The sequence below is a fragment of the Plantactinospora sp. DSM 117369 genome (assembly GCF_053764795.1).
Genome location: NZ_CM132446.1, coordinates 3,426,020 through 3,656,705 on the forward strand (window position 1 = coordinate 3,426,020; position 230,686 = coordinate 3,656,705).

Here is a 230,686-nt window from a genome sequence, read left to right on the forward strand (position 1 = left end):
CGTGCCCGATGTGCGTGGCGTTGTTCTGCGCCGCGGTCGACGTCTGTCGGCTCGCCTCGATCAGCCGGTCCAGCTCGACCATGTACGCCGCCGAGGCCGCGTTCTGCTCCGGCGGCCACAGAGCGGCGAGCTGGTTGCGGCAGTTCTGCAATCTGGCGGCGTGCCCGCTCAGCATGCTGGACGCCCGCTCCCAGGCCGCCACCTGGTCCCGGCTCGGCTGTAGCTTCTGCTGCGCCGCCTCGACCAGCCGCCACAGGTGCGGGATGTACTCCTCAGCCATTGCCGTCGCCTCCGGTCCCGGTGGCCGGTGCGGCCGGGTTCGCGCTGGAAGCCGGCCTGGTCTGTTCGGTCGGTGGCAGGACCTGGTGCACGTCGCTGACGGTAGCGTGCGCGAACGCGTCGGAGCCCCGGTAGTTGGCCGCGATCTGCTCGGCCGCCTGTGCCACCGCCTGAGTCCCCTTGTCCAGGTTGACCAGTGCCTCCAGGCTCTTGTGGATGCACTCGTCGTAGCGCTCCTGGAGGTGCAGCCAGTCGTCGCCCTCGAGCCGGTCGCCGATCGTCGCGCCCTGCTGCATGGCGTCGTGCACCGGGGGCACCTGGGTGCGGTAGCCCTCCTTGAGTTCCTCGCGCATCGCCGCCGCCGCGCTCGCCAGACCGTCGATCTCGACATTGATCTGGCCGATGACCGCGGCGGCTGCCGCGCCGATCGCGCCGGCTGCCGCGCCCACCGATGGACCAACCGGGCTCATCGCAACCCCTCCCCGTGGATGGTTGGGTGACGTGGTCGCGGCTCATTGTAGCCGAAGCACAACCGACTGTTGTTGTCAAATCGGACGCCCTCGATCGCGCAATGGACAGTGCGCTCCGGTGTGCGCTGCCCGACCGGTCGGACATCCCCACCGGTTCGTCCGATCCGCCGTCGGGCCGTCGACCCCGGTTCACGCCGATGTCGCCCACTGCACGCCTCTCGGCCGCCGACTGTCGTGATGCTGTGCCCCGATCACCGGGTCAGACCCGGCTCGACCCTCGACAGCGCACCGGAGGCCCGGTCGACCCGGGCTCCGACGCACCACATTGGAATAGGTGATACCGATGTCCCGACGGCGCCAACTGATCGGCGCGCTGCTGGTGACGGCGGCCGTACTGGCCGGGACGCCCACCGGCGTCCAGGCGGGCGAGCGCCACCGGCCGGAGTCCCGGCGGAGTTTCGACCTACAGGCTCACCGGGGCGGGCTCGGCCTGCGGGTGGAGAACACCCTCGCCTCGTTCGGCAACGCGCTCCAGCTCGGGGTCCGCACCCTCGAACTGGACGTGCAGGTGACCGAGGACCGTCAGGTGGTGGTCACCCACGACCGCCGGGTCAGCGGTACGAAGTGCGTCGACACCGCCCCGGCCACCCCGGGCGACCCCGAGTTCCCGTACGTCGGGAAGTACGTCAACACGCTGACCCTGGCCCAGGTGCGTACCCTCGACTGCGGCACCAGGACGCTGGCCGACAAGCCGGGGCAGCTCGCCGTACCCGGGGCCCGGATGCCGTTGCTGCGCGAGGTCTTCGCGCTGGTGAAGCGCTACCGGGCGGACGACGTCACGCTCAACGTGGAAACCAAGGTGGAGGCCGGCGCGCCGACCGAGACCGCGCCCCGTGAGCAGTTCGTGCAGCTCACCGTGGCCGAGATCCGGGCCGCCGGGCTGGTACAGCAGGTGACCATCCAGAGCTTCGACTGGGGTGCGCTGATGCGGGTGCGTCAGGTCGAGCCCCGGCTGCCGTTGGTCGCGCTGACCAACTACGACTTCCTGCAGACCGGGCAGCCGGGTGCCTCGCCCTGGCTCGGCGGCCTCGACATCGACGACTTCGGCGGCGACCCGATCACGGCGATCAGGACCTTCGGCGCCACCGCGTTCTCCCCGGTGCACGGCTTCCCGCAGAACGGCACGGTCACCGACCCGGGCTACCGGCCGTACGTGACCAAGGAGATGGTCGCGCACGCGCACCGTCACGGCATCAAGGTGGTGCCGTGGACGATCGACGACGTGCCGACGATGGCGAAGCTGCTCGACGACGGGGTGGACGGCATCATCACCGACTACCCGGACCGGCTGCGTACCCTGCTGGCGCAGCGCCGGATCCCGCTGCCGAAGGGGTACGCCGCGCCGTTCGACATCCAGGCGCACCGGGGCGGCCGGGCGACGCGGCCGGAGAACACCCTGCCGGCCTTCGCCAAAGCGCTCGGCAATCCGGCGATCTCCACGCTGGAGCTGGACACCGGCGTGACCCGGGACGGTCACCTGGTGGTGCTGCACGACCGGACCGTCAACGGCAGCCACTGCGAGGACACCGCCCCGGCCTGGCCGGGTGACCGCGCGTTCCCGTACGTCGGCAAGCGGGTGCACGACCTGACGCTGAAGCAGATCCGGGCCCTCGACTGCGGCACGAAGACGCTGCCGGAGCTGCCGGAGCAGGTCGCCGCGCCGGGTGCCCGGATCCCCACCCTGGACGAGGTCTTCGACCTGGTGCGGCGCAGCGGTCGCCGGGATGTACGGCTGAACATCGAGACCAAGCTCAGCCCGCTGGTGGACGACACCGAGCCGTACCGCAGCTTCACCGCGAAGCTGGTCCGGGCGGTCGAGCGGGCCGGTTTCACCGACCGGGTGACGATCCAGTCGTTCGACTGGCGGACCATCACCCACGCCCGGAAGCTGAACCGGCGGATCGAGACCGTCGCGCTGGTCTGGCAGTACGGCCCGGCCGAGTGCGCCAGCCTCGCCGACGAGTGCTCGCTGCGGGCGGTCTACGGCGACCCGTCGGTACGCAGCCCGTGGACGGCCGGGCTGGACTGGTGGCGGTACCGGGACCTCGGCAAGCTGGTCCGGGCCTCCGGCGCCGGCACCGTCTCGGCGAACTGGCAGGTGCACGACCCGGCCCAGGGCACCGTGCCGTCGGCCGACTGGTACCTGCGGCAGGATCCGGCGTACTTCCACGGCCCGACGGTCGCCGACCTGCAACGCCGGTACGGGCTGAAGGTCGTGCCGTACACGGTGGACGATCCGGCGGTGATGCAGCGGGTGATCGACCTCGGGGTGGACGGCATCATCACCGACTACCCCGAGCGGCTGGTGACGGTGGCGATCCGCAACGGCCTGCGTTGAGCCCGTCCGGAAGCTGAGCCCGCCGGGAAGCTGAGCGGACGACGGGGCGGGCCCTCCGGACGACGGAGGGCCCGCCCCTCACACCCGCTCGAAGTAGCCACGCACCTCGGCGACGACCGTCTCCAGTTGCTCCTCGGTGAGCTCCGGATAGATCGGCAGGGAGAGGCACTCCCGGGCCCACGCCTCGGTGACCGGCAGGTCGCCGGGCTTGTGCCCGAGCGAGGCGTACGCCGGTTGCAGGTGCAGCGGGATCGGATAGTGCACCCCGGCGCCGATGCCGGCGTCGCGCAGGTGGGCCAGCAACCCGTCCCGGTGCCGGGTCCGGAGCACGAAGAGGTGGTAGACGCCCCGCCGGTTCGGCGGCTCGGCCGGCAGCACCAGGTCGCCGACCCCGTCCAGCCGGGACCGGTACGCCGCCGCCAGGTCCCGCCGCCGCTGGTTGCCCTGGGCCAGCGTGCCCAGCTTGACCGAGAGTACGGCCGCCTGCACGGTGTCCAGCCGGGCCGCGTAGCCGACGGTGAGGTGCTCGTACTTGCTGGTGCGGCCGTGGTCGGAGAGCCTCCGGACGCGCTCGGCGAGGGCCGGGTCGGAGGTGGTGACCGCGCCCGCGTCGCCGAACGCGCCGAGGTTCTTGCCGGGATAGAACGAGAAGCAGCCGATCCGGCCGTACGCCCCGGCCCGGACCACCGATCCGTCGTCCCGGACGTACTCGGCGCCGTGCGCCTGGGCGGCGTCCTCGATCAGCGGCACCCCGGCGGCCGAGGCGAGCGCGCCGATCGCGGTCAGGTCGACCGGCAGGCCGTAGAGGTGCACCGGGAGCACCGCCCGGACCCGGTCGACGACCGACTTCAGCGCGTCCGGGTCCATCCCGCCGGTCTCGGTGTCCACCTCGACGAAGCGCGGCCGGGCACCCAGCCAGCTCACCGGTTCGGCGGTGGCGACGAAGGTGTGCGCCGGCACCGCCACCTCGTCGCCGGGCCCGATGCCGAGCGCGGCCAGGCTCAGGTGGATCGCGGCGGTGCCGGAGGCGACCCCGACCGCATGCGTGGTGCCGCAGAAGGCGGCGAACTCCGACTCGAACTCGCCGACCTCCCGGCCGAGGATGAACCGGGTGTCCTCGACGACCGCGCGGATCGCCGCGTCGATCGCGTCCCGCTGCCGGTGGTAGGCGGCGGCGAGGTCGACCAGGGGAATTCGGGGCATCTCAGGCTCCTGTTGCTCGGTGAACCCCCTGCGGCCCGCCGTGGCCGCCGGTCGGGCCGGGGCGCTGGCGGCGCCGGGCGATTCAGGGTGCAGAGGTGGTCAGTGCGCGGCGGTGGTCAGGTCGGGGTGCGGGCCGTCGGGGTGTGGACGCCGGCGGTACGTCCCGGCGGCGTCCATCGGGCCGGCGACGGGCGGCACCGGCACCGTCGCGCCGCCGGCCCGCAGCGAGGCGTCGGCGGCCTCCAGCACCGCCACCACCCGGGCGCCGTTCCAGCCGTCCGTCCGGGGGCGTGCCCCGGTGCGGACGCAGTCGAGGAAGTGCCGCAACTCCAGGCTGAGCGGTTCCGCCGGGGAGAGCACGGGTACGTGCACCGCGTCGTCGCGCAGCCGGTAGCGCCGCACGCCGTCCCCGTCCGGCTCCAGCGGGTCCGCCCCCTTGTCGTGCACGGTGAGCCGGGCGTCGGTGTTCAGGTCGTCGTAGACCAGCATCCGCCGGGTACCGACCACGGTGGTACGCCGGGTCTTCGCCGGGTCCAGCCAGCTCACGTGCATGTGCGCCACCACGTCTCCCGGATAGCCGACGGTGACGAAAGTGACGTCCTCGACGCCGTCGTGCAGGTAGCGACCGCCCTGGGCGGCGACCCAGCGCGGCTCGGCGTCGAGCAGGTAGTTGGCGATCGAGACGTCGTGCGGCCCGATCGACCAGAAGGTGTGCAGGTCGTTCTGGATCCGGCCCAGGTTGAGCCGCTGGGAGTGCAGGTAGAGGACGTCGCCGATCTCGCCGGACCGGATGTAGTCGCGCATCCGCTCGACCGCCGGGACGTACTCGAAGGTGTGCCCGACCATCAGCACCAGGCCGTACCGGTCGGCCGTCTCGGCCAGCGCGACCGCGTCGGCGACCGACATCGCCAGCGGCTTCTCGACGAAGACGTGCTTGCCGGCCGCCAGCGCCCGGCGGGCCAGCGGCGCGTGGCTCGGCGCGGGAGTGGCGATCAGGACCGCCCGGACCTCGTCGTCGCCGAGCACCGCGTCCAGGTCGCCGGTGGCCCGCACCCGCGGGTAGCGCTCGGTGGCCGCCTGCCGCCGTTCGGGGCTGGCGTCCACCAGGTAGCGCCACCGGTCTCCGGCCAGCTTGTCGAGGTTCCGGGCGAGATTGGTGCCCCAGTAGCCGAAGCCGATCAGGCCGAACTTCTCGGTCACGGTGGTGTCTCCAGGAGATCGGTGACTGTGGAAATCGTCGCCGAACATCGCGCGGACATTTCTGCGACGCGAATTCCGTTCGGCGACGATCACTCGCTGTCGGTGGTGTGGAAAAGTGTCGACAGGCGGGTGAAGGTGGCCGCCGGAAGCCCGGCGGCAATTCCCCGAAATCCTGCTACGGCCCGGCGGCGACCCGCCAGCGGCGTGTCCAATTCCCGACCGGTGTCACGTCGACCGGGACGAGGAGGGGCGAGCGTTTCGGGTATTCGGCACCAGCGCCAGGGGCGGGGTGGGCTGGTCCGGCTGGCCGCAGAGCCAGGCAAGGCGTTCGATCACCTTCTCCGGTTCGTCGAACGGGTCCAGCCCGGTCACCTCGGTCGGGTTCATCGGCGGAACCGACACGTGCGAGACCAGCGGGTGCAGCGGCCGTACGTCGAGTTCGCCGTCACCGAGCAGTTCCTCGTGCAGCTTCTCGCCGGGCCGCAGACCGGTGTAGACGATCCGCGGCGGGCCAGGTACCTGCGCGGCGAGTTGTCTGGCCAGGTCATCGATGCGTACCGGGGCGCCCATGTCGAGCACCAGCGCCTCGCCGTCCCGCCCGATCGCCGCCGCCTGCAGGACCAGTTGCACGGCCTCGTGCACGCTCATCAGGTAGCGGGTGACGTCGGGGTGCGTGACGGTGATCGGCAGTCCGGCGTCGATCTGTGCCCGGAACGCGGTCACCACGGATCCCCGGCTGCTCAACACATTGCCGAACCGTACGCTGAGGAATGTGCCCGGGCTGTTCGCGGCGGCGTACGCGGTCAGCCGTTCGGTGATCCGCTTGGAATAGCCGAGTACGCTGATCGGGTTCGCCGCCTTGTCGGTCGAAATGTTCACGAACCTGGCCACGTCCCGAGCGGCATTCAGGACCGACAGCGTACCCCAGATATTCGTCTTGATCGCCTCGCCGGGGTGCCGCTGCAACAGCGTGAGGTGTTTGAGCGCGGCGGCGTGGAAAATGATGTCCGGACGCCGCTCGCGAATAATCCGCGAGATTCCCTCGCTGTCCCGCAGATCGGCCAGGATCAGCTCCGGCCCGTCCAGCAGCGCCCGGCCGGTGACGGAGAGTTGCAGGCTGTGCAGCGCCGACTCGTCCCGGTCGAGCATCATCAGCTCGGCCGGGTCGGCCCGGAGGATCTGCCGGCACAGTTCGGCACCGATCGAGCCGCCGGCGCCGGTGACCAGTACCCGTTGCCCGGTCAGTGCCGAGTCGGCGGTGACCAGGGCGGCGGCCACCTGGCGACGCCCGAGCAGGTCGTCGATCTCCACGTCACGTACGTCGGCGACGCTGATCCGGTGGTCGACCAGTTCGGAGACCGGCGGCAGCACCTTGAAGTCGGCGCCGGCCTGTAGGGTCGCGGCGCGGACCTCGCGGATCAGCTCGGCGTCCGCGTTCGCCACCGAGAAGATCACCGTGGTGGCACCGGTCTGCGCGACCGCCTCCCGGATCTCCCGGCGGCCGCCCAGCATCCGGACGCCGTCGATCCGCAGGTTCCGCTTGTCGAGGTCGTCGTCGAGCAGTCCGACCGGCAGATATCTGCCCTGTGGGTCGGTGACCAGGGCGTGCAGCAGGCCCTGACCGGCCGAGCCGAGGCCGAACAGCAGCACCGGGGTCGCCGACCGGGTGTCCGGGCGCAGCCAGCGGTCCCGGCGGTGCCGGTACGCGGCCCGGGCGCAGACCATCAGCAGCAGGGCCACCGCCGAGCCGACCAGCGGGGTACTCGCCGGGACCGGCCGGTCCGGCTGCGCGATGTCGGCCAGGAACACCAGGATCGCGGTGCAGGCCACCGTGACCGAGAGGGCGCGCAGGTCCGGCAGGCTGCCCAGCGGATGCCGGCCCAGATAGCGGCGGCCGACGGAAGCGATGGTGGCGTGCAACGCGGCGGCGAGCATGCCGACGGCGAGCGCCCGGACGAACTGACTCGTGGTCAGGGCGAACTCGTATCTGGTCCAGGCGCCCGAGCCGAAGCCGATCGTCCAAGCCGCGGTGTCGGTGACCAGGAGTGCGGCCCTGCCCAGAGCGGGCTGCCTGCGGCGGAGGGTCGGCGGGCTCTCGGTCGTGGCGGCGGCGCTGGGCGGCATGGAGTCTCCTGGTGTCCTGATGCGAGCGGTATTCGGGCAGCTCAGCGGGGGAATTCCCGGCGGGTAAACCACACTTAGCCCCTTGCTGGGGCCTTAGGGGCCACTTTCACGTTTTTCGTGCCTTCGACGGCTTCTGCCGTGCCGCCCCGGCCAGGTCGAGCGCCGAGCCCGCCGGCACCGAGTCCGCACCAGGGCGACGAGCCGGGTACCGCGGCGGAGACGTACTGGAGGCGCGAGCGCGCGTGACGGTTGTGCGACGGCCTCGTTGACCCTGGTGGCCACCGGGGCGTCGACCCCAGTGGCCATGCCGGGACCGGGAGGGGATCGATGGAGCTCGTCACCTCTCCGCGCAGGGGCGACCGGTACGCCCCGCTGCGCCGGCCCGGCCGGCAGCGCCGATCCGAGTCCTCGGCACCCGCGCGGTCCGAGGGGGTCCGTACCGGGTCGCCCCGGCTGCCGCAGGCCCGTACCCCGCTGGTCCGGCTGCTCCAGCGCTATCCGGTCAGCACGCTGCTGCTGGTGCCGTACCTGGTCCTGGTCCTGCCGATGGCCATCCTGCACCGCAACCCGGACCTCGGGTTCGTGCTCCGGCTGCTGGCCCTGGCCCTGGCCGCCTCGCTGCTGGTCGAGACGGTGCTGCTGCCGCTGGGCAGGCCGGGGCGAGGTCGGACCGCCGACATCCCGGCCCGGCAGACCTTCGCCGAGGCCAACTCCGGATACCCGAACCTCTTCCTCGTCGCCCGCGCGGTGGCCGTGGTGAGCATCGCCGCGGAGCTCCTCGGCGGATACGCCGGCCGGGGAAGCATCTTCACCCAGGTCGCCGGGGCCCAGGTGGCGTCGCCGCTGGTGAACGTGGTGGCCCTGGTCTCCGGCTGGAAGTACCTCGCCTTCGCGCTCCTGATCGCGAGCTTCCACGGTGGCCACGCCCGGCTGGGCAGCCTCTACCGGTGGACCGGCGCGCTGGTGGGCGTGCAGGTCGCGCTCGTGTTCCTGACCGCCATCGCCGCCTCGCTCGTCGGCTACCTCACCTTCGTAGCGGCGGCCGGCGCGATCTGCGGGGTGATCCGGGCCCGGTACGTGCTGGTGGTCGCCGTGCTGCTCTTCCTGGCCTGGCCGACGGTGTTCGCGCTACGCAACGCGATCCGGCAGGAGAACGGCGTCAAGGTCGCCAGCGACGTGAGCGCCGCGGACCGGCTCCGGTTCGACCAGCAGATCGGCCGGGCCAGCGGGTACGACGTACCGGTGGACGTCGGGCAACCCGGCCCTACCGCCTATCTCCGGTACGGCTTCGTGCCCCGGATCCTCGACCCGGGCCGGGCACCGCTGGCCACCGGGTCGGCGATCAACCGGTTCCTCGGCGGTAGTGACAGGTCCTCGTTCAACTTCCTCACCCTGGGGACCGTCTACTTCGTCGACGGCCGGGCCGGAGTGGTCGTCTTCTACGGCGGCTGGGCGCTGGTCGCCGGGTTGCTGCTCCGAGTGCGCGGGGCGCCCGGACCGCTGCGGTTGAGCCTGTTCTGTTTCGTGGTGGCCGGACCGCTGGTCTGGTTGAACGGCCACCCGGAGTCGACGATCGCGGCGACCCAGAACACCATGGCGGCCGCGCCGGTCTTGCTGGTGCTGCTGCTGACCCGGCGTAGCCCACCGGGTCGACTGGTGCCGTCAGGTCCGGCCGGCCGGCTGCCGGTGCCCCGGGCCGGTCGAGCGCACAGGTGAGCGTCCGACCCGGCTGGCGGGCGACGCTGCGGGTGTCGGGCCGCCGGATCCTCTCCGGTGGGCGTGCCCCGACCGCCGTGGTCGTCACCGCCACGTCCAGCTTCGGCAACCTGCTGCTCTCCGTCACCGTGGCCCGTGGCGGATCCCTCAGCGAACTGGGTCGGTACTCGTTGGCGTTCTCGCTGTACGTCCTGGTCTCCGGCCTGGCCCGGGCGATGGTCACCGAGTCGGTGCTGGCCGAGCCGGACCGGCGCGACCCGGAGCCGTTCCGCCGGTCCACCCGGCGGATCTGCCTGCTCGGCGGCGCGGCCGGGGTGCTGGCCGGTACAGCCGGAGTACTGGCCGGGAACCGCTACCTGGTCGTCGTCGGCCTGGCGCTGCCCGGCCTGGTGCTCTACGACTACGTCAAGGCGTACGGCCTCGGCGTGGCCGACCCCCGCCGGATCCTCCGCTACGAACTGCTCTGGACGTTGGCCAGCGGGGCCGGCGCCGGGCTGGCCCTGACCGGCCGGATCAGCGCCTCGACCGCCTTCGTGGTGTGGGCCGGCTCGGGGGCGTCGGTCGGCTACCTCGGAGCGGTCCGGCGGCGCTGCGCGCTGCTGCCCGGCTGGCCGGTCGGGCGCGCCGAGACCCGGAACGCGTTCGCGTTCGGCCTGCACTTCCTGGTCGGCTCGGGGACCGCGCAACTCGCCACCGCCACCCTGGCCGCGGTGGCCGGAACGGCCGTGGTCGGCGCGATCGGCGGGGCGAAGACCGCGCTCGGACCGGTCACCCTGCTGATCGGCGCCAGCTCCGCGCTGCTGATTCCGTACCTCGCCCGGACCAGGGAGGCCGGGCCACGCATCCGGCTCCGCTCGGCGGCCCGGGTCACCGCCGGCATCGTCGTGCTGGTCGGGCCGCTCGCGCTGGCCCTACCCGCCCTACCTGATCTCGTCGGCCGGGCGCTGCTCGGTGCGAACTGGGAGTTCGCCCGTCCGTTGCTGCCCGCGCTCGCCGTCGAGAGCGTCTTCATGGTGGCCGCCATGGTCGCCTCCGCCGGACACCGGATCGAGCGGGCCGGCGGCCGGACCCTGGTCCTCGGGGCGGCCCTCGCCCCGATCCGGGTCGGCGCGATCGTCGGGGCCGGGCACCTGTTCGGCGCGGCCGGCGCGGCCTGGGCGATGGCCGGGATGGCCTGTTGCGCCGCCGTCGGCTGGTGGTGGAGCTACCGGTCGTTGCTGCTGGTCCGGCACCGGGCGGAACCCGTACTGGAGCCGGTCTGATCCGCGACCGGCGGTGGTCAGGCCGGTCCGGCGGTCGACAGCCGGGCCAGCGCGGTACGCACCCGGTCGGCGATGTCCAGCACCTCCGGGTCGGTGAGGTCGGCATAGGTCGGCAGGTTGATGCCCCGCCGGCTCAGGTCGGCGGTGACCGGGAAACCGCCGTCCCGGTCCGACCGGTACGGCGGCAGGTCCGGGATCGGCACGAAGAACGGTCGGGTCTCGACACCGAGCCGGTCCAGTTCCGCCGCCAGCCGGTCCCGGAGTTGACCGTCGCCGGCCGGGCCGACCAGGAAGGACGCCATCCACGGGGCACGCTCGACACCGACCGCCACCGGCTGCGGCGTCAGCGCGTCGAGATCCGCGAACGCCTTCTCGTACGTCGCCACGATCTGCTGCCGGCGCTGCACCATCGCCGTACCGCGCTCCAGTTGGGCACAGAGCAGGGCGGCGGCCAGGTTGGTGAGCCGGTAGTTGAAGCCGACCATCGGGAAGTAGTAGCGCCGTTGCGGATCCATCCCCTGGTTGCGCAGCAGTCGCATCCGCTCGGCCAGTGCCGGGTCGAAGGTGGTGACGCAGCCGCCCTCGCCACTGGTCAGGATCTTGTTGCCGAAGAACGAGAAGGTGGTGACGTCGGCCAGCGCACCGGCGCCGGTACCGCTGAGCCGGGCGCCGAAGGACTCGGCGGCGTCGCCGACCAGCAGGATGCCGTGCGCGGCGCAGACCTCCCGGAGCCGGGGGTAGTCGGCCGGATGCCCGTACAGGTCGACCGCGAGCACCGCCTTGGTCCGTGCGGTGATCGCGGCGTCGACCCGGTCGACGTCGAGGCACCAGGTCGCCGGGTCGACGTCCACGAAGACCGGCCGGGCGCCGCAGTAGGTGACCGCGTTGGCGGTGGCCACGTAGGTCAGGGCCGGAACGATCACCTCATCGCCCGGGCCGATCCCGGCGGCGGCGAGCACCAGGTGCAGGGCGACCGTGCCGTTGCCGGTCGCCACCGCCGTCGGGGTGCCGCAGCGGGCCGCGAACTCCGCCTCGAAGCGGCGCAGGTACGGCCCCTGCGAGGAGACCCAACCGCTGCGCAGGGCGTCCAGCACGTACGCCTCCTCCAGTTCGGTCAGGGACGGCCGGGCGACCGGATAGCGCAGTGCGGGGTTCATGACGGGCTGCCTCCAACGGCGTCTGGGTTCAGGAACGACGACTGGGGGACCGGACCGGAGCGGCCGCCGGCCACCCAGTCGAGTACCGCGGCGTAGTCCCGGGCGGTCTCGGTCCAGGTACGCGTCGCCAGCCGGTCGGCCGCGCGCCGCGAGGCCGCCGCGTACCGGGCGCGGTCGGCGAGCAGCCGGCGGACGGCCGCGGCGATGGAGTCCGGGTCGTGCGGATCGAAGTAGCACACCTCGGCACCGGCGAACTCGACCTGGGCACGCAGCGGCTCCACGTCGGCACAGGCCACCGGCAGGCCCCAACTGAACGCCTCGAAGATGGCGCCGCTGGCCGCCTCCCACAGCGACGGTACGACCACGGCGGTGGCCCGGGCGTAGAGCCGCTCCAGCGCCCGCACCGGCACGAAGCCGGGGAAGACGACCCGGGTACGCAACTCGGCCGCCGACGCGCGGGCGGTGAGCTGCCCGGCCTGCGGCTCCACCAGCGGCCCGGGGCAGACGAGCCGAAGTTCCGGCAGCCGGGTGAGCGCCTCCAGCAGGTTGAGGTGGTTCTTGTGCGGCGCGGTCGAGGAGGGATAGAGCAGCAGACCGGGATCGGGTTCCGAGGCCGCCCCGGCCGGGCGGGCGTGGAAGACCGGCAGCGGGATCAGCGCCGTCTTCGCCGCGACCTCCGGAAAGGTGCGCAGGAGCTGCTGGTACGGGTGTGGCCAGGAGGCGACCAGGGCGTCCGCCTCGGCGATGTTCCGGGCGAAGATGTCGGTGATCGGCGCGGAGTCGTAGCGCAGGTGGAACCGGCGCATGTCGTGCACCACCACCACCGAGCGGCGGGCCCGGGCCGGCACGCCACCGAACGGATAGAGGGTGACCCGGTCGTCGTCGGCGGCCACCGGGTTGGCCCGGTTGCGCAGCCGGGTGACCAGCCGGTGCGCCAGCGGTGCGGACCGGAGTTGCCGGGGCAGCATCCGGCGCAGCCCCCCGCCGAGCGGGGCGTCGGGCCGGAGCGGCTGCCGGACCTCGGTCCAGCGCACCCGCGCGTCGTCGGGCACCTCGCGTCGCCAGCTCTGCCGGGTACCCCGGACGATGGTCACCTCGATCCGGTGCGCCTCGTCGGCGGCGAGTCCACGGAGCAGGCCGTAGGTGAAGGCCTCCACTCCGGCCGAGTGTCCGGGCAGGATCGCACTGCCGTCGATCTTGATGTCCACCTGGTCGTCCCTTCCGGCGGGCCCGGTTACCGGTCCACTCGGACCAGCCGGCCCGTGCGCTCGTCCGCCAGCAGTTGCCGGTCGGCGTCGACCATGATCCGGACCAGGTCGGCGAAGAGTGTCTTCGGCGCCCAGCCGAGCTTCCGGCGGGCCTTCGTGGCATCACCGATCAGCGCGTCCACCTCGGACGGCCGGTAGTACGCCGGGTCGATCGCCACGTACTTCTCCCAGTCGAGGCCGGCGTAGCAGAAGGCGGCGGTGAGGAACTCCCGTACGGTGTGTCCGGTGCCGGTGGCCACCACGTAGTCGTCGGGTTGGTCCTGCTGGAGCGCGAGCCACATCGCCTCGACGTACTCGGGGGCGTATCCCCAGTCCCGTACCGCGTCGAGGTTGCCGAGGTAGAGCTTGTCCTGCATGCCCGCCTCGATCCGGGCGATCGCCCGAGTGATCTTGCGGGTCACGAAGTTCTCGCCGCGCCGGGGACTCTCGTGGTTGAACAGGATGCCGTTGGCGGCGTACATGCCCCAGGCCTCCCGGTAGTTCACCGCCGCCCAGTAGCCGAAGACCTTGGCGCAGGCGTACGGGCTGCGCGGGTGGAACGGGGTGGTCTCCCGCTGCGGCGGCGGGGTGGCACCGAACATCTCCGACGAGGACGCCTGGTAGTACCGGCAGTCCAGCTTGGCGGTCCGGATCGCGTCCAGCATCCGGATCGCGCCCAGCCCGGTGATGTCGGCGGTGTAGTTGGGGATCTCGAAGGAGACCCGGACGTGGCTCTGCGCACCGAGGTTGTAGACCTCGTCCGGCCGGATGTCCCGAAGCAGCCCGGTCAGCGCCGCCGCGTCGGAGAGGTCGCCGTAGTGCAGGAACAGGTGCGCGTCCGGATCCCGGGGGTGCAGGTCGATCCGTTCGATCCGCTCGGTGTTGAAGCTCGACGACCGGCGTTTCAGCCCGTGTACGACATAGCCCTTGCCGAGCAGGAGTTCGGCGAGATAGCTCCCGTCCTGACCGGTGATCCCGGTGATCAGCGCGACTTTCGGCATCGTCTGCCCTCTCGGAGTTGCGGTCCGCGACCGGGCCGGAGCGCGACCGGCCTGCGGATCCCTCGGTGGTCTGTCGAAACTCAGTGGTCTCGCCGCTCGATCGGCCGGGCCGGCACCCCGACCACCACGGCGCCGGCCGGCACGTCCCGGACCACCGCCGCACCGGCGCCGACCATCGCCCCGGCGCCCACCGAGATCCCGTCGATCACCGTCGCGCCGGCGCCGACCGTCGCGCCCGGCCCGATCCGGGTGGAGCCGGCGACGGTGCAGCCCGGCAGCAGCGTGGCGAAGTCGTCGAGGACGGCGTCGTGCCCGACGCTGACGTTCGTGCCCACGTGCACGTGCCGGCCGGTCACGACGTCGGCGGTGAGCACGGCCCCGGGCCAGAGCACGGTGCCCGGGCCGAGTCCCACGGCCGGGCCGACCACCGCCGCCGGGTGCACCAGCCGGGCCGGGGTCGGCCGGTACGGGCCGAGTTGCCCGTCGAGCCGGGTCCGCACGGCGCCCGAGCCGACGCCGAGCACGTACCGGACGGTGTCGTCGGCGTCCCGCAGCCAGTCGTCCGGGCCGAGCCAGTCGACCGGCAGCCGGGCCAGCTCCGCCGCGCGGCGCGGGCCGAGACAGCCGAGCAGCTCGTAGCCGCCGGCCGCCTCGGCGATGGCGAGTATCTCGCGGGCATGTCCGGAGGTGCCCAGCACGACCAGCGCACCCTTGCCGACCTCCCTTCGCGGTCCGTCGTGGCCGCGGGCGGAAGCCGGGGTGGACGCGCGGCGCTGTCCGGGGTGCGAGAGGTCCAGTCCGGCGCCGTCCCTCATCGGCCGCTCCCGGCGCAGACGTCGGAACCGAGCAGCCAGCCGAAGTAGTCGGCCCGGTCGAACGGAGCGGGGTCGGCGGACACCGGCTCCCGGATCCGGCTCAGCGCCGCCGCCAAGCTCTCCGGATCGTCCGGCTGGTACGACAGCAGTGCCCGGCCGGCGACCTCCCGGGCCTGCGCGGTGTCCGGCGCGATGATCGGGATTCCGCTGGCCCGGGCCTCGGCCAGGGGATAGCCGAACGACTCCAGCGAGGACGGATAGAAGATGGCGGTGGCCCGACGCCAGTACTCGAGGAGCCGGTCGTGCGGGACCACGCCGATCGCCCGGAGCGCCGGATGGGCCGTCACGTCCGGCGGCAGGTCACCGGGGCGGGCGGTGACCAGGACCTCGATGCCGCCGGCCTCCGGACCGCCGCCCCGCCCGGCCGGCCCGAGCCCGTCGCGACCCAACGTGTCGAGCAGCATCCGCAGTTGCGGGACCAGGTTCTTGTAGCCGGCGGCGACCACCGGGACGAGCAGGAAGGTCCGGTCGTCCGGGGCCCACCCGTCGACCGGGGTCACCGGATGCGGTCGCACCACGATCCGGTCGCGTACCGCCCGGACGTGCCGGACGACCCGTTCGGCCATCGCGCCGCACGGTACGACGACGAGGTCGGCCCGGTGCAGCAGGAGGCGGATGACCGGGATCTGGGCCCGGAAGGAGCGGGGCAGCCGGCCGAGTAGGTGCTCCTCGTCGGGGTAGAGGAAGTGCAGGGCGTTGCGCAGCAGCACCCGGCGCTCGTCGCCGGCGTAGCCGAACGAGACGTTGTTCGGCGCGACCACCAGCCGGGCACGGCGGACCAGCCGCTCCCGGCTCAGCAGCCAGCCGGGGCTGAGCTGCTGACCCCGGCCGATCACCCGGGGCCGCCCCGGCACCCCGGACAGGTACGCGTCCAGTTCGCCCCGCCACCGGGCGGCGCCGCCCCGGTCCCCGCCGGCCGCGTCCAGCACGACGTCGCCGGGGTCGACCGGTGGAACCGGGCCGTCGGCACTGACCCGCGGGTGCGGGATACCGCTGCCCTTCGTCGCGGTCACCGCGCCGGCACCCCCTTGACCACCGTGCCGGCCGGCACGTCCCGGACCACGCAGGCGCCCGCGCCCACGGTGGCGTCCCGGCCCACCCGCAACCCCTGGAGTACGGCCGCGGTCGTCCCGACCAGCACCCCGGCCTCGAGTACGCAGTTGCCGGAGATCGCGGCCAGCGGGTTCACCGACACGTGGTCGGCCAGCACGCTGTCGTGGCCGACGGTGCAGTTCTGGTTGAGGTGCACGTGCCGGCCCAGCCGTACGTTGGTGGTGACCCGGGCTCCGGCGAAGACCACCAGCCCGTCCCCGGCCACGGTGTCCGGGCCGACGGTCGCGTCCGGGTGCACCAGTGCGGGGGCCGGCAGGCCGTACCCGTCGATCCGGTCCGCGACGGTGCGCCGGATCCGGGGATCGCCGATGCCGAGCACCACGGCGGTGCCCGGTGACGCCTGCCGCAGCTCCTCGACCGGGCCGAGGTACGGCACGTCGAGCCGGTGGACCAGCTTGAGGCTCGGCTCGGCGGGGTGGTCGTCCACGAAGCCGATCACCCGCCAACCGGGGGCCCGGCCGGTGGCGATGATCGCCCGGACGATGCCGAGCACCTCCCGGCCGTGCCCGCCGAGGCCGACGACTACCAGATCGGTGGTCACGAGTCCGCGCCCCGGCCCGGCCCCGGCTCGGCACCGACGGGTCGGCTGCCGGTGAACTCCGGCATGGTCGGGCTGCCCGGCGCGCTGATCCCCTGCCGGCGCAGCACCTGGAGCACGGTCTCCAGCAGGATCCGCAGGTCGAGCGCGAGGCACCGGCCGTCGACGTACTCGACGTCGTAGCGGAACTTCTCCTCCCAGCTCAGCGCGTTGCGGCCGCGTACCTGGGCCAGGCCGGTGATGCCGGGCCGCACCTCGTGCCGGCGGGCCTGTTCCGGGGTGTACAGGTCGAGGTAGCCCACCAGCAGCGGGCGCGGCCCGACCAGGCTCATGTCGCCGCGCAGCACGTTCCACAGCGTCGGCAGCTCGTCCAGGCTGGTCGCCCGCAGCCAGCGGCCGAGCCGGGTCAGCCGGTCCGCGTCGCTGGTCCGGCCGGGGGAGACCGGTCGCATGGTGCGGAACTTGCGCAGCTCGAAGAGCCGGCCGTCCCGGCCGGGCCGGTTCTGCCGGAACAGCACCGGGCGGCCCAGTGCCAGCGCCACCGCGGCGGCGCAGCCGAGCAGGACGGGGGAGAGCAACACGAGCAGCACGGCCGCGACCAGCATGTCGAGGACGCGCTTGCGTCGGTCGTACCGCCGGTGGCGGGTAGTCACGCTCGGGCCTCCAGGAAGCTCGCGATGGCGTCCAGCACCCGGTTGACCTGCGCTTCGGTCAGGCCGGAGCCGCTGGGCAGGGTCAGGCCGTCGGTGAAGAGCCGCTCCGCGGCGCCGGTGATCGCCCCCGCCGTCCCGGCGAACGCCGGTTGCAGGTGCATCGGCTTCCACACCGGACGGGTCTCGATCCGCGCCGCGTGCAGGTGTGCGGCCAGTTCGCCGGCCCGCCAGCCGGCCGTGGCCGGGTCGACGACGACGATGGTCAGCCAGCAGTTGGCGCCGGTGTCGCCCTCGGCGAGCAGCCGTACCCCGGGCGCGGTCGCGAAGAGTTTGGCGTAGCGTTCCCGCAGCTCGCGGCGGCGAGCCAGCATCCGGTCCAGCCTGCGTAGCTGGGCTCGGCCGACGGCGGCCAGCAGGTTGCTGAGCCGGTAGTTGTAGCCGATCTCGGTGTGCTCGTAGTGCGGCACCGGTTGCCGGGCCTGGGTGGCCAGGTAGCGGCACCGGTCGGCGAGGGCGCCGTCGTCGGTGACCAGCATGCCGCCGCCGGAGGTGGTAATGATCTTGTTGCCGTTGAACGAGAAGACGCCAGCCCGGCCGAAGGCACCGGCCGGCCGTCCGGCGTGGCTGGCGCCGAGCGCCTCGGCCGCGTCCTCCAGCACCGGCACCCCGGCGGCCGCGCAGACCGGGGTCAGCCGGGTGTAGTCGACGCAGGCGCCGAACATGTCGACCGGGATCACCGCCGCGACGTCGCGCCCGGCGGCGCGCAGCTCGTCGAGGAGCGCTGCCAGCAGCGGCACGTCGACGTTCCCGGTCGCCGGGTCGCAGTCGACGAAGACCGGCTCCGCGCCGGTGTAGACGACCGCGTTCGTCGTGGCCACGAAGGTCAGGGTGGGCACCACCACCGTCCGGCCGGGTCCGGCACCCAGGCCGAGCAGGCCGAGGTGCAGTGCGGCCGTACCCGAACTCAACGCCACCGCGTGCGCGGTGCCGGCCCGGTCGGCGACCTCGCGCTCGAAGGCGTCGACCTCGGGCCCGAGCGGCGCGACCCAGCCGGACCGGAGCGCCCGGATCAGGTACGACTCCTCCAGTGGCCCGACGTCCGGCGGGGAGAGCAGCACGGGGTCGGGTGAGCGGGACGTGTCCGGCGGGCTGCCCGGCTCCGGCGACGGCGGGCGTTCAGAAAGATCCACAGGTGGGGGCCTCCAGAGCCGGAACAGCAAGCTGACCGCAAGTGTTCTATCAGACTGATAGGACAGAAGTAAGTATCAAGCCATATATGAATAAAAATTCAATAATAACTGCACCAGATAACTATTGTCCGGTACGCGTGACTTGTCGCCACTCCCGTCGTTGACGGAGGTGGCACACCAGACACCAACGGTCCGGACCGGGGGAAGGGCACGGTCGAGCCGCAGACCTCGACGAGACGCCGGACCGGCCGACCCGCATGCGCGAACGGAGCACCAGTGACATCTCTGCCTGCTGGCCGCCGGGTCCTGATCACCGGCGGCACCGGTTCCTTCGGCCAGACGATGGTGCGCCGGCTGCTCGACCAGGACGTCGGTGAGGTACGGGTACTCAGCCGGGACGAGGCCAAACAGGACCTGATGCGGCACCGGCTCGGCGACGACCGGGTCCGCTACCACGTCGGGGACGTCCGGGACTACGACAGCATGCTGCGGGCGAGCCGGGGCGTCGACTTCGTCTTCCACGCCGCCGCCCTCAAACAGGTGCCGTCCTGCGAGTTCTTCCCACTGGAGGCGGTCCGCACCAACGTGCTGGGCAGCGCCAACGTCGTCGAGGCGGCCGAGCGTAACGGCGTGTCCTCGGTGGTGGTGCTCAGCACCGACAAGGCGGTCTATCCGGTCAACGCGATGGGGATGAGCAAGGCCCTGATGGAGAAGGTCGTCCAGTCGCACGCCCGGCACCACCCGGGCAGCCGGACCACGGTCTCCTGCGTGCGCTACGGCAACGTGATGTACTCCCGCGGCTCGGTCATCCCGCTCTTCGTCGAGCAGATCAAGGCCGGCCGGGCGCCGACGGTGACCAACCCGGCGATGACCCGGTTCCTGATGTCGCTGGCCGAGTCGGTGCAGCTTGTCGAGCACGCCTTCATGCACGCCCGGACCGGGGACATCTTCGTCCGCAGGGCCAGTGCCTGCACCATCGGCGACCTGGCCACCGCGCTCTGCCAGCTCTTCGACGTACCGGCCAAACTCGACCTGATCGGGGTCCGGCACGGCGAGAAGCTGCACGAGACGCTGGCCAGCGGGGAGGAGATCGCCCAGGCCGAGGACTTCGGCGAGTTCTTCCGGGTACCACTCGACGCCCGCGACCTCAACTACGCGCTCTACGTCTCCGAGGGCGACCCGACCTGCCCCGGCGGCGAGGACTTCAACTCGGCCAACGCGCCCCGGCTCGGCGTACCCGAGATCGTGGAACTGCTGCGGAGCCTGCCGGAGATCCGGGCCGAGCTGGCCGCCCGAGACCTGGCGATGGCGCCGTGAGGCTGGTACTGACCGGTGCCGGCGGATTCCTCGGCTGGCACGTACGGGTGCTGGTCCGCGCCCTCGGCTGGCCCGACCCGGTCGTGCTGACCCGGGTCGACCTGGCCGATCCGGTCAGCGTCGCGGCCGCGGTCGGCGGGGCCGACCGGGTGCTGCACCTGGCCGGCGTCAACCGCGGTGACCCGGCCGACGTGGCGGCTGGCAACGTCGAACTCGCCGCCGCGCTGGCCCGGGGACTCCGGCAGTGCCCGATCCCGCCGGAGACGGTGGTCTTCGCCAACTCCGTGCAGGCCGGCAACGGCACCCCGTACGGTGACTCCAAGCGGGCCGCCGCCGCCACCCTGGCCGGCGCGGTGCACGGCCGGTGTGCCTTCGACGACGTCCCGCTGCCGAACCTGTACGGCGAACACGGCCGTCCGCACTACAACTCGGTGGTCGCCACCTTCTGCCGCCAGTTGGCCGACGGCGACCCGCCCCAGGTGCGCGACGACCGCGAACTGACCCTGGTGCACGCGCTGGACGCCGCCGCCCGGTTGCTCGGCCTGCCGCCCACCGACCCCGCCGCGCAGCCGGCCGGGACCGCCGCCCCGACCGTGCCCTGGGACGCGGGCATGCCGGCGTTGCGGATCGGGGTGCGTGCCCTGGCCGACCGGCTGGCCGGGCTCGCCCGGACCTACCGCACCGGGGAGATACCGCCACTGGCCGACCGGCACGACGTACGCCTGTTCAACACCTACCGGTCGCACCGCTTCCCGGCCGACCATCCCCGGCCGCTGGTCCGGCACGCCGACCGGCGCGGCGCGCTGGTCGAGGTGGTCAAGGCGCACGGCGGGGCCGGGCAGACGTTCGCCTCGACCAGCGGGCCGGGGGTCACCCGGGGCGAACACTTCCACCTGGCCAAGGTGGAGCGGTTCGCGGTGCTGCGCGGCACCGCCGAGATCGCGCTGCGCCGGGTCGGGTACCGCGAGGTGCTGCGGTTCCGGGTCGGCGGTGACGAGCCGGTGGTGGTCGACATGCCGACGATGTGGGCGCACAACATCACCAACACCGGCGACGGCGAGCTGCTCACCCTCTTCTGGGCGAACGAACTCTTCGACCCCGCGCGGCCCGACACCTATCCGGAGCCGGTGGCGGAACCTGCCGTGACGGCGCCGGTGGTGGTCGGGTGAGGATCGGCTTCGTCACCCAGTGGTATCCGCCCGAGCCGGTCTTCGTCCCCGGCGAACTCGCCCGGGAACTCGGCGCCCGTGGGCACCGGGTGCGGGTGCTCACCGGCTATCCGAACTATCCGGAGGGGCGGATCTATCCCGGCTACCGGCAGCGGTGGCCCGGGCCGGGCGGCGGCACCGACGAAGGCAGCGACGCCGTCACCGTACGCCGGGTGCCGGTCTATCCGAGCCATGACTCGTCCACGCTCGGCCGGACCGCCAACTTCGTCAGCTTCGCCACGACCAGCGCGCTGGCCGCCCCGGGCTATCTGACCGGCGCCGACGCGCTGTACGTCTACCATCCGCCCGCGACCGCGTTCACCGCGGCGGCGCTGGTCCGGCTGGTCCGGCGGATCCCGATCGTGCTGCACGTCCAGGACATGTGGCCGGAGTCGGTCACCGCGTCCGCGATGGGTCCCGGTGGCGGCGCCGGCCGGATGATCGAGGGCCTCCTGTCGGCGACGATGCGCCGGCTCTACCGGTCCGCCACCGCGATCGCGGTCATCTCGCCGTCCATGGCCGAGCTGGTGGTGGCGCGGGGCGCCGACCCGGGCAAGGTCCGGGTGGTGCTGAACTGGACCGACGAGCGGCTGTTCCGCCCGGTGCCGGCGACCGCGTCGGCGCGGGCCGCGCTCGGCCACCGGGGCCGCTGCACCGTCATGTTCGCCGGCAACATGGGGCCGTTCCAGCGGGTCGAGACCGCGATCCGGGCGGCGTACGCGGCCCGGGACCGGGTCGACCTGGTCCTGGTCGGCTCGGGTACGGAGGAGGAGCGCGCCCGCCGGCTCGCCACCGAGCTGGGCGCCGACAACGTACGCTTCCTCGGCCGGCGCCGGCCGGCGGAGATGGCCGACCTCTACGCGGCGGCCGACTACCAGCTCGTCTGCCTGCGGGACCTGCCCGGGCTGCGCGGCACCGTGCCCTCCAAACTCCAGGCGGCACTCGCCTGCGGCGCCCCGGTGGTCGTCTCGGCGGCCGGTGACGCGGCCCGGCTGGTGGAGTCGACCGGGGTGGGCCTGGTCTGCCGGCCCGAGGACCCGACCGCGCTGGCCGTCCGGTTCGCCGAGGCGGCGGCGCTGCCGGCGGCGGTCCGGACCGCGCTCGGCCGGCGGGCCCGCGAGGTCTACCGGGAGCGGATGTCGTTGAGGGTCGGCGCCGACCAGGTGGAGGACCTGCTGACCAAGAGCGCCGTACCGCCGGCGGGCGGCCTCGGGCGGGCGACCACCCGCCGGTTCCTCCGGCGGTGGCGGCCCGATCGAGAGACAGGGGTGACGCCGCGATGACCCGGGTGATGACGGTGGTGGGGACCCGACCGGAGATCATCCGGCTCTCCCGGGTGCTGGACCGGCTGGACCGTACGGTCGAGCACCTGCTGGTGCACACCGGGCAGAACTGGGACCGGAACCTCTCCGAGGTCTTCTTCACCGAGCTGCGGCTGCGCGAGCCGGACCGGTTCCTCCGGGTCGACACCACCTCGCTGGGCCGGGTGCTCGGCGGGGTGCTGACCGGCATCGAGCAGGCCATCACCGAGCTGCGCCCGGACGCGCTGCTGGTGCTCGGCGACACCAACAGCTGCATCGCCGCGCTGATGGCCCGGCGGATGCGGGTGCCGGTCTACCACATGGAGGCCGGCAACCGGTGCTTCGACCTGAACGTGCCGGAGGAGACCAACCGGCGGCTGGTCGACCACGTCGCCGACTTCAACCTGGTCTACACCGAACACGCCCGGCGCAACCTGCTGGCCGAGGGGCTGCACCCGCGCCGCATCCTGCACACCGGCTCGCCGATGCGCGAGGTGCTGGAACACTACCGGCCGGACGTGGCCGCCTCGACGATCCTGCGCCAGCTCGAACTGGAGCCGGGCGGCTATTTCGTGGTCAGCGCGCACCGCGAGGAGAACGTCGACGACCCGGCGCGGCTGGGCCGGCTGCTCGACTGCCTGCGGGCCGTCCGGGACACCTGGCGGCTGCCGGTGCTGGTCTCCACGCACCCGCGTACCCGCAAACGGCTGGAGGCACTGGCCGCCGACGCGTCCACACTGGACGGTATCGCGTTCCACGAGCCGTTCGGGCTCTTCGACTACGTACGCCTCCAGTCGCAGGCCCGCTGCACGCTGTCGGACAGCGGGACGATCAGCGAGGAGGCGGCGATCCTCGGCTTCCCGGCGGTGACCCTGCGGGAGTCGATCGAACGGCCGGAGGCGCTGGACGCGGGCGGCATCGTGATGACCGGTCTGGACCCGGCCGGCGTGCTGGAGGCGGTCGAGGTCACCGTCGACCAGGTCGCGGCGGCCGGGGTGCCCTGCCCGGCGGACTACCAGGTCACCGACACCTCGCGCCGGGTCGTCGACTTCATCCTCTCCACCGTCCGCCGGCACCACGACTGGGCCGGCATCCGCCGGTAGCGGCGGCTGCCCGTCGCCCGGGCCGAGAGGTGCGCCGTCAGGCCGGCCGGACCGGCAGGGTGATGGTGAACGTGGTGCCGACCTGCGGTTGGCTGGCGACCCGGATGACGCCGCCGTGGTCGGTGACGATCTGCCGGACGATGGAGAGGCCCAGCCCGCTGCCCCCGGTCTGCCGGCCGCGCGCCGAGTCGGCCCGCCAGAACCGGTCGAAGACGTACGGCAGCGCCTCGGGGGCGATCCCCGAACCGGTGTCGGCGACCTGGACCACCGCGGAGTCGCCCTCCCGGCGGAGCGTGAGCGTCACCCGACCGCCCTGGGCGGTGGCCCGCAGCGCGTTGGTGATCAGGTTGCCGACCACCTGGCGCAGCCGGTCCGGGTCGGCGTGCACGGCGACCGGTTCGGCGCCGACCTCCAGGGTCACCCCGGCCGCGTCGGCACCGGCCCGGTGGGCGGTACGACACGTCTCCAGCAGCTCGGCCAGGTCGACCGTTGTCCGGTGGTACGCCAGGCTGCCCGCCTCGGCCAGGGCGAGATCCTGGAGGTCGTCGACGATCCGCTGCTGTAGCACCGCCTCCTCGTGCAGCGAGGCGAACAACTCCGGATCGGGGTCGATCACCCCGTCGGAGAGCGCCTCCAGATAGCCGCGCAGGTTGGCCAGCGGGGTACGCAACTCGTGCGCCACGTCGGCGACCAGCCGGCGCTGGCGTTCCTCGCCGCGTTGCAACGAGTCCGCCATCCGGTTGAACGACCGGGCCAGTACGGCGATCTCGTCGTTCCCCTGCACCGGCACCCGGCTGGCCAGGTCGCCCCGGCCGAGTCGCTGGGAGGCCGCGGTCAGGATCGCGATCGGGCGCAGCACCCGGTGGCTGAGCAGGGCGGTCGCGATGATCGCCACCGCGGCCACCCCGGCCGCGGCGGCCAGCAGTGGGCCGACCACCAGGGCACGGTTGCCCTCGTCGCCGACGCCGAGGATGACCCGGGCCGGCTCGGGCGCCACCTCCGCGATCCGGTCGTTGAACGCCTCGGCCAGGCAGTAGTCCGTCGGCTCGCTCGGGTCGTCGACGGCGCACGCGGCCGACAGGTCCCCCATGGCGGCCGTGCTCGCCTGCTCGGACTGGGTCGCCTGGTCGAGGCAGCTCCGATTCAGCCTCGGGTTGGTCGATAGGACCGAGTTCAGGTCGTATTCGGGCACCCCGAACCGGCCCGGCGTCTGGGTCGGTTCGACGCCGTTGCGGGTCAGGCAGGCGGCGAACCGGACACCGGTGCGGTACCGGTACAGCTCCTTGGCGGCGACCGCCGCCGGATCGGCGATCGCCCCGGAGAGGTTGAGCGTGGGGCGGGGATTGACGTATCCGACCACGGTGCCGAGTGGGCGTACCGCCCGGTCCGGATCGTTCTCGCGGTCGGTGTCCACGAGTACCCAGCCGGACTCGGCGACCAGGTGGATGCGCTGCCCGGTCTGCACGCCAAGGCGTACGACCAGATCCCGGACGCCCTCCCAGGTGCCGTGCCGGCGGCCGTAGTCGGTGAGCGCGGTGGTGACCTGGTCCACCGAGGCGGCGGCGGCGCCGGACTCGTCGATCTGCCGGGACGCCTGCCGGAGTACCAGCCAGAGGGTCGCGGCGGTCGCGCTGACCGCGACGAGCATCACCAGACCGAGTACCCGCAATCGGAAGCTCACGCCGACGGGTCCGCCCCGGCGGCGGCGTCCTCCGGGCTCCGCTCCCCGCCGGGCTGCTCCGCCAGCCGGTAGCCCCGGCCGAAGACGGTCTGCACGTAGCGCGGCTCGGCCGGGTCGACCTCGATCTTGCGGCGCAGGTTCATCACGTGCGCGTCGACGGTCCGTTCCAGCACGTAGTGGTCGAACCCGAAGGCCCGGTCGATGATCTGAGCCCGGGTGAACGCCCGGCCCGGCTCGCCGGCCAGCACCTCGAGGATGCCGAACTCCTTGGCGGTGAGCGTGACCAGCCGCCCGCCGATCCGCACCTCGAACCGGCCGGGGTCGACCTCCAGGTCACCGACCCGGAGCACCGCCTGGTTGCCCGCGCTGAGCACCCCGGAGCGGCGCAGCAGGGCGCGGACCCGGGCGGCCAGCTCCCGTGGGCTGTACGGCTTGGTCAGGTAGTCGTCGGCGCCGATGTCCAGCCCGAGCAGTACGTCGTCCTCGGTGGTCCGGGCGGTCAGCAGCAGGATCGGCAGGTTGGACTCGGCCCGCAGGATCCGGCACACGTCGAGCCCGTCCACCACCGGCATCATCACGTCCAGCACCACGAGGTCGGGGCGGCGGGACCGGACCTGCTCCAGGGCGGCCCGGCCGTCGCCGACGACCAGCACGCTGTGGCCCTCCCGTTCGAGGTAGACCCGGACCAGGTTGGCCTGCTTCGGGTCGTCCTCGGCGACCAGTATCCTCGCGCTCATCGCTCCCCATTCTGCCTGCTCCTGGGCGGCATCGATTAGAGCGCCGCAGCGGTGAAGATGTGATGAAGTCGCGATCCGGAAACGGTCAGACGGCGGCCCGCACCCGGTGCGCACACGTTCTTGACAGCTTCCGCATATCTGGGCTCCTACCGTGCCGGCATGTCGAAAGAGAGCTCAGTCGTACCCGGCGCGGCCGGCCGGTCCGGGACGGCTGACCAGGCCCGGCGGTCGGCCGTCCGGCGCCGGATCCGGGAGACCCTGGCCCTGCGTCGGGCCGATGCGGCGGCCGGGCTGCGCGCTGGTCCCGGCGAGGCGCACCTCGGGCCGGCCGGCGGTGCCGGATAGAGCCGGCCCTTCCGCGCTTCCCGACCTGGCCCTGCCGGGCTTCCCGACCGGCACTGTCAATTTCGTCGTGATACCACCGGGGCATCATGATGACTCTGTGGCATCACGGCCGCCGGGTATATGCCGTCGAGCGTCCGGATCGACCGGCACGGCGCACTAGAGTCGTCGCCGACCGGCCCACGAGGGGCCCGTGGCCGGAGTGGGGAGGGTGACTGGCGTGCTGCACCTGAGGATCATCGTGCCGACCGACCGGTCCGCGGCCGTGCAGGAGATGCTCTCCGCCGACCCCGCCGTGGCGCACCTCATCGTGCTGCCCGGCGCCGCCCGCACCCCGCCCGGGGACGTGGTGCTCTGCGACGTCGTCCGGGAGGGTGCCGACGAGGTACTGGAGGCGTTGCGGACCCTCGGCGTGGACCGGGCCGGCGGGGTGGTCGGCGACGGGGTGGACGTCACCCTCTCGGCCGCCGCCGACCGGGCCGCCCGGGCGGCACCGGGACTGGGTACCGACGCGGTGGTCTGGGACGAGATCGCCCAGAAGACCGGCGAGGAGACCCGGCTCTCGGTGACGTACCTGCTGCTGATCACCCTGGCCACGATCATCGCCGGCATCGGGGTGCTGCTCGACCAGCCGATCCTGATCGTCGGCGCGATGGTGGTCGGCCCGGAGTTCGGGCCGCTCGCGGCGCTCTGCGTGGCGCTGTTGCGCTGGCGCGGGTCGGTCATCCGGCGCTCGCTGCTGGCGCTCGGCGTCGGCTTCCTCACCGCGATGGCGGTGACCGTGCTCAGCACCTGGACGCTGACCGCCGCCGGCCTGATCGACCGGTCGATGCTGCTCGCCGACCGACCCATGACCGACTTCATCTGGCGGCCCGACGCGCTCTCCTGGGTGGTCGGCTTCCTGGCCGGGGTGGCCGGGATGCTCTCGGTCACCTCGAACCGGTCCGGCTCGCTGGTCGGAGTGCTGATCTCGGTCACCACGGTCCCGGCCGCGGCGAACGTCGCGGTCGCGCTCGGCTACGGCGTCTTCGACGAGGCGCTCGGATCGCTCGTCCAGTTGCTGATCAACCTCTGCGCGATTGTCGTGGCCGGCGTGCTGACCCTGCTGGTGCAGCGGCTGTGGTGGGAACGGGTCGCCGCCGCCCGGCCGGCCTGGCTCCGCTGGGCCCGTTCCGCGCCGGCTCCCCGGGGCGAACCCGACCCGACCAGCCCACCCCGTTCCGTCCCGGACCGTACCGGCGGTGGCTGACCACCGGCCCGTCCGCCACGAGGCTGACCGGCCCCGCCCGCCACGAGGCTGACCGGGCGCGCCGCGACCGGCCGGCGGCCGGTCGCGGCGTCCGTCGCGGAACTACCGCCCGGGGCGGTTGCCGTCCAGCCCCTTGTCCAGCCCGGCCCGGCGCAGCGCGTCGGCCAGCGCGCCGCCGCCGAACCCGCCGCCCTGGCCGCCGCCGGACCGGTTCCCGCCGCCGGACCGCCCGCCGCCGCCACCACCGCGCCCCTGGCGCGGCTGGCCGGTGCGGTCGCCACCCCGGTCCCGCGCGGGGCGGGGCTCGGCCTCGTCCTCCAGCCGCAGGGTGAGCGAGATCCGCTTCCGGGGTACGTCCACGTCCAGCACCTTCACCCGGACCACGTCACCGGACTTGACCACGTCCCGCGGGTCCTTGACGAAGGTCCGGGACATCGCCGAGACGTGTACCAGGCCGTCCTGGTGCACCCCGACGTCCACGAACGCGCCGAACGCGGCCACGTTGGTGACCACGCCCTCCAGCAGCATCCCTGGCAACAGGTCGCCGATCTTCTCCACCCCGTCGGCGAAGGTCGCGGTCCGGAACGCCGGTCGGGGGTCCCGGCCCGGCTTCTCCAACTCCTTCAGGATGTCGGTCACGGTCGGCAGCCCGAAGGTGTCGTCCACGTACTCGGCGGGCCTGAGCTTGTGCAGCACGGCGGTCTTGCCGATCAGCGCGGAGAGGTCGCCGCCGGTGCTGGCCAGGATCCGCCGGACCACCGGGTACGCCTCGGGGTGCACGCTGGAGGCGTCCAGCGGGTCGTCCCCGCCGGGGATGCGCAGGAAGCCGGCACACTGCTCGAACGCCTTCGGGCCGAGCCGGGGCACCTGCTTGAGCGCCTGCCGGGTCCGGAACGGGCCGTTGGCGTCCCGGTGCAGCACGATGTTCTCGGCCAGCCCGGCGCCGATCCCGGAGACCCGGGTCAGCAGCGGTGCGGAGGCGGTGTTGACGTCGACCCCGACGCCGTTCACGCAGTCCTCCACCACCGCGTCCAGCGAGCGGGAGAGCTTCACCTCGGAGAGGTCGTGCTGGTACTGCCCGACGCCGATCGAGCGTGGGTCGATCTTGACCAGCTCGGCCAGCGGGTCCTGGAGGCGGCGGGCGATCGAGACCGCGCCGCGCAGCGAGACGTCGAGGCCGGGCAGCTCCTGGGAGGCGTACTCGGAGGCGGAGTAGACCGAGGCGCCGGCCTCGGAGACCACCACCTTGGTCAGGTTCAGGTCGGCGTACCGCTTGATCAGGTCGCCGGCCAGCTTGTCGGTCTCCCGGGAGGCGGTGCCGTTGCCGATCGCGACCAGCTCGACCTTGTGCGCCCGGGCCAGCTTGGCCAGCGTCTCGATCGAGGCGTCCCACTGCCGGCGCGGCTCGTGCGGATAGATCGTGTCGGTCGCCACCACCTTGCCGGTCGCGTCGACCACCGCCACCTTCACCCCGGTACGCAGCCCCGGGTCCAGCCCCATCGTCGGGCGGGTACCGGCCGGCGCGGCGAGCAGCAGGTCGCGCAGGTTGGTGGCGAAGACCCGGACCGCCTCGTCCTCGGCCGCCTGCCAGAGCCGCATCCGCAGGTCGGCGCCGAGGTGGATGAGGATCCGGGTACGCCACGCCCAGCGCACCGTGTCGACCAGCCAGCGGTCCGCCGGCCGTCCCCGGTCCGCGACGCCGAACCGGGCGGCGATCTCCTGTTCGTAGCGGGTCGGCCCGACCGGGGCGTCGTCCGGCGCGGGCGCCTCCTCCGGGTCCATGGTCAGGTCGAGCATGCCCTCCTTCTCGCCCCGGAACATCGCCAGGATCCGGTGCGAGGGCAGCTTGGTGTACGGCTCGGCGAAGTCGAAGTAGTCGGCGAACTTGGCGCCGGCCTCCTGCTGGCCGTCGCGTACCCGGGAGACCAGCCGGCCCCGCGACCACATCTTCTCGCGCAGCGAGCCGATCAGGTCGGCGTCCTCGGCGAACCGCTCCACCAGGATGGCCCGGGCACCGTCCAGCGCGCCGGTCGGGTCGGCCACCCCGGCGTCCGGGTTGACGAAGCCGGTCGCCACCGTGCGCGGGTCCTGCGACGGATCGGCCAGCAGCGTGTCGGCCAGCGGCTCCAGCCCGGCCTCCCGGGCGATCTGCGCCTTCGTCCGCCGCTTCGGCTTGTAGGGCAGGTAGATGTCCTCCAGCCGGGCCTTCGAGTCGGCCGCCATGATCTGCGCTTCCAGCGCCTCGTCCAGCTTGCCCTGGCCACGGATCGACTCCAGCACCGCCGCCCGGCGCTCCTCCAGCTCCCGCAGGTAGCGCAGCCGCTCCTCCAGGGTGCGCAACTGGGTGTCGTCGAGCGACTCGGTGGCCTCCTTGCGGTAACGGGCGATGAACGGCACGGTCGACCCGCCGTCGAGCAGGTCCACCGCGGCCCGTACCTGCCGCTCGTGTACGCCGAGCTCCTCGGCGATCCGCTGGTGCACAGAGCGCGGCTGCGCAGAGGTTGTCACGTCCTGTTCCGCCTTCTCCACTCGGTTCCGCCCTCACCCGTCGCCGGGACCGGCGTAGGGTAACTGGGTGCCGGGAAGCATTGTGCCCCACCCGGCGGCGGTCGCCCTTGCAGGCGGCGGCGATGCGCGGGCGCCGCAACTTCACGCGCCGTCGGCTATGGACAACCGAGAGTGATTCGGGTTAGGTCGGCTCGGAATGGTCCGCGAATCGACGAGGGACGTTATGACTCTTCTGAGCGACGACCGGCCCGCCGGCTCCGGGGCGGGCGTCACCGACGGACATCCACTGGCCCGGCTCACCGCCGACGAGATCCGGGCCACCCGGGCCCTGCTGGACCGGCACGGGCTGCTCGGCCCGACCACCCGGTTCGCCCTGCTGGCCCTGGAGGAGCCGGCCAAGGACGTGGTGCTGGCGTACCGGCCGGGTGATCCGGTGGACCGCCGGGTCCGGGCGGTACTCCTCGACGTCGCCACCGGCGTCGCCCGGACCGTGCTGGCCTCGGTGACCAGCGGCACCGTCGATTCGGTACGCGAGCACGACGCGGCCCGGGACGGACAGCCGCCGATCATGCTGGAGGAGTTCGTCGCGGTCGACGAGATCGTCAAGGCCGACCCGGGCTGGCGGGCGGCGATGGAACGCCGGGGCATCACCGAACTCGACCTGGTCCGGCCCTGCCCGCTCTCGGCCGGCGACTTCGACCTGCCGGGCGAGCGGGGCCGGCGGCTGCTGCGGGTGCTCTCCTTCCTGGCCCACCGGCCCGAGGACCACTGCTGGGCGCACCCGATCGACGGCGTGGTGGCGTACGTCGACCTGATCGAGCGCCGGGTCGTCGAGCTGATCGACCACGAACTGCTGCCGGTACCGGCCGAGGAGGGCAACTTCGACGACACCGCCTATACCGGCCCGGCCCGGACCAGCCTGAAGCCGATCGAGATCACCCAGCCGGAGGGGCCCAGCTTCTCGGTCGACGGTGACGTGGTGCGCTGGGAGAACTGGAGTTTCCGGGTCGGCTTCGACCCCCGGGAGGGTCTGGTGCTGCACCAGCTCGGCATCACCGACGGCGGCCGGGAGCGCCCGGTGCTCTACCGCGCCTCGGTCGCCGAGATGGTCGTCCCGTACGCCGACCCGAGCCCGGTGCGGTTCTGGCAGAACTACTTCGACGCCGGGGAATACCTCCTCGGCCAGCAGGCGAACTCGCTGGTGCTGGGCTGCGACTGCCTCGGCGAGATCTACTACTTCGACGCGATCCTCGCCGACGGGGCCGGCGAGCCGCGCGAGGTGCGCAACGCGATCTGCCTGCACGAGGAGGACCACGGGGTGCTGTGGAAGCACACCGACCTGTTCACGGAGTCGGCGGAGACCCGCCGGCAGCGCCGCCTCGTCATCTCCTACTTCGCCACCGTCGGCAACTACGACTACGGCTTCTACTGGTACCTCTACCTCGACGGCACCATCCAACTGGAGGTGAAGGCCACCGGGGTGCTCTTCACCTCGGCGTACCGGCAGGGCAGCGGGTACGCGACCGAGGTGGCGCCGGGGCTCGGTGCGCCGTACCACCAGCACCTGTTCAGCGCCCGGCTCGATGTCACGGTCGACGGGACCCGCAACGCCGTCGACGAGGTGGACGTCCGAGCCCTGCCGGTCGGCCCGGAGAACCCGTACGGCAACGCCTTCACCCGGGTGGCGACCCGGCTGTCGTCGGAGTCGGACGGCGCCCGGGACGCCGACGCCTCGGTCGGCCGGACCTGGCGGATCTCCAACCCGGAGCGGCTGGGCCGGCTCGGCCGGCCGGTCGGCTACCAACTCCGCCCCGAGGGCCAGACGGTGCTGCTGGCCGCCCCCGACTCCTCGGTGGCTCGCCGGGCCGCCTTCGCCACCCGCTCGCTCTGGGTCACCCGGTACGACCCGGCGCAGCGCTACCCAGCCGGTGACCTGGTCAACCAGCACCCGGGCCACGCCGGGCTGCCGGAGTACGTCGCGGCCGACCGGCCGATCGACGGCGAGGACATCGTGCTGTGGCACACCTTCGGCACCACCCACTTCCCCCGCCCGGAGGAGTGGCCGGTGATGCCGGTGGACCGGTGCGGCTTCACGCTGCGGCCGGACGGTTTCTTCGACCGCAACCCCACCCTGGACGTGCCGGCGAGCACGGCGACACACTGCGGCACACCCGGCGACGGCGGACCCGCCACCTGCCACGGCGGCTGAGATCGGGGCGGTTCAGCGGCGTACGGTGAGTGCCGTGGCGGCGACGGCCGCGTCGACCGCGTTGAGCAGGTCGCCCAGTTCCGTCGGGAGCAGTCGTCGCGCGGCGGCGATCCGCTCGGTCACCATCGACCGGTTGGCCGGGATCAGCGCCCGGACCAGCCCGCTGGCCCGGACCAGTCCGGCCAGCGTCGCGGTGCGGGGGTCCAGCGGCTGGTCGGAGCGCTCCAGGACGGCGTTGAGCCGGACTCGGGGCCGGGCGACCCGGTTCGGGTCGAGCCCGGGAAACCGGACCGTCGTGCGGAGGTTCAGCCCGCGGGCGGTCATCCGGCGGACCGCGCCCGCGCTGACCAGGCGGTCGCCGACGTGGTCCCGGACCCGGGGGGCGAGGAACTCCAGCCAGGAGCGCGCGGGATGGCCGTCGCCCCGACGTACGATCTCGGCCAGCACCCGGTCGGTCACCGGCTCCTGCCAGCCCCGGTCGTCAGCGACGTAGACGGCGGACCGGACCAGGGTGATCCGCCCGTCGAAGAGCAGTTCGGCGAGGAGCGCGCCGGCGAGGGCGGCATCGACCAGGATCGCCGCGGCGAGGGGCTTGCCGGTGTAGTCGTCGTGTGCGATGAGGAACAGTTCGTCGGCCAGCCGCTCGGTGGGTGGGCCAGGGTAATTCGTCATCCGTCATCCTTGGCCGGCCGGCCGACATGCCGGATCGGTCACTCCTCAATGTCGATGCAGGACGGTACGGCATGGGCACTGTCCGTTCAACCCGCCCTGGCCCTGCGTGTCCGAACACTGTGGTCCATCAATCTCTTGTCGCGGGGCGTGATCGCCCATACCCTCTCCGATGTCGTTCGAGAGTCCCTTTCTCCTCACCCCCACACCGAGAGAGACCCACATATGTCATCCAGCCCCGCCCTGGAGACCGGCCTGCGCCGGGGACGCCTGGGCACCGTGCACCTCGTCTTCTTCACCGTCGCGGCGTCGGCACCGCTGACCGTGCTCGGCGGTGGCATCACCACGATGTACGCCGTCAGCGGCAACGTCGGCGCGGCACTGTCCTATGTGCTGCTCGCCGCCATCCTGGGCGTGTTCGCGGTCGGCTACGCCGCGATGAGCCGATTCGTCAGCAACGCCGGTGCCTTCTACTCGTACATCGCGAACGGGCTGGGCCGGGCGGGCGGCGTTTCCGGCTCGTTCGTCGCCCTGGCCTCCTACAACGCCATCCAGATCGGACTGTACGGGCTCTTCGGCGCCATCCTCGGTGACTTCATGGCGACGAAGTTCGGCGTCGAGCAGCAGTGGTGGGTCTGGGCACTGGTCGGGCTGGCGCTGGTCGGGGTGCTCGGGGTACTCCAGGTCGACCTGAACGCGACGGTCCTCGCGGTGCTGCTCCTGCTCGAATGCCTCGCGGTCGGCGTCTTCGACGTGGTCTCGTTCGGCAACCCGGCCGGCGGCAGCATCAGCCTGGCCGGGCTGGATCCCGGCAACCTCTTCGCGGCGGGGCTCGGTGCGGTGCTGGCGCTGGGGATCGCCAGCTTCACCGGGTTCGAGTCCGGGGCGATCTACAGCGAGGAGGTCCGGGATCCGCGCCGTACGGTGGCCCGGGCCACCTACGTCGCGGTGGCCTTCACCGGTGCCTTCTACGCACTCTCCGCCTGGGCGCTGACCGTGGTCACCGGCCCGGAGAACGCGCAGGCCGCCTCGGTCGAAGCCGGCCCGGGAGTGGTCTTCGGCACCCTGGCCGACCATGCCGGCAGCACGGTGGCGGACGTGGCGAACCTGCTCTTCATCACCTCGGTGCTGGCCGCCCTGCTCTCGTTCCACAACGGAGTCGCCCGTTACCTCTTCGCGCTGGGCCGGGAGCGGGTCCTCCCGGCCTTCCTCAGTCAGACCGGGGTCCGCACCGGGGCGCCGGTGGCCGGCTCGCTGGCCCAGACCGTACTGGCCCTCGGCGTGGTGCTGGCCTTCGTGCTGGCCGACCGGGATCCGGTGGTCGACCTCTTCACCTGGCTCAGCGGTGTCTCGGCGGTCGGGGTGGTGCTGCTGATGACCCTCACCTCCGCCTCGGTGGTGGGCTTCTTCCGCCGCCGCCCGGAGGTCGGGGTGAGCGCCTGGCAGCGGGTGGTCGCCCCGGCGTCGGCCACCGTGCTGCTCTCCGCCGTCCTGCTGGTGCTGCTGGTGAACTTCGACGCGTTGCTCGCCCCGGGCAACCCGAGCTACCTGGCCCGGCTGCTGCCCGGGGTCACCCTGGTCGCCGCGCTGGTCGGGCTCGGCTGGGGGCTCCTGCTCCGGGCCAGGCGGCCGGCCGTGTACGAGGCCGTCGGCCGGGGCGTGGCCGATCCGCCGCCGGCCGAGGACCCGGAGCTCACCCTGAGCCGCTGACCGCCGCCTCCACCGGCGGCGCCCGGGATCCGTGGACGGATCAGCCGAGCGACTGCCACCAACCGTCCACCGGGGGCGGGTGGTCGACGACCACCCGCTCACCGGGGCGCGGCACCGCCAGGCGTACGCCCCGGGCCTCGGCCTCGCGCCACAGCCGGTCCACCGGCTCGGTCCAGCCGTGCGGGGCGAGGTTGAAGGTGCCCCAGTGCACCGGCACGAAGAGCCCGCCGCGCAGGTCCAGGTGGGCGGTGACCGCCTCCTCCGGAAACATGTGGATGTTCGGCCAGGCGGTGGCGTACGCGCCGATCTGGATGAGCGTGACGTCGAACGGACCGTACTCGGCGCCGATCTCGGCGTAGCCGTCGAAGTAGCCGGAGTCGCCGGAGCAGAAGACCCGGCGGGTCGGGCCGGCGACCACCCAGGAGCCCCAGAGGGTACGGTCCCGGGCGAGCCCGCGCCCGGAGAAGTGCCGGGCCGGGGTGGCGGTCACGTCGAGCCCGGCGACCGAGGCGTGCTCGCCCCAGTCCAGCTCCACGATCCGCTCCGGCGGTACGCCCCAGCGTTCCAGATGGGCGCCGACCCCGAGCGGCACCAGGAACGGTGCGGACTGGGCGTCGCGCAGGGCGCGTACGGTCGGCATGTCCAGGTGGTCGTAGTGGTCGTGCGAGATGAGCACGGCGTCCAGCCGGGGGAGCCGGTCCAGCGGCACCGGCACCGGGTGCAGCCGGCGCGGGCCGATCCGGGCCGACGGCGAACAGCGGTCGCTCCAGACCGGATCGAGCAGTATCCGCCGTCCCTCGATCTCGATCAGCGCCGACGCGTGGCCGTACCACAGCACGCTGAGCTCACCGGGCGGGGCGGCGGCCGGCTCGACGGTCTCCGGCAGCAGCACCGGCACGCTGCCGGACGGGCGCCGGGGCTGGTTGCCGAAGAGCAACTCCCGGAGGATGCCCTTGCCGGTGCCGGGCAGCGCGATCCGGGTAGTGACCGGGTTGCGGAACGCGCCGCCCCGGAACTGCGGGGAGCGGCGTACCCGGTCGGCCCGGGCGCCGTCCGGGAGCCGGCCGAGCGCGGCCGGCACGTCCCGGACCGCCCAGCCGGCCGCGCCGAGCGCGGCCACCGCGAGCGACCACCGGAGGCGCCGGCGGCGCCGGGCCGCGACGTCGCCTCGTCCTGCTCTTCCCCGCATGTGCCGACGCCCCCTCGTCCTCACGAGCGAGGGTACGCCGGCCGGCACCGCTGCGGACGGCAGCGCGGCGCCGGCCGGCGGGCGGGGGAGGTCAGCCGCCGTTGGCCGGCTGGTACATCCTCGGCCGGCGGGCCGGCACGGACAGGTTCCGCAGACCGTCGACCGCGGCGAGGAATGCCGGTCCCATCGCCGCCCGGGCCTGCACCGCCGGGTGGGTCGAGCCGAAGTTGTCCGGGTCGGCCTGGCCGTCGGCGAAGAGCACGTACGTCAGTACCGGCGTGCCGGCCGGGTCGAAGATCAGCCCGGCCTCGTGCCGGGCGTTGCCGAACCAGCCCGCCTTGGTGGCGATCCGGGCCCGGTCGGCCGACGACATGTTCCGGCGGATGCCGTCGGTGAACGCGATCGGCGCGCGGAGCTGGTTGAGCAGGAAGGTGGTCGACGTGGCCGAGAGCAGCGTGCCCCGGACCAGCGCCTGGAGCAGGTCGTGGGTCTCCCGGGCGGTGCTGGTGCCGAGGAAGAACCGGTTCGGGTTGGCGACCGGTTCGACCTGGGTCTTCGGGAAGCCCTTGGCGACCAGGATCTGGTTGAGTTCGGCGGCCGGGCAGACCAGGCCGCAGAGCCGGACGGCGGTGTCGTCCGAGACGGTCAGCAGTGCGGCGAGCACGTGCCCCAGGGTCACCGAGCTGGGGTAGGCGCCGTCCAGGCTGAATATGCCGTCGCCGCCGGGCACCACGATCGACGAGGTGACGTCGACCCGCTGGTCCAGGGCGAGCAGCCCCCGGTCGACCTTGTCCAGCACCGCCGTGGCCACCGCGATCTTGTTGACGCTGTACGCCTCCACGACCGTGTCCGGGTTCTCCCGTACCGCCGGCAGCGGCGCCGGCCCGGTCCCGCTGGCCACGCTCAGGTACGCGTACCAGTTGCCGCCGGCCTTGGTCTTCTCCCGTCGGTAGACCGCGGCGACCTGGGCGGCCCGGGCCTGGCCGGGGCTCTCGAGTCCCTGTCCGCTGTTCGGAGCGGCCATCGCCGGAGTCGCCGTGCCGAGCACGACGCCGGCGGTGGCGGCGGTGCCGATGCCCAGTGCGGTCCTGCGATTCACCCTGCTCACCACGTGGTCTCCCATCGGAGGGTCGTTGTCGCCGACCGGCGGCTGCCCGGTGCGGACGGGGCCGCGAGAGCGGCTGCCGGATTTGCGGCTTGCCGACCGGTAACAATAGGCGACCGAGGCCCATACCGCTGTGCCCTACTGATCCCGTACGACGCGATGTATCGGCGGTGTAGGTGGGAGTGCCGGCCAGGGGTGCCGGCGGGTCAGGTGCCGGGTGCGCCGTCCCGCTCCCGGGTCGCCTTCAGGTAGTCCCGGTTGAGCCGGCCGATGCTGGTCAGCGGAATCCCCTTCGGACAGACGGCCGTGCACTCGCCGATGTTGGTGCAGCCGCCGAAGCCGGCCTCGTCGTGCGCGTCCACCATCCCGACGACCCGGGTGGTGCGCTCCGGCTGGCCCTGCGGCAGCAGGCTCAGGTGGCTCACCTTGGCGGCGGTGAAGAGCATCGCCGAGCCGTTCGGGCAGGCCGCGACGCAGGCGCCACAGCCGATGCAGGCGGCCGACTCGAAAGCGGCGTCCGCGTCGGACTTGCGGACCAGTTGGGCGTGCGCCTCCGGGGCGGCGCCGGTCGGCGCGGTGATGTATCCGCCGGCCGCGATGATCCGGTCGAACGCGCTCCGGTCCACCACCAGGTCCTTGATCACCGGGAACGCCTTGGCCCGCCACGGCTCGATGTCGATGGTCTGGCCGTCGGTGAAGTGTCGCATGTGGAGCTGGCAGGCGGTGGTGGCCCGCTCCGGGCCGTGCGCCACGCCGTTGATCACCATGCCACAGGCGCCGCAGATGCCTTCCCGGCAGTCGTGGTCGAAGGCGACCGGTTCCTCGCCGTCGAGGGTCAGCCGTTCGTTGAGTACGTCCAGCATCTCCAGGAACGACATGTCGGGGGAGACGTCCGGGACCTGGTAGCTCACCATCCGGCCGGGATCGTCCGGTCCGCTCTGGCGCCAGATCCGCAGGGTCAGGTTCACTTGTAACTCCGCTGGGTGGGGTGGACGTACTCGAAGTGCAGGTCTTCCTTGTGCAGCACCGGCGGGTGGTCGGCCCCGGTGAACTCCCAGGCCGCCACGTAGCTGAAGTGCTCGTCGTCGCGCTGCGCCTCGCCCTCCGGGGTCTGGCTCTCGGCCCGGAAGTGACCGCCGGCCGACTCGGTGCGGTGCAGCGCGTCGATGCACATCAGCTCGGCCAGCTCGAAGAAGTCGGCGACCCGGCCGGCCTTCTCCAGCGCCTGGTTGAGCCCCTCGCCGTCGCCGGGCACCTTCACCCGCTGCCAGAACTGCTCCCGCAGGCTGCGGATCTCGGCGAGTGCCTTGCGCAGCCCGGCGTCGGTCCGTTCCATTCCACAGTGGTCCCACATGATCTGGCCCAGTTCGCGGTGGAACGAGTCGACGGTGCGGTCGCCCTGGCAGGCGAGCAGCCGGGACAGCCGGTCGGTGACGTCGTCCCGGGCCGACACCACCTCGGGGTGCTCGTCGGTCAGCGGCTCGAAGGGTCCGGCCGCCAGGTAGTCGGCGATGGTGCTGGGCAGCACGAAATAGCCGTCGGCCAGGCCCTGCATCAGCGCCGAGGCGCCGAGCCGGTTGGCGCCGTGGTCGGAGAAGTTCGCCTCGCCGATCACGAACAGGCCGGGGATGGTCGCCTGGAGGTCGTAGTCGACCCAGAGCCCGCCCATCGTGTAGTGCACCGCCGGATAGATCCGCATCGGCACCTCGTACGGATCCTCGCCGGTGATCCGCTGGTACATCTCGAAGAGGTTGCCGTACCGGTCGGCGATGGTGGACCGGCCGAGTCGGTCGATCGCGTCGGCGAAGTCGAGATAGACGCCGAGCCCGGTCTGCCCGACGCCCCGACCGGAGTCGCAGACGTTCTTGGCCGCCCGGGACGCGATGTCCCGGGGGACCAGGTTGCCGAAGGACGGATACATCCGCTCCAGGAAGTAGTCCCGCTCCTCCTCCGGGATCTGCCGGGGCGGACGGTCGTCGCCGGCCGCCTTCGGCACCCAGACCCGGCCGTCGTTGCGCAGCGACTCGCTCATCAGGGTCAGCTTCGACTGGTGGTCGCCGGAGACCGGGATGCAGGTCGGATGGATCTGCGTGTAGCAGGGGTTGGCGAAGAGCGCGCCCTTGCGGTGCGCCCGCCAGGTGGCGGTGACGTTGCAGCCCTTGGCGTTGGTGGAGAGGTAGAAGACGTTGCCGTAGCCGCCGGAGGCGAGCACCACGGCGTCGGCGAAGTCGCACGTTATCTCGCCGGTGACCAGGTCCCGGGCCACGATGCCCCGGGCCCGGCCGTCGACGACGATCAGTTCCAGCATCTCGTGCCGGCTGTGCATCTCGACCCGGCCCTGCCCGATCTGCCGCTCCAGCGCCTGGTACGCCCCGAGCAGCAACTGCTGGCCCGTCTGGCCCCGGGCATAGAAGGTGCGCTGCACCTGGGCGCCGCCGAACGAGCGGGTGTCGAGCAGGCCGCCGTACTCCCGGGCGAACGGTACGCCCTGGGCCACCGCCTGGTCGATGATCTCCACCGAGACCTCGGCGAGCCGGCGTACGTTCGACTCGCGGGAGCGGAAGTCGCCGCCCTTGACGGTGTCGTAGAAGAGGCGCTGGATCGAGTCGCCGTCGTTGCGGTAGTTCTTGGCGGCGTTGATGCCGCCCTGGGCGGCGATCGAGTGCGCCCGGCGCGGGCTGTCCTGGTAGCAGTATGACTTGACCCGGTAGCCCTGCTCGCCCAGCGTCGCCGCGGCCGACCCGCCGGCCAGCCCGGTGCCGACCACGATCACCGTGAGCTTGCGCCGGTTGGCCGGGTTGACCAGCTTGGCGGCGAACCGGCGGCGCTGCCAGCGGGTCTCGATCGGCCCGTCCGGTGCCTTGGTGTCGGCGATCGGCTCGCCGATGGTGAAGAGGTCCAGCCCGTTAGTGGGGTTCATCGTCAACGCACCAATCCCGCGATCACCGCGAAGGGGACGACCAGGTATCCGGCGCAGAGCGCGACGGCGAAGCCGAGCGAGATCGCCCGGGCCCGGGCCTCGCCCCGGGGAGTCTGCTGACCGAGGCTGCGGAACGCGCTGAACATCCCGTGCCGCAGGTGGAAGCCGAGCGTCACGATCGCGACGGTGTAGAGCAGGGTGACGTACCAGCGTTCCGGGGCGAAGTCGGCGGCCACGTTCGCGTACGGCCGGCGCGGGTCGCCGACCGGGTTCAGGTCGCCGGTGGTCAGGTCGAGCAGGTGGTAGACGACGAAGAGCGCGATGATCACCCCGCCCCAGCGCATGGTCCGGGCCGCGTAGCTGCCCTGCACCTTGGGGCGGTGCGCGTACCGGACGGGTCGGGCCGCCCGGGCCCGCCGGGCCAGCACGGTCGCCGACCAGATGTGCGCGACCAGGGCGATGCCGAGCACCGCGCGTTGGATCCACAGGTACCAGGTGTCCGGCAGCACGGGGGCGCCGATGGTACGCAGCCAGTGCGCGTAGTGGTCGAACGACTCGGGACCGAAGAAGATCTTCAGGTTGCCGAGCATGTGCGCGATCAGGAAGAGCACCAGCAGGATGCCCGTCACCGCCATCACGGCCTTGAGGCCGATGCTGGACCGGATCGGCGACCGCGTCGAGGTAGCTGTCACCTCACAAACGCTAGGAGACCTCCGATTAGTCGTCCAATGCATCGAAGCCTCAGAGACGATAGCTGTAGGCTATGCATGTGCAGCTCCACCAGTTGAGATACTTCGTGGCGGTGGCAGAAACCCGGCATTTCACTCATGCCGCCGACAATGTCGGGATCACCCAGCCGTCGTTGAGTAAGCAGATTCACGCCCTGGAGACCGATCTCGGCGCCCCGCTCTTCGAACGGGTACGCGGCAACATCGGGCTGACGGCCGCTGGCGAGGTGCTGCTGCCGCTCGCCGAGCGCATCCTCGCCGACGTCGACACCGCCCGCCGCGAGGTACAGGAACTCGTCGGGGTCCGGCGCGGCCGGGTGCGCCTCGGCGCCACCCCCAGCCTGGCCACCTCGCTCGCCCCGGCGGTGCTGCGCCGGTTCCGGGACGCCCACCCCGGCGTCGACCTGCGGGTGGAGGAGAGCGGTTCGCAGGACCTCGTCCGCGACCTGCTCCGGGGCGAGCTGGACCTGGCGCTGATCATCCTCCCCGCGACCGGTGCCGACCCGGCGCTGATCGCCGAGCCGATCCTCCGGGACAACCTGGTGGTCGCCTCGCTCAACCCGCTGCCGATGACCGACTCGGCCGGCACCATGCACCTCACCGACCTGCGCCACCAGCCGCTGGTGATGTTCCGGCAGGGCTACGACCTGCGGGACGTCACCCTGCGGGCCTGCCGGGAGGCGGGCTTCGAGCCGTCGCTCGCGGTGGACGGCGGCGAGATGGACGCGGTGCTCAGCTTCGTGGAGGCGGGACTCGGCGTAGCCCTGGTGCCGGGCATCGTGGTGGCGCGGCGGCCGAGGCTCTGGGTCACCCCGCTGGCCCCGCCGGGGGTGCACCGGACCATCGCGCTGGCCCGACGCCGGGAGCCGGAACCCACGCACGCGGCCCGGGCGTTCCGGCGGATCCTGCTGGAATCCATCGGTACGGCCGCCGCGAACTCGACGCTGCCGGCGGGCGTCACGCCGTACTGACGCCGGCTATTCCGGCTTGGCCTCGGGGCTGATCAACAGCCGCGCGTAGTTCGCCATCGAGCGCTGGTAGCGAGGCAGGTGCGGGGCGAGCGCGCCGACGGCGACCGACACCGCCTCGCGCTCGCGACCGGTGTCGGCCAGGCAGAGCGCCAGCACCGCGCTGATCGCGTCGCCGAGACCCCGGGTCGGCTCGTCCAGCGTCGCCGGGTCGATGTCGCGCTCGGCCTTCAGCAACGTGACCGCGAGCTCAGCCTGCCCGATGTTCCGCAGCGAGCTGGACATCTGGATCACGGCCCGGCGCCGCCGGTAACCGGAGAGCCCGTGGTCGAGCGCCCACCGGTAGAGCGGTACGGCCCGGTCGGAGTGCCCGGTCGAATCCCACGCGCAGGCCCGCTCGAACGCGCCGACCGGGTCGTCGTCGGGCAGTTCCGTCGCCAGACTGTCGATCAGAGCACGGAAGTCGCCCTCGCGGTCCTCGTAGTCGTCGATCGACGCCCACGCCTCGGCGACCCGCCGCTCCCAGTCCTGCATCGACGCAGACTCGCAGAGCCGCCCGGTTGAGCCGCCGTCGACTCCGTCTCTGTGTTACCTGAGCCACATCTGCCGGGTTGCCTGTCGCGGACGCGTCGAGGGCCGTCGTCGACCGCGCTACCAGCGCCAGCGCCAGAAGCGGCGCTCGTAGCGGACCACCAGCGTGCCGGCGGCGGTGCTGCCAGTGACGACGATGTGCGGGGCGGTCGAGCCCGGTTCGGGCGTGGACGGCACCTTGGCCGTCGCCGTGCCGGCGCTCGTGTTGACCCCGTCGATGTTGGCGGTCGCGCCGGCTGGCAGCACGATGGTCGTCGAGCCGGCCTGGGTGGCGAGGTTGATGTCGACCACCCGGTGACTGATCACGGCGTGCCGCAGGTCGAGCTTCACGCTGCCGGCCTTGCTGCGCACCACCAACCGCCGGGGTACGGCCCACCGGCCAGAGCGCTTGATCTCCCCGGCGAAGCTGGTCAGCTCGACGACCTCGTCGGGTGCGACGGCCGGGGCGGTGGCCGGCAGGTCGGCGACGAAGGGCTCCACGTCGCCGTCGGTCCGGGCCCGCAGCACCCCGTCGACGCGTTCCTCGAACTCGGGCAGGGTCAGCCGGCCCTCCGCGACCGCCGCGCTCAGCCGGGCAATCACGGCCTCCCGCTCGGCGTCGGATATGCGTACCGCCCGTTTCGACGGGACCACGTCGCCACTCACCTGACCAACACTACGGTTCGGTCGACAGGTATAGAAGCCCGGCGGTTCAGTCCGGCGTATCTGGTGCTCCGCGCGTTCCCCGCGTCCGCGTCTCGGGGATCGGTTGCGCGGCCTTCGCGTCGTCGATCGGGTCGAGTAGTTCGGTCAGGGCCAACAGGGCCTCGACCGTCATGTTCCGCCGCCACGCCGTCTCGGTCATCATCCGCATAGCCGCGTAGAAGGGTTCCTGGTGGGTCAGTTCCTCCAGGCTCATGAGCGACTCCTTCCTGCCGATCCGGTCACCAAGATCAGGGCCGGGCGCGATGCTGACCGGCCAGTTCGGACGTGGTCGTACCGCAGCGTGGACACCAGCGGGACTTGACCTTGAAGGCGAAGAGCCCGGCACTGAAGCCGAGCAGTGTGCAGCCGACGACCGTGCAGAACAGGCGCAGCAGCATGGCGGCCTCCTGGATGGAGGGATGCCAGGCGGCTAGTGGCCGCCCGAAGGTCTGTCCGGCATCCCGGGAGCGGGACATCCGCCCGAGGGGCGGAGCGGCCACGGCGCGCCCCAGCGGGGGAAGGTGCGCGGCGCGCCGTGGCCGGTACGGGCCAGTCGATGCGTGACCAACGCCGTACCGTGGGTCATGTTGCTGGAGCGTCATGCACGAACGCAAGGCTTGCGAAGCCTCCGCACTGTTCACATCGCGCGGCTTTTCCATTGCCTTGCAAACGCAAGCCACATGAGACTGGAGAGGAGCGAAGGAGCATGAACGTGGCGGCACGAAAGCAACCGCCGACCGTCAGACTGCGCCGACTGGCGGCGGAAATCCGCGCACTGCGACACGGCGCCGGGCTCACCCGTGAGGATGTCGCCGAGCGGACCCACATGAACCCGGCCACCCTCTGGCGCCTCGAAACCGCGCGGGCCCGTCCCCAGCGCCGAACCTTGCTCGGGTTGCTCGACCTTTACGGCGTCACCGATCCAGAGCGCCGGGCCGAGCTGGTCGATCTTGCCAAGGACGCCGGACAGTTGGGCTGGTTGCAGGCGTACGAGGACCAGTTGCCCGACGAATACAGCACCTACATCTCGTTCGAGTCCGAGGCCCAGTCGGTCCGCAACTACGAGTCGCTGTTCGTCCCCGGCCTGCTCCAGACCGAGGCGTACGCCCGAGCCGTCACTGCCGGACTGTTGCCGGGCGGCACGGAGGCGGAGGTTGAACGGCGAGTCGAGGCGCGGCTCAGGCGCCAGGAGTCGATCAGCAAGGCCGAACCGCTCAAGGTGTGGGCGATTCTCGATGAGAGCGTGTTGCACCGCAAGGTCGGCGGGGCGGCAGTGATGCACGACCAGTTGCAGCACCTTGCCAAGCTCACCAAGCTGCCCAACATCACCGTTCAGGTACTGCCCTACGAGGTCGGCGCGCACCCGGGCATGTATGGCGCATTTGCCGTCATGAGTTTTCCTGATCCGGCCGATTCCGACCTGGTCTACATCGAGAACCGGGTCAACGCACTGTTCCTCGAACGCGACACCGACATTGCCAGTTACACCGATCTCTTCGAGCACCTACGGGCGGCAGCGCTCAATCCGGCGGCCTCGGTCCGCTTGATCACCCGTGCCGCCGAGCAGGATTGACGGGAAGGAGGTGAGGAAGATGTACGACTTCGATCTGACCGATGCCAGGTGGCGTACGAGCAGCCGCTCGGGAGCCAACGGCAACTGCGTCGAGGTTGCCGACAACCTCGGGGCTGTTGTCGCGGTACGGGACAGCAAGGACCGGTCCGGTCCGGTGCTGACGTTCCGCCCGGCTGCCTGGACGGCCTTCACGGCGTCACTGAGGAACGGGGCGTCTTCCGTCTGACCGTCCGGAACGCGGGGTCGGCGGCTCCTCCGAAATCGCGGGAGGGGCCGCCGCCCGCGCCACCGCGAGTAGCCACTTTTTTGTGCGTACTTGTCGGTCCGGGCACGCTGGACGAGTCTGGTCGTGGGCGGTCGGACGGCCGCCCGGTCCGGATCGACGGGAGGTCGGCGGTGTATCAGGACGCCGACGACTGGGCGGCGTGCAGCCTGTCCAGGCGGCGGTGCCCCCAGTCGGAGAGCGGCGCCAACGCCTCGGCGAGGTCGCGGCCGAACGGGGTCAGCGAATAGACAGTCTTCAGCGGCAGCACATCGTGCACCTCCCGGTGCACCAGCCCGTCGCTCTCCATCTCGCGTAGCGCCTGGGTCAGCACCTTCTCGGTGAGGCCCGGCAGCCGCCGGCGCAGTTCGGCGGGGCGGTGCGGGCCGGATTCGAGCAGCCAGAGCAGCGAAGTCTTCCACTTGCCGTCGATCACGACGATCGCGGCGGTCACCCCGCAGACGTTCAGATCCCGGGCACGGCTGCGCGTCATCTACGTCCTCTTTACCCCAGTTCGCACTAACTCAGGAGTACAAGCATGTCCTCGCACCCCGAACAGCCCGCTGTCACGGTACTCGGTCTCGGACCGATGGGCCGGGCCCTGGCCGGCGCGTTCCTTGCCGCCGGTCTGCCGACCACGGTCTGGAACCGGACTCCCGGCCGGGAAACCGCCCTGGTCGAGCGGGGCGCGATCGGCGCCGGCTCGGCGGCGGAAGCGGTCGCCGCGAGCGATCTGACCGTGGTCTGCGTGGTGAACAACGACGCGGTGGACGCCATCCTCCGGACCGACGCCGTCGCCGACACGCTCAAGGGTCGCACGGTGGCGAACCTCAGCGCGGACACTCCGGACCGGGCCCGGGACGTCGCGGCCTGGGCAGCCGAGCACGGCATCGGCTACCTGGACGGTGCGATCATGACGCCGACCACCACCATCGGCACTCCGCACGGGGTTTTCATCCACAGTGGTCCGAGCGATCTCTACCAGCGGCACCGGCCGGCACTGGAGCGGCTGGGCGGCACCCACACCCACGTCGGCGAGGAGATCGGCCGGGCGGCGGCGTACGACATCGCCCTGCTGGACATCTTCTGGACCTCGATGGCGGGCTGGGCCCACGCGGTGGCGGTGGCCCGGGCGGAGGGGATCAACGCCCGGGATCTGGCGCCCTTCGCCATGGGCATCGGCGCGATCCTGCCGCCGATCTTCGAGGGTACGGCGGCGCAGGTGGCGGACGGCAGCTACTCCGGCGAGGACAACCCGATCACGTCGGCGGCCTCGACCATGGCGCACATCGTGCACACCTCGGAGGCGCACGGGATCGACGCCAGCGTGATGCGGGCGGTCGAGGGCCTGACCCGCCGGGTGATCGGGCTGGGCCACGGCACGGACGGCTTTCTCCGGGTCGCCGAACTCCTCGGTCGCCGCTGAGGCGTGTGCCGAAGTCGGCGCCGGGGCCGTTCGACCTGGCGGACCAGCTTCGATTCAAGGCACACCCTTACTCGCCGGCCTGGACGCGGGTGTTCTGGAAGGCCGCGATCAGCCAGCCGTCGGGGCCGTTGGTGGCCACGAAGGTCTGGATGGAATCCTCGCCCATCGGAGCGATCTTGCCCCTGGTGTGGAAGATCGCGACATCGGCGGAGAGGAAGCGCAGGTCGACGATCCGCGCTTCGACCTTGCTGTTCTTCAACACACCGTCGAACGCGGGCTGAAGCAGGTCGACGATCGCCTGCCGGCCGGCAGCATGGGTGCCGCGAAAGTCGATCAGATCGGCGTCGGCGGTGTGGTACGAGGCGTACGCTGCGGCGTCACCCCGCGCCCACGCCTCGTTGATCTTGTCGAGCAATCCCCGAACCTCGGTCTCGTCGGCTCCGGACGCCGCTCCCGCGCCGACACTCGCAGACGGTGGCACCGACCTGTTCCGCTCTCCACCGTTGTCCGAGCCACAGGCGGCCAACGCGGCCACGGCGATGACCGATGCGACGACGAACTGACCGAACCGGAAGCGTCGTACGTGCATGACTGTCCACCTCCATTGACAAGTAGCGACGGCTTCTGCCGTCTGCCGCTCAGTCAAGCGATTCGCTGCTGCAAGCAGCAAGTTCTTGCAGCAGCTATCCGGGGTAGATCAGGGTGCTCCCCTAGCGCCCTCCGGGAGACTCGTCAGCGGGCGGTCGCCGGGCCCGGCGCCCCCGGGTGGCGTGCTGCCGGCCCCCGGTACGCAGGTTGACAGTCTCGGCACCGGCATCCCGGCGGCCCTGCCGCAGGAACTCGAGCAGGAACCGCAACTCGGCGTCGGAGTACTGGCTGATCTGCCGCTGCCAGCGAACGTTCAGCCGCTCGTAGTACCCGGCGACCCGCGCGACCTGCTCCGGGACCACATGGATCACGACCCGCCGACGGTCCGCCGGATCCGGCTCCCGCCGCACGTATCCGGCACGTTCGAGCCGGTCCACGAGGCGGGTCACCGCACTCGTGGTCATTCCCATCAGATCGGCCAGCCGCCTGACCCCGGCCGGTCCGGTCTCCAGCAGTGCGGCCAGCCCGTGCACATCGGAAACCGACAGGTCGAGCTGATGAGCGACCGCAACCTGAAATCGCACCGCGGCGGAGATGTAGCGCGGCATCTCCTCCACCAACCCACCGATCAGCTCATCCCGGCCCTCCACCGTCCACCCCTTCCGACTCCGGCCGCATGGCCATCGCCTCGACCGTAACGATCAAACGACAACCAGCGCAGTCCGGCGTACCAGCGGAAGTGTCGCGCACGCCGGTGACACGACGTAGCCGACAGCCGACCGCGCTGATCGCGGAGAGGACGTCTCGCCGAGGATGTTTCCGGCGATCTTGGTGTAAGAGCACTGAAAGGTCGGCGAAAGGCAGGGATGCGTATAAATAGCTGGGCAGTTGGGCCGCTTGACGTCGAGCGGTCCGCACAGCCCACTCTCCTCCTGGCGGGGCGGTGCGGGGAGATGGTCGTGGGCGCCCGGGCCGGACGACGGTCGGTAGGCTGGGGAGAGTGACCCTCACCCACCGGGAACTCTTCGAACGGTACGTCTACGCCGGTGCGATCAGCCGGGACCCCGAGGCGACCGCCGCCCTCTTCACCGACGACGGTGAATACGAGGCACCGCTGGTGCCGGAGGGTCATCCGCTGCCGCGCCGGCTGGCCGGCCGGGAGGCGATCCGGGCCGGCATGGGCGCGTACCACCGGGAGCCGGCCTACCAGGGTACGGTCGACATGGCGGAGTCCGGGTACGTACTGCACGACACCGCCGATCCCGACGTCTTCGTCGTCGAGATCGACACCGCCCTCGTCGGGCCGACCGGGCAGCGGACGACCATGTCCCTGGTGCAGATCTTCCGGATCCGCGACGGCCGGATCGCGAAGCTCCGCGACTACTTCCCGCTCCCACCACAGTGAACCTTTTTCAACCTGAACCGCGGGGCGCTCGCGCCCCGCGTTCGACCTCGCGGTCCACCGGACCGCAAGGGGAGGTTGAAAAAGGTTCAGCCGTCCGGGGGCGCGTGGCGACGCTCGGCCCGCAGCCGAACGGTCGACGTCGGCGCTCGGCTTCGCCGCCCGTGCAGAGTTGCACAGCCCGGAGGGCAGGGCCGGACTGGGGCCACCGAAGGTCCCGCCACGACCGGCTCGGCGGCCCGGGCTCAGCGCGGGACGGCGTAGGCCAGCGGCAGTGGGGTCGGCTGGCCGGGCCAGGTGGCGGTCAGTGTGGCGCCGATCGGCGTGACGCCGGTCAGCACGTCATCCCCGGCTCCGGGGCGGCGGGCGACGGCGAGTTCCACGGCGTCCGTGACGATGGTCGTGTGCCCGTCGTCCTCGACCACCCGACGGATGACGTGCACCGACGGCACGGTGCTGCCAGGGGTGCCGCTGCCGGTCACGGTCATGCTCGGCTCGCGGCCCTCGCGTACCCCGTCGACCTCGAAGAACTCCTCCGCCTGACCGCCGCCGGTGACGATCGCGCCGGCCAGTGCGCTGGCATAGACCGGGTCGCCGCAGGCGTCGTACACCCAGCGGCGGCCGAGCACCGAGTGCTCGGCGGTGCCGATCAGCCAGTCGTCGCCGCCGGGCAGGGGTCCGGCGCGGTAGCTGAGCGGAACCTGGTGCACCGGCCCGTCACCGGACCTGACGAGCATGGTCTCGATCCCGACCGCTCCGTCCGGGTCGTCGAACCGGAAGCTCGCGACGCGGACGACGTGGGCGGGGGCAGACCCCTGGTACCAGCGCCGGCCGGGCAGCCAGTCCGCCAGGAGTTCGAGTTTGCCGGGATGTAGTTGGGCCCGGTGCAGCAGCGCCATGCACAAGATCGTAGCCCGCTCGGGCCGGAGATTGGCCGGCGGCGGGGCCCTGTGCACGGCGCCGACGGTGGCAGCATAGGAGGTAGCCCGGATCCGCTCCGGCTGCCGGGCGTCCACTCGTCGGATGGGGGAGACGATGTCGACCGCCGTTGCCAATCCGTTCGGATCCACCGCCGATCTGCACCGGGTGCTCGCCGAACTCCGCCGGGACAGCCCCGTCGTGGAGGTCGAACTGCCGACTGGCGCCACCGCCTGGGTCGTCACCCGCTACGAGGACGCCCAGCGGGCGCTGAGCGACCCCCGGCTGGCCAAGACCACCTCGGCCGGCGGGTTCAGCTATCGGGGCATGCTCCCGGACGACGTGGCCCGGGCGGTGGGCCGGCACATGCTGGCGCAGAACCCGCCCGACCACACCCGGCTGCGTCGGCTGGTCTCCGGGGCGTTCACCGCACGTCGGGTGGCCGCGCTGCGCCCCCGGATCGAGGAGCTGGCCGAGCAGTTGCTGGACGGCATCGCCGACGCCGAGCAGGTGGACCTGATCGATCGCTTCGCCTTCCCGCTGCCGATCCAGGTGATCTGCGAACTGCTCGGGGTACCGGCCGAGGACCAGGCCGACTTCCGGAGCTGGACGGACGCGATCGTCACCGGCCCGATGAACCCGGCCGGGCTGCCACCCGCGCTGACCGCGATCGTCGGTTACATCCGTACGCTGCTGGCGGCCAAGCGCGAGTGCCCGGCCGACGACCTGCTCTCCGCGCTGATCGCCGTGCACGAGCAGGGCGACCGGCTCACCGACGACGAACTCGTCTCGATGGTCTACCTGTTCCTGATCGCCGGGCACGAGACCACGGTCAACCTGATCGGCAACGGCATGCTGTTGCTGTTGGCCGAGCCGGAGCGGTGGGCCCGGGTGGTGGCCGAGCCGGAGCTGCTGCCCGGGACGATCGAGGAGGTGTTGCGCTACGAGGGCCCGGTGCAGAACGCTTCGTTCCGGACCGCGATCGAGCCGGTCGAGCTGGGCGGCCGGACCATCCCCGAGGGCGCGTCGGTGCTGGTGGCCCTGCTGTCCGCGAACCGGGACCCGGACCGGTTCCCCGAGCCGGACCGGCTGGACCTCGACCGGCCACCCATCCCCAACCTCGCCTTCGGGCACGGCATCCACTACTGCCTCGGTGCACCGCTGGCCCGGCTGGAGGGGCAGATCGCCTTCGGCGCCCTGGCCCGCCGGTTTCCCGACATGCGCCTCGCGGCGCTGCCGGAGGAGATCGGCTGGCGGTCCAGCCTGCTGCTCCGTGGCCTGTCGGCACTGCCGGTCAGGCCGCGCGGCTGACCGGGGCCGTTCGGGCGGCTGACCGGGTCACAGCACCTGGGAGAGGAACTGCCCGAGCCGAGCGCTCCGCGGATCCTCGAAGAGCTGCGCAGGCGGGCCCGCCTCGACCACCCGGCCCCGGTCGAGGAAGACGACCTGGTCGGCGACCTGCCGGGCGAAGCCCATCTCGTGGGTGACGACCAGCATCGTCATGCCCTGGCCGGCCAGCTCCGCCATCAGCGAGAGCACGCCCTTGACGAGTTCGGGGTCGAGCGCCGAGGTCGCCTCGTCGAAGAGCATCACCCGGGGCGACATCGCCAGTGCCCGGGCGATGGCCACCCGCTGCTGCTGGCCGCCGGAGAGCCGGCCGGGTCGGACGTCGGCCTTGTGCCGCAGTCCGACCAGGTCGAGCTGGCGCAGCGCCAGCTCGGTGGCCTCGTCCCGGGAGAGCTTCTTGAGCTGCCGGAGTGCGAGCGTGACGTTGCGCAGCACCGTCATGTGCGGGAAGAGGTTGAACTGCTGGAAGACCATGCCGATCCGCTGGCGCAGCGCGTCCGGGTCCTGGTCGAGCACGCTCACGCCGTCCAGCAGTACGTCGCCCCGGTCCGGCTCCAGCAGCCGGTTGACGACCCGCAGCAGGGTGGACTTCCCGGACCCGGACGGGCCGATGACGCAGGCGGTCTCGCCCCGGCCGATCTCCAGGTCGATGCCGCGCAGCACCTGGTGCCGGCCGAACGAGAGGTGTACGTCCCGGGTCGCGACGCTCACCGACTCGTACCCGGGACCGGTCCCGTCCCCGGTCGAGCCGGCCGGAGTCGGCGAACCGACGGGCGGTGTGGCCCCGACGGCCGACGCCGACCGGATGGATGCGGTCGGACGGAGAGACTCAGGCATGCCGGGTTTCCCTTCCACCGGTTGGTAGCGCGGTCTCGCCGGCCAGCGCCACCGGATCGTCGGAGTCGGATTCCGGGCCACCGGCCCGGCCCTCGCGCAGCCGCCGGTCGACCCAGTTCACCAGGTGGGTCAGCGGCACGGTGATGACCAGGTAGAACAGCCCGGCGAGCAGCAACGCGGACTCGTTGCCGGTGTTCGCCGCGTAGTCCTGGCCGATCCGGAACAGTTCCCGCTGGCTGGCCACCAGGCCGAGGAAGTAGACCAGGCTGGAGTCCTTGATCAGTGCGATGAGCTGGTTGACCCAGGCCGGCAGGACCCGGCGTACGCCCTGCGGGATGATCACCAGGCGCATGGCGGCGCCGTGCGACAGGCCCAGGGCCCGGGTCGCCTCCAGTTGGCTGGCCTCCACGCTCTGGATGCCGGACCGGAAGATCTCCCCGATGTACGCCGCCGCGATCAGCGACAGCGCCAGGATGCCCAGCGGATACGGGTTGGGACCCCACCAGGCGAGCCCGAGGGGCGCCAGCCCGACCCCGATCAGCAGGATGGTGACGGCGGCCGGCAGCCCCCGGAACACGTCGGTGTAGATCCGGGCCGGCCAGCGCAGCCAGCGGGTCCGGGCCAGCCCGGCCATCGCCAGCAGCATGCCGAGCAGCGTCCCCAGGATGGCCGAGAGCAGCGCCAGCAGCAGCGTGTTGGGCAGCCCGACCGTGAGCATCTCGGGCAGTGCCTCGCGCATCGACTCCAGGTCGAAGAAGGTCTCCCACAATGTCGCCAGGGTCTCCATGGCCTCACCTGTCTCGGGGTCCGGAGCCGTCGGCCGACCACGCGGTGCGACCGGCCGACGGCTGTCTGCGGTGCTGGCCGGGTCAGCTCGCCGGGGTGGCGGCCGGGCTCGTCGGCCCGGCCTTGACCGGCGGGTACGTCACCGTGCCGCTGCCCGGCTTGAAGCTGGCCGGCACCGGCCGCCCCGGGTAGTACCGCTCCTGGAGGCGGGTCCAGGTGCCGTCCTCGATCACCTGGTCGAGGGCTTTGTCCAGCGCCTCGCGCAGCGGGTCGGCGCCCTTGGCCACCGCGAACGCGGTCGGCGCCGAGCTGAGCTGCTTCTCGGCCAGTACGATCTTGCCGCCACTCTCCTGTGCGGACTTCTCGCCGATCTCGGCGGGCGCGATCCAGGCGTCGGCGGTCTTCGCCTTGAGCTGGTTGATCGCGCCGTTGTAATCGGGTACCCGGACCGGGTCCAGGCCCTCCTTGGTGGCGTAGTCGTCCTGTACGGTGCCCTGCACCACGACCACCCGCTTGCCCTTCAGCTCGCCGAAGCTCCTGATCGGCGAGCCGGCCGGTACGTCGAGTCCGAAGTAGCCGAAGTCGTACCCGTTGGTGAAGTCGACTGTCTTCTTCCGCGCCTCGGTGATGGTGATCGACGACGAGCCGGCGTCGAACTTGTGGTTGTTGACCTGGGCGAGCAGCGCGGAGAACTCGGTGCCGACGAACTCCACCTTGAGGCCCAGCCTGCCGGCGACGGCGGTCATCAGGTCGTTGTCGAAGCCGGTGAACTTCCCGTCCTTCAGGTAGACGTTCGGCGGGGCGTCGGTGAGCGTGCCGACCCGCAGGGTGCCGGGTTGCAGCAGGTCGTACGGGTTGTCGGCGGCGTCGCCGGAGGAGGAGCCGCCGCACGCGGCGACCGCGCCGAACAGCGCGACGGCGGCGACTCCGGAGAGGAGACGGGTGGCGAGAGTATTGATCCGCATTGTACTGAAACTCCAGGAAATATCCGGCGACGATGGGCCGACAACTGCCCCGACCGGTCAGGTCACGAGCAGTGCAGGACGACGTCGCTCAGGGGGTGCTGACGAGATGGTCGGATGCCGCCGACCGGCGGTCGCGGTCAGGCTGAGGCCCGACGGGTCGGGCTGAGGCCCGACGGGTCAGGCTGAGGCCCGACAGGTCAGGCTGAGGCCCGACAGAGCGCCGAGGCCCGACAGAGCATGGTGCTGGTCCGGCAGAGGTCGACGTGTCGACGCCACCGGTGCCAGGTGACATGCAGCCGGCTCGCCCGCCCGGCTTGGATGCTGCGCACTGCGAAACCTCCATCGGTCCTGGCGGTAGCACCCGCACCCACGTGGGGGGTTGCTGCGACGTCGACGAGCCAGGTCTCTCGGTCGCTCTGGATGGCCGGTGATCAGCCTACTCAACCGGGGCCCCGACGTTCCAACTGGTCAGGGCCGGGATGGCTGTGGTGCTCGCCACCTGTTAGTGCCGAGGGAGGACATCCGGGTCCGGGTGGGCCGCCACCGCACGGCCCACCCGGTGATCCGTCAACTGACCGTAATCGTAAGGTGACTCGACATGGTCGCCCCGGCGCTGTCGGTGACGGTCAGCCGGGCGGTGTAGGTGCCCGGCCGGGCGTACGCGTGGGTCGCCGACGCGCCGTGCACGACCGGAGTGTTGTCGCCGAAGTCCCAGGCGCGGTCGGTGATCGTCCGCCCGGCCGCCGCGGTGGCCGTACCGGTGAGCGCCACCGACAGCGGCGCGGTCCCGGTCCGTGGGGTGGCGGTGACCGAGACGCTGCCGCCGGTCTCCCGCTTCACACCCGCCCCGTTGAACCGCAACCAGTCCAGCGAGAGCAGGTCGGGGGTGCCACCGGTCTGCGCCGGGTTGGTGAAGACCAGATAGAGGGTGAAGGTCCCGCCCGGGTTGGCCAGGTTGACCGTCGGGGAGACCACGTTGTCCCAGCCGCCGGTGCTGCCGACCGGCATCGTGCCGAGCAGTTGCCCGGTCGGCGAGCCGGCCCGGAACTCGATGCTGCCGCCGCCGCTGCCCGAGCTGACCCCGGCGGTGACCGAGCCGATCCCGGTCAGGTTCACCGGGCCGAAGCTGATCCACTCGCCGTGGTCGACGTCGCCGACCCGCCGCCCGGCCCGGGCGGTCGCCCGGTCCAGCACCTGGATCCCGTTCGAGGCGTCGAAGTGCTCCGCCTCCTTGCTCTTGGTCTGCAATTCGTGCCGGACCGAGCCGACCAGCGCCGGCACCCCGCCGGGGCCGCCGCCGTCGGTGTACTGGGCGGTCAGCACCGTGTAGAGGTTCTGGCCCGGGCCGTGCCCGTCGCCGCCGGCCGGCTCGGTGCCGAGCGAGCCGGAGCAGCCGAGGTAGTTGTCCATCGGGTGGCTGTGGCTGTCGTGCCCGAGTTGGGTCTGGGTGACCACCCGGGCGCAGTCGACGGTGCTCTCCTCCGGGTCGGTGACGGTGACCGCGTACGGGATCTGGTCGCCGAAGTCGAAGAAGCCGCCGTTCGGCACGTTCAGTGCGACCGTCGGCCGGGTGTTGCCGACCGTGATCTGCACGGTCGCCACCGAACTGTGCCCACCCGCGCTGCTCACCGTCAGTCGGGCGGTGAACCGGCCCCGGTCGGCGTACGTGTGCGTCGGGTTCGCCGCCGTCGAGTCGGTGTCACCGTCGCCGTCGAGATCCCAGGCGTACGTGATCGGCGAGCCGTCACCGGAGGCCGAGCCGGCGCTGGAGAACCGGACCGTCAGCGGCCCCGGGCCGTTGTCCCGGTCCACGGTCAGCTTCGCCACCGGCGGGCGGCCGTTCGCCACGTAGTCGATCCGGTAGATCCCGGCCCCCTCGTTGCTGCCGCCCCGGCCGCTGCCGCTGCCGACACCGAAGTCGATCACGTAGAGCGAGCCGTCCGGGCCGAACTCCGCCTCGAAGGGCTGGATCCAGCTCATGTCCGCGAAGATCCCGTTGATCGACTGGAGGTCGCCGACCCGGGTCGGCCCGAACCTCGGGTCGGTGAAGGTCTGCGCGGTGTCGTGCGTCGACAGGGTCTTCCACCACTGCCGGGTCAGCTCGTAGACGATCCACTTGCCCTCGTAGTACTCCGGGAACTTCGTCGGCCTCGGGTTGGCCGGGTCGAAGTCGTAGACCGGGCCGCTCATCGGGCCGCCACCGCCGGTACCCAGCTCGGGGAAGCGGGCCGAGGCGGAGTAGGCGTACCAGACCAGGGCCGAGCGGGCCGCCGGCAGGTTGGTCAGCCCGGTGTTGTTGGGGGAGTTGTTGACCAGCGCACCGCAGTCGAACTTGGGCCCCGGGGTCGAGGTCGCGAAGTTGTAGTCGTTGAACGGCACGTTGTCACCGGTGCAGTACGGCCAGCCGTAGTTGCCGGCGCTGGTGATCCGGTTGAACTCGACCGTTCCCTCCGGACCCCGGTTCGGGTCGGCGGCCCGGGCGTCCGGCCCGTAGTCGGCGACCAGCAGCGCGTCGGTCAGCGGGTCGACGGTGATCCGGAACGGGTTGCGCATCCCCATGGCGAAGATCTCCGGCCGCGTCCGGGCGGTACCCGGGGCGAAGAGGTTGCCGGCCGGCACCGCGTACGTGCCGTCGGGGCGGGGGGTGATGCGCAGGATCTTGCCCCGCAGGTCGTTGGTGTTCCCGGCGGTCGCCTGCGCGTCCCAGGCCCGCCGGCCGGCCCGCTCGTCGATCGGGGTGTAGCCGCTGGACTCGAAGGGGTCGGTGTTGTCGCCGATCCCGGCGTAGAGGTTGCCGTGCCGGTCCATGGTCAGCGACCCGCCCATGTGCGAGTTGGCCCGCCCCTCGCCCCGGTAGGTGGGGATGGTCAGCAGCCGCTTCTCGCTGCTCATCGCGATCGCGTCGTCCGCGACCGTGAACCGGGACAGGTTGAGCTGGTTGGCGGTCTTGTCCGACCAGAGCAGATAGATCCAGTTGTTGGTGCCGAAGTCGTTGTCCAGGGTCATCCCGAGCAGCCCGTCGGACTGGCTGGTCTGGGTCGGGGTGTAGGCGAAGTCGATAAGCGTGCGGACGGCCAGGGTCTCCTGGTCGATCACCTTCACCGCGCCGGTCCGCTGGATGTAGAAGACCCGCCGGTCCGGCGCCACGGCCAGCTCGAACGGGTCGGCCAGGTCCGCGCTGACCAGCGGTACCCGCTGGAAGTTGCCGGTCCGGGTGGCCCCGCAGTCGCCGGGCACCGCCCCGGCCGCCCACTCGATGCCGCCGCGCAGGTGGGCCAGGAAGGCCGGTTCGGCAAAGGCGGAGCTGGCGTGCCCGCCAGCGGTGAACCAGGACCGGCCGCCGTCGTAGTGCTGGCACCACGAGTACGCGTGGTCGTGCCCCTCGTCCAGCCCGGGGATGCCGTCCCGGACCTTGATCTGGGCGAGCGTGTGCACCCGGCCGGTCGGGTTGGTGCGCCAGTTGTACCACTCCTCGCCGCGCTCCCACAGCTCCGGCAGGTCCTTCGTGGACGGATGCGCCCCGTCCAGCACCTTGACCCGGCCCGGGTACGTGCCGCCGGTCGAGGAGAAGTCGGGATGGAAGTCGAAGATCGTGCCGACCAGACCCTCGTACCAGGCCCAGTCGCGTTCACTGGCCGAGGCGGCGTGCAGGCCGACCCAGCCACCGCCGGCCCGGACGAAGTTCTGCAACGCGCTCCGCTGCGCGGCGTCGAGCAGGTCGCCGGACTCCGGGGTGGAGTTGGTGTTGTTGAAGACGAGTACGTCGAACCGGCCGAGGTTGGCGTCGGTGAACGCCCCGGCGTCGGTGGTCGCCTCGACCTCGAAGTCGTGCTCGGCGCCGAGCCGCTCGATCGCGGCGATGCCGGCCGGGATCGAGTCGTGGTAGTAGTTCGTGGTCTTGGAGAAGACCAGGACCCGGAACCGGGCCGCTGCCGAGGCGGGGACGGGTGCCATGCCCAGCAGCAGGGTCACGATCGCGAGCAGGGCGAGGACGGTCGTGCGGTGGCGTCTCATACGGGCGCTCCCGGACTTGAGTAAACGGGAAAACTGCCGCCGCCGACCTGGTCAGCCTACGTGGACCGATTCGGGCCCGTCAATCTTGACATGTTCCTTACCGTTCCCGGCTCAGCCCGCCTCGGCCACGTCCATCGCCCGGTAGATCCGCTGTTCCGAGATCGGGTACGGCGTACCGAGCGCCTGGGCGAAGACGTTCACCCGGAGTTCCTCGATCATCCAGCGGATCTGCCGTACCGCGTCGTCGCCCCGGCGGGCCGGTGGCAACGCGTCGAGCATCTCCTGGTATTCCTGCTGCACCTGGGCGATCCGGGCCTGCTGGTCGCGGTCCCGCTGCGGGTTCTGCGGCAGCCGGTCAAGGCGTCGCTCGATCGCGGTCAGATAGCGCGGCAGGTCGGCCAGCCGGGCGTAGCCGGTCTCGGTGACGAAGCCCCGGTGCACCAGCCCGGAGAGCTGGGCGCGGATGTCGGCCAGCGCCGCCACCATGGTCAGGTTGTTGGTCCGGGCCAGCCGCTGTTCCACGGCGTAGGCGGTGGCCAGCACCCGGCGTACCCGGTCGACGACCTCGAACGTGGTGTCGACCAGCTCCGAGCGGACCCGGTCGCGTAGCGCGGCGAAACCCTCGGCGTCCCAGGCCGGCCCGCCGGCATCGGCGATCAGCTTGTCCACCGCCGCGTCGGCGGCGTCGTCGAGCAGGTCCTGCACGTTGCGGTGCGGGTTGCGGCTCAGGGCCAGCTTCGCCTCGTTGGAGAGCCGTCCGGAGACGAACTTCTGCGGCGAGCCGAGGGTCAGCCGGAGCAGCCGTCGGGTGCCGGCCCACATCTGCCGGCGCTGCTCGGCCTCGGTCTCGAAGACCCGTACGCCGACGCTGTCGCCCTCGTCGGTCAGCGCCGGATAGGCGGTGACCAGGTAGCCGGCCCGGTCCTGCTCGATCGAGCGCGGCAGCGTGCCGATGCTCCACTCCCGCAGGCCGGAGCGTTCGACGTCCGGCGCGGCGGCGGCCACCATCCGGCGTACCTGGGTGGTGAGCTGCCGTTGCAGCGCCGGCAGGTCCTTGCCCTCGGCGACGGTCTGCCGCTCCTCGCCGACCACCCGGAAGGTGGGGCGCAGGTGTGCCGGCAGCCGCTCGGTGTCCCAGGCGTCGCGCGGCACGGTCACCCCGGTCATCCGGCGCAGCTCCCGGGTCAGCGCGTCGAGCAGCGGCTCCCGGCCGGGTGTGATCGAGGCCAGCACCGCCCGGGCGTAGTCCGGCACCGGGACGAAGTTGCGGCGTACGGCCTTCGGTAGCGACCGGATCAGCGCCACCACCAGCTCCTCGCGGAGTCCCGGCACCTGCCAGTCGAAGCTCTCCGCGTCGACCTGGTTGAGCATCGGCAGCGGGATGTCCACCGTCACCCCGTCGGTCGCCGTCCCCGGCTCGAACCGGTACGTCAACGGCAGCGCCACCCCGTCCGAGTGCCACTCGTCCGGGTAGTCCGCCGCGTCCACCCCGCCCCGACCCTCGTTGACCAGCATCTGCCGGTCGAAGGTGAGCAGGTCGGGCCGGTCCCGGCGGGTCTTCTTCCACCAGGCGTCGAAGTGCCGGCCGGAGACCACCTCGGCGGGGATCCGCTGGTCGTAGAAGGCGTACAGGGTCTCGTCGTCGACCAGGATGTCCCGGCGCCGGGCCCGGTGCTCCAGCTCCTCGACCTCGTCGAGCAGGGCCCGGTTGTCGTGGAAGAACTTGTGGTGGGTCTGCCAGTCGCCCTCGACCAGCGCGTGCCGGATGAACAGTTCCCGGCTCAGCGCCGGGTCGATCCGGCCGAAGTTGACCTTCCGGCCGCTGACCAGCGGGATGCCGTAGAGGGTGACCTTCTCGAAGGCCATCACCGCGGCCTGCTTCTTCTCCCAGTGCGGCTCGCTGTAGCTGCGCTTCACCAGGTGCTGGGCGAGCGCCTCGACCCACTCCGGCTCGATCCGGGCGGCGACCCGGCCCCAGAGCCGGGACGTCTCGACCAGCTCGGCGGCCATCACCCAGCGCGGCGGCTTGCGGAACAGCGCCGAGCCGGGGAAGAGGGCGAACTTGGCCCCCCGGGCACCCAGGTACTCGTTCTTCTGCGCCTCCTTCAGCCCGACGTGCGAGAGCAGCCCGGCGAGCAGCGACTGGTGGATCCGGTCGCTGTCGAACCCGTCCGGCGCGGTGTCACCGGCCCCGCCGGTCGCGGTCGGCGTACCCGGTCCGGTCGTGGCCCGGTCGGTGCCGGCGCGACCGCCGGTTGCGGCCCCGTCGGTGGTCGGGCCCGCGCCGCGCCCGCCCCGCCCCGGGCGGCCGTCGGGCGGCCCGCCGCCGGTGGTCCGCAACACCTGGCGGAGTTGGGAGTGGATGTCCTGCCACTCCCGGACCCGCAGGTAGTTGAGGTATTCGGCCTTGCACATCCGGCGGAACCCGCTGGACGACAGCTCGCGCTGCCGCTCCTGGAGATATCGCCAGAGGTTGAGCAGGGCGGCGAAGTCCGACTCCTTGTCGGTGAACCGGGCGTGCGCCTGGTCGGCCTGGGCCTGCTTGTCGGCGGGCCGCTCCCGGGGATCCTGGATGGAGAGCGCGGCCGCGATCACCGACACCTCGGTGGCGCAGCCGTTGCGCTCGCCCTCCAGCACCATCCGGGCCAGCCGGGGGTCGACCGGGAGCTGTGCCAGCCGCCGGCCCAGCGGGGTGAGCCGGTGCCCGGTCTCCTCGCCGGTCTCCTCCAGCGCGCCCAGCTCGCGCAGCAGGTTGACCCCGTCGGCGATGTTGCGCTTGTCCGGCGGGTCGATGAACGGGAACGCGGCGATGTCGCCCAGCCCGATCGCGGTCATCTGGAGGATGACCGAGGCGAGATTGGTACGCAGGATCTCCGGGTCGGTGAACTCGGGCCGGGACAGGAAGTCCGGCTCGTCGTAGAGCCGGATGCAGATCCCGTCCGAGGTACGCCCGCAGCGCCCCTTGCGCTGGTTGGCCGACGCCTGGGAGACCGGCTCGATCGGCAACCGCTGCACCTTGAGCCGGTGGCTGTACCGGGAGATCCGGGCGGTGCCGGGATCCACCACGTACTTGATGCCGGGGACCGTGAGTGAGGTCTCGGCGACGTTGGTGGCCAGTACGACCCGGCGGCCCCGGTGCGGCTGGAAGACCCGGTGCTGCTCGGCGGTGGAGAGCCGGGCGAAGAGCGGCAGGATCTCGGTGTCCCGCAGGGCGGGGCGATTCTGCACGAGTTTGCCCAGCGCGTCGGCGGTGTCCCGGATCTCCCGTTCGCCGCTGAGGAAGACCAGGACGTCCCCGGGACCCTCGGCGGCCAACTCCTGCACCGCGTCGCCGATCGCCTGGATCTGGTCCCGTACGGTGTCCCCGTCGTCGTCCGGGTCCTCGCTGTCGCCCAGCTCGACCAGCGGCCGGTAGCGGGTCTCGACCGGATAGGTCCGGCCGGAGACCTCCAGTACCGGCGCCGGCTCGCCGCCTGCGGCGAAGTGCCGGGCGAACCGCTCCGGGTCGATGGTCGCCGAGGTGATGATCACCTTCAGGTCGGGCCGACACGGCAGTAGTTGCCGAAGGTAGCCGAGGATGAAGTCGATGTTGAGGCTGCGCTCGTGCGCCTCGTCGATGATCAGCGTGTCGTACTGCCGGAGCATCCGGTCCTGCTGGAGCTCGGCGAGCAGGATGCCGTCGGTCATCAGCTTGACCAGGGTGCCGTCGCCGACCTGGTCGGTGAAGCGGACCTTGTAGCCGACCACCCCGCCCAGTTCGGTGCCGAGCTCGTCGGCGATCCGGTCCGCCACGGTACGCGCGGCCAGCCGGCGCGGCTGGGTGTGCCCGATCAGCCCCCGGATGCCCCGACCCAGTTCCAGGCAGATCTTGGGTAGCTGGGTGGTCTTGCCGGAGCCGGTCTCGCCGGCCACGATCACCACCTGGTGGTCCCGGATCGCGGCGAGCAGGTCGTCCTTGCGGTCGCTGACCGGCAGTCCGGCGGGATAGGTGATCACCGGTACGGCGGCCCGGCGGCGGGCGAGCCGCTGCTCCGCGGTACCGATCTCGGCGGCGATCTCGGCGGTGGCCGCCTGCCGCCGCCCGAGATCACGGATCTTGGCCAGCCCTTCCATCCGGCGCTGGATCCGGCGCTGGTCGCGGAACATCAACTCCGGCAGCCGGGCCCGGAGCGCGGGAAGGTCGGCGGCGGGTACGGCAGGGGCGGGCGGTGGCGTCTGCATGTCGTCGCCAAGAATAGGCAGGCCCGGGCGGCGACCGCCCGCGAGTTACCGATGCTCCGGTCCGGGGGCCCGACCAGCCGGGCGAGGCGGGACGGCGACGACACCGTCCCTCCCGGCACCGGCTACCGGTGGACCTTTCTCAACCTCCCCTTGCGGTCCGGCGGACCCAAGGTCGGACGCGGTGCGTGAGTGCCGCGCGGTCCAGGTGGAAAAGGTTCAGTGTTCCGGGGTGGGCTGCCCGGGTTGCGACCGGGCCGGCGGGCGGCGGTCGGCGCCCCAGCGCGACGGCAGCCGGTACGTCCAGCCCGGGCGCCACTCGAACGGCGCGGCGACCAGGTCGGCGAGCGGGGCCCCGTGCAGCAGGTGGTCGAGGGCCCACCGGTTCGCCGAGTGCGCCACGATCAACACCCGGGACCCGTCCCAGGCGGCGGCCAGGTCCCGGAGGAAGTTCCGGGTCTGCTCCACCACCTGCCGGTAGCTCTGCCCGCCCGGAAAGGGCTCGTCCAGGTGCCGGAGGCGCAGCGGGGCAAGCTCGGCCACCGGGCGGCCGGTCAGCTCGCCGTAGTCGCACTCGCGGAGCCGGGAGTCCTGGTGCACCGGCAGCTTCCGCAACGGAAACGCGATCTCCACGGTCTCCACCGCGCGGGCCAGGTCGGAGCAGAAGACGACGCGCAGCCCGTCGTCGCGGCGCCGCTCACCCAACTCGTGGGCCTCTTGCCGGCCGTACTCGGAGAGCTGGCCGGGCTGCCAGCCGGTGGCCAGCCCGGCCTCGTTGTCGGTGGTCATCGCGTGCGTCTCGTAGACGATGTCGACCGCCATGCCCCCACCCTGCCATCCGGGTGGGCCGGCGACCGCGCTAGTCGGAAATCCGGCGGTCGGACCGGATATGGCGGACCGCCCGTCGCCATATAGGAGAAATATAGTCGCGGCTCACAGACTCGGGACAGTACCGCGATCCGATGGTGCCGCCAGACGGCGGAGGCGGCAAACGGTATCGGGCTAAGAGGCGCACGGCGCCGCCGGCCAGAGGTAGCCATCGAGATATTCACTCAACCGATCCGTTTCTGGAGGCGACATGACCAGCACGACCCCGACCACCAGCACCGACATCGACCGCGAGCAGGTCAAGGAGATCGTCTGCGAGATTCTGGAAATCGACGCCGACGAGGTCACCGAGACCAGTCTCTTCAAAGAGGACCACGGTGCGGACTCGCTGCTGGCGATCGAAATTCTCGCGGCGCTGGAGCGGAATCTGCACGTCACCATCGACCAGGCGGAACTGAGTCGAATGGTGAATCTCCAGGGCGTTTACGCCGTCGTCGGCGAGGCGTCGAACGCCTGAGCGCGTCGCGCGGACGGCGGAGTCGGGTCGGAAGACTACAGGTGAGTGAGGCGCGATGATGAGCGTTCTGCCAGGCGATGCTCGATCGCCCCGCCGGGTGGTCGTCACCGGGCTCGGCGTGGTGACCAGCATCGGGATCGGGGTCGAGGAGTTTCTTGCCGGGCTGCGGGCCGGTCGGAGCGGCGTCAAGCCGATCACCGCGTTCGACACGACCGGGTTCGCACACGCCAACGGGTGCGAGATCACCGACTTCGACCCGGCCCGCTGGCTGCACCACGTCGACCCGGCGCAGCTCGGCCGGGCGAGCCAGCTCTCGGCCGCCGCCGCCGGCATGGCGGTCGCGGACGCGGGCATGTCCGTCGAGGCGCTGCGGTCCCGCCGCGCGCTGGTGTCGGTGGGGACCACGGACGGTGAATCCCACGACCTTGACCAACTGGTCGGGGTGCAGGTCGACCGGGGTGCCGAGCACTTCGACCCGGTCGTGGCGCGTCGGGTCCCCGCCGGCCGCCTCTCGTCGAGCATCGTCGCCGAGCTCGGGCTGACCGACGTCGAGGCGGTGACGATCCCGACCGCCTGCGCGGCCGGCAACTACGCGGTCGGGTACGGCTTCGACGCGATCCGCAGCGGCGACGTGGAGGTGGCCCTCTGCGGCGGCGCCGACGCGCTGTGCCGGAAGACGTTCACCGGCTTCTACCGGCTCGGCACCATCGCCCCGGAGGCATGCCAGCCGTTCGACCGCAACCGCAAGGGCATCCTCACCGGTGAGGGCGCCGGCATCCTGCTGATGGAGAGCCTCGACTCGGCGCGGGCCCGGGGCGCCCGGATCTACGCGGAGGTGCTCGGCTACGGGCTCAACTGCGACGCGTACCACCCGGTCGCGCCGGACCGGAACAGCATCGCCCGCTGCATCGAGTTGGCCCACCGCAACGCCGGGGTGAAGCCGGGCGACATCGACTTCATCTCCGCGCACGGCACCGGGACCAAGGCGAACGACGTGACCGAGGCCGGCGCCATCCGGCAGGTCTTCGGGCAGCGCCCGCCGCGTACGGTCTCGATCAAGGGGATGATCGGGCACACCATGGGGGCGGCGAGCGCCCTCGCCTCGGCGGCCTGCGCCCTGGCCATCACCCACAAATTCATCCCGCCGACCATCAACCACGTCGAGACCGACCCCGAGTGCGGGCTCGACTGTGTACCGAACGTGGCCCAGGACGCCGACCTGCGGGTGGTGCAGAACAACGCGCTCGCCTTCGGCGGCAACAACGCGGTGCTGATCCTCGGCAGGTACGACGAGGTGACGCCATGACCGCGCTGGTGGTGGGGATGGGTGCGGTGGCCAGCATCGGCGGCAACACCGTCGAGTTCTTCGACTCGCTCTGCGCCGGCTACAGCGGGCTGGCCGAACTGCGCGGCTTCGACCGCAGCCGGTACCGGGCACAGCACGCGTACGAGATCGACGACCGGCCGGGGCCGGGCTGCGACGAGACCCTGCGGGCCAGCCGGTGGCTGGAGCAGGCGGTCGCCGCCGCGCTGGCCGACGCCGGCCTCGACGACGACCTCGGCGACACGCCGGTGCTGATCGGCACCACGCTGCGCGAACTGCGGTCGGTCGAGCTGAGCTGGCGGGACGGCGTCCCGTTCGACGTGCGCGACCTGCACTTCGGCAGCGCGCTGCGGAAGCGCTTCGGCGCCACCAACACGCACACGGTGGCGAACGCCTGCTCGGCCTCGCTCTACGCCCTCGGGCTCGGCATGGACCTGCTGGCGATCGGCGCCGCCGACACCGTGGTGGTGGCCGGGGTCGACACCATCACCGAGAGCACCTACGGGCTGCTGGACCGCTGTTACCCGGAGGCGCCCGCACAGGTGCGGCCGTTCGACCGGGACCGCCGGGGCATGCTCCAGGGCGAGGGTGCGGTGGCTGTGGTGCTGCGCCGGGAGGCGGACGGCCCCGGCGCCGGGCACCGGCACGCGCGGGTCCGGGGCGTGGCGATGAACTGCGACGCCTACCACCCGTCGGCGCCGGACGCCAAGAACATCGCGCTGGTCACCCGGGAGGCGCACCGCCGGGCCGGGGTGGAACCGGCCGAGGTCGACCTGCTGATGCTGCACGGCACCGGGACGGCGCTGAACGACGAGGCCGAGGCGCAGGCCGTCCGGGAGGTCTTCTCCGGGGTGGCGCCCTCGCCGTACATGACCGCGATCAAGTCGATGACCGGGCACACCGCCGGCGCCTCCGGGCTGCACAGCCTGGTGGTGGCGGTCGAGGCGCTGCGCTCCGGGGTGGTGCCGCCGATCCTCGGCCTGGACAACCCGATCGACGAGGTCGACGGCTTCCGACTGGTACGCGAGCACGCCGAGCTGGCCACCCTGCGGGTCGCCCAGGTGGACTCGTTCGGCTTCGGCGGGCTGAACGCCGTCGCGATCGTGGAGAAGGTGTCCTGATGGCTCCGGTCGACGTGGTGGTCAGCGGGGTGGGCGTGGCGGTCTCCGGGATCGCCGGCCCCGACGACCTGCTCCGGCGTACCCCGGCCGGTGCCGACGGGGACGACCCGACCCGCCGCCTGGTCGGCAAGGGGCTGCGCTACAAGGACCGGGCCACCCGGCTCGCGCTCTGCGCCGGCCGGGACGCGCTGGCCGACGCCGGGCTGCTCGGCGACCCGGGCCTGACCGTCCCCGGCGAGACCGTCGGCGTGGTGGTCAGCTCCAACTACGGCAACGTCGACACGGTCTGCGACACGGTGTCGACCATCGCCGCGGAGACCTACGTCGGGCTGAGCCCGATGGCCCTGCCAGCCACCGCCAGCAACGTGATCGCGTCCTGGCTGGCGATCTGGTTCCGGCTGCGCGGCGCCAACCTGACCATGTGCAACGGCCCGACCTCCGGGCTGGACGCGGTCAACTGGGGCCGGCTGCTGGTGCTGGCCGGCCGGGTGGACCGGGTGCTGGTGGTCGGGGTCGAGCCGGCGAACGCGCCGGTGCGGCACCTGGTCAGTGGTGGTCGCAGCAACGGCGAGGACGACCTGCGGCTCTTCGACGGTGCCGCCGCGCTGGTGCTGGAGTCGGCGGAGTCGGTGCGTGACCGGGGCGTCGAGGCGCTCGCCGAACTCGGCCCGTACGCCCGCAAGGCGGACCAGCCGGCGGCGGTGGCGGCGATCCGGCGTACCGACCCGCGACCGGTGGACATGTGGTTCGGCGCCGGGGCGGGTGGACCGGCCGGGGTGACCGAGCGGACCAGCCACGACCTGACCGCGTACCACGGGCACTGCTCCGGGGCGCTCGGCGTGCTCCAGTGCGTCGCCGGCACCGCGTGGCTGAACGGGCACGACCGGGGTGCCGTACTGGCCACCGCCGACGGCGAGGGCTCGGATGCGGCGGCGGCGCTGCTGCTGACCGCCGGTGGAGGCCGGTGATGAGCATCTCCGCGCCGCCGAGGATGGACCGTGCCGGGTCGCCCGGGACGGGCGTGCCGGTCCGGTGCCGCCGGCCCGGTGCCGGTGTGCGGCCGGTACGCACCCTGCTGCTGCATGGCCTGGGCAGCAGCCGGGGCGTCTGGGACCGCTTCGAGTCGCGGGCGCCGGAGTGGCTGGAGCTGTGGGACGCCGAGCTGCCCTGGGCGAGCGTCGGCGACACCGGCTGGAGCCATCGGGCTGACGCCACCGGCTGGGCGGCACGGGCGCTGGCCGGGGTCCCCGGCGGCGCCGACCTGGTGGTCGCGCACTCGTTCGCCGCGAACACCCTGCTGGAACTGCTCGGCCGGGTCGGCGCGGCGACGGAGCCGGAGAGCGTCCGGCCGGCGATGGCGATGGCTCCGGCGGCCACGGCCGCGGTGCCGCTGCCCCGGGCGGTGGTGCTGGTCTCGCCGTTCTACCGGCCGGCCGCCGACGACTTCGACTGGGCGGCGATCGACTTCTATCTCAACCACTTCCACCGGATTCTGGAAGAGGGGATCCGGGTCAGTGCCCCGGCCGGGCTGCCCGCCGAGGTACGTGCCGCGATGGGCGAGCGGGTCCGGGAGCGGATCGGCCCGTACGGCTGGATGCGCTTCTTCGACGCGTACCTGCGTACCCCCTTCCTGCCCGTCGCCGACCTGGCGCTGCCGCTGCTGGTGATCGCCGGCGACGGCGACTTCGCCGCCCGGCCCGGTGACGGGCGGGCGCTGGCCGACGCCGCACCCGCCGGCCGGTACGCGCTGCTCACCGGCTGCGGCCACTTCGCGATGGCCGAGCACCCCGACCGGTTCGCCGCCCTGGTGGCGGACTTCGCCCACCCGCTGTCGGCCCCGACGCAATCTGCGGAACCGATCCTCGACACACATCTGGAGCGCACGTGAACTCGACGACCCTGGCACCCCGCCCCGTCTCCGAACCAGCCGCGGACGGCGTGACCCGTGTGGAGCTGCGGCCCCGGTACGAGGGGTCCAACATCTGCACCTGGATCGGCTTCAAGCACGTCAACTACCTGGTGGAGGAGGCCGTCCTCGACCACCTGCGGCAGCGCGGCTTCGCCCCCGGCGGGCTCTACGAGCGGCACGGCCTCTGCGTCGACGTCGTCGACATCGACAGCCGGATCACCCACGCCTTCCACATCGACGACGTGGCGACGGCCGAGGTCCGGCCGCTGCCCGGGGAGGCGCTCGCCTTCGCGGTGGAGATCTCGGTCAACGGCACCCCGCCGATCAAGGCGGTCAGCGCCAAGGTCCGGGTGGAGTTGCGGCTCGACCCGCACGGGCACCCGGCGGAGCCGGCGCCGGCCGAGCTGGCCCCGTACACGGTGGCGCGGCTGGGGCAGGCGCCGGTCAAGGTGAGCCAGCCGGCCGCCGCCGGTCCGGCGCCCGAGGGCGACCTGCTGGCCGCGCTCACCGCCGGCCGCAACGCGTACGCCTGGAAGTGGCGGATCCCGTACTTCTACTGCCACTTCACCGAGCGGATGCAGATGTCCGGCTACCTGCGGCAGATGGAGGAGGTCGTCGACCTCTTCCTGGCCGACCGGAACGTCTCGATCAAGCGGCTGCTGGACGAGCAGGACTGGATCCCGGTGGTGCCGCACTCCCGGATCACGCTGCTGGACGAGGCGCGGATGGAGGAGGACCTCTACACCGTCTTCACCGTCGAGAACGTCTTCAAGCGGCTCACCTACACCTCGCGGATGGACTGCTACGTGCTCCGCGACGGCATCCTGGTGCCGACCGCGACCGGCAAGATCACCCACGGGTACGCGGTGATCGAGAACCGCCGCGACTGGAGCCTGGTGGACTTCGACGACCGTCTCGCCAGCGCGCTGGAAGGCACGCCGGCTGCTCCGAGTACGCGTCGATGACCGGCGTCGCCATCACCGGCCTCGGTGTCGTCACGTGCCACGGCAGTGGTACGCGCGCCCTCTGGGACGCGATGATGGCGGCACCGGTTACCGACCCGGGTCCCGTGCCGGACCCGTACGCGAACATGGACGTGCCGGTGGTGCAGGGCGTCCCCGACGCCGACCTCCCGGCGCAGTCGGAGGCGCTCGCCCGGACCTCCCGGCTGGCGCTCCGCGCGGTCGACGAGGCCATCGCCGACGCCGGCCTGCCGCTGGGCGGACCGGCGACGGCGGGGCCCCGGATCGGGCTGGCCCTGGGCACCTGCATGGGTGACGCGAGCCTGCACGAGCAGTGGCGGGCGGACGGCGGCAAGCCGGCCGCCCGGTTCACCACGGCGCTCGGCGTCGCCTCGGAGGTCGCCGACCGGCTCGGGCCGCTGAGCGTCGCCACCACGATCAGCAACGCCTGCGCGGCCGGCGGCTTCGCCCTCGGTGCCGCGGCCGACCTGGTCCGCTCCGGCGAGGCGGACGTGGTGCTGGCGGTCGGTGCGGACGCGTACAGCCGGGTGATGCTGGCCTGCTTCAACCGGATGGGCGCGGTGGACCCGGTCCGGTGCCGCCCGTTCGACCTGCACCGCGGGGGTACGTCGTTCGGCGAGGCCGCCGGCGCCCTGGTGGTCGAGTCGGAGGAGCACGCCCGGGCCCGGGGCGCGACCGTGCACGCCGTGGTGGAGGGCTCCGGCTGGACCTGCGACGCCTACCACCTGACCGCGCCGGAGCCGGAGGGCACCCAGATCATCCGGGCGATGCGGGCCGCGCTGGCGGAGACCGGTGCCGACTGGGACCGGATCGGCTGCGTCCTGCCGCACGGCACCGGCACCCAGCTCAACGACGTGGTGGAGAGCCGGGCGCTCAACGAGGTGCTCGGCGCCGATGTGCCGCTCTACAGCCTCAAGGCGCTGATCGGGCACACCGGCGGGGCGGCGGCCGCGGTCGCCGCGGTGGCGGCGGCGCTGATCCTGCGGCACCGGACCGTGCCGCCGAACGTGCCGATCGCCGAGCAGGACCCGGAGTGCCGGGTCTGGCTGCCGCAGGGCATGGTCACCCCGCTCGGATCCGACCGGATCATGGTCAACGGGTACGCCTTCGGCGGCAACAACGTGTCGCTGGTGCTCGCGGGGGCCGGCGGATGAGCCGGGACGGGATCGGGGTCGTCGGCCGGCCACCCGGGACGGGCGCACCGCCGGGGCAGCTCGACAGCGCGCCGGGCGGGACTCCGCCGGCCGGCGCCGGGCCGGGCCGGAGCGCCGCGCTCGACCGTGCGCCGGGTCCGGTGCCGTCGGTCGGGCGGGTGGCGGGCCGGATGCCGCCCGCCGGTCAGGTCGTGGTCACCGGGATCGGCGTCTGCGCGCCGCCGGTGGAGCGGCCGGCGGCCGACGGGGCCTGGTTCGACGTCCGCACCCAGCTCGGCCGGCGCGGTTACAAGTACCTGCCGGCGGCCTGCCAGTACCTGCTGGTGGCCGGGCGGCACGCCCTCGACGACGCCGGCGACTGCCTCGACGGTGCCGCCGAGCAGGACCGGGGCGTGGTGGTCGGCACCAACAACGGGGTGGCGGCGTTGCACGACGAGCAGGACCGCACCGTGATCGCCGAGCACGCCAGCGAGCTGAGCCCGGTCACCGCGCCGTACGGCGCGGTCAACGTGCTGACCAGCCGGCTGTCGATGGAGCACGGGTTCACGGGGATCAGCCTGACGCTGATCTCGCCGCTGGTCGCCGGCCTGGAGTCGGTGCAGGTCGGGGCGCGGGCCTTCGCGGCCGGCCGCGCCACCCTGCTGCTCGCCGGCGCGATGGAGCAGGTGGTGCCGGCGCCCGAGGCGGCGGCACCGGAGGAGGGCGCGGTGGTGCTGGTGCTGGAGCCGCCGGAGCAGGCGGAGGCGCGCGGCGCCACCGGCTACGGCCGGTGCGCGGTCCGCACCCTGCTGCTGCCGCCGCACGGGCTCGGCGCCGGGGCGGCCCGGGAGCGGGCCGTGGCCGTGGTCCGGGAGGCGGCGCTGAGCCTCGGTGCCGACCAGGTACCGGTCTACGCGCTGCTGGACGACTCGGCGGTCAGCGAGCTGGTGGCCGGGGCGGTGCCGGCCGCCGTCGGCCCGGTGCGGGACACCGGCCCGCCCACTGCGGGCAGCCTCACCCCGATGCTCCGGCTGGCCGACCGGCTGCGTGCCGCCGACGGGGACAGCCTGCTGGTCACGGCGGCCGGCACCGGGAACGTGGCGATGGTCCGGATCTGGCGGACGGCTGGATCGACGAGAAGGAGCGCGGGATGCTGATTCCCCTGGAAGGCACGTGGAGTCTGCTGCTGGGCGCGTCCAGCGGCATGGGGCGGGCGACCGCGCTGGCACTGGCCCGGGAGGGCGGCAACGTCATCGGGGTGCACCTGGACATGGGCGACCGGGCCCAGGCGGCCAAGGCGCTCGAAGCGGAGCTGCGCGGGTACGGCGTACAGGCGCACTTCTTCAACGTCAACGCGTCCAGCCGGTCCGCCCGGGCGCAACTCCTGCCCACCATCGCCGAGCTGACCGGCCCGCGCGGGCTGCACGTCGTACTGCACTCGCTGGCGTTCGGCTCGCTGCTGCCGTACCTGCCGCGCGCCGGCTGGGACAAGACGCTGGGCCAGCGGCAGCTGGAGATGACCGTCGACGTGATGGCGCACAGCCTCGTCTACTGGGTGCAGGAGCTGATGGCGGCGAAACTGCTGCACCGGGGGGCCAAGGTGTACGCGATGACCAGTTCCGGCGCCACCTCGGTGATGCCGAGCTACGGGGCGGTGTCGGCCGCCAAGTGCGCGCTGGAGTCGCACGTCCGGCAGCTCGCCTGCGAACTCGCCCGGTACGGCGTCGCCGTGAACGCGCTCTGCGCCGGAGTCACCGTCACCCCGGCGCTGGAGCGGATCCCGGAGCACACCCAGTTCGTCGCCCAGGCCGCCGCCACCAACCCGCACGGCCGGCTCACCCGGCCGGAGGACGTGGCCGAGGCGATCCTGCTGCTGTCCCGCACCGACTCGTCCTGGATCACCGGCAACACGATCGGGGTCGACGGGGCCGAGAACATCGCCGGGATTCCGGCCTGGAGTCCCCGGCACGCCGAGGCGGTCGAGCCGAACGGAACGGCCGAGCCGAACGGGACGCCGGTCGCGGCGCCGGCCGCGGTCTGAGGGGAGAAGGACAGATGACCGTCACCACCATCGCCGCGGACGAGCTGGTGCTCTCCGGCTGGTCGGCCGCGTCGGCGTTCGGGCTCGGTGCCGACCGGTTCACCGCCGGCCTGCGGGCCGGGACCGGTGCGGTGACCGCGCTGGACCGGGACGTCTGGCCCGGACCGTACGACCGGGCCGGGCTGATCCCCGGCTTTGACGTCGCCGAGGTGCTCGGCAAGAAGGGCACCCGGTCGATGGACCGGGCCACCGGGATCGCCGTGGCCACCGTCGGGATGCTGCTCGACCGGTACGGCCGGGAGCGGCTCGGCGAGCCCGAGCGGCTCGGCCTGGTGCTGGGTACCAACTCCGGCAGCGTGCAGAGCATCATGGACTTCACCCGGGAATCGCTGACCGGGGCGAAGCCGTTCCACGTCGACCCGGCGCGCTTCCCGAACACGGTGATGAACCGCGCCGCCGGGCAGAGCGCGATCTGGTACGGGCTGAAGGGCCCGAACACCACCATCGCGGGCGGCTCGCTGACCGGCCTGCTGGCGCTGAACTACGCCGTACGGCTGCACCGGTGTGGGCACAGCGAGCCGGTGCTGTGCGGCGCGGTCGAGGAGTACTCGGTGCAGCGCGGCTGGCTGGAGTGGCACGCCCGGTCCCGGGACGGCGCCGCCCCGGCCGACGGCGCGACGCCGCTCGGCGAGGGGTGCGCGATCTTCCTGCTCGAGTCGTACTCCAGTGCGGTCCGGCAGCAGCGCCAGCCACTGGCGGCGGTCCGGGGCTCCCGGTTCCTCGCCTTCGCCGACCCGTCGGCGGTCCGCACGGTGCTGGCCCGTGCGGTCGCGGAGGCGCTCGCCGGAGCCGGCCTGAGCCCCGCCGACGTGACCGTGCTGGCGGCCTCGGACAGCGGCGACGAGTTCGGCGTGCAGGAGGAGGCCGCCCTGGCCGACGTGCTGGGTGCGACCCGGCCGACCCGGGTGCACTGCCGGGCCCTGCTCGGCGACACCTCGGCGGCGTCGTCGGCGTTCCAGCTCGCCGGTGCGCTCGCCGAGCTTTCCGACCGCCCCGACGGCATCGCGCTGGTGACCGGGGTGGACCGGGACGGCCAGGTCGGCGCCACCCTGCTCGGCGCGGTGGGCTGAGCCGTGGGTGCCTCCACACTGGACCTGATCAACGGGCTGCCGGACGGCGTGTGGCGGCCGTGCCCGCGCTGCGCGGCGCTGCTGCACCGGGACCGGCTGGCCCGGGCAATGCACACCTGCCCGGAGTGCGGCCACCACCTGCCGCTGCGCGCCGAGGACCGGATCGCGCTGCTGGTCGACCCGGACAGCTTCGTGGAGCACGACGCCGACCTCGCCGCCGCCGACCCGCTGGAGTTCACCGACCGGATGCCGTACCCGCAGCGGCTGGCCCGGGCCCGGGCCAGGACCGGCCGGGCCGACGGCGCGGTACTCGGCCTGGCGACCATCGGCGGCCACCGGGTCGCGCTGGTCGTGCTCGACTTCGCCTTTCTCGGCGGCAGCATGGGCTCGGTGGTCGGCGAGAAGGTCGCCCGGGCCGCCGAGACCGCGCTGGACCACGGGGTGCCGCTGGTCGCGGTGAGCGCCTCCGGGGGCGCCCGGATGCAGGAGGGCGTCCTCTCCCTGTTGCAGATGGCCAAGACCGCCGCCGCGATCCGGCTGCTCCGGGACGCCGGGGTGCCGTACGTCAGCGTGCTCACCGACCCGGTGTACGGCGGGGTGGCCGCCTCCTTCGCCAGCCTCGGTGACGTGATCATCGCCGAGGAGGGGACCCGGGCCGGTTTCGCCGGGCCCCGGGTGATCGAGCAGACGATCCGGCAGCCGCTGCCGGCGGGCTTCCAGACCGCCCGCTTCCTACACGAGCACGGCCACGTCGACCTGGTGGTACGCCGTCAGGAGCTGCGCGGCGTGCTGGCCCGGCTGGTCGGCTTCGGCGCGGCGGCCGGCAGCTCCGCCGGGAGCCCGGTCGCGGTCGCCGGACGCCGGCCGTCCCGTGCCCCCGGGCACGACGACCGGCCCGAGCGGTCGGTGGACGCCTGGACGGCGGTGGGCCGGGCCCGGGCCGCCGACCGGCCGACGGTGCGGCAGCACATCGACCGGATCTTCGGCGACTTCGTCGAGCTGCACGGCGACCGCTGGGAACGGGACGACTCGGCGATCGTCGGCGGGCTGGCCCGGCTGGGCGGTACCCCGGTGGTGGTGGTCGGGCACGCCAAGGGCCGGGACACCAAGGAGAACGTGGCGAACAACTTCGGCATGCCACACCCGGCGGGCTACCGCAAGGTGATGCGGCTGTTCGAGCTGGCGCAGCGCTGGGGCGTACCGGTGGTGACCCTGGTGGACACCCCGGGGGCGTACCCGGGACTGGCGGCCGAGGAGGGCAACCAGAGCGGCGCGATCGCCGAGACCCTGGCCCTGGCGGCCGGACTGCGTACCCCGGTGGTCGCGGTGATCACCGGCGAGGGCGGCAGCGGCGGCGCGCTGGCGCTGGCGGTCGCGGACCGGCTGCTGATCCAGGAGAACGGCGTCTTCTCGGTGATCAGCCCGGAGGGCTGCGCCGCGATCCTGTTCGGCGACGCCGGGCAGGCCCCGGTGGCCGCCCGCGCGCTGCGGCTGCGCGCCGAGGACCTCGGCCGGCTCGGTGTGGTCGACGAGATCCTGCCGGAGCCGCCCGGTGACCCGGAACGGGCCGCCGGACTCGTCGCCGAGGCGGTGGGCCGGCTGCTGCGCCAGCTCGCCGGGGTCCCGGTCGAGGAACTGCTGGCCGCCCGCTACCGCCGGCTGCGCGGATACGGCGTGCTGGCCCCGGTCGGCGCCGCCACCGGCAGTCCGGTGACGGAAACCTGGAAGGAAGGCGCGCATGTCTGAGCAGGTCCGCGAACCGGCCGCCGTCCGGGCCGCGAACGGCACCGGGCCGGCGACCGCGAACGGCACCGGGCCGGCGACCGCGAACGGCAGCGGAGTGCCCTCCGCCGAACCGGCGCTGCCGGCCGATGCCGCGATGGCCGATGCCGCGCTGGCCGACACTGCGCTGGCCGACACCGCGCCGGCCGATGCCGCGCTGGCCGACACCGCGCTGCGCAGCGCGGTACGGGCCGCCGCCGAGGTGGCGGAGCTGGTCCGCGACCCGGCGATCCGGCGGGTCCGGGTGACCGTGGCCGACGTCCGGATCGAGGTCGAGGGGGCCGAGGGAGGCCGGGAGGCGGTCGTCACCGCCACCGGCGAGGCGGCGTCGGCGCCCGGTGCGGCGCTGACCGGCGTGCCCGGCCCGGCCGTGGCGACGGTACCGGGTGCGGCCGCGACCGCCGTCGACGCGGCGGTCGCCCCGCCGGCCGGCACCGTGCCGGTGACCGCGCCGCTGATGGGGGTCTTCTACCGCCGCCCCGGCCCGGACCAGCCGCCCTTTGCCGAGGTCGGCCAGCGGGTCGAGGCCGGCGACCAGGTCGCGATCGTGGAGGCGATGAAGATGATGAACCCGGTCCTCACCGACCGGGGCGGGATCGTCCGGGCCGTGCACGTCACCGACGGCGAGGTCGTCGAGTACGAGCAGCCGCTGCTCAGCATCGAGCCGGGCTGAGGCGGGCGGACATGGTCAACCGGGTACTCATCTGCAACCGGGGCGAGATCGCCGTCCGGATCATCCGCGCCTGCCGCGATCTCGGACTGGAAAGCGTGCAGGTCTATTCCTCCGCCGACCGGGACAGCCTGGCGGTGCAGCTCGCTGACCAGGCCGTACACATCGGACCGGGCCCGGTCGCCCGCAGCTACACCAACATCCCGGCCATCCTCTACGCCGCCGCCAAGTCCGGCGCCGACGCGGTGCATCCGGGCTGCGGCTTCGTCTCCGAGGACCCGGTCTTCGCCGCCTCCTGTCGGGGAGTCGGGCTCACCTTCGTCGGCCCGGCCGCCGAGCACATCGCGTTGATGGGCGACAAGGTGGCGGCCCGGGCGGCGATGCGGGCCGCCGGAGTACCGGTACTGCCGGGCTCGGACGGCACCGTCGACTCCCTCGGCGACGCGGTGACGGTGGCCGGCGAGATCGGCTTCCCACTGATCATCAAGGCGGTGGCCGGTGGCGGTGGCCGGGGCATCGCGGTGGTGCACCAGGCCGAGGACCTGCCGCTGGCGTACGAGACGACCCGGGCGGCCGCGCGGAGCCTCTTCGCCGACGACCGGGTCTACCTGGAGCGCTACCTGCCGGCTGCCCGGCACATCGAGGTGCAGGTGCTGGCCGACGGGTACGGCACCGTGCTGCACCTGGGCGAGCGGGACTGCTCGGTCCAGCGCCGGCACCAGAAGCTGGTCGAGGAGTCCCCGTCTCCGGCGCTCGACCCGCGGCTGCGCGAGCGGCTCTGCGCGGCGGCGGTGGCCGGCGCCCGGGACATCGGCTACGTCAGCGCCGGCACCTTCGAGTTCCTGGTCGCGCCGGACGGTGCGGCGTACTTCATGGAGATGAACACCCGGCTCCAGGTCGAGCACCCGATCACCGAGGTACGTACCGGGATCGACATCGTCGGCTGGATGATCCGGATCGCCGCCGGGGAGAAGCTGGACCTGACCCAGTCGGACGTCCGGTTCGAGGGGCACTCGATCGAGGCGCGGATCAACGCCGAGGACGTCGATCGGGACTGGGCCGGTTCGACCGGCCGGCTGCACGGGCTGCGGATGCCGGCCGGGCCCGGCGTACGGGTGGACAGCCACCTCTACGACGGCTACGTCGTACCACCGTTCTACGACTCGCTGCTGGCCAAGGTCGTCACGCACGGCGCCACCCGGGAGGAGGCGCTGCGCCGGCTGGACCGGGCGCTGGCCGAGTACCGGTCGGCGGGGGTGACCACCAACGTCGACTTCCACCGCCGGCTGCTGCGCCATCCCGGCTTCCGCTCCGGCGACTACCAGCTCGGCGTCGTCGAGTCCGTGCTCGCCGAGCCAACCCCGGGCGACGACGCCCGCGGGGAGGACCACGAGATCCACACCGAAAGGACGGAAAGTCATGTCTGACCAGCTCACCACGGGGCTCGACAAGGAAGACCTCCGGCAGCTCATCGCCGACACCATCGACGTCGACCTCTCCGACGTCACCGACGACGCGCACTTCGTCAACGACCTGGAGGTGGACTCCCTGATGGCCCTGGAGATCACCGTCCGGCTGGAGAAGCGGTACGGCATCAAGATGGAGGAGAGCGAGCTGATCGCGGTCAGCACGCTGGACAGCACCTACCAGCTCCTCGACACCAAGCTGCGGGGCGGGTCGTGACGCCGCGCTGCGCACCCCTGGCCGACCAGGTCGAGCTGGTCGAGGCCGACGAGACCTCGGCGGTGGCGACCGCGAAGGTGGATCCCGGTGACCCGGTCTTCGCCGGGCACTTCCCGGGCTTTCCGGTGCTGCCCGGCGTGTACCTGGTCGAACTGGTCGGCCAGACCGTCCGGGCGGCGCTGGGCGAGCGTTACCGCCCCGAACTTGCCGCGATGGACCGGTGCCGCTTCCTCAGCCCGGTCGCCCCGGGCGACGAACTGCGGATCGAGGCGGCGCTGTCCTGGTCCGGGCCGGAACTGCGCTGCACAGCCAAGATCAATACAGGTCGCGGTCCGGCCGCCGAACTGCGCCTGCGCTACCGACCGGAGGAGATCCGATGATCGGGGTTGCCGGGATCAGGAAAGTGATACCCCAGCGGTATCCGATCCTGCTGCTCGACCGGGTGGTCGAGCTGGTGCCGGGTGAGCGGCTCGCCGCGCTCAAGGCGGTGAGCTGTAGCGAGGCCTGCTACGAACGGCTCGACGAGACGTCCGCGGACCGCGACTACGCGTACCCGGCGACGCTGATCGTCGAGTCGTGGGCCCAGGCGGCGGTGCTGCTGGCGAGCTGGGATACCCCCAACCCGGACGTGCTGGCCGGGATGGTGGTGCTGGCCGGGTCGATCAGCAACGTCACCTTCGGCAACCCGGTCTACCCCGGTGACGTCCTCGAACACCGGGTCCGGCTGGTCAAGGTCGTCGGCGAGACGAGGATCCTCGAGGGCGAGACCGTGGTCGGCGGCGAGACGGTGATGCGGCTCGGCCAGTTCGTCCAGACCCTGCGCCCGCTGGACGCGTTGCGCCCGGCGAGCCCGACCCCGGTCACGGTGTGAGGAGTGACATGACCGAGAAGGAGCGACGGGTCGCGCTGGTCAGCGGCGGATCCAGGGGCATCGGCCGGGCGGTGGTGAGCCGGCTGGCCGCCGACGGCTTCGACGTGGCCTTCTGCTTCCAGTCCAACGCGGAGGCGGCGGAACTGGCGGCCAAGGCCGCCCGCGAGGCGGGGGCCCGGGTGCTGGCCCGGCAGGTCGACGTGGTGGACCTGGCGCAGGTACGCGACTTCGTCACCGCCACCGAGGACGAGCTGGGCCCGATCGACGCGGTGGTGACCGTCGCCGGGGTGACCCGGGACCGGCCGCTGGTGCTGATGGGCGACGACGAGTGGCACAGCGTGCTGCGGACCAACCTGGACGGCACCTACACGGTGTGCCGGTCCGCGGTCTTCGCGATGATGAAGCGGCGGCGCGGCTCGGTGGTGACGCTCTCCTCGGTGGCCGGGGTGGCCGGCAACGCCGGGCAGACCAACTACTCGGCGTCCAAGGCCGGGATCATCGGCTTCACCAAGGCGCTGGCCAAGGAGATGGGCCGGTACGGCATCCGGGCCAACGTCGTCGCCCCCGGCTTCATCGAGACCGACATGACCGCAGGGCTCTCCCCGGCGGTCACCAAGGAGATGCTGGGCCGGATCCCGCTGGGCCGGTTCGGCCGGGCGGAGGAGACCGCCGACCTGGTCGGCTTCCTCGTCTCGGACCGGGCCTCCTACGTCACCGGCCAGGTCTTCCAAGTCGACGGCGGCATCGCGCTGTAGCGCGCCGCCCCGAAGCACCCGAGGAGTTTCCCATGGCGGTGCGCCGCACCCCACGGTTCTACTTCAGCCTGCGCAGCCCGTACTCCTGGCTCGCCTACCGGGACCTGCACCAGCGGTATCCGGAGCTGGTGCCCGAGCTGGACTGGGTACCGTTCTGGGAGCCGGACGAGCGCAGTTCGCGGCTGCTGGCCGAGGCCGGCGGCGAGTTCGTCTACACCGCGATGTCCCGGGCCAAGCACCTCTACGTGCTCGCCGACGTCCGGCGGCTCACCGCCGAGCGCGGGCTGACGTTGCGCTGGCCGGTCGACCGGGAGCCGGTCTGGGAGATCCCGCACCTGGGCTACCTGGTGGCGGCGCGGCATGGCGCCGGGCCGGCGTACCTGGAGCGGGCGTACCGGGCCAGGTGGGTCCAGGGGCGGGACATCTGCGACCGGTCCACGGTCGCCGAGATCGCCGCCGACCTCGGGCTCGACCCGGCCGAGGTCTCCGGGGCGGCGGACGATCCCGAGGTACGCCAGCAGGGCGTCGGGGCGCTGCTCGACATCTACCGCGACGGCGTCTTCGGGGTGCCGTTCTTCGTGCACGGCCTCGACCGGTTCTGGGGGGTGGACCGGCTGGCCGCGTTCGCCGCCTCGGTGGCCGCGAAGCGCCGTCCCGCCGAGCCGACGCAGGTGCCGGGAGACGGGTCGGCACCGGAGCCGGCGCTGGTGGGTGCGCCGGGCCGGACCGACGAGGGGCATGCCGGCGGCTGCGGCTGAGCCCGCCGATATAGCCCGAATATGGACGTCGATCGTACGGTCTGCCACGGAAACGCCGATGGCGCGGTGGATGCCGTACCGGAGAAGCCGGGGAAGCAAACGTGTCCGAGTGGGGAAGCATCGTCGAGGCGGTCCGGCACAACGTGGCCGGATCGCCGGAACGGCAGGCGGTGGTGTTCTGCCGTGGTGCGGGGGAGCGGTTCGTCGAGTCGTCCCTGACGTACGCCGAACTCGACCGGGTGGCCCGGTCGACGGCGGCCTGGCTGGGCCGGCGCTGCCGGCCGGGTGACCGGGCGCTGCTGCTCTATCCGACCGGGTTGGAGTTCGTGGCTGGCTTCCTGGGCTGCCTGTACGCGGGCGTGATCCCGGTGCCGGTGCCGCTGCCGGCGAACTACCGGCACCACGCCGACCGGACCAGCGCGATCGCCCGGAACGCGGACGTGGCGGTGGTGCTGACCGATCCGGGTAACCTGCGGGCGGTCGACGACTGGATGCTCCAGGAGGGACTGGACCACCTGGCCTTCGCGGCGACCGACCTGGACGCCCCGGGCGTGCTCACCGGCGCGGCCGACTCGGCCGGGGCGGAGCCGACCGCCGGTGCCGGGCCGGTGGCGGACGGGTGGCTGCCGTATCCGGCCCGCCCGGACGACATCGCGTTCCTCCAGTACACCTCGGGGTCGACCAGCGACCCGAAGGGCGTGATGGTCACCCACGGCAACGTGCTGCACAACATCGGCTCGGTGCACCGCACCCTCGGCTGGACCGACCAGACCCGGTTCTGTAGCTGGCTGCCGCTCTATCACGACATGGGCCTGATCGCGATGCTGATCGCGCCGCTGCTGCTCGGCAGCACCGCCGTGCTGATCCGGCCCAACGACTTCCTCAAGCGGCCGCACCTGTGGCTGGAGGCGATCGACCGGTACGGCGCCGAGGTGGCCTGCGCGCCGAACTTCGCGTACGACCTCTGCGCCCGGCTGCTCACCGATGAGCAGATCGCCGGGCTGGACCTGTCCCGCTGGCGGTACGCCTGCAACGGCGCCGAGCCGATCGACCCGGCCACCCTGGAGCGGTTCGCCGCCCGGTTCGCCCCGGCCGGGTTCCGCTACGAGTCGTTCCTGCCGACGTACGGGCTGGCCGAGGCGACGCTCTGCGTCACCGGGGCCCGCCCGGCCGGCGCCCCGGTCACCGCGTACGTCGACCCTGCCGAGCTGGCCCGGGACGTCTTCGCCCCGCTGCCCGCCGGTACGCCGGCCGGGCTGGCCCTGGTCGGCAGCGGCCGGGTCAACGCGCTGGACGTACGGATCATCGACCCGACCACCTCCACGGTGCTGCCGGACGGCCGGGTCGGCGAGGTGTGGATCCGGGGCGGCAGCGTGACCCGGGGCTACTGGGCGGACCCGGAGGCGACCCGGCGGGCCTTCGGCGCGGTGACCGCGGACGGCGACGGCGGCTTCCTGCGTACCGGTGACCTCGGCACCCTCGACGACGGCGAGCTGTACGTCACCGGCCGGATCAAGGAAATGATGATCGTGCACGGCCGCAACCTCTACCCGCACGACGTGGAGCGCGAGGTCCGGGAGGTGGCCGAGGCGTTCGCCGGGCTGCCCTGCGCCGTCTTCTCGGTGCCGGCGCCCCGGGAGGAGATCGTGGTGGTCCAGGAGCTGCGCACCCGGAGCCGGGACGCCGCCGAGATCGCCGGGCTGGCCGGTGCGGTCAAGTCGACGCTGAGCCGGATCCTCGGCCTCCGGGTGGCGAACGTCGTCTTCGTCCGGGTCGGCCAGGTCCGGCGTACCACCAGCGGAAAGATCCAGCGCACCATGATGCGGGAACTCTTCGTCTCCGGCGTGCTGGACACCACGTACGAGGATCTCGATCCGGAGATCCGGGACCGCTACCGGGCGGCGCGCACCGCGCTGCCGGTGCCGGCCGGGCGGGGGTGACCGGGATGCGCTATCCCGCCTTCGCCCTCGCCGAACACCTCGACCACGGCCTCGGCGACCCGCACGACCCGGCCCGGGTGGCCTCGTTCGCCCGCTGCGTCGCGCTGGACGCCGGGGAGGAGTTCCCGGCGGAGATCTGCGCCGAGCTGGACCGGCTCGGGCTGCCCCGCTGGTACGTGCCGGCCGAGTTCGGCGGCGAGCTGCGCAGCTACGAGGAGCTGCTGCACGCGGTACGCATCCTGGCCCGCCGGGACCTGACCGTCGCGATCGGACACGGCAAGACCTACCTCGGCGCGGTCTCCGCCTGGGTGGGCGCCACCCCGGAACAGGCCCGCCGGGTCGGTGCCGAGGTGCTCGCCGGCAGCGTCATCTCGCTGGCGCTGACCGAGCGGGAGCACGGCAGCGACCTGCTCGCCGGTGAGGTCTCGGCGGTGCCGACCGGCGCCGGCTACCGGGTCGACGGCGAGAAGTGGCTGATCAACAACGCCAGCCGGGCGGACCTGGTCTGCGTACTGGCCCGGACCGAGCCGGCCGGCGGCACCCGGGGGTTCAGCCTGTTGCTGGTCGACAAGCGGCGGCTCGCCCCCGGTACGTTCCGCTGCCTGCCCAAGGAGCGCACCCACGGGGTACGCGGCGCGGACATCAGCGGGATCGCCTTCGCCGGCGCCGAGGTGCCGGCCGAGGCGCTGGTCGGTGCGGCCGGCGCCGGCCCGGAGATCGTGCTGAAGAGTGTCCAGCTCACCCGCACCATGTGCGCGGCGATGTCGCTCGGCCTGGCCGACCAGGCGCTGCGGCTGGTCCTCGACTTCGCCACCGGGCACCGGCTCTACGACCGGCCGCTGGTCGACCTGCCGCACGCGAACCGTACCCTCACCGAGGCGTACGTCGACCTGCTGATCGGCGAGGCCACCAGCGTGCTGACCGCGCGCGGCATCCACGCCACCCCCGGCGAGCTGAGCGTCACCTCGGCGGTCGCCAAATACCTGGTGCCGACGATGATGGACCGGACCATCCCGCGACTCGGCCAGGTGCTCGGGGCCCGTGCCCTGCTCACCTCCGACCACGCCGACGGGCTGTTCCAGAAGATCGAACGCGACCACCGGATCGTCGGCATCTTCGACGGCAACACCCTGGTCAACCTGAACACCCTGGTGAACCAGTTCCCCGGCCTGGTCCGGGGCTACCGGCGCGGCGTGGTCGACCCGGGGCTGGCCGACACGGTCGAGCTGATCCGCCCGCTGCCCGACTTCGACCGGAGCCGGCTCGCGCTGCTGTCCCGGACCGGGTGCAGCGTGGTGCAGCAGCTACCGGCCGCCGTCGCCGAGGTGCTGGAGCTGGTCGACGCCGGCATCGCCCCGCCGGCCCTGGCCGCCCAGGCCGAGACGCTGGCCGGGCTGGTCGACGGGCTGCACGAGCGGATGGCCGCGTACCGGCCGCAACCCCGGCAGGTGCCGGCCGAGGCGTTCACCATGGCCGGCGAGTACGCGCTCGCCTTCGCCGCCGCCGCCTGCCTGCACCTGTGGCTGCGCAACCGGCACTGGCTGGTCGACGGCCCGACCGCCCCGCTCTGGGCGGACGCCCGCTGGCTGCGCGCCTGCCTGCACCGGCTGATCGGGCAGCTCCGCCCGGCCACCGCGACCGGACCCGAACCCGACGACGGCGAGGACTACGACCGGCTGCTGCCGGACCTGCGCGCCCAGCACCACGAGGGCCGGCTCTTCTCCCTGCTCCCGGCCCGGCTCGCCGAGGCGGGCCCGCAGACGCCCGAGGCGCCGCCCCGGCTCGCCGAGGCGGCCGGGCCGCCGTCCGAGTCTCCGGCGCGTCCCGCCGGGGCGGCCGCACAGCTTTCCGAGGTGGCCCGATGACCGTCGACACCGCCGCCGTGCCCGGCACGGCCCCGGCCCCCGCCGCCGAGCCGGACCTGGAGACGTACCTCGGAAACCCGCACGACCCGGCGAACCCGGTCGGCTATCCGGCGCTGCTCGCCGCCGACGAGCGCGGCGAACTGCTCGCCGACGGCGAGCGGGCGCTCGACGGGTACGGGCTGAACGCCGAGTTCGTGCCCCGGGCCCTGGGCGGCCGGTTCGACCGGGCCGACCGGCTGGCCCAGGTGCTGCGCGCGGTGTTCCGCCGGGACACCACCCTCGGCGTCGGCTACGGGGTCACCACCTTCATCGCCGCCACCCCGGTCTGGACCAGCGGCACCGCCGAGCAGCGGCGCTGGATGGCCGACCTGCTGCTGCGGCACGGCAAGGCGTCGGCCGGCTACAACGAGCTGGCGCACGGCACCGACTTCGGCCGGGCCGAGCTGCGGGCAGACCGCGCTGGCGACCACTTCGTGGTGACCGGTCGCAAGGAGATGGTCGGCAACCTGAGCCGGGCGGACGCGGTGACGCTCTTCGCCCGCACCGACGACCGGCCGGGCAGTCGCAGCCACTCGCACCTGCTGCTGGACATGGCCGCGCTGCCGGCGGCGCACCGCCGGCACCTGCGCCGCTACCGCACCGCCGGTGTCCGCGGAGTGCTGCTCGGCGGGCTGGAGTTCCTCGACTGCCCGGTACCGGCCGACGCGGTCGTCGGGGAGCTCGGCGGCGCGATGGAGACGGTGCTGCGGGCGTTCCAGGTGACCCGGGGCGTGCTGCCCGGGATGGCCGTCGGGATCGTCGACACCCAACTGCGTACGGTGCTGCGGTTCGCCCTCGACCGCCGGCTGTACGGGCTGCCGGTGGCCGAGCTGCCGCACGCCCGGACCACCCTGGTCGACGGCTTCCTGGACCTGCTGATCAGCGACTGCCTGGCCACCGTGGTCGCCCGGGCCCTGCACGTGCTGCCGGACCAGACCAGTGTGTACAGCGCCGCCGTGAAATACCTGGTGCCGAAGATGTTGCAGGATGCGGCGCACCGGCTCTCGGTGGTGCTGGGCGCCCGGTCGTACTTGCGGGACGGCCCGTACGGGATCTTCCAGAAGAACCTGCGGGACCTGCTCGCCGCGACGCTCACCCACGCCAGCGCGGCGGTCTGCCAGGCGACGATCATCCCGCAGCTACCCCGGCTGGCCCAGCAGGGCTGGCGCTCGTCGCCGGCTGCGCCACCGGCACTGTTCCGGCTCGCCGACCCGCTGCCCCCGCTGGACTTCGCCGGTATCGGGCTCTCCGCCCGGGGCGTGGACAGCCTGACCGCCACGCTGCGGGAGTACGGCGCCGGACCGGGTGCCGAGCCGGCGGTCGCCCGGCTCTGCGGGGTCTTCACCGCCGAACTCGACCGGCTCGCCGAGGTCTGCGCCGACCTGCCGCCCCGGGACCGTACGGTGATCGCCGGCCGGCGCAGCTTCGACCTGACCGACCGGTACGCCACCGTGCTGGCCGCCGCCGCCTGCCTCGGGGTGTGGCGGCACCACCAGGACGCCCCGTTCCTGCGGGACACCCCGTGGCTGCTCGCCGCGCTGTCCCGGCTGGCCGGACGGCTGGGCATCGACCCGGGCGCGGCACCGGACGGGCTGGAGCGACACCTCTTCATCGAGCTGCTGGAGCGTCACCAGGACAACCGCAGCTTCGATCTCGTCAACCGGCGTCTGGCCGGCTGACCATCTCCGTCCGTACGCCTAAGGAGTGCACCATGTCCGGAACCATCCAAGACACGTCCGTCGAGGCCATCCGCACCTGGCTGGTCGGCCGGATCGCCTTCTACCTGCAACGGCCGGCCGAGGAGATCGACGCCGACGCGCCGCTGGTCGAGATCGGCCTCGACTCGGTGTACGCGATGACCCTGAGCGGGGACGTGGAGGAGCGGTTCGACCTCGAGGTGGAGCCCACGATGGCCTGGGACCACCCGAGCGTGAACGCCCTCGCCAACCACCTGCACGGCCTGCTGGGCACGCGGGGATGACCGTGCAGGGCATCCGCCCGGGCGGGTCGCCGGCCGGGTCGGGCCAGCCGCCGGCCGGGCCGGACGGAACGCTGTCCGGCCCCGGCCATCCACTCTCGGTCGGGCAGGAGGCGCTCTGGTTCCTCTACCAGCTCGCGCCGGAGAGCCCGGCGTACAACATCACGCTCGCCGTCCGGGTCCGGACCGCGCTGGACGTCGCGGCGCTGGGCCGGGCGGTCCACGCGCTGGTGGCCCGGCATCCCATGCTCGGCGCGGCCTTCGCCGAGGTCGACGGGGTACCCCGGCAGTTCGTCCCGCCGCCCGGTGCCGCGGCGGCGGGCGGCTCCCGGTGGCTGGAGATCCGGGACGTTCCCGGCCGCACCGACGAGGCGCTGCTGGGGCTGGCCCGGTCGGTCGGCGAGGTGCCGTTCCGGCTCGGCGCCGGAGACGTCTTCCGGGTGGTGCTGCTGCGCCGCGCGCCCGACGACGCCGCCCTGGTGCTGGTCACCCACCACATCATCAGCGACGCCACCTCGCAGTGGCTGCTGCTGCGCGACCTGCTGGCCGGCTACCGGGGGATCGCGGCCGGCGGCGCCCCGGACTGGGCGCCGTTGACCGCCAGCTTCCTGGACTACGTCGAGGCGGAGCGGGTATTACTCGACTCGCCCCGGCGGGACCGGCTGGAACGGTACTGGCGGAACCGCTGCACCGGGGTGTCGGCCGGGGCGATCCCGGTCGACCGGCCCCGGCCGGAGCGGCAGACCTTCGACGGGGCGACCCACCACCTGAGGCTCCCCGACGAACTGGCGGCCCGGGTCCGGGCGGCGGCCTCGGCGGCCGGGGTGACCCCGTTCGCGTTCCTGCTCGGGGTCTTCCAGGCCACCCTGTTCCGGTACGGCGGCCAGGACGACTTCGCGGTCGGCTGCCCGGTGGCGACCCGGCACGGCCGGGGGCTGCGGGACGTGGTCGGCTATCTGGTCAACACCCTGGTGTTGCGTTCGTCGTTCGCCTCCGGGGCCACCTTCGCCGATGCGGTGGCGGCGGCACACCGGGAACTCCTCTCCGGGCTGGGCCACGTCGGGTACCCGTTCCCGCTGCTGGACCGGATGCTCGGTGGGGCCCGGGGCACCAGCCGGTCGCCGCTGTTCCGGATCGCCTTCACGATGGTGGCGGCGGACCGGCTCGACCCCCCGCTGCCGCTGGTGCCGGAGGGCGCCGTGGTGGGCCCGGAGATCTCCTACGCCGGGCTGCGGTTGGCCGCGTTCGACGTACCGCAGCTTGAGGGGCAGTTCGACCTCAACGTGGAGCTGCGCCAGGCGGAGGATTCATTCACCGGTGCCTTCCGGTACAACACGGATTTGTTCGACGGTGCGACCATAGAGCGGCTTACCGGGCACTACCGCCGGCTGCTGGAGGCGGCCACCGCCGACCCGACGCGCCGGATCGACCGGGTCTCCCTTGTCGACAGCGCACAACTGGAACAACTGCTCGCGTTGGGTACCGGCGGAGTCTCGCCCGGGCGGTAACCGAGTGAACCGCCCGAAACCCGGGACACCTCAGGGTCGCCGGTCCGGGGGTTCTCAGGGTGGTATCTCATGTGTCGATCTAACGATCAGTGATTGGATGCTCGCTATGGAGCAGGCTGTGCGGCTGGAGTCGCTGAGCAAGACGTACGGTTCGGGTCAGAACGCGGTGGCCGCCCTGAGAGACGTGTCGCTCGATCTCCGGGCCGGAAGCTTCACCGCGATCATGGGGCCGTCCGGCTCGGGCAAGTCGACCCTGTTGCAGTGCGCGGCGGGGCTGGACCGGCCGACCGGCGGCCGGGTGGTGATCGGCGGCACCGACCTGACCGGGCTGAGCGAGACCGCGCTGACCCTGCTCCGGCGCGACAAGATCGGTTTCGTCTTCCAGGCATTCAACCTGCTGCCGTCGCTGACCGCCGAGCAGAACGTGGCGCTGCCGCTGCGGCTGGCCGGCCGCAAGCCGAGCCGGTCCGAGGTGGCGGAGGTACTCGCCGAGGTGGGGCTCGGCAACCGGGGCGGGCACCGGCCGGCGCAGCTCTCCGGCGGCCAGCAGCAGCGGGTCGCGATCGCCCGTGCCCTGGTGACGAAGCCGGCGGTGCTCTTCGCGGACGAGCCGACCGGTGCGCTGGACACCAGCACCAGCCGGGAGGTGCTGGCGCTGCTGCGCGGCCTGGTCGACCGGCACGGGCAGACCATCGTGATGGTGACGCACGACCCGGTGACCGCCGCCAACGCGGACCGGGTGGTCTTCCTCGCCGACGGTGCGCTCGCCGGTGAGCTGGTCAATCCGACGGCGGAGGCGATCGCCGCCCGGATGACGCGCATGGAGGTCGGCGCGTGCTGAGCATCGCGTTGCAGACGCTGCGGGTGCGCTGGGCCGCCTTCGTCGGTACGTTCGTCGCGCTGACCCTGGGCGCCGGCATGATCGCCGCGATGGGGCTGGAGATCGGCGCCACCCTGGGGCTGCCCGAGCGGGCGCCGCAGCGGTTCGCCGCCGCCCCGGTGGTGGTCGCCGCGCTCGACCCGGAGTGGGATCCGGCTCGGCACGACCCGGGCAGCCGATCGCTGATCCAGGCCCGGGGCATCTCCGACGCGCTGGCCGCCGAGGTCGGGGCGCTGGGGCGCACCGTCCCGGTGCGCAGCTTCTACGCCCAGCTCTCCGGCGGCCCCGACGACCAGGTCGGGCACGGCTGGTCCAGCGCCGAGTTCGCCCCGTACGCGCTGGCCGCCGGCCGGCCGCCGCAGGCCGACAACGAGGTCGTGGTGCCGAGCGGCGGTGCCGGACCGGGCGAGCGGGTCACCGTCTTCAGCACCGGCGGGCCGCGCGACTACACGGTCGCCGGGGTGACGGCGCCGGCCGACTTCGAGTCCGCGGTCTTCTTCACCGAGGCCGAGGCGGCCCGGCTCTCGCCCCGGGTCGAGGCGCTGGTCTCCTACGGGGCACCGGAGGCGGTGCGGCAGGCCGTCGGCGGGGACGCCGAGGTGCTCACCGGAGACCGGCGCAACGTGCTGGACCCGAGCTACAACGCCGACCGGGAGGCGATCGACAACACCCAGACGCTGTTGCCGATCACCGCCGTGGTGGCCGGCTTCGTCTCGATCTTCCTGGTCGCCTCGACCTTCGCCTTCGCGGTCGCCCAGCGGCGCCGGGAGATCGCCCTGCTCCGCACGGTCGGTGCCACGCCCCGGCAGGTACGCCGGATGGTGCTGGCCGAGGCGTTCGTGGTCGGGCTCACCTCGGCGGTCGCCGGCTGCGCGCTCGGGCTGGGCGCCGCACCGTTGCTGGCCGACGGCATGGTCGACCTGGGACTCGCCCCGCCGTGGTTCACCGTCGAGTTCTCCGCCGGGCCGGCGGTCTGGGTACCGCTGCTGATCGCCTTCTGTGTGGGGCTGGGGGTGGCGCTGGCCGGGGTCTGGGCGGCGTCCCGCCGGGCCGGCGACGTACGCCCGATCGAGGCGCTCCGGGACGCCGCCGTGGACTCCCGCACCATGACCTCCGGCCGGTGGCTCTACGGGCTGATGGCGCTGGCCTTCGGTCTGGTCACCATCGGCTGGGTGGCGGTGGTGAACCCGGGCATGGTGATGGTGCCGACCCGGTACATCGGGGTGCTGATGTTGCCGATCCTCGCCTTCGCGCTGCTCGCCCCGGTGGTGGTCAAGCCGATCGCCCGGTTGATCACCTGGCCGCTCGGCCGGCTCGGCGGCGCCGCCGGGATGCTGGTCCGGGAGAGCGCGCTGACCGCGGTCCGGCGTACCGCGGCCACCGCCGCGCCGGTGCTGCTCACCGTCGGGCTCTCCATCTCGCTGCTCGGCGCGGCCGCCACCATCGACCGGGCCAAGGACAGCGGCCGGCGCAACCAGGTGACCGCCGACTTCGTGGTCACCCCGGACGGCACCCCCGGGGTCAACGAGGCGGTCACCGAGCGGGTCCGGGCGATCCCCGGGATCGACGTGGTCGCCGCGCTGCCGACCATGGTGTACACCCGGGACGACGCCCGGCTGGCCGACTACGAGGCGCTGGCCGTCGACCCGGCGGCGCTGTCGGGCACCCTGACCCTGCCGGTCGACGAGGGCAACCCGGCCGACCTACGCGACGACACCATCATCGTCAACGACGACTGGGGGGTCGGGGTCGGCGAGACCGTCGAGGTCTTCATGGCCGACGGCAGCACGGTGCCGCTGCGCGTGGTGGCGGTGCTCAACACCACCTCGGGCAGCAACGACGTCGCCTACCTGAGCACGAAGTACGCCGGCACCGCCAAGTACGCGTTCACCGGCCTGGCCCGCCGGATCTACGTCTCGCTGCGCGAGGGGACCGACCCGGCGACCGTCCAGGCCGCCCTGGGCAGCGCCACGGCCGGGCTGGGTGCCCGGGCGATCCCGGCCGAGGACTGGCTCGGCGAGGAGAGCAGCGAGAACAGCCAGGCAAGCACGCTGGGTATGGTGCTGGTACTCGGCATCGCGATCGTCTTCTGCTTCATCGCCATCGTCAACACGCTGGTGATGGCGACCTCGGACCGGCTCCGGGACCTGGCGATCCTGCGGCTGGCCGGGGCCACCCCACCACAGGTGCTCCGGGTCTTCGCCGCCGAGTCGCTGCTGGTGGCCGGGGTCGGCGTACTGCTCGCGGTGGGGGCGTCGGCGGTGAACCTGGCCGGGCTGCGGCTCGCCCTGGGGCAGCTCGTCGGGGCCACCCCGGTCAGCGTGCCGTGGGGCACGGTCGCCTTGATCACGGTGATCAGCGCCGGACTGGCCGTACTCGGTGCCGTGGTGCCGGTCCGCCTCGCGTTCCGGTCCGGCGCGGTGGAGCTGGCCGGCGTACGCGAATAACCGCCCACATCGGACCCACCGGGCTCCGCCGTCCCCGACTTTCGGGGCGGCGGAGCCCGGCTCGTTTTCGAAGATAGTTTCGATATGGGGCTGGTATAGCCGCAGGTCGCAGGATGACAAGGAGCCGAGAAAGCAGGCCGGCGCCAACCGTGGGAACGGCACCTGGCGGTGACGTTTCCCGGGAACGTAACTGACCCGCGAAGGGAAAGCCGTGCCAATGGACCTTTTACGACCTGGAGAGCACGGCGCCTGCACGCCGGCCTTCACCGGCGGCCACGACCAACCTCAAGGGGAGGTTGAAAAAGGTTCACCGCATGCGCTCAAGGGCATCCTCGCGGCCGTCGGGAACACGCCTCTGGTGGAACTCGAACGCCTGATACCCGATTCACGAATTAAGGTGTTCGCGAAGCTGGAGCGGTTCAATCCCGGCGGCAGCGTCAAGGATCGGACCGCGCTGAGCATGCTGCTGGAGAAAATCCGCAGCGGCGAGCTCCAGCCGGGCCGGTCGGTGGTGGTCGAGTCCAGCTCGGGAAATCTCGCGGTCGGGCTCGCCCAGATCTGCCGGTATTTCGGGCTCCGGTTCGTCTGCGTGGTGGACGCCAAGACGACCGAACAGAACATCGCGATACTGCGGGCGTACCAGGCGTCGGTCGAGGTGGTGAACCGGCCCGACCCGGACAGCGGCGAGTACCTGCCGGTGCGGGTACGCCGGGTCCGCGAACTGGTCTCGAACACCCCGCACGCGTTCTGGCCCAACCAGTACGCGAACCCGCTCAACCCGATCGCGCACCGGCAGACCATGGGCGAGATCGTCGAGGCGCTCGACGGTTCCGTCGACTACCTGTTCTGCGCGGTCAGTTCCTGCGGCACCCTGCGCGGCTGTGCGGACTACGTCCGCGAGCACGGGTTGAACACGAAGATCGTCGCGGTCGACGCGGTCGGCAGCATGATCTTCGACGGGCAGCAGCCGATCGAGCGGCTGCTTCCCGGGCACGGCGCGTCGCTGCGGCCGGGACTCTTCGACCCGGACGCCGCCGACGAGGTCATCCACGTGACCGACCTCGAGTGCGTCGCCGCCTGCCGCCGGCTCACCGCTCGGGAGGCGATCCTGGCCGGCGGATCCTCCGGGGCCACCGTCGCGGCCCTGGAGCGGCGCAGCCGGGGCATTCCTGAGGACGCGAAATGCGTGCTCATCTTCCCCGACGGTGGCGACCGCTACCTCGACACGATCTATTCCGATGACTGGGTACGGAGCCGCTTCGGTGAGGTTTCGCACCTCTGGAAGGAAGCTGCCGGTGGTGATCAGGCCTGATGCTGATCCTTCGACATGACGACGTGCAACAGGTCCTGGCCGAGCGCGAACTCGCGTTGATCGAGCTGGTCGGCGAGGCGTACAAGTTGCACGACGAGGGCGCCACCGCGGTGCCGCACTCGATCTTCCTCCGCTTTCCCGACCAGCCCCGCAACCGGATCATCGGGCTGCCCGCGTACGTCGGCGGGAACTCGCCGGCCGCCGGGATGAAGTGGATCGCCTCCTGGCCGGGGAACATCACCACCGGGCTGGCCCGGGCCAGCGCCAGCATCGTGATCAACGACCTGGAGACCGGGCAGCCGACGGCGCTGCTCGAAGGCTCGGTGATCTCGGCCAAGCGGACCGCGGCCAGTGCCGCGCTCGCCGCCCGGCTGCTGGTCCGCGAGCCGGGTCCGAGCGGGGTGGCCCTGATCGGCTGCGGCGTGATCAACCTGGAGGTACTGCGCTTCCTGCTCGCCGCGCTGCCGACGCTGACCGAGGTGACCCTCTTCGACAACGACTGCACCCGGGCGGCCGCGTTCGCCCGCAACTGCGCCGACCTCTCGCCGACCCTGCACGTCACGCTGGCCGCCGACGCCGGCCGGGCCCTCGCGGCGCACGACCTGGTCTCGATCGCCACCACGGCGCCCGAGCCGCACCTCGACCTCGGCCCGGCCCGGCCCGGCACCCTCGTGCTGCACGTCTCGCTGCGCGACCTGACCCCGGAGACGATCCTGGCCAGCCAGAATGTGGTCGACGACCCCGACCACGTGTGCCGGGAGCGGACCTCGCTGCATCTCACCGAGCAGCAGGTGGGGCACCGGGACTTCATCGACGCGCCGATCGGCCAGATCCTGCGCGGCACCGGCGGCTTCCGCCGCGATCCCGACCGGACGGTGGTCTTCTCGCCGTTCGGCCTCGGCGCCCTGGACATCGCCCTCGCGGAGTTCGTCCGGGCCGCCGCCGTCGAGCGGGGCCTCGGCATCCGCGTCGACGACTTCCTGCCCGCCACGGGTGGCACCGCGTGGCACCGCGAATCCCAGGTGATCCCGCCCGTCCCGAGCGGCACCGCGAATCCCAGGTGATCCGGCCCCGGCCGGAGCCTCGACCAACCACAAGGAGTTCCGATGGCTGACGAGCAGACCGACGACCGGGTGTACCGGGTGGTCCGCAACGACGAGGAGCAGTACTCCATCTGGCCCGCCGACCGGGATCTGCCGGCGGGCTGGCACGCCGAGGGCACCGAGGGCCCGCGTGCCGACTGCCTCGCCCGGATCGGCGAGGTCTGGACCGACATGCGCCCGCTGAGCCTGCGCCAGCGGATGGCGGCGGCGCAGAGCTGACCGCCCCCGCAACGAGGTGAGGAGAGCCACCCATGAACCCCGATCGAAGCCGGACTGACCTGGTCGGCGACTCCCGCGGGCCGGCGACCGTCGCCGGGTCCGCCAACATCCTGCCGGCGCTGGTCGCCCGCCAGGTGGCGGCCACGCCCGACGCGGTCGCCGTGCTGGCCGGCGACGTCGAGGTGACGTACGCCGAACTGGACCGCCGGGCCAACCGGCTGGCCCGGTACCTGCGCGGTCTCGGTGCCGGGCCCGACACGCTGGTCGGGGTCTGCCTGCCCCGCGACGTGGACCTGGTCGTCGCGCTGCTCGGCGTCTGGAAGGCGGGTGCCGGCTACGTACCGCTGACTCCGGACCACCCGCGGGACTGGGCGACCTGGGTGCTGACCGACACCGGCGCCGGGATCGTGCTGACCGGCTCGGCCCACGCCGAGCTGGTGGCCGGCACCGGCGCCCGGGTGGTCCGCCTCGACGACATCTCGGCCGAGCTGGCCGGGCTGCCCGACGAGGCGCCGGTCAACCCGGCGACCGGGGACGACCTCGCCTACGCGATCTACACCTCGGGTTCCACCGGCCGGCCCAAGGGCGTGATGATCAGCCAGGCGGCGATCGCCAACCGGGTCGACTGGGCGGTGCGGCAGCACGGCCTCGGCCCGGCCGACCGGGTGTTGCAGAAGACCGCGCTCACCTTCGACGCGGCCTGCTGGGAGTTCTTCGCCCCGCTGGTCAGCGGCGGCACCGTGGCGCTCGCCCCGGTCGGCGCCGAGCGCGACCCGGCGGCGCTGGTCCGGGCGATCAGCCGGTACGGCGTCACCGTCTTCCAGGGCGTGCCGTCGGTGCTCCGGCTGGTCGCCGACGATCCGGGCTGGCGGGACTGCACCTCGCTGCGGCTGCTCTTCTCGGCCGGCGAGCCGCTGCACGCCGAGCTGTGCCGGCGGCTCACCGACGGGCTCAAGGTCACCCTCTGGAACACGTACGGGCCGACGGAGTGCGCCATCGACGTGACGGCGCACCCGTACGACCCGGCGCTGCCGACCGGCCCGGTGCCGATCGGCCGGCCGCTGGCCAACCTGCGGGTGCTGGTGCTGGACCCGAACGGTGACCCGGTGCCGGTCGGGGTCGCCGGTGAACTGCACGCCGGCGGGGTCGGGGTGGCCCGGGGCTACCTCGGCCGGCCGGACCTGACCGCCGACAAGTTCGTCCCCGACCCGTACGGGCCGCCCGGGTCCCGGCTCTACCGCACCGGTGACCTGGTGCGGTGGCGGGCCGACGCCACCCTGGAGTACATCGGGCGGCTCGACCACCAGGTCAAGGTGAACGGGGTCCGGATCGAGCCCGGCGAGGTGGAGTCGGCGCTGGTCGCCCACCCGGACGTCAGCGCCGCCGTGGTGCTGGCGGTGGAGACCGCCGAGGGCGGCAAGCGGCTCGTCGGGTACGTCACCGGGGAGCGGGTGCCGGCCGCCGACCGGCTGCGTACCTTCCTGCGGGACCGGCTGCCCGACCCGATGATCCCGGCCGCCTTCGTGGCCCTGCCGGAGTTCCCGCTGAACAGCAGCGGCAAGGTGGACCGGGCCGCGCTGCCGGCGCCGGACGCCGCCGCCGAGGACGGCCGCCCGCCGTACGTGGCGCCGCGTACCGCCGCCGAGCGGCTGGTCGCCCGCTCCTGGGCGGAACTGCTCAAGGTGGACCGGGTCGGCGTGCACGACGACTTCTTCTCGCTCGGCGGCTCGTCCCTGCTGCTCACCCGGCTCGCCAACCAGCTCCGGGCGGCCTCCGGCAGCAAGGTCGCGCTGCGCGGCCTCTTCGCCGCGCCCACCGTGGAGCAGCAGGCGAAGCTGATCGCGGTGCCGTCCGACGACGGACCGCCGATGGTCCCGGTGTCCCGGACCGGGCCGCTGCCGCTCTCCTTCGGGCAGCGCCGGCTCTGGTTCCTGGACCGGCTGGAGCCGGGCAACACCGAGTGGGTCGCCCCGCTCTTCGTCCGGCTCGGCCCCGAGGTCGAGCAGAGCACCGTCCGGCGGGCGTTGGACGCGCTGGCCGGGCGGCACGAGATCCTCCGTACCCGCTACGTCGAGGACGACGGCGAGCCGCGCCAGGTGATCGACGCACCGGGGCCGGTCGAGCTGCGGGTGGTCGAGGCCGACTCCGCCGACCTGGAGACGGTGTTCCGGGGCGAGTTCGAGCGCGGCTTCAACCTGGCCACCGGCCCGGTCTGGCGGGCCCTGCTGGTCCGCTTCCCGGGCACGCCGACGCCCACCCCGCCGACCTCGGTGCGGATTCCGGCCACCGCCGGCCGTGCCCCGGCGGGCGAGTCGGTGCTGCTGCTCACCCTGCACCACATCGCCTGCGACGGCTGGTCGTCGGTGGTGCTGGAGCGGGAGCTGCGGGAACTCTGCGCGGCGACGGCTGCCGGACGTGCCCCGGAACTGCCGGAGCAGCCGGTCCAGTACCCGGACTTCGCGAGCTGGCAGCAGGGCTGGCTGACCGAGGAGGTGCTGGCGGCCGAGCTGGCGTACTGGCGGAAGACCCTCGACGGGCTCGGGCCGCTGGACCTGCCGACCGACCGGCCCCGCCCGGCCCGCCGCGACCCCAGGGGCGCGCTCGCCCCGTTCACCATCCCGACCGAGCTGGCCGCCGCCATCCGCGACCTGGGCCGGCGGTACGGCGCCTCCCCGTACATGACGATGCTGACCGCGTTCAGCACGCTGCTCGCCCGGTACGCCGGCCGCTGGGACGTCGCCGTCGGCACCCCGGTGGCCGGCCGCAACCGGCCCGAGCTGGAGGACATGGTCGGGTTCTTCCTCAACTCGCTGGTGCTGCGGCCGAACCTGACCGCGGGAATGCGGTTCGGCGAGGCGCTGGAGGCGACCCGGGAGGTCTGCCGGGCCGCGTTCGCGCACCAGACGCTGCCGTTCGAGCAGCTCGTCGACGACCTCCAGCCGGACCGGGACATGTCCCGTACCCCGCTGTTCCAGGTCGCGTTCGACCTGCACGACGAGGGGCTGACCGGCGGGGCGGTGCGGGCCGACGACCTGGCCGCGTTCACCGAGGCGTGGCAGATCGCCAAGACCGACCTGACGCTCTTCGTCCGGGTACAGGAGGACGGCACGATGCTCGGCGCCCTGGAGTACGCGACCGCGCTCTTCGACCGCTCCACCGTGGACCGGATGGGCGGGCACCTGGTCCGGCTGCTCCAGGCGGTCACCGCCGATCCGGAGCTGCGGCTCGGCGCGGTGGACTTCCTCGACCCGGTCGACGAGCTGATCGGCACCGGCCGGAGCGACCCGTTCCGTACCGGTACCCCGGACCGCTGCCTGCACCAGGTCTTCGAGGAGCGGGTGCTGCTCGCCCCGGACGCGGTGGCGGTGACCTTCCAGGACGTCTCGTTGACGTACGCCGAGGTGAACGCCCGGGCGAACCGGCTGGCGCACCGGCTACGCGCCTCCGGGATCGGGTCCGGCTCGCTGGTCGGGGTCTGCCTGGAGCGGGGGATCGACCTGGTGCCGACCCTGATCGGGGTGCTGAAGTCCGGTGCGGCGTACCTGCCGTTGGATCCGGCGCAGCCGGTGGACCGGCTCGGCTTCATGGTCGGTGACGCGGGCGCCCCGGTGGTCGTGACGCAGGCGTCGCTGGTGGAGACGGTCTCCGGGTTCTTCGACGGCGACCTGCTGGTGCTCGACCAGGAGGACCTGTCGGGGCAGCCGGTGGAGAACCCGGCGCCGGTCTCCCGCCCCGACGACCTGATCTACGTGATCTACACCTCGGGGTCGACGGGCCGGCCGAAGGGGGTCTGCCTGACCCACGCCAACGTGCTCCGGCTGTTCAGCACCACCCATCCGCGGTTCGGCTTCTCCGCCGACGACGTGTGGACGCTGTTCCACTCGTACGCCTTCGACGTCTCCGTCTGGGAACTCTGGGGCGCACTGGGCTACGGCGGCCGGCTGGTGGTGGTGCCGCGCGAGGTGACCCGGCTGCCGGACGAGTTCCTGGAGCTGCTGGTCGCCGAGCGGGTGACGGTGCTCAGCCAGACCCCGTCGGCGTTCCGCGCCATGGTCGGATTCGCCCGGGACGGCAACCCCTGGCTGGACCGGCTGTCGCTGCGCACGGTGGTCTTCGCCGGCGAGAAGCTGGAGATGGCCGAGCTGGCGCCCTGGGTGGCCCGGTTCGGTGACCGGACGGCGCTGGTCAACATGTACGGCATCACCGAGACGACGGTGCACTCCACCTATCACCTGGTGCGCCCGCAGGACATCACCGGATCCGGCAACCCGATCGGCTATCCGCTGAGCGACTCCCGGATCTACCTGCTGGACGGCTACGGCAACCTGGTCCCGGTCGGGGTGCCCGGCGAGATCCACGTCGGCGGCCCATCGGTGGCCCGGGGCTACCTGAACCGGCCGGAGCTGACCGCGCAGCGGTTCGTGCCGGACCCGTTCGCGGCCGAGCCGGGGGCCAGGATGTACCGCAGCGGTGACCTGGCGAGGCGCCGGCCCGACGGTGGGCTGGACTTCCTGGGCCGGATCGACGACCAGGTGCAGATCCGGGGCTACCGGGTCGAGCTGGGCGAGATCAAGACTGTGCTCGCCGCGAGCCCGGGCGTCCGGGACGCGGTGGTGCTGACCGACGAGCCGGAGCCGGGCCAGCCCCGGATCGTCGCCTACTACGTACCCGATGCCGACAACCCGCCGGTCGTCCCCGAGCTGGCCGGCCACTGCGGCAGCCGGCTGCCCGACTACATGGTGCCGGGCGTGTTCGTGCCGCTGGCGAAGATTCCGCTCACCGCCAACGGCAAGCTCGACCGCCGCGCGCTGCCGACCCCGGCCCGGACCGTCGCCGAGCTGGACGCGGCGGGCCACGTCGCGCCGCAGGGCCCGGTCGAGGAGCGGATCGCCGAGATCTGGGCCGAGCTGCTCGACGTCGACGCCGGTACCCAGACGAACTTCTTCACCGTCGGCGGCCACTCGATCCTCGCGGTCCGGCTGGCCTCCCGGATCCAGGAGGAGTTCGAGATCGACCTTCCGGTGCGGACCGTCTTCGAGCGGCCCACGATCGCGCGGATCGCCGAGGCGGTCGAGGAGCGGATCCGCGCCGAGATCGACGAGCTTTCCGAATCCGACCTGCTGGCCGGCCTGGCGTTGCTGAAGGAGCAAAAGGGATGAGCACGGGCGAAGGCACGATCGAGCGCAGTGTCGAGACGGCCCGGGAGGAACTGCTGCGGGCCCGGCTCGCCGGGCGGCTGCGCGGCGCGCGGCGCGCGGCGCTGACCCGGGTGGACCGGAACGGCCCGCTGCCGCTCTCCTTCGGGCAGCAGCAGATGTGGTTCCTGAGCCGGCTGGACCCGGGTAGCTGGGAGTACCTGGTGCCGCTCGCGCTGCGGCTGCGCGGCCCGCTGGACTCCGCCGCGCTGCGCCGGGCGCTGACCGAGCTGGTCGGCCGGCACGAGATCCTGCGTACCCGGTACGCGCTGGTCGCGGGCGAGCCGATCCAGGTGATCGACCCGGCCGGTCCGGTGCGGCTGGCGGTGTCGGACCTGACCGACCTGCCCGAGGCGGAGCGGGAGCGCCGGGGCTTCGAGCGGGCCGCCGAGGAGCCGTCGATCCCGTTCGACCTGGCCACCCAGTGGCCGGTACGGGCCCGGCTGGTCCGGCTGGCCGACGACGACCACCTGCTGGTCGTGGTCTTCCACCACATCGCCTGCGACGCCTGGTCGGTCGGGGTCTTCGCCGAGGAACTCAGCGAGCTGTACGCGGCCGCACTCGCCGGCCGCCCCAGCACCCTCGCCCCGCTGCCGGTGCAGTACGCCGACTACGCCGCCTGGGAGCGGAACCGCTCGCAGGCGGAGCACCAGCGGCACCTGGACTACTGGCGGCGGCAGCTTGCCGGGGTGCCGCCGCTGGACCTGCCGGCGGACCGGCCCCGCCCGGCGACCCGGGACTGGGCCGGTGCGGTGGTCGAGGTGGAGCTGCCGGCCGGGCTCGGCGGCCAGCTCCGCGACCTCGCCCAGCGGCACGACGCGACCCTGTTCATGGTGCTGCTCACCGGCTACCAGGCGCTGCTGTCCCGGTACACCGGCGGCACCGACATCCCGGTCGGCACGGTGGTGTCCGGGCGCAACCGGCCCGAGCTGTCCCGGCTGATCGGCTACGGCATCAACAGCCTGGTGATGCGGGCCCGGTGGGACTCCGACATCACCTTCGGCGAGCTGCTGGCCGCCAACCGGCAGACCGTGCTGGCCGCCTTCGACCACCAGGAGGTGCCGTTCGGGCAGCTCGTCGACGAGCTCCAGCCGGAGCGGGACATGTCCCGTACCCCGCTGTTCCAGGTCGCCTTCACCATGCACGAGGCGGGCGCCGGCGGGTACGCGATGCCGGGGCTGGCGGTCTCCCCGCTGGACGCGCTCTCCCAGGTCTCCCGATTCGACGTGACGCTCCAGATCCAGGAGGGCGCCGACGGCGGGCTGCGGGCCCACCTGGAGTACGCGACCGCGCTCTTCGACGGGTCCACCATGCGGCGGATGGGTGGGCACCTGGTCCGGCTGCTGCAGGCCGCCGTCGCCGATCCGGGTCGGGCGCTTTCCGCGGTCGACCTGCTGGACGACGCCGAGCGGGCCGAGGTCACCGGGGTCGCCGACCCGTTCCGGATCGACGCGGTGCCGCCGACCCGGACCGTGCACCAGGTCTTCGAGGAGCGGGTGGCGGCCGCCCCGGAGGCCGTGGCGGTGACCTTCGAGGGTGTCTCGTTGACGTACGCCGAGGTGAACGCCCGGGCGAACCGGCTGGCGCACCGGCTCCGCGCGCTCGGCGCCGGGCCCGAGTCCCTGGTCGGGGTCTGCCTGGAGCGGGGCATCGACCTGGTCCCGACCCTGCTCGGGGTGCTGAAGTCCGGTGCGGCGTACCTGCCGCTGGACCCGGCGCAGCCGGTGGACCGGCTCGGCTTCATGGTCGGTGACGCGGGCGCGTCGGTGATCGTGACGCAGTCGTCGCTGGCCGGGACGGTCGCCGGCTTCTCCGCCGGTGCCGTGGTCAACCTGGACGAGGAGGACCTGTCGGGGCTGCCGGCCGAGAACCCGGTTTCGCGCTCCGGCCCGGAGAACCTGATCTACGTGATCTACACGTCGGGGTCGACGGGGCGGCCCAAGGGCGTCTGCCTGACCCACGCCAACGTGCTCCGGCTGCTGACCGTCGGCGAGACCCACTACCGGTTCTCCGCCGACGACGTCTGGCCGCTGTTCCACTCGTACGCCTTCGACGTCTCCGTCTGGGAACTCTGGGGCGCGCTGCTCTACGGCGGTCGCCTGGTGGTGGTGCCGCGCGAGGTGACCCGGCTGCCGGACGAGTTCCTGGAGCTGCTGGTCGCCGAGCGGGTCACGGTGCTCAACCAGACCCCGTCGGCGTTCCGCAGCCTGGTCGGGTTCGCCCGGGACGACGATCCCCGGCTCGCCGCCCTGGAGCTGCGGGCCGTGGTCTTCGCCGGCGAGAAGCTGGAGATGGCCGAGCTGGCGCCCTGGACCGACCGGTTCGGCCTGGACCGCCCGGCCCTGCTCAACATGTACGGGATCACCGAGACGACGGTGCACTCCACCTTCCACCAGGTACGACCGCAGGACATCACCGACCCCGGCAACCCGGTCGGGTACCCCCTCGGCGACCTGCGGATCTACCTCCTCGACCAGTACGGCAACCTGGTCCCGGTCGGGGTGCCCGGCGAGATCCACGTCGGTGGTCCCGGCGTGGCGCGGGGCTACCTCAAGCGGCCGGAGCTGACCGCGCAGCGGTTCGTGCCGGACCCGTTCGCGGCCGAGCCGGGGGCCAGGATGTACCGCAGCGGTGACCTGGCGAGGCGCCGGCCCGACGGTGGGCTGGACTTCCTGGGCCGGATCGACGACCAGGTGCAGATCCGGGGCTACCGGGTCGAGCTGGGCGAGATCGAGACCGTGCTCGCCGCGCACCCCGGCGTCCGGGACGCGGTGGTGGTGGTCCGGGAGGACATCCCCGGCGACAAGCGGCTGGTCGGCTACCTGGTGCCCGAGGGCGACCAGGTGCCGAGCCCGGCCGAGCTGCGCGAGTTCCTCGCCCGGGGCCTGCCGGAATACATGGTGCCGGCCGCGTTCGTGCCGCTGGACCGGATTCCGCTGACCGCCAACGGCAAGCTCGACCGCCGCGCACTGCCCGCACCGGACCGCGCCGCACTCTCCGGGGAGCAGGTCTACGTGGCCCCGCGTACCCCGGTGGAGGAGCGGGTCGCGGCGATCTGGCGGGACGTGCTCGGGGTCGAGCGGGTCGGGGTGCACGACAGCTTCTTCGACCTCGGCGGGCACTCGATCCGGGCGGTCGCCCTGGTCGGCGAGCTGCGGGCGATCGGGCTGGACGTCTCCGTCCGGGACGTCTTCGCGCACCGTACCGTCGCCGAGCTGTGCGGGATCCTCGACGGCCGGTCGGCGCCGGCCGCTACCGAGCGCCCGGTGGCGCCGTTCGAGCTGCTCTCCGCCGAGGACCGGGCGAAGGTGCCGGCCGGCGCGGTCGATGCGTACCCGCTGTCCCGGGTGCAGGCCGGCATGGTGGTGGAGATGCTCTCCGACGGGGAGCTGCACGCGTACCACAACGTCACCTCGTTCCGGATCCGCGACGAGCGGCCGTTCGCGCTGCACGCGCTCCGCGAGGCGGCCCGGATCGTGGTCGAGCGGCACGAGGTGCTGCGTACCGCGATCGACCTGACCACGTACTCGGTGCCGATGCAGGTGGTGTACCCGACCGCCGAGATGCCGGTCGGGGAGCGGGACCTGCGGCACCTGGACGCCGCCGAGCTGGACCGGTCGCTGCGGGAGTTCACCGCGGTGGAGCGGGCCGACGTCTTCGACCTGGCCCAGCCGACCCTGATGCGGCTCTACGCGCACGTCTGCGACGACAAGACCTGGTGGCTGTCGGTCACCGAGTGCCACGCGATCATCGAGGGCTGGAGCCACCACTCGCTGCTGATGGAGGTGCTGGACCTCTACCGGGAGATCCGGGACGGCGGCACCCCGGCCCCGGTCGAGGCACCGCCGGTGCGGTTCGCCGACTTCATCGGCGCCGAACTGCGCTCGCTGGCCTCGGCGGACGACCGGGACTACTGGCGGGACATCGTCGGCCGGTACGCCCGGTTCGCCCTGCCGACCGGCTGGGGCGACGAGGACGCGCCGCGCGAGTCGCTGATGCTCGGGGTGCCGTTCCACGACCTGGAGTCCGACCTGCGTAAGTTGGCCAGCCGGGCGAAGGCGTCGCTGAAGACGGTGCTGCTCGCCGCGCACCTGAAGGTGATGAGCCAGCTCACCGCCGAGGAGTCGTTCCTGACCGGCCTGGTGCTGCACGGCCGGCCCGAGGAGGTCGGCGCCGACCGGGTCTACGGGATGTACCTGAACAGCCTGCCGTTCGGCTACGACCGGGGAGCCCGGACCTGGCTGGAGCTGGTACAGCGGACGTACGCCCGGGAGATGGAGATCTGGCCGCGCCGCCGGTTCCCGATGCCGGAGATCCAGCGCGAGTTCGGCGACGGCCAGCGGCTGATGGACGTCCGGTTCAGCTACCACGACTTCGACCAGGTCGACCGGGATCTGGTCGACTACATGGCCAGCATCGACGACAGCCCGACCGAGTTCCCGCTCGCCGTGGCGGTCCGGCTCGGCTACGTGACGATGGCGGTCAACCCCCGGGTGCTGAGTCGGGCCAACGGCGACCGGATGGGCGCCATGTACCGGGCCGTGCTGGAGGCGATGGCGGCGGACCCGAACGGCGACGCCCGGGGCACCTTCCTCGCCGACGAGGAGCGGCAGCGGCTGGTGGTCGAGTGGAACCGCACCACCGCCGAGCCGGCCGGACCGGCCGTGCCGGAGCGGTTCGTCGCGCAGATGTCGGCCACCCCGCACGCGGTGGCGGTCGAGTGCGCCGGCCAGCAGCTCAGCTACGCCGAACTGGACGCCCGGGCGAACCGGCTCTCCCGGCACCTGCGCGCCTGCGGCGTGGTGCCGGAGTCGGTCGTCGGGGTGCTGCTGGACCGGGGCCCGGAGCTGCTCGTGGCGATGCTGGCGGTCTGGAAGGCCGGCGGCGCGTACGTGCCGCTCGACCCGGCCCACCCGGCCGACCGGCTCGCCGACATGCTGGCCGACGCCGGTGCCCGGGTGGTGGTGACCGGCTCCGGCTACGCCGACCGGTTCCCGGACGTCCCGGTGCGGGTCCTGGTCGACCGGGACGCGCCGACCATCGCGGACCAGCCCGCGACGCCGCTGACGGTCCCGACCGATCTCGATCGGCTGGCGTACGTGATTTTCACGTCGGGGTCGACGGGTCGGCCCAAGGGTGTGGCGGTGTCGCATCGTGGGTTGGTCAACCATGTGTCCTGGGCGGCGCGGGAGTTGGCTGGTCGTGGTGCGGGTGGGTCGGCGTTGTTCTCGTCGGTGGCGTTCGATCTGGTGGTGCCGAACCTGTGGGCGCCGTTGGTGTCGGGTCAGCGGGTGTGGTTGGCGGCTCCGGATCTGGACATGGCGGATCTCGGCCCCGAACTGCTGGCGGCGGGCCCGTTCAGCTTCCTGAAGCTGACCCCGGGCCACCTGGAGGTGCTGGCGCACCAGCTCGCCCCGGGCGAGGCCAGCGGGCTCGCCGGGATCACGGTGGTGGCCGGCGAGGCGTTCAGCCGGCACACCCTGGAGCGCTGGCGCGAGTGCGCCCCCGATGCGGAACTGGTCAACGAGTACGGGCCGACCGAAGCCTCCGTCGGCACCTGCATCTACCCGGTGCAGGGCCGGCAGACCGCCGACGTACTGCCGATCGGCCGTCCGCTGCCGGGAATGGCGATGTACGTGCTGGACGTGGATCTGTCGCCGGTTCCGGTGGGTGTGTTGGGTGAGTTGTATGTCGGTGGTGTGGGGGTGGCTCGGGGTTATGTGAATCGGCCAGAGTTGACGGCGGAGCGGTTCGTGCCGGATCCGTTCGGTGCTGTTCCGGGTGCCCGGCTCTACCGTACGGGCGACCTGGTGCGGGTGTTGCCGACTGGTGATGTGGAGTTTGTCGGTCGGGTTGATGACCAGGTGAAGGTGCATGGTTATCGGATCGAGTTGGGTGAGATCCGGTCGGTGTTGTTGGAGCATGAGGCGGTTCGCGACGCGGTGGTGGTCGCGGTGGGTGCGGCGTCGGACAGGCGGCTGGTGGCGTACTGCGTGCCGGTTTCGGGTGAGTTGGACGTGGCGGCGTTGACCGCGCATGTCTCGACCCGGTTGCCGGAGTACATGGTGCCGGCGGTGTTCGTTGCGCTGGATGCTCTGCCGTTGAACGCGAACGGGAAGGTGGATCGGCGGGCGCTTCCCGACCCGGACACTGCTGCGGTGGATGCGGGTCCGGTGTTTGTGGGGCCGCGTACCGGGGTGGAGGAGCGGATTGCTGGGGTGTGGCGGGAGGTGCTGGGCCTGGATCGGGTTGGGGTGACGGAGAGTTTCTTCGATCTGGGTGGGCATTCGATTCGGGCGGTGGCGTTGGTCGGGAAGTTGCGGGCGGCCGGGTTCGAGGTGGCGGTCCGGGACGTGTTCCAGTACCGCACCGTCGCCGAACTCGCCGAGAAGCTGGCCGGCCCGGTGCCGGAGGCGACCGGTACGACCGTCGACGGGCCGACCGTGGCGCCGTTCGCGCTGATCTCCGACGAGGACCGGGCCAAGGTCCCGGCCGGGGTGGTCGACGCGTACCCGCTGTCGCAGGTGCAGCTCGGCATGGTCGTCGAGATGCTGGCCGACAGCGACCTGCACGCGTACCACAACGTCACCTCGTTCCGGCTGCGCACCGAGCAGCCGTTCGGGCTGGAGGCGCTGCGCGAGGCGGCCCGGATCGTGGTGCAGCGGCACGAGCTGCTGCGGACCTCGTTCGACCTGACCACGTACGCGGTGCCGATGCAGCTCGTGCACGGCAGCGCCGAGATCCCGATCGCGGTACGCGACATCCGGCAGCTCGACGCCGCCGGGCGGAAGCAGGCGATCCGGGAGTTCACCGCGGCGGAACGGGCCGAGCTCTTCGACCTCGGGGTGGCCCCGCTGTTGCGGTTCGCCGTGCACGAGGAGAGCGACGAGGCGTGGTGGATGTCCGTCACGGTCTCGCACCCGATCACCGAGGGGTGGAGCCACCGGGCGATGCTGACCGAGCTGCTGGAGCTGTACCAGCAGCTCCGGGCCGGCCGTACACCGGCGCCGGCGACCCGCCCGGCGGTCCGGTACGCGGACTTCATCGCCGCCGAACTCGACTCGCTGTCCTCGACGGAGGACCGCGACTACTGGCGCGGCATCGTCGACGGGTACACCCGGCTGTCGCTGCCGACCGGCTGGGCCGCCGACCCGGCGACGCCCCGGGAGCCGTACTCGGTCACCGTGCCGGTACGCGACCTGGAGCCGGAGCTGCGGGCGCTGGCCACGGCGACCCGTACGTCGTTGAAGGCGGTGCTGCACGCGGCGCACCTGAAGGTGATGAGCCAGCTCACCGACGAGCCGGTCTTCTTCACCGGGCTGGTGTGCAGCGCCCGGCCCGAGGTCGACGGCGCCGACCGGGTGTACGGGATGTACCTCAACACGCTGCCCTTCGCTCACCGGCGAGGAGCGGCGACCTGGGGTGAGCTGGTCCGGCAGGTCTTCGACCGCGAGGTCGAACTCTGGCCGCACCGGCGCTACCCGATGCCGGCGATCCAGCGTGAGCTGGCCGACGGCCAGCGCCTGCTCGACGTGCGGTTCAGCTACCAGGACTTCGACGCGGTCGACACCGAACTGGTCGACGTGGAGTCCGGCCTCGGCGAGGGGGCCACCGAGTTCGGCCTGGCCGTCGCCGCGATGACCGGCAGCCTGGTGCTGACCGCCGACACCCACATGCTGAGCCGGCCGGACGCGACCCGACTGGGCGCGATGTACCGGGCGGTGCTGGCGGCGATGGCGGCGACCGGTGTCGACGGCGACGCCCGGGGCAACCACCTGCCGGCGGACGAGCGGGAGCGGCTGCTCGGCGAGTACGCCGTCAACCCCAGCACGGCGCCGACCCGTACCGTGCCGGAGCTGGTCGCCGACGTGGCCGCCGCGCACCCGGACCGGATCGCGGTGGCACTCGGCGAGCTGGAACTCGACTACGCGGAGCTGGACGCCCGGGCGAACCGGCTGGCCCGGCACCTGCGGTCCCGGGGCGTGGGGCCGGAGTCCCTCGTCGGGGTGCTGCTGGACCGGGGTCCGGACCTGATCGCCACCTTCCTGGCGGTCTGGAAGACCGGTGGCGCGTACGTGCCGCTGGACCCGTCGTTCCCGGCCGACCGGGTGAACACGATGCTCGCCGACGCCGGTGCCCGGGTGGTGGTCACCCGGTCCCGGCACGCGGACCGGTTCGACCCGGCACTGGACTGCGTCCTCGTCGACACCGAACGCCTGGAGATCGGCAACCGTCCGGCGACCCCGATCGCCGAACCCGCCGACCTCGACCGGCTGGCGTACGTGATTTTCACGTCGGGGTCGACGGGTCGGCCCAAGGGTGTGGCGGTGTCGCATCGTGGGTTGGTCAACCATGTGTCCTGGGCGGCGCGGGAGTTGGCTGGTCGTGGTGCGGGTGGGTCGGCGTTGTTCTCGTCGGTGGCGTTCGATCTGGTGGTGCCGAATGTGTGGGCGCCGTTGGTGTCGGGTCAGCGGGTGTGGTTGGCGGCTCCGGATCTGGACATGGCCGATCTGGGTCGGGAGTTGGTGGCCGCCGGGCCGTTCAGCTTCCTGAAGTTGACCCCCGGCCACCTGGAGATCATCGGCCAGCAGGCCGAGGACACCCAGCTCGCCGCGCTGGCCGAGGTCGTGGTGGTGGCCGGCGAGGCCCTGCCCGGCCCGGTCGCCGAGAACTGGCGCCGGATCCTCGGCGACGGCCGCCTGGTCAACGAGTACGGCCCGACCGAAGCCTCCGTCGGCACCTGCGTCTACCCCGTCACCCACACGCCCGACTCCGAGGTCGTGCCGATCGGCCGTCCGCTGCCGGGGATGGCGATGTATGTGCTGGATGTGGATCTGTCGCCGGTTCCGGTGGGTGTGTTGGGTGAGTTGTATGTCGGTGGTGTGGGGGTGGCTCGGGGTTATGTGAATCGGCCGGAGTTGACGGCGGAGCGGTTCGTGCCGGATCCGTTCGGTGCTGTTCCGGGTGCCCGGCTCTACCGTACGGGCGACCTGGTGCGGGTGTTGCCGACTGGTGATGTGGAGTTTGTCGGTCGGGTTGATGACCAGGTGAAGGTGCATGGTTATCGGATCGAGTTGGGTGAGATCCGGTCGGTGTTGTTGGAGCATGAGGCGGTTCGCGACGCGGTGGTGGTCGCGGTGGGTGCGGCGTCGGACAGGCGGCTGGTGGCGTACTGCGTGCCGGTTTCGGGTGAGTTGGACGTGGCGGCGTTGACCGCGCATGTCTCGACCCGGTTGCCGGAGTACATGGTGCCGGCGGTGTTCGTTGCGCTGGATGCTCTGCCGTTGAACGCGAACGGGAAGGTGGATCGGCGGGCGCTTCCCGACCCGGACACTGCTGCGGTGGATGCGGGTCCGGTGTTTGTGGGGCCGCGTACCGGGGTGGAGGAGCGGATTGCTGGGGTGTGGCGGGAGGTGCTGGGCCTGGATCGGGTTGGGGTGACGGAGAGTTTCTTCGATCTGGGTGGGCATTCGATTCGGGCGGTGGCGTTGGTCGGGAAGTTGCGGGCGGCCGGGTTCGAGGTGGCGGTCCGGGACGTGTTCCAGTACCGCACCGTCGCCGAACTCGCCGAGAAGCTGGCCGGCCAGTCGGTCGAGGACCAGCCGGCCGAGGCCGGTCCGGTGGCGCCGTTCGCCCTGGTCTCCGAGCAGGACCGGGCCGAGCTGCCGGCCGGGGTGGTCGACGCGTACCCGCTGTCGCAGGTGCAGCTCGGCATGGTGGTGGAGATGCTCGGCGGGGTGGGTGGCAACCGCTACCACAACACCAGCTTCTTCCGGATCCGTGACGAGCAGCCCTTCCAGCCAGAGGCGCTGCGCGAGGCAGCCCGGATCGTGGTGCAGCGGCACGAACTGCTGCGGACCTCGTTCGACCTGACCACGTACTCGGTACCGATGCAGCTCGTGCACGGCACCGCCGAGATGCCGGTCGAGGTGTGCGACGTTCGGCACCTGGACGACCGGGGCCGGGAGCAGGCCCTGCACGGCCTGATCGCCCGGGAGCGGGCGAGCCTGTTCGACCTGGCCAGCCCGCCGCTGCTCCGGATGGCCGGCTTCGTGGAGGGCGACGACGCCTGGCGGCTCGGCTTCACCCAGTGCCACGCGATCACCGAGGGCTGGAGCCAGCAGTCGCTGCTGATGGAGGTGCTCGACCTCTACCGGCAGCTTGCCGCCGGCAAGACCCCCGAGCCGGTCACCGCGCCCGAGGTCCGGTACGCGGACTTCATCGCCGCCGAACTCGACTCGCTCGGGTCGGCCGTGGACCGCGACTACTGGCAGGGGATCGTCACCCGGCACGCCCGGTTCACCATGCCGGCCGGTTGGGGCAGCGCCGCCGACGACGCCGGCAGCTTCCGGATCCCGGTCGGGTTCCCGGACCTGGAGCCGGGCCTGCGGGCGCTGGCGACGGCGACCCGTACGTCGTTGAAGGCGGTGCTGCACGCGGCGCACCTGAAGGTGATGAGCCAGCTCACCGACGAGCCGGCGTTCTTCACCGGGCTGGTGTGCAGCGCTCGGCCCGAGGTCGACGGCGCCGACAAGGTGTACGGGATGTACCTCAACACGCTGCCGTTCGCACACGACCGGACGGCCGGCTCCTGGGGCGACCTGGTCCGGCAGGTCTTCGACCGCGAGGTCGAACTCTGGCCGCACCGGCGCTACCCGATGCCGGCGATCCAGCGCCAGGTCGGCGGCCGGCAGCTCATCGAGGTGATGTTCAGCTATCAGGACTTCCACCAGGTCGACACGGATCGCGTCGACGTGCGGGCCGGTGCGGGCGACGCCGCCAACGAGTTCGCGCTCGCGGTGTCGACCGGCCCCGGGCACCTGATGCTGCGGGTCCGGCGCTCCGCGCTGACCCCGGAGAACGCCGAGCGGGTGGTGGCGATGTACCGGGCGGTGCTGGAGTCGATGGCCGCCGGTGCCGACGGCGACGCCCGGGCGACCTACGTGCCGGCGACGGAGCTGGACACGGTGTTGACCGACTGGAACGACACGGCCGTGGAGTGGTGAGCAGATGAGTCGATCGGTGCACCAGGTATTCGAGGCACAGGCCGCGGCCACCCCGAAGTCGGTGGCGGTGGTCCAGGGAGGCGAGCGGGTCCGGTACGCCGAACTCGACGCGGTGGCGAACCGGTACGCCCAGCATCTGCGGGCGGCCGGAGTCGGGCCGGAGTCGGTGGTCGGGGTGCTGCTGTCCCGGGAGCCGTCGCTGGTGGCCTGGCTGCTGGCGGTCTGGAAGGCCGGCGCGGCCTACGTGCCGCTGGACCCGGAACTGCCGGCGGAACGGCTCGGCTACATGCTGGAAACCGCCGGGGCGGAGCTGGTGGTGAGCGAGTCGAAGCTGGTCGGCCGGCTGGACGGGGTCTACTCCGGCCGGCATGTCCTCGCCGACCGGGAGGAAGACGTGATCGAGTCCCGGTCGCCGGAGCCGGTGCCCGGCCGCGACGACCAGCACCAACTGGCGTACATCATCTTCACCTCCGGTTCGACGGGCCGGCCGAAGGGCGTGCAGATCTCGCACCGGGCGCTGCTGAACCTGCTCTTCTCGATGCGGCGGCTGCTGGACGCCGGGACCGACGACGTCTGGCTCGCCGCGACCTCGCTCTCCTTCGACATCTCCGGGCTGGAGCTGTATCTCCCGCTGGTCACCGGCGGCCGGGTGGTGCTGGCCGACGACGACGAGGTGGGGGACAGTACCGAACTGCTCAGCCTGCTCGACCGCTTCCCGGTCACGCACGTCCAGGCGACGCCGTCGGGCTGGAAGCTGCTGCTGGACGCGGGCTTCGCGGACCGGCCGGTGGTCGCGCTGGTCGGCGGCGAGGCGCTGCCGCCGGCGCTCGCCGGTGACCTGCGCGCCCGGGTGAAGCGACTGGTCAACGTGTACGGGCCGACCGAGACCGCCATCTGGTCGACCAGCTGGGACGTGCCCGGAGACGTCGAGGTGGTGCCGATCGGCCGGCCGATCGCGAACACCCGGACCTATGTGCTGGACCGAGATTTCCAGCCGGTCGCGCTCGGCGTCGTCGGCGAGCTGTACATCGCCGGTGACGGCGTCGCCCGGGGGTACGTCAACCGCCCGGAGCTGACCGCCGAGAAGTTCCTGCCGGAGCCGTTCGGCAAGACCGTCGGGACCAGGATGTACCGCACCGGTGACCTGGTCCGGTACGGGCCGGACGGCAACCTGGAGTTCCTGGGCCGGGCGGACCACCAGGTGAAGATCCGGGGGCACCGGATCGAGCTGCCCGAGATCGAGGAGCGGCTGCTCGCCCATCCGAACGTCCGCAACGGTGTGGTGGTGGCCCGGGAGGACCCGGGCGGCGAGAAGTGGCTCGCCGGCTACGTCGTACCGGCGGACGGCCGGCCGATCGATCCGGCCGAGCTGCGCGACTTCCTGGCCGCGGCGCTGCCCGGCTACATGGTGCCGGCCGCGTTCGTCACCCTGGACGCGCTGCCGCTGAACTCGGCCGGCAAGGTGGACCGGCGGGCGCTGCCGGCGCCGGAGCGGACCTCGTTCGGCGGCGAACGCGAGTTCGTGGCGCCGCGCACCGAGACCGAGCGGCGGATCGCCAGGGTCTGCGTGGAGGTGCTCGGCATCGACCGGGTGGGCGTGCACGACAAGTTCTTCGACCTGGGCGCCGACTCGATGCGGATCGTCCAGCTCGTCACCGCCGCCCGCAAGGCCGGGCTGGAGGTGTCGTTGCGGATGCTCTACCAGCACGGCACAGTCGCCGAACTGGCCGTGGCCCTCGGCGCACCGCCCCCGGCGAGTGTCCTCGTCGAACCGACCCAGCTCCTTCCCGTCATCGGACCGGTCAAGGACAGCGCCGCGACCCCGGCCCCCGAACCGATCGTCGCCGTCGCGGAACCCGAGTCCGCCGGCGTCGCCGTCGCGGAACCGGTGCCCGCCGCCGTCGCGGGACTGGAGTCGGTCGCCGTTCCCGGATCCGCCGTGCCAGCCCCGGTCACCGTGCCAGTCCCGGTCACCATCGCCTCGGCGGAGGCGGAGGCGGAGGCGGAGGCGGTGACCGGCCCACCGGTGCTGGCCACCCGGGCCGAGGCGGCTCCGGCCGGTCGGCTCGCCGCCGGGCCGTCGCCGCTGTCCACCATGGCCGAGCACCACGTGCCCGGCGCCGCCATCGCGCTGGTCCGGGCCGGCCAGGTCGCCGAGGTACGCGGCTACGGCGTACTGGTCGCCGGCGGATCCGAGCCGGTCACCCCGGAGACCCCGTTCCAGGTCGCCTCGATCAGCAAGCACGTCACCGCGCTCGGCGTACTCCGGCTGGTCGGCCAGGGGCGGCTGGAGCTGGACGCCGACGTGAACCGGTACCTGACCTCGTGGCGGGTGCCGGACGGGCCCGGGCCGGTGACCGTACGGCACCTGCTGGCCAACCTCTCCGGCCTCTCCACCAGCCCGAACACCGGGTACGCCCCGACCGAGCCGGCACCGGACCTGCTCGACGTGCTGTACGGCCGCCCGCCCGCGACCTCGGAGCCGATCCGGCCCGAGCTGACGCCGGGGGAGTCGTTCCGGAAGACCAACAGCCACTACGCGGTACTGCAACAGGTGCTGGTCGACCTGACCGGGGAGCCGTTCCCGGAGCTGATCCGCCGGCTCGTCTTCGCACCGCTGGGCATGACCGACAGCAGCTTCGATCCGGCGTTCCCGGCCGACCCGGCCCGACGGGTCGCGCTCGGTCACGACGAGCACGGAGTACCCGTACCCGGTGGCTGGCGCAACCGCCCGGCGCTGGCCGCCGGGGGGCTCTGGACGACCGCCGCGGACCTGGCCCGGGTGCTGGTCGAAATCCACCGCGCGCACCTGGGCGGCGGTGAACTGCTCACCCCGGCGCTCGCCGCCGAACTGGTGGCGGTCGCCTCGCCGGGCAGCTTCTACGGTCTCGGCACGGTCGTCGACGACACCGGGCCGGACCTGGAGTTCGGGCATCCGGGCGAGACGGTCGGCTACCGGGCGATGACCCTGGGCCGGCTCCGGGCCGGTGACGGCTTCGTGGTGCTGACCAACTCCGAGTCCGGCAAGGTGGTGCAGTCGTTCGTCGCCACCGAGCTGGCCGGCTGGGCCGAGCGGCTCGGCGGCGGCGCGGAGCCGGCGGGTTACGTCGCCGCCGCAGACGGCGAGACCAAACGGATCGGGGAGCCGGCCGCCAGCACCGGGTTCGCGGCCAACGAGGCCCGGGACGCGTCGCAGGCCGCCGGCACGGCGGAGGAGGAGGCCCGGGCGGTGCGGCACCTGATCTCGATCAACGACCTGACCGACGAGGACCTGCGGTCCATCGTCGCCCGGGGGGTACGGTTCCGGTCCGGGCAGGCCCGGCGGGAGCGGCCGCTCGACGGCGACGTGGTCGGCGTCTACTTCAAGCGGACCTCGACCCGGACCCGGACCGCGTTCTCCAGCGGCGCGCTGCGGCTCGGCGCGCAGATCATCGCGTACGGGCCGGACGACCTCCAGCTCAACACCGGCGAGACGCACGCCGACACCGGCCAGGTGATGTCCCGGATGCTCGACGTGCTGGTGGCCCGGACCTCGGGCGACCCGGCGGAGCTGCGCCAGATGGCCGGGCAGGACCGGATGTCGGTGATCAACGCGATGACCGCCGACGAGCACCCGACCCAGGCGCTGACCGACCTGACCACCATGCTGGACCACTTCGGCCGGATCGACGGGCTGCGCGTGCTCTACGTCGGCGAGGGCAACAACAGCGCCGCCGCGCTCGCCCTGGCCCTGACCCGGTACGCCGGCACCCACCTGGAGCTGCGCACGCCACCCGGGTACGGGCTGACCGAGGAGATCAGGGCGACCGCCACCGCGCAGGCGGCCCGGGGTACCGCGACGATCTGTGAACGGCACGATATGGCCGAGCTGCCCGGCGGCTTCGACGTCATCTACACCACCCGGTGGCAGACGACCGGCACCAGCAAGCCCGACCCGAACTGGCGGGAGATCTTCGCACCGTTCCAGGTCGGCGCCGGGTTGTGGGTCGGGAGTCCGGACGCGGTCTTCATGCACGACCTGCCGGCGCACCGGGGCGAGGAGGTCACCGCCGAGGTGCTGGACGGACCGGCGAGCATCGCCTTCGAGCAGGCGGAGAACAAGCTGCACAGCGCGATGGCGGTACTGGAGTGGTGCCGTCGCGGCCCGCTCGGCGGGCCGCCGGGGACCCGCTCGTGAGCATCGTGGAGGAGGAGCCCGCCCCGCCATCCGGCGGGGCGGTGCCGCGTGGTGCGCCTTCGGCGCCGTCCGGTGCGGCGGTGCCGGCCGACCCGTCCGACCCGGGCGGGCCGCCCTCGCCGAGTGTTCCGCTGCGCCGCAATCGGGACTTCCTGCTGCTCTGGGTCGGGGCGGCCGGCACTCTGATCGGGGCCCGGATCACCTCGATCGCGTACCCGATGCTGGTGCTCTGGTACACCGGCTCGGCCGGCGACGCGGGCCTGGTCGGTGCCGCCGCGCTGCTGCCGCACCTGCTCGTCCAGTTGCCGGCGGGCGCGTTCGTCGACCGCTGGGACCGGCGTCGGATGATGATCCTCTGCGACCTGGGCTGTCTCGTCGCCACCGGCAGCGTGGCGGTGGCGGTGCTGCTCGGCCACGTCTGGGTGCCGCAGCTCATGGTCGTGGCGTTCGTGCAGACCAGCCTGAGCGTCTTCTACCAGCTCGGGGAGCGGGCCGCCGTCCGGCACCTGGTCCCGGCCGAGCAGTTGCCGACCGCGCTGACCCAGAACGAGACCCGTGGCCGGGCCGCGGTGCTGATCGGCCAGCCGGTGGGCGGCGTGCTCTTCACCCTGGCCAGGTGGGCGCCGTTCCTGTTCACCACGGTCGCCCACCTCGGCTCGCTGCTCGCGCTGCTGCTGATCCGTCGACCGTTCCAGCAACCCCGACCGGCCCGCCACAGCACGCTGCGTGCCGACATCGCCGAGGGGGTGGCCTGGCTGTGGCAGCAGCGGTTCCTGCGTACGGTGCTGAGCTATGTCGCGATCAGCAACGCCGTCTTCCAGGCGCTCACCCTGACCCTGATGGTCGTCATCCGCAATGGCGGCGGTTCGGCCGCGCTGGTCGGTGCGGTGATCGGGGCCAGCGGGGTGGGCGGGATGCTCGGCGCGCTGAGCGGCATGTGGTGGATGCGCCGGGCCACCCTGCGGACCCTGGTGGTCGGCGGGCTGGCGGCCTGGGCGCTGACGGTGCCCCTGATGGCCTTCACCACCGATCCGGTCAACCTGGCGGTGATCTTCGCCGTCAACAGCTACGTCGGCGGACTGTTCAACGTGGTCGGCGGGGTCTACATGGTACGGATCACGCCAGACCCGATGATGGGCCGGATCGGTGCCGTCGCCACGCTGCTCGCCTCGGGGTCGAACTTCCTCGGCGCGCTGGCCGGTGGGGTGCTGCTGGGCGGTGCCGGGGTCCGACCAACCGTGCTGGGCCTCAGCGCGGTAATGGCCTCACTGGTGCTGTTCGCCCTGCTCAGTCCGGCGGTGCGCGGCATCGCCAAGACGCCGGACAACGCCCGGCTCGTCCGCCGGCTCGGCCGGCACGCCGCTCCTGGCCGTAACGACATCACCCGGATGGCTGGCGGCCGGGCCGGGAACGGCGCTGCCGGCGGTGCCGGGGCCGGGGCCGGGGTTGAGCGGCCCGATGGCCGCAGTATCGAGAAAGTATAGATCTTGCCTTCATCCTTGGACTGGATGACGGCTGTGTCACCGACGCATTACCTTCCGATTCCCGCTACCGGTCTCCACCTTCGCGGGAGTCCCCTCGAAGGGAGAGTCCGATGGAAGGTCACCAGACCTGGAGACCGATGGAGATCGACCCGGCGGCTGCCGGGGCCGAGGCGAGCCCGCAGGGGCTGGTCGACTACCTCTCGACCACTCCGGACCTGGAGAAGCTGCTGACCGCGGAGAAGGCGCTGGTCTTCCGCGGCTTCCAGGTGACGGAGGAGACGCTCGACCCGGTCATGGACCGGCTGCTGCCCAACCGGCTGGCGTACGTGCACGGCAACTCGCCGCGTACCAAGGTGGGGAAGAACGTCTACACCTCCACCGAGTACCCGCCCGAGTTCACCATCTCGATGCACAACGAGCTGTCGTACGCCCACCAGTGGCCGTCCCGGCTGATGTTCTTCTGCCACACGGCGGCGGAGACCGGTGGCGCCACTCCGGTGGTCGACGGCGTCCGGTGGCTGGAGGCTCTCGACCCGGAGGTGCGCGCCGCGTACGCCGGCGGGGTGCGCTACACCCAGAACCTGCATGACGGCTTCGGCCTCGGCAAGAGCTGGCAGGACACCTTCGAGACCTCCGACCGGGACGAGGTCGAGGCGTTCCTCAGCAGCACCGAGGCGAGCTGGGAGTGGATGCCCGACGGTGGGCTGCGGGTGATCCAGGACCGTCCGTCCACCACCCGGCACCCGGTCACCGGGGTCGAGGTGTGGTTCAACCAGTCCGACCAGTGGCACCCGGCGGCGCTCGGTGACGAGACCGCGAAGTCGCTGGCCGAGGTGCTGCCGCCGGACGAGCTGCCGCAGTCGGTGACCTTCGCCGACGGCACCCCGATCCCGGACGAGTACGTCATCCAGGTCCGCGACCGTGGTCTGGAGAGCGCTGTCGACGTCGACTGGCGGCAGGGCGACGTGCTGCTGATCGACAACGTACTGGTCGGCCACGGCCGGCGCCCGTTCACCGGACGGCGCCGGGTCCTGGTGGCCATGTCCGACTGAACCTCTTTCCGCCTCTCCCTGCGGTGTGGCCGCAGTTGAGGCGCCGAGCGCGATCGCCGCGCGGTTCGGGCGGAAAGGTTCACCGAACCGCCGGGTCGTCGCGCCGAGTTGTCCAGACCGAAGGGCCGGACCATGACTGTCTCCACTACTGACATCGGAACAATGCCGCACCTGGTCACCCGCGAGTCGGCCGGCGCCGAGATCGGGGAGCTGATCCGGGCCGAGCGCGCCGGCCTGCGGAAGATCCTCAACGAGCGGGGCGCGCTGCTGCTGCGCGGCTTCTCCGTCGGCGGCGTCGACGGCTTCGACGCGGTGGTCCGCGCGCTCTCCGGCCCGCCGCTGACCTACTCGGAGCGCTCCTCGCCGCGGAGCACGATCAAGGGCCAGGTCTACACCTCGACCGACTACCCGCCGGAAGAGGAGATCTTCCTGCACAACGAGAACTCCTACCAGGCGGTGTGGCCGCTCACCCTCTACTTCTACTGCCGGCAGGCGCCGGCCACCCGGGGCGCCACCCCGCTGGCCGACATCCGCAAGGTGTACCGGGCGATCGACCCGACCATCCGCGAGGAGTTCGTCCAGCGGGGCTGGATGGTGGTGCGCAACTTCCACGGCTCGTTCGGCACCTCCTGGCAGCAGATCTTCAACACCGACGACCGGGCGGCCGTCACCGAGTACTGCGCCGCCAACGGGATCGAGACCGAGTGGCGGGACGGCGGCGGGCTGCGGACCCGGGCGATCCGCAAGCCGGTGCACACCCACCCGGTCAGCGGCGAGACGGTGTGGTTCAACCACGCGACGTTCTTCCACGTGACGACGCTGCCGAAGGACGTCCGGGAAGGGGTCCTGGAGATCTTCGACGAGGAGGACCTGCCGACGAACACCTACTACGGCGACGGGGCCCGGATCCCGGACGACGTCATCGCCCACCTCCGCGACTGCTACCGGGCCGCGACCGTACGGTTCGACTGGCAGTACGACGACGTGCTGGTGGTCGACAACATGCTCGCGGCGCACGGTCGCGAGCCGTTCACCGGCCCTCGGCAGATCGCGGTGGCGATGGCGGAGCCCTCGAACGCCTGACCCCGCGAGCGGACGCCCGCCCTGGCAGCCCCACGGCCGCCCGGGCGGGCTTCTCGCGTGTCGTCTCCTATTTCCGACTCTGCCCCGGCCTGTTCCGACTGCGGATCGCCCGGTTACGGGCGAGTATGTGAAACTGTCTTGTCTTCTGGATACGCGGCCGTATCCAGAAGACGCCCGACTATGTTGTTTGCGTCGGCAAAGAAACGGGAAGTGTCCCGGCAGGCCGGGCCGATTGCCCTGGTGGGCGGGACATTGCGGCAATGCAGACGAGGTTACTTTTCGGTAGTGAAGGCCCGGTCCCGATAAGCGACGGACGTTTTGCAGATGTTTCGCTCGAAGTTCTTATCGCTGTCTCCAACCTGACTTGATTGAATATCGGTGCACCGATATTGTAGGCGGAACCGTCCGTGAGCGTTTGGGGAGATCTGGCGTCCGCGGTCGTGGCCGCTGGGAGCTGTCGCTCATTCGGTGGCCCGCCGTGGTTGGCCACGCTTCCCGTAGCCAACATTTTGGGGGGAAATGCGGGTGGGAATCGTGGGTTTGGTGGAGCGGGTCGCCCGACACGCTGACCAGGAACCGGACCGGGAGGCCGTTGTCCTCCTTCGCTGGGATGAACGTGAAGAACGTTCGGAATGCTTGCGCTACGGCGAGCTGGACCGGGCCGCCCGGGAGCTGGCCGGTCGACTGCGGGACCGCTGTCGTCCCGGTGATCGGGCGCTACTGCTCTATCCGACCGGCCTCGAGTTCGTCAAAAGCATCCTGGGCTGCATGTATGCCGGTGTCGTCCCGGTGCCGGCGCCGCTGCCGGATGGGGACAAGCACCACCTCATGCGGGCCACCGGGATCGCGCTGGACTCCGATCCGCGCATCGTGCTGACTGACAGCGCGAGCCTGGTCACGGTCTCCGACTGGATGAGCCAGGACGGGCTGGACCGGTTGTTGTGCACCGCCACCGATCTTGCCGGGCCGGCGGCACCGGGCGCGTGGGACGGTCCGACGCACATCAGTCCGAGTGCGCTCGCGCTGCTGCGCTATACCACGGGATCGACGAGCGACCCGAAAGGTGTAATGATCAGCCATGAGAACCTTGCGCACAACTTCGAGATATTTCGGGACGCTTTCTCGCTGACGTCGCGGGACCGTTCCCTCGGCTGGCTGCCATTGCACGACGGCGCCGGTCTGATCGAGATGCTGCTTGAGCCGCTCTATCGCGGCGCCACCACCGTACTCATGGCGGCCGATGATTTTTTTACAGATCCGGCCCGGTGGTTGAAAGCTATTGACAAATACGATGTGCAACTCAGCTCCGCGCCCGGTTTCGCGTACCGGCTGTGCGCGCGGGAGGTGACCGACGAGCAGGTCAGGGGCCTGGACCTGGCCCGGTGGGAGCATGCCTGCGTGGGCGGCGCCGACCCGATCGAGCCCGAGCCGCTGATCGAATTCGTCGACCGATTCACCCCGGCCGGCTTCCGGCGCGAGGCGGTGCGGGTCGGATATCACAGCACCGAGTCGACATTGTTCGTCTCCGGCACTCGGCCTGGTCAGCCGCTCGCGGTGGAACGGTTCGATCCGAGCCGGTTGGAACAGAACATCCTGCTGCCGGCGGCGGCCGACGCGGCCGCGGCGAGATCACTTGTCAGCAGCGGCACGGTAAATGGCCTTGACGTCAGGATTGTCGACCCGGACACCACCGCCGTGTTGCCGGACGGGCGGCTCGGCGAGATCTGGATCCGGGGCCGGAGCGTGGCCCGCGGCTACTGGCGGCGCGAGTTGGAGAGCGACCGGGTCTTCGAGGCGACCACCGCGGACGGCGAGGGCGGCTATCTGCGTACCGGCGATCTCGGCGTCTGGTCCGACGCCGAGCTGTACGTGCTGGGCCGGATGCGGGAGATGCTGGTCATCGGCGGGCGGAGCCTCTATCCGCACGACATGGAGAAGGCGGTACGCACCTCCGACACCCGCTTCGCCGACCTGACCGGCACGGTCTTCGCGGTGCCGTCGCCCCGGCAGGAGATCGTCGTCCTGCACGAGGTCCAGGCGGAGCCGGCCGACCCGGCCACGCTGTCGTCGCTGGCCCGCAGCGTCAAGGACTGGCTCAGCCGGTGCTTCGGGGTACGGGTGGCCAACGTCGCCTTCCTGCGTCCCGGCAAGGTGCGCAAGTCGCCCGGCGGCAAGGTGGAGCGGGCGCTGATGCGGGAGCTGTTCATGGCCGACGCGCTCGACCCGGTCTACGAGGACCTGGACATCGAGACGCGGCGCCGCTACCGCGCCGTCGGACCGCCGCTCGCGGTGAGCCACGGCAAGGACTTCCGATGACGCGCGGCGGGAGGTCCTGATGTTCGGAACCCCGCCGACTCCGGCGCCGGTCGACGCCACCGAGCCGGGCACGGCCGGCCACCCCCGGTGGAGAGAGATGGAATTTCGGATCCTCGGCTCGGTCGAGGTGGTCGACTCGACCGGTGTGGTCGAGCTCAGCGCGTCCAAGGTACGCACCGTGCTCGCCGCACTCCTGCTCGCCCGAGGGCGGGTGGTCTCCGACTCGCGACTCGCCGTCGTGCTCTGGGGCGACGACCCGCCGGTCACCGCCGCCGCGCAGATCCAGACGTACGTCTCCCGGCTGCGCGCCAAGCTCGCCCCGGACGCCGAGATCGTCCGGCAGCGCCCCGGATACGTACTGCGGGTCGCGCCCGACCGGTTCGACCTGGTGCGCTTCGAGCAGCTCGCGGCGCGCGGCCGGGACGCCCTCGCGGAGGGCCGACCGGCCGACGCCGCCGAGGCGCTGCGGGGCGCGCTCGCGCTGTGGCGCGGTCCGGCCCTCGCCGGGGTGACCGAATACCTGAGCGACGCGGAGCGGCCCCGCCTGGAGGAGGCGCGGCTGGCCGCACTCGGCGACCGGATCGACGCCGAACTGGCGCTCGGCCAGCACGGCCGGCTGGTCGTCGAGCTGACCGGGCTGGTCGCCGCGGACCCGCTGCGTGAGCAGTTGCGCGGCCAGCTGATGCTGACGCTCTACCGCTGCGGCCGGCAGGCGGACGCGCTGGCCAGCTACCAGGACTACCGGCACCTGCTCGCCGAGGAACTCGGCATCGACCCGGGGCGCGAGCTACAGGACCTGCACAAGTCGATCCTGGCCGCCGAGGCATCGCTCAGCCTGCCGGCGCCGGAGGCCCGGGTGACCGTCCGGCGTACCCCGGCCGAGCCGCTGCCGGCCCGGCTCCCCCCGGACGTGGCGGACTTCACCGGCCGGGACCGGGAGGCCGCCCAGGTGGTCGCGCTGCTGCGTACCCGGCCGGACAACGGTGGGCGGCGGCTCGCCTGCGTGATCGGCGGGATGGCCGGGCTGGGCAAGACCGCCCTGGCGATCCACGTCGGCCACCTGCTGCGGTCGTCGTACCCGGACGGGCAGATCTACCTCGACCTGCGCGGTGCCGGGCCGCAGCCGGCGGATCCTGTCGACCTGCTCGGCACCATCCTGCGGGCGCTCGGGACGGAGGCGTCGGAGATCCCGCCGTCGATGGCCGACCGGGCGCAGCTCTACCAGAGCCGACTGGCCGGGCGCCGGGTGCTGGTACTGCTCGACAACGCCGCCAGCGAGCAGCAGGTACGCCCGCTGCTGCCGGAGAGTCCGACCTGCGCCGCGATGGTGACCAGCCGGGCCCGGCTGGCGGCGCTGGAGGGCGTACCCCTGATCGACCTGGACGTCCTCGAACACCAGCAGGCGCTGGAGCTGCTCTCCAAGATCGTTGGTGCCGCCCGGGTGACCGCCGAGCCGGAGTCGGCGGTACGCATCGTCGAGCTCTGTGGCCACCTGCCGCTCGGCGTGCGCATCGCCGGTGCCCGGCTCACCGCGAAGCCGCACTGGCGGCTGGCCCGGCTCGCCGACCGGCTCTCCAGCCAGCGGCGCCGGCTGGACGAACTCAGGATCGGCGACCTGGAGGTCCGGGCCAGCGTGGCGTTGAGCCTGCAGGGCCTGGGCGAGCCCGCCCGGCGCGCCTTCCGGCTGCTGGCCCTGCTGGACGCGCCCCGGTTCGCCATCTGGACCGCCGCGGTGCTGCTCGACGTCACCCTCGCCACCGCGCGGGAGTTGCTGGAGCAACTGGTCGACGCCCGGCTCCTGGACGTCGTCCAGGTCGACGGTTCGAGTCAGGCCCGCTACTTCTTCCACGACCTGGTCCGGGCGCTCGCCCTGGAACAGGCCGCCGACGAGGAGACGGCCGACGAGCGGTACGCGGCGCTGGACCGGACGTTCGGCAGCCGTTCGGACCCGGGTGCCAAGGAGAACGGGTGACCACCCGGCTCCCGACCGGGGACACTTCACCGAGGGAAAGGGCTGCACCGGTGAGCACGTACGGCAGGGTCACGAACGACTGGTTCCTCCGCTTCGGAGCCGCGCCCCGGGCCACGGTCCGGCTGGTCTGCTTCCCGCACGCGGGCGGCGGGGCGGCCGGGTACCGGCGCTGGGCGGATCTCGTCCCGGAATCGATCGAGGTGGTCGCGGTCCAGTACCCCGGCCGGCAGAACCGGTACGGCGAGCCGATCATCGACGACATGACCGTACTGGCGGACGAGATCGTCGCGGCGGTCGCGCGTGAACTGGCCGGGCCGGTGGTGTTCTTCGGGCACAGCATGGGTGCCGTGGTCGCCTTCGAGGTGGCCCGCCGGTTGCGCGGCAGCGACTCGCTGACGGTACGCCGGCTCTTCGTGTCGGCCGGTCCGGCGCCGTCGGCCCGACGCTCGCTCGGAGTGCACCTGCGCGACGACGACGGGGTGGTCGCGTACCTCCGGGAACTCGGCGGCGGCGGCGCGGAGTTGCTGGAACTCGACGAGATCCGGCAGTTGACGCTGCCGATGGTCCGGGCCGACCTGCGGCTGATCGAGACCTACCGGTACGCGGCCGGCGAGCCGCTGAACTGCCCGGTCACCGCGATCGTCGGCGACCGGGACCACACCTTCACCACCGCCGACGCGCGTCGCTGGGTGGTGCACACCAATGCCGGGCTCGACGTGCACTCGCTGCCCGGTGGTCACTTCTATCTCGACGACCAGGCGGACCGGCTGGTGCCGCTGCTGGTCGAGCGGATCCTGCCCCGGTAGCGCGGCCGGGCCGGTGCCCGGGCGACCCGGTCCGGCCCGGTGCGCCGGGGCGGACCGGTCGGGGAAACGCTCACCGCTCCTGGACGCCGTCGCCGTCGTCGCGGGGGAGATATCGGCGTACCCGGATGCCGTGGCCGTGTGCGCGGATGCCGTCCGCGGCGGCGATGGCCGCGACGGGATCGGTGAGGAAGTCGAGCGCGACCGCGGTGTCACCCTCGATGCGGCTGCGCATCCGCTCCAGCCCTTCGGGGGTGCTCGACGCCACGGCGTCCAGTTTGGCCAGTGCCGCCGCTCGGAGTCGGTAGTCGTTCTCCACCTCGACGACGACCTCGGACACCACCACGTAGCGCTGGGTCCGGGTGGAAGCGCTGAGCTCGCGGTCCATCTCTTCCTTCACGGTCCTGAGCATAGTCGTACCTTTCATGCGCAGAAACCCCTATTGATCCCCCGTCAAGCAAGTTTAATTACTTACGGGGTTCCAGCGCAGTTTAGGGGTCTTCCTGTATGGACCTGGAGTGAGAATGCGACTACCCTGCGGGAGGTATGCCGGGTCCGGGCCCGAAGGAATTTCCCGGGCCGGAGCCGGAGCTGAGCCCGACCGACGGCGGCTACCCGCTCGCGGTGGACATACCGGGATGCCGACCGGCAGGCTCAGGTGATGCCGAACGTCGTGGTGCTGGGCGCGGGGGTGGTCGGGCTGACCACCGCGGTACGACTGGCCGAGGCCGGTGCCCGGGTGGCGGTGCTGACCGCCGACGAGCCGGCCGACACGGTCTCCCGGGTCGCCGCCGCGGTCTGGTACCCGACCCGGACCAGTGCCGACCCCCGGGTGCTGGGCTGGGCCCGGCGCACCTTCGAGGTGCTCGCCGGGCACGCCCGGCAGGAGGTGCCGGGCGTGGTGATGCGGCCGACCCGGATGCTGCTGCGCGAGGCGGTGACCGGGGACCCGTGGTGGGCCCCGGCGGTGCCCGACTTCCGGGCCGTCGCACCCCCGGAGGGGTACGCCGGACAGTGGCGGTTCACCGTGCCGACCGTCGAGATGGGCCCGTACCTGGCCTGGCTGGTCGACCGGCTCGCCCGGCTGGAGGTGCCGGTGCGCCGGCACCGGGTGGACCGGCTCGCCGACGTGCCCGCGATCGCGGCCGAGGTGTGGCCGTCGGCGCGGCGGCCGCCGCTGGTGGTCAACGCGACCGGGCTGGCCGCCGGCAAGCTCGCCGACGACCCGGCCGTGCACCCGATCCGGGGCCGGATCGTCTTGGTCGGCAACCCCGGCCTGACCACCTCGGTACGCGACGAGGGGAACCCGGCCGGCATCACCTACGTACACCCGCGCAGCCGGGACGTGGTGCTGGGCGGCACCTTCGAGCCGTACCGGACGGAGACCGGGCCGGACGAGGAGGCCGGTGCGGCGATCCTGGCCCGGTGCGTCGCGCTGGTCCCGGAACTGGCCGGAGCGCCGGTGCTCGGGCAGCTCGCCGGGCTGCGTCCCGGCCGGCTCGGCGGGGCCCGGCTGGCCGAGGACGTGTCCGGGCTGGCCGGATCGGCCCGGCTGATCCACAACTACGGGCACGGCGGTGCCGGGGTCACCCTGGGCTGGGGCTGCGCCGACGAGGTGGCGGCGCTGGTCCTCGACCAGACGCCATGATCATCGAACCTTTCCACTTCCCCTTACGTCGCGGTGGACCGCGGGTTGGCTCCGGGTCCCAGCATTCCGTGACCGTGGGGTTCAGCGGAGGGTCGCGGAGACCCCGCCCCGGGCGATGGTCCGGGCCATCAGTTCGTGCAGCGGCTCGGGGCGGCCCAGGTGGTATCCCTGACCCCGGTCGACGCCGAGTTCGCGCAGCACCGGCACCAGCTCGGGCCGGTCGATGTGCTCGGCGACCGTGCGCATCCCGAGCCCGTGCGCGGCCCGCACCACCGCGTCGATCAGGATCGGGTCGGAGCCGCCGTGGTCGGCCTGCCGGACGAACTCACCCGCGATCTTGACCGCGGTGAACGGCAGGTGCTTGAGGTAGACGAAGGAGCCGTATCCGGCGCCGAAGTCGTCCAGGCTGAACCGGCAGCCGGCCGAGGTGAGCGTGGAGGCCAGTCGGCGGGCGGCGGCCAGGTTGGCGATGGCGGTGGTTTCGGTGATCTCCAGGCCGAGCTGGGTCGCCGGTACGCCCGCGGCGGCCAGCGTGCCGACCACCCAGTCACCGAAGCTCGGATCCTCCAGCGAGCGGCTGGAGATGTTGACGTCCAGCCGCAGTTCCACCCCGGCCGCCCGGGCCGCGGCGAGTGCTCCGGTGGCGGTCTCCACCACCCAGCGGTCCAGCTCGTAGATCATGTCGCCGCGCTCCAGCGCCGGCAGGAAGTCGCCGGGGCCGATCTGCCGGCGATGGTTGTCGCGTACCCGCATCAGCAGCTCGTAGCTGCGTACCTGGTCGTCGCCGAGGTCGATGATCGGCTGGGCGTCGAGCTGCAACTGGCCGGTGTCCAGCGCCCGGCGTACCCGGGAGACCAGGTCGACCCGCTGGGCGGCCAGCCGTTGCTGCTCCGGCGCGAAGAGCCGGGCCCGGTTGCGGCCCTCGCCCTTGGCCTGGTAGAGCGCCAGGTCGGCGTGGGCGAGCAGCAGGGTGTCGTCGTCGGCGGTGTCCAGCGGGGCGGCGCCGATGCTCAGCGTCACCCGCAGCGGCTCGCCGCGCACCGCGAGCGGGGTGCGGGCGACCAGGTCGCAGAGCCCGGCCCCGATCGCGAGTGCCCGGTCGGCGTCGCAGTCCGGCAGCAGGACGGCGAACTCGTCCCCGCCCAGCCGGCCGAGCACCGCCTCGGCGGGCAGGTGGTTGGGGAGCAGCCGGGCCAGCAGCCGGAGCACCTCGTCGCCGATGGCGTGCCCGCGCAGGTCGTTGATGTCCTTGAAGTTGTCGATGTCGATCAGGAGCAGTGCGGCCGCCGCCGGGCCGCCGGTAGCGGTCAGCTCGCTCATCCGGGCGGTCAGGGCCCGCCGGTTCGGCAGCCCGGTCAGCGGATCGTGCTCGGCCAGGTATGCCAGCTCGTCCTGGACCTGCCGGATCTCGGTGATGTCGTGTGCGGTGCCGAGCATCCGCAACGGCCGGCCGGACTCGTCGGTGAAGACTTCGCCGTAGCACTCCAGGACGCGCATCTGCCGGCTGTTCGCCAGGTACATCCGGTGGGTGTAGGTGAACGAGTTGGCCTCCCGGATCGCCCGGTGCAGAGTTGCCTCGATCATTTCGAGGTCGTCCGGGTGGATCATCTTCCGGTAGGTCGGGTAGTCGAGCGCGGTCTCCGGGGCCAGCCCGATCATCGCCTTCAGAGTGGGTGACCACACCACCTGGTCGGTGGGGAGGTGCCACTCCCAGGTGCCGACCCGGGCCAACTGCTCGATGTGGGCCAGCCGCCAGGCGTAGTCGTCGGCGCGGCGCCGGTCGGCGCGCTGCTCGGTGACGTCGGCCAGTTCGTACACCAACTGGCCGTCCGGCTCCGGTTCGGCGCGCGGCAGCGGCGGCAGCCGCCGACACGTCACCCGCAGGTGCCGGACCGCGCCGTCGACCGTCGGGCAGCGCAGCTCGACCGGCGGTCCGTCCGGGGTCGCGGCGCCGAACGGCAGCGAGCCGATGTCCGCGCCGATGAGCTGGCCGAGTCGCTGGGCCGCCCGGTTGTACCAGGTCACCTCGCCGTTCTCGGCGGTGGTCAGCAGGGCGGCGGAGGTGGTGTCGAGCACCGCGGCGGGCACACTGGACGGCAGTGCGGGCACTGGGCCTCCCGTAGAGATCGACCGGATCCGGTGCAGGGGACGCGGGACGGGCACGGTCGGCCGTGACGGCGCACTGAGTGTACGGAGGCGGGAGCCCCACGGCCAACGCCCCTACGCCGACAGCCGTCGATCTTGACCAGGTCGGGGCGGGGGGTCAGGGTGATCCGGAGGCGTCCCGCCGGACGATCGCCACGGCCACCCGGCAGAACTCGTCCATGTCCGGGGTGAACCCGTCGGCGAGGTCCGGATGCAGTCCCGCCCGGGTCTCGTCGAGCAGCCGACGGCAGACCTCCTCGACCGGTTCACCGGCATAGTCGGCCCGGACCCGGTCGATTGCCGCGCGCAGCGCGGAGTTGAGCTGCTCCTCCAGCGGTCCGCGCAGGTGCCGCCGCGCCGGGTCGAGCCCGGTGGGGTCGAGCGTGACGTGTGGCTCCGACATCACCGCTCCCTTCGTCGCCGGTGCCGTTGCCCGCCGGTCCCCGTCACCTGCCGGTGGCCGACGGCGTACCCAGCCGGGGGTGGCGGTCAAACCGGTCCGGGTACCGCTTCCGGCGTCCTGCCCGCTGCCGGTGGCGCCCGGCGACCGGCTCACACCACGGGCGGCAGGCTGCTCACCCGGACCAGGTACGACATCTCCTCGGCCGGCTCCTCCCGGTACGAGACCCGCTGGATCTGCCGGTCGTCCACGTACAGCGCGACATCGGCGAGCACGCCGAGGTGGGCGAGGCCGATGTCGGCGGCCCGCTTCTTGTCCTGGAGCACGGCGCCGATCCCGCCGATCAGGGTCGCCGCGTCGGAGGTGCGTCGACCCGGGGGGCAGCGCAGCACGATCTCCAGGGCGACCGGCTCGGTCAACGCGGTCCAGCCACTGCGCTGCGCCGCGGCGCAGGCGGCCTGGAGCAGCGTACGGACCCGGGCGGCCTGCCGGTGCCCGGCCGCGAAGATCGACAGCGCCTCGGTCTTGACCGGCGGCGGCCCGCTGACCTCGAAGGACAGGGTGAGCGCCCGGGTGTTCTGCACGGCGGCACCTCCTCTTGCAGACGATCCTGCCCAAGGATCGCGGGGACGGGGCGCGTTTCGCCTATCGGAACTGCCGCTCCGGACGGCCCGGCCCGGCCGCCGCTCGGGCGACGAGGCCGGTCCACCGGGCCTGTCGGCATCGACGGCGACCTGCTGGCGCCGGAGGTAGCACCCACGGTAGCCGAGGCGCCGGCCGCCGGGAATATCACAGTGGACCCGGGATCGGTCGCTCGGGTGACGGTCGGCGCGCTGCGGCGCTGAGGCTTGTCGATGTTTCGGTCGCTGGGCGGCGGGGCAGTGGGGGTATTCGACACCTACGCCCGGTCCGGCGGTTCGCCTGCGGCCGGAGGCGGGGTGCTTTCGCCGTGTGCCGGGACGGTTCCCGCCCCGGCCGTCATAAGGGAGGACGGCGTGATGAGCGGTCACCAGGCGCGCGACAGGCGGCCGGCGGGCTGCCACCGGCGGCCACGATCGGCGGAGGCCGACGTCGGCACAACGGCCGGGAGGACAGCGGGGTGCCGAGATGACTGAGCCCGAGCGGGGCGGCCGGATCCGGCGGCGCCGGTTCCGGCTGGCGGCGGCGCTGACGGGGCTGACGCTGCTGGTGCCGCTCGCTGCCTGCGGCTCCGGGGAGGACGGCGGCATTCCGACGATCAACCTCTACTACACCACCGAGCAGAACATCCAGAAGGTGGTCGACGACTGCAACGCGAAGGCGGGCGGGCGGTACCGGATCGCGTACCGGGTGCTGCCCCGGGCCGCCGACGACCAGCGGGTGCAGTTGGTCCGCCGGCTGGCCGCCGAGGACTCGGGCATGGACATCCTGGGCCTGGACGTCACCTGGACCCAGGAGTTCGCCAGCGCGGGCTGGCTGCTGGAGTGGACCGGCGAGCACCGGGCCGAGGCCGAGCGCGGCACCCTGGCCGGCCCGCTGGAGACGGCCCGGTACGAGGGCAAGCTCTACGCCGCGCCGAAGAACACCAACGTGCAACTGCTCTGGTACCGCTCCGACCTGGTGCCGCAGCCGCCGCGTACCTGGGACGAGATGATCCGGGCGGCCCAGGATCTGCGGGGGCGGGGCCAGCCGTACCGGGTGATCACCATGGGCGCCCAGTACGAGGGACTCGTCGTCCTCTACAACACGCTGGTGGCCAGCGCTGGCGGCCAGATCATCAACGACGACGGCAGCAAGGCGGTCTTCGACGACGGCGCCGTCCGGGCGCTGGAGGTGCTGCGCAACTTCGCCACCGCCGGGATCACCACCTCCTCCTTCTCGAACACCATCGAGGACCAGGCGCGGCTCGACTTCCAGTCCGGGGCGGGCGCCTTCCAGCTCAACTGGCCCTTCGTCTATCCGGCGATGCAGGAGGCGGACCCGGAACTGGCGAAGAAGGTGAAGTGGGCCCGCTACCCGGGAGTGGACCCGGGCACACCGAGCAAGGTGACGATCGGCGGGTTCAACCTGGGGGTCAGCCGGTACTCCCGGCATCCCGACGAGTCCTTCGACGCCGCGTCCTGCCTGCGCGACGCCGAGCACCAGAAGTTCTCCGCGATCAACGACGGGGTACCGCCGACCATCGAGAGCGTCTACGCCGAGCCGGAGATGGCCGAGGCGTACCCGATGCGGGACACCATTCTCGAGGAGCTGAAGGACCCGGCGACCCGGCCGCGCAGTCCGGCGTACCAGAACATTTCGACCGTACTGTCGGCGACGCTCTCCCCGCCGTCGTCGATCGACCCGGAGCGGACCGCGGACCGGATGCGGGAGGCGACGCAGGACGCGCTCGACTCGAAGGGGGTGCTGCCGTGAGTACGGAAATCGAGACCGCGACCGCCGTGGAGCGGGCCGGTACGACCCCGGCGGTCCCGGCGCCCCGGCGCGGCCGGGGTGGTCGGGCGGTGCTGAGCGAGGGGAAGCGGGCCGAGCGCCGGTTGGGCTGGCTGCTCTGCGCCCCGGCCGCGTTGGTGATGCTGGCGGTGACCGCCTATCCGATCCTCTACTCCGTCTGGCTGTCGTTGCAGCGCTTCGACCTCAAGTTCCCGGACGAGCGGGAGTTCGTCGGGCTGGCCAACTACGTCACGGTGCTGACCAACGACTACTGGTGGACCGCGTTCGGGGTGACCATGCTGATCACCGTCGTGACGGTCGCCGTCGAGCTGGTGCTGGGCATGGGACTGGCCATCGTGATGCACCGGACCATCGTCGGGCGCGGCCTGGTCCGCACGTCGGCGCTGATCCCGTACGGCATCGTCACGGTGGTGGCGGCCTTCTCCTGGCGGTACGCCTGGACGCCCGGCACCGGTTATCTGGCCACGCTCTTCGGTGAGGGGGCGCCGCTGACCGAACGGGCCAGCGCGCTGGCGATCATCATGCTGGCGGAGATCTGGAAGACCACCCCGTTCATGGCGCTGCTGCTGATGGCGGGCCTGGCGCTGGTGCCGGAGGACCTGCTCAAGGCCGCTTCGATGGACGGCGCCACCGCCTGGCAGCGGTTCACCAAGGTCATGTTGCCGGTGATGAAGCCGGCGATCCTGGTGGCGCTGCTGTTCCGCACCCTGGACGCGTTCCGGGTCTTCGACAACATCTTCGTGCTGACGGCCGGGTCGAACGAGACCTCGTCGGTGTCGATGCTCGCCTACAACAACCTGATGCGCGGGCTCAACCTCGGGATCGGGTCGACCATGTCGGTGCTGATCTTCCTCGCCGTGGCGATCATCGCGTTCGTCTTCGTGAAGCTGTTCGGCACCGCTGCCCCGGGCAGCACGGACGAGGGGAGACGCTAATGGCCGCCACCGACACCACGGCCACGGCGAAGTGGCGGTGGGGACTGCTGGACCTCGTGGTGGTGGTCTTCGCGCTGGTCCCGGTGCTGTGGATCGCGTCGCTGTCGTTCAAGACCACCGGCACGCTCACCGACGGGAACTTCATCCCTCGGGAGTGGACCCTGGACAACTACCGCACGATCTTCTCCACCAACCAGTTCGTCCGGGCTCTGGGCAACTCGATCGGGATCGCCCTGATCGCCACCACCATCGCGGTGGTGCTCGGCACCATGGCCGCGTACGCGGTGGCCCGGCTGGACTTTCCGGGCAAGAAGGCGCTGGTCGGGGTCTCCCTGCTGATCGCGATGTTCCCGCAGGTCTCGCTCGTCTCGCCGCTGTTCGAGATCGAGCGGTCCCTCGGGCTCTTCGACACCTGGCCGGGGTTGATCCTGCCGTACATCACCTTCTCCCTGCCGCTGGCCATCTACACGCTGTCGGCGTTCTTCAAGCAGATCCCGTGGGACCTGGAGAAGGCCGCCAAGATGGACGGCGCCACCTCCGGGCAGGCGTTCCGCCGGGTGATCGCGCCGCTGGCCGCGCCCGGGGTCTTCACCACCGCGATCCTGGTCTTCATCTTCTGCTGGAACGACTTCCTCTTCGCGATCTCGCTGACCTCGACCGAGCGGTCCCGCACGGTGCCGGTGGCGCTGTCGTTCTTCACCGGGGAGTCGCAGTTCGAGGACCCGACCGGGGCGATCTGCGCCGCCGCCGTGGTGATCACGATTCCGATCATTCTGTTCGTGCTGTTCTTCCAGCGTCGCATCGTGTCGGGCCTGACGTCCGGCGCCGTGAAGGGGTGAGGTCGCAGTGGCTGACATCGTGCTGGACAAGGTGAGCAAGAGCTTCCCGGACGGGACGGTCGCGGTCCGGGACGTCGACCTGGAGATCGCCGACGGCGAGTTCGTCATCCTGGTCGGCCCGTCGGGCTGCGGGAAGTCGACCACCCTCAACATGATCGCCGGACTGGAGGACATCAGCTCGGGCGAACTGCGCATCGACGGGCAGCGGGTCAACGACAAGGCACCCCGGGACCGGGACATCGCGATGGTCTTCCAGTCGTACGCCCTCTATCCGAACATGACCGTCCGGGAGAACATGGCGTTCCCGCTCCGGCTCGCCAAGCTGGACAGGGCGACCATCGAGCAGAAGGTGGCCGAGGCGGCCAAGGTGCTGGAGCTGACCCCGCTGCTGGACCGCAAGCCGGCGAACCTCTCCGGTGGGCAGCGCCAGCGGGTGGCGATGGGGCGGGCGATCGTCCGCAGCCCGAAGGCGTTCCTGATGGACGAGCCGCTCTCCAACCTCGACGCCAAGTTGCGGGTGCAGATGCGTACCGTGGTGTCCCGGTTGCAGAAGCAGCTCGGCACCACGACGGTGTACGTGACGCACGACCAGACCGAGGCGATGACCCTCGGCGACCGGGTGGTGATCATGCGGGGCGGTGCGGTGCAGCAGGTCGGCCCGCCCCAGGAGTTGTACGACCACCCGGCGAACCTCTTCGTCGCCGGGTTCATCGGCTCGCCGGCGATGAACTTCCTGCACGCCGCGGTCGAGGACGACAGGCTGCGGACGGCGGTCGGCGACGTACCCCTCGGCGACCGGCTCCGGCGCGAGCTGGCGGCCGAGGACGCCCCCCGGGAGCTGATCCTCGGCATCCGTCCGGAGCATTTCGAGGACGCCGGGCTGGTCGACGAGCAGACCCGGGAGCGGGGGATGGAGTTCGAGGCGCCGGTCGAGATCGTCGAGTCGATGGGCTCGGACAAGTACGTCTATCTCACCGTCTCCGGTGAGCGGGCCAGCGCGGCGGAGCTGGAGGAACTCGCCGCGGACGTGGGCGCGGACGGGTTCAGCGGCGGCGGGGCGAACCTGGTGACCCGGCTGTCGGCGGAGTCCCCGGTCACCGAGGGGCAGGACCACCGGCTCTGGTTCAACCTGGAGAAGATCCACCTGTTCGACCCGTCGAACGGACGCAACCTCACCCTGCACGAGGGCCGGGCCGCCGGAGCGCTCGCCTCCTGATCCTGCGGGAGCGTGGCGATCGGGCCGCGCCTGGTCGCCCGGCGCCGACGGTGTCCTGGCGGCCGGGCTGGTCGCTCGCGCTGACGGTGCCCGGACCGGACGGGACGCCTCCCGGCCGGTCCGGGCACCATGTTGTCGACCCGGACCGTGCGGCTGAGCGGGTGGGACGGCCGGCGCCCGGAACCGTCCGTGAGCGGTGATTTCAACACGTAGCGTAGTTGTGTGGGTACGGAGCACGAGCCGCCCTGCGGGGCCGGGACCGCCGCGTGATCGCGGCGGTCGCGCTGGCGCTCAGCTCCGCCGTCTGCTTCGCCTTCGGGGCCGCCCTGCAACAGCGTGCCGCGCGCCGGGAACCGCAGCACGGGACAGCCGACCCGCGGTTGCTCATCCGGCTGCTGCGCCGGAAGAGCTGGCTGCTGGCAAAGGTCCCCGACCTGGCCGGTACGGTGCTGCAGGCGATCGCCCTGCGGTTCGGGCCGCTGACCCTGATCCAGCCGCTGCTGATCAGCGGGATGTTCCTGGCGATCCCGCTGGAGGCGGCCCTCGACCACCGCCGGCCGCATCCCCGCGACGTCACCGCGGTCGCCGCCTGTGTCTTCGGGCTCGCCGCCTTCCTCGGCGCCGCCCGGCCCCGGGCGGGGGTGTCCCAGCCGTCCCTGATGGGCTGGCTCGGAGTCGCGCTGATCGGCGGCGCCCTGGTCGGGATCTGCCTGCTTCTCGCCCACCGGGCCACCGGCGCCGCCCGGGGAACGCTGCTCGGGATCGCCAGCGGGCTGCTCTACGCCGGCACCGCGTCGCTGCTGAAGTCCGTCGCCGACCGGGTCACCGACGACCCGCTCTCGACGCTGACCGACTGGCACCTGTACGCGCTGGCCGTGGTCGGGTTCGCCTCGGTGGCGCTGAACCAGAACGCCTTCCAGAACGGTCCCTTGGCCGCGCCACTCACTTCGATCACCCTGGTGGACCCGGTGGCCAGCGTCGTCATCGGGGTGACGGCGTTCCACGAGACGCTGTCGTTCGGTGGACTCCGGCTCCTGGTCGAGGTGCCCGCGGTGCTGGCGATGGGCTTCGGGATCTGGCTGGCCAGCACCCGGTCCACCGGCCGGGAAGGCTACGAGGGCGGCTGAGCGGCCCCCGGCGTTCACTTCCCGGCCGTGGTCGGGACGGGGCTCAGTTCCCGGCCGCGGTGGGGGCGGGCCGGGGATCCCGCCACATCGGCTGGAGCGTCGGGCCGCCGTCCGGCAACTGGATCGGTTCGCCCTGGGCCCGGAAGCCGTACCGCTCGTAGAGTGCGCGGTTGCGCGGTGAACTCGCCTCCAGATAGCAGCCGATCCCGTCCGCGTCGGCCCGGGCGAGTTGGTGCCGGAGCATGGCGCCGCCGAGCCCCCGGCCGCGCAGCTCGGGCAGCACCACCATCTGCTGGAGATACCAGTGTGGTTCCCGATCGGGGTGGCGGGCGGCGATCAGTTCGCCGACCAGGGCCATCCGGGGCGCGTACCGGCCGTAGGCCCGGGCGAGGAAGGCGGCCTGCCGCTCGTCCCGGGCCGGGTCCGCGGCGGCCGCTGATCCGGTTCGGTCGCCGGCCCGGAACTCCCACACCGACAGGCCACCGATCCCGGTCGGCTCGCCGTCCGCCAACAGGATCTCGCCGGCCTCCAGCGCCCCGCCGACCCAGTCGGAGGCGAACTCGACCCATGCCTGTGCACACGCCTGGCGGGCGCTCTCCTCCGGCACCACCCAGCTCAACACCGCCTCGTCCTGGCCGGCCCGGCCCACCGTGGCGGCGATCGCCCGGGCATCGGCCGGCTCGGCCGGGCGTACCGTCATCGTCTCGGTCATCGTCACCTCGTTACGCTCGCAGGGTACGGTGGGTACAGTGTACGCGAGCGTGCGTACTGTGTAGCGACGGGGTCGGGGAGTGGATGGAAGGCGACGGTGACGACGCCGGGACCGGCGCGGGGCTGAACCTGGACCGCATCGTACGGGTGGCGGTCGGGCTCGCCGACGCGTACGGCCTGGCCACCCTCTCGATGCGGCGGGTCGCCGCCGCCCTGGACGCCGGGGTGATGTCGCTCTACCGGTACGTGCCGGGCAAGGCCGAGCTGGTCGACCTGATGGTGGAGGACGTCTTCGGCGAGATCGACTATCCGGAGCCGGGCCCGGCCGGCTGGCGGGCCAGGATCGAGCTCTCCGCCCGCCGGGAGTGGGCGATGTACCAGCGGCATCCGTGGGTACTGCCGATCGTCGCGGGCACCGGGCGACCGCCGCTCGGGCCGAACGTGCTGGCCAGCGTGGAATGGGTGCTGGCCGCCGTGGACGGCTTCGGGCTCGACCCGGCGACGATGGTCCAGGTCTACCTCACGGTCAGTGACTACGTGCAGGGTGCGGCCCGGTACGTCCAGACCGAGGCCGAGGACGAGCGGCGGACCGGGGTGAGCATCGAGCAGTGGTGGGCGGCCGAGATGGCCACCCTGACCCGGCTGCTCGACACCGGGCGGTTTCCGCTGCTGTCCCGGCTGACCAGGCAGGTCGGCGCCGCTCCGGCGTCCGTACGGCAGGACTTCGAGTTCGGCCTGGGTCGGGTGCTCGACGGCATCGCCGTCTTCTTGGCAGACGAGCCCGCTCCGGCCGGCCGGCCCGAGCAGGTGACGGCCAACGAGGAAACCAGGTTTGAAAAAGTAACCACTACTCCGGACCGACGGCTTCCCGCAGCCACCTCGGCGGCACTGGAACTGCTCGGCCGGCGCTGGGTCCTCGACCTGCTGCACGTGCTCGGCCACGGCGAGGCACGGTTCCGCGATCTCGTCGAGGCCCTGCCCGGCGTCTCCCGGCGGGTGCTCACCGAACGGCTGCGCGAACTCGCCGACGAGGGACTGCTGCGCCGCCAGGTGGACTCCGGCCCGCCCACCCGGATCAGCTACGCCCTCACCGAGCGCGGTGCCGGGCTTCGCAGCGTGCTGACCGGCCTCGACACCTGGGCCGGGCAGCACGACCGGACCGGTGCTCGCCGATCCCGGCCGGTCCCCGGCGCCGGCCGGTCCGCTCGCCGCGAAGGTCGACCCGGGCGCCGTCCGGGACCTGACTCGGCGGCGGTGTGACCCCCGGCGGGCCCGGTCGCGGCCCGGTCCGGCTGGCTCCCGGCGACCCGGTGATCGGGATCAAGTGGACCGGCGGCCCGGGCGAGGGCTCTCAACCCGCCCGGACCACCGGCTTGGCAATGCCTACCCGGGATACCGGGATGTATGCGCCCCGCTCTCGCCCCGCCCCGCTCCCGGCGGCATCGCCGCCCCCGGCGCCGGTGCCCGGGAAGCCCCGGAGGCCGGGGCCGACCCGGCCGGGGTCGGGAGCAACCGGCCCACCACCTCGGTCAGCACTGCCATCCCGTCCCGGCTCAGCACCGACTCGGGATGGAACTGCACCCCGGCGTACGTCGGCCCGCGCAGCGCGTGCACCGCACCGTCGACCGGGTCCCGGGCCAACCGCACCGGCCCGTACGCCGTGTCCAGCCCGTCGGTGTCGGCCAGCGCGGTGTAGCTGGAGTAGAAGCCGACCCGCGCGACGGTGTCGAAGAGCGTGACGTCCCGGCACAGCCCCTGGTAGGGCGCGGTGCGCCGGTGCAGGGTCAGGCCGAGTCGGGCGGCCAGCATCTGGTGGCCGAGGCAGACGCCGAGGGTCGGTGACCCGCTGTCGAGCAGCCGGCCGACCAGGCGGCGCAGGGCGACCATCTTCGGGTCGGTCGGGTGCCCCGGGTCGCCCGGTCCGGGGCCCAGCACCGTCAGGTCGGCGCTGGCCGGATCGAATCCGCCCGGCTCGGCGACCCCGGCCCAGGGGCGTACCGCCACGGTCAGGCCGAGCGCCCGCAGTTGGTGCGCGAGCATGCCGGTGAAGGTGTCCTCCCCGTCGACCACCACCACCCGCCGGCCGTCGAACTCCGGTCGTACCGTGGCGCCCGGCGTCCGCTGCTCCAGCCAGAACGGGGCGAGCCCGGTGTTGCGGGCGGCCAGCGCGGCCCGTACCGCCGGGTCGTCGGCGAGCCGGACCTCCGCGGCCGGGGCCGGTTCGGCGGCCGGCGCGGACGCGACACCGACCACGCCGGTGCCGGTGCCGGTGGCGTCGCCGGCCCGGTCGCCGGACGCGGCGGGGTCGCTGGCCCGGTCGCCGGGGGCCGCCGGCTCCGGCCGCAACCCCAGCGCGGTCAGCACCCCGGCCGCCTTGGCGTGCGTCTCGGCCACCTCGGCGGCGGCGGTGGAGTGCCGCACCAGGGTCGCGCCGACCGGCACCCGCAGCTCGCCGGCCGGCGAGATCTCGGCGGTACGGATCAGGATCGGCGCGTCCAGGGTCTGCCGCCCGGCCTCGTCGAAGCCGAGCAGCGCCAGTACGCCCGCATAGTAGCCGCGGCCGCGCCGCTCGTGCCGGGCGATCACCCGGCAGGCGTTCTCCATCGGACTGCCGGTGACGGTCGGCGCGAACATCGTCTCCCGGAGCACCTCCCGGACGTCGCGCGAGCCGCGCCCGGCCAGCAGGTACTCGGTGTGCGTCAGGTGCGCCATCTCCTTGAGGTACGGCCCGATCACCTGGCCACCCTGCTCGGCCACGGTCGCCATCATCTTCAGTTCCTCGTCGAGCACCATGTACAGCTCGTCGATCTCCTTGGGGTCGGCGAGGAACCGCAGCAGCTCCTCCCGGTCCGCCGGCCGGCCCGGGTGGCGCAGCGTGCCGCTGATCGGGTTCATCATGACCAGGCCGTCCTCGACGCTGACGTGCCGTTCCGGCGAGGCGCCGACCAGGATCCGGCCGCCGGTGTGCACCAGGAACGTCCAGTACGCGCCCCGCTCCCCGGTGAGCAGCCGGCGCAGCGCGGCCAGCGCCGCCGGCAGCGGGGGACCGGCCAGGGTGCCGAGGTAGGAGCGGTGGATCACGAAGTTCGCCCCCTCGCCCCGGCCGATCTCGTCGCGCAGCACCCGAGCGACGATCTCCGCGTACTCCGGGTCGGCGATGTCGAAGCCGGCGTCGCGGACCGGTACCGGTACCTCGGGCAGGGCCGCCAGCGCGTCGGCCAGCGGGACCCGCTCGGGCTCGTCGAGCACCAGGCACTCCAGCGGGGCGCCGTCGTCGACACAGGCGAAGCCGCGCTCGGCGACCTGCCGGTACGGCACCACGGCGAGGGTGCGCGGGCCGGCCGGCCCGGCCGGCAGGGGGATGTCGGCGAGCGTGGCGACGGTGTGCGGCACACCGGTGAAGACCTCGAGGCCGGTGGCGCCGTCCCGGCGCAGCAGGGCGAACGGGCCGGGGTCGGCGCCGCTCGCGATGGTGCGGAGCAGGTGGTTGAGCAGGGTCATCGGTCGTCCCTCACAGCCGGGGGCCGTCCCGAGCGGTGGCCGGAGAGGCGTGGGGGAACCCTGGCGGCCGCCGCGTGGGGCGGCCGCGTGGAAGATTGCTACGCGCGGAGGTCGGCCGCCGGGATGGCGGGCCACCAGGAGTTGAGTCGCGCGAGCACGGCCCGAGTCTAGGGCAGCGCCGGCCGGGCCGGCACCCCCTTCGGCACACCTGTCCACCAGGTGGGCGACCCGGGCCGGCACGGGGCCCGTCCGGCCGGTACCGCGCGACCTTGCCCTGGTCGGCAGCGACGAACGGGTACGGTTTTCGTCGATGAGGATTCTCGCTCTCGACCTGGGTACGTCGTCGGTGCGCGGCCTGGTGCTGGACGCGGCCGCCCGGCCGCTGCCCGGTGCGCTGGCCCGGCGACCGGCCGAGGTCACGATCGGGGACGACGGTCGGGCCACCCTGGACGGGCCGGCCTACCTCGCCGCCCTGGTCGAGTGCCTCGACGAGCTGGCCGGGGCGGACCACCTCGACGGAGTGGAACTGGTCGTCGCCTCGGCGCAGTGGCACTCGGTGGTGCCGCTGAACGCCGCCGGCGATCCACTCGGCCCGGTGCTGACCTGGTTGGACACCCGCCCCACCCCACCGGCCGGGGCGGCCGGGCCGGTGGATCCGGACGACTACCACCGACGTACCGGCACCTGGTGGCACCGGTTCTACTGGTCGGTCCGGCTGCCCTGGCTGCGGGAGCGGTGCGGCGACGACAAGATCCGCTTTGTCGGCCTGATCGAGTACGTCTTCGGCACGCTGCTGGACGAGGCGGTCATGTCGGTCTCCCAGGCCTCCGGCACCGGCCTGCTCGACCTGCGCACCCTGGACTGGGACACCGAGGCGTGCGAGCTGGCCCGGGTACGCCCGGGAGAGCTGCCGACGCTGGCTCCGCTGGCCTGGCACGGCCGGCTCCGGCCCGGGTACGCCCGGCGCTGGCCGGCGCTCCGGGCCGCCCGCTGGGCCCCGCCGAGCGGCGACGGTGCCGCCTCCAACGTGGGCTCCGGCTGCTACGACAGCCGGCGCGCGGCGGTCACCGTCGGCACCTCGGCGGCGGTCCGGCTGGTCCAGCCCGCCCCGGCGGGTGGCGAGCTGCCGCCGTTGCCCGAGGAGCTGTGGCGCTACCGGGTGGACCACGAGCACGTGGTGACCGGTACCGCCTTCTCCGGCGGCGGCAACCTCTACGCCTGGGTCCGGCGGGAGATGAAGCTGCCGGAGGGGGCGGACCTCGACAGGGCCCTGGCCCGGGTGCCGCCCGGCGACGGCGTACCGGCCGATCCCCAGCTGGGCGGCGACCGTCCACCCGGGCTCGCCCCGGCCGGCTCCGGCGCGCTGTCCGGGCTCGGCTTCAACACCACCGCGGTGGACATCCTGGCCGGACTGATGGACGCACTCTGTCGCCAGGTGGCGGTAGGGGTCACGGCGATCGAGTCCACCCTGGATAACTCGGTCCAGGTCGTCCTCGGTGGCGGGGCCGTCGCCGCGTCCGGGTGGTGGCGGCGTTCCTTCTCGGTCGCGCTGGCCCCCCGGGAGGTACACCACGTCCGGAATCCGGAGATCGGTGCGGTCGGCGCCGCTCTGGTGGCGATCGGTCGGCTCGACGGCGCGTCCGGCCTTGAGCGCATCGTCCGGACGGATGAGCACGAGTCGGCGACAGCGACAAGATCTGATCACCCGCAGTATCCTTCGTGAGCTGTACCGCCCCCCTGATCATTGACAGCAGGTCCGGGCCTGAATTGAAATAGCTCCGCTCCTTGGCGCGCCCCGCATCGAGGACGGTAGGAGGCATGGTGGCTGTTGCCCCGGACCCGTCACACGGCGCCGTCTCGCGTCACCGCCGGCGCCGTCTCGACGTCCGGGTGGTGCCACATCGCCGCAGGTCCCCCTTTCGGTTGCGGGACTGGCGGATGCGTACCAAGCTGGGCGCCGTCCTCGTGGTCCCGTCGGTCGCGTTCCTGGTGCTCGCCGGAGCGCAGACCAGCGCGTTGGTGAGCCAGGCGGAGCTGCTCGACGAGTTCGCCGACCAGGTGGCGGTCGGCCGCGAGATCACGACGCTGGTGCACGAGTTGCAGCGCGAGCGGGACCAGACCGCCGGCGAGCTGGCCGCGCTGAACACCGGCTCGGCGCCGCCGGTCGAGCCCGGCCGCCCGCTGCCGGCGCTGGAGTCGGTCTACCCGGTCGCCGACCGCGCGCTCGACCGGTTCCGAGCGGCGGCGTCGCCGCTGGCCCGGGGTGAGGCGTCCTGGCGGATCTCCTTCGACCGGGTCGACGACGCACTCGACCGGCTGCCGGAGGTGCGGGCCTCGGTGCCGGCGGCCGGCTCCAACCCCGACCCGGTGCTGGCCGAGTACGACCGGACCATCGAGGTGCTGCTGGTGCTGCTGGCCGAGCCCTCGCCCGGCGCGGACCGTGCCGACCTGACCGACGCGGTGCTGCGGTACGTCGAGTTCGCCCAGGTCAAGGAGATCAACTCGCGGATCCGCGGGCAGCTCTACGCCGCCGCCCGGGCCGGCCGGTACGACCAGACCGACCTGGTCACGCTGACCGACCTGCGGGCACAGCAGCTCACCGGCCTCGCCGGCTTCCGGCTCTCGGCCACCGACCGGCAGATCGAGCGGTACGACCAGGTCTCGACCGATCCGAACTTCGTGGCCGCGGTCCGGATGGAGGAGACCACCTTCTCCGCCGGTGGGCGCACCGCCGCGGTGCTCGAACCGGGCCGCTGGTGGACGATCAGCCAGCAGCGCCAGGAGCTGCTCCGGCAGGTCGAGGCGGGTGCGGTCGACGACGCGGTGGCGCTGGCGGACTCCCGCAGCGCCGAGCAGTTGCGCCGGACGCTGCTCACCGCGGTCGGCGTGCTGGGTGTACTGCTGGCCGCCCTGTTCACCTCGATCGCGATCGGCCGCTCCGTTGCCCGGTCGCTGCGGATGCTGCGCGGCCAGGCGTTGCGGGTCGCCCAGGTCGAGCTGCCGGAGACCCTGGAACGGCTGCGTACGGTCGATCCGGTCGCCGCCGAGTTCGAGGTGCCGCCGGCCGACGTCCGGTCGATGGACGAGATCGGCGAGGTGGCCGAGGCCTTCGTGGCGGTGCACCGCAGCGCGGTGACGGTGGCGCTGGAGCAGGCGGTGATGCGCCGACACGTCAACGCCATGTTCGTCAACCTGGCCCGACGCAGCCAGGTGCTGGTCGAGCGGCAGTTGGAGCTGCTGGACGAGCTGGAGCAGGACGAGAGCGACCCGGACCAGCTCGACAACCTGTTCAAGCTGGACCATCTCGCCGCCCGCATGCGCCGTAACGACGACAGCCTGCTGGTGCTGGCCGGCACCGAGGCGACCCGGCGGTGGAACCGTCCGGTACTGCTCGGCACGGTGATGCTGGCCGCGGTCGCCGAGATCGAGCAGTACCAGCGGATCCGGCACGACGTCGCCGACGAGCTGTACGTCGTCGGGCACGCCGTCGCCGACCTGGTGCACCTGCTCGCCGAGCTGCTGGAGAACGCCTCGTCGTTCTCCCGCCCGGACACCGTCGTGCAGGTCGACGCCGCCGGGCAACCGGACGGCAGCGTCCGGGTGGAGATCGTCGACCAGGGTCTCGGCATGAGCCCGACCGCGCTGGAGCGGGCCAACCAGGTGCTCGCGGTACCGCCGGCCGCGGACGTCGCGGCATCGGAGCGGATGGGTCTGTTCGTGGTCAGCCACCTGGCCGCCCGGCAGGGCGTCCGGGTCTGGTTGCGGACCACCGGCCAGGGCGGCCTGGTGGCGGCGGTCGTGCTGCCGGCCAGCCTGCTCGCCCCGGCTCCGCCGGCGGATCCGGCCGGCGGCCCGGGACGGCGGATGCTCGAACTCGTCGCGGGTGCGGCGGCCGGCTCGAACGGCACGCGTCCGCCGGCCACGGGCGAGGGCGGCGCCGACGGCGGCCAGCTCCGCCGGACGGGCCGCCGGGAGACACCGACCCGGGCCGAGGACGTGCTCGGGATGGCCGCCGGTGCCGGTTCCGCGCCGTCCAGCACCTGGTGGTCCCGGCAGGGCAGGGGGAGCACGCCGCCGCCGACCAACGCCGCCGGCGCGGCGCCGACCGGAGCGCTGGCCACCGGGAACGCCCCGCCGGCGGTACCGGTGACCGGCGGGACCAACGCCAACGGGCTGCCGATCCGGGTGCCGATGGCCCAACTGCGGGCGAAGAACGAGCCGGCCCGATCCAGGCCGCCGGTCCAGCGCGAGGCGCCGGATCCGGAGCAGGTGGGCGGCATGTTGTCCCGGTACTACGGTGGTCTCCGGCGGGCCGAGGCGGAGGACACGATGGTGATACCCATGGCGCCGGCCGGCGCGCGCACCGAAGAGGAGAAGTATTGAGCACGCTCAGTCAAGAGGCACGGGATCTGAACTGGCTGGTGAGCGGGTTCACGGAACGGGTACCCGGGGTGGCGCACGCCATCGTGGTCTCCGCCGACGGACTGCTGGTGGCGGTCTCCGAGCACCTGCCCCGGGACCACGCCGACAAGCTCGCCGCGGTCACCTCCGGGTTGTCCAGCATCACCACCGGGGCCGCGGAGATGTTCGACGGCGACATCGTCAAGCAGACGGTGGTCGAGATGGGTCGGGGCTACTTCCTGGTCATGCAGATCCGGGACGGTTCGATCCTGGCCACCCTCGCCGCCAACGACGCCGATATCGGCGTGGTGGGGTACGAGATGGCGAAGCTGGCCAAGGCGGCCGGTGAGATGCTGACACCGGCGCTGCGGGCCGAACTCCAGCAGGCGCTGCCCCGCTGACCGGCCGCGTCCGGTCGCCGGGGCGACGGTGTGGTGTCGTCTCAGGCCCGCCGGACCTGGCCCAGCCGGCCGAGCTGCGCGTCGAGCTGCCCGGCGAGCCATCGTTCGTACTCGGCGCGTTCCGGGCCGTCCCAGCCCCGGGTGGCGCCTTCGATGCACATGATGAGATAGAGATAGATCGTGTAGAGGGTGAGCCGGCGGCGGGACGTCGTGGTCAGTTCGAGCCGACCGTGTCCGGCGGAGGCGTAGCCGGCGAGGATCTCCGGTTCGTCGTCCAGTTCGCGGAAGAGCGTCATCGAGACCAGTTCGGCCAGCGGGTCGCCGAAGAAGGCCCGTTCGCCGTCGATCAGGCCGGTCACCCGGACGGTGCCGGCAGGATCGGCGGCGACGAAGACGTTGCCGTCCCAGAGGTCGAAGTGCACCAGGGCGGGGCGGCGTACCTCGTCGAGGACGTCGGCGTGCCGGCGCAGCAGGTCGCCGATCCGGTCCGGCGGGGCGGGTAGCGTGCTGCCCAGCCGGAGGGCGTCGGCGAGGATGTCGTCGACCATCGCGCCGAAGGCGGCCCGCCAGGACGGCTGCCAGCTACGGCTGCCGCGGAGCGGATAGCCGTACGCCGGACCGGTGACGGTGTGCAGCCGGGCCGCGTGCGCGGCGATCTCACCGCGTACGGTGGCGAGCTGCGCCGGGGTCAGGTCGTCCCGGCTGCGGTGCAGGTCCGTTCCGGCCACCCGGCTGAGGAAGACGAAGTCGGTGCCGATCAGGTCCCGGTTGAAGTCGGCGTAGACGACCTCGGGTACGGCGGTCACCACCCGGGCGGCCCGGCGGTAGAAGTCGACCTCGGTGCGCATCAGGTCGACCTCGTGGCTGAGCAGCTTCAGCTCGGGTGGCGGGGCGACCTTGAGTACCAGTTCGGTGGTCTCGCCGAGGGTGACGGCGTAGGCCGCGTTGTAGGTGCCGCCGGTCAGTTCCCGCCAGTCGGTGATCCCGGTCCGGTCGCCGAAGCCGCGCCGGACCAGCGACCGGAGTTCGGCCTCGGTGACGTGCCTCCTGGTCGAGCTCTCGTTCTCCATGCGACCCCCTCGGCGGTACGGTCGGGCGGCGGTGCTCACCCGGGTGAACCTCGTCGACCTGGACCGCGCCGCGTCCCGCACCCGCGGCGCCGCCGGACCGCGAGGGGTTGACGAGAGTCCGGTGCTGGCCGGTCGGCCGGCTCGGGGGTCACACGGTGTTGTCGGCGATCACCCGCCGGTACCAGTGCGCGCTGCGCTTGGGGATCCGGCGTTGGGTGGGGAAGTCAATATAGATCAATCCCCATCGCTGTTCATAGCCCTCGTTCCACTCGAAGTTGTCCATCAGCGACCAGACGTGGTAGCTCTCCAGCGGCACGCCGTCGGCGATGGCCCGGTGCGCGGCCGCCAGGTGGTCGCGGAGGAAGGCGATCCGGCCGATGTCGTCCACCGTGCCGTCCCCGGCGAGCAGATCCGGGGTGGGCAGCCCGTTCTCGGTGACGGTGAGCGGCACGTCGCCGTAGTCCCGGGTCACCCGGGTCAGGATGTCGTACATCCCGTCGGGGAAGATCTGCTGCCAGCTCGCCTCCGAGGTCGACCACTTGCGGACCATGCCGCCGTCAGCGGTGACGTAGATCGGCGTGTAGTACTGCACGGCGAGCAGGTCCACCGGAGACGAGATGATCGCCAGGTCGCCGTCCCGGATTCCCCGGACCATCCGGCTGGCCGGGCCCAGGTCGGCCAGCACGTCGGCCGGATAGGCGCCCTTGAAGATGGAGTCCAGGTAGAGCCGGTTCTCGTAACCGTCGTAGAGCCGGGTCGCCTCGGCGACCCCGGGGGCGTCGTCGGCCGGGTAGCAGGGGTGCAGGTTCAGCGCGGGGCCGATCCGGCTGTCGCTGCCGGTGGCGCGCAGCGCGCGTACCGCTAGGCCGTGCGCGAGTTGCAGGTGGTGCGCGACCAGGTAGGCCGCGTCCGGCTCGCGCAGCCCGGGGGCGTGGTGACCCTGGAGGTAGCCGTTCTGCACCACCGTCTTGGGCTCGTTGATGGTCAGCCAGACCGGCACGCTGGGGCCGAGCGCCTCGAAGATCGCCTCGGCGTAGTCGGCGAAGCGGTACGCGACGTCCCGGGACTCCCAGCCGCCGATGTCCTGCAGCGACTGCGGCAGGTCCCAGTGGAAGAGCGTGGCCATCGGGGCGATGCCCCGGTCGTGCAGGCCGTCGACCAGCCGCCGGTAGAAGTCGAGGCCGCGCTGGTTGGGGGCGCCGGTGCCGTCGGCCTGGATGCGTGGCCAGGAGATGGAGAACCGGTACGTCCGCAGCCCGAGTTCCTTCATCAGGTCCAGGTCCTCGACGTACCGGTGGTAGTGGTCGGCGGCGACGTCGCCGGTGTCCCCACCCCGGACCCGTCCCGGGGTGTGGCTGAAGGTGTCCCAGACGGACTCGCCCCGCCCGTCGTCCTTGGCCGCCCCCTCGATCTGGTACGCCGAGGTGGCCGCGCCCCACCCGAAGCCGTCCGGAAAGCGGAGTCCGAGCTGCGCGTCCGGCGCCGTACGTCGCTCGTCGTCGGCCTCGGGGTCGGCGTCGCAACCGGCCAGCGTCGCGCCGGCGGCGGCTGCCGCCGCGGTGCTGGTCGACAGGCGGCCGGCCGGCACGGCACTGGCGGACAACGCGGCGCGGCGCAGCAGATGCCGCCGAGTCAGTACGGACATGCTGTCTCCTCGTGAGTGGGGCCCTCCGCACCACGCCCGGGAGCGCTCCCATACAAGAGCGTAGCGATCTACCGGGCGATTGCGTATGGGATGTTCGGATGGCAATGGCGGGTCTGGGCCTCGTCCATTGCCCGTCCCCACGTGCACCATGACCACGGCGACCGTTCGTCGCGTCGCGACGAGGCCGGTCGCCGTTCGAGGTGCCGATGACGCAGCCGATCGACCGGTTCGGCGTCGAGACGCTGTACCGATGACCGATTTTCCCGTCGTTGGCGGGGGGTTAGTGTGGGGACGGGGAGGGCAACCCCCGTCCCCAGCGTGAGTTACAAACACGCACGAACGGAATTGGCGTCCAGGTCGTGCGTGCCGCGCGGGAGCCGGGCCACGCGAGTGGCTCTGGTTCCACCTCCTTCCGACGGTGGTGAGCTGGCTGACGGCGGAGTCCGGGCTGGCCCGCCCTCAGCCCTGTGGCTGAGCGGTCGGCGGCTACGTACCATTGCCGTAGCTCGCCCAACGGGGAGCGATCGATCCGGGGACCGGGTCCTCGCAGCCTCCGTGGTGGTGCGATCCAAGCTACTTACATCTTCATCAATGGAAGCGCTCCCATCGACGTTGGTTGGACTGTAGCCCGCGTCACGGGTTTGTGAAAGACCCAAAATAAGATCGAAACATCAGGCCAACGTCGACGAAACTCCGTTGTGCTGCCTCGATCGACTCTATGCCCAGGTCAGCGGGCTTATCCGAGCGTCTGTAGTGGAGTCGCGCCGGACTCCACTTGCTGCGGGAGCGCTCCCATGCCACACTGTCGAACTATCGCGGCAGGGAGCCACAAGCCGACGCGATCATGGGCCGCCAGGGCATCCGAGTCTCTCGGTAACGGCGCCCCCGCACAGCTCGGAGCCGCCACGTCCGGCGTCTCCTCCGGCGTCCGCCGACCCCGGTCCGGGACGGGTTGCCCACCACCATTCCGGCGCCTACCCACCCACGCGCATCGCCCCCGCACCACGCGCAGGAGGCGCCCCAGCCGCGGCAGCACCGCGGCCCGGTCCGCGAGGAGAAGTCACGACATGAAGTTGAGGTTAGGAAGACGCCGACTGGCGATGGCCGCCGCCGGCATATTGGTGGTCGGAGGTGTTGCCGTCGTCCCCGGCACCGCCTACGCGGCCCCCGGCTGCGACGTCACCTACACCGCCAACAGCTGGGGCTCCGGATTCAGCGCGTCCGTCACCATCCGGAACGTCGGCGATCCGATGACCAGCTGGAGCCTCGGGTTCACCTTCCCGGGCAACCAGCGGATCACCCAGGGCTGGTCGGCGAACTGGACCCAGTCCGGCGCCAACGTGACCGCGACGAACGTGGCCTGGAACGGCAACCTGGGCACCGGCGCCTCGACCAGCATCGGGTTCAACGGCTCCTACTCGGGGACCAACGCCAACCCGACCGCGTTCACCATCAACGGCAACCCGTGCAACGGCGCCCAGAACACCGCGCCGACCGTTGACATCACCAGCCCGGCCAACGGCGCGACCTTCACCGCACCGGCCGACGTCACCGTCTCGGCCAGCGCGAGCGACGCCGAGGGGCCGGTCGAGCGGGTCGAGTTCTACCGCAACGGCCTGCTGGTCGGCACCGACACCAGCGCGCCGTACAGCTACACCAACAGCGCGCTGCCGGCCGGGTCGTACACCGCACAGGCCAGGGCGTACGACAGCGCCGGGCTGAGCGGCATCGACGAGGTGGCCTTCACCGTCGGCGGCACGACCCAGCCGAGCGTGGTGGTCCCGGCGACGCTCTCGGTGCCCGAGGGCGGCAACGCCGCGCTGAACGTCAAGCTCAGCGCCGCGCCGACCAGCAACGTCACCGTCAACCTGGCCAAGACCGGCGACGCGGACGTTACGCTCGGCGCCAGCACCGCGACGATCACCCCGCAGAACTGGAACACCGGCGTCAACGTCCCGGTCAACGCCGCGCAGGACGCCGACGACACCAACGACACGGCGACCGTCACCGCCAGCGCCAGCGGGCGTACCCCCGGCACCACCCAGGTGACCGTCACCGACGACGAGGGCGGCGGACCGGCCGGCGAGTACGGCGAGGAGTTCCTGGAGCTCTACAACAAGATCAAGGCGCCGGCGAGCGGCTACTTCAGTCCCGAGGGCGTGCCGTACCACTCCGTGGAGACGCTGCTGGTCGAGGCCCCGGACCACGGTCACGAGACCACCTCCGAGGCGTTCAGCTACTGGCTCTTCCTGGAGGCCATGTACGGCCGGACCACCGGTGAGTGGGGACCGTTCAACGAGGCCTGGGAGGTCATGGACCGGTACATCATCCCGTCCGAGACCCAGTCGAACTACAACGCCAGCGACCCGGCGGACTACGCCCCGGAGGCGAACCGGCCGGACCTCTACCCGCAGCAGGGCGGCAAGCTCGACTCCAGCGTCCGGGTGGGTCAGGACCCGCTCGCCGCCGAGCTCCAGTCCACCTACAACAGCGGCCGGGTGTACGGCATGCACTGGCTGCTCGACGTGGACAACGTCTACGGCTACGGCAAGTGCGGCGACGGCACCACCAAGCCGGCGTACATCAACACCTACCAGCGCGGCCCGCAGGAGTCGGTCTTCGAGACCGTTCCGCACCCCTCCTGCGAGACGTTCCGGCACGGCGGCCCGAACGGCTACCTGCCGATCTTCATCGGTGACTCGTCCTACGCCCAGCAGTGGCGCTACACCAACGCTCCCGACGCCGACGCCCGCGCCGTCCAGGCCGCGTACTGGGCGCTGAAGTGGGCCAAGGAGCAGGGTGCCGAGGGTCAGATCTCGGCCACCATCGCCAACGCCGCCAAGATGGGTGACTACCTGCGCTACGCGATGTACGACAAGTACTTCAAGCAGCCCGGGTGCGCCTCGCCGTCCTGCGCGGCCGGCACCGGCAAGAACAGCTCCGCATACCTGCTCTCCTGGTACTACGCCTGGGGCGGCTCGCAGGGTGGCAGCAGCAGTTGGTCGTGGCGGATCGGCTCCAGCCACAACCACGGCGGCTACCAGAACCCGTTCGCCGCGTACGCCCTCTCCACGGTGTCCGAGCTGACCCCGCGGTCGCCGACCGCGCGGACCGACTGGGCCACCAGCCTCACCCGGCAGATCGACTTCTACACCTGGCTCCAGTCGGCCGACGGCGCGATCGCCGGTGGCGCGACCAACAGCTGGAACGGCGACTACAGCGCCCGCCCGGCCGGCGTGCCGACCTTCTACGGCATGGTGTACGACGTCAAGCCGGTCTACCACGACCCGCCGTCGAACCAGTGGTTCGGCTTCCAGGCGTGGAGCATGGAGCGGGTCGCGGAGTACTACCACGAGAGTGGTGACGCCCGGGCCAAGGCGCTGCTCGACAAGTGGGTCAACTGGGCGCTGGACAACACCACGGTGAACGGTGCGGACTACCAGATCCCGTCGACGCTGAGCTGGAGCGGCCAGCCGGGTGGCAACTGGACCGCCGGCACCACCTCGGTGAACAACAGCAACCTGCGGGTCTCGGTGGTCGACCACACCCAGGACGTCGGCGTCGCGGGTGCCTACGCACGTACGCTGATCTACTACGGTGCGAAGGCCAACCACACCGAGGCCAAGGAGACCGCGAAGGCCCTGCTCGACGCCGTCCTGCAGCACAAGGACGACAAGGGCGTCGCGGTGCCGGAGACGAAGGCGGACTACAACCGCTTCGACGACACCTACAACTCCAGTACCGGCCAGGGTCTCTACATCCCGTCCGGCTTCACCGGCACCATGCCGAACGGTGACCCGATCAACTCCAACTCCACGTTCCTGAGCATCCGCTCGTTCCTCGAGGACGACCCGGACTGGGACAAGGTGGAGTCGTACCTGAACGGCGGCCCGGTGCCGACCTTCACGTACCACCGCTTCTGGGCGCAGATCGACGTGGCGATGGCGCTGCACGACTACGACCGGCTGATCGGCTGATCCCGGTCACCAGACGGGCCTGATTCCCACGGTCAGGCCAACCGTGGCGGGCCCGGCCGGATTGGCCAACGCAGCGATCCGGCCGGCCCGCCACTCCCGTTCCACTCCGGACAGCACGGGGCGACCACCACCGCCCGCCGGGCGGGCGGCACCAACCGGTGCCGCCCGCCCGGCCTCGTTCTCCGGGGCCGGGACCACTTCCTCCGGCCGTTGCCATGGCGAAGAGTTTCGTGCCGGGACGTGACTAAGACACTGAGTTTCCAGTCAGTCCGGGGTGCCCCTTACGGCAAGACGGAGTATCCTGACCTGAGTGGGAGGGGCCGCTTCCCCCGTGGCGGCCCCTCCCGCTTCTTGCTGTCCGCCCCCTTCCACCCCCTTGCGCCACTCGCGGATCGAGTGCGGTGTCGGCTATGCCGGGAGCGTCCGATACGGTGTCCGGCGTGCGTGGCCGAAGCGGCATCCTGACAGCCTCCTGGCTGGTCCTGTTGACCGCACTCCAGATCCTCGCGTTCGTCGTGGTCTGGCGGTTCGCCGTCGGCACCGAACAGGGCCAGGTGCTGGACACGATCGCACTGACCGGCAACTCGATCGGGCAACACCGGATCGAGGGCATCGTCGGCGGCGTACTGAACGCGGTCTCCCTGCTGTCGCTGCTGGCCGCCACCGCGGTCATCGGCTTCATCGCGCTGATCCGGGTCCGGATCACGCTGGCGGTGGTGACCGTGCTGCTGATCGTGGGCGCCAACCTCACCACCCAGGCGCTGAAGTCCTTCATCGAGCGACCCGACTTCGATGTTGACGAGGCCCGCGAGGCGGCCGGCAACAGCCTGCCCAGTGGACACACCGCGGTCGCCGCCTCGGTGGCGATCGCCCTGGTCATGGTGCTGCCGCCCCGGGTCAGGGGCTGGGGTGCGCTGGTCGGCGCCGGGTATGCCGCCGCGGCCGGTGTCGCCACCCTGTCGGCCGGCTGGCACCGGCCCAGCGACGCCGTGGCGGCGCTGCTGGTGGTCGGCGCCTGGGCGTCGGCGGCCAGCCTGGTGCTGCTGCTGACCCAACGCGAGACCGCGCAGGTCGCCGCCGCGGACGGCAACCGGCGGGCCGCCGCCGTGTTGGGCGTGGTCGGCCTGGCCCTGCTGCTGGTCGCCGCGGTCGCCCTCGGCTGGACCGACGGCATGCGGTCGACGCCGATCTCCGAGTTCGGCCGACGCCAGCTCCTGATCGCGTACGGCGGCAGCGCGGCGGGGATCGCCGGCACCGCCGCCCTGGTGACAGCCCTGGTACTGGTCACCCTGCACCGGGTGGTGCCCCGATATACCGGCCGAGGCGTCACCGGTCCGGCCGGCTAAGAGCTCCTGCCAGAGGTGGCCAGACTACGGGCGGCCGCTGGCGCCGATTCCCACACTCAACAGAGGTAGGAGTTCTCCTCAAACTCCCTGAGCCGGAACCTCGACACCGAGGGTGGCGAGCTCCCGCCGGCCTTCGGCGGCACGGTCCGGCAACAGCAGGAGCGTGGATGCGCGTTCGAACCGGGCGCCGATCCGTTCCCACCCCGCCACGGCGGCGGTGAGGGCGGCGCTGTCGCCGTAATGGCGGCCTCGGGCGCGGGCGGTGCAGGCGGCGGCCCACGCGCTTTCGTGCCGCTCGGCGGCCGATAGCAGGTCCGGCGCGTCGGGAAGCCCGGCGACGACCGCCAGCTCGGCACCCACCGCCCGGGAGTAGGGCGGAGACCAGCTTCGGATGCCGTTGAAGGCCAACCGGACGAGCGCGGCGGCGTCCTCGACCCGCCCGGCGTGTACGGCGAGCCGCGCGTCGACCATCGTCACGAACGTGGAGTGCGCGGGTAGCTCCCCGATGACCTCGATCGCGCGGGAACGCCACAGTGCGTACCCCTCGTCGTCGCCGCGCAGCCCGTGGACGAGGGCGACGGCGGCCATCGGCGGCGACATCGTGCCGGTGCGCGGACGGCCGGCCCGCTGCCAACCGTCCCACGCGGTGCCCGCCATTCGCAGCGCCTCGTCGAAGCGCCCGCTGAGCACCAGCGGGGTGATCAGGAGGGCGGCCGAGTAGTACGAGCTGCCGGCGAGGTCGTCGTCCATGGTCCGCTGCCCGATCGACAGGGCGGCCGGTAGGTCACCGACGCCGAGGGCGGCCAGGTGGGCCATGCGGTACGTGTCGACGATCTCCGGGGCGGCGTTCGGGTCGTGCCGGGGCATCGCGGGCAGCAGGGCCAACCGTTCGTCCATCACCCGGCGCACATCCGCGCCGCGCCCCGCCACGATGCCGGCAGTGGCCACCGCGTCCAGAGCCGCGCTGGTCAGCACCGGATCGCCGGTGGCTCGGGCGGCTGCCGCAGCGGCCTCGGCGAGTGCCGGGTCCGCCTCGTACCTGTCGGAGGTCGCGGCCCACGCCGCCGCCTCGGCGAGCCGGGCCGCCACCACGGCGTCGCTCGACCCGTCAGCCGCGGACGCGGCCTCGTCGAGGAGGTCACGCAGGCGCTCGTACGGGACCTCCGTGGCGAACCCTGCCGGATGCCGCCGGGCGGTGGTGACCGCCTGCGCCAGCGCGATGGCCGTGGCCCCGTGATCCCCGGCCGTGCGGGCCCGCTCCGCGGCGGCGAGCAGCAGGTCGAAGGGCCGCTGACCGTCGTCGCCGATGGCATGGGAAACGGCGGAGGCGGCGGACAGGTCCGCCGCGGCCTCGCCCGGAGCGGGGGCCAGCTCGGCGGCGGCCCGGTAGTGGCCGAGCGATTCCATCAGGAACCGCCGCGTGTAGGCGAGGTGGGCCAGTGCCCGAGCCAGCCGGTGTGGCAGCTCAGCCGGGCCTTCGGGGGCGGCGGCGAGGGCGGCTCTCAGGTCGTCGGCGACCGCGTCGAACTCTTCGTACCACTCGTCGCCGTCCAGCCTCGTCTCCAGTTCGGTGGCGACGTCCGCCGCCCAGCGCAGGTGCCGGTCCTGGGTCTCCGGCCGCTCGCCCGACGCGTCCAGTTGTTCGGCGGCGAACGCGCGTACCGTCTGCAGCAGTCGCCACCGGGCCGCGCCACCCCGGCGATGCACGGTGACCAGGCTCTTGTCCGCGAGCCTGCCAAGCACGTCGGCGACCGCACCGCGGGTGCTCCCGGCGGGGCTCACCGCGGCGACGGCGTCGAGGTCGAATGCCCCAGCGAAGGCGGCGAGCCGCCGGAACAGTGCCCGTTCCTCGTCATCGAGCAGGTCGTAGCTCCAGCCGATGACCGCGCGCAGCGAGCGGTGCCGCTCGTCCACACCCCTGCCGCCGGCCACCAGCCGTAGGTGGTCGTCGAGTGCGGCCAGCAACCCGTTCTCGCCCAGGGTGGCGCTGCGTGCCGCAGCCAGCTCGATCGCCAACGGCATGCCGTCCAGCCGCGTGCACAGCTTGGCGACCACCACAGGGTCCGCCGCGAACCCGGGGTCCGCAGCGGTGGCGCGGTCGATGAAGAGTCGCTCGGCGTCGGACTCCAGCGGCAGCGGGCCGAGCGGTACGGCACGCTCGCCCGGTACGCCGAGTCGTTCCCGGCTGGTGGCGAGGATGCGGGTCCCAGGGCAGCCGGCCAGCACCCGCTCCGCGAACGGCGCCACCACGTCGATCACATGCTCGCAGTTGTCCAGCACCAGCAGCGATCGGCCCTCTCCGAGCCGTTCCAGCACGGCGTCCTCCAGCGACTGCTGGGGGCGCTCGCTGACGCCGAGCGCGGCGGCAACCGCCTGCGCGACGTACCCACCGCGGGCCGGGACGAGATCGACGAACGCGCCGCCGGAGGGGAAGGAAGGCCCCGCCGCCTCGGCGATCTGGCCCGCCAGCCGCGTCTTTCCCACCCCGCCCGGCCCCACCACGGTCACCAGCCGCGCGCTGCGCAGCATCTCCATCAGGTGCTCGTGTTCGGCGCTCCTGCCGATGAAGGTGGTGAGCGCTGGTTGCAGGCCGGCCAGCCGCCCTGGCACCGGCGCCCCTGCCTGCGCCTGTACAGCGATTTCGGCGAGCGCCCTCCGATCGGCGACGCCGTACTTGCGTAGCAGCGCGGAGACGTGACTCTCCACAGTCCGTACAGAGATGTGCAGCCTGCCGGCGATGTCGGCGTTGGACAGGCGCGCGCCGAGCATGACGAGTACCTCGATCTCTCGCTTCGACGCTCCGGCGGGATACGCGACGGTCATCGCACCATCATGCCTGACTCCGGGATCAGGTATTGGTGCTCCAATGGGTGGTGGAATACGTGGTCGCCACTGATGCCCGTGCCGTCCCCGTGCTGGAGGCTCTATCTCAGGTCACCGAAGCACCCGGGAGGCACATATGGGACGCATTGTTTTGTCCATCTTCACGACCGCCGACGGGGTCGTCGATGACCCGCAGCGGTTTACCTTCCAGTTCGTCAGCGAGGACTCCATGCGAACCGGGCTGGAGCAGCTCCGGGCCGCCGACGCGTTGCTGCTCGGCCGGGCCACCTACGAGGGGTTCGCTGCCTCTTGGCCGAACATGACCGACGAGGCCGGTTTCGCCGACAAGATGAATAACATGCCCAAGTACGTCGTCTCGACGACGCTGAAGCGGGGCGAGTGGAACAACACCACCGTCATCAGCGAGAACGTCGCTGAGACGATCGCGAAGCTGAAGGCCGAGCTGGATGGCGACATCCTGATCTACGGCAGTGTCGCACTGGTCAGGTGGCTGCTGCGCAACGAGCTCCTCGACGAACTGCGCCTGGTCACCTACCCCGTCGTGATGGGCGGTGGGGTGCGCCTCTTCGAAGAGTCGGGCGGGCCGATGGTCCTTCGGCTGGTCGGCACGCAGGCGTTCGACTCGGGCGTGGTCGTGTTGACCTACACCCCCAGCCAGGACGACCTCGTCGGGTGGGGGCAGGAGTCCTGAGGCTCCTGTCGGTGAAGGGTGACCGAGGCGGCATGCCGGCAGGATCCGGATGTACGACGAGACACCGCTCTTGACGAACGGTGATGAAGGAGAAGACCGTGAGTGACAGTGTTACGCAGTACATCAACAAGGCACAGCCGTGGCAGACCGATGTGTGCGAGAAACTACGTACGATGGTCGGCCAGACCGTTCCAGGTGTCGAGGAGCGGCTCCAGTACGGCAAGCCGCACTACCTCAAGAACGGGCACTACGCGGCTGTCATCGCGGTGGCCAAGGCCAAGGTCTCGTTCATGGTGTTCAACGCGACGGACATCCCAGAGGTCAAGGGACTCCTTCGGGCATTGGGCAACGGTGAACGCAAAGCCGTCGACATCAAAGAAGGGCAGGACGTCGACTACGCCGCACTCGCCAGCATCCTGGCAAAGACCACGACCGCCCTGTAGCTGGCAGAGTATGCGGGTTGGCCGAGGAGCGGCGCAGGGGCAACGTGACCGGACCGCCTGCTGCGGGCGACGCTCGACCCCGGCCTCCCGCCGGCAGGCCGGGTGCGGGTGACTGCACCCGGCCTGCCGCCGATTGCGGGCACGGTGGATGTCGTCAATCCACATCCTCGCCGTACGCAGGCACGACGCGCGGGCGCAGCACTTACCGTCCCTCGGCGAACCGGGCGGGAATGAGCAGGAGCGATGGGCGCTCGTACCTTGCGTCGATGCGCGCTTGTAACCTGACGACGTGCGGGTGGTCGAGGTGTTCCGGGGCGAAGCCGTCCGGCTCGCCGAGGTGCTGGCCGGGCTCACCGAGCCGGAGTTCGCCCGACCGACGCTATGTCCACCGTGGGACGTACGGGAGCTGGCCGCGCACGTGAGCACCGGGGCCGGCCGGGTGGTCGGGATGCTGGCCGAACCGGCGCCGCCGCGCGCCGAGGTCGACGCCGCCGCGTACTTCGGGCCGGCGAAGTTCACTCCGGAGACCGACGCGGCTCGGGCCGCCACGCGCCGCCTCAGCCCGTCACCAACCGAGGGCGGGCAACTCGGCGCGGCGTACATCCGGGGGCAGCGCGGACCGGACGGGAGAGAAAGCCGCCGCACCCGCGTCTTTCGAATCCCACCGCGCGCCGGGTGGACGCCGTCCGCCTGCGGAAACTGCCAAGGCCCGGAAAATCCGGCCAGCGGCGGCACACTGCTCGACTCCTCCGAGCAACGTATTAGATCTGACTGTCGTCCTTATAGGCGTCGGAGCGCCGCTTGGGAGGATGATCATGATTTGTTCGGAGTCGTCCCGCGTTGCGGACCCGCCGGTTGCCCCGGCTCCGGTCGCCGGGGAGTGCTGATTGGACGCGGCGACGAGCGACGGCCAGACGGCCGACGTACCCGATTCCCCGGCGCCGGCCCGGCGGCGGGGGCGACGGCGGGCGTTACGCCTGGGACTGGTCGGCGTGCTCGTGACGGTGCTGGGCGCGGCGTCAGTGGTCGGGGTGCATCGGTGGCGGGCCGTGACCGGCGCACCGCCGGTCGAGCCCGACCGGGTCGCCTGGGCGCTGCTCGACCTGCCCACCAGGACGCTGCGAACCTCGGCCGAGGCGACGCAGACCTACACCGCCGAATCGATGATCAAGGTGTGGATAGCCGCCGACGACCTGCGTCGGCTCGCCGAGCGCGACATCCGGCCGCACCCCGACGAGATCGCGGCGCTCTCCGCGATGATCCGGGACAGTGACGACCACGCCGCCGAGGTGATCTACCAGCGGAACGGCGAGGACGCCGTCATCGAACGCCTGATCACGATCTGCGGACTCACCGAGACGACGGTACGGCCCGGCTGGTGGTCGCTCACCCGGATGACGGCCCGGGACGCCGCCCGGATGGGCGGCTGCGTGGCCGACGGCCGCGCCGCTGGTCAGAGGTGGACCAGATGGGTACTCGACCAGATGCGGCGGGTGCGGGGTGAGGGCTACTTCGGAATCGTCTCGGCACTGCCGCGCGCGGAGCGGGCCGGGCTGGCCATCAAGAACGGCTGGACGCTGCACGTGAACGAGGGGCGGTGGGCGGTCAACTGTCTGGCCGTCTCGGCCCGCTGGGTGCTGGTGGTGCAGACCGGCTATTCGACCGCGCGGGGCGGTCTCGACCACGGCGGCCGGACCTGCACCGAGGTGGCGCGCCAGGTGCTTGCGCCGGCCACCGGTCCGGTCGGGACGCCGGCCGGGGTGAGCGCCGACGCGCTCGGATGGTCCGGGAACGCCCGGTGAGGGGGGTGGCCGCGCTGGGCCGCAGCCTGCGTGGACTGCTGACCCGGATCGTCGTCCGGCACCGCCGGCGATGGCTGCGCTGGGGGAGCCTTCTCCTCGTCCTGCTGCTGCTCGGCTCCGGCGGACTGGGCTGGTACGTCCGGTCGATTCCGCTGCCGGACGACCCCAGGCCGGTGCAGGCGTCGATCCTCTACTACCGGGACGGGCGAACCATCCTGGCCCGGGTGGGCGTCGCCGACCGCACCGACGTGCCGCTGGCCCAGGTGCCGACACCGGTCCGCCGGGCCGTGCTGGCCGCCGAGGACCGGGACTTCTACCAGCACTCCGGCGTCTCCGCCCGGGGCGTCGCCCGGGCGATCTGGGCCGGCCTCACCGACGGCGGGACCCAGGGCGCCTCCACCATCACCCAGCAGTACGCCCGCAACGCGTATCTCAGCCAGGAGGTGACCGCCGACCGGAAGGCGAAGGAGGCGGTGCTCGCCGCCAAGCTGGAACGCCGGTACGCCAAGGACGCCATCCTGGAGCGGTACCTGAACACCATCTACTTCGGACGCGGCGCGTACGGCATCCAGGCCGCGGCCGGGGCCTACTTCGGGGTCACCGTCGACCGGCTCAGCCCGCAGCAGGGCGCTGTGCTGGCGGCGCTGATCAAGGACCCGTGGCGGTTCGACCCGGCGGTGGACGGGGCAGCGGCGCGGGACCGATGGCTCTGGATCATGCGGGCGATGGAGTCGCTGGGCTGGGCGGAGCCGGGCGCCGCCGCCGTGCCGTATCCGGCGGTGGCCGATCGGTCGCCGACCCGGGATGCCCTGAGCGGCCCGCTGGGGCTGGTCGTCGACGCGGTGGAGAGCGAACTCGCCGAGCGGGGGATCGGACGCCAGGTGCTGCACACCGGCGGGTTGCGGGTGGTCACCACCCTGGACGCCACCGCGCAGACCGCGGCTGTCCGCAAGGTCACCCGGGCCCTGGCCGAGCAGCCGTTCGGACTCCGGGCGGCGTTGGTGGCGATCGACCCCCGGACCGGCGGGATTGCCGCCTACTACGGCGGCGACCGGGGCAGCGGCTACTTCGACGACGCGTTGGCGCCCCGGCCACCCGCCTCGACGTTCAAGCCACTGGTGCTGGCCGAGGCGCTCAACCAGGGCATCTCCTACCGGTCGCGGTGGGACGGGAGCAGCCCCCGCCAGTTCGCCGACCGGTACGGGGTCCCGCTGGTCAACCGTCGCGACCTGCAATGCGCCGACTGTCCACTCGACCGGGCAATGGAACTGTCGCTGAACACGCCGTACTACGCCCTCGCCGGGCGGGTCGGGCCGGACCGGGTACGCCGGCTGGCCCAGGCGATGGGCGTGCCGGCCCGGTACGGTGACCGGCCCACCCTGGTGGACGCCGCCAACGAGCCGGCGCCGGGGCGTACCCGGTCGGACATCGCGCTCGGCCGCTACCCGGTCGCCCCGGCCGACGTCGCGACCGTGTTCGCATCGCTGGCCAGCCAGGGTGAACGGCGCGAGCGGCACTTCGTCGCGTCCGTCGACGACATCCGCGGCCAACGCCGCTACACCGCGAAGCCGGCGGGGGTCCGGGTGCTCGCTCCGGCGGTCGCCGCCGACGTCGGCGCCGTGCTGCGCGGTGTGCTCGATCACCATGGCGGCGTACCCGGCCGGCCTGCTGCCGGCAAGACCGGCACCCAGCAGTACGGCGACACCGTGGACGTGCAGGACGCCTGGATGGCCGGCTACACCCCGCAGCTCGCCGCCGTGGTCTGGTTGGGACGGAGTACCCCCGGACCGGTTCGGGACGTACGTGAGCGACCGATCAACGGTGAGGACCTGCCGCTGGAGCTGTGGCGGGAGTTCCTCGTGGCGGCCCTCGCCGGCACGCCCGTCGTGCCGCTGCCGGCGCCGGCCCGACTCGGCAGCACGGACGTCGGCGACGCGGCGAAACCCCAGGCGCAGGCACCGGTGCGTACTCCGGAGCGGGCGGAACGGGCATCGAAACCGCCGGCCCCGCCCACGCCCACCCCGGACGAAAGCGTCAAGCCCTCCGGCCGGCCGCCCTCGTCGCCGACCGCCGGCGGGCCGCCGAACGGCAGATCCGGCGCCACCGACGCCTCGCCCGGCCGTGAAACCGACGGCAGCCCTCGGCCGTCGGCCTCACGACGTGGCTCGGACGCCCATTCGGGACTGGGCCCGTAGGCCCATTCGGGACTGGGCCCGTGGGTGGGCGACGTGGTTCGGACGCCCGCTCAGGACTGGGCGCGCAGGTGGGCCAGCACGACGGGGTCGATCCTGGCCGGCACCAGCCGCTCCTCCAGGTTCTCCACGCCGGCCCAGGCGGCGAGCCGCGCCTCCACCGCCGCACCGTCGCCCGGATGACCGACCCCGGCGAGCAGCCGCGACACCTCGTCGGCGAGGGCACCGGTCAGGTCGAGCAGCGTCTCCGGGTCGGGGCGCTCGAAGAGCATCCGGTGCACGTCCAGCAGCCGGGCCAGCTCGGTCACCGGGTCGGGGTGGTCGTCCACCCGCAGGTCCACCACGACGTCGCTGCCGCCGCCGTACCCGCCGCCGCGACCGACGACCAGCAGGGCGGCGCTCTGCCGGCCACGCCGGTCGCCGCCGGCCAGGTCGCCGGCCCGCAGTGCCCCGAGCAGCCGGTCCGGGAAGCGCTGGCCGGCACCGCCCAGCCAGGCGTCCCGCATCTCGTCGACGACCTGCGGCCCGACCAGGATGTTGCCCTGGGCCGCCCAGCCGGTGCCGGCCTGCCCACCGGCCCAGTCGTGGCAGTCGGCGCCGGTGTAGGTGGCGGCCGTACCGTCCGCGTCGACGATGCCGAGCTGCCGGTGCGTACGGGCGGGGTCGGCGGCGACCAGCCCGGCCAGCACGTCGGCCGCGGCCAGACCGGTACGCAGGAACGCCAGCCCCTGCGGCCGGTAGGCCAGGTTGGCGTGTGCCTGGGTGGCCAGGGCTCCCACCTCGGCCTCAGCGGCCGGCACCAGGGCACCGACACCGAGGAACTTGCTCGCGACCGCGACCCCGTGCAGCCGGCCGTCGTCGGATCGCGCCACGATCGAGAAGGTCACCGGCAGAGGCTACAAGAAGGGCGCGCTCGGTTGCTCGGACCTGAGCGAGCGGGCACCATCGACCGGTGACCACACGCTGGGGAATGACCGTGCCGCTGGGCGGCGTACCGCTCGACGGACACGACGCTATCTACGCCGCGCTCGCCGAGGCGGGTTTCACGGACCTGTGGTCCTCCGAGGTGGCCGGCAGCGACGCGTTCACCCCGCTGGCCCTCGCCGCCGCCTGGCAGCCGGCGCTGCGGTTGGGCACCGCGGTCGCGCCGGTCTTCACCCGAGGTCCCGGGCTGCTGGCGATGAGCGCGGCGGCGCTGGCCGAGGCCGCCCCCGGCCGGTTCTCGCTCGGGATCGGCGCCTCGTCACCGGTGCTGGTGCAGGACTGGAACGCGACGCGGTTCACCGAACCGTTCCGGCGCAGCCGGGACGTGCTGCGTTTCCTGCGGGCGGCGCTGCGGGGCGAGACGGTCGACGAGGTCTACGACACCTTCACCGTGCGGCGGTTCCGGTTGGAGCGGCCGCCGGCCGTACCGCCGCCGATCCTGTTGGCCGCGCTGCGACCCCGGATGCTGCGGCTGGCCGGTGCCGAAGCGGACGGGACGATCCTCAACTGGCTGACCGACGACGACGTGCCGAAAGTGCTCGCCGAGCTGGGGGAGCGCCGGCCCGGCTTCGAGGTGGCCGCCCGGATCTTCGTCTGTCCGACCGAGGACGCCGGGTACGCCCGGACGTTCGCCCGCCGCCTGATCGCCACCTACCTGACCGTCCCGGCGTACGCGGAGTTCCACCGCTGGCTCGGAAGGGAACCAGTGATCGCGCCGATGTGGCGGGCCTGGGCGGCCGGTGACCGCCGGGGTGCTGCCGAGCTGATCCCGGACGAGCTGGTCGACGCCCTGGTCGTGCACGGCAGCCTTGAGACGTGCCGGGCCCGCGTCGAGCGGTACGTGGCGGCCGGAGTCGATGTTCCGGTGCTGGCCCTGCTGCCCACCCCGGAGGTGGCGACCGGTGGCGCCGCCGCGCTGACCACGCTGATCGCGCAGCTCGGCCCGGCGACCCTGCCCCCGGGCTGACCCCGACCCGGACGGCCGGCCGGCGTCGCGCGCCTTGGCGGCAGCGGTGCTGCACCGGTCTCTGGCGGATCGGGCGGCCGTCCGGGCTCCGGCTGTCGGTGGAGTAGTCGTCGGGCGCCGGCCGTCGGCGGGACGGTTGTCGGGTACCGGCTGTCGGTGGAGTAGTCGTCGGGTACCGGCTGTCGGCGGGACGGTTGTCGGATGCCGGGTGCTGGCGGGACAGGCGTCGGTCGCCGACCTGCCGCTCGGGGCTGGCCCGACCCGGAGGGCTGGTCAGCGCCGCCAGCGGAGTGGGCCGGGGTGCAGCGACCAGAGCACCCGACGCCACCACGGCCGGTCGGCGCGGAGTTCCGCCGCGTACGCCACCGCCAGCTCGCCGGCCCGCCGGGCCTGGTCGTCGGTGGCGTTGCCGGGCGCGAACGCGGCCAGGTTGACCAGCGCGGCCAGGTCGTCGACCGGCGGTGTCGCCGGGCGGAGTGCGCCGCGCTGGCCCGGCTGTTCCGGTCCACCGCCGCCGTCCGGCTCCTGCTCCGCCACACCGTGCAGCGTGGACCGGGCGTGCTCGGCGACCTCGGTGGCGGCCAGGTGATCCGGCACGGGTCTGCCGGCCAGGCGCAACGCGTCGGTCACCTCCCGCCAGGCTCCGGCGATCCGCTGCGCGGGCGGCCCCTCGGCGAGCCGGCGGCGACGCTGGGACCGGCGCAGGCCGACGACCAGGGTGGCCAGCCCGGCGAGCAGGAGCAGCAGACCGCCGGTACCGCCGCCGACCAGGACGGGAGTGCCGAGGCCGCCACCCCGGCCCGGGGCCGCCTGCGGATCCGGGGTACCGCTCGGCGTGGCCGCCGGGCTCTGCGTCGCCTCGTCCGGCGGCGGGGTGGGATCCTCCGGCTCGGGCTTGAAGTCCTGCTCGACCGGCTTGGGGCGGGTGTTCGGCTTCGGCAGCGGGTCGAACGCCACCCAGCCGAGGCCGTCGAAGAGCACCTCCGGCCAGGCGAGGGCGTCCGCGCCGCGTACCGGTCCGGTGCCGGTCGGCGACTGGAAGCCGACCACCACCCTGGTGGGCAGCCCGGTCATCCGGCCGAGTACGGCGAACGCGGCGGCGAACTGCTCCGACGTGCCCCGCTGCCCGCCACCGTTGACCGGGCCGAAGAGGAAGAAGTTGAGGTTGGGATATGCGTGCCCGCTGGGGGCGTCGGCGACCACCCGATAGTGCTCGGCGAGGAACGTCTCGATCGCGTCGGCCCGGGCGTACGGCGCGCCGTTCTCCTCGGCGAGCTGCGCGGCGAGCTGCTGCATCTGCTCCGGCGCGCCGGGCTCGACCCTGAGGAACCGGGCCACCTCGTCGCCGGCCGGCACGTTCGCCGAGGGCAGCAGGCTGTAGTCGGGACTCTCCTGTCGGGAGGTGACCGAGTAGGTCAGTCCGGTCGTCAGTCCCTCCGGCCGGATCAGCGTCCCGCTGTCCTGGTCGTACGCCACCCGGGCGCCGGTCACCTCGCGCGGGGTGGGTACCGCCGGCAGCAGCCGACCGGTCAGGCTGTCGATGGTGATCTGCTGCACCACCTGCTTCACCCGGGCGTCCGGCAGCGGCTCCGGCTGGGGCAGCACCCGGCCCGCGTTCCGGTACGTCGCGCCGACCCGCCAGGTCACCCCGTCGTAGTCGCCGAGCACGGCGAGCCGGATCCGCTGGCCGGGCGGCGGGCCGTCCTCCTCGACGACCGGCTCCTCGCCGTCACCGGTCGGGCTCGGCGCGGCGGTGCCGGGCGGTTGCGGCCCATCCGCCCCGACGGTCGCCACGTCGAGCAGCTTCTGGTCCGGGTTCAGCGCCCAGCCGGAGATCCGGATCAGCGGATTCTCGTCGAGGCTGTCCACCTGGGGCGGTTGGACGTAGCGGCGCGGGTCGACCGGGGTGGTGCCGACCTGCCGGGCCACCACGGGCGCCACCAGGGCGGCGATCCCGAGCACCACGACCAGGCCCAACGCGGTGCTGGCGAGGGTGCGGGCCCGCAGCGCGGCCCGGACTCCGGGAGCCAGGTCGCCGGCCGGGTCGGGGCCGCCGCCGCGCTCCGGGCGGGCCGGCCGTCCACCGGCGGCCAGCGCCAGCGCACCGGCGGCGGCGAACGCGACCGTCAGCCAGGGCGTCGAATCGGCGTTCGGGCCGACCACGTAGAGCGCGCCCGCGTACAGGGCCGCGGGGGCGGTCAGGCCGAGCAGCACCCGGTCGGCCCGGACGCCGACCTCGGCACCGGCCAGCCCGGCCAGCCAGGCCGCGACCAGCGGCACGATCACGGTGTCCGGCATCGGCTCGACCGGGATCAGCGCGGTGAGCAGCCGGGGAATGCCGTTGCGGGCGGCGTCCGCCGTGATGTCGCCGAGCGACCCGGGCAGGTCGGCCCGGCGCGCGGTGAACCAGAGCGCGGCGGCGGTGTAGCCGAGCAGGGCCAGCACCGAGAGCGGGGCGACCAGCCAGGACGGCAGTCGCCGGGCGGCCAGACTCACCCCGACCGAGCCGACCGCCGCACCGAGGACGAGCTGGCCGAGCAGCGGGTCGGCGTACACCCCGCCGAGTACGGCGCCGGCCATGCCGATCATCGCCACCAGGGCCAGCGGCACCGGCAGCGTACGGAGGAATCTCACCACCGGCGGACTCCGTCCCACTCGGCCGCGAACTCCGCACCGTCGGCCGCGTCGATCACGACCAGCCCGGCGCTGCCTGCCGGGATCTGCCCGCCGGCTCCGAACACCCCGGCCACCACCGACGGGTACCCGGGGCGGAGCGCGCCGACGTAGCCGAGGTCGGCGGCGGCGCCCGGCCCGGTGAGGAAGACCAGGGTGTCACCGAGCCGTTCCTGCCGCAGTCGCAGCGTCGTGGTGCGCAGCGGGTCGCCCTCGGTGCCCTGCGCCCCGGGCACCAGGTCGGCGGCGGCGAGCCGGTCCAGGAACTCCCCGGACCCGTCGGAGTCGGCGACCAGCAGCAACGTCACCGGCAGGTCCTCCCGGCGGGCGGCGACCACCACCGAGGCGGCCGCCTCGCAGGCCGACTCGAACGTCTCGGCGATCCCGTCGACCCGTCCCGGATGGGCACCGGCCCGGTTGTCCAGCAGTACGACGATCCGGGGCAGGCTGGTGTCCAACTGCTCCTTGACCATCAGCTCGCCGACCTTGGCGCTGCTCCGCCAGTGCACCCGGCGCAGTTCGTCGCCGACGACGTACTCCCGGAGTGAGTCGAAGGTGATCGATCCCTGCGGTACCTTGTCGATCCGTCCGTCCATGCTCCGGGCGACCCCGGCCGGCACCGCGGCCAGCGGATGGATCCGGGGATGCACCCAGACCTGCGCGGTCTGGCCGTGCGAGCGGGCCACGGTGATCAGCCCGAGCGCATCCCGTCCGGTGACCCGCAGCGGGCCGACGTCGATCACGCCGCGCCGGATGGTGGGGACCGGATAGCTGACCGTGGTGTCCCGGCCGGGACGCAGCCGGAGCAGCGGCACCGGCACTGGGTGGGTGCCGCAGCGGTCCTCGGCGATCAGATTGGCCGAGCGGAGCCGGGCGCTGTTGCGCACCGTCAGGGTCATGGCGGCCGGCTCGCCCCGGCCCACCCGGTCGGGATCGGCGACCCGGGTGACGTCGAGCCGGGGCCGCCAGGCGGCGTTGCCGACAGCGCAGGCCACCGCGATGGCGGCGGTGGTGCCGAGCAGGGCGAGTTCGGGGTAGCCGAACCGGAAACCGGCGACGAGGAGGACGGCGGCACCGACGAGCAGACCGATGCCGCGCGAGGTGATCGTCATGACGCCGGGGTCGTCCGGGACGGGCGGGTCAGGTGCCGCACGTCAGGTGCCCGCCGAGGCCAACTGCCCCGAGGGCAGTGGCACCGGCACCGACGCGACCGCCTCGTAGAGCACGTCGGTCGCGGTGACCCCCCGGACCTGGGCGTCGGGGGAGAGCAGGATCCGGTGTGCGAAGACCGGCTCGGCGAGCGTCTTGAGGTCTTCGGGGAGGATCCAGCCGCGCCCGTCGATCAGGGCGTACGCGCAGGCCGCCCGGGTCAGCGCGATCACGCCCCGGGGGCTGACCCCGACCCGGACCTGCGGGTGGTTGCGGGTCGCCGCGGCCAGCCTGACCGCGTACGCGTAGAGCGGGTCGGCGATGTGCACCCGCTGGGCCATCCGGACCATCTCGCCGACGGTGGCGGTGTCGGTGACCGGCTCCAGCGCCTCCGGCGAGCGCATCGGTGCGCCCCGGAGCACCTCGATCTCGACCGCCTCGTCGGGATAGCCGACGGAGAGCTTCACCAGGAACCGGTCGAGCTGCGCCTCGGGCAGCCGGTAGGTGCCGTCCATCTCGACCGGGTTCTGGGTGGCGACCACCAGGAACGGCCGGGGTACCGGATGCCGAACCCCGTCCACCGTGACGTTGCGCTCCTCCATCACCTCCAGCAGCGCCGACTGGGTCTTCGGGGAGGCCCGGTTGATCTCGTCCGCGATGACGATGTTGGCGAATACCGGGCCGGGGTGGAACTCGAAACCCCGGCTGGCCTGGTTGAAGATGGTCACCCCGGAGACGTCGGCGGGGAGCAGGTCCGGGGTGAACTGGATGCGCCGCCACTGGCCGTGCACGGTCGCCGCGATCGCCCGGGCCAGGGTGGTCTTGCCCACCCCGGGCACGTCCTCCAGCAGGACGTGCCCCTGGGCGAAGAGCGCGGTGAGCGCCAGCCGGACCACGTGCGGCTTACCCAGCACCACCGAGTTGATGTTCTCGGCGACCCGGGCGGCCAGGTTGGCGAAGCCCTGCACATGGTGCGGGGTAAGCGGCTCGTGGTTGTTCACGGTCGTGGTGCTCCTGACTGGTGGTGCGTGCGGTCAGCAGTTCGGCAGGATGTTGATGTTGTCCCCACCCTCCAGATTGAGCCAGGCGAACGGGATGTAGTTGCGGCCCGAGAAGTTCACCTGAACCCACCAGGTGCTGCGCTTGTGGTTGTTGTAGATGTAGGCGTAGATCTCCGTCCCCTGAACCTTGCAGTACGCCTGCAACCGGCTACTCGGCTTTGCTCGGCCGACCTGCTTGTTGTTGTCCTGTCGGGGTACCGAGAAGATCTCGATTCCATCGCGGCCCTCCCCGTTCCCGTTGCAGTAGGTCGCCTCCGCACCGGAGGTGCCGTTCTTGCAGGTGGCGATGCCGAAGACGGAAGGGGTGGCCTTGCTGACCTCGTCGGTGCCGTCGCCGGCCGCGTTGTTCGCCGTCACGGTGAAGCTGTAGTTGGTGCCCGGGGTCAGCCCGGTGACCCGGATGCTGGAGCAGTTACCGTTGACCTTGGCCCGTCCGTCCGGGGTCACCGAACACTTCGCCGTGCCGCCGCCGTCGTTCACGGTGAAGTTGACCGTGACCGAGGTGGCGTCCGCGCTGGTGCCGGTGATAGTGACCCGGGGTTTCGCGACCGTGCTTGCAGTGTCGGTGGCGACGGCGCCGGGACCGGCCTCGTTGATCGCCTGCACCCGGACGGTGACCGACTGACCGTCGCCCAGCCCTCCCACGGTGGCCTGGGTGTCGGTCACCTCGCTGGTCTTGCCGCCCGCCTCGACCCGGTATTTCGTGATCGGCCGGCCGTTGTCGGCAGGCGGGCTCCAGGTCATCGAGACGGTGCCGCGCGAGCCGGCGACCGTCTTCGCCAGGAGGTTGACCGGCTTCGCCGGGGTGGTGAACGGGACCACGCTGTTGCTGGCCGGCGACGCGGCCGAGCCGGCGCCCTTCTCGTTGATCGAGACGACGGTGAAGGCGTACTGGTTGCCGTAGTCGAGTTCGCCGGCCGGGATCACCAGCTCGGTCTTGGTCGACTCGCCGACCGGGGCGTTGGCGCCGGCCGAGATCGCGGTCACGGCGTACTTGTTGATTTTGTAGCCCTGGCCGTTGGCGGCCGGCCACTTGACCAGCACGGTGCCGTCCGGCCGCTCCTCGGCGGTGACGCTGGCCGGCGGATCCGGCACCTCGGAGGTGGGCACCACCGGGTTGCTCTTCTTCGCCGGACCGGCGCCCTTGGCGTTCACCGCGTGCACCGAGAACTGGTAGGTCTCGCCGTTGGTCAGGCCGGTCACCTCCAGCGAGCGCTGGTTGGCGCCCACCTCGAAGGTCCGGCCGGCGCCCTGCACGACATAACGGGTGATGGCCGCACCGTTGGCCGCGGCGGGTCGCCAGTTCACCCGGGCCTGGGCGTTGCCGGCGGCGGCGGTCACCGACTTCGGCGCGCTCGGCTTGCTGATCACCGGCTTCGGCGGCGGCGGAGGCGGCGGCGGGTTCGGCGGCGGGTCACCACCGAGGACGTCGTTGGCGTACTTGTTGACCTCCTTGACCTGGTGCTTGTCGTCGATGACCCGGGCGACGGCGGAGTTCGGGGCGTTGATGAAGAGGTGGTTCTCCCGAACCTCCAGCTCCAGCGGGCCGTTGGCGCCCGGAATCTCGATCTTCTCCAGCAGCTTTCCGGTGGGGTCGAACGAGTAGACGGTGCCGGTGTCCTTGTCGGCGCAGTAGAACCGGTCCGCCCAGGCGACGGCGGGGCTGAGCTGGGTGCCGGCGCCGGGCACCTTGAACTGCTGCCCGACGGCGCCGTTGTCGGCCACCACGATGTTGCGGTCGTCCGACACGGTCACCGGCACCCGGAGGCCGGTGGTCCGGGGCGACATCTCGCCCGGGCCGGTGAGCGGCAGCTTGACCGGCCGCTTCTCCTTGCCGCGCAGCGTGGTCAGCGTGTTGGTGGTCCGGTCCAGCACCGCCACGCCGTCGTCGAGAGTGGAGAGAGCCAGGTCGTGGCTCGGGTCGGCGACCGCGTCGTTGAAGACCTGCTCCGGGCTGACGCTGCCGCCCGCGCCACCGCTGTCGGACTCCGGGAGCTTGGCGGCGGTGATGGCGGAGACGGTCCCCTCGCTGGGTACGGCGACCCAGAGCCGCCCGGTGCCGTCGAACTGGCCGCCGGTGATGCCCGGCGGATAGTGGATCTGCTCGCCGACCGGGGTCAGCGACCGGGGGTCGAGCTGGCGCACGATGCCCTGCACCGCGTCGACGACGAACGCCGCGTCCTCGTGCAGGGCCACGTTGACCCCGAGCCCGGCAGTGGTCTTGGTGGTCGCGATGATCTGCAGCGTGGCCAGGTCCAGCGAGCTGACCTGGCCGGTGTTCAGGTCGCGCAGGATCAGCAGCCGGTCGGTCTGCGCGACCTGCATCTGGTGGTTGCGACCCTGCGGGACCTGCACGCGGGTGTCGACCCGGCCGGTGACCCCGTTGACCCGGGCCACCTCGCTCTTGGTCATGCTCCACAGCCAGGAACTGGCATCGTAGCTGGCCACGGCGTTGTCAGCGGCGCCAAGGCCGAGCACGGTCAGCCCCATCGCGGCGGCCAGCGCCGCCACGGTGGCGATGGTGACCAGTCCGCCCCGGAGCCGGGAGCGGCGGCGGGCCGGGGGCGCGCCCGGCGCCACTCCGGCGGGGTCGACCCCGCCGGTGCCGTCACTGCCTGTCAAGCCGTTGTCTGTGGTGACCACAGCCGGCCGCCTCCCCACCCGTGGGCGGTCGTGTCTGACCGCCGTCGTCAGCGAATCTTTCCCGAAACCGCGTGCCATCATAGGGCCCGGGCTTTGCTCGCGGGTACCCGGAACGTGCCGTTGTGGACGGACGCGGCGCGAATTGTGGATAAGCCCGGTCCTCCGCCGTCGTCTCCGCAGGTCAGTGCGGTGGAAACGGTTGTCGAATTGTGATCAGCGTGGCGTCGCCCCGGCGCCGTCCCGCTTCGTGCAGGCGAGATCCGACGGAGCGAATTCGTTGGTCGAATAGACGGCGAGCACCGAGAAGCAGTAATCGAGCTTGGGGTTCAGCGCGTTCACCTTGTATGTGGTCTCGCCGGCACTGAGCGTAGTCATCGGCTTGGTCTGCTGGCCGGCACGGGCACCCGCGACGACGAACGGCACGGTCCCGCCGCTCGGGTCGGTCCAACTGACGGTGATAGCGGTGCCCTCGTCGATCAGCTTCACGTCGGTCGGCGGTTCACCGGCGACGACCGGCTCGCCGCGCTCGTCGGTCGGTCCCTGCTCCGGCGAGCCGCTCTTGTCCACCACCACCGCGACCACCACCACGATCGCGGCGACCACCGCCGCGGCGGCGGCGACCGCGGCGGCCACCGTGGAGCCACGGCCACGATTCGGCTCGGGGGCCGGAGCCGGCGGGGTGGGACTGGGGGTCGGGGTGATCACCGGGTACGACTCGAGCTGCGCGACCGACTGCGCCGAGTACGGCGGGTACGTCGACGGTGCCTGCTCGGCGGGGCTCGGGGCGTACGACGAGGGCTGTGGTTCGGTCGGCCGCCCCGACGCCGGTTCGGTGCCCGGCAGGTACGCCGGGGAGGTGGCGGCCGACTGGAACAGGCCACCGCCGGCCGGTCGGGTCGGCGGTGCGGACAGTGGCGGCGTGGCGGTTGGCGCCGAGACCGGTGGCGGGGGTTCGGGTGGCGCCGACAGCGGTGCGGGCGGGGCGGACAGTGGCGCGGGCGGTGCCGAGAGCGGCGCGGCGGGTGCCGGCGCGGCGGGTGCCGGCGCGACCGGTTCCGGGGCGCTGCCGCCCGGTGCCTCGCCGAGGTAGTCCCGGGCCGCCCGGACCTGCCAGTGGTCGTCGCCGAGCACACCCGGCCCGAGCGAGGCGACCCGGCCGAAGTTCCGGCGCGCCTCGTGCCGGTTGCCCAACTCCTCGGCGACGGCGCCCAGTTCGAAGCTGAGCGACAGCATCAACGGATCGGCCTCGCCCCACCGACGCTGCCCGTCGACCAGCGCCTCTTCGAGCAGCCGCCGGGCCGCCGCCGGATCGTCGGCCTCCCGGTGCCACCGTGCCAGTATCCCGACGGTGGCGAGCACCTCCGGATGGTCCTTGCCGTACGCGGGCCGAGCCGCGTCGAGTGCCTGTGCGAGCAGACGTCGGGCGCCCGGATCGTCACCGCCGTCGCGGAGCGCCCGGGCCCGGCCCTGTACGGCGGCAAGTTGTGGAGGCTGAGACACGCCCGTCATGCTGCCCCCTGGACGGGGTGCCGCGCCAGCCGGGGCACTGTTCCGCCGCGCCGCTCCGACGCCCCACCAGACTCCGCACTGCCACCGGTAGGCCGCTGACCAGGGCCGACTCGGCTGTCGATCGGTCGGGGTCGAAGTTTCACGCCATCCGGTTCCCACCCTTCGGCGTCGGTGCGGCAGACGCCGCTCAGGGCGTACCGGAGCAGGCCGTAGCCCGCATCCGCCAGATCGGGCCGTGGTCCGGACCGGGTGGGGCCGGTGCGTCCGCGCCGGCCCCACCCGCAGTCCACTCCGGTCGCCTCGCCGGGTCAGCGGCTCTGCAGGGCGTCCAGGCCGACGGCCATCGCGATGACCAGCCGGCGGTCGAGCTGCGGCAGGTGGACCTCGATCACGTACCGGTCGCGCAGGCCCCACTTCTTCACCACCGAGAACGCGGGCTGGCCGCCGATGGTGAAGTCGAAGTGGTACGGCAGCCAGGACAGCGAGTCGATGAACCGGCGCAGCAGTGCGACCGGCAGGCTGCGCTCCTGGCCGGTGGCCTGCCCGAGGCCCGGCTGCTCGACGTGCCAGGTGGAGCGGAGCAGCGACGCCTTGAAGTCCTTGCGGAACAGCCCGATGGGGGTACCGGCGGCGTCGGTCACGTCGTACGTCGCGCCGAGGTCCATCACCTGACGGGCCTTGAAGCCGAGTACCGGCTGCTGCTTGGTGTCGTCCGCGTAGAGCGTCACCTGCTCCTTGAAGGCGAGCCGCTTCTGCTGCGCGAAGGCCAGCAGCTCGCCCTCGGAACCGTCCGGGTTGACCGCGTGTACCTCGTACTGGTTGACCATGAACCGGACCCGCTGCCGGACGTGGAACTGGCGTTGGGACTGGAGCACATCGAGCTGCATGGGCAGATTCCTTTTTCTGTGGGGGTGTCCGGCGTGGTGCGGCCGGCATGATCGCCACCTGCTGTGCAGGCGCAGCCTCGGAGTGTGGCACAGCGGGGCGACACTGCGCCGCCCGGTCAGGAGGCTACCGCGCTGCCCTCGCCGACCAGCCGGAGCAGGTCGAGGTCGAGCACGAGCAGCCGCCGGTAGCCGGTCCGGACCAGGTCGCGGCGGCGCAGCGCACGGAGGGCCTTCTGCAGGGTCACGTCCGCGACCCCGACCATCGAGGCCAGCTCGGGCTGGCTGAGCGCGACGCCGACCAGGATGCCCCGGTCGACCGGCTGCCCGCAGGTGGTGGCGATCTCGGCGAGCATCCGGGCCACCCGCACGTCGGCCGGGTACGCGGTGAAGTCCGCCCGGCGCTGGTTGGCCCACCGCAACCGCTCGCCCATGATCGCTCCCATGTGCAGGGCCGCACCGGGATGCCGCCCGAGGAAGCGCTCGAACGCGGCCCGGGAGACGACGTTCGACACCACCCGCCCGCAGGTGGTGACCGTGGCGGTACGCGGCCGGCCGGTCAGTGCCGCGGTCTCGCCGAGGATGTCGCCGGGCATCCGGATCGCGAGCAGGGTCTCGAAGCCCTGCACCGCCGTGGTCACCTTGACGAAGCCCCGGCGGAGCAGTTCGACGTGCGTGTCGTCGGCACCCTCGCGGATCAGCCGCCGGCCGGCCGGAAACTCCCGGGGCACCCCGAGGGCCAGCAGTTCGTCGCGGTCGGCGGGGGAGAGCCGGTGCAGGAAACTGCCGGGTGCCAGGGTCTGGGCTCGTGGCTGCGCGACACCGGACATGTGCGCCCCAACGGATCGATCGACGCGACGAGGATTACCCGCCGGATAGTACCCGACGGGTGCACCACGTCACCCCGGGTGCGCGCCGCCCGCCGACCGGGACAACGACTGCACCTGCCGTTCCGCCTCCACCACCCGGTGCGTCGCCGGCAGGTAGCGCAGCCGCCGTTCCCGCAGCGCCGCCCGGGCCGTCCGCAGCGCGCCCGCCGGATCCCGGTACGCCTGCGCCCGGGCCAGCACCAGCAGCGGACGGCCGAGGTCGAGGTCCGGGTACCGGCGGGCCAGCACGGCGGCGAGCCGCGCCTCCCGTTCTGCCGGTCGGGTCCGGCCGAGCGCGGTGAGCACCTCGGCCCGGACGAGTTGGGCCCGCAGTGCCGCGCGGCCGTGCCGGCCGTGCCGCCACCAGTCGTACCGGCGGATCGCGTCCGCCTCGTCCAGCGCCGGCCGGGCGCGGGCGGGGTCGGAATCACCGGCCGCCAGCCGCAGCCGGGCGCACAGCACCTCGGCGAGGACCAGCCGGGCCTGCCAGGTCACCTCGTGCCCGGCGCCGTAACCGGAGCCGCGCCGCTCGATTTCGGCCCGGATCAGCCGGTGCGCCTCGGCCAGGTCCGCCGCCGGTTCGTGCCGCTTCAGGTGCGGGTCGAAGGCGCCGTACCGGGCCCGATCGAGCAGTGCTGCGGCGTGGTCGGCGACCGCGACGCCGAACTGGTGCGCGCCGACCGGCCGCCGGCGGCGCAGCTCGACCTCGTCCCGCCGGAGCTGCACCACCAGGTCGAGGTCGCCGGGTTCGCCCCGCCGGCGCAGCGCGTGCACGTACTCTCGGCGGATCGCGAGCAGCGTCCGGTGGTGTTCCGGTAGCGCCGCCCCGGCGCGTTCCCGCAGGTCCAGCCAGGCGGCGAGGGAGTCCAGGACCGGTCGGCCGGGACTCGACGCCCGTTCCAGGGCGCACTCGGCCCGCAGCGTCAGCTCGGCCGACTCGCCGAGCTGCTCCGTCGCGGCCCGGTGCAGCACGGCGAGCCTGGTCGGGTCGGCGCCGTGTAGCAACACGGTGTGCAGCCGCGCCTCGAACCGGGCCACCAGCTCGGCGTCGGTCGGCCCGGCCGCCCTGGCCACCGGCTCGGCGTCGGCCGCCCCGGCCACCGGGTCCCCGTCCGGCACGCGGCCGGTGCCGCCGGTCACCGCAGCCGCCGAGGGTCCCGGGCGGACCGGTCGTCCGCCTCCTCCACCAGCAGTTCCACCGCGTCCCGGACCAGCGCCGTGGCCAGCTCGCGCACCGGCGCCGACTGCTCCGGACGCAGGGTACGCAGTTCCTCGCGCAACCCGTAGATCTGCTCGGCCAGCCCGACCAGCAGCCGGTCCGGGCTCGCGGCACGCCCCGAGACGGTGCCGAGACCGTCGCGTACCACGGCCAGTACTCCGCCGCCGACCTCGGCGAGCGGTCCGGCGGCGGCGCGCAGTGCGCTGCTCAACACGGCGAAGGCCCGGTTCGGGCTGATCCGGCCCCGCTGGATCGACACCAGGTCCTCGACTGCGCAGAGCGGTGGCGCGTACCCGAGCGCGCCGGCCAGCCCCGGGTTGTGCCGGGCCCACTCGACCAGTACGGCGACCAGCGACTCGGCGGCGGCCCGTCCGGTACCGGGCTGGAGCTGGTCGAGCCACCCCTCCCGGTACGGCCAGTACGACCACACCTTGGTCTCGTCGACGAGCTGGTCCACGGCGGTGTCCCGCAGGTAGCAGAGGGCGAGCTGATGGGCCGGGGACGTCTCCACCCGCAGCACCTCCTCGACCAGGGTGTGCCGGGCCTTGCGGCCGGTCACCTCGTAGAACGTGCTCCGGCTGCCCTTCGGCCGAACGGCGGCGACGATCTCCCGCCAGGTCAGCGCGCTGGTCCGGGGTACGGCCAGCAGTTCGGCGACGGCGCGGTAGTAGACGGTCCGGGTTCGCCAGTGGGCGCGTTCGGTGCTGTCCGTACCGGCCAGCCGCCGGCGCCAGCGCCCGCTCACCGTGTCGGCCAGCCCGTACGGCACCGGGGTTGACGACAGATGCATCCGACTCTCCTCTCGGCTGGGCCGAGCGTGGCAGGGCACGGACGGGCAGATCACGTACCAGTAAGGGGTCTGCCCGTCGGGTGTCGGACGGCAGGGTCTACCGGGGCCGGTCGCTACCGGCCCTGATAGCGGAAGCCGGCCCAGGCGGCGGGACCGACCTCGCCGACCGGGCCGGGCAACACCGGGGCCAGGTGCGGCGGCGGGACCCGGTCCGGGTCGAGCAGCCAGCGGTAGCTGGCGTGCACCGCCTCCGCCGGTGCCATGCCGCAGTCGGCGAGGAAGTGGTGCACCATCGCCAGCAGCGCCGGATGCCCGGCCGGCCCACCGGTCCAACCCGATCCGGCGACCCCGGCCGCACCGCTCGCGATCAGTGCGGTGGCCGGGGTCAGCGCGATGTCGTAGCCATCGCCGAGCAGATCGGTGCCGTCCAGGGATGCGGTGACCAGCCCACCGGTCGGTCCGCCGGCCGGGTGCCGGAGCAGGCGCCCCGCCGGCAGGGCCTCCGGTGGCTGCCCGGGTTCGGCGCCGGCCAGCTCGAACCACGGGCCGGTGGGTGGCGCGGCCAGCACGGCTCGGCAGGCCAGATGCACCAACGACGGGCCGGCGGAGGCCCGGGAGAGGGTCTCGCGCAGGCCCTCCGGGGTGGCCGGCCGGTCGGCCGGGTCGCCGGTGTGGCCGAGCCCGGACGACCTCGGGTAGAGCAGCCGGCGTACCGCCAGCGTGGCGTACGCGGCGGCGCCGTCGTGGCCGAGCGGGTTGACCAGGAACACCGGGTCTCGGGTCACCGGCGGCGGGATTCGACCGCTGGCCGCGACGAGTTCGCTGGCCGAGCTGGCGTAGCCGAGTACCAGCGTGGCGCCGGCGTACCGGTGTGTCGCCGGCCCGGTGGACTCGCGGGCGGCATGCCACGGCACCCGGCCGAGCGGACCGTGCGGCACCAGCACCAGGCGAGCCGGACGCTCCGATCCGACGCTCTCCGGCAGGCTCTCCAGCAGGGGCCCGATGGCGGCGGGCCAGGCCCAGTCGCAGACCTCGGGCAGCGCCGGCCCGGGATCGGTGCCGGCGAGGAAGCGAGCGACCGGACCGCCCGGCGGGACCACCAGGCCGGGCGGGGAGAGCGTGCCGACCTGGCCGGCGGCGCTGACCCAGACCACCCGGCCGGGGAGCAGGTAGGCCAGCAGGTCCGCGCCGACGTCCCGGAGCGCGGCGGCGGTCTCCGGCACCGTCGGTACCGCAGCTGCCGCGAGGCCGAGCGCGGCGCGTACCCGCTGGTGCAGTGCCGGCGGCGGGGCCAGGTCGAACAGGTCGCACAGGGCGGCCGGCACCAGCGGGGTGGGCTCGGCCCGGCGCCACTCGGCCGCGAGGTCCGGCTGCCCGGCCTCGACCAGCCGGTCCGGTACGTCGCCGGCCGTGGTCGCCGCGAGCGTGGTCAGGGCGCGGACCAGTTCCACCGCCTCGGCGGCCCCGTCCCGCCACCCGTCGGCGGCGCACCAGTCGGCAACGGTCAGCCCGAACGCCGACGCGGCCCGGGCCACGGCCGGCCGCCGTTGCGCGCCGGGCTCCGTCGGCAGTGCCTCGGCGGCGGCCCGCAGCGCGGCCAGCCCGGTCCGGGTGGCCCGCTCGTGGCCGCCGCGCCCCGTCTCCGCCCACCGCCGGTACGCGACCGCCAGATCGCGCAGCACCGACTGGGTCAGGTTTCCCGGACGGTCGGCCAGCTCCTCCCGCGCCTGCCCGAGGTGGCGGACGGCGAGTTCCAGATCGGACGTGGTGGCGCCGGAGACGGCCCGGGTCAGGTGGGCGGAGCCGAGCGCGGCGAGCAGCACGGTACGGCCGATCGGCAGGCGTTCCCCGGCGACATCGAGGCTGCCGGTCAGCAGCTCCACCGCCCGATCGGCGGCGGCCGGGTCGCCGGCCCGGGCCGGTGGCAGCGCCGCGAGCCCGGCCAACGCCACCAGCCCGGGGCGGTCGGTGTGGTAACCGGGCACCGCGCGTACGGCCGCGGCCAGCAGGTCGGCGGCGCGGGCCGGGCCGTCGGCACCGGCCCGCACCAGGTGGCCGAGGGCGAGCCCGGCGGCCAGCCGGCTCCGCCAGGGGTACGCCTCCGGTACCGCGCCGAGCGCGTCGTGCAGGGCGTCGACCGCTGTGCCGAGCCCCGCCCGGTCGCCGTCCCGGACCGCCTCGGCGAGCCGCCCGAGGCAGCGCAGTGCGCGTACCACCGACAGTCGGTGGTGGTCCGCCCCGGTGGCGTGCTGCTGCGCCGCCAGCACCTGGCCGGTCAGCTCGACGAGTTGTCCGGGGTCGAGCCGGGCGTGGGCCGGGCCACCGAGGGCGTACCGGTGGTCGACCAGCACGCCGAGCAGCCCGAGCGCGGCCGGGGCCATCGGGGAGCCGGGGGTGAGCGGGGTGACCGACTCCCGCAGGTGGCCGGCGGCGCGGCGGAGGTCGTCCGGCCGTCCGGTCCAGTGGCCCCGCAGGGCCAGGGCCAGCGCGGCCAGCAGGTGCTCACCGCTCCGGCCCGAGGGCTCCGCTCCGGCGTCGCCCAGCACCGACTCGGCCAGCGCGACGACCCGGTCCGCCGGTCCGGCCGGCCGGTAGGCCAGCGCCGCCAGGGTGGCGTCGACCAGCAGTACGGCGGTGGCGTCCGGCAGGCTGCCGTCCTCGCCCAGCTCCCGCAGCCGGGACATCCGGGACAGGTGTTCGGCGCTGCCGGGGTCGCCGCCCTCGCCGGTGAGCCGGGCGAGCTCCTGCACCAGGGCCGGCAGCATCATCCGGACCCCGGAGTGCTGCTCGATCAACTGCTGCATGGCGTTGCCCAGCGAGCCCGGCTCGGCCGGGTCGCCGAAGCGCTGGGTGAACATCCCGGCCCGCATGGCGGCGAGCTGGTCGTGGCCCGGGGCGCCGGGGCCGCCGACGTCCATGGCCTGCCGGAGCGTCCGCATCATGCCGTCGAGGTCGAAGCTCGCGGCCGGGCCGCCCAGCCCGGAGAGGCTGCGGATCAGGTCGACCTGGGAGAGCATCAGCGCTCCCATCTGGTGGATCTGCGGCTGCACCGGCGGCGCGTCGACAAGTTGCCGGAACAGGCTGGCCGCGAGGTCGAGGTCGCGGCGCCGGGACTCCTTGTCGCCGCGCTGCATCGCGGTGACCATGGCGAAGACGTCACCGATGTCGACCGTCCGGGCGCCGCCCACCATCCCGGCCTGCGGCATCGCCCGCAGTTGCAGCAGGGTGCCGCAGAAGTACCGGCCCACCTCCAGGTCGGCGGCGGGCAGGTCCGGATGGGCCATCGACTCGACGAACAGGTCGATCGCCTCGTCCCGGTCGGCGTCGGACCTTCCGCCGCCGACGAACCTCATTCCCAGCAGCCGGGCCAGTACGGTGGCGACCTGCGGCCGCCACGGGTCCCGCTCGGCGAGCAGCCCGTACGCCTCCCGCAGCGCCGCCACCGAGTCGTCGAGGTCGGTGGCGGCGCTCGGCAGGTTGTGCTGCGTCGCCCGCCCGTAACGATCGGCGTACGCCCGACCCAACTCGAGCAGCGGTCCGATCCGGGCAGTGCCGGAGACGCCCGACAGCGCGGCCCGGAGCCGGCCGATCCGTTCGTCGGTGCCAGGGGTATTGATCATCGGTTTCCTCGGGGAATTCGTCACCGGCGATCGGAACCGGATCGGGTACGGCCGGAAAGGGACGGCGTCGCGCCGGCCGAATTCGGTATACCGCACCGGACACCGCGATCACAATGTACCGATGGGCCAACAGATTCCGGCCGGTGCGTTCCATCCAATGGCTGAATTCCCCGGAATGGCGCCGATCTCTGGAGTGACTGGTCCGGGCCGCTCGTCGCAGTACCCATTCGATTGTTGAATCGCCGGTGCCGGCGGTGCCACGCTCGTCCGTGCCGAGACCGGTCCCATTCCCGGATCTGGGCGCCGCACGAACTCCGCTCTCCACCCCGGCACGAGATCTCCGGATGGCCGCACGAACCGGATCTGTCCACCCGAGCCAGAAAGTGACGTCATGGCCCACACCTCGGAGGACGCGACGGATCTGGACCGGGCCCCGATCCGTCCGGCAGACCTGCTCGCCTCGGTCACGCTCCATCCGACCGACGGCCGGGGCAGCCCGGACCCGGCGGCCGAGCCGACCGCTACAGTCCGTTGTGGGCGCCCGCTCAGCTATCCGGTGCCGGCCGGGGACCTGCCGATGGCGCTGCGGCAGCGGATCGCCGCGACCGGGGAGCGCTGCTTCGGAGTGCTGTTCGCGTTCGACCTCGCCGCGCTGCCGCCCGGCCACCGGTACAGCAGCGCCCGGCTCCAGGTACGGCTGGCCGACCCCCGGGTCATCGCTCTCCGGCTCGACCAGGACGCCGACACCCTCGGCCTCGGGTACGGGCCGGACGGGATGTTCCCGGCCTCCGGCGCGGCCGCCCGGGCACTGGTGGCCGGCCGGGACCGCCCCGGCTGGCTGGGCCGGCTGCTGCCCCGCTCGGGTGAGGCCCGGCCCTGGCCCACCGGCACCCAGAGCCACCGCTTCGGCTGGGTCTACCACGACCCGGAGGGCGACCGCCCGGTGCCGCACCACCTCGTGCTGCATGCCCTGGTCGCGGCGCCGGCCGGCACGGCGGAGCTGACCGGCACGCTCGCGGTGCAGGTCGAGGTGGTGCGTTCGCTGCGCGGGCGGCGGCACCCGCGCCCCGGCGACCTGCGCGAGGCGGTGCCGTTCACCGAGCCGCTGCCGATCGTCGCCACCGGACCGACCGGTGCGGCGGTACGGCTCTGCGTCGCCGCCGACGTCGAGGGGTACAGCCGGCGCGGCAACGCCGCCGCGGCCCGGATCCAGCGGCACCTGGTCCGGCTGCTGGCCAGCGCCCGGCGCCGGACCGGGGTCGACGAGTCCACGGTGGACCTCCAGCCGCAGGGCGACGGCCAGTTCGCCGTACTGCCGGCCGGGATCGACGAGTCCGTGGTGGTGCCGGGGTTCCTGGCCGGGCTGCCGTCGGCACTGGCCGAGGCGAACCGGCAACTCGGTGACGACGCCATCCGGCTGCGGGTGGCGCTGCACCGGGGGCTGGTCGAGCCGGGCGCCAACGGCTGGGTGGGCAGCGCGGCGATCGCCGTGCACCGGCTGCTCGACTCGGCACCGGTACGCGCCGCGCTCCGCGAGCATCCCGGCCCCGGTTTTGTCGTCGTGCTCCCCGACTTCCTCTATCAGGACGTCGTGCTGCCCGGCCCGATGCCGGCCGACGACTTCCGGGACATCACCGTCGAGTTGCCGGAGAAGAACTTCGTCGCCCGCGGCTGGCTGCGGGTCTGTGACCTGTCCGGCTGAGAGGGGAGCCATGCCCGCGCTGTACGCGCTGCTGGTCGGGATCGACCGGTACCGGAGGGTGGCGACGCCGCTCGGCGGATGCCGCAACGACGTGACCGCGGCGGCGGAGTTCCTGCGGCACCGGGTCGACCCGGGCACCGAACCGGTGATCCGGCAACTCTGCGACGAGGAGGCCACCCGGGCGGCCGTGATCGACGGCTTCCGCTCGCACCTGCGCCGGGCCGGCCGGGGCGACACCGCGATGTTCTGGTTCAGCGGCCACGGGTCGTACGCCCCGGTCTGGCCGTCGGTCTGGCATCTCGAACCGAGCGGCGAGTTGCAGACGCTGCTCTGCGTGGACAGCCGGCACGACGGCGTACCCGACCTCTACGACAAGGAGATCGCGGTACTCACCGACGAGGTGGCGGCGAGCGGCGCGCACGTGGTGCTGGTGCTGGACTCCTGCCACTCCGGCGGGGCGAACCGGTTCGGGGCGGCCACCCGGGCGGCGCCCCGGGTCGAGGAGCCGCCGCCGCTGGAGTCGCTGCTGCCGGAGCTGGTGACCCGGGAGGCCGACGGGACGGTCAGCGGCGTCTACGCCGGCCGGGCCGAGCACGTCGCGCTGGCCGCCTGCCGGCACGACGAGCAGGCCGTCGAGACCCTGCACTACAGCGACCGGGCGCGCGGCCTGTTCAGCGCGGCGCTGCTCACCGTCGCCGGGCGGCTCGGGTCGGGGGCGACGTACCGGGAACTGCTGACCGCGGCCCGGTGCGAGGTGGAGAACCTGGTCGGGCACCAGGTGCCGCAGCTTTTCCCGGTGGCCGGCACCCAGGCCGACCAGCCGTTCCTGGGTGGCCGGGTGCGGACCGTCGGCGCCAGCATGACGATGCGGTTCGTCCGGGGCGACTGGGAGCTGGACGCCGGGACCTGTCACGGGCTGCCCGGCACCGATCCGGACGGCGCACTCCGGGTCGCGCAGCGCGGCGTACTGCCGGTCCGGGAGGCCCGGGTGACCCGGGTGCTGACCGAGCGGAGCGTCGTCCGTCCGGTGGGCTGGCAGCCGGACCGGGAGCGGCAGTACCCGGTGGTGGTGAGTTCGGTCCCGCTGCCGCCGACCACGGTGACGATCGACGACACCGACCGGGCCGCGGCGGCCCGGCTGGTCGCCGCACTGGACCGGGCCGGCCCGGGCGGCGGGCCCTCCCCGCACCTGCGGGTCGTCGATCCGGCCGCCGGGCCGCCGCCGGAACTGCGGGTGGTGCTGCCCGTGCCGGACCGGATCCGGATCTGCGACGACGACGGCGTACCGCTCGCCGGTGACCTGGTCGGTGCCGGTACCGAGCTGGTCGAGCGGGCGGTCCGGGCGCTGGAGCACATCGCCCGCTGGCGCCAGGTCCGCGCGCTGGCCAACCCGCTGTCCGGGCTGGCCGGCGGGGTGATCCTGGAACTCGTCCCCACCCGTCCCGGGGACGGGGTGGTGCCGCTGCACCGGCCGGGACTGCCGGCCGGCGGGGACGGCGCGGTCCGGCTCCGCTACCGGTATGCCGACGGCCGCTGGTGGCCGCCGACCGCCTTCGTCCGGATCCACAACGGCACCGACCGGCGACTCTACTGCGCATTGCTCGACCTGACCGAGGGGTACCGGATCCATCCCGACCTCTTTCCCGGAGGCTTCGTCGCCCCCGGTGGCACCGCCGCCGCACTCGACGGCCGGCCGATCCGGTTCACCCTGCCGGCCGGACGGCCGACGACACCCGGCGGGCGCACCCGGGACTGGCTGAAGCTGCTGGTCGCCGAGGAGGCGTTCGCCGCCCGGCCGTTCCAGATGCCACCGCTGCACGAGCCGTGGCCGGCCGACTCCCGCACCCCGACGGCCCTGCTCGGCGTCCTCGACCGGCTGGGCCGGCAACTGGTGCACCGGGACGCCGTACCGGACACGCCCGCCGCGTACGACTGGACGGCGACCACCCTGCCGGTGCTGACCGAGGTGCCGGCGGCCGAGGACCCGCCGCGTCCCCGGGTCCGGCCGGACGGCCGGACCCGGCCCGGCCCGCTGCCGGCGCCGGTGGACGGTCACCGCTGAGTTTCCCCCACCGGGAGCCGGATGCGGGCGCCCGACTCCCACCTGCCGGCACGCCGCCGCGAGGCGAGGCCGGGAGGGTTCACTGTCCGAAGTGGTTGAAGCCGGCCCAGCCGACCAGGTCCTCCGGATCGATCGCCGGCATCCGCTCGCGCAGCGCCCTCGGCATCCCCGGCGGCACCCGGCGATCCGGGTCGAGCATCCAGAGCTGGGCCAGCCGCAGCGCCTGGGCCGGCCCCTGCCGGTCCACCGCCAGATAGTGGTGCAGCATGTACATCAACAGCGAGGTGGCGTCGTCGGGGACCGGCCAGAGCGAGCCGACCACCGAGCGGGCACCGGCCATCAGGAAGACCGTGGCGAGCGAGTACGCCTCGTCGTAGACGCGTCCGGGTACCGCACTGGAGCAGGCCGCCAGCACCACCGTGCCGAGCCGGAAGCCGCCCGCCGACCGCTGCGCCGCGTCGGTGATCCGCTCGGCGGTCAGCGGCGTACGCCCACCCGGCCCGGCCAGCACCAGGTACGACCGCTCCGGCCCGTCCGGCACCACGGCGCCGTGACAGGCCAGGTGCAGTACGCCCCGGTCGGCGGTCAGGGCCGAGCCGAGCCAGTCCAGCACCTCGTCCGGGGTACCCGGCCCGGTCGCCGCGCCCTCGCCGGGCCGGCCCAGGTAGGGCGCGGCGGGATAGAACCTGTTCCGGATCGCGGTCGCCTCCGCCCCGGCGTGCGCGAGGTCGTCGGTCGGGTTGCCGACCACCAGGCTCGCCGTGTCGATCGGCACCGGTTCGCGTTGCACGGTGCCGCAGAACATCCGCGCCGACGCCGCGTACGAGACCACCGCGTCCTGCAGGACGTACCGGCCGCCGGGTGACCGGGCGGCATGCCACGGCACCAGCCCGAACGCCCCCATCGGCACCAGCACCAGCCGGTACGGCCGGGAGAACTGCCGGTCGGCGCAGTTTCGCAGGACCGCCTCCATCGCCGCGTACCAGGCCCAGTCGGAGAGCCGGCGCAGCGCATCGGCGGCCTCCGACTCGGCCGTCGTCACGTCGACCGGGTCGGCCGGCCCCGCGTCCCGGGTACCGGCCGTGGTCCGCCGGCCGGCGAGCCGGGTGCCGAGGTAGTCGTCCAGGGCGCTGAACCGTGCCCCGAGCATCGTCAGCACCGTCAGCTCCGGATCGCCGCGCGCCGGCACCACCACCACGACCGGGGCTCGCTCGCTCGTCGCCGGCACCAGGTACACCAGCGCGTCCGCACCGGCCGAGCGGAGCGCCCCGGCGATCTCCGCCGGCTCCGGGGGGTCGAGCAACTCGATCCGGCCACCGGCCCCGATCGACTGCTCGTGGTCGAGCAGCGCCCGCATCACCCGCTGGCGCAGCCGGGCCGGGATCGGCACCCCACCGGCCGCCCCGGAGCGCCACTCGGCGGCGAGGTCCGACCGACCGGCCGCGGCCAGCAGCTCCGGCACGTCCCGGCTGCGTGAGGCGGCCTGCAACACCAGGCCCCGGCAGGCGTCCAGGGCCCGCACCGCCTGCCCCGGCTCCCGGTCCGTCACGCACCAGCCGAACACCTCGGTCGCGTCGTCGAGGGCGTCCCGGCCGGCCAGCGCCGCCTCGGCGGTACCGGTCTGCACCAGCGTCCGCCAGGCGTACCCGCGCAGCGCCTGCAACCCGGCCTCCCGGCTGGCCGCCCGGTCGTCCCGGCCCCGGTCGTCCCGGGCCCGGTACGCCCGGCTCAGCCACGACATGCTCGCCGACCAGAGCGGGTGGGCCGGGTCCGCCACGTACGGCCGGACCCGCTCCAGCAGCTCGATGGCCCGTTCGGCGTCGTCGAAGCTGCGCCACGCCTCCAGCCTGGTCATGTACAGACCGGCCAGCAGGACCCGCAGGGTCAGCGCGCTCTGGTCGCCGGCCGGCATCGGGTCGATCCGTTCCCGCAACCGGGTGATCTGCCGGTCGAGCGCCGCCGCGTCGTAACCGGCCGCCGCGCTGCCGGCCCGGGCCAACATGGCGTAGACGTCCAGGGTCGGGTCGGACGGACCGACGTCGGTCCCGGTCACCGTCGAGATCTGCTCGGCGACCTCCTCCAGCAGGCGTGGATCGGGGCTCTCCGAGGTGGCGATGCGGCGCCACCGGTCGGTCAGCGTCAGCAACGGTTCCAGTGCCCTGCGCCGGGCGTCCTCCGCCGGCACACCGGCCAGCCCGGCGCGGAGTTCGGCCGCCGCCGCGTCCATCTCGGACCAGTCGCGGAACTGGAAACCGTGCATCAGCCGGATGGCGGCGTCCTGCAACCGCAGCAGCGCCCGCTGCCGGTCGGTCAGGTCGGCGCGGTCGGCGATCTCCGCGTGCTCCGCCATCGCCCGGGTCAGTCCGCCCAGGTCGTCGCCGAGCTGGGCGCCGAGCTGCCGCAGCCCGCTGAGCACCATGTCGAGGTCGTTGACGGTGCCGCCGGTGGCCGTCCGCCGGGCCTCGGTGAGCGCGGTGAGCGCGTCCTCCAGCGGGCCGGGGTCGCCCGGCCGGGCGGCGAGCATCCCGTGCATGCCGTCCAGGACCAGCATCCGCTGCCGGAACTGCGGATCGTCCGGATACGCCGTCCGCGCGGCGGCGATCAGTTCGGCGGTGCCGGGGTGCTGTGTGAGGCCGTCCTGGCCGGTGGGGAGGACGGTGAGCAGCATGTTGGCGAACCGCGCCCGCTCCGGTGCGGTGACCGGAAGGGCGCGCCAGGCGTCGAGCGCCCGGTCCAGCAGGCGCAGGGACTCCTCCCGGGACGGTGGTGCCGCGTTTTGCCCCGGCAGGGGTGGCAGGACGAGCGGCTCGGCCGGCTTTCCGTCCGGCCCGGACTCCGCCGCCGCGGTGCGGTCGACCTCCGCCCGCATCCCGGCGTACGCCTCGCCGAGTACCGTCCCGTCGTCGGGCCGCGCCGGCAGGCCACGGGTCAGCCGCTCGGCGACCAGCATGCCCCGGATCGTCGTGAGGTTCTCGCGCTCGGCCGCGGCTGCGTCCAGCTCGGCGATCGCCTCGCCCAGTTCGGTCTCTGCCGTGGTCAGGTCGTCGACCTGCCCGCTGTACCGGTAGCGCGTCCAGCCGAGCATCGCCCGGGCGGCCAGCAGGCCGGGGCGGGCCGGGTCGTCGGCGGCGCACCGGTCCAGTGCCACGTACACCCAGCGCCGCCCGGCGGCGACGTCGGCGGCTGCCGCCGTACGGTCGCCGGCGGCGAGCAGCAGTGCCGCCCGGTCGTGGTGCAGCCGGGCCAGGCCGTCGAGCAGTTCCGCCGAGAGGTAGGGGTCGTCCGGCGAGTCCTCGGCCGCCAGCCCGTCGAGGTGGTCGACGGCGGCGTCCAGGTCCTCCCGCCGCTGGGTCCGCCGCCAGCGCTCGAACCGGGCCGTCCCGGCCGCCAGCCGGGCGTCGTACCACCAGTCCACCGCCGCGTCCGGGTCGTCCCGGGGATCGCGTCCGGCGGCCACCTCCAGCTCGCTGACCGCCCGGTCCAGATCGGTCGGGGCGGCAGCCAGCCCGTACCGTTCGATCAGGGCCTTGCCGAGCCGGTGCCGGGCCGGCCCGACGAGTTCCGGGGCGCATTCCTCCGCGCCGGCCACCTCGGCGGACAACTCGATCACCTGGTTCAGCGCGGTCGGATCGGCGTCGGTGACGTAACGGTCGGTCCAGGCACCACCCAGCCACCAGGCCACGTCGAGGGCGAGTTCGGACTCCTTCGGCAGCGCCTCCCTGGCCTCCTGGAGCGCCGCCATCGCCGTCCGCAGTGCGGCAGCGACCTCCTCCGCCCCGCATTCCGGCCCGCTCGTCCCGCCGCCCGGACCGGCCGGTTCGCGGGGCGGCTGATTGGCCAGGGAGAGGTAGCGCTGCCAGCAGACCCGGGCCACCTCGTAGCGGAGTCCGGCGCGGTGTTGGGCCAGCACGTAGGCCCGGTACTCCGGATCGGTGTCGAAGGCGGTCAGCTCCGCGCGCAGGTCGGCGAGTTCCCGGGTCAGCTCGGCCAGCTCCGATGCGGGGTCGGGATCCGGCGCGGGAGCGTCCGGGCCGGGTTCGTCGGTGCTCGTCCCGCCCATCATGGCCTCCTGACCCGATTCCGGGCCGGGCCTCCACCGCCCGCACTCGGCCCGGCCGCGCGAACCGGTTCCGCCACCCGGACCGGCTGAGTCCCACTGCCGCGCCTGGCGTCGCCTCCTCCGCCAGCGCCGGGCTCGGCGGCGTCCGCCTCGGTCACCTGCTCGGCATCGAGTCGGGTCATCCGGTGTGCGTGCAACGCCGCGCCCTTGGCCACGCCGAGGTCGGGCTCGAACAGCCGGGGACGCCAGCCGAACTCGGCGGAGAGCGCGGCGGCGATCATCGGCATCCGGCTCGCCCCGCCGACCAGGAGACAGCGGTCGACGTCCGACACGCCGGCCCGGGCGACCGCGCCGAGCAGCCCGCGCAGCAGGACCAGCGCACGGTCCACCAGATCCCGGGTGGCGGCCTCGAAGTCGTCCCGGCTCACCGTGACGGTGACGCTGTGCCCGGCGTACCGGATCGGGACCCGGTGGACCGGGAAGCCGGACAGTGCCCGCTTGACCCGTTCGGCGGTCAGCGCCAGCCCGGCCATGAAGACCTCGTCGGCGGCCGGGTCGTCGTCCGGCGCCGCCCGGGCGACGAACTGCTCCAGCAGCAACGCCATCAGCCGGCGGTCCCAGTCCACGCCGCCCAGTCCGGGGTCGCCGTCGGTGGCCAGCACCTGGATGCGCCGCCCCAGCCGCAGTACCGTGCCGTCGAAGACGCCGCCGCCGAGGTCGTACACCAGGGCGGTGCCGCTGCCCACGCCCGTGGCGTTGCCGTAGTGCAGTGCGGCGGCGACGGCCTCGCTGACCAGCGCGAGCGGGCGTACCCCGGCCAGCAGGCAGGACCGCCGCGTCACCTCGCGCTGCCGAGGACCGAAACAGGCCGGCACCGTCACCACCGCCGGCACGCTCCGCCCCGACCACGACCCCGGCACCGCGCCCCGGACCAGGGTACGGAGGATCAGCGCGCAGACCGCCTCCGGCGGGTACTCGACGTCGTCGAAGCAGTGTGACCGGTTGCCGTCCAGATCCCGTTTGACCAGTGCGACCATCCGGTCCGGCGTCGACTGGCCGGCGACCTGCGCGGCGGCACCGACCAACACCGAGCGACGCGACTCGAAGCACACCACCGACGGGGTGGTCTCCTCGCCCAGCGGGTTCGGCAGGATCATCGGCCGTCCACTGCTGTCCACCATGGCCACCGCGGATCGGGTGGTGCCCAGGTCGATACCGAGCGGAGTCATCTCGTACGCACGCCTTCCGTCACCGCCCCCCGACCGGAGCGGCGCTCCTTCGACGACCTCTGGTCCGGATGAGTCACCGGCTTCCGCCGAAGGGTTTGTTCGGCACGGGTAAACCAGCGAACCTTTTCGACCCGACGGTGACGATCCGAACCGTAAATGGCGGTGCCGGAGCCGGTCCAGATCGATTCCGCTCTCCTGACTGATCTACCCCGCGCTAATGCCCGAACGGAGCGCCGCACCGGTCGGCGGCAGCGACGGGTACGCCAAACGGATCGTGCCGTCGGCAATTCCGCACCTGTTCCTCGGAACGGTACGGCACTTGCGGAACACGGGCGGTCGGGTCGGCCGGGATCCGGCTCCCGGCGCGGTCTGCCGGAACGCAGGAGTCGGACGCGGTGTGTGAGCGCCGCGGGGTCCCGGTCGAAAAGGCTCATCGGGCCAGTGGTTCGCATCGACGGACGCCGGGCGGGCTGCTTGGATGGGGCGTCGGTGCGATCCCGATCGGCGATGGGGCCGAGGAGAGGGAGCAGGGGAATGACCCGAGAGGACCGTTGGGACTTCTTCATCGCGTACGCGACCGCGGACCGCGCCGCCGCGGAGGAACTGTACGACCTGCTCAGTCCGCCCTTCCGGGTCTTCCTCGACCAGCGGAGCCTGCTGCCCGGCGACGACTGGGACAGCCGGCTGCCGGCGGCGCAGCGAAGCGCGGCGGTCACCCTGGTGCTGATCTCCGGTGGCACGGACCGCGCCTACTACCAGCGCGAGGAGATAGCCCAGGCCGTCGAGCTGTCCCGCCGGGAGGACGGCCTGCACCGGGTCGTGCCGATCCTGCTGGACGAGTCTGCCGGAGCCGCCCACCTTCCCTACGGTCTGCGGCTCAAGCAGGCCGTACCGGTCACCGACGCGGGTGGGTTGCGGCAGGTCGCCGAGCGGCTCCGGGACACCCTCCGGCACTGCCTGGCGCTGTCCCCGGACGAACTGCTGCGCCGGTACGAGGAGCGGACGGTGGTCGAGCGCGCCGTCCGGCTGGTACCCCGGGACGGCTTCGACCCCACCGGCCAGCTCGGCCTGAGCACCCGCAAGTACGTCTTCGTCGGCGACTACGAGGAGCAGCGGCACCGCACCCTGCGGCAGATCCTCGCCAATCTCTGGATCGGGGACGCCTTCGAGCAGGTCGACAACTCCAACGGTCCCTGGCTGGCCCTCACCTTCGACCTGGGCGAGCTGAACCGCCGCAAGATGGACCTGCTGCCGGCGACCTGGAAGGCGGCGTTCCGGATCCTCTCCGACCCGAGCCGGGCGGGGTGTTTCGAGGCGACCGACGAGGAGCGCACGCTGCTCGGCCGCCCGCCCCGGAACTACTACTCCGACGACCAGCAGGCGTGGTATTCGAGCTGCACCATCCGGGAGCGCAGGTACACCCCGTGGGGTACGGACTACTTCATCCGGGAGGTGCTGGGGATCAGTTGGCTCTGCTTCACCGGTACCGGGATCACCCAGGGGACCCGGCGGTCGACGGGGCTGCCGTCGCGGGTCTTCTTCGTCCGGAACCTGCCGCTGCGCAGCATCGACTACCAGATCCAGGACCTGGGCGTACCCGACGACGACACCGTCCTGGAATAGTCCCCGCGGCGGGATTGGAAGCCTGCCGCGCGGGTACCCGGCGGATCTCCTACGACGGAGGTTGGCAGATGTCGGAGCGGCATACGGTACTGCGCTCGATGCACGATCTCGGCCTGGCTGCCTGGTTCGGCGGCGCCTTGATGGGGGCGATCGGGGTCAACGGCGCGGCGGCGAAGGTGAGCGACTCGAGACAGCGACTGGGGGTCGCCTCGGCCGGCTGGGCCAGGTGGACCCCGGTGAACGCGGCGGCGATCGGCACCCATGTCGCCGGTGCCGCCGGTGAGCTGATCACCGAGAGTCCACGGATGCTCGTCCAGTCCGGGGTGGGCCGGATGAGCGCCGTCAAGACCGGGCTGACGGTGGCGGCGCTGGCGGCGACCGGCTACAGCCGGATGCTCGGGATGCAGTTGGAGAAGACCACCGAGGCGCCGGTGGTGGCGACGACGGCCCCGGAGAACGGCACACCGCCGGGTGTCGCGGCGCGGCAGCGGCAGTTGCGGGTGTTGCAGTGGGTGATTCCGGCCCTGACCGGCGGACTGATCGTGGTCACCGCGCTCGCCGGTGAGCAGCAGAAGCCCGGCCAGGTGGTGCAGGGCATGCTGAACCGGATGAACGGGATCACGTACCGGACCAGGAGCATGCGCGGGATGGCCGGCAAGCAGCTGCGTGGCATGGCCGGCAAGGGCCTGGGCGGGATGGCGGTGGCCAGGGGCATGCGCGGGATGGCCGACAAGGGCATGGCCGTCAAGAACCTGCGCGGCATGGCGATCAAGGCGATGCCCGGGATGGTGGGGATGCGGATCGTCCGGCAGGCGGTCGCGAAACTGCGGCACTGACGGCCCGGCCCGGCGACGTCCGCCGGCCCGGACCGGACTGGCGGGGGAGAGGGTCCGGAAACCCCTGCCCGGGTACGGCGTCTCGCCGAGCGCCGAGGGTCCTACCTGCGGGACCGGGCCGTCCCGTACTGCGGGAAGTCCACCCCCGACGCCGGGCCCGGGAGCGGCACCGTCCCCGATTACCCCCGCCCCCGCTGCCTCCGCCCGCCGTTCCCGTGACCACGGCGGCCGGGCCCGACCGGCAGCCCGTCCGCCCGGTGTGAACTGCGGAAACGTCCCCGGCATCCGGGGACGTTCCGGAGTGGTCGGCCATAGGTTCTCGGCGCTGTGGTGTCAATGGACTGATGACTGCTGATAGTTCGGTCCGATCGCCTCTGGCATGGACGACGGTCAACGCGGTTACCTCGGACCAGGATCAACCCATGTCCTGGAGGTACGCAGGTGCCGGTCACATCGCCGTCGGAGCCGACGGCCGTACCGCGTGCGGCGGCGGCACAGACCGTCGCCGCCCTGGTCGGTCGCGGTGCCGAGCTGGCCCGGATGGTCGCGCTACTCGACGAGGACAGGTCACGACCCCGGTTCCTGGTGCTGGACGGCGAACCGGGCATCGGCAAGAGTCGACTCGTCGCCGAGCTGGCGCGGGTGGCCGGCGGCCGGGGTCGTACCGTGCTGCTCGGTCGGGCGACCGAGTTCGAGCGCTCCCTCCCGTACGGTGTGCTGCTGGACGCGCTGGCCGGCGTACCCGATCATCGGGCCGACCTGCACGCGTCGCTCGACAGCCTCGCGATGCGCGACCCCGACGGCACCGGGCCGGCCACCGCCGCGGTCGAGCGGCACCAGCGGCACCGCCGGCTGCGTGGTCTGGTCGCCGCCGCCGCCCGTCCCGCCGGGGCCCTGCTGGTCTTCGACGACGTGCAGTGGGCCGACGACGCCTCCGTCGAGTTCCTCGGCTATCTGCTGCGGCATCCACCGGACGCCCGGATCACGGTGGCGCTGGCGTTCCGGTCCGAGCAGTGCCCGCCGAGACTGGCCGAGGAACTCGCCCACCTGGCGCCGCTGCCCGACCGGCTCAGGCTGGCCCCGCTGACCGGTGCCGACGTCGACCAACTGCTGCCGGCCGAGCCGGCGTCCCGGCGCCGGCTGCTGCACCAGGTCAGTGGCGGCAACCCGCTCTACCTGGAACTGCTGGCCGGCACCTCGACGCAGGTCCTCGGCGCGCTGCGTCGCGGCGACTTTCCCGACGAGCCGGTGACCAGCGCGCTGCACGGTGCGATGGCGACGGAGATCCGTGGGCTGGGCCCGACCGAACGGCTGGTGCTCCAGGCCACCGCCGTGGTCGGACCCGGCCTCGACATCGGCACGGTCGCCGCCGCGGCCGGGATCGACCCGCACCGCACCAGCACCGCGCTCGACGCGCTGGTCGCCCGGAACCTGCTCCGTCCGGTCGGCGCGGAGCTGGACTTCCGGCACTCGCTGGTGCGTGCGGTGGCGTACTGGCTGGCCGGTCCGGCCTGGCGGCTGGCCGCCCACCGCCGGGCCGCGACCCACCTCGAACGCTGTGGCGCCCCGCTGACGCTCCGGGCCCACCACCTGGCCAAGGCGATCCAGCCGGGTGAGGAGGCCGGCGCCGAGGTGCTGGCCACGGCCGCGATGACCACGATGGGTACGGCACCGAGCACCAGCGCCGGCTGGCTGCGCGTCGCGCTGTCGGCGCTGCCGGACGGCCCCGGTCGGGCCGATCGCCGGGCCGAGCTGCGACTGTTGTTCGGCAAGGCGCTCGGGGTGACCGGCCAGTTCGACGAGGCGCGGACCGTGCTGCACGATCTCGTCGCGGTCGCCGGCCCGTACCGGCACGCCGCGGTCGAGCAGCTCGCCGTGCTGGAGCGGCTGGCCGGTCGGCTCGACGTGGCCAGCGCGCTGCTCAGCACCGAACTGGAACGGCTCGGTGCCACCGGCACGCCGCAGGCGATGCTGCGGCTGGAACTCGCGGTGACGGAGATGCTGGCCGGCCGCTGGCGGGCCGGCGCCAGGCACGCCGGCAAGACCGTGAACCGGGCGCGGCAGGGCGGGCACCGGGGGATCGAGGCCGCCGCGAGCACCGTACTGGCCGCCTGCGCGGTCGCCCGGGAGCCGCTGGCCACCGCGCGGCTGCGAGTCTCGTACGCCGCCCGGATGATCGACGCCCTCGGCGACGTCGCGCTCCGGGACGAGCTCGGCGCGATCGCCCTGCTCGCCTGGATCGAGGCGATGCTGGACCGGGTCGACGACGGGCTGGCGCACGCGGAGCGGGGCATCGAGGTGGGGCTGCGGTACGGGCGGATTCACGTCCACCCGCTGCTCTACGCGGCCCGGTCTGTGCTCTACGGCACGGTGGGCCGGGTCGACGACGCGCTGCGGGACGCCGAGGAGGCGGAGGAGATCGCCCGGTGGCAGGGGGGTGTCGAGGCGGCGACGCTGGCGGCGGCGGTACGACTCCGGCCGCTGCTCTGGCTGGCCGGGCCGGACGCCGTACGCCCGGCCCTGGAGAGGCTGCGCGGCCGCGCCGCCCCCCGGTCCACGCTGTACCGGGCGGTGGTGCGGACGCACCTGGCCGAGGCGAGTGCGGCGGTCGGCGACGACGCCGGCTGCCAGGAGTTGCTCGCCGACGCGGAGACGTACCGCTGCCTCGGGCCGGCCGAGGCGGGTGTCCTGGTCGTACGGGCGCTCTCCGCCGCCGGAGCCGGTCGGGCCGGATCGGCGGGGGGCGGGCCGGGTGGGATACCGCCGCAGGCCCGGCGCTGGCTGACCCGGGCCGCCGCTGTCGCCGGTGACCTGCCCGGGCGGCTCGGGCTGGTCGGGCTGGCCGGCGCGACGCTGGCCCTGGCGCACGGTGCCCCGGGTGACGCCGTGGCGGAGGTGGCGCCGGCGATCGGTCAGCTCGGCGCGGCCGGCATGCCGGTGGCCGAGGGGCAGGCCCGGCTGGTGCTCGCCGAGGCGCGGGTGGCGACCGGTGATCCGCAATCGGCCCGCGAGCAGCTCGGCCGGGCCAAGCAGCTCTTCGCGGCCAGCGGCGCGCGCTGGCTGGCCGGGCAGGCGGACCGGGCGCAGCGTCGGCTGGCCGCCCGGCTGTCCCGGCGTGCCGTGCTGGCGGACCAGCCGGGGGCGGCGCCGGACGAGGCGCATCCGTTGGCGCTGCTGACCGCCCGGGAACGGGAGGTCGCCGAGCTGACCGTCACCGGCGCCACGTCCCGGGTGATCGCCCGACAGCTCCAGATCAGTCCGCGTACGGTCGACGCGCACCTGATGCGGATCTACCGGAAGCTCGGGGTGACCTCCCGTACCGCCCTGGTCAGCCTGCTGGCTCGGGGATGACGGGGTCGGCGCTGTCCGAGCCGTTGGAACGCATCGCCGCAGGTCTGGCCAGAAATGATTGCTGGCGGTAGTCAGCGGAGAGGCGGTGTCGATAGCGCCACGAATGGGGTGATCGATGGTGATCCATGGTTTTCACCGCGACAGGCAGACATCGACACACATCACGCAGGTCATTCCAGAAGAAACGCACCCGGGGTCTGTATCGGAGTGAGCCGGGGACGGCCGCCCGGACGCGGCCGTCCCCCAGGGGTCTTGCGGATGCGGAGGGGATTGCCCGGGGTTCAGCGGTTGGCCGCCCCGCCGCCAGAGGCGGGCTGGACCCGCTCGAACCGTACCCGGCTCAGCCATCCCGGGAGGTCACTGAGCACGTACAGCTCGCCGTGCACGTCGGCGTCGATCGCGGTCGGCTGGATGGGGAAGTTGCCGATCGTGGCGGACTCGTAGCCGCCCGTGGGTTTGGGACGCACGGCAAACGCTAGGGTGGAGCAGTAGTCGCTCGCGACGTAGGTCCCCCACGCCTCCGGAGTTGCCGACCCTCGGTACACCACGCCGCCGGTCACCGAGCAGCTCTCCGTCATGAAGTGCTCGTACTCGAAGACCGGGTCGGTGTACCGCACGCCCGGCCGGCATTGCTCCGGGTCGAACACCGGGGTGCCCTCCCGGCAGGACCAGCCGAGGTTCGCCCCACCCTGCCACGGGCGGATGTGGTTGATCTCCTCGACCAGGCCCTGGCCGACGTCACCGATCCACAGCGAGCCGTCGACCGGGTCGACGGAGAACCGCCACGGGTTGCGCAGCCCGTAGAGCCAGATCTCCGGCCGCGCGCCGCGCGTGCGGACGAACGGGTTGTCGGCGGGCACGCAGTAGGGCTTCGCCCCGCAGCTGCGGTTGACGTCGATCCGCACGATCTTGCCGAGCAGGGTGCCGAGGTCCTGACCGGCCTTGAACGGGTCGTTCGCGTGGCCGCCGTCGCCGAGGGACCAGTAGAGGTAGCCCTCGCGGCCGAACGCCACCTGTCCGCCGTTGTGGTTGCCGTACTCGGCGTGCTCCTGGGTGAGCAGCACCTGCACCCGCTCAGGAGCGCCGATGGGCACTCGCGCCAGGGTCAGCGCGCCGGCCGGCAGGCTCGTGTAGGCCACGTAGAGGATCCCGGTCCGCGCGAAGTTCGGCGCAGGCGTGATGCCGAGGAGGCCGCGCTCGTTGTCCGACGTGTCGATCCGGGCGGTCAGGTCGAGCACCGGCTCAGCCGCCAAGCCGGTGTCGGGGTGGTAGGCGCGGACGGTGCCGTTCTTCTCCGCGATCAGCATCCGGCCGTCCGGCAGCCCGGTGATCGCGATCGGACGCTGCAGACCGGAAGCCACCTGTTCGGATACCACGGTCAGCTCAGCGAGTGGCACCGCGCGGGTGTGGGATGTGCCGGCCGCGGCGGTGCCGGCCACCGACGCCGGTGGCAACAGGAACGCAGACAGGGCCAGAACGAGCAGCCCGGCCAGCATGGTGGCCGGGCGACAACGCCGTCGCGACATGTTTCAGCTCCTCGAGCAAGTGGAGTGGAGGACGCAATCTGGGAGCGTTCCCACAGTACATCGGCGCCCGCCAATATCCAACCCGCCGTCTTGCTGCCTTTCCGGTCAGAGAAGGGGCATCAGTCGACGGGACGGCAAGGACGCGACCACGATCGCCTCCAATCTGAGCGCGCGGTTGAGCAAGGAAAACGTAGGTCAACCGCTGACTGGCACGGCCACCGGGCGGAGGACCTGACGGGTCTCGCCCGGTCTGCTTCACCACTGGCTGGTGGAGCGGGGCCGGACGCGAGAGGACGTCCGTCCCCCCGGCCGCTCGACCGGCTGCTCGCCCCACCGTCGTGTTGCGACTAGAGGGGGTAGATGTCACCCCGGGCGCCGGGGCGGATCCGCGAGTTGAGTTTGCTGCAGTACGCATAGGACCACGTCGACCCCCGGACGGCGGGTCCGCGTGCGACGGCGCCGTTCTCGCACGGTACCGCTGCGTAGTAGAAAGTCTCGCTGCCAACGCATCGGCCGCCGTAGGTGTACTCGTCCTGCCAGTGCTCCGGCGCGCAGAATGCGGCGGCGGCCTGCCCGGCCGCCTGCGCCGGAGCGAATGGGGTGCCGAGCGCCAAGACGGCACCCAGACTGATTCCTACGGCGGCGTTACGCATGATGCGCATGGAATTCCTCCTATCGGCCATTTCACGCGTTGTGACGCCAGAACTATGACAGGGGTCAATACATCCGGAATACACGGCGATTTCCGATAGCCCGCACGCTCAGCGGTCTTCAACCTCCCCTTGCGGTCCGGTGGACCGCGAGGTCGGACGCGGGGCGCGAGCGTCGCGCGGTTCAGGTTGAAAGAGGTTCACTCAGGCGGGCTGAGGAGCGGACAACGCCCATCGCGTGAGCGTCCCGCCGCTGCGCGGCACCGGTCTTGTACGTTCCTGACATGGCAGGTGAGCGGTCCGGTACGACGATCAGCGCCTGGCGGCCGAAGGTGCCAGGGATCGCCGAGGTCTTCCACGCGCACTTCACCGAGCACGCCTATCCGGCGCACACCCACGACACCTGGGACCTGATGATCCTCGACGGGGGATCGGTCGACTTCGCCCTCGACCGGCACCGGCACGGGATGACCGCCGGAAGCACGGTGCTGCTGCTCCCGCCCGGCGTCACCCACGACGGCCGGACGGTCACCCCGGCCGGCTTCCGCAAGCGGGTGCTCTACCTCGACACGACCGTACTGCCGGAGCACCTGGTCGGCAGCGCGGTGGACGGCCCGGTCCTGGACGACGAACTGTTGCGGCACCGGATCCACCAGTTGCACACCTCGCTCGGCCACCCCGGCGACGCGTTCGAGGCCGAATCCCGGCTCGCCCTGATCCGGGATCGGCTGCACGAGCATCTCGACACGCTCGCGCCCGTCCCGCCGAGCGGCCGGTCGGACCGGCTGGCCGGCCGGCTGCGGGAGCTGCTGGACTCCAGGATCGCGGTCGGGATGTCCCTGCGGGAGGCGGCGGTGATCCTGGACGCACATCCCAGCCACCTGATCCGGTGCTTCACCCGCAGTTACGGCCTGCCGCCGCACGCCTACCTGACCGGTCGGCGGGTCGACCGGGCCCGCCGGTTGCTGCTGGCCGGGGAGCGACCGGCCAGCGTCGCCGTGGCGGTCGGCTTCCACGACCAGGCCCACCTGCACCGGCACTTCGTCCGGCACCTGGGCACCACCCCGGCCCGCTACGCCCGCCGGCGCGGCGGGAGTTGACGGTCGCGGCGGGGTTCCACAGGAGTCAGCGGTCAGGGCCGATCCCGCCGGCAGACCCCGTGCAGGCGTTCTCCGCGACGACCCGGAACGCCTCGCTGAGCAGCCGGGCCAGGCCCTGGGTCAGCACCGCCGTCTCGTGCTCGGGCTGCTGACCCGAGGTGGCCGGGACACCGGCCCGGCGTAGCTGTGCCAACCGGGTGCCGGCGGCCGGCACCAGTTCGTCGGTGACCGGACGGAGCCGGTCCAGCACCTCGCCGAGCAGCCGCAGCGCGGCCAGCACCGGTACGCCGGCCTGGTGCAGGTCGAGCGCGGGTTGCACGGCCCGGGGGCGGGCCGTGCTGACCGAGCCGTCCTCGGCGCGCACCAGCACGCCGTGCCGGGCGAGGCTGTGCAGCAGGGCGGGGTGCTCGGCGGCCAGCCGGTTCAGTGCGGTCGCCAGCGGTTCGGCGGGCGGGGGCGCCGGGTGGCGTACCCCGAGCATCGCCTCGATGGCGACCAGGTTGAAGCCCTGCCGTTGCAACGACTTGATGCTCTCCAGCCGGCGTACGTGGCCGGCGCTGTAGTAGGCGGTCCGGCCGTACCGGGCGGGTGGCGCGAGCAGACCGCGGGCCTGATGCGCCCGGATGTTGCGCGGTGACATCCCGACCAGGCGGGCGAGGGCGTCGATGGTGTACCGCGGGGTCGCCGGTGCCGGGCCGGCGCGGTCGCCGAGCTGGGGCACAGTAACCGTCACGGCCACTCCTCACGTCCTGGGGCGATTCGAACGTACCGATGCGACCCGGCGTGGGGTATTGGTGAAATTACTACCGTCGTCCGGTGGGCGCGACCGGTGGCGGTGAGCGGGGTCAGGAGTGGTCGGGGCCACCGGCCGGTCCGCTCAGCGTCACCGCCGTCTCCGTCAGCAGCGCGGGTACGAGCGCCTGCGGCAGGTTGCCCCGGAGCAGCCGCTGCGGCACGTCGTACTCCTCGCCGTGCAGGGCCGGGGGAGCCGCAGCCGGCGCGGTTGCGTTCGAACCAGTGCGCCGTGCCGACCGGGTCCCCGGCCTGGTGCAGGCTGAGGGCGGCGAGGAATCCGCAGAGCCGGAACGCCCCCTCCGGGTGGCCCAGCGGGCGCGGGGGACTACCCACCGCACGGCGCTCGACACCGCTCATTCCGGGACGGTCGGGCTCACGGCACCAGCCCGAGTACGACCGCCGCCACCCAGAGCACGGTCAGGGCGGCCAGGGCGAGTCCCGTGTGGTTTCCGAACCGGGCGAGCAGGTAGCCGACCGGTCGGCGGGTGGTGACCCGGCTGACCACCGGACCGGCGGGCCCGGCCAGCACATCGACCCGGTGCAGCACCAGGTGACCGTCGCGGCTGGCCCGGCCCCTGAACCGGACCACGTCACCGGGGCGGAGTTCGGCGCCGGACAGCTCTCCGGGCAGTACCCCGGCCAGGGTCTCGTTGCCGAGGGTCCGGATCCGGAACCGGCGTACGGTCAGCGGGTGGCCGCTGGCCGGGAGGCGGAGGCTCCGGCGTACTCCGGCCGGTGGCTTCGACGGCTTCCCGGTCGATCCGTGCCGCCGGCCCGGCCGGAGCGGGGTGCCGGCGGGTGGCCTCCCGGTAAACCGTCCGAGGGCGAGCCGGGGGAGCACGATCAGCGCCGCGAGCCCGAGCAGGGTCCGGCCGAGCAGTGTCGCGGTGTCGGCCGCGCCGGCCACGGCGTACCCGGTGGCCAAAACGCCGACCAGGAACGTCACGGCGACCAGCGCGGGCGGGCCCCAGAACTCGTGGTAGTCGGTGTCGACCGAGACCGCACCCTCGACGACGCCGACGACGTCGCCGGAGCGCCGCCCCGACCGGTCCGGCCCGGCTACCGCACCCGGGCTGCCGGCCGGCGGCTGCGGACCGGGTGGCGGTTGCGGACCGGGTGGCGGTTGCGGGCCGGCCGGCGGTTGCGCAGCGGTCCGGCTGAGGGCCGGTCCCGGCGGGGGCGGGCCGGCCTCGGTCAGCCGGCGCCGCTCCCGGGCCGGGCCGGTCCCCGCCGAGCCGGCGGGCTCGGAGTCGGGCTCGGGAACCCGGCTCCGGGCCGGCGTGGGCGGGAACAGATAGGCGTCGCCGTCGGGCGGCCGGTCGGGAAAGAGCGGCGCGTCGTCCCCGGCGGCGGCGGGTCGGCGGCCCTCGGCGACCGGCGGGGCTTCGGACGGCTGCCCGGCAGATCCGGCGACGGTGGTGGCGGTGGCCTCCGGCGCGGGGAGGTCGCGGTCGGGACCCGGCGCCGCCGGCCGGCGGCGCCGGGCCCAGGGCGGCGGGGAATCGTCGGGCATGTCACGGCTCCAGGCGGCGGGGGAGGCACCGGTTCGTCAGCGCCGCACCGGTCAACTCGGGAAAGCGCTCGGCGCACCAGGCCACCACGTCGGCCGGCCGGTCGGCGGCGACCAGCGCCACGGTGATCCAGAGCGGCTGGCCCCGGTACAACTGCCGCTTGCCGACGTCGGTGCTGAGCAGCAGCACCACCGGCGCCTCCCGGGCGGTCTCGGCCCGGATCCGGCGGTGCTCGGCCAGGATGTCGACCGCGTGGAAGGTGTGCGAGCCGTTCGCCGCCACCTGCCGCGGGTCCACGATGCCGACGCTCTTCGAGGCCAGTTGGGCGGCGTACCGGCCGTCGAGCCGGATCAGCGGCTGGTCGCCGAGCCGCAGCTCGTGCAGCGCCGCCAGGGCCGCCGCCTCGGCCCCGGCGGTCGACTCCGAACCGGCCGGTTCGGTGGTCCAGCCCAATGCCGGTGTCTCCGTCCGGCCCGGTGCCGGCGTATCCGTCGAGCCCGGTTCGGCCGGCGTCTCCGTCCAGCCCGATGCGGCCGGGCCGGCTTCGATGGCCCGCCAGCCGGTCGGCTCGGCCGCGTCCGGCCCGGCTACCTCGGCTGCCGGGTCCGCGCCGCCGTCGCTCCCTTCACCGGCCGCCAGCACCACGGCGGCGGAGACCGCCAGTGCCACCAGCACCATCACGCCGGCCAGCCGAGCGATCCGGGGCAGGGGGCCACCGCGGCCGATCCCCTGTCCGGAGCCGACTCCGGCCAGCAGGCCGCCGACGAGTCCGGAGTCGGCCCCGACCACCGGTTCGTTCACCGCCCGGGGCGCGACACCGGTCGCCGCGCCGTCCCCGACCGTCGTACCGTCGCTCGTCGCCGCGCTGCCGTCCCCGACCGTCGTACCGTCGCTCGTCGCCGCGCCGCCCCCGACCGTCGCATCGGCCTGGACGGTGGGCGGCACCGCAGGGCCCCGGTCGGCCAGGTCGCCGACCAGGTTCCGCAGGTCCCAGACGGCTGGCGTGGCCGGCGCCGGGCCGTCGTCGTCGCCGGTCACGGCTCGTCCACCACCAGCACGCGACGCTTCGGGTACCCGCCGTCGGTGCTCGACGCCCCGATCGACCGTCCTGCCGGTATCGCCCGCTCCCGGCCCCAGGCCCGGATCTCCTCGATCTGCTCCGGGTTCGTCCGGCTCAGCGGGTACGTGTTGGCGAAGGTGTCCAGCACGAACTCCGGGCGCAGCGCGTCGGTGCCGCCGTTCAGCAGTACCTCGGCGCCCACCTCGTGCAGCGCGGCCTCGATGTCGGAGCCGGCGAAGCCGTCCGAGAGCGCGACGAGCTTGTCGACGAGTTCGGGCGGTGGCTCCTGCCGGACGTACCGGCGGTAGTAGAGGCGGACGATGTCGCCACGGTCCTCGGCGTCCGGCAGGTCCACGAAGAACAGCTCGTCGAAGCGGCCCTTGCGGAGCAACTCCGGTGGCAGCGACCGGATGTCGTTCGAGGTGGCCACGACGAAGACCCGGGACCGGGACTCCTGGAGCCAGAACAGGAACTGGCCGACCATCCGCCGGCCCACGCCGGTGCTGTCGTTCTGCCCGGCCAGCCCCTTCTCGATCTCGTCGATCCAGAGCACGCAGGGTGCCACCCGGTCGGCCGTGTCGAGCGCCTCCCGGAGCCGGCCCTCGGACTGCCCGACGTACTGGCCGAGGATGGCGGCGAGGTCCATCCGGTACAGCGGCAGCCGCCACTGCGCGGCGACGGCCTTGGCCGACAGCGACTTGCCGCAGCCCGGTACCCCGACCAGCAGCACTCCGCGCGGCGGCCGGAGTTCGGTGCCGCGCAGGTCGGCCACCATGATCTGGTGCCGGCGCCGCAGCCAGCTCCGCAGGCTGGTCAGCCCGCCCACCTGGTGGTCGGCCTCCTTGAGGTGTACGCGTTCCAGCCCGGCCAGGTCACCGAAGTGCTTGTCCTTGAACTCGGCGAGCCGTTCGACGTCCTCCCGGTCCACCGAGCCCTTCGTCACGATCGTCGCCAGTACGTTGACCGCGGTCCCCTCCGGTACCCCGACCAGGAACTCGGCGGCGCGCCGGGCGTCGGATTCGGTCCAGGCGATCGGCACCACCCCGTGGTGGTCGCCGAGGAAGTCGACGATCACCTCGTACATCTCGGTGGCGTCCGGCAGGTCGAGCGTCACGCTCATGCCCAGCCGCTGCAAGCCGCTCCACAGTGGCGTGTCGGTGACCACGATGATGCTGCCGGAGTTGGCGTCGGCGAGCCGGGCCAGCTCGGCGACGTGCCGGGCGGCGGCGTTGTCGTCGCCGAGGTCGTCCGGGTCGACGAGCACCACGGTGGCGTTGGCCCGGCTGGTGAACTGGGCGGCGGCGAAGTCCATCGCCCCGACCAGCGAGCGGTCCTCCTGGGCGGAGGAGTTGTTGCGCAGGTCGCGGATGCCGGTGGCCCGGGTGTAGATCCAGAACGGCAGTTGGCTGCGCTTCGGGTTCGCCGCCACGTCCTTGACCAGGCGGATCGCCCTGACCTGTTCGATGGTGCGTACGCCGATCAGGGGTACCCGGGCGGCGATGTAACTGTCGAGGTCCCGACGGGACTCGGCGTAGTTGGACACGCTCGCTCCTTCCGGAACGGGTCAGGGCCACGGGGGCGGGGTGCGGGAGTCAGTCGGCGATGATCCGGCGTCGGGTGGTCCGGGTCGGGTCGGGGTACCATCCGGCCGGCCCGGGTGGCTCGGCCTCGGCCGGCTGCCCGACCAGCACGGTCAACGGGTTGTCCCGGACGGTCCGCAGCCGGGCCTGGACGATCCGCTCGTCGAGGCCGGAGCGGCGGGCCAGGTCGAGGTCGTCGACGAGCGACTGCTGTGCCGCCCGCACCCCCCGGTCCACCGCCTCGACCAGTTTCCCGGCGAGCTCGGTGGGCAGGCCGGGGTGTCCGGCCAGCGCCCGGATCGGCTGGAGGCTCCACCGGGCGTGCCCGAGCGCCCGGGCCGCCTCGAACTCGTCCCGGGACTGGCTCATCGACCGGGCGAGCGCCTGTGACCAGGACCGGAGCCGGCGGGACAGTGCGTCGCTGATCCGGTTGGTCAGTCGCTCCCAACCGTCGCCGGGGAAGTCCGCCGGCTCCAGCGCCGGCAGCGTGTCCGGGTCGACCCGCTCACCCGCGGCCCAGCGTTCGAGGAACGAGGCCCAGGCCGCGTACTGTCCACCGCCGCCCCACACCGCGTCACTGCCCGCGAGGACGCTGGACGAGGATCTCGCCGGGCGGCAGCGGCTCCCAGCCGGGCAGCCCGTCGGCGATCCGCCGGGTCCGGGCGGTGGCGCGCTGCCCGGGTACGGCCGGCTGGCGGGCCCACGGTACGGCGGCGGGCGCCGGTGTCGGCCCGGCCGGAGCGTCAGGGGAGGTGTTCATGCCATGCTCCTGTCTGCGCGGTGACCCTGCTCGGCGGCCGCGACGGTGCGCCGCTCGTACGGCGAGACGGTCTGCCCGGCGCTGGCGAGTTCGGCGATGAGCGTCCGGACCTGTGGCTCCGTGCCGTCGGCCGCCTTGAACTGGCTGGTCCAGTCGGTGAGTTCGGCGTGCGCGCCGCGCAGTTGGGCGAGCGAGTCCTGCCGGGCCCGTGCGATCAACTCCGCCGCTTCGGATTGCCGGCGCTGCGCGGCCTGGGACTGGCTGTAGAGCACCAGCGCCCAGATGCCGCCGCCGAGCACGGCCGCCAGCAGGCCGAACCCGATGCTGCCGCATACCCCGAAGACCAGCAGTACGGCGCTTAGCACCGCGATCGGCAACACCAGCGCCTTACCCCAGTTGAACGCGAACCCGTCGATGTACGGCTTGCCGTGCCGGTCCCAGTGGTCCACCAGGGACCGTTCCAGGTCCTCCAACGGCCGGGTGAACGAGCCGGTCCACCTCGGTAGCTGGAACGCCTGCGCGCCGGGGTTGTGCGTCCCCTCGAAGGCCGCCTCCACGTCGGCCGGTACGACCAGGCGGTAGTCGCGGGTGAACTCGGCGTGCGCGGTGCCGAGCCACTCGTGGCAGGCGGAGACCGCTATCCGCTGGGTCGAGCGGGACACTCCGATCGCGGCCGGGTCGAGCGCGGCGGTGGTCTGGATCGTCAGGTAGTCGAGGGTGCTCTCCAGCGCGGCCGACCCGGCGTCGACGGTCCGGGTGGCCGCTTCGAGGTCGCCGTCGTGCGCGATGACCGCCTGGCTCCGGGCCAGCTCCCGGCGCAGTGGCAGCTCCTCGGTGTCGTACTCGGCGACCAGCCGGTCCAGGATGTCGTCGACCGCGTCCTCCAGCCGGTCGTTCGGCACGATCTCCTCGGCCAGCATCGCGGTGTACTTGTCCACCACCGATCGGTGGCTCTCGGCCCGGACGAGCGCGGTGTCCATCTGTGGCCACTGCGGCGACACCTCGGCGAGCCGGGGGAACCGGGCCGCGGCCGGTACCGTGCCGACCAGGCTCTCCAGTTCGTGCCGCCACCGGTCGACCTGGGCGCGCTGCATCGACTCGTCGGAGAGCAGTTGCCGTCGGCACCGGTCGAGGAAGTCCCGGACGAGTTCGAGGCCGGCCGGACCGAAGGCGCCGTGCGAGATCGCCTCCAGGATGACCGCGAAGTCCCGGCCCAGCGCCGCCGGGTCCTGCGCGGCCAGGTAGTGCCGCAGCCAGCGCACCGAGCTGGCCCGCCGGCCCTGGCGGCGCAACACCAGGGCCATGAACAGGGAGGTCCGGTCCGGTGACCGGCGGAACGCCTCCTCGATCGCGCGCCCGCAGAGGTCCTGGTCGTCGCCGGCCCACGCGGCGAGGGCGACCAGCACCGGGGCGAGCCAGTATCTGGGGGTCTGCACCATGAGCTGTTCGCCGACCTCCCGGACGGTCTCCTCGGAGACCAGCCCCACGTCGAAGGCCTGGAGCATCCCGACCGCGGTGCGCCGGACCACCTTGTGGTGGCCGAACTGGTGCTCCAGCTCGCCCTGCAACGCCCCGACCCGGGTTTCGGCGCGCTGGAGGTTGGCGATCCGTTCGGTCCGGGCGACATGGCGGCGGAACTCGTCGCGCAGCTCCAGCAGCTTGTCGTGCGACTCCTGCTGCTTGTTGCCGATGTCGTAGACCTGCTGGTTGACCAGGCCCAACGTGTGGTCCAGCGCGGCGACCGCGTGCTGCACCTCGTTGACCTGGCGACGAAGGTGGTGATCTATCTCAGACATGGGCGGTCCAAATCGGCTAGACGGGAGCGGATCCGCCGCTGTCGGAGACGACGGTTCCGTCGGCGAAGACGGGCCGGATCTCGCCGCTGGCGTACACCTCGACGAAGGCGTACGCGTCGTTGCGGGCGAGCATCCTGGCCTGGGCGAACGGCTCGGGTACTCCGTCGGCGGGGGCGAAGTGCTCCACGATGTCGTGCAGCAGGTCGAGCCGGTGGTCGACGTAGGGCGGGCCGAGGTAGCAGCGCGCCATGAAGCCCAGCGGGATGTCCCCGTACTCGGTCTCGTACTGCTCCCGGACCCAGCGGGCCAGCTCGGCGCGGGCCGCCGGGTCGATCTCGGTGTCGAGCCGGCTGACGGCCGCGAACAGACCGGAGTGCCGAGGCTTCCTCGCCCTGCGCAACGGTGTGCTCCGGAGGTCGCCGGATCGGCGCAGGCCGGTAGTGGATTGATCATGGCGTTTCTCGACGCGTCTGCGGGAAAAGAAGTCCATCGGCATCCCTGGCGCACTCGGGCGGGCTTGCAATGGGTGGCGCTAATCGGGTGGCGCGCAATCGGGAGGCAGCTTATCCACGGCCTCAAGTGCGGGCCAGCGTACCGTCTGCTTTTTTTCACACAAAACCATCGTTCCGGCTGTCCGGTCGATGTCGCGGAACGATTCGGTCGGGTGACTTGTTCGTCCGTACGACGGGTTGGCCGAAAGTCTGTTCCGGTCGGCCGACCGGGGTGTCACCGCCGCCGATCGCCGTCGGCCGGGTGGGTCGGTCCGGTTCGGACTGTCGATCATGGAGGACCAGGTCAGGAGCGCTCCGCCCTGTCGACCAAGGCGATTCTGGCCATACGTCCGGCCGGTACTGACCGTACCGGCGGTGCCGGCAAGCCCGGCGTACCAGCCGGAAATCGTGATCGCCGGAAAGTGGTCCGGCGCAGGGGTGGACATCGGCGCCGATGGCTTGCCCGTGCAATAGCCACCTGCAAGGCGCGCTCCCGCGCAAACACCCGGCGGAAGTCCGCCGCCGGTCCTGGCGTACGCATTCCAGGCGTTAATGCGCCGACCCCTGCGCCGCCGGCGCATTCCGCGTGCCCTGGTGGTAGCGGAAGCTATCGGCGATGCCGGATCCGATCTCCGCCGTCGAGGAGTGACCCCCGATTCCGGCATGTCGCTCGACGAATGGATCGTATTGTCGACCCGGACCTGCCGACCCCGAACGGTCGGCACGCCGCCCGCCCGCGAGCTACTGGATCGACGGGGTCTGCTCGGCCGCGGTGACGGCGAGCGTGGCGTCCCATCCCGCGACCCGGGCGCCCGGGCGTCCGCCCATCCCGGCCGCTGACCGCCTGCCATGTCCAACCGTGTCCAACCCGGTCCAAGATCCCGGGAGTTCTGTCCCGCCGGGCGGCAGGGTCGGTCGCGCGCACCCGTCGGCGGCACCGGAGGGCACCGCCGGCCGGACCCTCCGGCGCGGATTCGCCATCGCCAGCCGCGCGGCCGGCCGGCGGCGGTGGCCGCCCCGGGTGCCGCCCGGACGGCGAGGGGGTGTCCGGGCGGGCCCGGGTCGGCGTGGTCACGCGTCGACCCGGCATCCGCATCAGGGACGCCGCGCGGAGATCCGGGCGGACGGCTCCACCCGGCCGACCCGACCGACGCGCGGGGCGCGCCAGAGTTGCGGGCTGTGCGGGGAGCGTGCTCGGCCGGGCGGGGTCCGATCGAGGGGCGATTCCGGATGCCGGGGTCAGCGGTCCGGTGCCCGGCCGACCCGGTGCAGGCGGGCCTTCACCTGCTCCGCGTCCGGGTGGTCGAGGTCGTCCAGGATGTCGAGCGCCCGGTGCCAGGTGTCCGAGGCGGCGTCGAGGTCACCGATCGCCGACTGGGTGTCGCCGAGCCGGGCCAGCAGGTCCGCCTCCTGATAGCGGTGGCCCAACTCCCGCCAGAGGGCGTACGACTGCTGGTACGACTCGGCCGCCTCCCGGTACCGGCCGAGCTCGTGCTGGGCGTGCCCGAGGCTGTCCCAGCCGTCGGCGGCGCCGAACCGGTCGTCGAGTTCCAGCAGCGTGTCGAGGGCCCGTCGGCAGTAGTCGACGGCCTCCTCGTGCTGCCCGAGCCAGCTCAGGCACCAGCCGATGTTGTTGAGCGCCCGACCCTGTCCGGAGCGGCTTCCCGCGGCGGTGAACAGCGCGAGCGCCTCCCTGCTGTGCCGCAGCGCGTCGGGGTAGCGGTCCTGCCGGACCGCGATCCAGCTCAGGTCGAACTGGATCCGGCCCTGTCCGAGCCGGTCGGCGGCCAGCCGGTAGAGCCGGTGTGCGGTCTCGAAATGGTCGGTGGCCCGGTCGATCCGTCCGAGGTGGACCTGGGACCGGCCGAGACTCCGCCGGGCGTGTGCCTCCTCGGCCGGGTCGTTCAGCCGCTGGGCCGCCGCCACGGCGAGTTCCTGCACCGCGGCCCACCGGTGCCAGTGTCCCCGGCGCTCCAGGGCGTGCGCCATGGTCCGGGTCAGCCGGCACAGGTGCCGGTCGAGCCGGGCGGTGGCGGCCTCCTCCGCGCTCGCCAGCAGCGCCGGCAGTTCGGCGTCGAACCAGGCAAGAGCGGCGCCGTGGTCGGCGATCTGCCCCGGTGTGACGCCGGGCGAGGCGGTCAGCAGCGGGATCGGGTCGCGGTGCGGGTCCAACCGGCGATCCGCGGCGTGCGCCGTGTGCAGGTAGTGGTCGAGTACCCGGCGGCTCGCGGCCCGCCGCTCCTGCTCCGGGTCGATCCCGGCGGTCAGCTCGGCCGCGTACGCGACCAGCAGGTCGTGGCAGGCGTACCGGCCGGGGCCTTGCTCGGCGACCAGGTTGGCGTCGGTCAGCTCGGCGAGCAGCGGCCGGACCTGGTGCGGCGGCAGGCCGGCGAGGCTGGCTGCCGCCGGTGCGCCGACACTGGGTCCGGGGTGCAGGGAGAGCAGCCGGAACAGCCGGGCGGCGGCGGAACTGAGCGCCCGGTACGACCAGGAGAAGACCGCGCGTACGTCGGAGGCCGGATCGGTGCCGGCGAAGGCGGCCAGTCCGCCCCGAGCGTCACGGAGTTCCCCGGCCAGCGCGCCGAGCGGAAACTCGGGGTGCAGCGCCGCCCGGGCCGCCACGATCGCCAGCCCCAGCGGTAGCCGGGTGCAGGCGATGACGATGTCGTCGACGGCCTCTGGTTCGGCCGCCACCCGGGCGGCACCGATCCGGGCGGCCAGTAGCTGCCGGGCCTCGGTGCGGGTGAGCAGGTCCAGGGTGATCGGTCGGGCGCCTCCGGTGCTGAGCAGGCCGGCGAGCGGGTTGCGGCTGGTCACCAGGACCCGGCAGGCGGGGCCACCGGGCAGCAGCGGGCGTACCTGGTCGGCGTCCCGCGCGTTGTCGAGCACCACCAGCACGTGCCGTTCGGCGAGCAGCCCCCGGTAGAGGGCCGCCTGCGCGTCCAGGGTCGCGGGGATCCGCTGCGGCGGCACTCCGAGGGCGTCGAGCATCGTACGGACCGCCTCGGCCGGGGCGACCGGCGCTCCGGCCGGGTCGAAGCCGCGCAGGTTGAGGTAGAGCTGCCCGTCGGCGAACCGGTCGGCGACCCGGTGCGCCCAGTGCAGGGCCAGCGCGGTCTTGCCGACCCCGGCCGTGCCGGAGACGGCGGTGATCAGCGCTACCGGCGCGGCCGGATCGGCCTCCAGCAGCCGGTCGAGTTCGGCGAGCTGGCTGGCCCGGCCCGCGAAACCGGGCACGGCCGGCGGAAGCTGGCGCGGGGACGGGACGGCCGGGGCGACCGGACCGGCCGATCCGGTGGACCGGCGTCGTTCCTCGACCCGGTCCCGGGCGGTGGCCAGGGCGCCCTGCTCGGCAGGGGTGGCGCCGAGCAGCCGGATCAGGATGTCGAACCGGTCGGTGGGCGGCAGCACCCGGCCGGCGAAGTACTCGCCGAGGATGCCCCGCGACCAGCCGGTCTTGGCCGCCAGATCGCGGTAGGTGAGCGGGCTCGCCCCCTCCAGCCGGGCCTCCCGGCGCCGGAGTTGACGCAGCAGCGCGGCCAGTTCGGCGACGGTCTCCACCCGGGCCACGTCCCGGTGCGACAGCCCCGGCGATCGTTCGCCCGACCAGTCGGTCACCCGTCCTCCATGCCTCGCGGACATCGGCCTGCGCAGTGAACCTTCTCCACCTGAACCGGGCGACGCTCACGCACCGCGTCCGACCCTGCCGTCCACCGCAGCGCAAGGGGTAGGTGGAAGAGGCTCAGTGTGGTGGAACCGACACAATATATCTACCCGCGTCGCTGGCCGGCCGCGTTCGTCCCGCCGGGTACCGGACCGCACGCCCGACTGGCAGGTGCGGGACGGGCCACCGGATGACCTCGGCGAATTCCGCCCGGCACCTGGCGGGCCGGTGTCAGCCCTGGCGGCTCTTCCACTGCGGGTTGGCGCGGTTCACCACGACCACCCGGCCGCGCCGGCGTACCACCACCGAGCCCGGCTTCTGCTTCAACGCCCGGAGCGAGCTGCGGACCTTCATGACTGCTCCCCTCCGTCTGCTGCCGGCGGATTCTCCGCGGTTTCCGTCCGGCACAACGCCCGCTCCGGGGTGCGGATTCCCCGACACGGTTCGGCGGAGCGGCCCAGCCGACCGGCCGGAACGTGGTAAATCTCGGGGGTCGAGACCCGGAGCGGGCGCGGACGAGGCGCGGCCGGGTTCCCGCCCGGAAGGCCCGTGTGTCGGGTTCGTGCCTCCGGGCGGAGATGGCTGACCGGACGGGGGATACCGGTGACCGATCCGCCTTCGTCCCGGTTTTCCGGCCGGACGGCCTGGGCCCAGGACATCGCCGCGCCGCTGCGGCGGTTCGCGCGTACCGAGTCGGGCAGCGCCGGGATACTGGTGGCGGCCATCGCCGCGGCGCTGGTCTGGGCGAACATCCACACGTCGTCGTACGAGGCGGTGTGGGGCACCGAGCTGTCGATCCGGCTCGACGGCGTCGGCGTGGCGTACGACCTGCGTACCTGGGTGAACAGCGGCCTGATGACCCTGTTCTTCCTGGTGGTGGGTCTGGAGGCGCGCCGGGAGTTCGACCTCGGCGACCTGCGGGACCGGCGGCGGTTCGTGCTCCCGCTCGCGGCGGGCGTGGTCGGGATGGCGGTCCCGGTCGGGATCTACCTGCTGGTCAACCGGGGCGGTCCCGGGGCGCACGGCTGGGGCGTGGCGATGTCCACCGACACCGCGCTCGCGCTCGGCCTGATCTCGCTGCTCGGCCGTGGCGTACCCGACCAGGTGCGGATCTTCCTGCTGACCGTGTTCGTGGTCGACGACCTGGTGGCGCTGGTCGTGATCGCGGTGGTCTACACCGAGCACGTCGACGTGCTGCCGCTGGTTGTGGCGATCGGGCTCTTCGCGGTACTGCTCGGGCTGCGGGCGCTCGGGGTGCGGCGCGGCTTGGTCTACCTCCCGTTCTGCGTCGCGCTCTGGGCCGCGTTGCTGGCCAGCGGGGTGGAGCCGGTGGTGGCCGGGCTCGCCATCGGCCTCACCGCGACCGCGTACTCGCCGGCCCGGGGTGCCCTGGAGTACGCCAGCGGCCTGTTCAAGCTGTTCCGGGAGCAGCCCACCGCCGAACTGGCCCGCAGCGCCACGATCGGCCTGACCCGCTCCCTGTCGCCCAACGACCGGCTCCAGCGGATGTACCACCCGTGGTCGAGCTATCTCATCGTCCCGCTCTTCGGCCTGGCCAACGCCGGTATCGCGCTCGACGCCGAGTTCCTCTCCCGGGCCGTCACCGCCCCGGTGACCCTCGGCGTCTTCCTCGGGTACGTCGTCGGCAAGCCGGTCGCGGTCGCCGGGGTCTCCTGGCTGGTGCAGCAGATCTCCGGGGGCCGGATCCGGCCGTCGGTCGGCTGGGCCGGCGTTCTCGCCAGCGGCACCATCTCCGGCATCGGCTTCACCCTGTCGCTGCTGATCGCCACGCTCGCCTTCCGCGGCGACCAACTCGCCGAGGCGAAGATCGGGGTGCTGGCCGCGTCGGTGGTCGCCTCCCTGCTCACCTGGGTCGTCTTCCGGATCACCGCGGCGCTGCCGAAGCCGCGACGGACCCGTGCGCTGCTCGGCGACGCGGACCAGCTCCTCGACCTTGCCCCGCCGGTCGACCCCCGCCGGGACCATGTTCGCGGTCCGGCGGACGCCTCCGTCACGGTGGTCGAGTACGGCGACTTCCAGTGCCCGTACTGCGGCCAGGCCGAACCCGCGGTACGCGAGCTGCTGACCGACGCCGACCTGCGTTACGTCTGGCGGCACCTGCCGTTGACCGACGTCCATCCGCAGGCACAGCTCGCGGCGGAGGCGGCGGAGGCGGCGGCCGCCCAGGGCGCCTTCTGGGAGATGCACGACCTGCTGCTCGACCACCAGGACCGGCTGCGCCTCGACGACCTGGTCGGGTACGCCGGCCAGCTCGGGCTCGACCAGGAGCAGTTCCAGGCGGACCTGATGACGAACGAGCACGCGGCCCGGGTCGCCAAGGACGTGGACTCGGCCGACGTCAGCGGAGTCTCCGGCACCCCGACCTTCTTCATCAACGACCGCCGGCACTACGGGGCGTACGACATCGAGACCCTGACCCGGGCGGTCAAGGTGGCCCGGGCGCGGGCCCGGATCCAGCCGCGCCGGGACCGGCGGTCGGGCCGGGACTGAGCCCAAACCGATTCTCTTCTTTCCGCCCTCTGCCCCGAATCTTTCAGTCCGGCGTCGGACTATTGCGAGAATGTGTCGGGTCCTGGCAGGCTAAGGCATCGATCCGCATCCCTTCCCCCCGAGGAGCGGCAGCCATGGCGGTAGCACGCCGACGATTCCTGATGTCCGCAGCGGCCGGTTCAGCCCTGGCCGCCGTCTCCACCACCGAACTGCTCGCGGCGATGACCGGCCCGGCCGGCGCGGCGAGTCCGCCCGGCGACGTGGTCGGCAAGATCTCGGTCGGCTACCAGGGCTGGTTCGCCTGCCCCGGCGACGGCGCGCCGATCGGCGGCTGGTGGCACTGGAGCCGCGACCGGTTCCAGCCGCCCTCGCCGAGCAACACCACCATCGTCTCCTGGCCGGACATGCGCGAGCTGAGCCGGGGCTACCCGACGGCGTACCCGAACCTCGGCAACGGGGCGCCGGCCGAGCTCTTCTCCTCCTACGACCAGCAGACCGTCGACACGCACTTCCGGTGGATGCGGGACCACAACTGCGACACCGCCGCGCTGCAACGGTTCAACCCGATGGGCGACGAGGGACCGACCCGGGACGCGATGGCCGCCAAGGTCCGGGACGCGGCCGAGCGGTTCGGTCGGAAGTACTACATCATGTACGACGTCACGAGCTGGACGAACTTCCAGCCGGAGATCAAGATCGACTGGTCGACGAAGATGTCGGCGCACACCGCCTCAGCGGCGTACGCCCGGCAGAACGGCAAGCCGGTCGTCTGCATCTGGGGCTTCGGCTTCAACGACCCCGGTCGCCCGTTTCCGCCGGCGCCCTGCCTGGACGTGGTCAACTGGTTCAAGGCACAGGGCTGCTACGTGATCGGCGGGGTGCCGACGTACTGGCGGGAGGGGATCAACGACTCCCGGCCCGGGTTCCTCGACGTCTACCACGCGTTCAACATGATCTCGCCGTGGATGGTCGGCCGCACCGGCACCCTCGACGGGCTGGACTGGTTCTACACCAACGTCAACCAGCCCGACCAGGCCGACTGCAACGCCCGGGGGATCGACTACCAGCCGTGCGTGATGCCGGGCGACCTCTCCTCCGGGCACCGCCGGCACGGCGACTTCTACTGGCGGCACCTCTACAACATGATCCGGCTCGGTGCCCAGGGCCTCTACGTCTCGATGTTCGACGAGTTCAACGAGGGCAACCAGATCGCCAAGACCAGCGAGACCCAGGCGACCACTCCGGCCGGAGCCGGCATCCGGGCACTGGACGAGGACGGCACGTTCTGCTCGTCCGACTACTACCTGCGGATCACCGCCGACGGTGGCCGGATGCTCAAGGGTCAGCTCGCGCTGACCCCGGTCCGGCCGACCCCGCCGGTGGCCGGCGGCACGGGCACCCCGCCCACCGCACCGGGCAACCTGACCGTCACCGCGAAGACGGCCAGCAGCGTCTCGCTGGCCTGGACGGCGTCGACCGACGACGGCGGGGTGACCGGCTACCAGGTCCGGCAGGGTTCGAGCGTGCTCGGCTCGCCGACCGGCACGTCGTACCAGGTGACCGGGCTCCACCCCGCGACCAGCTACACCTTCACGGTGGTCGCCCGGGACGGCGCCGGCAACGTCTCCGCGCCGTCGAATCCGGTGACCGTGACCACCGACCCGGCCCCGGCCACCAACCTGGCGCGCGGCCGGCCGACCGCCGAGAGCGGGCACACCCAGAACTACGGCTCGGGCAACGTCGTGGACGGCAACCCGGACAGCTACTGGGAGAGTCCCAACCACGTCTTCCCGCAGTGGGTGCAGGTCGACCTCGGGGCCAGCACGGCGGTCGGGCGGCTGGTGCTGAAGCTGCCACCCTCGCCCGCCTGGGGCACCCGTACCCAGACCCTGGCGGTGCGCGGCAGCACCGACGGCAGCTCCTTCACCACCCTGTCGGCCTCGGCCGGGCGGCAGTTCAACCCGGCCAGCGGCAACACCGTCACGGTCACCTTCCCGGCGACCCCGACCCGGTACGTCCGGCTGGAGTTCACCGGCAACACCGGCTGGCCCGCCGGTCAGCTCTCCGAGCTGGAGGTCTATCCGAGCTAGTCCTCCGGTCAGGTCCGGGCCAGCGGCACCTCGACCAGGTGCTCGGCGAGGAACCACGCCTGAAGCTCGCCGGTCCGCAGCACGTTCGACACCAGCACGTCGTTGCTGCCGTCGTCGCCGAGTTCGGCCACCCGCCGGGCGGCGTCGCGTACCTCGATCAGGATGATCTCGTGCGCCTCCAGCAGCCGGGACAGCATCACCGGCACCTGCTCGGCCCCGTCCGGCGGCCGGGGGATCCGGGTGATCTCGGCGACGTGCCGGGGGTCGCCGACCGCCACCCCGCCGAGCGTCTGCACCCGTTCGGCGAGCATGTCGACCAGCGCCAGTTGCTCGCCGGCGTGCTTGTCGAGCAGCAGGTGGAGCTGGTAGAAGGTGGGCCCGCGCATCAACCAGTGATGCTTCTTGTAGAGGGCGTACAGAATCTGGGTGTCGGCCAGGACCCGGTTGAGCCGCTGGCAGGAGTACATCCGGGCGTCCGAGGAGAGCCCGAGCGGAAACTGCCGTACGGTGCCGAACTCCTGGATCCGCCCGTCGTGCTGGTGCAGCCACGGTTGACTTCCGACGGTTTGCCCCGGACCGCTCATCGCACGCCCCTTCCGACCGGCGACGGTGATAGGAGACAGGCGCCTACCCGGGTGCCGCCCCGGCAAACCCCCGGACCGGCCCGGGTCACCGCCGGATCAGAGGGCGACGGGCCGGTTACCCGGCGGGTGACCGGCGAGCTGGCGCGGCCTAGACTCTCGGATGTGGGCGCCAGCATGATCGACCGGACGGTCGCCGAGCTGGCCTGCCTGCACCCGGTGACCAACGTCCCGGAGGTCCTGACCGTCGTACCGGGGACCTCGTGGAGCGCCGCCGCCCGCCTCGTCGAACTGCTCGGGCTGTCCGGAGTGCGGGTCGAGGCGGCTCGATGAGGACAGGCGCCGCCGCCGGCCACGAGGGTTACTACCACGAGGCCGTGCCGTACCGCTCCGACGACGAGCTGCTCGCCGTCGTGCTGCCGTTCCTGCTCGGCGGCGTCTCGGCCGGAGAGCCGACGGTGGTCTCCCTCGGCGAGCGGACGGGGGCGCTGGTCCGGGCCGCGCTGCCCGCCGGCTCGGGCGTCACCTTCCTGCCCGGCGGCGATCTCTACGCCCGCCCCGCCGCCGCGATCCGGAGCTACCAGCGGATGCTGGCCGGATACGTCGCCGAGGGCGCCCGGCAGATCCGGATCATCGGGGAGGTGCCGCCGGCCGCGCTCGGCGCGACCTGGGACTGGTGGGCCCGCTACGAATCGGCGATCAACTATGCGTACGACAGCTTCCCGCTCTGGAGCATGTGCGCGTACGACACCCGGATCACTCCGGCGCCGGTGCTCGCGGACGTGCTGCGTACCCACCCGCGGGTGGTCACGGCGGACGGCCGCCGGCCCAGTGAGACGTACACCGAGCCGAAGGCGTACCTGACGGAGGAGCGGCCGCCGCTGCCCGATCCGCTCCAGCGGACGCCACCGCTCGTCGAACTCGTCGATCCGTCCCCGATCCGGGCCCGGCAGGCGGTTTACGAGGCCGACTCTGGAGTGCTCCGCACCGAGGAGGTCGAGGACCTGGTCGTCGCGGTCAGCGAGACGGTGACCAACGCGCTGCGGCACGGCCGCCCGCCGGTCCGGTTCCGGCTCTGGGCCGGCATGGACCGCATCGTCGTTGCGGTCAGCGACGGCGGTGGCGGCCCGGAGGACCCGTTCGCCGGGCTGCTGCCGGCGGCCGACGGCGGCACGGGTGGGCTCGGCCTGTGGATCACCTATCAGTCGTGCAACCACGTGGTGCTCACCAGGAGCCAGGGTGCCTTCACCCTCCGGCTGACCGCCGGAAATCCACACTTCACCGACTGACGCCCGGCTCGGGCTCCGATAGAGTGGCAGCATCAATCGTCCGCCAACGATGAAGGTGGAGCTGGTGGCCGAGTTGCTGGACCGGTCGGTCGCGGTCGAGTACGCGTCCTGGTTCCGGGCGCTGGCCGACCCGAGCCGGGTGCAGATCGTGGCGTACCTGGCCCGGGAGGGCCGGCCGATGAGCGTCGGCGAACTCGTCGCGGCGGTGGGGCTGGCGCAGTCCACGGTGTCGCAGCACCTGAAGATCCTCGCCGACGTGCGGTTCGTCCTGGTCGAACAGGTCGGCACCGCCCGGCACTATCGGATCAACGAGATCTGCGTCGGCTGCTTTCCCTCCGCGGCCGACGTGGTGATGGGCAGGCCCGCCCCGACGGCGATCGGAGGATGCTGATGCGGATCCGGGCGATGGAGCCGGGTGATGCCGCCGCGGTACTGGCGATCTACCAGGCCGGGCTGGACACCGGGCAGGCCAGCTTCGAGACCACCGCGCCGAGCTGGCCGGCGTTCGACGCCGGTCGGCTCGCCGCGCACCGGCTGGTCGCGGTGGACGACGCCGGTACGGTGCTCGGCTGGGTGGCGGTCACCGCGGTCTCCGCCCGGGCCGTCTACGCCGGGGTGGTCGCACACTCCGTCTACGTACACCCCGCCGCCCAGGGCCGGGGCGTGGCGCGGGCCCTGCTGGACGGGCTGATCGCCTCGACCGAGGCCGCCGGGATCTGGACGATCCAGTCCGGGGTGTTCCCGGAGAACGCGGCCAGCCTCACCCTGCACGAGCGGGCCGGCTTCCGGGTCGTCGGCGTACGGGAGCGGGTCGGGCGGCATCACGGCAAGTGGCGTGACGTGGTGCTGCTGGAGCGGCGCAGTCCCGTGATCGGCTGATTCCGCGAGGTGGCCGGCACCGACCTGTCACGCCCCGGTCGCCGGAGCAGGCTCCGTGCCGGTCGCCGGAGCGGGTTCCCCGGCTGGCGGATCGTCGCGGCGCTGGCCGTCACCCAGACCGTCGGGTACGGCACCCTCTACTACCCCTTCGCCGTCCTGCTGCACCCGATGGCCGCGTCGTTGGAGACCTCGGCCACGGTGCTGACCGGCGCCTTCACCAGCGCCCTGCTCGGCTGGGCGGTGCTGGCGGTGCCGGTGGGCCGGTGGCTGGACCGGTACGGCGGGCGGGGGCTGATGACCGTCGGCTCGCTGCTCGCCACCGGCCTGCTCGTCGCCTGGTCCCAGGTACGCACCGTCGCCCAGCTCTACCTGGTGCTGATCGGCCTCGGCCTGACCATGGCCATGGTGCTGTACGAGGCGGCCACCGCCGTCATCATCTCCTGGTTCGACCCGGCCCGCCGGTCCCGGGCACTGCTCGGGATGATTCTGGTGGCCGGCTTCGCCAGCACCGTCTTCCTGCCGCTGACCGGCCAGTTGGTCGCCCGGTACGACTGGCGGACCGCGTTGCTCGTGCTCGCCGGCGGCTACGGGCTGGTCGCGGTACCGCTGCACGCGCTCGTGCTGCGGCGGCCGCCCCGGTCGGCGGCGACCTGTGCGGAGTCCCGCGCCTCGGCGCTGGCCGCCTCCGAGCGGGACCCCGCCCCGCGCGATGATCCGGCGGTGCGGGCGGCGGTGGTCCGGGCGGCGCTGCGGGACGGCCGGTTCTGGTGTATCGCGGTCGCGTTCGTCGCGCACAGCGGGGCGATGAGCACCATGACGGTGCACCTGGTGGGCTTCCTCGTCGAACGTGGCCATCCCGCCACCTTCGCCGCCACCGTGGCCGGACTGCTCGGCGTGATGTCGGTGACCGGGCGGCTGCTGCTGGCCGCCGCCCAACGTGGAGTCCGGCTGACCACTCTGGTGGCGACGGTCTTCGGCATCCAGGCCGCCGCCGCGTTCTGCCTGCCGCTGGCCGCCACCACCCGGGTCGGCGCCGCGCTCGCGGTCACCGCGTTCGGGCTCGGGTTCGGCGTGGCCAGCCTCGCCGCCCCGGCGCTGCTCGCGGACCGGTACGGCGCCGCCGCGTACGGCAGCGTCGCCGGCCTGCTCGCCGCCCCGGTCACCCTGGTCAGGGCGGTGGCGCCGCTCGGCGCGGCGGGGCTGCTCCAGGTCGCCGGGGGCTACCCGCCGGTGCTGGCCACGGTCGGCGGAGTCTGCTGCGTCGCCGCCGCCGGAATCCTGGCCCGGGCTGGTACGCCGGCACCGCGGTCCCGAGTGGAACACCCCCTGTCGGAACACCTTTCCGCAGGCGATACTAGAAATTGATCAATTAGTGCCCAGCTTGCCGGAGCCCGTCCCGGCGATATTGCATACGGTATCCAAGGCGACGTATGGTGGAGGTCCAGTCGGCACGAGTGGAGGTGGGATCGCCGTGGCCAGTCCGGACCCCTCGGTGACGGATCGGGTGCGCGCGCTGGTCGCCGCGCATCGTGGTGACCGCGGTGCGCTGTTGCCGATCCTGCACCGGATCCAGGCCGAGTTCGGCTACGTCGACTCCGACGTCGTGCCGGTGCTGGCCAGCGAGCTGAACATCTCCCGCGCCGACGTGCACGGCGTGGTCACCTTCTACACCGACTTCCGGGCCGAGCCGGCCGGGCGGACGGTGGTCAAGCTCTGCCGGGCCGAGGCCTGCCAGTCGGTCGGTGCCGAACAGCTCGTGGCGTACGCGGAGCGGACCCTGGGCGTCAAGGTCGGGCAGACCACATCGGACGGTTCGGTCACCCTGGAGCAGGTGTTCTGCCTGGGCAACTGCGCGCTCGGCCCGGCCGGTCAGATCGACGAACGGGTGCACGGGCGGCTCACCCCCGCCCGGCTGGACGCCCTGGTGACGAAGGCGGTGGATGCATGACGGCCCCGGTTACGGTCTACGTACCCCGCGACTCGGCCGCGCTCTCGGTCGGCGCCGACCTGGTCGCCGCCGAGATCGAGCGGGTCGCGGCCCAGGCGGGCCGGCCGGTCCGGGTGGTCCGGAACGGCTCGCACGGCATGCTCTGGCTGGAACCGCTGGTCGAGGTGGTCACCGGGCGCGGCCGGATCGGGTACGGCCCGGTCGAGCCGGAGGCGGTCGCCGACCTGGTCGCGGCCGGGCTGCTCGACGGCGCCGACCACGAGCTGTGCCAGGGCGTCGTCGCCGAACTGCCCTGGTTGCGCGACCAGACCCGGCTCTGCTTCGCCCGGGTCGGGGTCACCGACCCGCTCTCCCCGTCCGACTTCGTCGCGCACGGCGGCCTGGCCGGGCTGCGCCGTGCCCTGGAACTGACCCCGGCCGAGGTGGTCGCCCAGGTCACCGAGTCCGGGCTGCGCGGCCGGGGCGGTGCCGGCTTCCCGGCCGGGATCAAGTGGAAGACCGTGCTGGACACTCCCAGCGAGCTGAAGTTCGTCTGCTGCAACGCCGACGAGGGCGACAGTGGCACCTTCGCCGACCGGATGCTGATGGAGGGCGACCCGTTCACCCTGATCGAGGGGATGACCATCGCCGCGCACGCGGTCGGTGCCACCGAGGGCTACGTCTACATCCGCTCGGAATATCCGGACGCGGTGCGGACGATGCGCCAGGCCATCGCGGTGGCCCGGGAGCAGGGCTGGCTCGGCGGCGACATCCTCGGCTCCGGGCTCCGCTTCGACCTGCACGTCCGGGTGGGCGCGGGTGCGTACATCTGCGGCGAGGAGACCGCGATGCTGGAGAGCCTGGAGGGCAAGCGCGGCATGGTCCGGGCCAAGCCGCCGATCCCGGCGATCACCGGCCTGTTCGGCAAGCCGACCGTGGTGAACAACGTGCTGACCCTGGCCTCGGTGCCGACCATCCTGGCCGAGGGAGCGGCGGCCTACCAGGCGCTCGGGGTGGAGCGGTCCCGGGGCACCCAGGTCTTCCAGTTGGCCGGCAACGTGGCCCGGGGCGGCATCTTCGAGACCGCGTTCGGCATGACACTGGGCGAGCTGATCCACACCTACGGCGGGGGCACCCGCACCGGCCGGCCGGTCCGCGCCGTCCAGGTCGGCGGCCCGCTCGGGGCGTACCTGCCGGCGACCGGCCTGGACCTGCCGATGGAGTACGAGGCCTTCGCCGCGGCCGGCGCGATGCTCGGCCACGGTGGCATCGTGGTCTTCGACGACACCGTCGACATGGCGGCGATGGCGAGGTTCGCGATGGAGTTCTGCGCCGAGGAGTCCTGCGGCAAGTGCACCCCCTGCCGGGTGGGCGCGGTCCGGGGCGTCGAGGTGATCGACAAGATCACCGCCGGCCAGGACCCGGACGGCAACCTGGCCCTGCTGGGTGATCTCTGCGAGCTGATGACCGAGGGGTCGCTCTGCGCGATGGGCGGCCTGACACCGATGCCGGTACGCAGCGCACTGCTGCACTTCCCGGACGACTTCACCGCGAGGGGTGAGAAGTCCGCCGGCCGATACGAGGAGGCCAAACCGTGAGCCTTTTGAAGGAACCCGATCTCGGTACTCCGGCCAAGCCCGGCCCGGCGACCGTCACCGTCGAGGTGGACGGCCACCCCGTCGCCGTTCCCGAGGGCACCTCGGTGATGCGGGCGGCGGCGCTGAGCGGGATCGACATCCCCAAGCTCTGCGCCACCGACAGCCTGGAGGCGTTCGGCTCCTGCCGGCTCTGCCTGGTGGAGATCGACGGCCGGCGCGGCACCCCGGCGTCCTGCACCACCCCGGTCGCCCAGGGCATGAAGGTGACCACCCAGTCGCCGAAGCTGGAGAAGCTCCGCCAGGGCGTGATGGAGCTGTACATCTCCGACCACCCGCTGGACTGCCTCACCTGCTCGGCCAATGGCGACTGCGAGTTGCAGGACATGTCGGGTGTGGTGGGGCTGCGCCAGGTCCGGTACGGCTACGACGGCGCCAACCACCTGGACGAGAAGACCGACTCCAGCAACCCGTACTTCGACTTCGAGGCGTCCAAGTGCATCGCCTGCTCCCGCTGCGTCCGGGCCTGCGGTGAGGTGCAGGGGACGTTCGCGCTGACCATCGAGGGGCGGGGCTTCGGCTCCAAGGTGTCGGCCGGCGGCACCGACTTCATGAGTTCCGAGTGCGTCTCCTGCGGCGCCTGCGTGCAGGCCTGCCCCACGGCGACGCTCCAGGAGAAGTCGGTGGTGCAGCTCGGCATGCCGACCCGCAGCGTGGTCACCACCTGCGCGTACTGCGGCGTGGGCTGCTCGTTCAAGGCCGAGTTGCGCGGTGCCGAGCTGGTCCGGATGGTGCCCTACAAGGACGGCGGGGCGAACGAGGGGCACTCCTGCGTCAAGGGCCGGTTCGCGTTCGGCTACGCCACCCACCCGGACCGGGTGCTCACCCCGATGCTCCGGGAGAGCATCACCGACGAGTGGCGGCCGGTCGACTGGGAGACCGCGATCTCCTACACCGCGGCCAAGCTCAAGGACATCCAGGCCCGGCACGGTGTCGGGGCGATCGGCGGCATCACCTCCTCGCGTACCACCAACGAGGAGGTCTACGTGGTGCAGAAGATGATCCGGGCCGCGTTCGGCAACAACAACGTGGACACCTGCGCCCGGGTCTGCCACTCGCCGACCGGGTACGGACTGAAGCAGACCTTCGGCACCTCCGCCGGTACCCAGGACTTCCGATCGGTGGCCAAGTCCGATGTGATCATGGTGATCGGGGCGAACCCGACCGACGGGCACCCGGTCTTCGCCTCCCGGATGAAGCGGCGGCTGCGCGAGGGCGCCAAACTGATCGTGATCGACCCGCGTCGGATCGATCTGGTCCGCTCCCCGCACATCGAGGCGGCCCACCACCTCCAGCTCGCCCCCGGCACCAACGTGGCGGTGGTGAACGCGATGGCGCACGTGGTGCTGACCGAGGGACTGGTCGACCGCACCTTCGTCGACGAGCGCTGCGAGGACTTCGACGGCTGGGCCGAGTTCATCGCCCGGCCGGAGAACAGCCCGGAGGCGGTCGAGGAACTGACCGGGGTACCGGCCGAGGAGCTGCGCGCCGCGGCCCGGCTCTACGCCACCGGCGGGAACGGGGCGATCTACTACGGCCTCGGCGTCACCGAGCACAGCCAGGGCTCGACCATGGTGATGGGAATGGCCAACCTGGCGATGGCGACCGGCAACATCGGCCGGGAGGGCGTCGGGGTCAACCCGCTGCGCGGGCAGAACAATGTGCAGGGCTCCTGCGACATGGGGTCCTTCCCGCACGAGCTGCCCGGCTACCGGCACATCTCCGACGACGTGGTCCGCGGCGTCTTCGAGAACATGTGGGGGAGTACCCTGCTGCCCGAGCCCGGGCTGCGGATCCCGAACATGTTCGACGCGGCGATCGAGGGCAGCTTCCGGGCGCTCTTCGTGCAGGGCGAGGACATCGCGCAGTCCGACCCGAACACCAAGCACGTCACCGCCGCGCTGGAGGCGCTGGAACTGCTCGTGGTGCAGGACCTGTTCCTCAACGAGACGGCGAAGTTCGCGCACGTCTTCCTGCCCGGCACCTCCTTCCTGGAGAAGGACGGCACGTTCACCAACGCCGAGCGCCGGATCAACCGGGTACGCCCGGTGATGGCGCCGAAGACCGGCAAGCACGAGTGGGAAATCGTCGCCGAGATCGCCCAGGCGATGGGGTACCCGATGCGGTACGACCACCCGAGCCAGATCATGGACGAGATCGCGGCGCTCACCCCGACCTTCGCCGGGGTCTCCTTCGACAAGCTCGACAAGCTGGGCAGCGTGCAGTGGCCCTGCAACGACAACGCCCCCGAGGGCACGCCGATCATGCACATGGACGGCTTCGTCCGGGGCAAGGGCCGGTTCGTGCAGACGCCGTTCGTGCCGACCCGGGAACGGAGCACCCGCAAGTTCCCGCTGATCCTGACCACCGGGCGGATCCTCAGCCAGTACAACGTGGGGGCGCAGACCCGGCGGACCGGGAACGTGGCGTGGCACCCGGAGGACGTACTCGAAATCCATCCGCACGACGCCGAGGTCCGGGGCATCAACGACGGTGACGAGGTCACCCTGGCCAGCCGGGTTGGCGCCACCTCGCTGCGGGCGGTCTTCTCCGACCGGATGCCGGTCGGGGTGGTCTACACGACCTTCCACCACCCGGTGACCGGGGCGAACGTGGTCACCACGGAGAACTCCGACTGGGCGACCAACTGCCCGGAATACAAGGTCACGGCCGTGCAGGTGGGCCTGAAGAACCCGCCGGCACCGGTCGAGGTGTCCGAGTCGGAGACCCGGCTGCCGGCGATGGCGGACTGAGATGACGACGCACACCGGGATGTCGCCACAGGTCAGGCTCGCCAACGAGATCGCCGTGCAGTTCCACCACCAGCCGGCGGAGCAGGCGGCGGCGGCGATTGCCGAACACATCCGGGCGTTCTGGGATCCGCGGATGCGGGCCGAGTTGCGGCTCCGGGCCGAGGCCGAGCCCGAGGCGCTCGACCCGCTCGCCCTGGCCGCCGCCCGGCTGCTCACCGGCTGACGGCCCCGCCCACCGAGCGTTCACCTCGTGGCCCCGCGCGTCGCGCGGGGCCACGACCTGTTTGGAGTCCACTTTTATCGAATCTCTTCAACCCGAACCGTTTTCTCTCATATCGATGGGCGGCTTATGGCGTTCTCTGTCTAATCTGCGCTGGACCGTCGTCCCTGGTTGACGGAAGATGCTGGTTGGTCACGGGTAGCCGATGGAAATGGCCATGAGGGATGGAAGAGAACTGGGGGATGTGAACGCCTATGTCTGCGAGCGAGTATCTGGTAGATGACCTTCGCCGGACCCGGGAACTTCTCGGCCTGACCCAAGAGGCGTGGGGAGACCGGATCCACTTCTCCGCGAAGCACGTCGGTGCCGTGGAGCGAGGCGAGCGGCCAGCTCTCCCGGACTATCTGGCAGCGGTCGATCGCGCCTTCGGGACCGCCTTCGTGAAGTTCTACCGGATGTTCGTGAAGCGGGAACTCGTCCCGGTGTGGTATCGACCCTTCATCGAGCAGGAGGGCCAAGCGAGCCTGCTCAGGGTCTATCACCCACTGCTGGTGCCGGGCATCCTCCAAACCGAGGCGTACGCGCAGGCGGTCCTGACGGGCTACCGCTTCCAGCCGGACACCGTGGACGACATGCTGGCGACCCGGCTCGGTCGACAGGAGATTTTGCATCGTCGGCCGGACCCCTGCCAATTGGTAGCGGTACTGGACGAAGGGGTTCTGCACCGTCGGGTCGGGGACGCGGACGTCATGCGCGACCAGTTGAAAGCCCTGGTGGCGGCGTGTGATCGTCCCCACGTGCGGGTGCAGGTCGTCCCGTTCGAGGCCGGCGCCTACGTGGGGATGGACGGCGCGCTGGCGATCGCGACCGTGGACGGCCGGTCGGTCGGCTTCCTGGAAGGACACCTGGAGGGTCGCGTCGTGGAGAGCCCGGACGCCGTGACGGATCTTGAGGGCGTCTGGGAGGCCATCCGGGACTACGCTCTACCCAGCAACCAGAGCCTAGAGTTGATCATGAGGATGGCCGAGAAGTGGACGTGAACACCGCCCTGGACTGGCACAAGTCGTCACACAGCGATACCGGATCCTGCGTCGAGGTGGCCGACAACCTTTCCGGCCGAGTGTTGGTGCGGGACAGCAAGGACCGCGACGGAGGCACGCTGGTCTTCGGGACGTCGGGCTGGCAGGCGTTCCTCGACCTCGCGAGGCGGACCAGCCGGGCGGACTGAGCCGCCACAGGCCGCAACGACAGCGGAGGGCTACGGGGGTGGTTGACGAACACCCTGCGGCAGGGGAGTACGCCTTGACTCGCCTCCATACTGCATACAGAATTCTGTAGGTAATAGCAGTGTCGCCGAGCCGCCAGGGAGGGCCCGTGCCCGGACACCAGCTCCGCTACGACGTGAACTGCTCGATCCTCTTCACCGAGCTGCCGCTGCTGGAGCGGCCGGCGGCGGCGAAGGCGGCCGGATTCGACGCCGTCGAGTTCTGGTGGCCGTTCGCCGAGGCGGTGCCCCCGGCCTCCCAGGTGGAGGCGTTCCTCGCCGCCCTGCACGACGCCGACGTCCAACTGGTGGGGCTGAACTTCTTCGCCGGGGACATGCCCGGTGGTGACCGGGGAGTCGTCTCCTGGCCGGCCCGGTCCGCCGAGTTCCGGGAGAACGTCGAGCTGGTCGCGATGATCGGCGCCGCCACCGGCTGCCGGTCGTTCAACGCCCTCTACGGCAACCGGATCCCCGAGGTGCACCCCGGTATCCAGGAGGAGGCGGCGGTGGCCAACCTGGCCTTCGCCGCCGCCGCGGTGGCCCGGATCGGCGGCACCGTACTGGTCGAGGCGGTCAGCGGCCCGCAGCCCTATCCGCTGCGTACCGCCGCCGACGCGGTCGCGGTGCTCGACCAGTTGCTGGTCGAGCGCGACATCCGCAACCTGGCCTTCCTGGCCGACCTCTACCACCTCACCGTCAACGGCGACGACGTGCCGAAGGTGCTCGCCGAGCATGCCGACCGGATCGGGCACGTGCAGATCGCCGACGCGCCCGGGCGGCACGAGCCGGGCACCGGCGAGATCGACCTCGACGGTCATCTCGACCAGCTCGAACGGGCCGGCTACCGCGGCTGGATCGGCCTGGAATACCTGCCCAGCGGGCCGAGCGCGGAGAGCTTCGAGTGGCTGCCCCGGCACCGCCGGGGTGGCGGCGCCGACCAGACCAACGAAGGGGATCGCTGAGATGACCAGCATCGGTTTCATCGGCCTCGGCATCATGGGCGGCCCGATGGCCGTCAACCTGATCAAGGCCGGTCACGACGTCGTCGGCTACGACGTCAGCCCGACCCGCAACGCCGCCCTGGAGCAGGCCGGTGGCAAGGTCGCCGCCGGCGTCGGCGAACTGGTGCGGCAGGTCGACGTGGTGATCACGATGGTTCGCGACTCGGCCGATGTCGAGGCGGTCGCCCTCGGCGACTCCGGCATCCTGGCCAACGCCCGCCCCGGCCAGCTCTACGTCGACATGAGCAGTATCTCGCCGGGCACCTCCCGGCAGGTCGCCGAGGCCGCCCGGACCCGCTCCGTGCGGGTGCTGGACGCCCCGGTCAGTGGCGGCGAGGCGGGCGCGATCGAGGGCACCCTCTCCATCATGGTCGGTGGCGAGTCGGAGGACTTCGCGGCGGCCCGGCCGATCCTGGAGGTGCTGGGCGGCACCGTCGTGCACGTCGGCCCGGCCGGTGCCGGTCAGACCGTGAAGGCGGCCAACCAGCTCATCGTCGCCGGCACCATCGAGCTGGTCGCCGAGGCGATCGTCTTCCTCGAGGCGTACGGGGTGGACACCGAGGCGGCGGTCAAGGTGCTGGCCGGCGGCCTGGCCGGCAACCGGATCCTCGATCGCAAGGCGGCCGGGATGCTGGCCCGGCAGTTCCAGCCCGGCTTCCGGATCGACCTGCACCACAAGGACATGGGCATCGTCACCTCGGCGGCCCGGGAGGCCGGGGTGGTGATCCCGCTCGGCGCGGCGGTCGCCCAGCTCATCGCCGCGCTCAAGGCACAGGGCGACGGCGGCCTCGACCACAGCGCCCTGCTCAAACTGGTCGAGCAGCTCTCCGGCCGGTCGGCCGGCTGACCCGGCCGGGCCGTCGCGCCGATGGGGCACGTACTGCTGGCACCGGACAAGTTCAAGGGCTCGCTGACCGCCGCCGAGGTCGTCCGGCACCTGACCGCCGGGCTGCACCGGGCCGCCCCCGGCATCGAGGTACGCGGCTTCCCGGTCGCCGACGGCGGCGACGGCACTCTCGACGCGGCGGTCTCGGCCGGCTTCCGCCGGATCCCGGTCTCCGTCGCCGGTCCGACCGGGCTCCCGGTACACACCGCCTTCGGGTACGCCGACGGCGTGGCGGTGGTCGAGCTGGCCGACGCCTGCGGGCTGCGCCGGCTGCCGGCCGGGGTACCCGATCCGCTGCACGCGAGCAGTCGCGGTGCCGGTGAGGTGATCCGGGCGGCGCTGGAGTACGGCTGCCCGGAGGTGGTGATCGGGCTGGGCGGCAGCGCCAGTACCGACGGCGGGGCAGGGCTGGTCGGTGCGCTCGGCGTACGCCTGCTCGACGAGCGGGGCGCCGAGTTGCGGCCCGGTGGTGCGGCGCTGCGCCGGCTGCACCGGGTGGACCTGACCGGGCTGCATCCGGCGGTCCGGCGTACCCGCTTCGTGGTGGCCGGCGACGTGGACAACCCGCTGCTCGGCCCGAACGGCGCCGCCGCCGTCTACGGCCCGCAGAAGGGCGCGACCGCCGACGACGTGGCGGTGCTGGAGGCCGGCCTGACCCGCTGGGCCGAGCTGGCCGAGGCGGCCGTACGGGACGTGGAGCTGATCGGTGCGGATGGCTGCCCGGGGCAGCCGGTCAGCGCCTGGCCGGGTGCTGGCGCGGCCGGCGGGGTGGGCTTCGCCGCGCTCGGCTTCCTCGGGGCGCGGTTCCGGCCCGGCATCGAGCTGCTGCTTGAGCTGCTGGGCTTTCCGGAGGCGGTGGCCGGGGCCGACCTGGTGGTCACCGGCGAGGGATCGCTGGACCTCCAGAGCCTGCACGGCAAGGCGCCGGTCGGGGTGGCCAGGGCGGCCGGTCGGGCCGGTGTACCGACGGTGGCGGTCGCCGGTCGGGTCAGCGTCGGACCGGACGAATTGCGGGACGCCGGGATCCGGGCGGCGTATCCGCTCACCGACCTCGAACCGGACCCGGCGGCCTGCCTCGACCGGGCCGCCGAGCTGGTCGGGAAGGTCGCGGCGAGGCTGGCCGCCGACTGGCTGGACCCGGCCGGCCCGCCCCGCCGTCGCTGAGGCGGACCGCCCGGGTGTCGCCGTCTTCCGGAAGCTTCGCCGAGCCGAGCGCCCGCGGGCGACCCGCGGCTCGTCCGACTGTGCAGAGCCCGGGCGGTCGCGCCGGCTGGTGCCGCGCCCTCAGAGCTGGCGGGTCGCTATCCGCCGGAAGGTGATCGTCTCGTACGGGCCGAAGTTGCCCGTCTCGTAGAGCACGCCAACGGTCCTGGCATCGAGTTGGACCAGGTCCGAATAGCCTGCCGGGAGACCGGACAGGGCGAGCGCCGGCCGCCAGGTAACGCCGTGGTCGGTGCTCACCCGCAGCGTCAGCGCGGCCCGGGCCGCCGGTTCGGCGGGGCCGGAGAACAGCAGCGGCGCGTTCGCCCCGGACAACTGGAGTACGCTCGCCTGCACCACCGGTCCGACGAGGGTCGCCTGTGGACGGTACGGCAGTTCCAGGCTCTGGCCGCCGTCACGGCTGTAGGCGTCGGCCCGGTTGCCCGGCGCGGTGCCGTTGTGTTCGCGGGTGTTGAGGTAGAGCCGGCCGTCGGGGAGTTCGGCGGCAGTGCTCTCGTTGACGTTGAGATAGCCGTCCGGGTTGTCGTCGACGAATCCGATCCGCCAGCTCTCACCACCGTCGTCGCTGTAGAGCGCGTGTCCGCCGTAGTACTTGGCCTCGGTGCCGAGGTCGGGTGAGCCGGCCGGCGGCGCGATGGAGTGGTTGGCGGGCACGACCAGCCGGTCCCGGTGCGGTCCACGGGTCAACCGGACGGCGTGGCCCGGTCCCGTGGCGTACCAGCGCCAGTTCGCGGCCTTGGTCTGCGCGGTGATCTCGCGCGGTGCCGACCATCGGGCGCCCTCGTCGTCGCTGTACTGGACGAAGACCCGCCGGCTCTGCTCGGCCGGGACCTCGCCGCGCATGATCTCGGCCTCCGACGCCTCGCCGCCGTTGTACGTCGTCAGCAGAACCACCCGTCCGGTCGCGGTGAGCACGGGTGCCGGGTTGCCCGCGGTGTTGGTGCCGCTGTCGTGCACCACCTGTAGTGGTCCCCAGGTGCAGCCGCCGTCGGTCGACCGTTTCAGTACGAGATCGATGTTGCCGGCGTCGCCGAGCGAGCTGAGTCGCCCCTCGGCGAAGGCGAGCAGGGCGCCGGAGCGTGTGGTCACGATCGCCGGGATCCGGAAGCCGTTGTATCCCTCGGTGCCGGACGTGAAGGGTATGGAGACCTCACAGCGGGCGGTGTTGCCGGCCGGGGTTCGGTCTGCGGCGACCGACGGCGCGCTCGCGCCGGTCAACGTTGCCACCAGTACGGCGCAACCGGTGGCGATCGCGGGTTGGCTGAGCCGGCTCCTGCGGTTCGTCCTTGCTGACATATGCGCCCCTCTCGGGAGAACCGGACATAGGATGTCCGCTGTCAGCCGAGACGCTAACGATCTTTCTGCCGAGTCGTCAAGGATTGATGGCTACTACGGTGCCGCCGACACGCTGGCGATCTCGCCGGATCGCTGAGCCGGTCCGGTCGGCGCGGTGGCAACGCCCGGGCGCCAGGGGGCCACTGCCGGCAGCGGGAGCGCGGTCTCGGCGGCGGGCAGCGGGAGCAGTTCGACCTCGGCGCCGGCCCAGCCCGGCGGCACGACCGCGAGCGCGTCCGCCCCGGCGGCGCCCCAGAGCGAACCGGGGCGGTCGTGCCCGACCGGCAGCGCCGCCGAGCCGACCCGGGCCACCGGCACCAACCGGGTGTCCCGGTCGTGCGGTGCCACCGGCCCGGCCAGCGTCGCGGTCAGGGCCGCCGGTTCGGTACGCCCGGCCAGCCGGCCGAGCAACGGGGAGAGCAGGGTCAGCGCGGCGACCAGGGCCGCGTAGGGGTTGCCGGGCAGGCCGACCACGAACCGGCCGTCCGGCAGGCTGGCCAGCAGTTGCGGATGTCCCGGCCGGCAGGCGACGCCGCGTACCGGCACCTCGGCGGCGAGCGTGTCCAGGGCCCGACGCAGGTGGTCGGCGGCGCCGGCCGAGGTGGCTCCGCAGACCACCAGCACGTCGGCGTCGGAGCGCAGCAACGCGGCGACCAGCGCGGACGCGTCGTCGGCGATCCGGGTGGACCAGGCCAGCTCGGCTCCGGCGGCCCGGACCAGCCCCGGCAGCATCGGCCCGATGGCGTCCCGGACCTGTCCCGCCGTCGGGATGCCGGCGGTACGCAGCTCGGCTCCGGTGACCACCATGCCGACCCGGGGTCGCCGGTGCACGGTCAGCGTGTCGTGCCCGAGGCTCGCGGCCAGCCCGAGTACGACCGGGTTGACGACGGTACCGGCGGGCAGCACCTCCTGGCCGACGGGACAGTCCTCGCCCCGGCGGCGTACGTGCCGGCCGGGCTCGATCTCGCCGTGCACCGTCCGGCCGGTGCGGGTGGCCCGCTCGTAGGGCAGCACCGCGTCGGCGCCGGCCGGCACCACGGCCCCGGTGCCGATCTCGACGGCGTCTCCGTCGGTCAGCGGTGCCGGGACACCGGGATCCCCGGCCAGTACCCGCCCGGTGAGCTGCCACGGGCCGGGACCGGCCACCGCGTACCCGTCCATCGCGGCGGAGTGGTACGCCGGCAGCGGGGAGAGGGCGACCAGCGGGACCGCCAGGGCGGAGCCGACGGCGTCGGGCAGCGGCCGAGGGACCGGGCCGAGCGCGCGGGCGGCGTCCCGGGCGTACCGCCGGGCCTCGGGCCAGGCGACGGCGCTCATCGTCCGGCGTCCCGCCGTTGCCACCCCTCGGCGAGCCGGGTCAGTCGGTCCGCCGCCTCGGGCAGGGTCGCGCCCCGGCCCACCATCACGCCGAGCAGGAAGGTGCCGAGCGGTGCGGCCGGCCGGGTCACGCCGTGCGCCACGTCCCGGGCGACGTCCAGCACCAGCCGCTGGTCCAGCACGTCCGGGTCGAGACCGAGTTCCTCGATGGCCTGTCGGGTCCACTCGTCCAGCACGCTCATGCCCATCTCCTCGCTGCGCCGTCGACGTCATGACCTCGGATAACCCGGCCAGCCGATCCGTTCGCCCGTGGATCGACCTGGACAGTCGCCCGTCGGTGGTAGAGAATAGTGCACTCAACATACAGTATACAGTGGCCAGTTGGAGGCACCAGATGACGGACTCCAGCAACGACACGGCGGTGCGCGAGATCAGCGACCTCTACGGCCGCCGCTACCGGGTCGGCGAGACCGACCGAGCCCTGCTGGGCCGGTCCCGGGCGTGGATGCTGCTGCTGCCCTGGGCCGCGATGCTGGCGATCAGCCTGTTCCAGTACGGCTACGGCGCCGCCCTGCCCACCCTGCTCGACGCGAACGGCTGGAGCCTGTGGCAGGCGTTCGGCGTCCTCGGCCTCTGGGTGGTCTGCCAGGCGGCCAGCTCGCCCCTGGCCGGGTGGTGGTACCAACGGCTGGGCGGGCGGCTGGCCGTACCGATGCTCGTCGGCGCCGCCTGCTGCCTCGCCGCCCTGCTCACCCTGGCGCACCGCGCCGACCTCGGCACCGTGCTGCTCGGCTACTCGGTGCTCGGCGGCGTCGGCGCCGGACTCGTCTACATGACCTGCATCGCCTGTGTCACCGAGTGGTTCCCGGAGCGGATCGCCGGCCGGGTGGCGGTGGTGAGCGCCGCGTTCGGCTACGGGTCGATCCCGTTCGTCGTCCTCGCCGGCTACGGCCTGGACGCCGGCAACCGGTCGGCCGTGCTGACCGGTACCGCGGCTGCGGTCTTCGCCGTGGTGGCCGGCTGCGGCGTGCTGATGCGCAAGCCGCCGCGCAACTGGTGGCCGGCACACATCGACCCGCAGCGCTGGGCGGTCGACCGGCGGCTCAACCGCAGCATCCCGCACAACCGCCCGGCGGCCCGGCCCTACCCGCCCCGCGCGGCGGTACGCAGCGGCATGCTGCCGTTGATGTTCGTGGTGGTGGTACTCACCGCGACGATGGCGCTGTTCGACATCGCGTACCTGGCCGGTGCCGCGTACACCCAGGGGTTGCCGGCGCTGACCCTGGTGGCCGGGATCGGCGCGCTGGCCGTGTCGAACGGCATCGGGCGGGCGGTGACCAGTTCGCTCTCCGACCGGATCGGCCGGCGCGGCACTCTCGGCCTCTCCCTGCTGGTCGGCGGGATCGCCCAGTTCGGCCTGCTCGCGGCGGCGGCCAACGACAACCATCCGGCCGCGGTGGTGGGTTTCGCCGCGCTGGCCGGTGCGGGCACCGGAGCCGGCTACTCGCTGCTGGTCAGCCTGGTGCGGGACTGGTTCGGTGACGCCGCCACGGTGCCGAACTACGGCATCGTCTACACCGGCAAGGCCGTCGGCGGGCTGCTCGGGATCGTGCTCGCCGGGCTGGTGGTGACCACTCCGGACTCGGTGGTCCCGTTCCTGGTGGCCGGTTCGCTGGGCCTGTTCGGCGCGGCGCTGACCCGCTGGATGCGCCAGCCCGGACTGGCGGTGGTCCGGCTGCCGTCGCCGCTTCGCGCGGACCGGCTCTAGTGCGGGCGAGGCCCGGTCGGCCCTACCGTGGAACGGGGCCGACCGGGCGGGTGAGACCGAGCGAGGATCGGGGTGGGGCGGAATGGGACGGGTGACGAGTCGACGTCGGCTGGTCCGGATCGTCGACGGTGTGGTCAGCGAGCCGGTGGACACGCTGGCGGCCGAGGAGCCGCTGGAGATCAGGGTGAACGGGCGGTCCCTGGTGGTGACGATGCGGACCCCGGGCGACGACTTCGACCTGGCGGCCGGCTTCCTGGTCAGCGAGGGCGTGGTACGCGCCGCCGGTGAGATCGCCGGGATCCGCTACTGCGCGGGCGCCACCGCCGACGGGGTCAACACCTACAACGTGGTCGACGTGGTACTGGCGGCCGGGGTGGCGCCACCGGACCCGTCGCTGGAGCGCAACTTCTACACCACCTCGTCCTGCGGACTCTGCGGCAAGGCCAGCCTGGACGCGGTGCGTACCATCGCGGCCTGGTCGGTGGCCGACGATCCGATGCGGCTCGACCCCGAGGTGGTCAGCACGCTGCCGGACACCCTGCGGGCCGCGCAGCGGGTCTTCGACCGCACCGGCGGGCTGCACGCGGCGGCGCTCTTCTCCGCCGACGGGCGGCTGCACTGCCTGCGTGAGGACGTCGGCCGGCACAACGCGGTGGACAAGGTCGTCGGCTGGGCGCTGCGCAACGGCCGGGTGCCGCTGCGCGGCACCGTGCTGATGGTCAGCGGGCGGGCCTCGTTCGAGCTGGTGCAGAAGGCGGTGATGGCCGGCATCCCGGCGCTGGCCGCGGTCTCCGCGCCCTCCTCGCTCGCCGCCGACCTGGCCTCCGATGCCGGGCTCACCCTGGTCGGTTTCCTCCGCGGCAGCTCGATGAACGTCTACGCCGGAGCGCACCGGCTGACCCGGCGGGCTCCGACCACCCTGTCGGCCTGACCCCGATCAGCCCGCCGCGACCGTCCGGCCGCGGCGGCTTCGTCGTGCCCGCGGCCGCCAGCCGGGGCCGGTGCCTCCGACTCGGCAACCGAGCGCGGGCGAACACCCGAGCCGCCGCCGGCAGCGGAAACCAGGGCCGGGACGTGCGAGAGGTCCGGGCGGAGGTGTCGGACTCCGCCCGGACCGGCGCCGACCTTCGGGTACGGCGGTCGCCGGGTGCCGGTCGCGTCCGTCCGACCCGGCACCCGGCCTCTCCGCCGACGGTCGGCGCATCAATAACGCCTCGCGGCTCGGCGCAGCGGTAACGCCTCGCGGATCAGCGCGCCAGCAACGTCTCGCGCATCAGTGCGGCGGTCTCGGACGGCGTCCGGCCGACCCTGACCCCGACCGCCTCCAGCGCCTCCTGCTTGGCCAGCGCCGTGCCGGACGAGCCGGAGACGATCGCCCCGGCGTGCCCCATCGTCTTGCCCTCCGGGGCGGTGAAACCGGCGACGTAGCCCACCACCGGCTTGCTGACGTGCGCGGCGATGTACGCCGCCGCACGCTCCTCCGCGTCCCCGCCAATCTCGCCGATCATCACGATCGCCTCGGTCTCGGGATCGTCCTCGAACGCCTGGAGGCAGTCGATGTGCGTGGTGCCGACGATCGGGTCGCCGCCGATGCCGACGCAGGTGGAGAAGCCGAAGTCGCGCAGCTCGTACATCATCTGGTAGGTCAGGGTGCCGGACTTGCTGACCAGGCCGATCCGGCCCCGCTTGGTGATGTCGGCCGGGATGATGCCGGCGTTGGACTGACCGGGACTGATCAGTCCGGGGCAGTTCGGCCCGATGATCCGGGTCCGGTTGCCGGTGGCCCGGGCATACGCCCAGAACTCGGCGGTGTCGTGCACCGGGATGCCCTCGGTGAGCACCACGGCCAGGCCGAGCCCGGCGTCGACCGCCTCCACCACGGCCGCCTTGGCGAACCGGGGCGGTACGAAGACCACCGTCACGTCCGCACCGGTCGCCTTGACCGCCTCGGCGCAGGTGTCGAAGACCGGGATGCCGTCGACGTCCCGGCCGCCCTTGCCCGGGGTCACCCCGGCGACGATGTTGGTGCCGGCGGCGACCATCCGGCGGGTGTGTCTGGTGCCCTCGGTGCCGGTGATGCCCTGGACCAGCACCCTGCTCTTCTCGGTGAGGAAGATTGCCATGGCTGTCACGCCCCCTTGCCGGCGAGTTCGGCGGCGAGCCGCGCCGCACCGTCCATCGTGTCCACCAGCCGTACGCCCGGAAGCGCCGCCTCGGTGAGGATCCGCCGCCCCTGCGCGGCGTTGTTGCCGTCGAGCCGGACAACCAGCGGTTTGGTGATCGTCTCGCCCCGGGCGGTGAGCAGCCCGACCGCCGCGACGATGCCGTCGGCGACCGCGTCGCAGGCGGTGATCCCGCCGAAGACGTTGACGAAGACGCTGCGTACGTCGGGGTCGCCGAGGATGATCTCCAGTCCGTTCGCCATCACCTCGGCGGAGGCGCCGCCGCCGATGTCGAGGAAGTTGGCCGGCTTGACCCCGCCGTACTGCTCGCCGGCGTAGGCGACCACGTCGAGGGTGCTCATCACCAGACCGGCGCCGTTTCCGATCACTCCGACCGAGCCGTCCAGCTTGACGTAGTTGAGGTCCTTCTCGGCCGCCCTGACCTCCAGCGGGTCGGTGGCGCTGACGTCGACGTACTGCGGGTGCCCCGGCTGGCGGAACCGGGCGTTGTCGTCCAGCGTCACCTTGCCGTCCAGGGCCCGTACGCTGCCGTCGGCCAGCCGGGCCAGCGGGTTGATCTCGACCAGGGTGGCGTCCTCGGACCGGAACACGTTCCAGAGCCGGACGAGCACCCGGGCCACGTCCTCGCGTACCTCGTCGGGCAGGCCGGCGGCGGCGGCCAGCCGGCGCGCGCTGTCCAGGTCGAAGCCGCCGGCCGGGTCCACCCAGGTCCGGGCCAGCGCCTCCGGGTTCTCGGCCGCCACCTGCTCGATCTCGACGCCGCCCTGCGCGGAGACGAGGGCCAGGAACGACCGGTTGGAGCGGTCGAGCAGGAACGACACGTAGTACTCGTCGGCGATGTCGCTGGCCTCGGTGACCAGCACCCGGTGCACGGTGTGGCCCTTGATGTCCATGCCGAGGATCTTGGTGGCGACGTCCCGGGCGGCGTCCGGTCCGTCGGCCAGTTTGACCCCGCCGGCCTTGCCCCGGCCGCCGGTCTTGACCTGGGCCTTGACCACCACGCGTCCGCC

General features: G+C 72.7%; 171 protein-coding genes, 3 pseudogenes and 1 riboswitch (2 of these 175 cut by a window edge). Of the genes and pseudogenes, 97 read left to right on the forward strand and 77 right to left on the reverse strand.

Features of this window, described 5'->3' with window-relative positions; translation table 11 throughout:
* Both ACSMXO_RS15080 and ACSMXO_RS15085 read right to left on the reverse strand, forming a co-directional pair.
* Positions 1 to 280, reverse strand: the start of a protein-coding gene (locus ACSMXO_RS15080; protein WP_455418212.1) for a hypothetical protein. It extends 1,160 nt beyond the left edge of the window; only the first 280 of its 1,440 coding nucleotides appear in the window; the start codon lies at positions 278 to 280; its stop codon lies off the left edge, out of view.
* The gene (locus ACSMXO_RS15085) at positions 273 to 749 is read right to left on the reverse strand and encodes a hypothetical protein (protein ID WP_455418213.1); all 477 of its coding nucleotides are present in this window, start codon (positions 747 to 749) and stop codon (positions 273 to 275) included. The genes ACSMXO_RS15080 and ACSMXO_RS15085 overlap by 8 nt, the downstream gene beginning before the upstream one ends.
* A gap of 343 nt (positions 750 to 1,092) precedes the next feature.
* On the opposite strand from ACSMXO_RS15085, the gene ACSMXO_RS15090 reads away from it, so the two are divergent.
* Complete coding sequence (locus ACSMXO_RS15090) at positions 1,093 to 3,147, forward strand: glycerophosphodiester phosphodiesterase family protein (RefSeq protein WP_455418214.1); 2,055 nt, start codon at positions 1,093 to 1,095, stop codon at positions 3,145 to 3,147.
* A 78-nt stretch (positions 3,148 to 3,225) separates the two neighbouring features.
* Here the strand turns inward: ACSMXO_RS15090 and ACSMXO_RS15095 are convergent, their stop codons facing one another.
* The 3 genes from ACSMXO_RS15095 to ACSMXO_RS15105 form a co-directional block, all read right to left on the reverse strand.
* Positions 3,226 to 4,350, reverse strand: a complete 1,125-nt coding sequence (locus ACSMXO_RS15095) for a DegT/DnrJ/EryC1/StrS family aminotransferase (protein ID WP_346258609.1) — start codon at positions 4,348 to 4,350, stop codon at positions 3,226 to 3,228.
* Positions 4,351 to 4,449: 99 nt separating this feature from the next.
* Complete coding sequence (locus ACSMXO_RS15100) at positions 4,450 to 5,550, reverse strand: Gfo/Idh/MocA family protein (RefSeq protein ID WP_455418215.1); 1,101 nt, start codon at positions 5,548 to 5,550, stop codon at positions 4,450 to 4,452.
* Between the two features lie 225 nt (positions 5,551 to 5,775).
* Positions 5,776 to 7,674, reverse strand: a complete 1,899-nt coding sequence (locus ACSMXO_RS15105; RefSeq protein WP_455418216.1) for a polysaccharide biosynthesis protein — start codon at positions 7,672 to 7,674, stop codon at positions 5,776 to 5,778.
* Positions 7,675 to 8,001: 327 nt separating this feature from the next.
* On the opposite strand from ACSMXO_RS15105, the gene ACSMXO_RS15110 reads away from it, so the two are divergent.
* A complete protein-coding gene (locus ACSMXO_RS15110; RefSeq protein WP_455418217.1) occupies positions 8,002 to 9,390 on the forward strand; it encodes a hypothetical protein in 1,389 nt (462 codons plus the stop codon).
* A complete protein-coding gene (locus ACSMXO_RS15115) occupies positions 9,387 to 10,652 on the forward strand; it encodes a hypothetical protein (RefSeq protein ID WP_455418218.1) in 1,266 nt (421 codons plus the stop codon). The genes ACSMXO_RS15110 and ACSMXO_RS15115 overlap by 4 nt, the downstream gene beginning before the upstream one ends.
* Positions 10,653 to 10,669: 17 nt before the next feature.
* Here ACSMXO_RS15115 and ACSMXO_RS15120 read toward each other — a convergent pair whose 3' ends face one another.
* The 8 genes from ACSMXO_RS15120 to ACSMXO_RS15155 all read right to left on the reverse strand — a co-directional run bounded on the left by ACSMXO_RS15120 (position 10,670) and on the right by ACSMXO_RS15155 (position 18,354).
* Complete coding sequence (locus ACSMXO_RS15120) at positions 10,670 to 11,809, reverse strand: DegT/DnrJ/EryC1/StrS family aminotransferase (protein WP_346258614.1); 1,140 nt, start codon at positions 11,807 to 11,809, stop codon at positions 10,670 to 10,672.
* Positions 11,806 to 13,017, reverse strand: a complete 1,212-nt coding sequence (locus tag ACSMXO_RS15125; protein ID WP_455418219.1) for a glycosyltransferase — start codon at positions 13,015 to 13,017, stop codon at positions 11,806 to 11,808. Before ACSMXO_RS15125 ends, ACSMXO_RS15120 begins: the two co-directional genes overlap by 4 nt.
* 26 nt (positions 13,018 to 13,043) lie before the next feature.
* Positions 13,044 to 14,057 carry a GDP-mannose 4,6-dehydratase gene (gene gmd / locus ACSMXO_RS15130; RefSeq protein ID WP_455418220.1) on the reverse strand — a complete coding sequence of 338 codons (1,014 nt, stop codon included), beginning with the start codon at positions 14,055 to 14,057 and terminating at the stop codon, positions 13,044 to 13,046.
* Between the two features lie 80 nt (positions 14,058 to 14,137).
* A complete protein-coding gene (locus tag ACSMXO_RS15135; RefSeq protein WP_455418221.1) occupies positions 14,138 to 14,872 on the reverse strand; it encodes a NeuD/PglB/VioB family sugar acetyltransferase in 735 nt (244 codons plus the stop codon).
* Entirely contained in the window at positions 14,869 to 15,945 is a 1,077-nt protein-coding gene (locus tag ACSMXO_RS15140; protein ID WP_455418222.1) for a glycosyltransferase, read from the reverse strand. Before ACSMXO_RS15140 ends, ACSMXO_RS15135 begins: the two co-directional genes overlap by 4 nt.
* Positions 15,942 to 16,586: an acetyltransferase gene (locus ACSMXO_RS15145; protein WP_455418223.1), complete on the reverse strand. Its 645-nt coding sequence runs from the start codon at positions 16,584 to 16,586 to the stop codon at positions 15,942 to 15,944. The genes ACSMXO_RS15140 and ACSMXO_RS15145 overlap by 4 nt, the downstream gene beginning before the upstream one ends.
* The gene (locus tag ACSMXO_RS15150; protein ID WP_455418224.1) at positions 16,583 to 17,236 is read right to left on the reverse strand and encodes a sugar transferase; all 654 of its coding nucleotides are present in this window, start codon (positions 17,234 to 17,236) and stop codon (positions 16,583 to 16,585) included. The genes ACSMXO_RS15145 and ACSMXO_RS15150 overlap by 4 nt, the downstream gene beginning before the upstream one ends.
* Positions 17,233 to 18,354: a DegT/DnrJ/EryC1/StrS family aminotransferase gene (locus ACSMXO_RS15155; protein ID WP_455419242.1), complete on the reverse strand. Its 1,122-nt coding sequence runs from the start codon at positions 18,352 to 18,354 to the stop codon at positions 17,233 to 17,235. Before ACSMXO_RS15155 ends, ACSMXO_RS15150 begins: the two co-directional genes overlap by 4 nt.
* 348 nt (positions 18,355 to 18,702) lie before the next feature.
* Here ACSMXO_RS15155 and ACSMXO_RS15160 point away from each other — a divergent pair, with 348 nt between their 5' ends.
* The 4 genes from ACSMXO_RS15160 to wecB are packed head-to-tail and all read left to right on the forward strand — an operon-like array spanning position 18,703 to position 23,355.
* Positions 18,703 to 19,743 (forward strand): polysaccharide biosynthesis protein, encoded by a 1,041-nt coding sequence (locus tag ACSMXO_RS15160; RefSeq protein ID WP_346258621.1) that lies wholly within the window; start codon positions 18,703 to 18,705, stop codon positions 19,741 to 19,743.
* On the forward strand, positions 19,740 to 20,912 hold the full coding sequence (locus tag ACSMXO_RS15165; protein ID WP_455418225.1) for a polysaccharide biosynthesis C-terminal domain-containing protein: 1,173 nt from the start codon (positions 19,740 to 19,742) through the stop codon (positions 20,910 to 20,912). The genes ACSMXO_RS15160 and ACSMXO_RS15165 overlap by 4 nt, the downstream gene beginning before the upstream one ends.
* Entirely contained in the window at positions 20,909 to 22,234 is a 1,326-nt protein-coding gene (locus tag ACSMXO_RS15170; protein WP_455418226.1) for a glycosyltransferase family 4 protein, read from the forward strand. Before ACSMXO_RS15165 ends, ACSMXO_RS15170 begins: the two co-directional genes overlap by 4 nt.
* Positions 22,231 to 23,355 (forward strand): non-hydrolyzing UDP-N-acetylglucosamine 2-epimerase, encoded by a 1,125-nt coding sequence (gene wecB, locus ACSMXO_RS15175; protein ID WP_455418227.1) that lies wholly within the window; start codon positions 22,231 to 22,233, stop codon positions 23,353 to 23,355. Before ACSMXO_RS15170 ends, wecB begins: the two co-directional genes overlap by 4 nt.
* 37 nt (positions 23,356 to 23,392) lie before the next feature.
* Here the strand turns inward: wecB and ACSMXO_RS15180 are convergent, their stop codons facing one another.
* The gene (locus ACSMXO_RS15180) at positions 23,393 to 25,036 is read right to left on the reverse strand and encodes a sensor histidine kinase (RefSeq protein ID WP_455418228.1); all 1,644 of its coding nucleotides are present in this window, start codon (positions 25,034 to 25,036) and stop codon (positions 23,393 to 23,395) included.
* Positions 25,033 to 25,773 carry a response regulator transcription factor gene (locus tag ACSMXO_RS15185; RefSeq protein ID WP_455418229.1) on the reverse strand — a complete coding sequence of 247 codons (741 nt, stop codon included), beginning with the start codon at positions 25,771 to 25,773 and terminating at the stop codon, positions 25,033 to 25,035. The genes ACSMXO_RS15180 and ACSMXO_RS15185 overlap by 4 nt, the downstream gene beginning before the upstream one ends.
* Positions 25,774 to 25,932: 159 nt before the next feature.
* On the opposite strand from ACSMXO_RS15185, the gene ACSMXO_RS15190 reads away from it, so the two are divergent.
* Together ACSMXO_RS15190 and ACSMXO_RS15195 are read left to right on the forward strand one after the other, a co-directional pair.
* Positions 25,933 to 26,118, forward strand: coding sequence for a hypothetical protein (locus tag ACSMXO_RS15190; protein ID WP_346258627.1), 186 nt, complete (start codon positions 25,933 to 25,935; stop codon positions 26,116 to 26,118).
* Positions 26,119 to 26,335: 217 nt separating this feature from the next.
* Entirely contained in the window at positions 26,336 to 27,364 is a 1,029-nt protein-coding gene (locus ACSMXO_RS15195; RefSeq protein WP_455418230.1) for a DUF389 domain-containing protein, read from the forward strand.
* 102 nt (positions 27,365 to 27,466) lie between these two features.
* Here ACSMXO_RS15195 and ACSMXO_RS15200 read toward each other — a convergent pair whose 3' ends face one another.
* Positions 27,467 to 29,872 (reverse strand): Tex family protein, encoded by a 2,406-nt coding sequence (locus tag ACSMXO_RS15200; protein WP_455418231.1) that lies wholly within the window; start codon positions 29,870 to 29,872, stop codon positions 27,467 to 27,469.
* A gap of 223 nt (positions 29,873 to 30,095) precedes the next feature.
* Here ACSMXO_RS15200 and ACSMXO_RS15205 point away from each other — a divergent pair, with 223 nt between their 5' ends.
* A complete protein-coding gene (locus ACSMXO_RS15205; RefSeq protein WP_455418232.1) occupies positions 30,096 to 32,081 on the forward strand; it encodes a primary-amine oxidase in 1,986 nt (661 codons plus the stop codon).
* 12 nt (positions 32,082 to 32,093) lie between these two features.
* Here ACSMXO_RS15205 and ACSMXO_RS15210 read toward each other — a convergent pair whose 3' ends face one another.
* Entirely contained in the window at positions 32,094 to 32,753 is a 660-nt protein-coding gene (locus tag ACSMXO_RS15210; protein ID WP_455418233.1) for a GOLPH3/VPS74 family protein, read from the reverse strand.
* 222 nt (positions 32,754 to 32,975) lie between these two features.
* Here ACSMXO_RS15210 and ACSMXO_RS15215 point away from each other — a divergent pair, with 222 nt between their 5' ends.
* Positions 32,976 to 34,460 (forward strand): APC family permease, encoded by a 1,485-nt coding sequence (locus ACSMXO_RS15215; protein WP_455418234.1) that lies wholly within the window; start codon positions 32,976 to 32,978, stop codon positions 34,458 to 34,460.
* A gap of 40 nt (positions 34,461 to 34,500) precedes the next feature.
* Here ACSMXO_RS15215 and ACSMXO_RS15220 read toward each other — a convergent pair whose 3' ends face one another.
* The 5 genes from ACSMXO_RS15220 to ACSMXO_RS15240 form a co-directional block, all read right to left on the reverse strand.
* On the reverse strand, positions 34,501 to 35,649 hold the full coding sequence (locus ACSMXO_RS15220; RefSeq protein ID WP_455418235.1) for an MBL fold metallo-hydrolase: 1,149 nt from the start codon (positions 35,647 to 35,649) through the stop codon (positions 34,501 to 34,503).
* Positions 35,650 to 35,740: 91 nt separating this feature from the next.
* Entirely contained in the window at positions 35,741 to 36,748 is a 1,008-nt protein-coding gene (locus ACSMXO_RS15225) for a serine hydrolase (protein WP_455418236.1), read from the reverse strand.
* 212 nt (positions 36,749 to 36,960) lie between these two features.
* Positions 36,961 to 37,722, reverse strand: coding sequence for a succinate dehydrogenase/fumarate reductase iron-sulfur subunit (locus ACSMXO_RS15230; protein ID WP_455418237.1), 762 nt, complete (start codon positions 37,720 to 37,722; stop codon positions 36,961 to 36,963).
* Positions 37,719 to 39,656, reverse strand: coding sequence for a fumarate reductase/succinate dehydrogenase flavoprotein subunit (locus tag ACSMXO_RS15235; RefSeq protein WP_455419243.1), 1,938 nt, complete (start codon positions 39,654 to 39,656; stop codon positions 37,719 to 37,721). Before ACSMXO_RS15235 ends, ACSMXO_RS15230 begins: the two co-directional genes overlap by 4 nt.
* A 20-nt stretch (positions 39,657 to 39,676) precedes the next feature.
* Complete coding sequence (locus ACSMXO_RS15240) at positions 39,677 to 40,408, reverse strand: succinate dehydrogenase cytochrome b subunit (RefSeq protein ID WP_432888735.1); 732 nt, start codon at positions 40,406 to 40,408, stop codon at positions 39,677 to 39,679.
* A gap of 29 nt (positions 40,409 to 40,437) precedes the next feature.
* Between ACSMXO_RS15240 and ACSMXO_RS15245 the strand changes: the two genes are divergently transcribed.
* Complete coding sequence (locus ACSMXO_RS15245) at positions 40,438 to 41,373, forward strand: LysR family transcriptional regulator (protein ID WP_455418238.1); 936 nt, start codon at positions 40,438 to 40,440, stop codon at positions 41,371 to 41,373.
* A 6-nt stretch (positions 41,374 to 41,379) separates the two neighbouring features.
* Here the strand turns inward: ACSMXO_RS15245 and ACSMXO_RS15250 are convergent, their stop codons facing one another.
* From ACSMXO_RS15250 to ACSMXO_RS15265, 4 genes are all read right to left on the reverse strand, one after another.
* Complete coding sequence (locus ACSMXO_RS15250) at positions 41,380 to 41,904, reverse strand: tetratricopeptide repeat protein (protein WP_455418239.1); 525 nt, start codon at positions 41,902 to 41,904, stop codon at positions 41,380 to 41,382.
* A 117-nt stretch (positions 41,905 to 42,021) separates the two neighbouring features.
* Entirely contained in the window at positions 42,022 to 42,606 is a 585-nt protein-coding gene (locus ACSMXO_RS15255; RefSeq protein ID WP_455418240.1) for a DUF1707 SHOCT-like domain-containing protein, read from the reverse strand.
* A gap of 46 nt (positions 42,607 to 42,652) precedes the next feature.
* On the reverse strand, positions 42,653 to 42,859 hold the full coding sequence (locus tag ACSMXO_RS15260; protein ID WP_346258639.1) for a hypothetical protein: 207 nt from the start codon (positions 42,857 to 42,859) through the stop codon (positions 42,653 to 42,655).
* 34 nt (positions 42,860 to 42,893) lie between these two features.
* Positions 42,894 to 43,043, reverse strand: a complete 150-nt coding sequence (locus ACSMXO_RS15265; protein WP_455418241.1) for a hypothetical protein — start codon at positions 43,041 to 43,043, stop codon at positions 42,894 to 42,896.
* Positions 43,044 to 43,351: 308 nt separating this feature from the next.
* Between ACSMXO_RS15265 and ACSMXO_RS15270 the strand changes: the two genes are divergently transcribed.
* The gene (locus ACSMXO_RS15270; protein WP_346258641.1) at positions 43,352 to 44,218 is read left to right on the forward strand and encodes a helix-turn-helix domain-containing protein; all 867 of its coding nucleotides are present in this window, start codon (positions 43,352 to 43,354) and stop codon (positions 44,216 to 44,218) included.
* A 19-nt stretch (positions 44,219 to 44,237) separates the two neighbouring features.
* Complete coding sequence (locus ACSMXO_RS15275; RefSeq protein WP_455418242.1) at positions 44,238 to 44,444, forward strand: DUF397 domain-containing protein; 207 nt, start codon at positions 44,238 to 44,240, stop codon at positions 44,442 to 44,444.
* 175 nt (positions 44,445 to 44,619) lie between these two features.
* On the opposite strand, the gene ACSMXO_RS15280 is transcribed toward ACSMXO_RS15275, so the two are convergent.
* On the reverse strand, positions 44,620 to 44,973 hold the full coding sequence (locus ACSMXO_RS15280) for a winged helix-turn-helix transcriptional regulator (RefSeq protein ID WP_455418243.1): 354 nt from the start codon (positions 44,971 to 44,973) through the stop codon (positions 44,620 to 44,622).
* A gap of 45 nt (positions 44,974 to 45,018) precedes the next feature.
* On the opposite strand from ACSMXO_RS15280, the gene ACSMXO_RS15285 reads away from it, so the two are divergent.
* On the forward strand, positions 45,019 to 45,906 hold the full coding sequence (locus ACSMXO_RS15285) for an NAD(P)-dependent oxidoreductase (protein ID WP_455418244.1): 888 nt from the start codon (positions 45,019 to 45,021) through the stop codon (positions 45,904 to 45,906).
* A gap of 67 nt (positions 45,907 to 45,973) precedes the next feature.
* Here the strand turns inward: ACSMXO_RS15285 and ACSMXO_RS15290 are convergent, their stop codons facing one another.
* Both ACSMXO_RS15290 and ACSMXO_RS15295 read right to left on the reverse strand, forming a co-directional pair.
* Positions 45,974 to 46,495 (reverse strand): SgcJ/EcaC family oxidoreductase, encoded by a 522-nt coding sequence (locus tag ACSMXO_RS15290; RefSeq protein ID WP_455419244.1) that lies wholly within the window; start codon positions 46,493 to 46,495, stop codon positions 45,974 to 45,976.
* A gap of 121 nt (positions 46,496 to 46,616) precedes the next feature.
* Positions 46,617 to 47,144, reverse strand: a complete 528-nt coding sequence (locus ACSMXO_RS15295; protein WP_455418245.1) for a MarR family winged helix-turn-helix transcriptional regulator — start codon at positions 47,142 to 47,144, stop codon at positions 46,617 to 46,619.
* Positions 47,145 to 47,494: 350 nt separating this feature from the next.
* Here ACSMXO_RS15295 and ACSMXO_RS15300 point away from each other — a divergent pair, with 350 nt between their 5' ends.
* A complete protein-coding gene (locus ACSMXO_RS15300) occupies positions 47,495 to 47,899 on the forward strand; it encodes a nuclear transport factor 2 family protein (protein ID WP_346258645.1) in 405 nt (134 codons plus the stop codon).
* A 242-nt stretch (positions 47,900 to 48,141) separates the two neighbouring features.
* Here ACSMXO_RS15300 and ACSMXO_RS15305 read toward each other — a convergent pair whose 3' ends face one another.
* A complete protein-coding gene (locus ACSMXO_RS15305) occupies positions 48,142 to 48,795 on the reverse strand; it encodes a CG0192-related protein (RefSeq protein ID WP_455418246.1) in 654 nt (217 codons plus the stop codon).
* Positions 48,796 to 48,919: 124 nt separating this feature from the next.
* Here ACSMXO_RS15305 and ACSMXO_RS15310 point away from each other — a divergent pair, with 124 nt between their 5' ends.
* Positions 48,920 to 50,125 (forward strand): cytochrome P450 family protein, encoded by a 1,206-nt coding sequence (locus ACSMXO_RS15310; RefSeq protein WP_455418247.1) that lies wholly within the window; start codon positions 48,920 to 48,922, stop codon positions 50,123 to 50,125.
* 27 nt (positions 50,126 to 50,152) lie between these two features.
* On the opposite strand, the gene ACSMXO_RS15315 is transcribed toward ACSMXO_RS15310, so the two are convergent.
* The 6 genes from ACSMXO_RS15315 to ACSMXO_RS15340 all read right to left on the reverse strand — a co-directional run bounded on the left by ACSMXO_RS15315 (position 50,153) and on the right by ACSMXO_RS15340 (position 61,803).
* Positions 50,153 to 50,998 carry an amino acid ABC transporter ATP-binding protein gene (locus ACSMXO_RS15315; protein ID WP_455418248.1) on the reverse strand — a complete coding sequence of 282 codons (846 nt, stop codon included), beginning with the start codon at positions 50,996 to 50,998 and terminating at the stop codon, positions 50,153 to 50,155.
* Positions 50,991 to 51,785, reverse strand: a complete 795-nt coding sequence (locus tag ACSMXO_RS15320) for an amino acid ABC transporter permease (RefSeq protein ID WP_455418249.1) — start codon at positions 51,783 to 51,785, stop codon at positions 50,991 to 50,993. Before ACSMXO_RS15320 ends, ACSMXO_RS15315 begins: the two co-directional genes overlap by 8 nt.
* Before the next feature lie 82 nt (positions 51,786 to 51,867).
* Positions 51,868 to 52,749, reverse strand: coding sequence for an ABC transporter substrate-binding protein (locus tag ACSMXO_RS15325; RefSeq protein ID WP_455418250.1), 882 nt, complete (start codon positions 52,747 to 52,749; stop codon positions 51,868 to 51,870).
* A gap of 336 nt (positions 52,750 to 53,085) precedes the next feature.
* Positions 53,086 to 53,176, reverse strand: a riboswitch (SAM riboswitch).
* Between the two features lie 140 nt (positions 53,177 to 53,316).
* A complete protein-coding gene (locus tag ACSMXO_RS15330; protein WP_455418251.1) occupies positions 53,317 to 56,763 on the reverse strand; it encodes a ThuA domain-containing protein in 3,447 nt (1,148 codons plus the stop codon).
* Between the two features lie 111 nt (positions 56,764 to 56,874).
* Positions 56,875 to 60,984, reverse strand: coding sequence for an ATP-dependent RNA helicase HrpA (gene hrpA, locus ACSMXO_RS15335; RefSeq protein WP_455418252.1), 4,110 nt, complete (start codon positions 60,982 to 60,984; stop codon positions 56,875 to 56,877).
* Positions 60,985 to 61,200: 216 nt separating this feature from the next.
* On the reverse strand, positions 61,201 to 61,803 hold the full coding sequence (locus tag ACSMXO_RS15340; RefSeq protein ID WP_346258653.1) for a histidine phosphatase family protein: 603 nt from the start codon (positions 61,801 to 61,803) through the stop codon (positions 61,201 to 61,203).
* Positions 61,804 to 62,059: 256 nt separating this feature from the next.
* On the opposite strand from ACSMXO_RS15340, the gene ACSMXO_RS15345 reads away from it, so the two are divergent.
* From ACSMXO_RS15345 to ACSMXO_RS15530, 38 genes and pseudogenes are all read left to right on the forward strand, one after another.
* Positions 62,060 to 62,326: an acyl carrier protein gene (locus ACSMXO_RS15345; protein WP_203870081.1), complete on the forward strand. Its 267-nt coding sequence runs from the start codon at positions 62,060 to 62,062 to the stop codon at positions 62,324 to 62,326.
* A 55-nt stretch (positions 62,327 to 62,381) separates the two neighbouring features.
* Positions 62,382 to 63,632 carry a beta-ketoacyl-[acyl-carrier-protein] synthase family protein gene (locus ACSMXO_RS15350; protein ID WP_455418253.1) on the forward strand — a complete coding sequence of 417 codons (1,251 nt, stop codon included), beginning with the start codon at positions 62,382 to 62,384 and terminating at the stop codon, positions 63,630 to 63,632.
* Entirely contained in the window at positions 63,629 to 64,771 is a 1,143-nt protein-coding gene (locus tag ACSMXO_RS15355; RefSeq protein WP_346258655.1) for a beta-ketoacyl-[acyl-carrier-protein] synthase family protein, read from the forward strand. The genes ACSMXO_RS15350 and ACSMXO_RS15355 overlap by 4 nt, the downstream gene beginning before the upstream one ends.
* Positions 64,771 to 65,739: a beta-ketoacyl synthase N-terminal-like domain-containing protein gene (locus ACSMXO_RS15360; protein ID WP_346258656.1), complete on the forward strand. Its 969-nt coding sequence runs from the start codon at positions 64,771 to 64,773 to the stop codon at positions 65,737 to 65,739. Before ACSMXO_RS15355 ends, ACSMXO_RS15360 begins: the two co-directional genes overlap by 1 nt.
* Positions 65,739 to 66,659 carry an alpha/beta fold hydrolase gene (locus tag ACSMXO_RS15365; protein ID WP_455418254.1) on the forward strand — a complete coding sequence of 307 codons (921 nt, stop codon included), beginning with the start codon at positions 65,739 to 65,741 and terminating at the stop codon, positions 66,657 to 66,659. The genes ACSMXO_RS15360 and ACSMXO_RS15365 overlap by 1 nt, the downstream gene beginning before the upstream one ends.
* A complete protein-coding gene (locus tag ACSMXO_RS15370; protein WP_455418255.1) occupies positions 66,656 to 67,645 on the forward strand; it encodes a thioesterase in 990 nt (329 codons plus the stop codon). Before ACSMXO_RS15365 ends, ACSMXO_RS15370 begins: the two co-directional genes overlap by 4 nt.
* A complete protein-coding gene (locus ACSMXO_RS15375; RefSeq protein WP_455418256.1) occupies positions 67,642 to 68,817 on the forward strand; it encodes a beta-ketoacyl-[acyl-carrier-protein] synthase family protein in 1,176 nt (391 codons plus the stop codon). The genes ACSMXO_RS15370 and ACSMXO_RS15375 overlap by 4 nt, the downstream gene beginning before the upstream one ends.
* Entirely contained in the window at positions 68,814 to 69,953 is a 1,140-nt protein-coding gene (locus ACSMXO_RS15380) for a beta-ketoacyl synthase N-terminal-like domain-containing protein (RefSeq protein ID WP_455418257.1), read from the forward strand. Before ACSMXO_RS15375 ends, ACSMXO_RS15380 begins: the two co-directional genes overlap by 4 nt.
* The gene (locus ACSMXO_RS15385) at positions 69,947 to 70,837 is read left to right on the forward strand and encodes an SDR family oxidoreductase (RefSeq protein WP_455418258.1); all 891 of its coding nucleotides are present in this window, start codon (positions 69,947 to 69,949) and stop codon (positions 70,835 to 70,837) included. The genes ACSMXO_RS15380 and ACSMXO_RS15385 overlap by 7 nt, the downstream gene beginning before the upstream one ends.
* A 14-nt stretch (positions 70,838 to 70,851) precedes the next feature.
* Positions 70,852 to 71,967, forward strand: coding sequence for a beta-ketoacyl synthase N-terminal-like domain-containing protein (locus tag ACSMXO_RS15390; RefSeq protein ID WP_346258662.1), 1,116 nt, complete (start codon positions 70,852 to 70,854; stop codon positions 71,965 to 71,967).
* Between the two features lie 3 nt (positions 71,968 to 71,970).
* On the forward strand, positions 71,971 to 73,713 hold the full coding sequence (gene accD, locus ACSMXO_RS15395; protein ID WP_455418259.1) for an acetyl-CoA carboxylase, carboxyltransferase subunit beta: 1,743 nt from the start codon (positions 71,971 to 71,973) through the stop codon (positions 73,711 to 73,713).
* The gene (locus ACSMXO_RS15400) at positions 73,706 to 74,422 is read left to right on the forward strand and encodes an acetyl-CoA carboxylase biotin carboxyl carrier protein (RefSeq protein ID WP_455418260.1); all 717 of its coding nucleotides are present in this window, start codon (positions 73,706 to 73,708) and stop codon (positions 74,420 to 74,422) included. Before accD ends, ACSMXO_RS15400 begins: the two co-directional genes overlap by 8 nt.
* 11 nt (positions 74,423 to 74,433) lie before the next feature.
* Positions 74,434 to 75,846 carry an acetyl-CoA carboxylase biotin carboxylase subunit gene (locus tag ACSMXO_RS15405; protein WP_346258664.1) on the forward strand — a complete coding sequence of 471 codons (1,413 nt, stop codon included), beginning with the start codon at positions 74,434 to 74,436 and terminating at the stop codon, positions 75,844 to 75,846.
* The gene (locus ACSMXO_RS15410; RefSeq protein WP_346258665.1) at positions 75,839 to 76,102 is read left to right on the forward strand and encodes an acyl carrier protein; all 264 of its coding nucleotides are present in this window, start codon (positions 75,839 to 75,841) and stop codon (positions 76,100 to 76,102) included. Before ACSMXO_RS15405 ends, ACSMXO_RS15410 begins: the two co-directional genes overlap by 8 nt.
* Positions 76,099 to 76,482: a 3-hydroxyacyl-ACP dehydratase FabZ family protein gene (locus ACSMXO_RS15415; protein WP_455418261.1), complete on the forward strand. Its 384-nt coding sequence runs from the start codon at positions 76,099 to 76,101 to the stop codon at positions 76,480 to 76,482. Before ACSMXO_RS15410 ends, ACSMXO_RS15415 begins: the two co-directional genes overlap by 4 nt.
* Complete coding sequence (locus ACSMXO_RS15420; protein ID WP_455418262.1) at positions 76,479 to 76,973, forward strand: 3-hydroxyacyl-ACP dehydratase FabZ family protein; 495 nt, start codon at positions 76,479 to 76,481, stop codon at positions 76,971 to 76,973. The genes ACSMXO_RS15415 and ACSMXO_RS15420 overlap by 4 nt, the downstream gene beginning before the upstream one ends.
* A gap of 8 nt (positions 76,974 to 76,981) precedes the next feature.
* A complete protein-coding gene (gene fabG / locus ACSMXO_RS15425; protein WP_455418263.1) occupies positions 76,982 to 77,728 on the forward strand; it encodes a 3-oxoacyl-[acyl-carrier-protein] reductase in 747 nt (248 codons plus the stop codon).
* A gap of 32 nt (positions 77,729 to 77,760) precedes the next feature.
* On the forward strand, positions 77,761 to 78,486 hold the full coding sequence (locus tag ACSMXO_RS15430; protein WP_455418264.1) for a DsbA family protein: 726 nt from the start codon (positions 77,761 to 77,763) through the stop codon (positions 78,484 to 78,486).
* Positions 78,487 to 78,587: 101 nt separating this feature from the next.
* Positions 78,588 to 80,426, forward strand: coding sequence for a fatty acyl-AMP ligase (locus ACSMXO_RS15435; RefSeq protein ID WP_455418265.1), 1,839 nt, complete (start codon positions 78,588 to 78,590; stop codon positions 80,424 to 80,426).
* Positions 80,427 to 80,431: 5 nt separating this feature from the next.
* Positions 80,432 to 82,291 (forward strand): acyl-CoA dehydrogenase family protein, encoded by a 1,860-nt coding sequence (locus ACSMXO_RS15440; RefSeq protein WP_455418266.1) that lies wholly within the window; start codon positions 80,432 to 80,434, stop codon positions 82,289 to 82,291.
* Positions 82,288 to 84,009 (forward strand): acyl-CoA dehydrogenase family protein, encoded by a 1,722-nt coding sequence (locus ACSMXO_RS15445; RefSeq protein ID WP_455418267.1) that lies wholly within the window; start codon positions 82,288 to 82,290, stop codon positions 84,007 to 84,009. Before ACSMXO_RS15440 ends, ACSMXO_RS15445 begins: the two co-directional genes overlap by 4 nt.
* A 32-nt stretch (positions 84,010 to 84,041) precedes the next feature.
* Positions 84,042 to 84,311 (forward strand): acyl carrier protein, encoded by a 270-nt coding sequence (locus tag ACSMXO_RS15450; RefSeq protein ID WP_455418268.1) that lies wholly within the window; start codon positions 84,042 to 84,044, stop codon positions 84,309 to 84,311.
* Positions 84,308 to 85,816 carry a condensation domain-containing protein gene (locus tag ACSMXO_RS15455; protein ID WP_455418269.1) on the forward strand — a complete coding sequence of 503 codons (1,509 nt, stop codon included), beginning with the start codon at positions 84,308 to 84,310 and terminating at the stop codon, positions 85,814 to 85,816. The genes ACSMXO_RS15450 and ACSMXO_RS15455 overlap by 4 nt, the downstream gene beginning before the upstream one ends.
* A 106-nt stretch (positions 85,817 to 85,922) precedes the next feature.
* Positions 85,923 to 86,657 carry an ABC transporter ATP-binding protein gene (locus tag ACSMXO_RS15460; protein WP_346258675.1) on the forward strand — a complete coding sequence of 245 codons (735 nt, stop codon included), beginning with the start codon at positions 85,923 to 85,925 and terminating at the stop codon, positions 86,655 to 86,657.
* Complete coding sequence (locus ACSMXO_RS15465; RefSeq protein ID WP_455418270.1) at positions 86,651 to 89,143, forward strand: FtsX-like permease family protein; 2,493 nt, start codon at positions 86,651 to 86,653, stop codon at positions 89,141 to 89,143. Before ACSMXO_RS15460 ends, ACSMXO_RS15465 begins: the two co-directional genes overlap by 7 nt.
* 328 nt (positions 89,144 to 89,471) lie before the next feature.
* Positions 89,472 to 90,455 carry a 2,3-diaminopropionate biosynthesis protein SbnA gene (gene sbnA / locus ACSMXO_RS15470; RefSeq protein WP_455419245.1) on the forward strand — a complete coding sequence of 328 codons (984 nt, stop codon included), beginning with the start codon at positions 89,472 to 89,474 and terminating at the stop codon, positions 90,453 to 90,455.
* Complete coding sequence (gene sbnB / locus ACSMXO_RS15475; protein WP_455418271.1) at positions 90,455 to 91,519, forward strand: 2,3-diaminopropionate biosynthesis protein SbnB; 1,065 nt, start codon at positions 90,455 to 90,457, stop codon at positions 91,517 to 91,519. Before sbnA ends, sbnB begins: the two co-directional genes overlap by 1 nt.
* Before the next feature lie 42 nt (positions 91,520 to 91,561).
* Positions 91,562 to 91,777, forward strand: a complete 216-nt coding sequence (locus ACSMXO_RS15480; RefSeq protein ID WP_101365415.1) for an MbtH family protein — start codon at positions 91,562 to 91,564, stop codon at positions 91,775 to 91,777.
* 32 nt (positions 91,778 to 91,809) lie between these two features.
* A complete protein-coding gene (locus ACSMXO_RS15485; protein WP_455418272.1) occupies positions 91,810 to 96,936 on the forward strand; it encodes an amino acid adenylation domain-containing protein in 5,127 nt (1,708 codons plus the stop codon).
* Positions 96,933 to 107,978: an amino acid adenylation domain-containing protein gene (locus ACSMXO_RS15490; RefSeq protein WP_455418273.1), complete on the forward strand. Its 11,046-nt coding sequence runs from the start codon at positions 96,933 to 96,935 to the stop codon at positions 107,976 to 107,978. Before ACSMXO_RS15485 ends, ACSMXO_RS15490 begins: the two co-directional genes overlap by 4 nt.
* Before the next feature lie 4 nt (positions 107,979 to 107,982).
* Positions 107,983 to 110,991, forward strand: a pseudogene (locus ACSMXO_RS15495) (non-ribosomal peptide synthetase); the annotation flags it as partial.
* A 216-nt stretch (positions 110,992 to 111,207) separates the two neighbouring features.
* On the forward strand, positions 111,208 to 112,155 hold the full coding sequence (locus tag ACSMXO_RS15500) for an ornithine carbamoyltransferase (RefSeq protein ID WP_346261908.1): 948 nt from the start codon (positions 111,208 to 111,210) through the stop codon (positions 112,153 to 112,155).
* Positions 112,152 to 113,639 (forward strand): MFS transporter, encoded by a 1,488-nt coding sequence (locus ACSMXO_RS15505; protein ID WP_455418274.1) that lies wholly within the window; start codon positions 112,152 to 112,154, stop codon positions 113,637 to 113,639. The genes ACSMXO_RS15500 and ACSMXO_RS15505 overlap by 4 nt, the downstream gene beginning before the upstream one ends.
* A gap of 110 nt (positions 113,640 to 113,749) precedes the next feature.
* On the forward strand, positions 113,750 to 114,691 hold the full coding sequence (locus ACSMXO_RS15510; RefSeq protein ID WP_346261862.1) for a TauD/TfdA family dioxygenase: 942 nt from the start codon (positions 113,750 to 113,752) through the stop codon (positions 114,689 to 114,691).
* A 162-nt stretch (positions 114,692 to 114,853) separates the two neighbouring features.
* Entirely contained in the window at positions 114,854 to 115,774 is a 921-nt protein-coding gene (locus ACSMXO_RS15515; RefSeq protein WP_455418275.1) for a TauD/TfdA family dioxygenase, read from the forward strand.
* A gap of 519 nt (positions 115,775 to 116,293) precedes the next feature.
* Positions 116,294 to 118,090 (forward strand): fatty acyl-AMP ligase, encoded by a 1,797-nt coding sequence (locus tag ACSMXO_RS15520; RefSeq protein ID WP_455418276.1) that lies wholly within the window; start codon positions 116,294 to 116,296, stop codon positions 118,088 to 118,090.
* A gap of 97 nt (positions 118,091 to 118,187) precedes the next feature.
* Positions 118,188 to 120,062, forward strand: coding sequence for a BTAD domain-containing putative transcriptional regulator (locus ACSMXO_RS15525; RefSeq protein ID WP_455418277.1), 1,875 nt, complete (start codon positions 118,188 to 118,190; stop codon positions 120,060 to 120,062).
* A 50-nt stretch (positions 120,063 to 120,112) separates the two neighbouring features.
* A complete protein-coding gene (locus tag ACSMXO_RS15530; protein ID WP_346261866.1) occupies positions 120,113 to 120,868 on the forward strand; it encodes a thioesterase II family protein in 756 nt (251 codons plus the stop codon).
* A 70-nt stretch (positions 120,869 to 120,938) separates the two neighbouring features.
* On the opposite strand, the gene ACSMXO_RS15535 is transcribed toward ACSMXO_RS15530, so the two are convergent.
* Complete coding sequence (locus ACSMXO_RS15535) at positions 120,939 to 121,265, reverse strand: hypothetical protein (RefSeq protein ID WP_346261867.1); 327 nt, start codon at positions 121,263 to 121,265, stop codon at positions 120,939 to 120,941.
* A gap of 261 nt (positions 121,266 to 121,526) precedes the next feature.
* On the opposite strand from ACSMXO_RS15535, the gene ACSMXO_RS15540 reads away from it, so the two are divergent.
* Positions 121,527 to 122,513, forward strand: a complete 987-nt coding sequence (locus ACSMXO_RS15540; protein WP_455418278.1) for an FAD-dependent oxidoreductase — start codon at positions 121,527 to 121,529, stop codon at positions 122,511 to 122,513.
* Between the two features lie 81 nt (positions 122,514 to 122,594).
* Here ACSMXO_RS15540 and ACSMXO_RS15545 read toward each other — a convergent pair whose 3' ends face one another.
* From ACSMXO_RS15545 to ACSMXO_RS15555, 3 genes are all read right to left on the reverse strand, one after another.
* Complete coding sequence (locus ACSMXO_RS15545) at positions 122,595 to 124,622, reverse strand: putative bifunctional diguanylate cyclase/phosphodiesterase (protein WP_455418279.1); 2,028 nt, start codon at positions 124,620 to 124,622, stop codon at positions 122,595 to 122,597.
* 154 nt (positions 124,623 to 124,776) lie between these two features.
* Positions 124,777 to 125,061, reverse strand: coding sequence for a hypothetical protein (locus ACSMXO_RS15550; protein WP_346261870.1), 285 nt, complete (start codon positions 125,059 to 125,061; stop codon positions 124,777 to 124,779).
* Positions 125,062 to 125,210: 149 nt separating this feature from the next.
* Complete coding sequence (locus ACSMXO_RS15555; RefSeq protein WP_346261871.1) at positions 125,211 to 125,642, reverse strand: hypothetical protein; 432 nt, start codon at positions 125,640 to 125,642, stop codon at positions 125,211 to 125,213.
* Between the two features lie 523 nt (positions 125,643 to 126,165).
* Between ACSMXO_RS15555 and ACSMXO_RS15560 the strand changes: the two genes are divergently transcribed.
* The 5 genes from ACSMXO_RS15560 to ACSMXO_RS15580 all read left to right on the forward strand — a co-directional run bounded on the left by ACSMXO_RS15560 (position 126,166) and on the right by ACSMXO_RS15580 (position 131,608).
* On the forward strand, positions 126,166 to 127,452 hold the full coding sequence (locus tag ACSMXO_RS15560) for an ABC transporter substrate-binding protein (protein WP_455418280.1): 1,287 nt from the start codon (positions 126,166 to 126,168) through the stop codon (positions 127,450 to 127,452).
* Entirely contained in the window at positions 127,449 to 128,426 is a 978-nt protein-coding gene (locus ACSMXO_RS15565) for a carbohydrate ABC transporter permease (RefSeq protein WP_455418281.1), read from the forward strand. Before ACSMXO_RS15560 ends, ACSMXO_RS15565 begins: the two co-directional genes overlap by 4 nt.
* Entirely contained in the window at positions 128,426 to 129,265 is an 840-nt protein-coding gene (locus tag ACSMXO_RS15570; protein ID WP_346261874.1) for a carbohydrate ABC transporter permease, read from the forward strand. Before ACSMXO_RS15565 ends, ACSMXO_RS15570 begins: the two co-directional genes overlap by 1 nt.
* 7 nt (positions 129,266 to 129,272) lie before the next feature.
* The gene (locus ACSMXO_RS15575; protein ID WP_455418282.1) at positions 129,273 to 130,481 is read left to right on the forward strand and encodes an ABC transporter ATP-binding protein; all 1,209 of its coding nucleotides are present in this window, start codon (positions 129,273 to 129,275) and stop codon (positions 130,479 to 130,481) included.
* Positions 130,482 to 130,747: 266 nt separating this feature from the next.
* Positions 130,748 to 131,608 carry a DMT family transporter gene (locus ACSMXO_RS15580; RefSeq protein WP_455418283.1) on the forward strand — a complete coding sequence of 287 codons (861 nt, stop codon included), beginning with the start codon at positions 130,748 to 130,750 and terminating at the stop codon, positions 131,606 to 131,608.
* 43 nt (positions 131,609 to 131,651) lie between these two features.
* Here ACSMXO_RS15580 and ACSMXO_RS15585 read toward each other — a convergent pair whose 3' ends face one another.
* Positions 131,652 to 132,320: a GNAT family N-acetyltransferase gene (locus ACSMXO_RS15585; RefSeq protein ID WP_455418284.1), complete on the reverse strand. Its 669-nt coding sequence runs from the start codon at positions 132,318 to 132,320 to the stop codon at positions 131,652 to 131,654.
* Positions 132,321 to 132,403: 83 nt separating this feature from the next.
* Here ACSMXO_RS15585 and ACSMXO_RS15590 point away from each other — a divergent pair, with 83 nt between their 5' ends.
* Positions 132,404 to 133,579, forward strand: coding sequence for a winged helix-turn-helix transcriptional regulator (locus tag ACSMXO_RS15590; protein ID WP_455418285.1), 1,176 nt, complete (start codon positions 132,404 to 132,406; stop codon positions 133,577 to 133,579).
* Between the two features lie 123 nt (positions 133,580 to 133,702).
* Here the strand turns inward: ACSMXO_RS15590 and ACSMXO_RS15595 are convergent, their stop codons facing one another.
* Positions 133,703 to 135,820 carry a chorismate-binding protein gene (locus ACSMXO_RS15595; RefSeq protein ID WP_455418286.1) on the reverse strand — a complete coding sequence of 706 codons (2,118 nt, stop codon included), beginning with the start codon at positions 135,818 to 135,820 and terminating at the stop codon, positions 133,703 to 133,705.
* Positions 135,821 to 136,130: 310 nt separating this feature from the next.
* Here ACSMXO_RS15595 and ACSMXO_RS15600 point away from each other — a divergent pair, with 310 nt between their 5' ends.
* The 3 genes from ACSMXO_RS15600 to ACSMXO_RS15610 all read left to right on the forward strand — a co-directional run bounded on the left by ACSMXO_RS15600 (position 136,131) and on the right by ACSMXO_RS15610 (position 140,622).
* Entirely contained in the window at positions 136,131 to 137,543 is a 1,413-nt protein-coding gene (locus tag ACSMXO_RS15600) for an FGGY family carbohydrate kinase (RefSeq protein ID WP_346261880.1), read from the forward strand.
* A gap of 215 nt (positions 137,544 to 137,758) precedes the next feature.
* Positions 137,759 to 140,203: a sensor histidine kinase gene (locus ACSMXO_RS15605; protein ID WP_455418287.1), complete on the forward strand. Its 2,445-nt coding sequence runs from the start codon at positions 137,759 to 137,761 to the stop codon at positions 140,201 to 140,203.
* A complete protein-coding gene (locus ACSMXO_RS15610; RefSeq protein WP_130462551.1) occupies positions 140,200 to 140,622 on the forward strand; it encodes a roadblock/LC7 domain-containing protein in 423 nt (140 codons plus the stop codon). Before ACSMXO_RS15605 ends, ACSMXO_RS15610 begins: the two co-directional genes overlap by 4 nt.
* Positions 140,623 to 140,663: 41 nt before the next feature.
* Here the strand turns inward: ACSMXO_RS15610 and ACSMXO_RS15615 are convergent, their stop codons facing one another.
* Both ACSMXO_RS15615 and ACSMXO_RS15620 read right to left on the reverse strand, forming a co-directional pair.
* Positions 140,664 to 141,692 carry a phosphotransferase family protein gene (locus tag ACSMXO_RS15615; RefSeq protein ID WP_346261882.1) on the reverse strand — a complete coding sequence of 343 codons (1,029 nt, stop codon included), beginning with the start codon at positions 141,690 to 141,692 and terminating at the stop codon, positions 140,664 to 140,666.
* A 148-nt stretch (positions 141,693 to 141,840) separates the two neighbouring features.
* Positions 141,841 to 143,337, reverse strand: a complete 1,497-nt coding sequence (locus tag ACSMXO_RS15620) for a GH1 family beta-glucosidase (RefSeq protein WP_346261883.1) — start codon at positions 143,335 to 143,337, stop codon at positions 141,841 to 141,843.
* Positions 143,338 to 144,404: 1,067 nt separating this feature from the next.
* Between ACSMXO_RS15620 and ACSMXO_RS15625 the strand changes: the two genes are divergently transcribed.
* Both ACSMXO_RS15625 and ACSMXO_RS15630 read left to right on the forward strand, forming a co-directional pair.
* Entirely contained in the window at positions 144,405 to 147,314 is a 2,910-nt protein-coding gene (locus ACSMXO_RS15625; protein ID WP_455418288.1) for a glycoside hydrolase family 48 protein, read from the forward strand.
* A gap of 440 nt (positions 147,315 to 147,754) precedes the next feature.
* The gene (locus tag ACSMXO_RS15630) at positions 147,755 to 148,660 is read left to right on the forward strand and encodes a phosphatase PAP2 family protein (protein WP_455418289.1); all 906 of its coding nucleotides are present in this window, start codon (positions 147,755 to 147,757) and stop codon (positions 148,658 to 148,660) included.
* A 78-nt stretch (positions 148,661 to 148,738) separates the two neighbouring features.
* On the opposite strand, the gene ACSMXO_RS15635 is transcribed toward ACSMXO_RS15630, so the two are convergent.
* A complete protein-coding gene (locus ACSMXO_RS15635; RefSeq protein WP_455418290.1) occupies positions 148,739 to 151,483 on the reverse strand; it encodes an ATP-binding protein in 2,745 nt (914 codons plus the stop codon).
* 136 nt (positions 151,484 to 151,619) lie between these two features.
* Between ACSMXO_RS15635 and ACSMXO_RS15640 the strand changes: the two genes are divergently transcribed.
* From ACSMXO_RS15640 to ACSMXO_RS15660, 5 genes and pseudogenes are all read left to right on the forward strand, one after another.
* Positions 151,620 to 152,195: a dihydrofolate reductase family protein gene (locus ACSMXO_RS15640; protein WP_346261886.1), complete on the forward strand. Its 576-nt coding sequence runs from the start codon at positions 151,620 to 151,622 to the stop codon at positions 152,193 to 152,195.
* 98 nt (positions 152,196 to 152,293) lie between these two features.
* The gene (locus tag ACSMXO_RS15645) at positions 152,294 to 152,638 is read left to right on the forward strand and encodes a DUF1801 domain-containing protein (protein WP_346261887.1); all 345 of its coding nucleotides are present in this window, start codon (positions 152,294 to 152,296) and stop codon (positions 152,636 to 152,638) included.
* Between the two features lie 289 nt (positions 152,639 to 152,927).
* Positions 152,928 to 153,179 (forward strand): annotated as a pseudogene (locus ACSMXO_RS15650) (maleylpyruvate isomerase N-terminal domain-containing protein); the annotation flags it as partial.
* 346 nt (positions 153,180 to 153,525) lie between these two features.
* Positions 153,526 to 154,440: a serine hydrolase gene (locus ACSMXO_RS15655; RefSeq protein ID WP_455418291.1), complete on the forward strand. Its 915-nt coding sequence runs from the start codon at positions 153,526 to 153,528 to the stop codon at positions 154,438 to 154,440.
* Positions 154,437 to 156,635 (forward strand): transglycosylase domain-containing protein, encoded by a 2,199-nt coding sequence (locus ACSMXO_RS15660; protein ID WP_455418292.1) that lies wholly within the window; start codon positions 154,437 to 154,439, stop codon positions 156,633 to 156,635. Before ACSMXO_RS15655 ends, ACSMXO_RS15660 begins: the two co-directional genes overlap by 4 nt.
* A 50-nt stretch (positions 156,636 to 156,685) precedes the next feature.
* Here the strand turns inward: ACSMXO_RS15660 and ACSMXO_RS15665 are convergent, their stop codons facing one another.
* The gene (locus ACSMXO_RS15665) at positions 156,686 to 157,519 is read right to left on the reverse strand and encodes a DUF1028 domain-containing protein (RefSeq protein WP_455418293.1); all 834 of its coding nucleotides are present in this window, start codon (positions 157,517 to 157,519) and stop codon (positions 156,686 to 156,688) included.
* Positions 157,520 to 157,602: 83 nt separating this feature from the next.
* Between ACSMXO_RS15665 and ACSMXO_RS15670 the strand changes: the two genes are divergently transcribed.
* Positions 157,603 to 158,583 (forward strand): LLM class F420-dependent oxidoreductase, encoded by a 981-nt coding sequence (locus ACSMXO_RS15670; RefSeq protein ID WP_455419246.1) that lies wholly within the window; start codon positions 157,603 to 157,605, stop codon positions 158,581 to 158,583.
* Between the two features lie 273 nt (positions 158,584 to 158,856).
* Here ACSMXO_RS15670 and ACSMXO_RS15675 read toward each other — a convergent pair whose 3' ends face one another.
* The 10 genes from ACSMXO_RS15675 to ACSMXO_RS15720 form a co-directional block, all read right to left on the reverse strand.
* Positions 158,857 to 161,172: a DUF3488 and transglutaminase-like domain-containing protein gene (locus ACSMXO_RS15675; protein ID WP_455419247.1), complete on the reverse strand. Its 2,316-nt coding sequence runs from the start codon at positions 161,170 to 161,172 to the stop codon at positions 158,857 to 158,859.
* Positions 161,173 to 161,213: 41 nt separating this feature from the next.
* Entirely contained in the window at positions 161,214 to 162,368 is a 1,155-nt protein-coding gene (locus ACSMXO_RS15680) for a DUF58 domain-containing protein (protein ID WP_455418294.1), read from the reverse strand.
* Positions 162,369 to 162,410: 42 nt separating this feature from the next.
* Positions 162,411 to 163,406 carry an AAA family ATPase gene (locus tag ACSMXO_RS15685; protein WP_455418295.1) on the reverse strand — a complete coding sequence of 332 codons (996 nt, stop codon included), beginning with the start codon at positions 163,404 to 163,406 and terminating at the stop codon, positions 162,411 to 162,413.
* A 33-nt stretch (positions 163,407 to 163,439) separates the two neighbouring features.
* Positions 163,440 to 166,046, reverse strand: coding sequence for a fibronectin type III domain-containing protein (locus ACSMXO_RS15690; RefSeq protein WP_455419248.1), 2,607 nt, complete (start codon positions 166,044 to 166,046; stop codon positions 163,440 to 163,442).
* A 276-nt stretch (positions 166,047 to 166,322) separates the two neighbouring features.
* Positions 166,323 to 167,609 carry a tetratricopeptide repeat protein gene (locus tag ACSMXO_RS15695; protein ID WP_455418296.1) on the reverse strand — a complete coding sequence of 429 codons (1,287 nt, stop codon included), beginning with the start codon at positions 167,607 to 167,609 and terminating at the stop codon, positions 166,323 to 166,325.
* Between the two features lie 317 nt (positions 167,610 to 167,926).
* On the reverse strand, positions 167,927 to 168,505 hold the full coding sequence (locus ACSMXO_RS15700) for an LURP-one-related/scramblase family protein (RefSeq protein ID WP_346261893.1): 579 nt from the start codon (positions 168,503 to 168,505) through the stop codon (positions 167,927 to 167,929).
* 116 nt (positions 168,506 to 168,621) lie between these two features.
* Positions 168,622 to 169,332: a Crp/Fnr family transcriptional regulator gene (locus ACSMXO_RS15705; protein ID WP_346261894.1), complete on the reverse strand. Its 711-nt coding sequence runs from the start codon at positions 169,330 to 169,332 to the stop codon at positions 168,622 to 168,624.
* Between the two features lie 69 nt (positions 169,333 to 169,401).
* On the reverse strand, positions 169,402 to 170,511 hold the full coding sequence (locus ACSMXO_RS15710; RefSeq protein WP_455418297.1) for a hypothetical protein: 1,110 nt from the start codon (positions 170,509 to 170,511) through the stop codon (positions 169,402 to 169,404).
* On the reverse strand, positions 170,508 to 171,380 hold the full coding sequence (locus ACSMXO_RS15715; RefSeq protein WP_455418298.1) for a hypothetical protein: 873 nt from the start codon (positions 171,378 to 171,380) through the stop codon (positions 170,508 to 170,510). The genes ACSMXO_RS15710 and ACSMXO_RS15715 overlap by 4 nt, the downstream gene beginning before the upstream one ends.
* 113 nt (positions 171,381 to 171,493) lie before the next feature.
* On the reverse strand, positions 171,494 to 175,000 hold the full coding sequence (locus ACSMXO_RS15720; RefSeq protein ID WP_455418299.1) for a CHAT domain-containing protein: 3,507 nt from the start codon (positions 174,998 to 175,000) through the stop codon (positions 171,494 to 171,496).
* A gap of 391 nt (positions 175,001 to 175,391) precedes the next feature.
* Between ACSMXO_RS15720 and ACSMXO_RS15725 the strand changes: the two genes are divergently transcribed.
* Both ACSMXO_RS15725 and ACSMXO_RS15730 read left to right on the forward strand, forming a co-directional pair.
* Positions 175,392 to 176,702: a hypothetical protein gene (locus ACSMXO_RS15725; RefSeq protein WP_455418300.1), complete on the forward strand. Its 1,311-nt coding sequence runs from the start codon at positions 175,392 to 175,394 to the stop codon at positions 176,700 to 176,702.
* Between the two features lie 10 nt (positions 176,703 to 176,712).
* Positions 176,713 to 178,764 carry a caspase family protein gene (locus ACSMXO_RS15730; protein WP_455418301.1) on the forward strand — a complete coding sequence of 684 codons (2,052 nt, stop codon included), beginning with the start codon at positions 176,713 to 176,715 and terminating at the stop codon, positions 178,762 to 178,764.
* Between the two features lie 79 nt (positions 178,765 to 178,843).
* On the opposite strand, the gene ACSMXO_RS15735 is transcribed toward ACSMXO_RS15730, so the two are convergent.
* A complete protein-coding gene (locus tag ACSMXO_RS15735; RefSeq protein ID WP_455418302.1) occupies positions 178,844 to 182,827 on the reverse strand; it encodes a CHAT domain-containing protein in 3,984 nt (1,327 codons plus the stop codon).
* Positions 182,824 to 184,053, reverse strand: a complete 1,230-nt coding sequence (locus tag ACSMXO_RS15740; RefSeq protein WP_455418303.1) for an Hsp70 family protein — start codon at positions 184,051 to 184,053, stop codon at positions 182,824 to 182,826. Before ACSMXO_RS15740 ends, ACSMXO_RS15735 begins: the two co-directional genes overlap by 4 nt.
* A gap of 534 nt (positions 184,054 to 184,587) precedes the next feature.
* Between ACSMXO_RS15740 and ACSMXO_RS15745 the strand changes: the two genes are divergently transcribed.
* The 3 genes from ACSMXO_RS15745 to ACSMXO_RS15755 all read left to right on the forward strand — a co-directional run bounded on the left by ACSMXO_RS15745 (position 184,588) and on the right by ACSMXO_RS15755 (position 189,863).
* Positions 184,588 to 185,676 carry a toll/interleukin-1 receptor domain-containing protein gene (locus ACSMXO_RS15745; RefSeq protein WP_455418304.1) on the forward strand — a complete coding sequence of 363 codons (1,089 nt, stop codon included), beginning with the start codon at positions 184,588 to 184,590 and terminating at the stop codon, positions 185,674 to 185,676.
* A 68-nt stretch (positions 185,677 to 185,744) separates the two neighbouring features.
* Positions 185,745 to 186,512 (forward strand): hypothetical protein, encoded by a 768-nt coding sequence (locus ACSMXO_RS15750; protein WP_455418305.1) that lies wholly within the window; start codon positions 185,745 to 185,747, stop codon positions 186,510 to 186,512.
* A gap of 441 nt (positions 186,513 to 186,953) precedes the next feature.
* The gene (locus ACSMXO_RS15755) at positions 186,954 to 189,863 is read left to right on the forward strand and encodes a helix-turn-helix transcriptional regulator (RefSeq protein WP_455418306.1); all 2,910 of its coding nucleotides are present in this window, start codon (positions 186,954 to 186,956) and stop codon (positions 189,861 to 189,863) included.
* A gap of 281 nt (positions 189,864 to 190,144) precedes the next feature.
* On the opposite strand, the gene ACSMXO_RS15760 is transcribed toward ACSMXO_RS15755, so the two are convergent.
* Both ACSMXO_RS15760 and ACSMXO_RS15765 read right to left on the reverse strand, forming a co-directional pair.
* Positions 190,145 to 191,389: a PQQ-dependent sugar dehydrogenase gene (locus ACSMXO_RS15760; protein ID WP_455418307.1), complete on the reverse strand. Its 1,245-nt coding sequence runs from the start codon at positions 191,387 to 191,389 to the stop codon at positions 190,145 to 190,147.
* Positions 191,390 to 191,736: 347 nt separating this feature from the next.
* The gene (locus tag ACSMXO_RS15765) at positions 191,737 to 192,051 is read right to left on the reverse strand and encodes a hypothetical protein (RefSeq protein WP_455418308.1); all 315 of its coding nucleotides are present in this window, start codon (positions 192,049 to 192,051) and stop codon (positions 191,737 to 191,739) included.
* A gap of 272 nt (positions 192,052 to 192,323) precedes the next feature.
* On the opposite strand from ACSMXO_RS15765, the gene ACSMXO_RS15770 reads away from it, so the two are divergent.
* Positions 192,324 to 193,139, forward strand: coding sequence for an AraC family transcriptional regulator (locus ACSMXO_RS15770; RefSeq protein ID WP_346261906.1), 816 nt, complete (start codon positions 192,324 to 192,326; stop codon positions 193,137 to 193,139).
* A gap of 25 nt (positions 193,140 to 193,164) precedes the next feature.
* Here the strand turns inward: ACSMXO_RS15770 and ACSMXO_RS15775 are convergent, their stop codons facing one another.
* From ACSMXO_RS15775 to ACSMXO_RS15825, 11 genes and pseudogenes are all read right to left on the reverse strand, one after another.
* The gene (locus ACSMXO_RS15775; protein WP_346261907.1) at positions 193,165 to 193,872 is read right to left on the reverse strand and encodes a MerR family transcriptional regulator; all 708 of its coding nucleotides are present in this window, start codon (positions 193,870 to 193,872) and stop codon (positions 193,165 to 193,167) included.
* 112 nt (positions 193,873 to 193,984) lie between these two features.
* Positions 193,985 to 194,252: pseudogene (locus ACSMXO_RS15780) on the reverse strand (glycoside hydrolase family 15 protein); the annotation flags it as partial.
* A gap of 55 nt (positions 194,253 to 194,307) precedes the next feature.
* A complete protein-coding gene (locus tag ACSMXO_RS15785; RefSeq protein WP_455418309.1) occupies positions 194,308 to 195,447 on the reverse strand; it encodes a hypothetical protein in 1,140 nt (379 codons plus the stop codon).
* A 1-nt stretch (position 195,448) separates the two neighbouring features.
* Positions 195,449 to 196,483, reverse strand: coding sequence for a hypothetical protein (locus ACSMXO_RS15790; protein WP_455418310.1), 1,035 nt, complete (start codon positions 196,481 to 196,483; stop codon positions 195,449 to 195,451).
* Positions 196,480 to 198,048 carry an AAA family ATPase gene (locus ACSMXO_RS15795; protein ID WP_346256585.1) on the reverse strand — a complete coding sequence of 523 codons (1,569 nt, stop codon included), beginning with the start codon at positions 198,046 to 198,048 and terminating at the stop codon, positions 196,480 to 196,482. Before ACSMXO_RS15795 ends, ACSMXO_RS15790 begins: the two co-directional genes overlap by 4 nt.
* A gap of 49 nt (positions 198,049 to 198,097) precedes the next feature.
* A complete protein-coding gene (locus ACSMXO_RS15800; protein ID WP_455418311.1) occupies positions 198,098 to 198,655 on the reverse strand; it encodes a hypothetical protein in 558 nt (185 codons plus the stop codon).
* Between the two features lie 4 nt (positions 198,656 to 198,659).
* Complete coding sequence (locus tag ACSMXO_RS15805) at positions 198,660 to 198,845, reverse strand: hypothetical protein (RefSeq protein WP_346256587.1); 186 nt, start codon at positions 198,843 to 198,845, stop codon at positions 198,660 to 198,662.
* Complete coding sequence (locus ACSMXO_RS15810; RefSeq protein WP_455418312.1) at positions 198,842 to 200,641, reverse strand: hypothetical protein; 1,800 nt, start codon at positions 200,639 to 200,641, stop codon at positions 198,842 to 198,844. Before ACSMXO_RS15810 ends, ACSMXO_RS15805 begins: the two co-directional genes overlap by 4 nt.
* Before the next feature lie 16 nt (positions 200,642 to 200,657).
* Positions 200,658 to 201,041 (reverse strand): hypothetical protein, encoded by a 384-nt coding sequence (locus ACSMXO_RS15815; RefSeq protein ID WP_346256589.1) that lies wholly within the window; start codon positions 201,039 to 201,041, stop codon positions 200,658 to 200,660.
* 1,330 nt (positions 201,042 to 202,371) lie between these two features.
* On the reverse strand, positions 202,372 to 204,750 hold the full coding sequence (locus ACSMXO_RS15820; RefSeq protein ID WP_346256590.1) for an ATP-binding protein: 2,379 nt from the start codon (positions 204,748 to 204,750) through the stop codon (positions 202,372 to 202,374).
* A 277-nt stretch (positions 204,751 to 205,027) separates the two neighbouring features.
* Positions 205,028 to 205,150 (reverse strand): 50S ribosomal protein L36, encoded by a 123-nt coding sequence (locus ACSMXO_RS15825; RefSeq protein WP_030490864.1) that lies wholly within the window; start codon positions 205,148 to 205,150, stop codon positions 205,028 to 205,030.
* Between the two features lie 249 nt (positions 205,151 to 205,399).
* On the opposite strand from ACSMXO_RS15825, the gene nhaA reads away from it, so the two are divergent.
* Both nhaA and ACSMXO_RS15835 read left to right on the forward strand, forming a co-directional pair.
* Complete coding sequence (gene nhaA, locus ACSMXO_RS15830; protein ID WP_346256591.1) at positions 205,400 to 207,307, forward strand: Na+/H+ antiporter NhaA; 1,908 nt, start codon at positions 205,400 to 205,402, stop codon at positions 207,305 to 207,307.
* Between the two features lie 134 nt (positions 207,308 to 207,441).
* A complete protein-coding gene (locus ACSMXO_RS15835; protein ID WP_455418313.1) occupies positions 207,442 to 209,397 on the forward strand; it encodes a galactose-binding domain-containing protein in 1,956 nt (651 codons plus the stop codon).
* Between the two features lie 8 nt (positions 209,398 to 209,405).
* Here ACSMXO_RS15835 and ACSMXO_RS15840 read toward each other — a convergent pair whose 3' ends face one another.
* Positions 209,406 to 209,981 (reverse strand): Dps family protein, encoded by a 576-nt coding sequence (locus ACSMXO_RS15840; RefSeq protein WP_455418314.1) that lies wholly within the window; start codon positions 209,979 to 209,981, stop codon positions 209,406 to 209,408.
* Between the two features lie 162 nt (positions 209,982 to 210,143).
* Between ACSMXO_RS15840 and ACSMXO_RS15845 the strand changes: the two genes are divergently transcribed.
* The 14 genes from ACSMXO_RS15845 to ACSMXO_RS15910 all read left to right on the forward strand — a co-directional run bounded on the left by ACSMXO_RS15845 (position 210,144) and on the right by ACSMXO_RS15910 (position 223,016).
* Entirely contained in the window at positions 210,144 to 210,311 is a 168-nt protein-coding gene (locus ACSMXO_RS15845; protein ID WP_346256594.1) for a hypothetical protein, read from the forward strand.
* Positions 210,308 to 211,267 (forward strand): anti-sigma factor RsbA family regulatory protein, encoded by a 960-nt coding sequence (locus ACSMXO_RS15850; protein ID WP_455418315.1) that lies wholly within the window; start codon positions 210,308 to 210,310, stop codon positions 211,265 to 211,267. Before ACSMXO_RS15845 ends, ACSMXO_RS15850 begins: the two co-directional genes overlap by 4 nt.
* A 49-nt stretch (positions 211,268 to 211,316) precedes the next feature.
* Positions 211,317 to 211,658, forward strand: a complete 342-nt coding sequence (locus ACSMXO_RS15855) for an ArsR/SmtB family transcription factor (RefSeq protein ID WP_455418316.1) — start codon at positions 211,317 to 211,319, stop codon at positions 211,656 to 211,658.
* A complete protein-coding gene (locus tag ACSMXO_RS15860; protein WP_455418317.1) occupies positions 211,652 to 212,146 on the forward strand; it encodes an N-acetyltransferase family protein in 495 nt (164 codons plus the stop codon). The genes ACSMXO_RS15855 and ACSMXO_RS15860 overlap by 7 nt, the downstream gene beginning before the upstream one ends.
* 9 nt (positions 212,147 to 212,155) lie before the next feature.
* Positions 212,156 to 213,511 (forward strand): MFS transporter, encoded by a 1,356-nt coding sequence (locus tag ACSMXO_RS15865; RefSeq protein WP_455418318.1) that lies wholly within the window; start codon positions 212,156 to 212,158, stop codon positions 213,509 to 213,511.
* A 106-nt stretch (positions 213,512 to 213,617) separates the two neighbouring features.
* Positions 213,618 to 214,094, forward strand: a complete 477-nt coding sequence (locus ACSMXO_RS15870; protein ID WP_318399196.1) for a formate dehydrogenase subunit gamma — start codon at positions 213,618 to 213,620, stop codon at positions 214,092 to 214,094.
* Positions 214,091 to 215,671, forward strand: a complete 1,581-nt coding sequence (locus ACSMXO_RS15875) for a formate dehydrogenase beta subunit (protein ID WP_455418319.1) — start codon at positions 214,091 to 214,093, stop codon at positions 215,669 to 215,671. The genes ACSMXO_RS15870 and ACSMXO_RS15875 overlap by 4 nt, the downstream gene beginning before the upstream one ends.
* Positions 215,668 to 218,481, forward strand: a complete 2,814-nt coding sequence (gene fdhF / locus ACSMXO_RS15880) for a formate dehydrogenase subunit alpha (protein WP_455418320.1) — start codon at positions 215,668 to 215,670, stop codon at positions 218,479 to 218,481. The genes ACSMXO_RS15875 and fdhF overlap by 4 nt, the downstream gene beginning before the upstream one ends.
* A gap of 1 nt (position 218,482) precedes the next feature.
* Positions 218,483 to 218,704, forward strand: a complete 222-nt coding sequence (locus ACSMXO_RS15885) for a formate dehydrogenase subunit delta (RefSeq protein ID WP_346256601.1) — start codon at positions 218,483 to 218,485, stop codon at positions 218,702 to 218,704.
* 251 nt (positions 218,705 to 218,955) lie between these two features.
* Entirely contained in the window at positions 218,956 to 219,741 is a 786-nt protein-coding gene (locus ACSMXO_RS15890) for a helix-turn-helix domain-containing protein (RefSeq protein WP_455418321.1), read from the forward strand.
* Positions 219,732 to 219,929: a DUF397 domain-containing protein gene (locus ACSMXO_RS15895; protein WP_455418322.1), complete on the forward strand. Its 198-nt coding sequence runs from the start codon at positions 219,732 to 219,734 to the stop codon at positions 219,927 to 219,929. The genes ACSMXO_RS15890 and ACSMXO_RS15895 overlap by 10 nt, the downstream gene beginning before the upstream one ends.
* Before the next feature lie 146 nt (positions 219,930 to 220,075).
* Positions 220,076 to 220,927, forward strand: coding sequence for a hydroxypyruvate isomerase family protein (locus tag ACSMXO_RS15900; protein ID WP_455418323.1), 852 nt, complete (start codon positions 220,076 to 220,078; stop codon positions 220,925 to 220,927).
* A gap of 1 nt (position 220,928) precedes the next feature.
* Entirely contained in the window at positions 220,929 to 221,813 is an 885-nt protein-coding gene (locus ACSMXO_RS15905; RefSeq protein ID WP_455418324.1) for a 2-hydroxy-3-oxopropionate reductase, read from the forward strand.
* Between the two features lie 21 nt (positions 221,814 to 221,834).
* Positions 221,835 to 223,016 (forward strand): glycerate kinase, encoded by a 1,182-nt coding sequence (locus ACSMXO_RS15910; RefSeq protein WP_455418325.1) that lies wholly within the window; start codon positions 221,835 to 221,837, stop codon positions 223,014 to 223,016.
* Positions 223,017 to 223,136: 120 nt separating this feature from the next.
* On the opposite strand, the gene ACSMXO_RS15915 is transcribed toward ACSMXO_RS15910, so the two are convergent.
* The 3 genes from ACSMXO_RS15915 to ACSMXO_RS15925 all read right to left on the reverse strand — a co-directional run bounded on the left by ACSMXO_RS15915 (position 223,137) and on the right by ACSMXO_RS15925 (position 225,967).
* On the reverse strand, positions 223,137 to 224,369 hold the full coding sequence (locus ACSMXO_RS15915) for a sialidase family protein (RefSeq protein WP_346256607.1): 1,233 nt from the start codon (positions 224,367 to 224,369) through the stop codon (positions 223,137 to 223,139).
* A gap of 93 nt (positions 224,370 to 224,462) precedes the next feature.
* Complete coding sequence (locus ACSMXO_RS15920) at positions 224,463 to 225,725, reverse strand: molybdopterin molybdotransferase MoeA (protein ID WP_455418326.1); 1,263 nt, start codon at positions 225,723 to 225,725, stop codon at positions 224,463 to 224,465.
* The gene (locus tag ACSMXO_RS15925; RefSeq protein ID WP_346256609.1) at positions 225,722 to 225,967 is read right to left on the reverse strand and encodes a DUF6457 domain-containing protein; all 246 of its coding nucleotides are present in this window, start codon (positions 225,965 to 225,967) and stop codon (positions 225,722 to 225,724) included. Before ACSMXO_RS15925 ends, ACSMXO_RS15920 begins: the two co-directional genes overlap by 4 nt.
* A 152-nt stretch (positions 225,968 to 226,119) precedes the next feature.
* On the opposite strand from ACSMXO_RS15925, the gene ACSMXO_RS15930 reads away from it, so the two are divergent.
* Together ACSMXO_RS15930 and fdhD are read left to right on the forward strand one after the other, a co-directional pair.
* Positions 226,120 to 227,493 carry an OFA family MFS transporter gene (locus ACSMXO_RS15930; protein WP_346256610.1) on the forward strand — a complete coding sequence of 458 codons (1,374 nt, stop codon included), beginning with the start codon at positions 226,120 to 226,122 and terminating at the stop codon, positions 227,491 to 227,493.
* 82 nt (positions 227,494 to 227,575) lie between these two features.
* Complete coding sequence (gene fdhD, locus ACSMXO_RS15935) at positions 227,576 to 228,424, forward strand: formate dehydrogenase accessory sulfurtransferase FdhD (RefSeq protein WP_346256611.1); 849 nt, start codon at positions 227,576 to 227,578, stop codon at positions 228,422 to 228,424.
* A 316-nt stretch (positions 228,425 to 228,740) separates the two neighbouring features.
* Here fdhD and sucD read toward each other — a convergent pair whose 3' ends face one another.
* Complete coding sequence (gene sucD, locus ACSMXO_RS15940; RefSeq protein ID WP_455419249.1) at positions 228,741 to 229,616, reverse strand: succinate--CoA ligase subunit alpha; 876 nt, start codon at positions 229,614 to 229,616, stop codon at positions 228,741 to 228,743.
* 5 nt (positions 229,617 to 229,621) lie between these two features.
* A protein-coding gene (gene sucC / locus ACSMXO_RS15945) for an ADP-forming succinate--CoA ligase subunit beta (RefSeq protein ID WP_346256613.1) crosses the window boundary here: on the reverse strand, positions 229,622 to 230,686 show its 3' portion. 114 nt of this gene lie beyond the right edge of the window; only the last 1,065 of its 1,179 coding nucleotides appear in the window; its start codon lies beyond the right edge, outside the window; it ends in the stop codon at positions 229,622 to 229,624.

Bases quoted from the DNA above. Each gene is read 5' to 3' on its own strand.
- ACSMXO_RS15085 (WP_455418213.1), bottom strand. From the start codon at position 749: ATGAGCCCGGTTGGTCCATCGGTGGGCGCGGCAGCCGGCGCGATCGGC.
- ACSMXO_RS15090 (WP_455418214.1), top strand. From the start codon at position 1,093: ATGTCCCGACGGCGCCAACTGATCGGCGCGCTGCTGGTGACGGCGGCC.
- ACSMXO_RS15095 (WP_346258609.1), bottom strand. From the start codon at position 4,350: ATGCCCCGAATTCCCCTGGTCGACCTCGCCGCCGCCTACCACCGGCAG.
- ACSMXO_RS15105 (WP_455418216.1), bottom strand. From the start codon at position 7,674: ATGCCGCCCAGCGCCGCCGCCACGACCGAGAGCCCGCCGACCCTCCGC.
- ACSMXO_RS15110 (WP_455418217.1), top strand. From the start codon at position 8,002: ATGGAGCTCGTCACCTCTCCGCGCAGGGGCGACCGGTACGCCCCGCTG.
- ACSMXO_RS15120 (WP_346258614.1), bottom strand. From the start codon at position 11,809: ATGAACCCCGCACTGCGCTATCCGGTCGCCCGGCCGTCCCTGACCGAA.
- gmd (WP_455418220.1), bottom strand. From the start codon at position 14,057: ATGCCGAAAGTCGCGCTGATCACCGGGATCACCGGTCAGGACGGGAGC.
- ACSMXO_RS15135 (WP_455418221.1), bottom strand. From the start codon at position 14,872: ATGAGGGACGGCGCCGGACTGGACCTCTCGCACCCCGGACAGCGCCGC.
- wecB (WP_455418227.1), top strand. From the start codon at position 22,231: ATGACCCGGGTGATGACGGTGGTGGGGACCCGACCGGAGATCATCCGG.
- ACSMXO_RS15185 (WP_455418229.1), bottom strand. From the start codon at position 25,773: ATGAGCGCGAGGATACTGGTCGCCGAGGACGACCCGAAGCAGGCCAAC.
- ACSMXO_RS15190 (WP_346258627.1), top strand. From the start codon at position 25,933: ATGTCGAAAGAGAGCTCAGTCGTACCCGGCGCGGCCGGCCGGTCCGGG.
- ACSMXO_RS15205 (WP_455418232.1), top strand. From the start codon at position 30,096: ATGACTCTTCTGAGCGACGACCGGCCCGCCGGCTCCGGGGCGGGCGTC.
- ACSMXO_RS15210 (WP_455418233.1), bottom strand. From the start codon at position 32,753: ATGACGAATTACCCTGGCCCACCCACCGAGCGGCTGGCCGACGAACTG.
- ACSMXO_RS15215 (WP_455418234.1), top strand. From the start codon at position 32,976: ATGTCATCCAGCCCCGCCCTGGAGACCGGCCTGCGCCGGGGACGCCTG.
- ACSMXO_RS15220 (WP_455418235.1), bottom strand. From the start codon at position 35,649: ATGCGGGGAAGAGCAGGACGAGGCGACGTCGCGGCCCGGCGCCGCCGG.
- ACSMXO_RS15240 (WP_432888735.1), bottom strand. From the start codon at position 40,408: ATGCATTGGACGACTAATCGGAGGTCTCCTAGCGTTTGTGAGGTGACA.
- ACSMXO_RS15245 (WP_455418238.1), top strand. From the start codon at position 40,438: ATGCATGTGCAGCTCCACCAGTTGAGATACTTCGTGGCGGTGGCAGAA.
- ACSMXO_RS15250 (WP_455418239.1), bottom strand. From the start codon at position 41,904: ATGCAGGACTGGGAGCGGCGGGTCGCCGAGGCGTGGGCGTCGATCGAC.
- ACSMXO_RS15260 (WP_346258639.1), bottom strand. From the start codon at position 42,859: ATGAGCCTGGAGGAACTGACCCACCAGGAACCCTTCTACGCGGCTATG.
- ACSMXO_RS15265 (WP_455418241.1), bottom strand. From the start codon at position 43,043: ATGCTGCTGCGCCTGTTCTGCACGGTCGTCGGCTGCACACTGCTCGGC.
- ACSMXO_RS15270 (WP_346258641.1), top strand. From the start codon at position 43,352: ATGAACGTGGCGGCACGAAAGCAACCGCCGACCGTCAGACTGCGCCGA.
- ACSMXO_RS15275 (WP_455418242.1), top strand. From the start codon at position 44,238: ATGTACGACTTCGATCTGACCGATGCCAGGTGGCGTACGAGCAGCCGC.
- ACSMXO_RS15280 (WP_455418243.1), bottom strand. From the start codon at position 44,973: ATGACGCGCAGCCGTGCCCGGGATCTGAACGTCTGCGGGGTGACCGCC.
- ACSMXO_RS15285 (WP_455418244.1), top strand. From the start codon at position 45,019: ATGTCCTCGCACCCCGAACAGCCCGCTGTCACGGTACTCGGTCTCGGA.
- ACSMXO_RS15290 (WP_455419244.1), bottom strand. From the start codon at position 46,495: ATGCACGTACGACGCTTCCGGTTCGGTCAGTTCGTCGTCGCATCGGTC.
- ACSMXO_RS15305 (WP_455418246.1), bottom strand. From the start codon at position 48,795: ATGGCGCTGCTGCACCGGGCCCAACTACATCCCGGCAAACTCGAACTC.
- ACSMXO_RS15310 (WP_455418247.1), top strand. From the start codon at position 48,920: ATGGGGGAGACGATGTCGACCGCCGTTGCCAATCCGTTCGGATCCACC.
- ACSMXO_RS15315 (WP_455418248.1), bottom strand. From the start codon at position 50,998: ATGCCTGAGTCTCTCCGTCCGACCGCATCCATCCGGTCGGCGTCGGCC.
- ACSMXO_RS15320 (WP_455418249.1), bottom strand. From the start codon at position 51,785: ATGGAGACCCTGGCGACATTGTGGGAGACCTTCTTCGACCTGGAGTCG.
- ACSMXO_RS15325 (WP_455418250.1), bottom strand. From the start codon at position 52,749: ATGCGGATCAATACTCTCGCCACCCGTCTCCTCTCCGGAGTCGCCGCC.
- ACSMXO_RS15330 (WP_455418251.1), bottom strand. From the start codon at position 56,763: ATGAGACGCCACCGCACGACCGTCCTCGCCCTGCTCGCGATCGTGACC.
- hrpA (WP_455418252.1), bottom strand. From the start codon at position 60,984: ATGCAGACGCCACCGCCCGCCCCTGCCGTACCCGCCGCCGACCTTCCC.
- ACSMXO_RS15340 (WP_346258653.1), bottom strand. From the start codon at position 61,803: ATGGCGGTCGACATCGTCTACGAGACGCACGCGATGACCACCGACAAC.
- ACSMXO_RS15345 (WP_203870081.1), top strand. From the start codon at position 62,060: ATGACCAGCACGACCCCGACCACCAGCACCGACATCGACCGCGAGCAG.
- ACSMXO_RS15350 (WP_455418253.1), top strand. From the start codon at position 62,382: ATGATGAGCGTTCTGCCAGGCGATGCTCGATCGCCCCGCCGGGTGGTC.
- ACSMXO_RS15355 (WP_346258655.1), top strand. From the start codon at position 63,629: ATGACCGCGCTGGTGGTGGGGATGGGTGCGGTGGCCAGCATCGGCGGC.
- ACSMXO_RS15360 (WP_346258656.1), top strand. From the start codon at position 64,771: ATGGCTCCGGTCGACGTGGTGGTCAGCGGGGTGGGCGTGGCGGTCTCC.
- ACSMXO_RS15365 (WP_455418254.1), top strand. From the start codon at position 65,739: ATGAGCATCTCCGCGCCGCCGAGGATGGACCGTGCCGGGTCGCCCGGG.
- ACSMXO_RS15375 (WP_455418256.1), top strand. From the start codon at position 67,642: ATGACCGGCGTCGCCATCACCGGCCTCGGTGTCGTCACGTGCCACGGC.
- ACSMXO_RS15380 (WP_455418257.1), top strand. From the start codon at position 68,814: ATGAGCCGGGACGGGATCGGGGTCGTCGGCCGGCCACCCGGGACGGGC.
- ACSMXO_RS15385 (WP_455418258.1), top strand. From the start codon at position 69,947: ATGCTGATTCCCCTGGAAGGCACGTGGAGTCTGCTGCTGGGCGCGTCC.
- ACSMXO_RS15390 (WP_346258662.1), top strand. From the start codon at position 70,852: ATGACCGTCACCACCATCGCCGCGGACGAGCTGGTGCTCTCCGGCTGG.
- ACSMXO_RS15400 (WP_455418260.1), top strand. From the start codon at position 73,706: ATGTCTGAGCAGGTCCGCGAACCGGCCGCCGTCCGGGCCGCGAACGGC.
- ACSMXO_RS15405 (WP_346258664.1), top strand. From the start codon at position 74,434: ATGGTCAACCGGGTACTCATCTGCAACCGGGGCGAGATCGCCGTCCGG.
- ACSMXO_RS15410 (WP_346258665.1), top strand. From the start codon at position 75,839: ATGTCTGACCAGCTCACCACGGGGCTCGACAAGGAAGACCTCCGGCAG.
- ACSMXO_RS15420 (WP_455418262.1), top strand. From the start codon at position 76,479: ATGATCGGGGTTGCCGGGATCAGGAAAGTGATACCCCAGCGGTATCCG.
- fabG (WP_455418263.1), top strand. From the start codon at position 76,982: ATGACCGAGAAGGAGCGACGGGTCGCGCTGGTCAGCGGCGGATCCAGG.
- ACSMXO_RS15430 (WP_455418264.1), top strand. From the start codon at position 77,761: ATGGCGGTGCGCCGCACCCCACGGTTCTACTTCAGCCTGCGCAGCCCG.
- ACSMXO_RS15440 (WP_455418266.1), top strand. From the start codon at position 80,432: ATGCGCTATCCCGCCTTCGCCCTCGCCGAACACCTCGACCACGGCCTC.
- ACSMXO_RS15445 (WP_455418267.1), top strand. From the start codon at position 82,288: ATGACCGTCGACACCGCCGCCGTGCCCGGCACGGCCCCGGCCCCCGCC.
- ACSMXO_RS15450 (WP_455418268.1), top strand. From the start codon at position 84,042: ATGTCCGGAACCATCCAAGACACGTCCGTCGAGGCCATCCGCACCTGG.
- ACSMXO_RS15455 (WP_455418269.1), top strand. From the start codon at position 84,308: ATGACCGTGCAGGGCATCCGCCCGGGCGGGTCGCCGGCCGGGTCGGGC.
- ACSMXO_RS15460 (WP_346258675.1), top strand. From the start codon at position 85,923: ATGGAGCAGGCTGTGCGGCTGGAGTCGCTGAGCAAGACGTACGGTTCG.
- sbnB (WP_455418271.1), top strand. From the start codon at position 90,455: ATGCTGATCCTTCGACATGACGACGTGCAACAGGTCCTGGCCGAGCGC.
- ACSMXO_RS15480 (WP_101365415.1), top strand. From the start codon at position 91,562: ATGGCTGACGAGCAGACCGACGACCGGGTGTACCGGGTGGTCCGCAAC.
- ACSMXO_RS15485 (WP_455418272.1), top strand. From the start codon at position 91,810: ATGAACCCCGATCGAAGCCGGACTGACCTGGTCGGCGACTCCCGCGGG.
- ACSMXO_RS15490 (WP_455418273.1), top strand. From the start codon at position 96,933: ATGAGCACGGGCGAAGGCACGATCGAGCGCAGTGTCGAGACGGCCCGG.
- ACSMXO_RS15510 (WP_346261862.1), top strand. From the start codon at position 113,750: ATGGAAGGTCACCAGACCTGGAGACCGATGGAGATCGACCCGGCGGCT.
- ACSMXO_RS15515 (WP_455418275.1), top strand. From the start codon at position 114,854: ATGCCGCACCTGGTCACCCGCGAGTCGGCCGGCGCCGAGATCGGGGAG.
- ACSMXO_RS15520 (WP_455418276.1), top strand. From the start codon at position 116,294: ATGCGGGTGGGAATCGTGGGTTTGGTGGAGCGGGTCGCCCGACACGCT.
- ACSMXO_RS15525 (WP_455418277.1), top strand. From the start codon at position 118,188: ATGGAATTTCGGATCCTCGGCTCGGTCGAGGTGGTCGACTCGACCGGT.
- ACSMXO_RS15540 (WP_455418278.1), top strand. From the start codon at position 121,527: ATGCCGAACGTCGTGGTGCTGGGCGCGGGGGTGGTCGGGCTGACCACC.
- ACSMXO_RS15550 (WP_346261870.1), bottom strand. From the start codon at position 125,061: ATGTCGGAGCCACACGTCACGCTCGACCCCACCGGGCTCGACCCGGCG.
- ACSMXO_RS15560 (WP_455418280.1), top strand. From the start codon at position 126,166: ATGACTGAGCCCGAGCGGGGCGGCCGGATCCGGCGGCGCCGGTTCCGG.
- ACSMXO_RS15570 (WP_346261874.1), top strand. From the start codon at position 128,426: ATGGCCGCCACCGACACCACGGCCACGGCGAAGTGGCGGTGGGGACTG.
- ACSMXO_RS15585 (WP_455418284.1), bottom strand. From the start codon at position 132,320: ATGACCGAGACGATGACGGTACGCCCGGCCGAGCCGGCCGATGCCCGG.
- ACSMXO_RS15590 (WP_455418285.1), top strand. From the start codon at position 132,404: ATGGAAGGCGACGGTGACGACGCCGGGACCGGCGCGGGGCTGAACCTG.
- ACSMXO_RS15595 (WP_455418286.1), bottom strand. From the start codon at position 135,820: ATGACCCTGCTCAACCACCTGCTCCGCACCATCGCGAGCGGCGCCGAC.
- ACSMXO_RS15600 (WP_346261880.1), top strand. From the start codon at position 136,131: ATGAGGATTCTCGCTCTCGACCTGGGTACGTCGTCGGTGCGCGGCCTG.
- ACSMXO_RS15605 (WP_455418287.1), top strand. From the start codon at position 137,759: ATGCGTACCAAGCTGGGCGCCGTCCTCGTGGTCCCGTCGGTCGCGTTC.
- ACSMXO_RS15615 (WP_346261882.1), bottom strand. From the start codon at position 141,692: ATGGAGAACGAGAGCTCGACCAGGAGGCACGTCACCGAGGCCGAACTC.
- ACSMXO_RS15620 (WP_346261883.1), bottom strand. From the start codon at position 143,337: ATGTCCGTACTGACTCGGCGGCATCTGCTGCGCCGCGCCGCGTTGTCC.
- ACSMXO_RS15625 (WP_455418288.1), top strand. From the start codon at position 144,405: ATGAAGTTGAGGTTAGGAAGACGCCGACTGGCGATGGCCGCCGCCGGC.
- ACSMXO_RS15635 (WP_455418290.1), bottom strand. From the start codon at position 151,483: ATGACCGTCGCGTATCCCGCCGGAGCGTCGAAGCGAGAGATCGAGGTA.
- ACSMXO_RS15640 (WP_346261886.1), top strand. From the start codon at position 151,620: ATGGGACGCATTGTTTTGTCCATCTTCACGACCGCCGACGGGGTCGTC.
- ACSMXO_RS15670 (WP_455419246.1), top strand. From the start codon at position 157,603: ATGACCGTGCCGCTGGGCGGCGTACCGCTCGACGGACACGACGCTATC.
- ACSMXO_RS15675 (WP_455419247.1), bottom strand. From the start codon at position 161,172: ATGATCGGCATGGCCGGCGCCGTACTCGGCGGGGTGTACGCCGACCCG.
- ACSMXO_RS15680 (WP_455418294.1), bottom strand. From the start codon at position 162,368: ATGACGATCACCTCGCGCGGCATCGGTCTGCTCGTCGGTGCCGCCGTC.
- ACSMXO_RS15700 (WP_346261893.1), bottom strand. From the start codon at position 168,505: ATGCAGCTCGATGTGCTCCAGTCCCAACGCCAGTTCCACGTCCGGCAG.
- ACSMXO_RS15705 (WP_346261894.1), bottom strand. From the start codon at position 169,332: ATGTCCGGTGTCGCGCAGCCACGAGCCCAGACCCTGGCACCCGGCAGT.
- ACSMXO_RS15715 (WP_455418298.1), bottom strand. From the start codon at position 171,380: ATGCATCTGTCGTCAACCCCGGTGCCGTACGGGCTGGCCGACACGGTG.
- ACSMXO_RS15720 (WP_455418299.1), bottom strand. From the start codon at position 175,000: ATGATCAATACCCCTGGCACCGACGAACGGATCGGCCGGCTCCGGGCC.
- ACSMXO_RS15725 (WP_455418300.1), top strand. From the start codon at position 175,392: ATGGCCCACACCTCGGAGGACGCGACGGATCTGGACCGGGCCCCGATC.
- ACSMXO_RS15730 (WP_455418301.1), top strand. From the start codon at position 176,713: ATGCCCGCGCTGTACGCGCTGCTGGTCGGGATCGACCGGTACCGGAGG.
- ACSMXO_RS15735 (WP_455418302.1), bottom strand. From the start codon at position 182,827: ATGATGGGCGGGACGAGCACCGACGAACCCGGCCCGGACGCTCCCGCG.
- ACSMXO_RS15740 (WP_455418303.1), bottom strand. From the start codon at position 184,053: ATGACTCCGCTCGGTATCGACCTGGGCACCACCCGATCCGCGGTGGCC.
- ACSMXO_RS15745 (WP_455418304.1), top strand. From the start codon at position 184,588: ATGACCCGAGAGGACCGTTGGGACTTCTTCATCGCGTACGCGACCGCG.
- ACSMXO_RS15750 (WP_455418305.1), top strand. From the start codon at position 185,745: ATGTCGGAGCGGCATACGGTACTGCGCTCGATGCACGATCTCGGCCTG.
- ACSMXO_RS15760 (WP_455418307.1), bottom strand. From the start codon at position 191,389: ATGTCGCGACGGCGTTGTCGCCCGGCCACCATGCTGGCCGGGCTGCTC.
- ACSMXO_RS15765 (WP_455418308.1), bottom strand. From the start codon at position 192,051: ATGCGCATCATGCGTAACGCCGCCGTAGGAATCAGTCTGGGTGCCGTC.
- ACSMXO_RS15770 (WP_346261906.1), top strand. From the start codon at position 192,324: ATGGCAGGTGAGCGGTCCGGTACGACGATCAGCGCCTGGCGGCCGAAG.
- ACSMXO_RS15785 (WP_455418309.1), bottom strand. From the start codon at position 195,447: ATGCCCGACGATTCCCCGCCGCCCTGGGCCCGGCGCCGCCGGCCGGCG.
- ACSMXO_RS15805 (WP_346256587.1), bottom strand. From the start codon at position 198,845: ATGAACACCTCCCCTGACGCTCCGGCCGGGCCGACACCGGCGCCCGCC.
- ACSMXO_RS15810 (WP_455418312.1), bottom strand. From the start codon at position 200,641: ATGTCTGAGATAGATCACCACCTTCGTCGCCAGGTCAACGAGGTGCAG.
- ACSMXO_RS15825 (WP_030490864.1), bottom strand. From the start codon at position 205,150: ATGAAGGTCCGCAGCTCGCTCCGGGCGTTGAAGCAGAAGCCGGGCTCG.
- ACSMXO_RS15835 (WP_455418313.1), top strand. From the start codon at position 207,442: ATGGCGGTAGCACGCCGACGATTCCTGATGTCCGCAGCGGCCGGTTCA.
- ACSMXO_RS15840 (WP_455418314.1), bottom strand. From the start codon at position 209,981: ATGAGCGGTCCGGGGCAAACCGTCGGAAGTCAACCGTGGCTGCACCAG.
- ACSMXO_RS15850 (WP_455418315.1), top strand. From the start codon at position 210,308: ATGAGGACAGGCGCCGCCGCCGGCCACGAGGGTTACTACCACGAGGCC.
- ACSMXO_RS15855 (WP_455418316.1), top strand. From the start codon at position 211,317: ATGAAGGTGGAGCTGGTGGCCGAGTTGCTGGACCGGTCGGTCGCGGTC.
- ACSMXO_RS15860 (WP_455418317.1), top strand. From the start codon at position 211,652: ATGCTGATGCGGATCCGGGCGATGGAGCCGGGTGATGCCGCCGCGGTA.
- ACSMXO_RS15875 (WP_455418319.1), top strand. From the start codon at position 214,091: ATGACGGCCCCGGTTACGGTCTACGTACCCCGCGACTCGGCCGCGCTC.
- ACSMXO_RS15885 (WP_346256601.1), top strand. From the start codon at position 218,483: ATGACGACGCACACCGGGATGTCGCCACAGGTCAGGCTCGCCAACGAG.
- ACSMXO_RS15890 (WP_455418321.1), top strand. From the start codon at position 218,956: ATGTCTGCGAGCGAGTATCTGGTAGATGACCTTCGCCGGACCCGGGAA.
- ACSMXO_RS15905 (WP_455418324.1), top strand. From the start codon at position 220,929: ATGACCAGCATCGGTTTCATCGGCCTCGGCATCATGGGCGGCCCGATG.
- ACSMXO_RS15910 (WP_455418325.1), top strand. From the start codon at position 221,835: ATGGGGCACGTACTGCTGGCACCGGACAAGTTCAAGGGCTCGCTGACC.
- ACSMXO_RS15915 (WP_346256607.1), bottom strand. From the start codon at position 224,369: ATGTCAGCAAGGACGAACCGCAGGAGCCGGCTCAGCCAACCCGCGATC.
- ACSMXO_RS15920 (WP_455418326.1), bottom strand. From the start codon at position 225,725: ATGAGCGCCGTCGCCTGGCCCGAGGCCCGGCGGTACGCCCGGGACGCC.
- ACSMXO_RS15925 (WP_346256609.1), bottom strand. From the start codon at position 225,967: ATGAGCGTGCTGGACGAGTGGACCCGACAGGCCATCGAGGAACTCGGT.
- ACSMXO_RS15930 (WP_346256610.1), top strand. From the start codon at position 226,120: ATGACGGACTCCAGCAACGACACGGCGGTGCGCGAGATCAGCGACCTC.
- fdhD (WP_346256611.1), top strand. From the start codon at position 227,576: ATGGGACGGGTGACGAGTCGACGTCGGCTGGTCCGGATCGTCGACGGT.
- sucD (WP_455419249.1), bottom strand. From the start codon at position 229,616: ATGGCAATCTTCCTCACCGAGAAGAGCAGGGTGCTGGTCCAGGGCATC.